The 169,065-nt window shown below is 25.0% G+C and carries 164 protein-coding genes, 1 tRNA gene, 3 pseudogenes and 1 riboswitch; of the genes and pseudogenes, 86 read left to right on the top strand and 82 right to left on the bottom strand.

The genetic code is table 11. From position 1 onward, the window contains the following. Positions 1-293: 293 nt before the first annotated feature. Positions 294-1,454, top strand: a complete 1,161-nt coding sequence (locus ABFX13_RS05035) for an iron-containing alcohol dehydrogenase (RefSeq protein ID WP_346043392.1) — start codon at positions 294-296, stop codon at positions 1,452-1,454. 69 nt (positions 1,455-1,523) lie between these two features. Here the strand turns inward: ABFX13_RS05035 and ABFX13_RS05040 are convergent, their stop codons facing one another. Next, positions 1,524-2,807, bottom strand: coding sequence for a GIY-YIG nuclease family protein (locus tag ABFX13_RS05040; protein ID WP_346043394.1), 1,284 nt, complete (start codon positions 2,805-2,807; stop codon positions 1,524-1,526). A gap of 170 nt (positions 2,808-2,977) precedes the next feature. On the opposite strand from ABFX13_RS05040, the gene ABFX13_RS05045 reads away from it, so the two are divergent. Next, a tRNA-Met gene (locus ABFX13_RS05045) sits at positions 2,978-3,053 on the top strand. 40 nt (positions 3,054-3,093) lie between these two features. On the opposite strand, the gene ABFX13_RS05050 is transcribed toward ABFX13_RS05045, so the two are convergent. Continuing rightward, positions 3,094-4,467, bottom strand: a complete 1,374-nt coding sequence (locus ABFX13_RS05050) for a hypothetical protein (RefSeq protein WP_346043396.1) — start codon at positions 4,465-4,467, stop codon at positions 3,094-3,096. Between the two features lie 181 nt (positions 4,468-4,648). Here ABFX13_RS05050 and ABFX13_RS05055 point away from each other — a divergent pair, with 181 nt between their 5' ends. The 7 genes from ABFX13_RS05055 (at position 4,649) to ABFX13_RS05085 (ending at position 14,501) form a co-directional block, all read left to right on the top strand. Next, positions 4,649-5,407 carry a MerR family transcriptional regulator gene (locus tag ABFX13_RS05055; protein ID WP_346043398.1) on the top strand — a complete coding sequence of 253 codons (759 nt, stop codon included), beginning with the start codon at positions 4,649-4,651 and terminating at the stop codon, positions 5,405-5,407. 102 nt (positions 5,408-5,509) lie between these two features. Next, positions 5,510-5,932 (top strand): N-acetyltransferase, encoded by a 423-nt coding sequence (locus tag ABFX13_RS05060; protein WP_346043400.1) that lies wholly within the window; start codon positions 5,510-5,512, stop codon positions 5,930-5,932. A 187-nt stretch (positions 5,933-6,119) separates the two neighbouring features. Further along, complete coding sequence (locus ABFX13_RS05065; RefSeq protein WP_346043403.1) at positions 6,120-7,997, top strand: sensor histidine kinase; 1,878 nt, start codon at positions 6,120-6,122, stop codon at positions 7,995-7,997. 178 nt (positions 7,998-8,175) lie between these two features. Next, positions 8,176-10,323, top strand: coding sequence for a YhgE/Pip family protein (locus tag ABFX13_RS05070; protein WP_346043405.1), 2,148 nt, complete (start codon positions 8,176-8,178; stop codon positions 10,321-10,323). A 16-nt stretch (positions 10,324-10,339) separates the two neighbouring features. Then, on the top strand, positions 10,340-12,490 hold the full coding sequence (locus ABFX13_RS05075; RefSeq protein ID WP_346043407.1) for a YhgE/Pip domain-containing protein: 2,151 nt from the start codon (positions 10,340-10,342) through the stop codon (positions 12,488-12,490). A 124-nt stretch (positions 12,491-12,614) separates the two neighbouring features. After that, positions 12,615-13,154, top strand: a complete 540-nt coding sequence (locus tag ABFX13_RS05080) for a hypothetical protein (RefSeq protein ID WP_346043410.1) — start codon at positions 12,615-12,617, stop codon at positions 13,152-13,154. A 162-nt stretch (positions 13,155-13,316) separates the two neighbouring features. Next, positions 13,317-14,501, top strand: a complete 1,185-nt coding sequence (locus tag ABFX13_RS05085; RefSeq protein ID WP_346043412.1) for a redoxin family protein — start codon at positions 13,317-13,319, stop codon at positions 14,499-14,501. Between the two features lie 68 nt (positions 14,502-14,569). On the opposite strand, the gene ABFX13_RS05090 is transcribed toward ABFX13_RS05085, so the two are convergent. Continuing rightward, positions 14,570-14,761, bottom strand: coding sequence for a hypothetical protein (locus tag ABFX13_RS05090; RefSeq protein WP_346043415.1), 192 nt, complete (start codon positions 14,759-14,761; stop codon positions 14,570-14,572). A 182-nt stretch (positions 14,762-14,943) separates the two neighbouring features. Between ABFX13_RS05090 and ABFX13_RS05095 the strand changes: the two genes are divergently transcribed. The 5 genes from ABFX13_RS05095 (at position 14,944) to ABFX13_RS05115 (ending at position 19,841) form a co-directional block, all read left to right on the top strand. After that, positions 14,944-15,531 (top strand): RNA polymerase sigma factor, encoded by a 588-nt coding sequence (locus ABFX13_RS05095; RefSeq protein ID WP_346043418.1) that lies wholly within the window; start codon positions 14,944-14,946, stop codon positions 15,529-15,531. Continuing rightward, the gene (locus tag ABFX13_RS05100) at positions 15,491-16,354 is read left to right on the top strand and encodes a hypothetical protein (RefSeq protein WP_346043420.1); all 864 of its coding nucleotides are present in this window, start codon (positions 15,491-15,493) and stop codon (positions 16,352-16,354) included. Before ABFX13_RS05095 ends, ABFX13_RS05100 begins: the two co-directional genes overlap by 41 nt. Before the next feature lie 12 nt (positions 16,355-16,366). Beyond that, on the top strand, positions 16,367-17,248 hold the full coding sequence (locus ABFX13_RS05105) for an ABC transporter ATP-binding protein (RefSeq protein ID WP_346043423.1): 882 nt from the start codon (positions 16,367-16,369) through the stop codon (positions 17,246-17,248). 12 nt (positions 17,249-17,260) lie between these two features. Continuing rightward, entirely contained in the window at positions 17,261-18,415 is a 1,155-nt protein-coding gene (locus ABFX13_RS05110) for a hypothetical protein (protein WP_346043425.1), read from the top strand. 484 nt (positions 18,416-18,899) lie between these two features. Beyond that, positions 18,900-19,841: a hypothetical protein gene (locus ABFX13_RS05115; protein ID WP_346043428.1), complete on the top strand. Its 942-nt coding sequence runs from the start codon at positions 18,900-18,902 to the stop codon at positions 19,839-19,841. Between the two features lie 50 nt (positions 19,842-19,891). Here ABFX13_RS05115 and ABFX13_RS14745 read toward each other — a convergent pair whose 3' ends face one another. Continuing rightward, positions 19,892-20,620, bottom strand: coding sequence for a lysoplasmalogenase family protein (locus ABFX13_RS14745; protein ID WP_428833861.1), 729 nt, complete (start codon positions 20,618-20,620; stop codon positions 19,892-19,894). A gap of 89 nt (positions 20,621-20,709) precedes the next feature. Between ABFX13_RS14745 and ABFX13_RS05120 the strand changes: the two genes are divergently transcribed. The 7 genes from ABFX13_RS05120 (at position 20,710) to ABFX13_RS05150 (ending at position 28,236) form a co-directional block, all read left to right on the top strand. Continuing rightward, a complete protein-coding gene (locus ABFX13_RS05120; protein WP_346043430.1) occupies positions 20,710-21,423 on the top strand; it encodes a hypothetical protein in 714 nt (237 codons plus the stop codon). A 136-nt stretch (positions 21,424-21,559) separates the two neighbouring features. Next, the gene (gltS, locus tag ABFX13_RS05125; protein ID WP_346043433.1) at positions 21,560-22,792 is read left to right on the top strand and encodes a sodium/glutamate symporter; all 1,233 of its coding nucleotides are present in this window, start codon (positions 21,560-21,562) and stop codon (positions 22,790-22,792) included. A gap of 316 nt (positions 22,793-23,108) precedes the next feature. Further along, positions 23,109-25,208: a class 1b ribonucleoside-diphosphate reductase subunit alpha gene (nrdE, locus tag ABFX13_RS05130; protein ID WP_346043436.1), complete on the top strand. Its 2,100-nt coding sequence runs from the start codon at positions 23,109-23,111 to the stop codon at positions 25,206-25,208. A 12-nt stretch (positions 25,209-25,220) separates the two neighbouring features. Beyond that, the gene (nrdF, locus tag ABFX13_RS05135; RefSeq protein ID WP_346043438.1) at positions 25,221-26,192 is read left to right on the top strand and encodes a class 1b ribonucleoside-diphosphate reductase subunit beta; all 972 of its coding nucleotides are present in this window, start codon (positions 25,221-25,223) and stop codon (positions 26,190-26,192) included. 81 nt (positions 26,193-26,273) lie between these two features. Then, entirely contained in the window at positions 26,274-26,702 is a 429-nt protein-coding gene (locus tag ABFX13_RS05140) for a hypothetical protein (protein ID WP_346043440.1), read from the top strand. 124 nt (positions 26,703-26,826) lie between these two features. Further along, positions 26,827-27,264, top strand: a complete 438-nt coding sequence (locus tag ABFX13_RS05145; RefSeq protein WP_346043442.1) for an AAA family ATPase — start codon at positions 26,827-26,829, stop codon at positions 27,262-27,264. Between the two features lie 108 nt (positions 27,265-27,372). Continuing rightward, positions 27,373-28,236, top strand: a complete 864-nt coding sequence (locus tag ABFX13_RS05150) for a protein kinase domain-containing protein (RefSeq protein WP_346043444.1) — start codon at positions 27,373-27,375, stop codon at positions 28,234-28,236. A gap of 43 nt (positions 28,237-28,279) precedes the next feature. Here the strand turns inward: ABFX13_RS05150 and ABFX13_RS05155 are convergent, their stop codons facing one another. Then, on the bottom strand, positions 28,280-29,101 hold the full coding sequence (locus ABFX13_RS05155; RefSeq protein WP_346043446.1) for an AraC family transcriptional regulator: 822 nt from the start codon (positions 29,099-29,101) through the stop codon (positions 28,280-28,282). 203 nt (positions 29,102-29,304) lie between these two features. On the opposite strand from ABFX13_RS05155, the gene ABFX13_RS05160 reads away from it, so the two are divergent. From ABFX13_RS05160 to ABFX13_RS05210, 11 genes are all read left to right on the top strand, one after another. Next, a complete protein-coding gene (locus ABFX13_RS05160) occupies positions 29,305-30,777 on the top strand; it encodes an amino acid permease (protein WP_346043448.1) in 1,473 nt (490 codons plus the stop codon). Positions 30,778-30,809: 32 nt separating this feature from the next. After that, positions 30,810-33,878, top strand: a complete 3,069-nt coding sequence (gene ebgA, locus ABFX13_RS05165) for a beta-galactosidase subunit alpha (RefSeq protein WP_346043453.1) — start codon at positions 30,810-30,812, stop codon at positions 33,876-33,878. 144 nt (positions 33,879-34,022) lie between these two features. Then, on the top strand, positions 34,023-35,189 hold the full coding sequence (locus ABFX13_RS05170) for a galactokinase (RefSeq protein ID WP_346043456.1): 1,167 nt from the start codon (positions 34,023-34,025) through the stop codon (positions 35,187-35,189). A 9-nt stretch (positions 35,190-35,198) separates the two neighbouring features. Beyond that, complete coding sequence (locus ABFX13_RS05175; protein WP_346043458.1) at positions 35,199-36,737, top strand: UDP-glucose--hexose-1-phosphate uridylyltransferase; 1,539 nt, start codon at positions 35,199-35,201, stop codon at positions 36,735-36,737. 343 nt (positions 36,738-37,080) lie between these two features. Further along, on the top strand, positions 37,081-38,100 hold the full coding sequence (locus ABFX13_RS05180; protein ID WP_346043461.1) for a LacI family DNA-binding transcriptional regulator: 1,020 nt from the start codon (positions 37,081-37,083) through the stop codon (positions 38,098-38,100). Then, positions 38,097-39,005, top strand: coding sequence for a ribokinase (gene rbsK, locus ABFX13_RS05185; protein WP_346043464.1), 909 nt, complete (start codon positions 38,097-38,099; stop codon positions 39,003-39,005). The genes ABFX13_RS05180 and rbsK overlap by 4 nt, the downstream gene beginning before the upstream one ends. A gap of 4 nt (positions 39,006-39,009) precedes the next feature. Beyond that, positions 39,010-39,405 (top strand): D-ribose pyranase, encoded by a 396-nt coding sequence (gene rbsD, locus ABFX13_RS05190; RefSeq protein WP_346043467.1) that lies wholly within the window; start codon positions 39,010-39,012, stop codon positions 39,403-39,405. A gap of 30 nt (positions 39,406-39,435) precedes the next feature. Next, a complete protein-coding gene (gene rbsA / locus ABFX13_RS05195; RefSeq protein ID WP_195925710.1) occupies positions 39,436-40,926 on the top strand; it encodes a ribose ABC transporter ATP-binding protein RbsA in 1,491 nt (496 codons plus the stop codon). A 2-nt stretch (positions 40,927-40,928) separates the two neighbouring features. After that, a complete protein-coding gene (rbsC, locus tag ABFX13_RS05200) occupies positions 40,929-41,900 on the top strand; it encodes a ribose ABC transporter permease (RefSeq protein ID WP_346043470.1) in 972 nt (323 codons plus the stop codon). A gap of 15 nt (positions 41,901-41,915) precedes the next feature. Further along, positions 41,916-42,809, top strand: a complete 894-nt coding sequence (gene rbsB / locus ABFX13_RS05205) for a ribose ABC transporter substrate-binding protein RbsB (protein ID WP_346043473.1) — start codon at positions 41,916-41,918, stop codon at positions 42,807-42,809. A 110-nt stretch (positions 42,810-42,919) separates the two neighbouring features. After that, complete coding sequence (locus ABFX13_RS05210; RefSeq protein ID WP_346043475.1) at positions 42,920-43,426, top strand: PaaI family thioesterase; 507 nt, start codon at positions 42,920-42,922, stop codon at positions 43,424-43,426. Positions 43,427-43,502: 76 nt separating this feature from the next. Here the strand turns inward: ABFX13_RS05210 and ABFX13_RS05215 are convergent, their stop codons facing one another. Next, positions 43,503-44,324, bottom strand: a complete 822-nt coding sequence (locus ABFX13_RS05215; protein WP_147544521.1) for a nitroreductase family protein — start codon at positions 44,322-44,324, stop codon at positions 43,503-43,505. A 189-nt stretch (positions 44,325-44,513) separates the two neighbouring features. Here ABFX13_RS05215 and ABFX13_RS05220 point away from each other — a divergent pair, with 189 nt between their 5' ends. The 3 genes from ABFX13_RS05220 to ABFX13_RS05230 all read left to right on the top strand — a co-directional run bounded on the left by ABFX13_RS05220 (position 44,514) and on the right by ABFX13_RS05230 (position 48,309). Beyond that, a complete protein-coding gene (locus ABFX13_RS05220) occupies positions 44,514-45,416 on the top strand; it encodes a LysR family transcriptional regulator (protein ID WP_346043479.1) in 903 nt (300 codons plus the stop codon). 219 nt (positions 45,417-45,635) lie between these two features. Beyond that, complete coding sequence (locus tag ABFX13_RS05225) at positions 45,636-46,580, top strand: L-lactate dehydrogenase (RefSeq protein WP_147544517.1); 945 nt, start codon at positions 45,636-45,638, stop codon at positions 46,578-46,580. 985 nt (positions 46,581-47,565) lie between these two features. Continuing rightward, positions 47,566-48,309 (top strand): FtsZ/tubulin family protein, encoded by a 744-nt coding sequence (locus ABFX13_RS05230; RefSeq protein WP_346043483.1) that lies wholly within the window; start codon positions 47,566-47,568, stop codon positions 48,307-48,309. Positions 48,310-48,357: 48 nt separating this feature from the next. On the opposite strand, the gene ABFX13_RS05235 is transcribed toward ABFX13_RS05230, so the two are convergent. Further along, positions 48,358-48,888, bottom strand: a complete 531-nt coding sequence (locus ABFX13_RS05235) for a hypothetical protein (protein WP_346043485.1) — start codon at positions 48,886-48,888, stop codon at positions 48,358-48,360. A 428-nt stretch (positions 48,889-49,316) separates the two neighbouring features. On the opposite strand from ABFX13_RS05235, the gene ABFX13_RS05240 reads away from it, so the two are divergent. The 17 genes and pseudogenes from ABFX13_RS05240 (at position 49,317) to ABFX13_RS05320 (ending at position 68,064) form a co-directional block, all read left to right on the top strand. Beyond that, positions 49,317-50,558: a peptidase U32 family protein gene (locus tag ABFX13_RS05240; protein ID WP_346043488.1), complete on the top strand. Its 1,242-nt coding sequence runs from the start codon at positions 49,317-49,319 to the stop codon at positions 50,556-50,558. A gap of 154 nt (positions 50,559-50,712) precedes the next feature. Beyond that, positions 50,713-51,750: a YkvI family membrane protein gene (locus ABFX13_RS05245; RefSeq protein ID WP_346043490.1), complete on the top strand. Its 1,038-nt coding sequence runs from the start codon at positions 50,713-50,715 to the stop codon at positions 51,748-51,750. A 134-nt stretch (positions 51,751-51,884) separates the two neighbouring features. Further along, positions 51,885-53,198, top strand: a complete 1,314-nt coding sequence (locus ABFX13_RS05250) for a sensor histidine kinase (RefSeq protein WP_346043492.1) — start codon at positions 51,885-51,887, stop codon at positions 53,196-53,198. Between the two features lie 93 nt (positions 53,199-53,291). Then, positions 53,292-53,984, top strand: a complete 693-nt coding sequence (locus ABFX13_RS05255) for a DUF3298 and DUF4163 domain-containing protein (protein ID WP_346043494.1) — start codon at positions 53,292-53,294, stop codon at positions 53,982-53,984. 151 nt (positions 53,985-54,135) lie between these two features. Beyond that, entirely contained in the window at positions 54,136-54,585 is a 450-nt protein-coding gene (locus ABFX13_RS05260; protein WP_346043496.1) for a C-GCAxxG-C-C family protein, read from the top strand. A gap of 13 nt (positions 54,586-54,598) precedes the next feature. Then, positions 54,599-55,582: a TDT family transporter gene (locus tag ABFX13_RS05265; RefSeq protein ID WP_346043498.1), complete on the top strand. Its 984-nt coding sequence runs from the start codon at positions 54,599-54,601 to the stop codon at positions 55,580-55,582. Positions 55,583-55,746: 164 nt separating this feature from the next. Further along, on the top strand, positions 55,747-56,634 hold the full coding sequence (locus ABFX13_RS05270) for a fascin domain-containing protein (protein ID WP_346043500.1): 888 nt from the start codon (positions 55,747-55,749) through the stop codon (positions 56,632-56,634). Positions 56,635-56,989: 355 nt separating this feature from the next. Then, positions 56,990-58,132 carry a pyridoxal-phosphate-dependent aminotransferase family protein gene (locus ABFX13_RS05275; RefSeq protein WP_346043502.1) on the top strand — a complete coding sequence of 381 codons (1,143 nt, stop codon included), beginning with the start codon at positions 56,990-56,992 and terminating at the stop codon, positions 58,130-58,132. A 158-nt stretch (positions 58,133-58,290) separates the two neighbouring features. Beyond that, a complete protein-coding gene (locus ABFX13_RS05280; RefSeq protein WP_346043504.1) occupies positions 58,291-58,659 on the top strand; it encodes a galactokinase family protein in 369 nt (122 codons plus the stop codon). A gap of 12 nt (positions 58,660-58,671) precedes the next feature. After that, positions 58,672-58,956, top strand: a pseudogene (locus ABFX13_RS05285) (GHMP family kinase ATP-binding protein); the annotation flags it as partial. A gap of 145 nt (positions 58,957-59,101) precedes the next feature. Further along, positions 59,102-59,461 carry a galactokinase gene (locus tag ABFX13_RS05290; RefSeq protein WP_346043770.1) on the top strand — a complete coding sequence of 120 codons (360 nt, stop codon included), beginning with the start codon at positions 59,102-59,104 and terminating at the stop codon, positions 59,459-59,461. Positions 59,462-59,474: 13 nt separating this feature from the next. Then, positions 59,475-60,623, top strand: a complete 1,149-nt coding sequence (locus ABFX13_RS05295; protein WP_346043507.1) for a UDP-glucose--hexose-1-phosphate uridylyltransferase — start codon at positions 59,475-59,477, stop codon at positions 60,621-60,623. 10 nt (positions 60,624-60,633) lie between these two features. Further along, positions 60,634-61,386: an alpha/beta hydrolase gene (locus ABFX13_RS05300; protein ID WP_346043509.1), complete on the top strand. Its 753-nt coding sequence runs from the start codon at positions 60,634-60,636 to the stop codon at positions 61,384-61,386. Between the two features lie 220 nt (positions 61,387-61,606). Further along, the gene (locus ABFX13_RS05305; protein WP_346043511.1) at positions 61,607-64,837 is read left to right on the top strand and encodes a DEAD/DEAH box helicase; all 3,231 of its coding nucleotides are present in this window, start codon (positions 61,607-61,609) and stop codon (positions 64,835-64,837) included. 122 nt (positions 64,838-64,959) lie between these two features. Next, complete coding sequence (gene cspD, locus ABFX13_RS05310) at positions 64,960-65,160, top strand: cold-shock protein CspD (protein ID WP_147544479.1); 201 nt, start codon at positions 64,960-64,962, stop codon at positions 65,158-65,160. Positions 65,161-65,332: 172 nt separating this feature from the next. After that, on the top strand, positions 65,333-67,765 hold the full coding sequence (recQ, locus tag ABFX13_RS05315) for a DNA helicase RecQ (RefSeq protein ID WP_346043514.1): 2,433 nt from the start codon (positions 65,333-65,335) through the stop codon (positions 67,763-67,765). A gap of 167 nt (positions 67,766-67,932) precedes the next feature. Continuing rightward, the gene (locus ABFX13_RS05320) at positions 67,933-68,064 is read left to right on the top strand and encodes a hypothetical protein (protein WP_346043516.1); all 132 of its coding nucleotides are present in this window, start codon (positions 67,933-67,935) and stop codon (positions 68,062-68,064) included. A 67-nt stretch (positions 68,065-68,131) separates the two neighbouring features. On the opposite strand, the gene ABFX13_RS05325 is transcribed toward ABFX13_RS05320, so the two are convergent. Further along, positions 68,132-68,740, bottom strand: a complete 609-nt coding sequence (locus tag ABFX13_RS05325; RefSeq protein WP_346043521.1) for a DUF6198 family protein — start codon at positions 68,738-68,740, stop codon at positions 68,132-68,134. A gap of 367 nt (positions 68,741-69,107) precedes the next feature. Then, positions 69,108-69,207, top strand: a riboswitch (purine riboswitch). Between the two features lie 81 nt (positions 69,208-69,288). Between ABFX13_RS05325 and add the strand changes: the two genes are divergently transcribed. From add to ABFX13_RS05370, 9 genes are all read left to right on the top strand, one after another. Beyond that, the gene (add, locus tag ABFX13_RS05330; RefSeq protein WP_346043525.1) at positions 69,289-70,284 is read left to right on the top strand and encodes an adenosine deaminase; all 996 of its coding nucleotides are present in this window, start codon (positions 69,289-69,291) and stop codon (positions 70,282-70,284) included. Positions 70,285-70,370: 86 nt separating this feature from the next. Next, positions 70,371-71,225: a YihY/virulence factor BrkB family protein gene (locus tag ABFX13_RS05335; RefSeq protein WP_346043527.1), complete on the top strand. Its 855-nt coding sequence runs from the start codon at positions 70,371-70,373 to the stop codon at positions 71,223-71,225. 24 nt (positions 71,226-71,249) lie between these two features. Then, a complete protein-coding gene (locus ABFX13_RS05340; RefSeq protein ID WP_346043529.1) occupies positions 71,250-71,891 on the top strand; it encodes a lactate utilization protein in 642 nt (213 codons plus the stop codon). 157 nt (positions 71,892-72,048) lie between these two features. After that, a complete protein-coding gene (locus ABFX13_RS05345) occupies positions 72,049-72,987 on the top strand; it encodes a DUF362 domain-containing protein (protein ID WP_346043532.1) in 939 nt (312 codons plus the stop codon). 21 nt (positions 72,988-73,008) lie between these two features. Beyond that, a complete protein-coding gene (locus ABFX13_RS05350) occupies positions 73,009-74,199 on the top strand; it encodes a pentapeptide repeat-containing protein (protein ID WP_346043534.1) in 1,191 nt (396 codons plus the stop codon). Positions 74,200-74,538: 339 nt separating this feature from the next. Continuing rightward, positions 74,539-75,243 (top strand): ABC transporter ATP-binding protein, encoded by a 705-nt coding sequence (locus tag ABFX13_RS05355; RefSeq protein ID WP_346043536.1) that lies wholly within the window; start codon positions 74,539-74,541, stop codon positions 75,241-75,243. A gap of 2 nt (positions 75,244-75,245) precedes the next feature. After that, positions 75,246-78,473 (top strand): FtsX-like permease family protein, encoded by a 3,228-nt coding sequence (locus ABFX13_RS05360; protein ID WP_346043539.1) that lies wholly within the window; start codon positions 75,246-75,248, stop codon positions 78,471-78,473. 16 nt (positions 78,474-78,489) lie between these two features. Beyond that, positions 78,490-79,185: a DNA/RNA nuclease SfsA gene (sfsA, locus tag ABFX13_RS05365; protein ID WP_346043541.1), complete on the top strand. Its 696-nt coding sequence runs from the start codon at positions 78,490-78,492 to the stop codon at positions 79,183-79,185. 151 nt (positions 79,186-79,336) lie between these two features. Then, positions 79,337-80,233, top strand: a complete 897-nt coding sequence (locus ABFX13_RS05370; RefSeq protein ID WP_346043544.1) for a 3D domain-containing protein — start codon at positions 79,337-79,339, stop codon at positions 80,231-80,233. Between the two features lie 56 nt (positions 80,234-80,289). Here the strand turns inward: ABFX13_RS05370 and ABFX13_RS05375 are convergent, their stop codons facing one another. After that, positions 80,290-80,805 carry a permease gene (locus tag ABFX13_RS05375; protein WP_346043546.1) on the bottom strand — a complete coding sequence of 172 codons (516 nt, stop codon included), beginning with the start codon at positions 80,803-80,805 and terminating at the stop codon, positions 80,290-80,292. Next, on the bottom strand, positions 80,805-81,284 hold the full coding sequence (locus ABFX13_RS05380) for a permease (RefSeq protein WP_346043548.1): 480 nt from the start codon (positions 81,282-81,284) through the stop codon (positions 80,805-80,807). Before ABFX13_RS05380 ends, ABFX13_RS05375 begins: the two co-directional genes overlap by 1 nt. A gap of 403 nt (positions 81,285-81,687) precedes the next feature. Here ABFX13_RS05380 and nhaA point away from each other — a divergent pair. The 5 genes and pseudogenes from nhaA to ABFX13_RS05405 all read left to right on the top strand — a co-directional run. Further along, positions 81,688-82,827, top strand: a pseudogene (gene nhaA, locus ABFX13_RS05385) (Na+/H+ antiporter NhaA); the annotation flags it as partial. Between the two features lie 131 nt (positions 82,828-82,958). Continuing rightward, a complete protein-coding gene (yqeB, locus tag ABFX13_RS05390) occupies positions 82,959-83,771 on the top strand; it encodes a selenium-dependent molybdenum cofactor biosynthesis protein YqeB (RefSeq protein ID WP_346043550.1) in 813 nt (270 codons plus the stop codon). Continuing rightward, the gene (locus tag ABFX13_RS05395) at positions 83,771-84,571 is read left to right on the top strand and encodes an XdhC family protein (protein WP_346043552.1); all 801 of its coding nucleotides are present in this window, start codon (positions 83,771-83,773) and stop codon (positions 84,569-84,571) included. The genes yqeB and ABFX13_RS05395 overlap by 1 nt, the downstream gene beginning before the upstream one ends. A 31-nt stretch (positions 84,572-84,602) precedes the next feature. Further along, on the top strand, positions 84,603-85,463 hold the full coding sequence (locus ABFX13_RS05400) for a radical SAM protein (RefSeq protein ID WP_346043558.1): 861 nt from the start codon (positions 84,603-84,605) through the stop codon (positions 85,461-85,463). Beyond that, entirely contained in the window at positions 85,456-85,887 is a 432-nt protein-coding gene (locus tag ABFX13_RS05405; RefSeq protein ID WP_346043560.1) for an MOSC domain-containing protein, read from the top strand. Before ABFX13_RS05400 ends, ABFX13_RS05405 begins: the two co-directional genes overlap by 8 nt. A gap of 17 nt (positions 85,888-85,904) precedes the next feature. Here ABFX13_RS05405 and ABFX13_RS05410 read toward each other — a convergent pair whose 3' ends face one another. Further along, complete coding sequence (locus ABFX13_RS05410) at positions 85,905-86,636, bottom strand: lysophospholipid acyltransferase family protein (protein WP_346043563.1); 732 nt, start codon at positions 86,634-86,636, stop codon at positions 85,905-85,907. A 198-nt stretch (positions 86,637-86,834) separates the two neighbouring features. Continuing rightward, positions 86,835-87,614: an MFS transporter gene (locus tag ABFX13_RS05415; RefSeq protein ID WP_346043566.1), complete on the bottom strand. Its 780-nt coding sequence runs from the start codon at positions 87,612-87,614 to the stop codon at positions 86,835-86,837. 691 nt (positions 87,615-88,305) lie between these two features. Between ABFX13_RS05415 and ABFX13_RS05420 the strand changes: the two genes are divergently transcribed. Next, entirely contained in the window at positions 88,306-88,581 is a 276-nt protein-coding gene (locus ABFX13_RS05420; protein WP_346043568.1) for a hypothetical protein, read from the top strand. 101 nt (positions 88,582-88,682) lie between these two features. Further along, entirely contained in the window at positions 88,683-88,916 is a 234-nt protein-coding gene (locus tag ABFX13_RS05425) for a hypothetical protein (RefSeq protein ID WP_270648010.1), read from the top strand. 90 nt (positions 88,917-89,006) lie between these two features. Here ABFX13_RS05425 and ABFX13_RS05430 read toward each other — a convergent pair whose 3' ends face one another. From ABFX13_RS05430 to ABFX13_RS05440, 3 genes are read right to left on the bottom strand one after another with little or no spacing between them, the layout of a single operon-like run. After that, positions 89,007-89,339, bottom strand: coding sequence for a tyrosine-type recombinase/integrase (locus ABFX13_RS05430; protein ID WP_346043772.1), 333 nt, complete (start codon positions 89,337-89,339; stop codon positions 89,007-89,009). Between the two features lies 1 nt (position 89,340). Continuing rightward, positions 89,341-89,514 carry a site-specific integrase gene (locus tag ABFX13_RS05435; RefSeq protein ID WP_346043571.1) on the bottom strand — a complete coding sequence of 58 codons (174 nt, stop codon included), beginning with the start codon at positions 89,512-89,514 and terminating at the stop codon, positions 89,341-89,343. Next, the gene (locus ABFX13_RS05440) at positions 89,505-89,723 is read right to left on the bottom strand and encodes a hypothetical protein (protein ID WP_346043573.1); all 219 of its coding nucleotides are present in this window, start codon (positions 89,721-89,723) and stop codon (positions 89,505-89,507) included. Before ABFX13_RS05440 ends, ABFX13_RS05435 begins: the two co-directional genes overlap by 10 nt. A gap of 104 nt (positions 89,724-89,827) precedes the next feature. On the opposite strand from ABFX13_RS05440, the gene ABFX13_RS05445 reads away from it, so the two are divergent. Further along, the gene (locus ABFX13_RS05445; RefSeq protein WP_346043576.1) at positions 89,828-90,241 is read left to right on the top strand and encodes a hypothetical protein; all 414 of its coding nucleotides are present in this window, start codon (positions 89,828-89,830) and stop codon (positions 90,239-90,241) included. Between the two features lie 612 nt (positions 90,242-90,853). On the opposite strand, the gene ABFX13_RS05450 is transcribed toward ABFX13_RS05445, so the two are convergent. Together ABFX13_RS05450 and ABFX13_RS05455 are read right to left on the bottom strand one after the other, a co-directional pair. Continuing rightward, complete coding sequence (locus ABFX13_RS05450; protein WP_346043578.1) at positions 90,854-91,309, bottom strand: hypothetical protein; 456 nt, start codon at positions 91,307-91,309, stop codon at positions 90,854-90,856. 63 nt (positions 91,310-91,372) lie between these two features. Beyond that, positions 91,373-91,525, bottom strand: a complete 153-nt coding sequence (locus ABFX13_RS05455) for a hypothetical protein (RefSeq protein WP_346043580.1) — start codon at positions 91,523-91,525, stop codon at positions 91,373-91,375. A gap of 154 nt (positions 91,526-91,679) precedes the next feature. On the opposite strand from ABFX13_RS05455, the gene ABFX13_RS05460 reads away from it, so the two are divergent. Beyond that, positions 91,680-93,575: a tetratricopeptide repeat protein gene (locus ABFX13_RS05460; RefSeq protein ID WP_346043582.1), complete on the top strand. Its 1,896-nt coding sequence runs from the start codon at positions 91,680-91,682 to the stop codon at positions 93,573-93,575. A gap of 81 nt (positions 93,576-93,656) precedes the next feature. Further along, entirely contained in the window at positions 93,657-94,646 is a 990-nt protein-coding gene (locus ABFX13_RS05465) for an aldose epimerase family protein (RefSeq protein ID WP_346043774.1), read from the top strand. Between the two features lie 60 nt (positions 94,647-94,706). On the opposite strand, the gene ABFX13_RS05470 is transcribed toward ABFX13_RS05465, so the two are convergent. Further along, the gene (locus tag ABFX13_RS05470) at positions 94,707-95,327 is read right to left on the bottom strand and encodes a manganese efflux pump MntP (protein WP_346043584.1); all 621 of its coding nucleotides are present in this window, start codon (positions 95,325-95,327) and stop codon (positions 94,707-94,709) included. A 558-nt stretch (positions 95,328-95,885) separates the two neighbouring features. Here ABFX13_RS05470 and ABFX13_RS05475 point away from each other — a divergent pair. The 3 genes from ABFX13_RS05475 (at position 95,886) to ABFX13_RS05485 (ending at position 98,530) form a co-directional block, all read left to right on the top strand. Further along, positions 95,886-97,241 (top strand): MotA/TolQ/ExbB proton channel family protein, encoded by a 1,356-nt coding sequence (locus ABFX13_RS05475; protein WP_346043586.1) that lies wholly within the window; start codon positions 95,886-95,888, stop codon positions 97,239-97,241. Then, positions 97,231-97,854, top strand: a complete 624-nt coding sequence (locus ABFX13_RS05480; protein ID WP_346043589.1) for an OmpA family protein — start codon at positions 97,231-97,233, stop codon at positions 97,852-97,854. Before ABFX13_RS05475 ends, ABFX13_RS05480 begins: the two co-directional genes overlap by 11 nt. Before the next feature lie 85 nt (positions 97,855-97,939). Further along, complete coding sequence (locus tag ABFX13_RS05485) at positions 97,940-98,530, top strand: DNA-binding protein (protein ID WP_346043591.1); 591 nt, start codon at positions 97,940-97,942, stop codon at positions 98,528-98,530. Between the two features lie 285 nt (positions 98,531-98,815). Here the strand turns inward: ABFX13_RS05485 and lexA are convergent, their stop codons facing one another. From lexA to ABFX13_RS05535, 10 genes are all read right to left on the bottom strand, one after another. Then, on the bottom strand, positions 98,816-99,451 hold the full coding sequence (gene lexA / locus ABFX13_RS05490) for a transcriptional repressor LexA (protein WP_346043593.1): 636 nt from the start codon (positions 99,449-99,451) through the stop codon (positions 98,816-98,818). Positions 99,452-99,545: 94 nt separating this feature from the next. Next, entirely contained in the window at positions 99,546-100,685 is a 1,140-nt protein-coding gene (locus ABFX13_RS05495) for a tyrosine-type recombinase/integrase (RefSeq protein WP_346043595.1), read from the bottom strand. Positions 100,686-101,331: 646 nt separating this feature from the next. Further along, entirely contained in the window at positions 101,332-101,523 is a 192-nt protein-coding gene (locus tag ABFX13_RS05500) for a small, acid-soluble spore protein, H family (protein ID WP_346043598.1), read from the bottom strand. Positions 101,524-101,621: 98 nt separating this feature from the next. Beyond that, positions 101,622-101,882: a stage V sporulation protein S gene (locus tag ABFX13_RS05505; RefSeq protein WP_346043600.1), complete on the bottom strand. Its 261-nt coding sequence runs from the start codon at positions 101,880-101,882 to the stop codon at positions 101,622-101,624. Between the two features lie 110 nt (positions 101,883-101,992). Continuing rightward, positions 101,993-102,943: an acetyl-CoA carboxylase carboxyltransferase subunit alpha gene (locus ABFX13_RS05510; protein WP_428833862.1), complete on the bottom strand. Its 951-nt coding sequence runs from the start codon at positions 102,941-102,943 to the stop codon at positions 101,993-101,995. Then, the gene (accD, locus tag ABFX13_RS05515; protein ID WP_346043603.1) at positions 102,924-103,817 is read right to left on the bottom strand and encodes an acetyl-CoA carboxylase, carboxyltransferase subunit beta; all 894 of its coding nucleotides are present in this window, start codon (positions 103,815-103,817) and stop codon (positions 102,924-102,926) included. Before accD ends, ABFX13_RS05510 begins: the two co-directional genes overlap by 20 nt. 16 nt (positions 103,818-103,833) lie before the next feature. Then, on the bottom strand, positions 103,834-105,189 hold the full coding sequence (gene accC / locus ABFX13_RS05520) for an acetyl-CoA carboxylase biotin carboxylase subunit (RefSeq protein ID WP_346043605.1): 1,356 nt from the start codon (positions 105,187-105,189) through the stop codon (positions 103,834-103,836). A gap of 16 nt (positions 105,190-105,205) precedes the next feature. Then, the gene (gene accB, locus ABFX13_RS05525) at positions 105,206-105,649 is read right to left on the bottom strand and encodes an acetyl-CoA carboxylase biotin carboxyl carrier protein (protein ID WP_346043607.1); all 444 of its coding nucleotides are present in this window, start codon (positions 105,647-105,649) and stop codon (positions 105,206-105,208) included. Between the two features lie 99 nt (positions 105,650-105,748). Continuing rightward, positions 105,749-106,351 (bottom strand): hypothetical protein, encoded by a 603-nt coding sequence (locus ABFX13_RS05530; RefSeq protein WP_346043610.1) that lies wholly within the window; start codon positions 106,349-106,351, stop codon positions 105,749-105,751. A gap of 77 nt (positions 106,352-106,428) precedes the next feature. Beyond that, entirely contained in the window at positions 106,429-106,638 is a 210-nt protein-coding gene (locus ABFX13_RS05535; RefSeq protein WP_346043613.1) for a hypothetical protein, read from the bottom strand. A 192-nt stretch (positions 106,639-106,830) separates the two neighbouring features. On the opposite strand from ABFX13_RS05535, the gene ABFX13_RS05540 reads away from it, so the two are divergent. Then, a complete protein-coding gene (locus ABFX13_RS05540; RefSeq protein WP_346043615.1) occupies positions 106,831-107,109 on the top strand; it encodes a hypothetical protein in 279 nt (92 codons plus the stop codon). Positions 107,110-107,115: 6 nt separating this feature from the next. Here the strand turns inward: ABFX13_RS05540 and trmB are convergent, their stop codons facing one another. The 3 genes from trmB to ABFX13_RS05555 all read right to left on the bottom strand — a co-directional run bounded on the left by trmB (position 107,116) and on the right by ABFX13_RS05555 (position 109,437). Next, on the bottom strand, positions 107,116-107,757 hold the full coding sequence (gene trmB / locus ABFX13_RS05545) for a tRNA (guanosine(46)-N7)-methyltransferase TrmB (RefSeq protein ID WP_346043617.1): 642 nt from the start codon (positions 107,755-107,757) through the stop codon (positions 107,116-107,118). Positions 107,758-107,830: 73 nt separating this feature from the next. Then, on the bottom strand, positions 107,831-107,959 hold the full coding sequence (locus ABFX13_RS05550) for a hypothetical protein (protein ID WP_270648037.1): 129 nt from the start codon (positions 107,957-107,959) through the stop codon (positions 107,831-107,833). 374 nt (positions 107,960-108,333) lie between these two features. Continuing rightward, on the bottom strand, positions 108,334-109,437 hold the full coding sequence (locus ABFX13_RS05555; RefSeq protein WP_346043620.1) for a hypothetical protein: 1,104 nt from the start codon (positions 109,435-109,437) through the stop codon (positions 108,334-108,336). 165 nt (positions 109,438-109,602) lie between these two features. Between ABFX13_RS05555 and ABFX13_RS05560 the strand changes: the two genes are divergently transcribed. Both ABFX13_RS05560 and ABFX13_RS05565 read left to right on the top strand, forming a co-directional pair. Further along, positions 109,603-109,908: a DUF1540 domain-containing protein gene (locus ABFX13_RS05560; RefSeq protein ID WP_346043622.1), complete on the top strand. Its 306-nt coding sequence runs from the start codon at positions 109,603-109,605 to the stop codon at positions 109,906-109,908. Between the two features lie 243 nt (positions 109,909-110,151). Then, positions 110,152-111,267 carry a tyrosine-type recombinase/integrase gene (locus ABFX13_RS05565; protein WP_346043625.1) on the top strand — a complete coding sequence of 372 codons (1,116 nt, stop codon included), beginning with the start codon at positions 110,152-110,154 and terminating at the stop codon, positions 111,265-111,267. Positions 111,268-111,506: 239 nt separating this feature from the next. Here ABFX13_RS05565 and ABFX13_RS05570 read toward each other — a convergent pair whose 3' ends face one another. Both ABFX13_RS05570 and ABFX13_RS05575 read right to left on the bottom strand, forming a co-directional pair. Further along, positions 111,507-112,328 (bottom strand): alpha/beta fold hydrolase, encoded by an 822-nt coding sequence (locus ABFX13_RS05570; RefSeq protein WP_346043627.1) that lies wholly within the window; start codon positions 112,326-112,328, stop codon positions 111,507-111,509. Between the two features lie 69 nt (positions 112,329-112,397). Continuing rightward, complete coding sequence (locus tag ABFX13_RS05575; RefSeq protein WP_346043629.1) at positions 112,398-113,354, bottom strand: magnesium transporter CorA family protein; 957 nt, start codon at positions 113,352-113,354, stop codon at positions 112,398-112,400. Between the two features lie 424 nt (positions 113,355-113,778). Here ABFX13_RS05575 and ABFX13_RS05580 point away from each other — a divergent pair, with 424 nt between their 5' ends. Further along, positions 113,779-115,005, top strand: coding sequence for an aminopeptidase (locus tag ABFX13_RS05580; RefSeq protein WP_346043631.1), 1,227 nt, complete (start codon positions 113,779-113,781; stop codon positions 115,003-115,005). 40 nt (positions 115,006-115,045) lie between these two features. On the opposite strand, the gene ABFX13_RS05585 is transcribed toward ABFX13_RS05580, so the two are convergent. From ABFX13_RS05585 to ABFX13_RS05610, 6 genes are read right to left on the bottom strand one after another with little or no spacing between them, the layout of a single operon-like run. After that, positions 115,046-115,885 (bottom strand): 4-hydroxy-3-methylbut-2-enyl diphosphate reductase, encoded by an 840-nt coding sequence (locus tag ABFX13_RS05585; RefSeq protein WP_346043634.1) that lies wholly within the window; start codon positions 115,883-115,885, stop codon positions 115,046-115,048. Between the two features lie 13 nt (positions 115,886-115,898). Then, positions 115,899-116,498, bottom strand: coding sequence for a lysophospholipid acyltransferase family protein (locus ABFX13_RS05590; RefSeq protein WP_346043636.1), 600 nt, complete (start codon positions 116,496-116,498; stop codon positions 115,899-115,901). A gap of 17 nt (positions 116,499-116,515) precedes the next feature. Beyond that, on the bottom strand, positions 116,516-117,163 hold the full coding sequence (gene cmk, locus ABFX13_RS05595) for a (d)CMP kinase (protein ID WP_346043639.1): 648 nt from the start codon (positions 117,161-117,163) through the stop codon (positions 116,516-116,518). A gap of 11 nt (positions 117,164-117,174) precedes the next feature. Continuing rightward, complete coding sequence (aroH, locus tag ABFX13_RS05600; RefSeq protein ID WP_346043641.1) at positions 117,175-117,540, bottom strand: chorismate mutase; 366 nt, start codon at positions 117,538-117,540, stop codon at positions 117,175-117,177. After that, the gene (locus ABFX13_RS05605; protein ID WP_346043643.1) at positions 117,540-118,745 is read right to left on the bottom strand and encodes a BaiN/RdsA family NAD(P)/FAD-dependent oxidoreductase; all 1,206 of its coding nucleotides are present in this window, start codon (positions 118,743-118,745) and stop codon (positions 117,540-117,542) included. Before ABFX13_RS05605 ends, aroH begins: the two co-directional genes overlap by 1 nt. Positions 118,746-118,757: 12 nt before the next feature. Further along, on the bottom strand, positions 118,758-119,402 hold the full coding sequence (locus ABFX13_RS05610) for a histidine phosphatase family protein (RefSeq protein ID WP_346043646.1): 645 nt from the start codon (positions 119,400-119,402) through the stop codon (positions 118,758-118,760). A gap of 146 nt (positions 119,403-119,548) precedes the next feature. Between ABFX13_RS05610 and ABFX13_RS05615 the strand changes: the two genes are divergently transcribed. Then, positions 119,549-120,775, top strand: a complete 1,227-nt coding sequence (locus ABFX13_RS05615) for a VanW family protein (protein WP_346043649.1) — start codon at positions 119,549-119,551, stop codon at positions 120,773-120,775. A 61-nt stretch (positions 120,776-120,836) separates the two neighbouring features. Here ABFX13_RS05615 and ABFX13_RS05620 read toward each other — a convergent pair whose 3' ends face one another. Continuing rightward, positions 120,837-121,733 (bottom strand): glycoside hydrolase family 73 protein, encoded by an 897-nt coding sequence (locus ABFX13_RS05620; protein WP_346043651.1) that lies wholly within the window; start codon positions 121,731-121,733, stop codon positions 120,837-120,839. A 168-nt stretch (positions 121,734-121,901) separates the two neighbouring features. Here ABFX13_RS05620 and ABFX13_RS05625 point away from each other — a divergent pair, with 168 nt between their 5' ends. Both ABFX13_RS05625 and ABFX13_RS05630 read left to right on the top strand, forming a co-directional pair. Beyond that, entirely contained in the window at positions 121,902-122,486 is a 585-nt protein-coding gene (locus tag ABFX13_RS05625; RefSeq protein ID WP_346043653.1) for a DUF2284 domain-containing protein, read from the top strand. A 69-nt stretch (positions 122,487-122,555) separates the two neighbouring features. Beyond that, entirely contained in the window at positions 122,556-122,837 is a 282-nt protein-coding gene (locus ABFX13_RS05630; protein WP_346043655.1) for a hypothetical protein, read from the top strand. A 115-nt stretch (positions 122,838-122,952) separates the two neighbouring features. Here the strand turns inward: ABFX13_RS05630 and ABFX13_RS05635 are convergent, their stop codons facing one another. Together ABFX13_RS05635 and ABFX13_RS05640 are read right to left on the bottom strand one after the other, a co-directional pair. Next, the gene (locus ABFX13_RS05635; RefSeq protein WP_346043657.1) at positions 122,953-124,830 is read right to left on the bottom strand and encodes an FUSC family protein; all 1,878 of its coding nucleotides are present in this window, start codon (positions 124,828-124,830) and stop codon (positions 122,953-122,955) included. A 248-nt stretch (positions 124,831-125,078) separates the two neighbouring features. Then, a complete protein-coding gene (locus ABFX13_RS05640) occupies positions 125,079-126,248 on the bottom strand; it encodes an AI-2E family transporter (RefSeq protein ID WP_346043659.1) in 1,170 nt (389 codons plus the stop codon). Between the two features lie 188 nt (positions 126,249-126,436). Here ABFX13_RS05640 and ABFX13_RS05645 point away from each other — a divergent pair, with 188 nt between their 5' ends. Together ABFX13_RS05645 and ABFX13_RS05650 are read left to right on the top strand one after the other, a co-directional pair. Continuing rightward, positions 126,437-126,613: a hypothetical protein gene (locus ABFX13_RS05645; protein ID WP_346043661.1), complete on the top strand. Its 177-nt coding sequence runs from the start codon at positions 126,437-126,439 to the stop codon at positions 126,611-126,613. A 347-nt stretch (positions 126,614-126,960) separates the two neighbouring features. After that, complete coding sequence (locus tag ABFX13_RS05650; protein ID WP_346043664.1) at positions 126,961-127,461, top strand: HdeD family acid-resistance protein; 501 nt, start codon at positions 126,961-126,963, stop codon at positions 127,459-127,461. 46 nt (positions 127,462-127,507) lie between these two features. Here ABFX13_RS05650 and ABFX13_RS05655 read toward each other — a convergent pair whose 3' ends face one another. The 12 genes from ABFX13_RS05655 to ABFX13_RS05710 form a co-directional block, all read right to left on the bottom strand. Then, positions 127,508-128,068 carry a hypothetical protein gene (locus tag ABFX13_RS05655; RefSeq protein ID WP_346043666.1) on the bottom strand — a complete coding sequence of 187 codons (561 nt, stop codon included), beginning with the start codon at positions 128,066-128,068 and terminating at the stop codon, positions 127,508-127,510. A gap of 217 nt (positions 128,069-128,285) precedes the next feature. Then, positions 128,286-128,699 (bottom strand): large-conductance mechanosensitive channel protein MscL, encoded by a 414-nt coding sequence (mscL, locus tag ABFX13_RS05660; RefSeq protein WP_346043668.1) that lies wholly within the window; start codon positions 128,697-128,699, stop codon positions 128,286-128,288. Between the two features lie 88 nt (positions 128,700-128,787). Further along, positions 128,788-130,020 (bottom strand): aminopeptidase P family protein, encoded by a 1,233-nt coding sequence (locus tag ABFX13_RS05665; protein ID WP_346043670.1) that lies wholly within the window; start codon positions 130,018-130,020, stop codon positions 128,788-128,790. 100 nt (positions 130,021-130,120) lie between these two features. Beyond that, positions 130,121-132,133 carry an FtsX-like permease family protein gene (locus tag ABFX13_RS05670; protein WP_346043672.1) on the bottom strand — a complete coding sequence of 671 codons (2,013 nt, stop codon included), beginning with the start codon at positions 132,131-132,133 and terminating at the stop codon, positions 130,121-130,123. Then, positions 132,123-132,887, bottom strand: coding sequence for an ABC transporter ATP-binding protein (locus ABFX13_RS05675; RefSeq protein ID WP_346043675.1), 765 nt, complete (start codon positions 132,885-132,887; stop codon positions 132,123-132,125). The genes ABFX13_RS05670 and ABFX13_RS05675 overlap by 11 nt, the downstream gene beginning before the upstream one ends. Positions 132,888-133,106: 219 nt before the next feature. Beyond that, the gene (locus ABFX13_RS05680; RefSeq protein WP_346043678.1) at positions 133,107-134,042 is read right to left on the bottom strand and encodes a DUF1648 domain-containing protein; all 936 of its coding nucleotides are present in this window, start codon (positions 134,040-134,042) and stop codon (positions 133,107-133,109) included. 24 nt (positions 134,043-134,066) lie between these two features. After that, positions 134,067-134,216 carry a hypothetical protein gene (locus tag ABFX13_RS05685; RefSeq protein WP_346043680.1) on the bottom strand — a complete coding sequence of 50 codons (150 nt, stop codon included), beginning with the start codon at positions 134,214-134,216 and terminating at the stop codon, positions 134,067-134,069. Next, positions 134,216-134,599 (bottom strand): GntR family transcriptional regulator, encoded by a 384-nt coding sequence (locus tag ABFX13_RS05690; protein ID WP_346043684.1) that lies wholly within the window; start codon positions 134,597-134,599, stop codon positions 134,216-134,218. Before ABFX13_RS05690 ends, ABFX13_RS05685 begins: the two co-directional genes overlap by 1 nt. 138 nt (positions 134,600-134,737) lie before the next feature. Continuing rightward, the gene (locus ABFX13_RS05695) at positions 134,738-135,748 is read right to left on the bottom strand and encodes a sensor histidine kinase (protein ID WP_346043686.1); all 1,011 of its coding nucleotides are present in this window, start codon (positions 135,746-135,748) and stop codon (positions 134,738-134,740) included. Next, the gene (locus tag ABFX13_RS05700) at positions 135,745-136,416 is read right to left on the bottom strand and encodes a response regulator transcription factor (protein WP_346043690.1); all 672 of its coding nucleotides are present in this window, start codon (positions 136,414-136,416) and stop codon (positions 135,745-135,747) included. The genes ABFX13_RS05695 and ABFX13_RS05700 overlap by 4 nt, the downstream gene beginning before the upstream one ends. Before the next feature lie 223 nt (positions 136,417-136,639). Continuing rightward, the gene (locus tag ABFX13_RS05705; RefSeq protein ID WP_346043692.1) at positions 136,640-137,641 is read right to left on the bottom strand and encodes a tetratricopeptide repeat-containing glycosyltransferase family 2 protein; all 1,002 of its coding nucleotides are present in this window, start codon (positions 137,639-137,641) and stop codon (positions 136,640-136,642) included. A gap of 72 nt (positions 137,642-137,713) precedes the next feature. After that, positions 137,714-138,139, bottom strand: a complete 426-nt coding sequence (locus ABFX13_RS05710) for a hypothetical protein (RefSeq protein WP_346043694.1) — start codon at positions 138,137-138,139, stop codon at positions 137,714-137,716. A 157-nt stretch (positions 138,140-138,296) separates the two neighbouring features. On the opposite strand from ABFX13_RS05710, the gene glsA reads away from it, so the two are divergent. Then, positions 138,297-139,226 carry a glutaminase A gene (glsA, locus tag ABFX13_RS05715; RefSeq protein ID WP_346043696.1) on the top strand — a complete coding sequence of 310 codons (930 nt, stop codon included), beginning with the start codon at positions 138,297-138,299 and terminating at the stop codon, positions 139,224-139,226. 67 nt (positions 139,227-139,293) lie between these two features. Here glsA and ABFX13_RS05720 read toward each other — a convergent pair whose 3' ends face one another. The 12 genes from ABFX13_RS05720 to ABFX13_RS05775 form a co-directional block, all read right to left on the bottom strand. Next, the gene (locus ABFX13_RS05720; RefSeq protein WP_346043698.1) at positions 139,294-139,965 is read right to left on the bottom strand and encodes a hypothetical protein; all 672 of its coding nucleotides are present in this window, start codon (positions 139,963-139,965) and stop codon (positions 139,294-139,296) included. Between the two features lie 196 nt (positions 139,966-140,161). Continuing rightward, the gene (locus ABFX13_RS05725) at positions 140,162-141,685 is read right to left on the bottom strand and encodes a YfcC family protein (RefSeq protein WP_346043700.1); all 1,524 of its coding nucleotides are present in this window, start codon (positions 141,683-141,685) and stop codon (positions 140,162-140,164) included. A 156-nt stretch (positions 141,686-141,841) separates the two neighbouring features. Beyond that, positions 141,842-142,972, bottom strand: a complete 1,131-nt coding sequence (locus ABFX13_RS05730) for a hypothetical protein (RefSeq protein ID WP_346043702.1) — start codon at positions 142,970-142,972, stop codon at positions 141,842-141,844. A gap of 16 nt (positions 142,973-142,988) precedes the next feature. Next, complete coding sequence (locus ABFX13_RS05735; RefSeq protein WP_187526824.1) at positions 142,989-143,330, bottom strand: hypothetical protein; 342 nt, start codon at positions 143,328-143,330, stop codon at positions 142,989-142,991. Positions 143,331-143,766: 436 nt separating this feature from the next. Continuing rightward, entirely contained in the window at positions 143,767-143,991 is a 225-nt protein-coding gene (locus ABFX13_RS05740; protein ID WP_346043705.1) for a methyltransferase domain-containing protein, read from the bottom strand. 133 nt (positions 143,992-144,124) lie between these two features. Further along, positions 144,125-144,772 (bottom strand): hypothetical protein, encoded by a 648-nt coding sequence (locus ABFX13_RS05745; protein ID WP_346043707.1) that lies wholly within the window; start codon positions 144,770-144,772, stop codon positions 144,125-144,127. Between the two features lie 11 nt (positions 144,773-144,783). Then, positions 144,784-146,025, bottom strand: a complete 1,242-nt coding sequence (locus tag ABFX13_RS05750; protein WP_346043709.1) for a hypothetical protein — start codon at positions 146,023-146,025, stop codon at positions 144,784-144,786. An 833-nt stretch (positions 146,026-146,858) separates the two neighbouring features. Continuing rightward, entirely contained in the window at positions 146,859-147,314 is a 456-nt protein-coding gene (locus tag ABFX13_RS05755; protein ID WP_346043711.1) for a DUF1905 domain-containing protein, read from the bottom strand. 463 nt (positions 147,315-147,777) lie between these two features. Further along, on the bottom strand, positions 147,778-148,158 hold the full coding sequence (locus ABFX13_RS05760; RefSeq protein ID WP_346043713.1) for a hypothetical protein: 381 nt from the start codon (positions 148,156-148,158) through the stop codon (positions 147,778-147,780). Positions 148,159-148,167: 9 nt separating this feature from the next. Next, positions 148,168-148,560 carry a hypothetical protein gene (locus tag ABFX13_RS05765; protein ID WP_346043717.1) on the bottom strand — a complete coding sequence of 131 codons (393 nt, stop codon included), beginning with the start codon at positions 148,558-148,560 and terminating at the stop codon, positions 148,168-148,170. Further along, a complete protein-coding gene (locus tag ABFX13_RS05770) occupies positions 148,553-149,437 on the bottom strand; it encodes an ABC transporter ATP-binding protein (RefSeq protein WP_346043719.1) in 885 nt (294 codons plus the stop codon). Before ABFX13_RS05770 ends, ABFX13_RS05765 begins: the two co-directional genes overlap by 8 nt. A 12-nt stretch (positions 149,438-149,449) precedes the next feature. Beyond that, positions 149,450-149,812 (bottom strand): GntR family transcriptional regulator, encoded by a 363-nt coding sequence (locus ABFX13_RS05775; RefSeq protein WP_147544183.1) that lies wholly within the window; start codon positions 149,810-149,812, stop codon positions 149,450-149,452. A gap of 220 nt (positions 149,813-150,032) precedes the next feature. Here ABFX13_RS05775 and ABFX13_RS05780 point away from each other — a divergent pair, with 220 nt between their 5' ends. Further along, positions 150,033-151,154: a tetratricopeptide repeat-containing glycosyltransferase family 2 protein gene (locus ABFX13_RS05780; RefSeq protein ID WP_346043722.1), complete on the top strand. Its 1,122-nt coding sequence runs from the start codon at positions 150,033-150,035 to the stop codon at positions 151,152-151,154. Positions 151,155-151,200: 46 nt separating this feature from the next. Here the strand turns inward: ABFX13_RS05780 and fsa are convergent, their stop codons facing one another. The 10 genes from fsa to ABFX13_RS05830 form a co-directional block, all read right to left on the bottom strand. Further along, a complete protein-coding gene (gene fsa, locus ABFX13_RS05785; protein ID WP_346043725.1) occupies positions 151,201-151,842 on the bottom strand; it encodes a fructose-6-phosphate aldolase in 642 nt (213 codons plus the stop codon). 30 nt (positions 151,843-151,872) lie between these two features. Then, a complete protein-coding gene (locus tag ABFX13_RS05790) occupies positions 151,873-153,156 on the bottom strand; it encodes a NupC/NupG family nucleoside CNT transporter (RefSeq protein WP_147544179.1) in 1,284 nt (427 codons plus the stop codon). Positions 153,157-153,282: 126 nt separating this feature from the next. Further along, positions 153,283-154,104: a purine-nucleoside phosphorylase gene (locus tag ABFX13_RS05795; RefSeq protein ID WP_346043728.1), complete on the bottom strand. Its 822-nt coding sequence runs from the start codon at positions 154,102-154,104 to the stop codon at positions 153,283-153,285. A gap of 67 nt (positions 154,105-154,171) precedes the next feature. Further along, complete coding sequence (locus tag ABFX13_RS05800) at positions 154,172-155,233, bottom strand: BMP family lipoprotein (RefSeq protein WP_346043739.1); 1,062 nt, start codon at positions 155,231-155,233, stop codon at positions 154,172-154,174. Between the two features lie 181 nt (positions 155,234-155,414). Further along, a complete protein-coding gene (locus ABFX13_RS05805) occupies positions 155,415-156,161 on the bottom strand; it encodes a response regulator transcription factor (protein ID WP_346043741.1) in 747 nt (248 codons plus the stop codon). 11 nt (positions 156,162-156,172) lie between these two features. After that, positions 156,173-157,903 carry a sensor histidine kinase gene (locus ABFX13_RS05810; protein ID WP_346043744.1) on the bottom strand — a complete coding sequence of 577 codons (1,731 nt, stop codon included), beginning with the start codon at positions 157,901-157,903 and terminating at the stop codon, positions 156,173-156,175. A gap of 137 nt (positions 157,904-158,040) precedes the next feature. Further along, positions 158,041-158,484 carry a GNAT family N-acetyltransferase gene (locus tag ABFX13_RS05815; protein WP_346043746.1) on the bottom strand — a complete coding sequence of 148 codons (444 nt, stop codon included), beginning with the start codon at positions 158,482-158,484 and terminating at the stop codon, positions 158,041-158,043. A gap of 192 nt (positions 158,485-158,676) precedes the next feature. Continuing rightward, positions 158,677-159,432 (bottom strand): C40 family peptidase, encoded by a 756-nt coding sequence (locus tag ABFX13_RS05820; RefSeq protein WP_346043749.1) that lies wholly within the window; start codon positions 159,430-159,432, stop codon positions 158,677-158,679. A gap of 216 nt (positions 159,433-159,648) precedes the next feature. Next, a complete protein-coding gene (locus ABFX13_RS05825) occupies positions 159,649-160,983 on the bottom strand; it encodes a ClC family H(+)/Cl(-) exchange transporter (RefSeq protein ID WP_346043751.1) in 1,335 nt (444 codons plus the stop codon). A 60-nt stretch (positions 160,984-161,043) separates the two neighbouring features. Next, positions 161,044-161,481 (bottom strand): GNAT family N-acetyltransferase, encoded by a 438-nt coding sequence (locus tag ABFX13_RS05830; RefSeq protein WP_346043753.1) that lies wholly within the window; start codon positions 161,479-161,481, stop codon positions 161,044-161,046. A 331-nt stretch (positions 161,482-161,812) separates the two neighbouring features. Here ABFX13_RS05830 and ABFX13_RS05835 point away from each other — a divergent pair. Further along, positions 161,813-162,149 (top strand): annotated as a pseudogene (locus ABFX13_RS05835) (class I SAM-dependent methyltransferase). Positions 162,150-162,842: 693 nt separating this feature from the next. Here the strand turns inward: ABFX13_RS05835 and ABFX13_RS05840 are convergent. From ABFX13_RS05840 to ABFX13_RS05865, 6 genes are all read right to left on the bottom strand, one after another. Next, positions 162,843-164,120, bottom strand: coding sequence for a sensor histidine kinase (locus ABFX13_RS05840; RefSeq protein WP_346043756.1), 1,278 nt, complete (start codon positions 164,118-164,120; stop codon positions 162,843-162,845). Between the two features lie 213 nt (positions 164,121-164,333). Beyond that, a complete protein-coding gene (locus tag ABFX13_RS05845) occupies positions 164,334-165,530 on the bottom strand; it encodes a NupC/NupG family nucleoside CNT transporter (RefSeq protein WP_346043758.1) in 1,197 nt (398 codons plus the stop codon). 230 nt (positions 165,531-165,760) lie between these two features. After that, positions 165,761-166,087 carry a hypothetical protein gene (locus ABFX13_RS05850; RefSeq protein ID WP_346043762.1) on the bottom strand — a complete coding sequence of 109 codons (327 nt, stop codon included), beginning with the start codon at positions 166,085-166,087 and terminating at the stop codon, positions 165,761-165,763. A 121-nt stretch (positions 166,088-166,208) separates the two neighbouring features. Then, on the bottom strand, positions 166,209-166,913 hold the full coding sequence (locus ABFX13_RS05855) for a YczE/YyaS/YitT family protein (protein WP_346043764.1): 705 nt from the start codon (positions 166,911-166,913) through the stop codon (positions 166,209-166,211). Between the two features lie 19 nt (positions 166,914-166,932). Continuing rightward, positions 166,933-167,673, bottom strand: coding sequence for an elongation factor P 5-aminopentanone reductase (gene ymfI / locus ABFX13_RS05860; RefSeq protein ID WP_346043766.1), 741 nt, complete (start codon positions 167,671-167,673; stop codon positions 166,933-166,935). Between the two features lie 210 nt (positions 167,674-167,883). Continuing rightward, a complete protein-coding gene (locus ABFX13_RS05865; protein WP_346043768.1) occupies positions 167,884-168,864 on the bottom strand; it encodes an HD domain-containing protein in 981 nt (326 codons plus the stop codon). Positions 168,865-169,065: the final 201 nt, after the last annotated feature.

Raw genomic sequence — 169,065 nt, forward strand, 5'->3', positions numbered from 1 at the left:
AAAAAATACTCATAAGTTATAACTTATGAGTATTTTTTATACTCCTACACAAACTACCTAAATAGTAATCCTATTTGTAATACCAAGCAAACTAAAAATAAGTTGCTTTTAATATAAGAATTTTTTAAAATTTTTCTTTATAGATTTCTATATTTTATAAGTACATTAAAAATATAATTGTTGGGGAATTTATGTGTAGTTATTATATTTGATTTAAAATTTTATGTAAAAATTTGAAAACAATTAAAAAAATATGGTATTATAAATACATAAAGCAAAAGGAGATGAATATTATGCTAGATTTTGAGTTTTATAACCCAACTAAAATCGTCTTTGGAAAAGATAAAATAGAAAAATTAAATGATCTTATTGATAAAGATGCTAGAGTATTAATTCTTTATGGTGGAGGAAGTATCAAAAAGTTTGGTACTTTAGATAAAGTAAAAGAAGCTTTAAAAGGTCGTGAAATATTTGAATTCCCGGGAATAGAACCAAATCCTAAGTACGAAACATTAATGAAGGCAGTAGAAGTAGTAAAAAAAGAAAATATAAACTTTTTATTAGCTGTTGGTGGTGGATCTGTAATGGATGGAACAAAGTTTGTAAACTTAGCAGCTAATTATGAAGGTGAAGATAAAACTGATTTATTAAAATATGGATTTACACCAGTACCAGTTTCAAAAGGGTTACCTATAGGAACTGTAGTTACTTTACCTGCAACAGGTTCAGAAATGAACGGAGGGTCAGTTATTAGCTACGATGGTGGAAAATTCTCAGTAAGAAGTCCATTATCATTCCCTAAATTTTCAATACTAGATCCAACATTAACATATACATTACCAAAAACACAAGTTGCAAATGGTGTTGTTGATACTTTTATACATGTACTTGAACAATATGCTACATATCCAGTAGATGCAAGATTCCAAGATAGAACAGCGGAAGGTATTTTAAAAACTTTAATAGAAATAGGAAGAAAAACTATAGATGATCCGACTGATTACGATGCAAGAGCAAATCTTGTTTGGTGTGCAACTATGGGACTTAACGGACTTATAGCTGCTGGAGTACCACAAGATTGGACAACTCATAAAATAGGACATGAATTAACTGCTATATATGGAATAGACCATGCTAAAACTTTAGCTACTATACTTCCAGCACTTTGGGAAGTTAGAAGAAAAGAAAAAGGAGCTAAGCTAGTTCAATATGCTGAACGTGTTTGGGACATAAAAGAAGGTAGCGATGACGAAAAAATTGACTTAGCTATAAGTAAAACTCGTGAATTCTTTGAAATTTTAGATATGCCAACTCATTTATCTAAATATGGACTTACAAAAGATGATGTAGATACTGTAGTAGATTCACTAGAGCGTCATGGTATGACTAATTTATCAGAAACTGGTGATTTAGGATTAGATATAAGTCGTAAAGTAATTGAAAAAGCATTATAATTAAATGTTAAATAAAAAACTACCAATGTGTTAAGGTAAATAACACATTGGTAGTTTTTTATATATTTATTAATATCTTTTAATTGAATCTAATTTTTCAGCCCAAATTTCTTCTAATTTTTTTAAATCCTCTTTAAAAGATTCTTTGCTTTGAGCATCTTTTTTTTCTATTTCTTCTAAAACTTCAAATGTAAAGGAATTTGAACCAAACTCTTTCCAATCTTTACTCATTTTAGGGTGCATACTCATATCTGTTTTAACACTAAAGTCAAATCTATTTTTAGTACTTTTTAAATCTATATCGTTCATTAATAAATAATTACCACTCATTGTATTTGTTATTTTATAAACTCCACCAGTAACAGGGCGTTCTTTATATTCCATAATAAATTCTTTTTTTCTTTTTTCTTTATCACTCATTTTTTCATCACCTACTTTATTATCATTAGCTTTTTTATTTTTTAAAGCTTTTTTCTTATTTCTACTTTTAATAACATTAGAACAATTTCTACAAGAAGGAGTACAATATTTTTCTCTTTCACTTTTAGCTATAAAAGCACTTTTACAATATTCACATCTAGTTAATATATTATTTTCATTAGTTACTGCAAAAGCATATATAGTTTCTATAGTAGTTTTAAGTGAATCAAACTCCCATTCAATAATTGGCTTATCTAATACTCCTATAGTTAATCCTATTTTTTCTGCTTTAAATTTACCAGCCATAATAGTAACAGCTTCTGTTAGATTGGCATTTTTGTATATAAGTAGTTGGTTAATATGTGTAGAAATATTTTTTGCAAAATCTAAAATCCAATCTACTTCTTCACAGTAAAATCTTGAAAATACAAGGTCTAATATAAGTGGTCTTTTACCATAAAACTTAGGAGAATCTTCTAGTTTATGTACTGTTAAATGTTTACCTATTTTTCTAATATATAATTCTTCTTCTTCACAAAATGGTAAGAATAAATCAAGGTATTTATCTACGTCCATAATACCTTCTTTTTTTATACAGTTGTTTTCTACAAAAAGTACCTTTTCTTCACCTATTATATTTCTATTGTAAACACTAGAAGCTATTAAACCTAATAAACCATATTTTTTTGCAAATACTATTAATTTATTTTCAATAGTACTTTTTTCTATAGATTTATCTAATGCTAAATCACCTAATTTTATTAAGTCAAAAACTAATTCATTTGCATTATCAAAAGGATTATACATGGTAAAGTAAGAAGATTCAGTTGGGCAAATATATTTTTTTCCTTTTTCATTTTCTTTTATTTCGTAGTCGCTATACCTAATCCAATCTGCTTTAAATTGTCCAATTAAGTTAATATTTTTTTTCATTAATCATCACCTTTTTTGTTGTTAATATATTTAATAGATTTAACTATTAACATAATAAAGCTTTTTTTTTATACTGTCAAGTATGACTATAATTTAAAATAGGAAAATTTTTCAATATTGTTGATATACTATAACCAGTGTGCTATCCTTATAAATAAGAAACATAACATCGCGGGGTGGAGCAGTTGGCAGCTCGTTGGGCTCATAACCCAAAGGTCGCAGGTTCGAGTCCTGCCTTTGCAACCAATATAAAAAAACTCTTATATCTTTTGATATAAGAGTTTTTTTATATAATAAACATAGCAACTATAGTAGTAACAATTAAACCAGTTACAACAGGAATTAAATTTCTCTTTGCTAGTTCTATAGGGTCAACACCACATATAGCTGATGCAGAAATAACAGCCCATGGAACCAAACAACCTCCACCTGTCCATATAGCTCCAATTTGACCAAGAGCAGCTAAAGTTCCAACATTAACATCTATAGCACTACCGAATACTGAAGCAGTAGAACCAGCTAAAGCCATTCCTGAAAATCCAGATCCATCTAAACCAGTTATACAACCTACTATAGTTTCAATACCACAAACAATATATTTATTTAATGGAATAGCTTGAGATAAAGCAACACCTATATCAGATAACAAACCTTGTGAAGCTTTAGGAAGTACGTCTCCTAAAAGGTTTGTTAAAGGAACAACTTCACCCATATAGAAAAATGCACCTATTGGAATAATCACTGCAAATATTTTCATTCCAAATAAAAAGCCATCAGTTATATTTTCGCATATTTTATCTAAACTATTTTTACCGTGGTTTATTATATTTATAATAATTAATAAAAATATAGCTGTTCCTCCAAGCAGTGCAGTTGCATCTGAACCTTTTAAATCGAAAATTAACATAGCGATTATATCTAATGAAAATAAAGCTAATACTAAAAATGTAGTTATTTTCGCTTTGATGTTAAATGTTTTTATGTTTATTTCTTTACTTTTATTTATTTCATTTTTAAACAATCCTTTTTTTATATCTTTTTTTAGCATATAAAATGCTACACCTATGGTAACTATAGACATAACCCAAAATAAAATCATACCATTATTTATTACATCAGATACTTTTAAACCAGCAGCTCCAGCAGTTATACTAGGTGCACCTTGAATTATAAAATCAGTTGAAAGCGCAAATCCATGACCAAATAAATTAAGAGCTATGGCAACACCAATATTAGGAAGGCCAGATCTTACAGCTATAGGTAAAAATATTGCACCAACTAAAGCTACTGCTGGGCTAGGCCAGAAAAACCAAGAAAGTATTGTCATAGATATACCAACTGTAAAAAATGCAGTCGTTTCATTTTTGATTACTTTTAAAAATGGTTTAACCATATACTCTATAGCATAATTATCTTCCAAGGATTTTGATAATGACACCATTATAGCAATTATCACTATAATAGGACCTAATTCACCTAAAGATATTATTAAACCATCAAAAATAGCTCCAACTGATTTAGCTAAATTATTTGTGTAAAATAAAGCTAAACAAAATACACCAAGTATACAAGGTACGATTGTGTCTTTTTTCATTATCATAGCAACTAATATTATTAATATAAAGATAATGTAAATGTAATGAGCTCCTGTTAATACCATTATGCTTATCCCCCTTTTAAGTGATAGTTAATTATATGACCTATAACTTTTATTAGTTACATATAAAAAATTAAGCAAGTTGAAATCATAATTAGAAAATTATAAACTTATAATAGAAAATTTACTATTGACCTTTACCTAACGTAATCCTTTATTATTAAATTGTCAGGAGGTAGTTGAAATGGAGTATACAATAAAGAAATTATCAGAAATAGCAGGAGTTAGTGCACGAACTCTTAGATATTATGATGAGATTAATTTGCTAAAACCATGTCGTATAAATTCATCAGGTTATCGTATATATGGCCAAAAAGAAGTAGACTTATTACAACAAATACTATTTTATAAGTCTATGGATATGAAACTAGAAGATATACGAGAATTAATTTCAAATCCAAACTTTGATATAAATAACGCACTTAAAGAGCATTATAAAAAACTTATCTCTAGGCGTGATCAACTTAATAAGCTTATATTAACTGTTGAAAAAACATTAGCGTATAATAAAGGAGAAATAGATATGTCAAATAAAGAAAAGTTTGAAGGATTTAAAAAAGAAAAATTAGAAGAAAACGAAGCTAAATACGGAAAAGAAATAAGAGAAAAGTATGGTAAAGAAACTATTGAAAAATCAAATAAGAAGTTTTTAAATTTAAGCGAAGAAGAATTTTCAAATATGCAACAAATAGAAGAGGATATGTTTGAAGCTTTAGAAGAACTTATAAAAACTCAAGATTTAGAAAGTAATGTTGCTAAAAAAGTATATGAAAAGCATAAAGAGTGGTTATGTTATTCATGGCCGACATATTCTAATGAATCACATAAAGGATTAGCTCAAATGTATGTAGATGATGAAAGATTTAAAAAATATTACAATGATAAAAAAGGGACAAAAGCAGCACAGACTTTAAGAGATGCAATTTTTAAATATGCAAAATAAAATATCAATATAAAAACCATATCTTAAGAGATATGGTTTTATTTAATAAAATAAAAATGTTATAATATATTAAATATTATTTAAATTGGGGGAGAGCATTAAATGATAAGAAAGTTAGAAAACAAAGATATAAATATAATAATGGATATTTGGCTAAAAAGTACTATAAAAGCTCATAATTTTATAGATGAAAATTACTGGAGAAAAAATTATAACAATGTTAAAAATATTTATATTCCTATATCAGATACTTTTGTATATGAAGATAATGGTAGTATAAAAGGATTTATATCTATTATAAATAATGATTTTATAGGTGCATTATTTGTTGATGTCAATAATCAAGGAATGGGAATAGGAAGTAAATTAATAGATCATGTAATTAATATTTATGATAATTTGAGTTTATCAGTATATAAAGATAATGAAAATGCATTTAATTTTTATAAAAACAAAAACTTTAAAATTTTAAGTGAAGAGATAAATAAAGAAACAAAATTTTTAGAATATGTTATGAAGTATTAAATTTTTTATCTTTAAAAAAATCCTAGTAGAGTTAAAATGGAAATGATTATAAATATAAACTAGAAAAGACAATATAAAAATAAAGCATTTTTGACGAAATTTTATGCAAAATAAAGCATTTACTTGAAACCTGATAAAAAAATATATATTATTATAATGATGGATATTTTTTGTATAGGGGGCAAAAATGAATCAGATATATAGGGAAATGATAGAAAATAGCCCTATGGGCTATATGCATATGAAAGTAATAAATGATAATAGAGGTAGATATATAGGAATAGCTGTTAAAGGTTTTAATAAGTCATATAAAAATTTTTTTGGAAGCTATGATGAAAATATAATCAATAAATACATATTAAATTGTATGCCAATACAAGAGAAACTAGAATGGGAAAAAATATTTGCAGAAGCAAATGAAAGTAAAAAATATACAAAAGAAATATATGTAGAAAAGATAAATACATATTTTAACATAGATATTTATCGAGTTAAAGATTATGAATTTCATATAATGTTTAATAAAATTAGAAATAAGTATCTTAAATTACCTTTATTATTAAAAAAATCACCATATATGACTTGGATTAAAGATAGACATGGTGTATATATAGATGTGAATGATAAGTTTTTGGAATTTTTTGATAAAATGTATGATGAAGTAATAGGAAAAACTGATTATGATATAATGTCTAAAGACTTTGCAATAGAGTTTACTATTCAGGATAACGATGTTATTAAAAATAATAAAATGAATACATATGAAGATTTTATAAAGTCAAATTTTAATAAAATTGGATATTTTCAAACTGTTAAATGGCCATTTACTGAAGATAATAATATAATTTTAGGTACAATAGGTATGTCTATAGAAATAACTAAAAAAGTTGAATTATTTAAAAATATAGAAAAAAATGAGAAAATATTTTTAGAAATTGCTAATAACATAGAAGATGCTATTATTATAATTGATGAAGAAAAGATTCAATATATAAGTCCTTCTTTTGAAAAAGTATTTGGATCTCAATTAGGAGAATCATATAATGATATAGAAAAATGGTGTAAAAATGGAAATCAAATTGAATTTGAAACAAGGCCTAAAAGCTATGAATTTAAAGAGAGTTATAGCTTTACATTTAAAATAAAAAGAAAAGGGAAAGAAGAACAATGGATATTTGCTAAATTCGTACCTTTATTAGATAAAAATCGTAATGTAGTGAAAAAAATAGGCATACTAAGTGATATTACCCAAAATAAGAAGGTAGAATTAGAGTTAGAAAAATTAAGAATGGATTTTTTTGCTAATTTATCTCATGAACTTAGAACACCTATAAATGTGATAGCAAGCTCACTTCAAGTTCTTTATTTAAGAATGGAAAAATTAGATGATGAAAATTTTGAATATTTTAAAAAATACTTAAAAATAGTTGGTCAAAATACAAATCGTTTATTAAAATTAGTAAATAACTTAATTGATACTACAAGGTTAGATGCGGGTTGCTTTGCTTATGCACCTAAAAATAATGACATTATAAGTTGTATTGAAAATATATGTTTATCTGTTTCTGAATTTGTAGAGTCTAATAAATTAAGTATAATATTTGATACAAATGTAGAAGAAAAGATAATTAGTTTTGATCAAGATAATATGGAAAGAATTATATTAAATTTAATATCTAATGCTATAAAATTTAACAATCCAGGTGGAAAAATAGAAGTAACTGTAAATTGCAATGATAATATAAAAATAAGTGTTAAAGATAGTGGGATAGGTATACCTAAAGAAAGTTTAGAAAATATATTTAAAAGATTTGAACAAGTAAAAGATAAACTAAAAAGGGAAAAAGAAGGTAGTGGAATAGGACTTACATTAGTTAAGTCTTTAGTTGAAATGCATGGAGGAAGTATACATGTAAACAGTGTATTAGGAGAAGGTAGTGAATTTATAGTTACTTTACCAGATTATTTAGTTGAAGAAGAAGATTTAAATTCATGTGAATCTCCTAAGTTTTTAAGTAAGGTAAATATGATGAATGTAGAATTTTCAGATATTTATACATTATAATTATAAAATTAAAATATAAAAAAGACAGGTTATTAATAGCCTGTCTTTTTATTTTAAAATACTAAATATTCAGAACTGAAACACATTATATTAAATATTAAATTATATGTAAAAAAATGTTATAATGTATACATTGATGCTTAGATTTCTAACGAATGTCGCAAAAATGGAGGTAATTATGAAAAATGCAATTAAGGTTTTCAAAAGAGATATAAAAAACTTAATAAAAAACCCAATAGCTCTAATAATAGTAATGGGTTTATGCTTTATACCATCTCTTTATGCTTGGATAAATATAAAAGCTTGTTGGAATCCTTACGAGAATACTAGCACAGTGCCAATTGCCATAGTAAATAATGATAAAGGTGCAAAATTAGATGGCAAAAACATAAACATAGGAAATGGTGTTATTAAAGAACTTAAAAAGAACAAATCAATTGGATGGAAGTTTGTAAACTCTAAACAAGGGAATGCAGGAGTTTTAGATGGAACTTATTATGCTATGATTGAAATACCTAGTAACTTTTCAAATGATTTAACTAGTGTTAAAACTGGAAAACCTATAAAGCCAACTATAGTTTATAAGGTTGATACAAAATCGAATCCAGTTGCTGGGAAAATAACAGAAGTTGCAGAAGAAACTCTTGTAAATCAAATTAACTCAAACTTTATAGCTACTGTCAATAAGACTATTTTCTCATCATTAAATAAGTATGGAAAAGATATTGATGATAGTAAAGATAAGATAATAGAACTTAAAAAAGCTATAATACAACTTGATGAGCATATGAGTCTTATAAACTTTGCACTTGATAGTGTTAATAATAATTCTAAAAACTTAACTGAATTTTTAAAAAGTATACAAAGTACTCTTCCACAAGTAACAAATGGAATAAGTGCAGTATCTAATAGTAACTTAAACACTAGTGAGAATATAAGCAACATAAAAAATAATTTAAATGGATCACTTGATAATATTAAATCGACTTTAAATAAAATTAACAGTCAAAACGATCAAATAAAAGATATAGTAAATAATTTAAATAATTCGGATTCTATATCAAAAGGAACAATAGAATCAGCTATATCTCAAGTTAACAATCAGATAAACAGTAGTAAATCTCAGATAGATTCTATTATTAAATATTTAAGTGATTTTAATAAAGTTAAACCTAATAAAAATATAGATAAATTAATTGAGGGTTTAAACAAAATAAAAACTGGAATTAGCTCAGAACAAGATAGATTAGATTCACTTAAAAATCAAATAAATGATTCTAAAGAATCTATAAAAAGTACAATAGACTCTATAAATTCTACTGCGAATGATTTATCTAACAAAGTTAATAACTCTATAAATTTATATGATTCAAATGTTAGACCGGAACTAAACAAAACAGCAGATAGTTTAGTAACAGCAACATCTGATGCATCTAAATTAGTAGATAGTTCTAAAGGATTAGTACAAGCTGTTAATGACATGTTAGGATATGCATCAAAAGGAAGTAATTTAACAGCACAAATGTCTAAGGATTTAGATTCTAAATTAAACCAGTTTAAAGATACAATACATTTATTAAGTACAGAGCTTAAAAAAGTTAATGACAACGATTTAGATGCCATAATAGGAATACTTCAAAGTAAGCCACAAGTTATGGGAAATTACATATCTAATCCATTTAACATAAAATCAGAACCAATTTACCCAATAGCAAATTACGGTTCTGGTATGGCACCTATATATACAACACTTGCTTTATGGGTTGGAGGATTAGTACTTACATCACTTTTAACAACTGAAGCAGAAAAATTTAATGAATTGACAATAAAAGAAAAGTATCTTGGAAAAATGATAACATTTGTATTCTTTGCAATGATACAAGGATTTATAGTAGGTATAGGAGATAAGTTTGTACTTGGAGTTCAAACTGAAAACTTAATGTTATTTATATTTACAACAGTATTTTCTTCAGCAGTATTTACTGTTATCTTATATAACTTAGTATCACTATTTGGAAATATAGGAAAAGCTATAGGTATAGTTCTTATGGTTATTCAGATAGCAGGATCTGGAGGAACTTATCCAATACAAGTAGACCCTTTAATATTTAGAATACTTCAACCATTTTTCCCTTTTACATATACACTAAGCAACTTAAGGGAAGCAATAGCAGGACCACTTTTAAGTACAGTAATGTTTAATGTTGTTGTATTAACAGGATTTGCTATTATAACAATACTTATAGGATATTTCTTAAAAGAAAGACTTAATAGTGCTGTTAGAAAATTTGAAAAAGAATTTGAAGAATCTGGATTGTCAGAGTAATTATAGAGGTGAGGATATGAAGAAAGTTTTTAAAATTTATTTAAGAGATTTAAAACACATAGTAACTATTCCAGCAGCCTTTATAATAATAGGTGGGCTTTGTTTAATACCTTCTTTATATGCATGGGTTAATATAAAAGCCTGTTGGAATCCATATGTAAACACAGGAAATCTTCCAGTAGCTGTAGTTAATAAAGATGAAGGAGCTTCTGTTGGAGGAAAATTTGTAAATGTAGGAAATGAGATTGTAGATCAGCTTAAGAAAAATCATAGTATAGGATGGAAGTTTGTAGATGATTGGCAAGGTAATTATCAATTAAATGAAGGTAAATTTTATGCTTTAATAGAAATACCAAGTGATTTTTCAAAAGATTTATCAACGCTTACAACTTCAGACCCACAAAAGCCTAATATAATATATAAAGCTAATGAAAAAGTAAATGCAATAGCCACTAAAATAACAGATGTTGCAAAGGACAAATTAGTAGAAGAAGTAAAAGCAAACTTTGTAGATACAGTCAATAAAGAAGCTTTTGAATTTTTATCTTCACTAGGTGTTAAATTAGAAGACAATAAACCACAAATAATACAATTAAAAGATGCATTAGATAGTACATATAGTAATTTAGAAAAAATAAATGATTATGTAAAACAAGCAAACAATCATGCAGATACACTTAAAAAATATTTAAATGATAGTAAAGGAAATCTTCCTAAAATTACAAAAGAAGTAAAGGATCTTCAAGATGTAGTAAATAATAGTAAAGGTTTAATTACAGCTTCACAAGATAATGTAAATAATGCCACACAAAATTTAAATAGTAGCATGGTTTCTATAAATGATATAAATAGTAAACTTCAAAATGAAATTAATAATTTAAAAAATATAAACGATAGTGTTTCTAATGAAGAAATAAATAAAACTATAGATTCTACGCAAAAATTAATTTCATCTTCTAATACATCTATAGATAAACTTTTAAGTGGATTAGAAAAATTAAATAATATACATGAAAGTAATAAAGTAGAAAATATAATTAGCTCACTTAATGATTTAAAAACTGTACTTTCTTCAGAAAGTGATAAGTTAGAAAATATAAAATCATTAATACAAAATGGAGCAACTAAAGATCAAATAAATGAACAACTTAACTCTTTATCTGATTTATCAAGTTCATTTAATAATAAATTAAATTTAATAAGCAGTAGCTTTTCAACTGATATATCTAATGTTTTAAATAGTGTAGGCAATGCTATGACCTCTAGTTCTGATAATATTAACAATGTATTAGCAAGTATAAATGTTATAGTACCACAGTTAAATGCACTTTCTAATTATGGTATATCAAGTAGTGATGTTGCTGTAAAACAAGCAAATCATATATCTAAAGAACTTGATAAATTTGAAAAAGATTTAGACAAATTAATAGAAAAAACAAAAGTATTAACAGATAAAAATTTAGATAAGATAATTCAAACGCTTAATAAAAATTCAAAAGAGATAGCTTCATTTATATCATCACCTGTTGAAGTAAAAACAGTAGAACTTTATAAAGCAGGAATATTTGGAGTTGCATTAATGCCATTTTACTCAGTACTTGCTATATGGGTAGGAGCGCTTTTATCAACATCTATACTTACTACAGAGTGTGAAGAATTAGAAGGTGAAAGAACAAATTTACTTCAAAAACACTTTGGAAAGATGCTTACATTTATGACGGTATCACTAATACAATCATTAATAATTGCAACAGGGGATATATTTATATTCCAAGCTCCTGTAAGCGTACCACTTTTATATATATTTACAATAGTATCTTCAATATTATTTACAACAATAATATTTACATTAGTTTCTTTATTTGGAAATGTGGGTAAGGCTATTGCGATAGTTATTATGGTATTTCAAATTGCTGGGTCTGGAGGAATATATCCTATACAAACCAACCCTAAAATCTTTGAAGTATTACAACCATTTTGGCCATTTACTTATGCGATAGATGGATTTAGAGAAGCTATAGCAGGACCTAGCATGACTGCAGTTCATCATGATTTAGTTATGTTAGCTATATTCTTTATAATATTTTTATTATTAGTAATATTTAAAAGAGTTTTCCATAATATGACTGAGTTTATGAATAATAAATTTAAAGAATCTGGATTATAAAAACTAAAACTGATATGGGATATATTTATCCTATATCAGTTTTTTTAATTTATAAAAACAAATTTGAAATTATTTAAATATATTAGGGAATAATTTATATATAATGAAATAAAAGAGGTGTAGTATGAAAAAAGTAAGTATACTAGTTTTAATATGTGCATCTATGTTAAGTATAGGTTGTAGTCAGTATAAAAATAAAGACAGCAGTAAATCTAATAAAGAGTTAGTAAATGCTATATTAAAAGAAACAAAAGTACAACAAAATGATGATAATAGATATATGTATTTTTATAAAGATTTAAATAATGACAATAAAGATGAAACAATTGCTTATCTTTGGGGACCTGATTTTGGTAATATAAAAGAAGGAACTATGTTGATATTTAAAGAAAATGATAATAAGTATAAATTAATATCACAAACGAACTTAGTAAATGTACCAATAGTTATAAGTGAACATAAAACTAATGGATACAATGATATTATTGTAAATATAAGTGGAGATGGTATAGAAAATCAATATAATACAATACTTAAATTTAAAGATAATAAATACCCATTAAATGCTAGAACACAACCTAATATAGATATAAAAAAAATAAAATCAAAAAGTACAATATCAGCAAAGATAACACTTGATGGAGGATTTGAATTAAAAAAATAATAAAGTTACTATAAAGTAAACTATTAAAAAATTCATAAATATTGATACAATTATTAATAATACATGTGTTTTAATATTAGAAATTTAACTTAAGAAAATTAAAATTAATAAGAGAGGAGTATGTTATCAAAGCTAAATTAAAGTTTTGATTAACGGGGGATTATGGAAAAACTAAACTTGATTGTAGTTTTTGTAGAAGGGGTATTATCATTTTTTTCACCATGTATATTACCTATATTACCGATATACTTAAGTATATTATCAAATAGTAGTATTGAAAGTTTGAAAGAAGATAAAAGTAAGTTTATACATAGTTTATTATTTAAAAATGCTTTGTTTTTTGCATTAGGTATATCTTTAACATTTTTTATATTAGGATCATCAGTAAACGCTTTAAAATCATTTTTTGATACTAATAAAGATTTAATAAAGATTTTTGGTGGATTAATAATAGTTTTTATGGGACTATTTTATATAGGAGTAATAAAATCTTCTTTATTAAGTAAAGAAAAAAGATTTAATATAAATACTAAGCAAATAAATCCTATATCTGCCTTTTTATTTGGATTTACATTTAGCTTTGGGTGGACACCTTGTATAGGACCTATACTAACATCTGTACTTATTATGTCATCAAGTGTTAATAATGTAGGAACGTCAAATTTACTTATACTATTTTATACAATTGGGTTCATATTACCATTTATACTAGCATCATTATTTTATAATAAATTATTTAAATCATTTAATAAAATGAAAAATTATATGGGATTAATAAAAAAGATAGGTGGGATTATACTCATATTATCAGGATTAGTTATGTTTATAAATGGCTCTTTTGGAGTATATAAACACTTAAATGATTCTAAAAATTCTGATTCAAATAGCCAAAGTATAGACAGAGAAAATAAAGATGAAAAAATAATGTCTATAGATTTTACTTTATATGATCAAAATGGTAAGGAACATAAACTAAGTGATTACAAAGGCAAAACTGTATTTTTAAATTTCTGGGCAACATGGTGTCCTCCATGTAAAGCAGAAATGCCATATATAGAACAATTATACAAAGAATATAATAAAAATAATAAAGATGTAGCAATACTAGGAGTAGCATCACCAAATTTAGATCGTGAAGGATCTAAAGAAAATATTATAAAATTTTTACAACAAGAAAAATATACTTTTCCTGTAGTTATGGATAATAATGGAGAATTAGCTTATAAATATGGTATAAGTGCATATCCAACGACTTTTATAATAGACAAAGAAGGTTATATAACTCAATATGTTCCAGGTGCTATGGATAAACAAACTATGAAGTATCTTATAGAAAATCATAATTAAAAAATTAATAAATATAGAAATAAAAAAGCCACTAATCTAAATTAGATTGTGGCTATTTTTATTTAAAGTTATTTATATTTAATCCAATAATAAATTACATAAATCCAACTTAATATACCGTGAAATATAGCCCAAGGTATTGATTTCCATGCTGTATAAGAAATGACCATTGCTAGACCAGCTCCAAAAGAAAGCCCTGATTTTACTGACTTTTGAACTAAAACTTTATTATTGCTCTGATACTTTTCATTATTATTCATAAAAACTCCCTCCCTAAAATAAATATTAATTCAAATTTATAGTTAATACATTTAATTTAAATAAATGATTTACTAAATTAGTATGGGAAAATAATATTAGTAAAAATTTGCTAAAATAAAATAGATAAAATAAAACTTTTTATAAATTAACCTCGTTATATAATTGAAAGGAGGGAAATAAATTGGTACAAACAGATGAAAAGTTAATAAAAGAACTATTAAAAGGTAATGAAAGTGCAATGGAAATTTTAGTTAAAAGATATTACGATTTAGTACATAGCTTTATATACAGAAATACTAGTGATTATAATATAGCCTATGATATAACCCAAGATGTATTTATAAAAATGATGAAAAATATAGATAAGTATCAAATAGAAAATGGTAAATTTAAAAGTTGGTTATTAAAAATTGCTGCAAATACGACAAAGGATTACTTCAGAAGTAAGACTTATAAACAAAGGACACAAAGCTATGATATAGCTAATCAGGAAATAGAAGATAAAACTAATGTAGTAGATATTTTATCGAAAAAAGAAGAGGCAATTAAGATAAAAGAAGCTATAGAAAATTTACCTAAGCTTCAAAGAGAAGCAGTTATATTAAAATATTACAATGATTTAAAAATCAAAGAAATAAGTTATATTACAGGAGAAAATGAAAACACCATAAAATCAAGATTATTTAATGGTGTTAAAAACTTAAAAAGATTTCTTGGAGGTGATAACTATGAAAAAAACACCATCAAAAATAAACAACATGAGATGTGATGATATAAATGATTATGAATTTGAAAATCTATTAGAAGAAGATTTATTGGATATAGAAAACTTTTTAGATAGTTATGTTGTAAAAACAGTTGATGAAGAAAAAATTGATTTAACTATAGAAACATTAATAAACTACATGCCACAAAGTATAAGTGAAGATTTAGTAGTAAATAAAAATACATACTTAATAAATAAAATAAAGACAAATATAGAATTAATGAAAATACAATTTATGGTATTTAACAAAATGTATATTATAGTATCATTAATACTTACTTTAGGGGGATTGATTGGAACTATAAAATATAATTTAAATCCATATGTATATTCTTATACAATTTCACCTATACCAGTACTACTAGGGTTTGTAGAAATTTTAAGAGGAAAAGAAGAAGGAGTTTGGGAACTAGAACTTAGCTATAAATTTTCTTTTAGAGAAATAGTATTTGCTAAATTAACAATAATAGGTATTACTTCAATAGCTATAAGTTTGTTTGTTAGTTTTATACTATCAAATACTTACTCAGAAGTTAATTTATTAAAATTAATAAATACAAGCTTAATACCAATTTGTTTTATATCTACTGTTTCATTATTAACAGCATCTATATATAGAAGCATGAACAGTATAGCATTATCAACTGGAATATGGATAATATGTTCGAACATGGTAGATAGTAATACTTTTAAAAATATTGCAAATGTAAGTAACTTAAAGCTATTTGCAATAGTAGCAATACTAGGGGTATTAACTATAATTTCGTTAAAAGTATTTTATAAAAAAAGTATAAATTTTACAGATTATAAGAAATTTGATTTTTAGGAGAGAAAAGATATGGAATTAACTTTAAAAAATATAACAAAATCATTTAAAGATAAGGTTGCAGTAAATGATTTTAATGTAACTTTAACTAATGGAATATATGGATTATTAGGACCTAATGGAGCAGGAAAAACTTCACTTATGAGAATAATTGCAGATGTTTCAAATGCTACTAGTGGAGAGATCTATTTAAATGGAAAAAGTAAAACTGAACTAGGAGCAGATTATAGAGATGTTTTAGGTTATTTACCACAAGATGTGGGATTTTATAAAAGTTTTACAGCACAAAAGTTCTTAGAATATGTATCAACATTAAAAGGAATAGATAGAGAAGAAGCTAGTGTTAAGATTGATGAACTTTTAAAGTTTGTAAATTTAGAAAAAGATAGAAAAAGAAAAATAGGTAAGTTTTCTGGGGGGATGAAACAAAGGTTAGGTATAGCTCAAGCTCTTTTAAATGATCCAAAGATATTAATATTAGACGAGCCAACAGCAGGGCTTGATCCTAATGAAAGAATAAGATTTAAAAACTTAATATCAGAGATATCAAGAGATAAGATTGTAATACTATCAACACATATAGTATCTGATGTAGAATTTATAGCAAATGAAATATTGATAATGAGAAATGGAGAATTAGTTGAAAAAGCTACTCCAGTTGAAATTTTAAATAGTATCAGAGGAAAAGTACATAGTTTAAAGATAAAGGAAGATTTATTACATAAAGTACAAAGTAAATTTAAAATTTCTAATATTATAAGGGATGATGAGTATATTATAGTTAGGGTTGTAGGAGATGAATGTCCATTAATAGATGGAATTGAAGTTATAGAAGAATCACCTAATTTAGAAGATTTATTTTTATATTACTTTGAGATTAGTACTGACTTATAAAGGGGGATAAATATGAAAGATTTAGTTAAATTTGAGTTGTATAAGATTTTTTCAAAAAAAATAGTATTAGTATTATTAGTTGGATGTATAGTAGCGTCTTTATCAAATACAGTAACAAGCTATTTAGATATAAGGTCAAAGGGATTAAGCTACTCCAGTATACAGAAAATAGGTAAAGAATATGAAGGTCAAATCATAACAGAGAAGAAACATGATATATTTAAAAAACAATGCGGTGATTTACTTACAAAATATAATAATGGAAAGATACTGAGTGACAAAGAAAAAGTAAAAGCTTTTGGTATGACAGATTATTTAATATGGATCAATCCTGAATATATGATAAATGGAAAACTTTATAAATTTGATGATATGAAAAAAGAGCTAAAAAGATTAGAAAAAGAAGGAGATACTAATAGTTACCAATATAAAGAATTAAAATATATACATGACTTAGTATCTAAAAAAGAAACTCCGAAATATTACTTTAAGTTTGGATGGAGAGAGGCAACAAATTTTAATATGAATTGTATGTGGATATCTATATTAATACTTGTTTCTATATGTACCATATTTAGTAATGAATATCAAAGTAATACGGCATCAATAGTATTAAGTTCTAAAAATGGGCAAAAAAAATTAACTACTGCTAAGATAATAACAGGTTTGATATTTTCTACATTTGTATTTTTAATTATGAACGGAATACAGGTGATAATACTTGCAATGCATGGATTTAAGGGGTGGGATGTACCGATGAGCTTTTTATCATCTTATGTAAGAACTCCTTATACTATGCATATAGGAACTTTCTATGTTTGCGGATTAATAGTAAGTTTTATAGGTACTGTATTATTTACATTATTAATCATGTTAGTATCATTAATAAGTAAAAATAATATGATATCTTTTGCAGTAAGTGTAGCTACATTATTAGGTCCAGAATTTATAGGTAGATTTATGCCAACATATACTCTAACTAAGATTTTTGCAGAACTAAATATAGAAAATTTAATAGGTCCAATAAATATGTTTGGAAGTATAAGTACATATAACATATTTGGAAAGCCAGTTTTATATTTAAATGTAATAGTTACAATAGGGATTATTAGTATACCAATAGTACTATACTTTATTAATAGGATTGGTAAAAAGCAAGTTGTATAAAATTAAATTATAAATAAAAAATCCAATAAAAAAATATTACATAAGTAGGTTGAATCTGAAATACTCTATGTAATATTTTTTTATTTTTATAGGGATTAAAAATTATATGAATATAAATATTAGAAAAAAATATAGAAGATATAGATATAATTTATTTTTAATAAAATAGGCTCTAAACTTTGGAATAAAAGCACCTTTTGAGGTTCCAAGTTCAAACTTTATGGCAATAGAATTTGAAGAAAATGCACTTAAAGATGTATCTGGAAAGGTAGTATATGCTAAAGAATTTTTCGAAAATAGTTAATAATACAATTAATAATAAAAACTTCTTTAGAAAAGGTCTATAGTATATATTAAAGAAGTTTTTTATTTATATATTTTATCTTACAAAAAAGTAACTTTAATGTAATTTAGATAAATACCAAAAAAAATAGAATTGATATATTATTATTATATAAACAAAAAGGAAAGGTAGCAGATAAATATGGAAATGTTAAAAATAAATAATATATCAAAAGAAAACTTAAAATTGTTATTTTTAACTAGTACCCTTTTAGTGGCAAGCTTAGGATGTGTAATTATATTACATATAGTGTTAGCTAATAAACTGGAAGTAAAAAAAGCTGATTATCCATTTGTATTAAACTATATATCTTCAAATTACAATTACGTAAAAAAACAACAAGTAGAAGTTATAGAAAATACATTAAATAAAGCTGGATACGATTATGATAAAACTGCATTTGAAATATTAAATATAAATAATGAAGGAAAATATGTAATAAAAAACTCAGAATTTAATAAGGTAGCAAAAAAGTTAAACTTAAGAAAGGTTAAGTTAAATAACGATGAAACACTAATAGTACCAAGATTCGACAATAAAAGATATAAGAAAAATATAAGTAAATTTACTGATTTTGAAATAGGTCTTTATAATCTAAAAGTAAAAGGTATAGCAGATGGTAAAATACTTCCAAAAGGGATTGGAATATGGATTGTAGTAGTAAATGATAATTTATATTCTCAATTAGAAAAAGATGATGGAAATATCAAATATTATGTAAATGGGTATAAATATGACAACTGGGAGTCTAGTGCAAGTTTAGATGAGAAAATACAAAATAAATTAGGGAAAATATCAATAAATAATTATGAAAGAAGACAAGTATACGACTCTTTATTAAGCTTATCTAAGATATATGAAGATAGCATTAAAATTAATAATAAATGGCTGCTTATAGACACTTTAGTTGGAGTTTTATTATTTATATGTAGCTGGAATTTTTTATATTTTAAATTATTTACAGATTTTACAACTGATAAATTAAAGAATAAAAATTTACCAAATTTAAGTTTATTATATACTAAAACTTGTAAATCTTTAAATGTTGGAGTTAAGCCAAAAATTTCACTTCATACGTTTTAAGATAAAAATCTTATTTGAAGTAGACATAATCTATTTTAAATAAGATTTTTTTATATATACAAGATACTTAAAGCTATAAGCAATTGGGCTATATAGTAAATTAAAAGGTTAAGAACTGCTATAAACTTAGGACAATCTTTATAAAAGTAGTCAAATGATAATATTAAATCTGATAAAACAAATAATAATGCACCAATTGTAATCCATAGAACATAAGGATTATAAAAGTTGATAGAAAAGTATAGATTTAAAGATTGAATAAACATAAAGCTAATTACAACTGAATAAAAAGCTACATAATAAAAAGAATCTTTAAAATCAAGTTTTTTTATACACTTTAAAATAAATAAAACTACAACTGCTAGTAAAAAAGAAAATAGTATAGTGTAAAAGCTAAAGTGACTAAGGTATATAAATCCTATTGAAAAAAATACATGAGATAGACTAAAACTTAAAAGACCATAGATAAAAAATTTATTTATATGATTTTTATCTTTATTTTTAAATATAAGAAATAGATCTCCAAATAGAGAAAATAAAAGACCTAAAAGAATAAAAATAAAATAAATAAAATTACTGCTTTTTTCTAAATAGCCACTTATAGCTATAGTTACAAAGAGTATACTAGTTATAGTTTTAAAAATACCTTTAAAAATTTTATGGGGTTTATATGTAAAATATAAAAGAATAATTAGAGATAATAACATTAAAAGTACTAATGAATAAGTCATAAAATCCCTCCTAATAACTAAAATACTACTATATAAATATGTTAACATAAATAAACATAGTTCTTGAAAATAAAATAACTTTAATGTAATGTATTATTGTATGCAATTTTAAGAATAAACTTTAAGGAGAAATAAAAGTGACATATATAAACGCAAAGAGTAAATATTTAATAAATGTAAAAAACATTAATATAAAACATAAATTTGATAAACTAGTAACTAAATCTGTTAGTGTAACAGATGACCAAGTTAAAGAATGTATAGAATATGCAAAAAAGTGTATAGAAGAATCTAAAGATTATAAAAAACTAGTTCCATCATCTATTAAAGATGAAAAATTACAAAAGCAAATAGGAGAGCAGATGATATTTGCTCAAAAAATAGGAGAGTGTGGAGTATTAAATTACTTTAAATATAGAGGACTTAAACCTGAAGTGTTAAAAAGTAAAAAAATAGGTATAAAAACTTGTATAGATAAAGATATACATAATAGACTTATAATAGATAAAAATGAATTTGATTCAAATAATAAAGAAAGTTACTATATAGGTGTACATTTAAACTTAGAAGTAGAAGATAAAAAACATCCTATTAAGAAATACTTAGTTAAAAATCTTTATGATATAAAAAGAGTACAAGTATATGGATACTTAGAAGCTAAATTTTTAGATAGTTTAAGATATGAAACTATAACTAAAAAAGATGGAAAAAAAGAATATAAGTTTTATACTAAAAAAGCTTCTAATTATGATAAAAAAGATAAATATGCAAAAATTAAAAGTGAATGTAAATGGTATTATTTAGATAGAATGATGGATATAGAAGGTTTGGTAATGAAAATTAAAAAATAATTATTTAAAAATGCTTTGATCAACTGATTTGTTAATCAAAGCATTTTTTATTTTATAAATCTTAGATTCTAACTTTATATTTTGCTGAGTATATATTTATAAAGCTCAATATTTATAAAATAAAGGGGAATTGCATATGGAATTTGAAATAATAGATGGAATAAAAATTATAAATTTAGATATGATAGCTACAGTTGCATTAGGAAGTTTACTTTTACTATTTGGTAATTTTCTAAAAAGAAAAATAAAATTATTAGAAAAATTTTGCATACCAGGACCAGTAATTGGAGGATTATTATTTGCAATTATTATTTTTATATTAAAAACTTCTAATATGGTAAGTATATCTATGGATACAACACTTCAATCGCCTTTTATGATAGCTTTTTTTACAACAATAGGATTAGGAGCTAGCTTTAATTTGTTAAAAAAAGGGGGTAAACTACTTATAACATATTGGATTTTATGCGGATTACTTTCAATAGCACAAAACTTAATAGGAGTTATAGGGGCTAAAATTACAAATATAAATCCTTTAATAGGTATAATGTGTGGGGCTGTTTCTATGGAAGGTGGTCATGGAGCTGCAGCATCCTTTGGTGCAACGATAGAGTCCTTAGGAGTAAATGGAGCAGTTACAATAGGTATGGCAGCTGCTACATTTGGTATAATGTGTGGAGGACTTATAGGTGGACCTATATCCAAATATTTGATAGATAAATATAAATTAACACCAAATGAAAATGAAATTAATAACAATGTTTCAGTAGAAGACGTAGCTGGTATAAAACTTAGTGATTCCTTTAATTCGAATACTATGATTGTACAAATAGCAGTAATAGCATCTTGCATGACTGTAGGAAGCGTAGTTGGAACTTTGTTTTCATCTGTAACTAAAATAGTACTTCCAGGATATGTTGGTGCTATGTTTATAGCAGTAATATTTAGAAATATAAATGATAGATTTAAAATAGTTGATTTGGATTTGTACTCAATTGATATAATAAGTAATGTTTGCTTAGGAATATTTTTAACTATGGCGTTAATGACTATAAAATTATGGGAACTGTCAGGATTAGCAGGACCTATGATAGTAATAGTAGCATCTCAAGTTATATTTATAGCTTTATACGGAGCGTTTATAGCATTTAGAGTATTGGGGAAAGACTTTGATGCAGCTATAATGGTTTCAGGAATGTTAGGTCATGGATTAGGTGCAACACCAAATGCACTAGCTAATATAAATTCAGTAACATCAAAGTATGGAAATTCAGCTAAAGCATTTTTGATAGTTCCATTAGTAGGTGCATTCTTAATAGATTTAGTAGCCATACCAACAATAGTAACATTTATAAATTTCTTTAGTTAACGAAAAAACACCTATCTTTTTGATAGGTGTTTTTTATGGGCTAGCGTATACTTATGTCTGAGCATAAGTTCCCACTAATAACTAGTATAATACAAAATATAATTTTTGTAAACAAAATAAATTTATTTGAAAATTTTTAAAAATTAAAAACCTTGAAATAGCTAAGTAAATTAAAATTTTAAAAATTAATGTAAAAAATAGTAGATTAAAAATTTAAAAAGTGGTGTATATACAATATGTAGTATAAGAAAAAGACCAAACAACTATATATTGTATTTTTAAAAATTATTTATCTATTTTGTAAAGGTGGGAAAAAATGAATTATATTAAGCTTAACAATGAAGTAATAATTAAAGATAAACAAGGTAAATATCAACTAGAAAAAGATAAAGAAGCTCTTAATAGTTATTTAGAAGAATATATAAATCCTAGAATGAAAAAATTTAAAAATCTAGAAACTAGATTAAATTATTTAATAGAAAATGACTATTATTCAAAAGATGTAATAGATAAATATTCTATAGATTTCATAAGAGAAATTTATAAAAATATAGCAAAAGAAAACTTTAAATTTAAATCATATATGAGTGCAAATAAATTTTATCAAAACTATGCTTTAAAAACTAATGATGGAAAACAAATATTAGAAAATTATAATGATAAAGTTTTAATTGTAGCGTTAGCATTAGGTAATGGAGATAAAAATTTAGCTTTAAATTTATCTAAAAAACTTATAAAACAAGAGTTTCAACCAGCTACACCAACATTTTTAAATGCAGGTAGAAAAAGAGCAGGAGAAATGGTTTCTTGTTTTTTACTATCAGTAGAAGATAGTACAGAAGGTATCTCATATGCTATATCATCATCAAATCATTTATCTAAAATAGGTGGAGGAGTAGCACTAAACTTATCAAGGCTTAGAGCTAGTGGAGAACCAATAAAAGACATAGCTGGATCTGCTGGAGGAGTAGTAGGTGTTGCAAAAATGCTAGAACAATCTTTCACATATTTTAATCAAATGGGAGCAAGACAAGGAGCAGGTGCAGTTTACTTAACAGTATTTCATCCAGACTTTGAAATATTAATGGATACCAAAAAGATAAATGCGGATGAAAAGATAAGATTAGCATCTTTATCACTTGGAGCAATTATACCTAATAAATTTATGGAACTTGCAGAAAAAAATGAAATTGCTTATGCTTTTTATCCTCATTCAGTATATAAAAAGTATAAAGTCCATTTAGATGATATAAAAATGGATGATTGGTATGATAAGTTAAAAAATGATGAAGATATACTAAAAAAGGAAATAAACCCTAGACAGATGCTAACTAAAATAGCACAAATGCAACAAGAAAGCGGATATCCTTATGTAGTATTTATTGATACTGCAAATAAGGAACATGTTTTAAAAGATGTGGGAAATATTAAAATGTCTAATCTTTGCTGTGAGATATTTCAATATCAAACACCATCAGACATAAAAGGTTATGGAGGAGAAAACTTATGGGGGCAAGACATAAGTTGTAATTTAGGCTCATTAAATATAGCCAATGTTATGGATAATAAAGATATCGAAAATACGGTAAATACAGCTATAAGAGCATTATCTTTTGTATCGGATAAAACTGATATCAAAGAAGTTCCTACGATAAAAAAAGGGAATAATGCTTCTCATGCAATAGGGCTTGGGGCTATGAATTTACATGGATATTTAGTAAGAGAAAATATTTTATATACTTCAGAAGAAGCTATAGACTTTTCAAATGTATTTTTTGCAATGATAAGATATTATGCTATTAAAGCTTCTATGGAAATAGCTATAGAAAAAAATACTACTTTTGATGGATTTGAAAAATCTGAATATGCTAAAGGACAAGCTAGTAGTGTACTTTCAAAATACTGTAATAATTCATATTTACCAAAAACCAATAAAGTATCTAAACTATTTGAAGGAATATATATACCAACGTCTAAAGATTGGGCTGATTTATTAGATAAAGTTAAAGAAAATGGAATATATAATGCATACTTAACTGCTATTGCACCAACACAAAGCATAAGTTATGTTCAAAATGCAACTTCAAGTATAATGCCTATTATGGAACCTGTAGAAGTTAGAACTTATGGTGACTCAACGACAATATATCCAATGCCATTTTTAACTAATGAAAATATGCTATATTATCAATCAGCATATAGAATGGATATGAAAAATGTTATAGACATAGTAGCAACAGTACAACAACATGTTGATCAAGGAATATCAACGACGCTATTTGTAACAGATGATAAAACTACTAGAGATATAGCAAGATATTATATATATGCCTATAAAAAAGGTTTAAAAAGTTTATATTACACAAGAACAAAAATGATAAGAGATAACAATGAATGTCTAATGTGTTCAGTATAGGGGGAAAATAATATGACATTTAATTTAAATAAAGTACACAAAGCTGTTAATTGGAACAAAGAAGATGATGGATTTACACAAGCATTTTGGGATCAAAATGTAAAACAATTTTGGCTACCAGAAGAAATATCAGTATCAAAAGATTTAAAAACTTGGAATGATTTAAAAGAAAGTGAAAAAGAATTATATAAAAAAGTACTAGCAGGACTTACACTACTTGATACAAAACAAGGAAATAACGGAGTTCCTTCAATGATGAGTTTAACTGATAATCTACAAAGAAAAGCAGTATTATCTTTTATGGGAACTATGGAAGAAATACATGCGAAAAGTTATTCTTCTATATTTATGACATTATTAACTACAACTCAAATAGATGAATTATTTGATTGGATAGAAAGTGAGCCCACATTACAAAGAAAAGCTGATTTAATATTAGCTCAATATGAAAATACAACAGACCAAAGAAGTTTATACTTATCAATGGTTACTAGTGTATTTTTAGAAAGTTTTTTATTTTACTCAGGATTTTTCTATCCACTATATCTAGCAGGACAAGGAAAAATGGTAGCTAGTGGAGAGATAATATCACTTATACTTAGAGATGAATCACTCCATGGTAAGTATATAGGTCTTTTAGCTCAAGAGATATATGATACATTTAATGAAGATGAAAAATTTAAGTTAAAAGTTAAAATGTATGAAATATTTGAAGCTCTTATGGAAAATGAAATAAATTACACTAAAAAGATTTATGAAGGTAGTGGACTTATAGATGAAGTTATAACCTTCTTACAATACAATGCCAATAGAGCTTTAGAGAACCTAGGTTTTGAGGATTATTATAAAGTAGATGAGATTAACCCTATTGTATTGAATGGTCTAAGCACGGAAACTAAATCACATGATTTCTTTTCAACTAAAGGCAATGGATATCAAAAGGGTATATATGAAGAATTAGAAGATGAAGATTTTATAATATAGTATCTCGTATTTTGCGAGGTACTTTTTATTTATATTTAAATAGGCTAAAACCTAATTTAAAAAATATTAAGTATTAGCAATATGATAAATAAGACAAAAGCTCAATTAACAACTCTTGGTCAGGCTGTGCCTAGTGATAGTGAGGTTAAATCTATGTTAATTTTCCAAATGGAATCTAGTATACTAATTGCTCCTATGATTGCTATGGGTCACAATTATGGACTTTCATATCCTACAGCTCCTTGGGGTGGAATATTGGCAATGATAATATTTTGTATATTTGTAGGTTCAATATTAGCATATTTAACTTTAGAAACTAAAAGTTGCATACCTGCAGCTATTGGGCATGCAATGGTAAATGGATTTGCAGGTATAGGTATGATGTTTAGTGCCATAAATAATCCTAACTTATTTATAGGACCTATGCCTATAGGAATTATAGTAGGTGGAATTATATGTTTTAAAATAATATCTAAAATGAATATTGCAAATGAAGAGTATAACTGTTAATTGTAAAAAAGGATTACCTAATTTTTAGGAGAATCCTTTTTTATTATAGATATTAATTTATAATAACTATGATAGCTTAAGTATTAAATTAAAAATAAGAGATATAGATTAAAGGGGATAATTAATGGAAAAGAAGTTAATCATTATAAATGGAGTTATGGGAGTTGGAAAAACTACTATAAGTAAAGCATTATATAAAAAATTAGATAATTCATTTTGGCTAGATGGAGATAACTGCTGGATGATGAACCCATTTAAAGTTACAGATGAAAATAAATTTATGGTATTAGATAATATAGCATACATACTAAATAATTTTATAAAAAATTCTAAATCTAAATATATTGTATTTAACTGGGTAATACATACTGAGGATATAATGAAAGATATATTAAATAAAATAGATCCTTCTAGTGTTGATGTTTATAAAATAACTTTAATGTGCTCTAAAGAAAATCTTATAAATAGAATAAACAAAGATATTAAACTTGGTTTAAGATATGAGGATAATATAAAAAGAAGTTTAGATAGACTAGAATTATACAACAAGATGATACTATAAAAATTGATACATCAAATAAGAGTATAGAGGATATAGTTGATGAAATTAAAGTTATATTAAGTATTAATAATTAATTAAGTATAGAGGATTGAAGTGAGGGGGAAATTAATGGTGAAAAATACTATTAAGTACGAATTAGATGGAGTTTGTTTTGAATTAAGAGAAGAATATGACTTTAGTTGGTTAAAAAAATTTGAAACTGTATTTTGTGTATTCGACCAACAAGATTCTGGGAATATATGTTTTGGAGTAAAGCGAGGATCTGATAAGCTTTTTATAAAATATGCTGAGGCTAAGACTTTAAATTATGATGGAGATATAAATACAGCTGTAGAAAATTTAAAAAGAACTAACAATATTTATAAAGATCTTAAGTGCGATCAGTTAATAAAATTAAAAGAAAGCTTCGAAACAGATAAAGGATATGGAGTAGTGTTTGAATGGATAGAAGGAGAAAATTTACATGAACACTGGAACTTTGATAAATACCCAAAGTACACACATCAAAAATCAGCTTACTATAGATATAAAAAACTGCCAATAGATAAGCGAATTAAATCCATAAATGAAATATTTGGATTTCTTTTAAATGTTGAACAGTTAGGATATGTAGCAATAGATTTATACGATGGAAGTATTATGTATGATTTTGATAATCATACAACTAAAATCTGCGATATAGACCTTTTTAGGAAAAAACCAACTATAAATGATATAGGAAAAGATTTTTGGGGTTCAAAAAGATTTAAATCACCTGAAGAGTATATATTAAATTCACCAATCGATGAGAAAACTAATGTATTTAATTTAGGGTCTTTAATTTTTGGAATACTTGGAGATGATAAAGACCATTCATATGAAAAGTGGGAAGCTTCTAAAGAACTATACCATATAGTGGTTAATGCAATAAATCCAAATAGAGAAGAACGATACAAATCTATTTCGGATTTTTACAGTTATTTTAAACTATAAAAAGAGGGCTATCTCTATTAGAGAGTAGCTCTTTTTATAGTGTTTACTTTATAAATAAAGATTTATATTCTAAAGGGGTTAAATTAAGGTTTTTCTTGAAAGTTTTTGAAAAGTGAGATTGCGAAGTAAATCCAACTATATTACTGATCTCACATACAGAGTAGCTACTTTTTCTAAGTAAATCACAGGCTTTTTTCAACTTATATTCAATAAGATATTGTTGAGGTGTATTCATCATATGCAATTTGAAAATTTTGTAAAAATGACTTCTATCTATATTTAAATAATCAGATATATCAGAAACAGAAATGTTTTTATCAAAGTTTTTATCGATAAAATCTAAGGCATCAGATATATAACATTGAGAAGAAGTTTTTCCTTGTAAAGTTGAAATTGAATGTTCATCCATAAGTAAGGATAATGTCTGATATAAATAACCCAAAGCCTTAAACAAATAATTAGAATTACAATTTAAATATATATTTTCAAATAGCTCATTAAGCTGATTGTCTTTATTATATCTAAAAATATAGTTTTCATTTGAAAAACCACATAAGCTAAGAAGCTCTTTAGCCTTAGAGCCATTAATACCTATCCATCTGTAAACCCATGGATTATCATTAGTAGGATAATAATTATTATCTGTATTGGGAGGTATAATAAAGCCATCTCCAGCTTTTAAATGATGGACTTGATTTTTTATAAAAAATAATCCCTCACCTTGTATTACATAATGAATTAAATAGTAATCTATTTGTTCATATTGATAAGGATCTCTTGGCTCGCAATATTCAAAACCACATTCAAATATATATAGTTCATTACTAGGTTTTGAGTCTGTTGAAAAAATACCTATTTTGCTCATAAAATCCCTCCTATGCTAACGTTTTCTATATTATGAATTTAAATCAAAATCATATATATGTCAATTTTAAAATGCAACAATAATACAAATTATAGCAACATTACAACATTGAGATAGTATATAAAAAGATATATTATTAAAATATACAAGAAAAGGTTTTCTTAAATAAGATTTAAATAAAAATTTGGAGGAGTTTAATAAAAATGAGTGAAAGAAGAGGGAGTCTTAGTTCATCAGCTTTAATGCTTATGACATTTACAGCTGTATTTTCATTTGGAAATATAATTGATAGTAGTGTTAATATAGGGCTTGCTACAATACCGTCTTATATATTTGGTACTATATTTTATTTCTTTCCATTTGCATTAATGATAGGGGAGTTTGCATCAGCAAATAAAAATTCAGAATCTGGAATTAACAGCTGGATAAAAACATCACTAGGAGCAAAGTGGGCATTTTTAGGATCTTGGTCATATTTCTTTGTTAATTTATTTTTCTTTACATCATTATTACCAAAAACGTTGATATATGCTTCATATGCATTTGTAGGTAAAAATGTATTTGATGGAAAAACAGTTTTAATATCTGTGTTGTCAATAGTAATGTTTTGGGGAGTAACGATATTATCAACTAAAGGTGTAAGCTGGATATCAAAGATAACTAGTATATCAGGTATAGCTAGGATGGTTTTAGGTATTGGATTTATAGTCTTATCCTTTGGAATAATATTATTTTTGGGAGAAGAACCAGCACAACAATTTAACACAGAAACAATAATGCCAAAATTTAACTGGACATACTTTATGGTATTAGCATGGGTTTTACAAGCAGTAGGAGGAGCCGAAAGTATAGGTGTTTATGTTAAAGATGTAAAAGGTGGAAATAAAGCCTTTATAAAAACTATGTTATTTTCAACTATATTAGTAGGTGCATTATATGCATTAGGAGCAGCAGCTGTAGGTATAGTTGTACCAGAAAATATTTTATTTGGGAATTTCTCAAATGGATTGTTTGATTCATTTTTAATATTAGGTTCTCATTATGGAATAGGAAACATAATTACTAATATAGTAGGATTTATAATGCTACTTGCAAGTCTAGGTTCCCTAGTATTATGGACTGCAGCACCAGTTAAAGTATTATTTTCAGAGATACCAGAAGGAATATTTGGTAGCTGGGTAGCAAAAACAAACGATGAAGGTAACCCAGTAAATGCATTATATCTTCAAGCTGTAATAGTAACTATTCTTTTAATAATACCAGCACTTGGTATAGGTTCAGTAGATAGCTTACTTGAAATGTTAATAAATATGACTGCATCAACTTCATTAATACCAGTACTATTCTTTTTAGTTGGATATATAGTGCTAAGAGCAAAGAAAGATTATATAGAAAGAAGTTTTAAGGTAGGTTCAAAAGGTTTAGGGATAATATTAGGAGTTTTATTATTAGTATTATTTACATTCGTATTTATAATATCTTCAGTTCCATCACCATCGGATTTATCTGCATACTTTAATGGGACATTAGAAGCGGATGCAACTAATCCATTATTTGTACTTTTATACAATGTTATAGGACTAGTAGTATTTTTAGGATTTGCACTAATATGTTGGAATAAATATGAAAGGAAAGTTGGAAAGGATGTAGCTAACGAAGTATCGGCTATAAGATAATATATAATTAAAAGTAGAGAGGGAGATTAATTATGAAACTGTGGGAAAATATACATATTGATGGAATAAACAGATTAGATGCAAGAGCTCATTTTTTAAGTTTTCCATCTAAAAAGTTAGCATTAATAGGAGATAAAAAGTATACACATAATTATAAAAATTTAAATGGAAGTTGGAAATTTTTATTTTTAGATGCACCAGAATATTCACCAGAAGGTTTTTACAAAGAAGAATTTAACTCAGATAACTGGGAGGATATAATAGTTCCAGGAAACTGGCAATTACAAGGTTATGGTAAAATGCATTATTCTGATTTATGGTACAATTTCCCTATAAATCCTCCATATGTTCCAACGGAAAATCCAACTGGAATATATAAAAGAAACTTTGTTGTGGACGAGTCTTGGATGAATGAAAAAATAATACTTAAATTCAATGGCGTCGATTCAGCATACAATGTTTGGATAAACGGTCAAGAAGTTGGATATAGCAAGGGTGCTAGAATACAAGCAGAATTTGATATAACTGAATATGTAAGATGTGGAAACAATGAGTGTACAGTAAGAGTTTATCAATGGAGTGATGGTACTTATTTGGAAGATCAAGATATGTGGTGGTTAAGTGGAATCTTTAGAGATGTAGAACTTTATACAGAACCAGTATATGGAGTAGATGATATAATTGTAGTTACAGATCTAGATGAAAAGTACGAGGATGCTAAATTAAATATAAATTTAAAGTTTAGAAAATATGAAAATCAGAAAGTTCATTTTGAGTTATTGGATAATGATAAAAATGTAGTATTTGAAGAGTTAGTAGATATTAATGGAGAGTTAAATTTCAGTAAAGAAATTAAAAATCCATTAAAGTGGAGTGCTGAAGAACCAAATTTATATACATTGATGATAAGTGTATACAAAGATAAGGAAATAGTTCAAGTTATACCTCAAAGAGTTGGATTTAGGAAAATAGAAATAAAAGGTGAAGTATTTACTGTAAATGGGGTAGCCATAAAGTTTAAAGGTGTAAATAGACATGATTATAACCCTAAAAACGGAAGAGTTGTAGCTAAAGAAGAAATAGAAAAAGATATTATTTTAATGAAACAACATAATATAAATGCTCTTAGAACAGCTCACTATCCTAACTCACATTATTTATATGAATTATGTGATGAATATGGATTATATGTAATAGATGAAACAGACTTAGAGTGTCATGGTTTTGAGCTAACTGGAGATTATGCATGGATAAGTGATGATCCAGACTGGGAATTAGCGCATGTAAGTAGAATAGATAGAATGATTAATAGAGATAAAAATCATCCATCTATATTAATGTGGTCTTTAGGAAATGAATCTTCATTTGGTTGTAATTTTAAGGCAATGGCTAAGAAGTGTAAAGATTTAGACCCTACTAGAATATTACACTATGAAGGGGATTTTAATGTAGCTAAAGAAAATGGACCAGTTTCTGAAGTATATAGTACGATGTACACTTGGTTAGAACGTGATAGTAAATTTACGATGGATACTATAATAAATGATATTAAAAAGCCTCATATATTATGTGAATATTGCCATGCTATGGGTAATGGACCAGGTAACCTAAGAGAATATCAAGATTTATTCTATAAGTATGATAAGTTACAAGGTGGATTTGTATGGGAATGGTTTGATCATGGTATACATACAGTAGCAGAAAATGGGGAAGTTTACTATAGCTATGGTGGAGACTTTGGAGATGATCCAAGTAATATAAACTTCTGTATAGATGGATTGATAATGCCAGATAGAACAGTTTCTCCAGGTCTTTTAGAATATAAAAAAGTTATAGAACCTGCTGAAACTTCGGCAGTTGATTTAGAAAAAGGAATAATAAAAGTTATAAATAGATACGATTTTAATAACCTAAATACATTGGATTTAGTTTATAATATTAAAGAGGATGATAAATTAGTAAAAAGTGGAAAAATGGAAATGCCATCAGTAGCTGGAAGAGAAACTTGCGAAATAACTTTACCATATAGTTTAGATTTCCCTAAGGTAAATGGTGCAACTTACTATTTAAATATATCATATGTATTAAAAGAAGATTGTAAATGGGCGGAGGCTGGATATGAATTAGCAACAGCACAATTTGAATTACCAGTAAAAATGGAAAAGTTAAAAGTTACACCAAAAGGAAATCTAGAAATTAAAAAAGAACATTGTAAATTATTAGTAAAAGGAGATAACTTCCAGGTTGATTTTGATTTAGTAAGAGGTCATATATTAAAAGTTACTAAAGATGAATATAAATTAGTAGAAGAAGGACCAAGATTAAACTTCTGGAGAGCTCCAATAGACAACGATATGTATGTTGTAGAAGATTACAAGAAAAAGTATTTTATGCATTTAATGCATGAAGTTGTAAGAAATATAGAGTATAAATTAGAAGAAAATGTTCTTACATTTAAAGTTGATACTATAAATGGAACTACAAACTCTGCTTGGCATTATAAGTCAACTTATGAGTATAAAGTATTTGGTAATGGGGATATATTAGTTAAAGTATCTGGAACACCATCTGGAAAAATAGATACTGCACCGGATATGCTACCTAGAATAGGTCTTCAAATGAGAGTAAATAAAGAATTGGAAAATGTTAAGTATCAAGGTAGAGGTCCAGGAGAATCATATCCAGATACTAAAGAAGCTAACCTATTTGGAGTTTATGATAATACTGTTGATGGGTTGTTTACAAACTATGTTAAGCCACAAGAAAATGGGAATAGAAGTGATTGTTCTTGGGTTAGTCTAAGAAATGACAGAGGAATGAGCTTAATGGCTGTAGCAGATGATAAAATCAACTTTAGTGCATCATATTATGAAGATACAGATTTAGAATATGCTAAACACACTATAGATTTAGTAAAGAGAGATTATATAGTATTTAATATAGATTATAAGCAAAATGGAGTTGGGACTAATTCTTGTGGTCAATGGCAATTAGATAAGTATAGATGTAAATTTGAACAATTTAACTTAGAATTTAGATTAACTATATTTAATAATAAAGAAGTTAGTGAAGTGAGTTTAGGAAGGGAAACTATAAATTAAAAATATAGAGATATAAGTGCAAAATATAGTTAATAACTGAGTATATATTTGATGCTTGATTGATTTTAATCCAGTCAAATTACTTAGTATATTAACTATATTTTTTTAGTAAGTATATAATATAAATAATTAGGGGAGATAAAAATGAAAGAAAATATGTTAAAGTTATTTAACGATGTTTTTGGGGAAAAAGAAAATACGAGAGTGTTTTTTTCACCTGGAAGAGTAAATTTAATAGGGGAGCATACTGATTATAATGGGGGGAATGTATTTCCTTGTGCATTGAGTTTTGGAACTTATGGTGCAATAGCTCTAAGAGATGACAAAACTATAAATATGTATTCTAAAAACTTTGATAAACTAGGAGTAATAAGTTTTAGTATAGATAAGTTGGAAAATGAAAAAAAACACGATTGGGCTAACTATCCAAAAGGGGTTATAACAACACTAAAAAAACATGGATATAAAATAAATCAAGGCTTTGATATGGTTGTATATGGAAACATACCAAATGGAGCTGGGTTGTCATCATCAGCATCAATAGAATTATTAATGGGAGTTATGATAGATAATCTATTAAAACTAAATATTAATAGAATAGATTTAGTTAAATACTGCCAAGAAGCAGAAAATAAGTTTATAGGTGTAAATTGTGGAATAATGGATCAATTTGCAATAGGTATGGGAAAAAAAAATCAAGCAATTTTATTAGATTGCAATACTTTAGAATATAAATATTCAAATTTAGAATTAAAAGATAAGATAATAATAATAGGGAATACAAATAAAAGAAGAGGACTTGCAGATTCAAAGTACAATGAAAGAAGAAGTGAATGTGAAGAATCTTTAAAAGAACTTAAAATTAATTTAGATATAAACTCTTTAGGTGAGTTAAATGAAATAGAATTTGAGGAAAATAAACACTTAATAACTAACCCTATAAATCGAAAAAGAGCAAAACATGCTGTATATGAAAATCAAAGAACTTTAAAAGCGGTAAAAGCCTTACAAGAAAATGATATAACTACTTTTGGACAGCTTATGATAGATTCTCATAATTCATTAAAAAATGATTATGAAGTTACAGGAAAAGAACTAGATACTCTGATTGAACTAGCACTAAAACAAAAAGGTACAATAGGTTCTAGAATGACAGGTGCAGGTTTTGGGGGTTGCACAGTATCTATTGTACAAAAAGATATGAAAGATGATTTTATAAATGAAGTTTCAAGAAAATATAAAGATATAATAGGTTATGAAGCAGATTTTTATGTAGCGGAGATAGGAGATGGAACTAGAGAGCTAGTTTAAGGAGGAGATATGAGTATATATAAAGATTTTGAAAGACTTATAAAATATGGGTTAAAGCATGAGTTATTTACAGATGATGATATAACTTATATAAGGAATTCTCTTATAGAATTATTTGATTTAGATGAATACATAATAGAAAAAGATAATAAAGACTATGATAATTTAAGTGACATAATGAATAATTTACTAGATTATGCTTATGAATTAAATATTTTGGAGTCTAATACATCAGCATATAGAGATTTACTAGATACTAAAATAATGAGCTTGTTTATACCAAGACCTTCAGAGGTTATAAAAGAATTTAACCATAAATATAAAAAAGATAAAATAAGTGCAACCAACTACTTATACAATTTAAGCAAAGCTTGTGATTATGTTAGAACTAATAGAATAGCTCAAAATATAACTTGGAAAACAAATACAGAATATGGAGATATAGATATAACTATAAACTTATCTAAGCCAGAAAAAGATCCAAAGGCAATTGCGAAGGCTAAAGACATTAAATTATCATCTTATCCTAAATGTTTACTATGTAAAGAAAATGTAGGTTATAGAGGTAGATTAAATCATCCTGCAAGGCAAAATTTAAGAACTATACCTGTAAATCTTAAAGATAAAAAATATTACTTACAATACTCTCCTTATTCATATTATAATGAACACTGTATAATTTTTTCAGACAATCATGAACCTATGGTTATAAATAAAGAAACTTTTGATAAAAATTTAGATTTCATAGAAAAATTTCCACATTATTTTATAGGATCAAATGCAGATTTGCCTATTGTTGGAGGTTCTATATTAAGTCATGACCATTATCAAGGTGGAAGATATGAATTTGCTATGGACAGAGCTAGTGATATTGTAGAGATTTATATAAAAGGCTATGAAGATGTAAAGATATCAATGATAAAATGGCCTTTATCTGTAGTTAGAATAAATTCAAATAATAAGAAAAAATTAAGTGATTTAGCAAGTTTTATATTAAATCATTGGAAAAATTACTCCGATGAAAAAGCTAATATATATTCACATACTAAAGATATACCTCATAACACTATAACTCCTATTACGAGAAAAAGAGGTAATAACTTCGAAATAGATTTAGTCTTAAGAAACAATAAAACTAATGATAAATATCCAGATGGAATATTCCATCCCCATAAAGAGCTACATCATATTAAAAAAGAGAATATAGGTCTTATAGAGGTTTTAGGTCTTGCTGTATTGCCAGCAAGATTAAAAGAAGAGCTAGAAATTGTAAAATTGTGTTTATTAAAAGAAAAAGATGAAAGCTTTATAAATGAACAATTAAAAATACATTTAGATTGGTATAATTACTTAAAACTTAAGTATGATAATTTAAGTAATTATAATATAGATGAAATCTTAAGATATGAAGTAGGTATTATATTTAAAAAGGTCTTAGAGGATTGTGGAGTATTTAAATATGATGAAGCTGGATTTGAATCAAGAAGTAGATACATAGAAAGCTTCAAAAAATATATGGGAGTTCTGAAATACAAATACCTTTTATAGGTCATAATATGTCTTTTCTAGAAAAGTCTATATTGAAAAAGATTACTCTAATTTAGGGTAATCTTTTTTTAAAATCCAATGAAAAGAAATATCTAAAGGATAAGGTTAAAAGTATATCATAAAAAAACAATAAAATGAAAAAATATTAAGTAATCATCAAAAATATTGAAAATGCTATAGTAATAGCTGTTATTTCGCGTTGAATAATCTTGGAAAATGATTTCAAAATGATGTACAAATAAAAATATGTTGCATTAAATGGATATAGTATGGTATATTTATAAAAAAGGATAACCGGTAACCCTAAAAATAATACACTAAATAAACTTGGGAGAGGATTTAATTGGTAACTATAAAAGATATAGCAAATTTAGCAGGGGTATCAAAAACTACAGTATCAAAAGTATTAAATCATAAGGACCAAAAGATTAGTGAAAGTACAAGGCAAAAAATACTTAATATAGTAAGAGAAAAAAACTATGTACCTAATAAAATGGCACAAAGCTTAGTAACAAAGAAAACTAAAACGATAGGGCTTATAATTCCGGATATCAGAAATCCATTTTTCACAGATATAGCAAGGGGAGCAGAAGACAAGGCTGTGATAGAAGGTTACAATATAATACTTTGTAATACAGATGAAAACATAGAGAAAGAAACAAGAGCTTTTAACACATTAACAGAGAAGATGGTTGATGGAATTATATTTGCACCATCCTCTAAAACTGAAGTTAACTCAAATGAATATAAAATATCATCAAAACCAATTGTATTAGTTGATAAAGAGTTAAATATAGAAAATCTTAAAGGTGTAGTAAGTTTAGATAATGAAGAAGGAACTTACTTAGGAACAAAACACCTAGTAGGAATAAACCATAAAGATATACTTTACTTAAGTGGACCACTAAAAAGTGAAATATCTATAAATAGATTAAAAGGATATAAAAAAGCTTTGAAAGAATCAAATATAAAATTCAATGAAGATCTTGTAATACAAGGAGAATATTCATTTGAATGGGGCTATGAAGTAGTTAAAAATTTAGATGAAATAAATTTTACTGCAATATGCGCAGCCAATGATTTAATAGCAATAGGAGCTATAAAAGCTTTAAAAGAAATAGGTATAAAAATACCACAAGATATAAGCATAGTTGGATTTGATGACATTCAAACTGCGAATATAATTGAGCCGCAACTTACAACTATAAAACAAAATTCCTATGATATGGGATATGAGTCGGCAAGTATACTCATAAATAACTTAGAAAATAAAGAAATTAATAATATAGAAAAAATGATTTTTAAACCAGAGCTTGTAATAAGAAGTTCAACATCTCAAAACTTTAGAGGAGGACGATTATGAAAAAGATATGTGTAATAGGTAGTTTAAATATGGACTTAGTAGTAAACGTAGAAAACATGCCTAAAAAAGGACAAACATTAATAGGAAGCGACTTTAAGGAAGTACCGGGTGGCAAAGGTGCAAATCAAGCAGTTGCAATGGCAAGACTTGGTGGAGATGTAAGAATGATAGGTAAAGTTGGGACTGATAGTTTTGGACAAACTTTAATAGATGCACTTAAAAATAATAATGTTGATACAACTTATGTACATAAAGAAAATGGACCAACTGGTGTAGCTATGATAACTGTTGACAAAAATGCAGAAAATACAATAGTTGTTGCACCAGGAGCAAATTTTAAAGTTAGCAAAAATGACATAGATAAAAATATAGAAGCTATAAAAGGAAGTGACATAGTAGTTGTTCAATTAGAAACACCACTTGATACTATAAAATATACATTAAAAAAAGCTAAGGAGTTTGGAAAATATACAATATTAAATCCAGCGCCTGCTGTTAAGTTAGAAGATTCTATAATAGAAAATGTAGATTTACTTACACCTAATGAAACAGAGCTTGAAATATTAAGTGGAGTAAGTATAAACAATGAAGATGATATTTTAGATGCAGCTAAAACTATGATAGAAAAAGGAGTTAAAGAATTAATAGTAACTCTAGGGTCTAAAGGTAGTTTATATATAAATAAAGACAAATCAATGTTTAAAAAATCATACAAAGTAGAAGCTGTAGACACTACTGCAGCAGGAGATAGTTACACAGGTGCTTTATCAGTAGCTTTTTCAAAGAATGAAGATATAGAAACAGCTATGGATTTTGCATCAAGAGTAGGTGCTTTATGTGTTACAAAAGAAGGTGCGCAAAGTTCGCTACCAACATTAGAAGAAGTTAATAAATTTAGGGGGTAAAGATATGAAAAAAGGAAAATTATTAAATAGCGAAATATCATCAGTTATATCTCAAATGGGACATACAGACAGTTTAACTATTGGAGATTGCGGTTTACCTATACCTAAAGATGTCAAAAGAATAGATTTAGCTTTAAAGTATGGCGTTCCAACTTTCTTAGATACATTAGATACAGTACTTGAAGAACTATGTGTAGAAGAAATAATAATAGCAGTAGAAATAAAAGATGCTGCAAACGAGATGTATAAAGAAATATCAAATAGATTTGAAAATGTAAAAGTAACAATGGTAGAACATGAAGAGTTTAAGAAAATGACTAAAGACTCTCACGCAGTAATTAGAACAGGAGAATGCACTCCATATTCAAATATAATATTAAAATCAGGCGTTGTATTTTAGTAAAACTTTTAAATTCGGAAGGAGTACTATATGAAAAGTCCTATTTTGCAGATGAAAAATATAGTTAAAGAGTTCCCTGGAGTAAAAGCCCTAGATGGAGTTAATTTAGAACTTTATCAAGGAAAAGTAATGGCTCTTATGGGAGAAAATGGTGCAGGAAAATCAACACTTATGAAAGTTTTAAGTGGTGTATATAAAAAAGATGGTGGTCAAATTTACTATAATGGAAACTTAGAAGATATAAAAGGACCTAAAGATGCACAAGAAAAAGGTATAGCAATAATACATCAAGAGTTAAATTTAATACAAGATTTAACTATAGGTGAAAATATATTTTTAGGAAGAGAACCTAAAAAAGGATTCAAAATAGACTTTAAAAAGCTTTATGAAGAATCTGATAAATATTTAAATAAATTAAATATAAAAACTAGTTCAAAAGAATTAGTTGGAAATTTAAGTTTAGGGCAACAGCAAATGGTAGAGATAGCAAAAGCTTTATCATTAGATGCAAAGATAATAATAATGGATGAACCAACAGATGCTCTTACAGATAAAGAGACAGAAAGTTTATTTAATGTAATAGAAGATTTAAAAAATGAAGGAAAAGCCATAGTGTATATATCACATAGATTAAAAGAAATTTTTGAAGTATGTGATTATATAACAGTTTTAAGAGATGGGAAATATGTAGGAAGTGAAGAAATATGCAATCTAGATGAAGATAAAATGATAGAAATGATGGTTGGAAGAAAACTTACAGATCAATTCCCAAGACATGAAGTTGAAAAAGGAAATGTAATTTTAGATGTTAAAAATATTTCTAATAAATATGTAGATAATATATCTTTTAATGTAAAAAGCGGAGAAATAGTAGGTATTGCAGGGCTTATGGGAGCGGGAAGAACTGAACTTGCAAAAACTATATACGGACACATAAAAAAAGAAAATGGAAAAGTCATTGTTAATGGAAAAGAAGTTAATAATAAGTCAGCCAAAGATGGACTTAAAAATAAGATAGCATATGTATCTGAAGATAGAAAGGGCGATGGATTAATTCTTTCATTATCGGTTAGAGAAAATATGACTATATCATCATTAGATAGTTTATCTAGTTTATTTAAATTAAATAAGGCTAAAGAAAATACTCAAGTTAAAGATTATATAAAGAAAATGAATATAAAAACTCCAAGTGAAGAACAAATCATTAAAAATTTAAGTGGGGGAAATCAGCAAAAAGTTGCAATAGCGAAAGCTCTTATGACTGATCCTGATGTACTTATACTTGACGAACCAACTCGTGGAGTTGACGTTGGTGCAAAAAAAGAAATATACGATCTTATAAATAAATTTAAAAGCCAAGGTAAGGCAGTAATAATGATATCTTCTGAAATGCCAGAAATACTTGGTTTAAGTGATAGAATACTAGTTTTAAGTCAAGGCAGATTAACTGGAGAATTAGATATCAAAGATGCAACTCAAGAGAGTATATTAAAATATGCAGTTAAAGTGAAGGAGGCTTAAATATGGAAGCTAAAATAAGTCAAAACAAAAATAAACAATTAGATTTAAAGAGCTTATTAATAAAGTATAAGTCGTTAGTGGGATTATTATTATTAATAGTTGTAGTTTCGATTCTTAGTCCATCGTTTTTAAGTACTAGAAACATATTAAACATACTTAGACAAACATCAGTTAATGCTATAATAGCAGCCGGTATGACATTTGTAATATTAACAGGAGGAATAGATCTTTCTGTTGGATCAGTCCTTGCTCTTAGTGGAGCTTTTGCAGCATCGCTTTTAGCATCAGGGCAAAGCATTATAGTAGCCGCAATGGCAGCTATAGTAGTTGGAGCAGTAGTTGGATTTTTAAATGGATTTGTAATTGCTAAAGGAAAGTTACAACCATTCATAGCAACTCTTGCAACAATGACAATACTTAGAGGTATAACTTTAGTTTTTACAGATGGAAAGCCGATAACTTTAGGGAGTAATGCATTAGCAATGGCATTTGGTAAAATAGGTGGAGGAACAATATTAGGGATACCATCACCAGTAATTATAACAATATTAGTATTTATATCATGTTATTATATTTTAAACCACACTAAAATGGGTAGATATACATACGCTTTAGGTGGAAATGAAGAAGCAACTAAATTATCAGGACTTAATACAGATAAAATAAAAATATGGGTATACACTATAAGTGGGATATTATCAGCTGTAGCAGGTATAATAATAACTTCTAGATTATACTCAGCTCAACCTACTGCAGGTACAGGATATGAGCTTGATGCAATAGCAGCAGTAGTACTTGGAGGAACGAAGCTTACAGGTGGAAAAGGTAAGATAAGTGGAACAATAATAGGTGCTCTTATAATAGGGGTATTAAGTAATGCTCTTAATATATTAGATGTATCATCGTACTACCAAATGATGGTTAAAGGTATAGTTATACTAATTGCTGTATTATTAGACAGAAAAAGTAACTAAGAAAGGAAGATAATGATGAAAAAATTTCTTTCAATAATAATGACTATAGTCTTATCAAGTTTCATTCTAGTAGGATGTAGTCAAAAAGATAATAATACAAAGAAAATAGGTCTTATAGTATCAACATTAAATAATCCTTTCTTTGTTGATTTAAAAAAAGGTGTTGAAAAGGAAGCAAAAAAACTAGGCTATGAGGTTGTAGTATTAGACTCTCAAAACGATCCAGCAAAAGAAGTATCTAATATGGAAGATATAAGTGTAAAAGATGTATCTATAGTTTTATTAAACCCTGTTGATTCAGACTCAGCAGTGGCGTCAGTAATGATAGCTAACAATTCAGATATTCCAGTCATGACTGTAGACAGAGTTGCAAATGGTGGAAATGTAGTATCGCACATAGCTTCTGATAATATAGCTGGTGGTGACATGGCAGCAAAATTCTTAATAGACAAATTAGGAAATAAAGGTAATGTAGTGGAACTTGAAGGAATAGCAGGTTCATCAGCAACAAGAGATAGAGGTAAGGGATTTGAAGATGGTGTAAAAGGTAGTAATTTAGATATAATAGCCAAACAATCAGCAGACTTTGATAGAACAAAAGGTCTTAGTGTTATGGAAAATATTATACAATCTAAGGGGGATATAAATGCTGTATTTGCCCAAAATGATGAAATGGCTTTAGGTGCATCAAAGGCACTTGCAGATGCGAATATGAAAGATGTACTAGTAGTAGGATTTGATGCAACAGATGATGCTGTTGATGCAGTTAAGAAAGGTACTATGGCAGCAACTGTAGCTCAACAACCTATACTTATAGGAGAAACAGCGGTAAAGGTAGCTAATCAATATTTAAAAGGTGAAAAAGTAGATAAATTTATTCCAGTTGAATTACAGTTAGTTACTAAATAAGCAAATGGCTAAGGTGAGTTATCATAACCTTAGCCATTTTAAATTACATTCATCTTTTTGTTATGATATAATACTTAGGGAATTAGTAGTATAAGATTGGAGGCAACACTATGGAATACAAAGTGTTAAAAAAACAAAATGTCAGTAGCAATTGCTTAGTTTGTGGAATTGAAAATGATTTAGGATTAAAAGCAAATTTTTACGAATTAGAAAATAATGAACTAATAGCTATATGTGATACTAAAGAGTGGCATCAAAGTTACCCAGGAAGAATGCATGGAGGTATGTCTGCTGCTATATTAGATGAAACTATAGGTAGAGCTATAAGTTTATCAAATAATGAAGTTTGGGGTGTTACTGTATCTTTAGATATAAAATATAAAAAGCCTGTGCCAACAGACTGTACTATAAAAGTAGTAGGAAGAATAATAAAAGAAAATAGAAAGTTATTTGAAGGAACGGGAGAAATTATATTGCCAAATGGAGAAATAGCAGTAACTGCTACTGGAAAGTATATGAAAATGCCAGTAAATAAAATTATAAAAAATGAAAATCTTCTTGAAAAAGAATGGATATCAGTTAAAGATGAAGAAGAAATAAATTACATAGAATTATAATTAAATTAAATATAATAAAAGCAATATAAAAATCTTTTAGCTTAAGATTTTTATATTGCTTTTATTTTTATAAAATCTATTTCCAAGATATAACTGCATCTTTTCTAGGAGCAGTTCTTTGATATTTCACGCTAGGGTATCCAATTACCATACAAGTAACTATATGTTGATTTTCATTAAGACCTAAAAAGTCCATAATTTGTTTATTTCTATCAGCAGCTTTTATAAAGAATCCACTAAAGAAAGTACCAAGACCTAGTGCATTAGTCATAAGTTCCATATTTGAAGAAGCAAGAGATGCATTTACTGGAGAATCAGATACCACAAGTATTACAGCAGGAGCATTAAAAAATAATCCATCTATGCCCTTAGGATCAGCTTTGTAAGATTCGTACATATTAATCCACATTTTAGCATATTTTTCATATGGAATAGTTTGTGGATTTAAATTATCTAGCAACTTTTTACCTAATTCATTTAAGCTCTCTAAAGTCATTTTCTTTAACTTATCTATATTATCTTTTACTACTATATAAGATACATTTTGAGCATTAGTAGATGTTTGAGTAAATCTTCCAGCTTCTATAATTTTTTCAATCTTTTCATTTTCAACATCTTTTTTCTTAAAGTGTCTTACACTTCTTCTAAATTTTATAAAATTAAGTAAGTTATCAGCATCTATAGAAAAATCATTTTTATTATATTCTAAAACTTCATCCATATTATAATCATCTGTTGCTACTGCTTTTTTAGGACATATAGAAATGCAGTGGCCACATTTAAAACAGTTTACATTATTAATTTGAGCTTTGCCATCTACAAGTTCTATATCTTTTACTATACAATCATTAACACATAAACTACAACCTATACAAAGGTCTTTATCAACTTTCATCATAATTAAATCCTCCCAAATTACTTATATATTTTGACATATCAATAAATAAAATTTATACTTCATTTATATAATAAAATTATATATTTAATGAGATTATAGCACTTATATATCATATATGTCTAATTCAAATTGTTTATATAACTATAACTTTTCGTTATGGGTTTTAAAAATTAAAATAAGGAGGATAAAATGAATTTACAACAATTAGAGTATTTTAAAACTATAGCTGAAACAGAGAACTTTACAACATCAGCTAAACTTTTATCAGTAACTCAACCAGCATTAAGCAAAGCAATATCTAAATTAGAAGATGAGTTAAAAGTTCCCTTATTTGAGAAAAAAGGTAGAAATATAAAACTTACACGTTTTGGAAAAACATTTTTAATTTATGCAAATAGAGCTTTAACAGAAATTGATAAAGGTATTAATGAATTAAAAGAAATGATTAGTGAGGATAGAGGAACTATATCTATATCATCTACGCCTAGGATAGGTGTTTATTTTATGAATTTTTTTATAAGTGATTTTTTAAATAATAATCCTGATACTAAATTTCAATTTAATCAACAATCTGTAGATAGTATAGTAGAAAATTTAAAAATTGGGAAAATAGATATAGGATTTTATGATAGTGAATATAAAATTGATGATAATTACGATATAGAATCTATTCCAATAAAGAAACAAGAATATATTTTAATTGTACCTAAAAATCATATTTTTTCAAATAGAGAAGAAATTTCTTTAAAAGAATTAAAAGATGAATACTTTATAGCATTTTGTGAAAATAGTAAAGACCGATTAATATCATATAGTGAACTTTTAGGTTATACTCCTAAGATAGCTATTCAGCCTGATGGAGCAAATATAGGAAGTGTAGTTGAAGGATTAGTATCTGCAGGTGCTGGAATTTCTATAGTCCCAAATACGCCAATGATTAATACAAATGCATTATCCAAAATAAAAATTAAGGAAAATATAAAAAAGAGAATTATATATATGGCATATTATAAAAATTCTTACATGTCACCTATTGCAAAGAAATTTAAAGATTATATAATACAATCAAACAATATAGAAATGAATAATTAAAAGTTTTTATATTAAAGTTTATAATAGTTATTTTGTAATTTTTATAAAAAAATAAAATAAAAAATAAAATTAAATTTAAAAAATAAGTTTAATTTAATGACTCTATGGGAATAATTGTATATAATAAAAATCTGGATTAAAATTTAATAAATACTAAAGTGTTATTAAATAGAAAAAATAGGACAAAATAATGATATAAACATTTGGAGGAAAAGATATATGAAAAATAAGGTAGTAATAGTCGGTACAGGAATGGTTGGAATGAGTTATGCTTATTCTATGGTAAATCAAGGAACTTGTGAAGAATTAGTTTTAATTGATATAGATAAAGACAAAGCTAAAGGAGAAGCTATGGATTTAAATCATGGTTTAAACTTTGGCAAAAGAAAAATGAAAATATATGCAGGTGATTACAAAGATTGTAGTGATGCATATATTATATGTATAACAGCTGGTGCTATACAAGCTGAAGGAGAAACTAGACTAGATTTATTAAATAAAAATACAAAAATAATGAAAAATATAATAGATAATATAAAAGCATCTGGATTTAATGGTATATTGTTAATAGCTACAAATCCAGTAGATATAATGACTTATATAGCTGCCAAACTTTCTGGATATGATAAACATAAAGTAATTGGATCTGGTACAACTCTAGATTCATCAAGACTTAGATATACTTTAAGTGAAAAATTAGATGTTAATCCTAAAAATGTACATGCTTATGTTATGGGAGAACATGGAGATTCTCAATTTGTAGCATGGAGTTATGCATTACAAGGGGTTCAACCTATCTATCAAATGGCATCTAGAAAAGACAGTAAAATAACATTTGATGATTTAGCAAAAATAGAAGATGAAGTTAAAAATGTAGCTTATGAAATAATTAAGTGTAAAAAATCAACTTACTATGGTATAGGAATGGCTTTAACCGCTATAACTAGAGCTATACTTGAAAATGAAAATAGCATACTTACAGTATCATCTTATTTAAATGGAGAATACGGACATAATGATGTATATATAGCAGCACCTAGTGTAGTTAATAAAGATGGAGTAAGAGAAGTAATACAATTACCATTAGAAAAAGAAGAAAAAGAAAAATTTGATAAATCTATAAAAGTTATGAAAGAAAATATAGAAAAGATTGAATTACAATAATTAAGGTATTTAAAATAATAAAAAGCAAGAAAAAGAGTATGCAGTTGCATACTCTTATTTTATTTATTATAAAAATTAAAAAATAAAAATTTTAAAAACATGTGGAATTTTTATTTTAAAGTGCATATATTAAATATATAGTGAAAGATACAAAAAATAAATTGCAAATAATAAGGAGGATAAAAATATGAAAGAATTAATTAGTCTAATGTATTTTGAATATGAGGAAGAATTAATTTATGATTACTCACCAGATTATAAATTAGATTAAGTGAATTAATTAATAATTTAAAAATCAAATTTAAAAGTTTAATGATTAATTATATAACTAAATTTCAATAATAATATAAATACGCACTATTAAATGTAAAAAATATTTATATTATTATTATTAGATTTATAGTAAATATGATGAATTTTAATTGATAAATTTCAAAATGAAAAATTATAAGGAGGTAGTAAATATGGAAAAATATATTGTTATGGAATGTTTTGGGTATGAAATGGACTTAGATTACGATTATTCACCAGACTATGAAGTAGAATAATTTTAAAATCTATAAAAGGTAGGTAGTAGGAGGATAAAAGGTGTACCCCGAAAATTTAAACACATAAAAGGAGCTATTTAAAAATTATTAATAGCTCCTTTTAAATTATTAATTTATTATATAATCTATACAATAATGAAATGAATCTATAACTGTAATAACTTTGTTTATATATTTTTTTACATTATCAAAATTAAATAAATTTCTAGCTTTTAAAATAGTTGTACTCATCATTATCACTTAACAAATCCTTAATAAGTTAATATAAAAATACATATTACATTGTACTACAAAAGTTTCGAAAAAGTTTGTATAAAAATCAATACTTTACTATAAACTATTATTTTAGTAATATATTACTAGAAAATTATAGTAGATTAATAATACAAATGTTTATAATAAACACTATACTAATAAATAAATTAAGGAGTAAGACTATGAATTTTAATAATAAATTTGCAAAAATAATAGGTGTAAGTGAAGATGGTATAAAAAACTTAGAATACATAATAAATTATAAAAAAAATAATGAAATATTATCTACAGAAAAAATATCTATAAACCAAGATATAGATAAAGATTATGCAGCTAAAATACTAGATGAAGTAGAAATTTTGTTTATAACATACAATTCAAAAGAACAAAGAACTTGTGATATAGTAAAAGCTGTAAACTACATGGCAAAGGAAAGAAGAATAGTATCTATAGGTATTGATGTTAATCAAGACAAGAAAAAAGTTGAGTTTGATTTTAATGCTGAATTTATAATGACTGATGAAAATAGAAACTTAATATGTGAGCTAATAGAAATGATGGTTGAATCTGTTTCAGAAGAGTGTACTATAAATATAGATTTAACAGATTTAAAAGAAATATTATCTAAAGAAAAAGGATTAGCTCATGGATTTATTGAAAGTGATAAATCAGTAAATAAAGAAGAATTAGTTGAAATGTTATTTGATAGTATATTAAAAACAGATGAAGATTTAACTAAGAAAAAAGGTATAGTGTTTATAAGCCTTGGAAATGAATACTGTGAGATAGAAGAAGTATTACATATGTTAAATGAAATGTTAGAAAATATACAAGGTAAAATAGATAGTAAATGTGATTTAATATTTACATTAGCTTTAAACGAAAACTTAAAAGATAAAATAAGAATGGGTATATTATATAACTAATATTACATAAAAAAGCTGTCTAAAGTTTAGACAGCTTTTTTTTATATATTATCTAAAGTCAGCTATATTATTTTCTATACTCATAAATTGAAGTATGCTAGGTAAAGGAAGTTTTTTACTTTCTATGCCCATACCAAACTGTTCAAAAGCATCTTTAGCATTTTCACCATAAGTTTTTAATATACCATCTTCTAATTCTTCTAAATGTTTATGTATATAAGATTTTATATCGTCTATAGTTTTTAAAGATTCTATTTCTTCTCCACGTAAAACATGTTTAAATATTTCAAAGCCTGCACCTTTAGATCCCCATATAAATATTCTGAAAGTAACTAAAGAACTTTCTATATATATTCCACAGCTTACAGAGTTCATATGATTTATATCGCTATATAAATGTTGGTTAAAATCAACAAATCCACTAGGTGCTACTTCGTGAACTTTAGCATCACTATATTCTAAATCGCTTTTAGTTAATTTATCGTGTAAATCTGAATAACCTAAGCTATTTAATAATATATCAGCAAATTTAGTAGGATGTATAAAAATTTTATCACTAGTTAAAAATTCTTTTTTCATGACTTGCTCCTTTGTTATATGTAAATTTACAATGTTATTTTAACATATTAATATAATATTTCAAAATTAAAATTATTATCTTTTAATCATATTATCATCAATTTCACTTAAATCTTTGACATATCCATAATTATCTATATTTTTACAACAATATACTTTCAACTGAAAACTTAAAAAATATTAAATGGAAAAAGAAGATAGTATAATCAACGATTTAAATAAAAATATTACATCAAAGTTATTTGTTGATAGATATATATATGTAAAAAATAAATCTAAACTAGATTTTATTTATACACTTTGATATAATAAAATAGTTTTAGTATATAATATAAATTATTAATAAACAGACGACAGCCCTCTTTTAAATAACTGAAAATTTTTAAGGAGGGTATTTTAGATAAAAATATCTTAATAAAGGAGACGCTATGCAAAATATAGAATTATTAGCACCAGCAGGTGATTTAGAAAGATTAAAAACAGCTTTTGTATATGGAGCGGATGCAGTATACATAGGTGGAGAAATATTTGGTATGAGATCTGCTGCTAAAAACTTCAATAAAGAAGATATGGCAGAAGGGATAAAATTTGCACATGAAAGAGGAAAAAGAGTATTTGTTACTGTAAATATAATACCTAGAAATGAAGAGTTTGAACAATTAGAAGCTTATTTAAAAGAATTAGATGAAATAGGCGTAGATGCAGTTATCGTAAGTGATCCAGGAGTATTTAGTGTAGTAAAAAAAGTTATTCCAAATATGGAAATACACATAAGTACACAAGCTAGCACAACTAACTCATTCGCAGCTTCATTTTGGTATAATCAAGGAGCTAAAAGAGTTGTTATGGCAAGAGAGTTATCATTTAAAGAAATTAAAGAATTAAGAGATAATACTCCAGAAGACATGGATATAGAAGCTTTCATACATGGTGCTATGTGTATGTCATACTCAGGTAAATGTGTAATAAGTAATTACACTACAGGCAGAGATGCAAATAGAGGTGCATGTGCACAATCTTGTAGATGGAAATATACTTTAGTTGAAGAACAAGATAATGGAGAATATAAAAAAGTATTAGATGATGTAGATGCAGAATTTTTCTTTAACACTAAAGATATGTGTATGATTGAATATATACCAGAAATTATAGAAAGTGGTATAAATAGTTTTAAAATAGAAGGAAGAATGAAAACTGCATACTATGTAGCAACTACAGTTAGAGCTTATAGAATGGCAATAGATGAATATTTAAAAGACCCAGAAAACTGGAAGTTTAATCCTATGTGGCTAGAAGAGCTTAAAAAAGGTAGTCATAGACACTTTAGTACAGGATTTTATTTAGACAAAACAAGTACTAAAGATCAAAACTATGAATCAGCATCTTACGTTAGAAATTATGATTTTATTGGAGTAGTTAGAGGGCATGATGAAGAAACTGGATTACCAATAGTAGAACAAAGAAATAGAATGTTTGTAGGAGATAAGATAGAAATAATAGGACCAGGAAAAGAAACAGTACATGCTACTATATTAGAAATGTATAATGAAGAAGGAGAAAGTATAGAATCAGCTCCGCATGCTAAGCAAATAGTTAAAATGAAGTTAGATGTAGAAGTAGAAGAATATTATATGTTAAGAAAACCAATAACATCTATAAATATATTATAATAAAAACAAAACCAGAAGCTATATAATAGTTTCTGGTTTTGTTTTTATATATTTAAATAATAAGTAATATAAGTTTTAATCCATTTATATATTAATAATGAAACATTATATGTTTAGTATTAGTATATAGGAGGGGATTAATATAGTTAAAAATATGAAGGAAATTATTATGTTGGCAGGAGCATATATATCAGTTTGTATAGGCTCAGGTTTTGCAACAGGACAAGAAATACTACAGTTTTTTTCATCTCAAGGGAGTAAAAGTATTTTAGCAGGGATTATATGTATGATTCTTATGATGTATTGTGGTGCAAGTTTATTTAAGATAGGAAAAAATACTCAATTAAGGTATAGCAATGACATATTTACATATTTATTTGGAGATTTTATGGGGAGTATATTTAAAATAATTATACCTGTATTTTCTTTATGTAGTTTTATTGTTATGATATCAGGTGCAGGAGCAACTTTGAATCAATATTATGGAATAAATAAAATTTTAGGTGGAATTATATTAGCGATAATAACAATGATATCAGTTATTATGGGTATGAATAAAGTTTTAGACATATTAGGAAATTTAGGGCCTATAATAGCTGTAATTGCCATAGGTGTAAGTATAGTTTCTATTACGAAAAATTATCAAAATTTAAGTAATATAGATTTTACAATAAATAATTTAGGTATTGCAAAAGCAATTGACAGTTGGCCCATATCTGCAATAGTATATAGTGGACTTAATATAATATTTGCAACGCCTTTTTTGGTTGGAGCAGGTAAAACTGCAAAAAATATAAAAAATTGTAAACCAGCAGGAATAATAGGTGGATTCATACTTATATTATCTGCAATGTTTATAAACATAGCTCTTTTAGCCGATATACAAAATGTACATATGCAAGAAATACCAACTTTATATATGTCAAAGCAGATATCACCATTAATAGGAAATATATTTTCATTAATACTCATTGGTGGAATATATACAACAGCAGCACCTCTATTATGGAGTGTATGCAATAGTTGTTATCCAGAAAAGTCCAAAAAATTTAATATAATGGCTATAATGTGTACTATATTAGGGATATTTGGAGGTATGCTTCCATTTTCTTACTTAGTTAATTTTATGTACCCTATATCAGGGTCTGTAGGAGTTTTAATTATATTAGCTTTAATAAAAAAAAGAAGATAACAAATCTTCTTTTTTTTATTAAAATATATACTAGCATGTAAATAATTTAAATTTAATAAAATCAAAATTTATAATATTTTTTGAGAATATAGAAGTATTAATCAAAATATGCTAATATTAAAATTGGGGAAGGGGTGAAAGAGATAAATATAACAGATTTTTTTTTAATAAGCATACCTGAAGCTTTAGTAATATTTTCATCTCTTAGCGTAATTGTTGAAAAAGAGATAAGAAAAAAAGATATAATTTATATGGCTTTAATATACTCAATAATATGTTTTATATTAAAAAATAATTTTCCAGTAGGCTTAAATAATATTTTTATGAGTATTTCAATAGCTATCATAATATATTTATATTCTAAGGTAAACCTTGCACGATGTTGCATTGCAACAATTATAACTTTATCTACAATACTTTTTTTTGAGATATTATCAATAGTTTTCATAAGTTTTATAGGAATTAATTTAGAGCATGTATTAGAAAATCAAATATTAAAAATATTAGTTTATTATATACCTATATCAATAATGTTTATAGTAATTCGACTGCTTAAATATAAAAAATTCATCAAAAAAGTAGATAATATCAGTAAAATGTATATAAACAAACAAATAGAAAGTATGATACTTTACATAAGTGCATTAACAATGGTTATTATGGGAATTGTTGTATTACTTGTATACAACAATAAAAATTTAGTTTATAGTACAGAACGTTTTTTAATTTTATTTTTAACTTTTTCATTTATACTAATACTAATAGGACTAATATTAATATTAATAAATTATAATAAAAGAAAAGTATTAGATGAAGTAGAAAGAAATTTAACAGAAAACAATTTAAAACAAATGAAAGATACTGTAGATGTCCTAAGGCTTCAACGACATGATTATATGAATCATTTACAAGTTATACTAATGCAAATATCAAATGGAAAAAATGAAGATGCTAAAAACTATATACTAGGAATATCTAATAATGATAGTAGTGGAATTACTTATTTCAGTACAGGAAATTCATATATAGATGCTATATTAAATACTAAAAAAAGAAGAGCACTTAAATATGATATACAACTTACGGCATGTATAGATAGTTTATTAGAAGATATAGAACTATCAGATTCAGAACTTAGCTCTATACTTTTAAATATAATTGATAATGCAATAGATGAACTTAAAAAACACAATAAAGATTATAAGTATATACATGTTGATGTTTATAAAGAAGAATATTATCACAATATATCAATTAAAAACAATGGAAGTATAATTAAAGATAAGAAAAAAATATTCGAACTAGGATACTCTTCAAAAGGAATAAATAGAGGTTATGGATTATATGCTATTAAAAAATTATTAGAATCATACAATTGTATTTTAGACGTATATAGTGATGAGATGGAAACAGAATTTAATATACAAGTACCGATAACAGCAAAATAGGATGCATCTTTAAAGATGTATCTTTTTTTATTTGTAACAAATTGTACAACAATACATATTCTAAATTATAATTTAGGTTTTAGGAGGAGAAATATGAGAAATACTTTAGAGTGTAAGAATAATTTTTCTTGTGTATCTGAAAATAAGTTATCTATAGATACTGAATTTTTAAGATACGAATTAATTTATCCAAAGATAATAATTTATCCTAAATTTATATATCACAATGACTATGATAAGCATAAAATCCAAAAGATAAATGAGATTATATACAATGATATGATATCGTTTAAACAAAATATAGAAAAAGAAGCAGAAGAATATGAAAAAAATTATAATAAAGAAAATATTAAATATCAATATGAAGGATATATGAATTTTAAAGTAAACTATGATAAAAATGATATTATAAGTATAACTACTGAAAAATATGAATTTACAGGTGGAGCACATGGTATGACTTATTTGGTAGGATATAATTATAATTTAAAAACAGGAGAAGAAATTAAGTTAAAGGATTTATTTAAAAAAGGAGTAGATTATAAAACTATTATAAATAGTTCTATTAAAAAAGCTATAAAGCAAAATGAAGAACTATTTTTTAAGGGGAATGAGGGTTTTAAGGGTATAAGTGATAATCAAAAATTTTATATATCTAATGATGGAATAATTATATATTTTGATATATATGAAATAGCACCGTATTATGTATCTATTCCTAAGTTTAAACTATACTTCAGGGAATTTAAAAAATATTTAAATATAGATTATATATGTATTGAATAAAAAAAGACTACCTAAATGGTAGTTTTTTTTATAGTTAAAATCTATAGAATTAATAAGATTTATAGATTTTAACTATTGTACAAAAAAAAACAATTGACTTATAATTACTAATGTAGAAAAATGTCAAATAATACAAAATGGAGGAATAATTATGACAAAACAAGAAAGAGTAGAAGAAGTAAGACGTATAGCAGAAGGTTATTTTGAAAGAGGAGAATTTTTTTGTTCAGAAGCTGTATTAAAAACTATAAATGATGAATTAGGGAAACCATTTAGTGATGATGTAACTAAATTAGCATCAGGCTTTCCTATTGGAATAGGTAAATCAGGATGTTTATGTGGAGCTGTAAGTGGAGGAGTAATGGCATTTGGAATGGTTTATGGTAGATGTCATAAAGAGCCTATGAATGAAAAAATGTTTGTAGCTTCATCAGGTTTACATGACCATATAAAAAGTTTATATAAAAGTACTTGCTGTAGAGTTATGACTAAAAATTTTGAGTTTCAATCACCAGAAAGAAAAGCTCATTGTGTAAAAATAACTGGAGAAGTAGCAGCTTACATAGCTGAAAAATTAATAGAAGATAATAAATTAAAGTAATAGAGGATTGAGTATGAAAACTATAAGAAAAAGAATTTCTAAGAGTGATTTTGAAAATATACCTATAGCAATAGCTGGAATATCCCTTGGATTTATGAGCATATCAACAGCACTTGTGGAATTTAATATTTTATGGGTTAGACATTTAGCAGTTTTATTTTCAACTATATCTATATTAATATTAATTATAAAAACTATACTTCATCCTAATAAAGTTTGGAATGAGCTTAAAAATCCATTAGCAGGAAGTATATATCCAACTATTTCTATGACTATTATGTTAATAGCTGTGTATGTGGTTAAACTTAATTTACAATTTGCCAAAACATTATGGATAAGTGCAACTATCTTACATTTTATAATTTTTATTATGTTTACTATACATATGTTAAAAGATTTTAGGCTAACAAATATGTTACCTAGTTGGTTTATATCTACAGTAGGTATAGGTTTAGCGGCTGTTACAAGCAAACCTATGAAGATGCCTTATTTATCAAGAGTAATATTTTATTATTCATTAGCCTTATTTATAGTTCTAGGGATAATAATGATTTATAGACTTATATTTATGGATAAGTTAGAAGGAAATAAAAAGTTTACTTTAATGATAATGACAGCACCAGCCAATATTTGCTTAGCTGGATACTTAGCTGTTTATGAAGAACCCAATATTATGTTACTTAAATTTTTAGCTTTACTAGGATATGCATCTATAATATATAGTTTTGTATTATTACCTAGACTTATAAACACACCTTTTACACTGGCACTTGCACCTTTAACATTTCCTTTAGGAATTGGCGTTACTGCAGCTCAAAGATATATAAAATATTTAAATAATATAGGTTCTAATTTAGAAGTATTTCTAAGATATATCTTATATATTCAAGTTATAGTATCGATTATTGTTATAGGATATATAGTTATCAAAACAATACATTTACTAATTAGAGATTTTTTATTAGTGAATAGTACAATGGAAAATATTAAACAATAAATAGAATAAAAAAAGACTTAAAGTATTAGTGTATGATAATTAGAATTTTGCTTTAAGTCTTTTTTATTTTACATATATTTATGACTTGGACATAATGCAAAACAAATAAAGAAATCATATATTAAAAATATATATTATTAAATAAATTAAATGGGGGATTTAATATGAGAAATATTAATATGGATTTGATGTATTTTGAATATTTGTATAAAAAAGGAATAATTAAGAAAGATACTTACAAAAAAATAATAAGAGATATTACTGAAGAAAAAAATAAGTTGGTTACTATAAAATCAGTTTATAATGATGAGTATGTATCGGTTAAAGGCGAATTGAACGAATTAATAGCTGGTGAAAAAGACGTAGAGTTATCAGATAGATTTGTACTTATAAATATTGGAGGAGGTAATGCTATATTACAAACTCAGGAAGGATTTTATGTAAGAGTCGATAATGATGATAATAGAATATATGCAAGTGAATTTAATAGAGAAAATGCAACTATATTTACTCTAATACCAATAAATGAGAAAGAAGTAGCTCTTAAAACAGATAAAGGAAATTATGTAAAAGTTGGAGAAGAAGAAAGATTGATAGCAGATGAATCTATGCAAAATGAAAAAACTGTTTTTAAAATTAAAGAAGTTGTTGAAATAATTTATAATGATATAGTGATGATATCTTTATCAGAAGAACGTTTTATAAGTGCTATAAATGGTGGAGGTTCTTATTTAGCAGCAACTGAGTTTAATCAATCTGAAAATGAAGAGTTTACTGTATTACAATTTTTAGGAGGAGAATCTATTCTGAAAACTTCTAAAGGGTATTATGTAAGAGTTAGAGATGATTTAGTTTTAACTGCAGATACTAAAAATATAGATGAAGCCAGTAGATTTTTAGGAGAACAAATAGACGACGATGTAATAATTGTAAAAACATTAAATGGTAATCTAGTTAGAGTTAGAGAAATAGATAAATATTTAGTAGCAGATGCAAAAGAAATAACTGAAAGCTGTAAATTTAATATATATCAGTCAACAAGACCAATTTAATATAGTTTTGTTTTATTATAAGAGTATATCGATGCTAAAACTACCTAGTAGATATGAATAATAGAATAAAAATACAATTAAACGCAAACTTTATTCATATCAAATTCATACAAAATTCACAAAATCATAGTATATTTATATATAGGATAAATACCTCCCAAATAATCAATGTTACAACCCTAAAAACAAACATTAACCCTTTAAAATAGATGCATTTATATGCATCTATTTTTTATATATAAAAAGAGTGTAAAATGTATGGATACAAATAAAAAATTAATTTAAATTGTATCATAATATCAAGCAATCATATACAATCAAAATATAAAAGAATTAATAGGGGGAGTGATACTAAATGAATAACAAAACTGTATATATGCCAGGACCTACTAATATTAGGGAAAATGTAAGACAAGCTAGATCTATAAAAACTACAAATCCTGATATAGATATTGAATTTATAGAGTTTTATAAAAACACTTGTAACAAAATAGGAAAAATAATAGAGACTATAAATGATGTATATATACTAAATGGTGAAGGTATACTTGGACTTGAAGCTGCTTGTGCATCTTTAACTGAAAAAGGGGATAGAGTATTAGTAATAGATAATGGAGTGTTTGGAAAAGGATTTGAAGAGTTTGTAAGTATGTATGGTGGAGAAGCTATACTATTTAGTGAAACACATAAAAAAACAATAGATATAGATAAATTAAAAAACTTTTTAGAAAAAGACAATGATTTTAAATATGCAACAGTTGTTCATTGTGATACACCTACAGGAGTATTAAATGATTTAAGTAAAATATGTCCACTACTTAAAAAATATAATATACTTACAGTAGTAGATTCAGTATCTGCAATGGTTGGAGAAAAGCTTTTAGTTGATGACTGGAAAATAGATATAGCACTTGGCGGTTCTCAAAAAGCAATATCAGCACAATCTGGATTAACAATAGTAAGTGTGAGTGAAGATGCTAAGTATTTTATAAAAAATAGAAAAACTAAAGTAACTGGATTTTATTGTAATTTAGGCATATGGGAAAATTACTATGCAAATAAAAATTTTCCATATACAATGCCTATAAGTGATATATTAAGTTTAGATAAAGCCTTAGACAATATTTTAGAAGAAGGAATAGAAAATGTAATTGAGAGACATAGGAAAATAGCTAATTCTACAAGAAATGCATTAAAAGAATATGGATTAGAACTTTTTTTAGAAGATGGATATTCAAATACTATAACAGCTATAGCTATACCTGAAAATATTGGAGCTTTAAATTTATCAAATCACATATTAAACAAATATAATACAATTATAGGCACTTCGTTAGGAGATTATGTAAATGAATTATTGAGATTAGGACATATGGGTGAAAATGCTAAACTAGAAAATATAATATACATCCTAAATATATTAGATAATAGCTTAAAAGATTTAGGTTTTCTAGGAAAAGGATGCTTAGTAGAATTATTTAATAAAAGTTATAAATAATTCTTATAGCGTTTATAATTTAAGTAAAAATATACTGAAAATAGACTATGTAAAAAATTAATCATAGTCTATTTTTTTAATAACTTTACTTATATATATTAATATACTACCATTATTTATATAAAACTAAGAAAATTTTAATCAAAGGGGGAATCAATTTGAATTTAGATTTAAACAGAGAATTTGAGATTATATTTAATAAAAAAAGTGATAATACCTACTTCTCTCCAGGGAGAATAAATTTAATAGGAGAACATACAGATTATAATGGAGGACATGTATTTCCTTGTGCATTATCTTTTGGTACATATGGATTAATCAGTAAAAGAAATGATAACTTAATGAGAGTGTATTCAATGAATTTTAAAGATTTTGGAATAATTGAGTTTAATTTAGATAATATGATAAATGAAAAGATTCACAATTGGGCTAACTATCCAAAAGGGGTTATAAAAACATTAAAAAATCATAATTATAGAATAAATTTTGGACTAGATGTTTTGTTTTATGAAAATATACCAAATTGAGCTGGTTTATCTTCATCAGCATCTATAGAAATTTTGATGGGAATTATATTAAATGATGTATTTAATTTAAATATAAATAGGATAGATTTAGTTAAAATGTGTCAAGAAGCAGAAAATAAATTCATAGGTGTTAATTGCGGAATAATGGATCAATTTGCAATAGGCATGGGAAAGGAAAATTGTGCAATTTTACTTGATTGCAATACTTTAAATTATAAATATAGCAAAATAAATATGGATGGTTATAAAATAATTATATCAAATACTAACAAAAAAAAGGAAACTAACAGATTCTAAATATAATGAAAGAAGAAGTGAGTGTGAAAGAGCTCTTAAAGATTTAAAAGTTAAATTAAATATCAATAATTTAGGGGAATTAACAGAAAGTGAATTTAATGAAAATTTAAATTTAAATTTAATAAATAATGATACAGATAAAAAAATAGCAAAACACGCTGTATATGAAAATCAAAGAGTTTTAAAAGCTGTTAAATCATTAGAAGAAAGCAATTTAAAGTTATTTGGAAAACTTATGATAGATTCACACAATTCATTAAAGTATGAATATGAGGTTACTGGCATAGAGTTAGATACATTGGTAGATATATCTTTAAAACAAGAAGGTTTTATAGGTTCTCGTATGACAGGTGCAGGATTTGGAGGATGTAGTGTAAGTATAGTTAAAGAAGATAAAGTAGATGATTTCATAAAAAATGTAGGCAAGTTATATGAAGAGTCGATAGGATATTTACCAAGTTTTTATGTGGCTAATATAAGTTGTGGTGCAAAAAAATTAAGTTAATTAGGAGTATGTTATGATTAATTACGAAATAAATAGACTAATAAATTTTGCTCTATCTAAAGAAATGATTCATGAAGATGATATTATATATTCTACTAATTTATTGTTTGGGTTATTAAAATTAGATGAGTTTTATAAATTCGATGTAGTTGAAAATTTAGATACTCCAACTCCTATACTTGAAAATATATTAGATTATGCAGTTGACAAAAATCTGATTGAAAATACTACTACACAAAGGGATTTATTTGATACCCAGATAATGAATTGTGTTATGCCTAGACCATCAGAAGTTATTAAAACCTTTAATAACCTATACATTAAAAATAAAAAACAAGCTACAAAGTATTATTATAACTTAAGTATACAATCAAATTATATAAGAAAATCTAGAACAGATAAAAATATAAAGTGGAAAACTAAAACAAATTATGGAGATTTAGATATAACTATAAATTTATCTAAACCAGAAAAAGACCCTAAGGAAATATTAAAAGCTAAGACTACTAAAAGTACATCCTATCCTAAATGTTTATTGTGTAAAGAAAATGAAGGTTTTTTTGGTAACATAAATCATCCATCAAGACAAAATCATAGAATTATACCAATTTATCTCTCAGAAAATAAATGGTTTATACAATATTCACCTTATGTTTACTATAATGAACATTGCATAATATTTAATGAATACCATGAGCCTATGAAAATAAATGAAAATACTTTTAGCAATTTATTTAATTTAGTTGATAAATTTCCACATTATTTTATAGGATCAAATGCTGATTTGCCAATAGTAGGAGGTTCTATTTTATCACATGAACATTATCAAGGAGGAAATTATAGATTTCATATGGAAATAGTAAAAGAAGAAATGGTATTTAAAGTTAATGGATATGAAAATATTAAACTTAGTACTTTAAAGTGGCCTATGTCAGTAATTAGATTAAGTGGAAAAGACAAAAATGAAATTATAGATTTAGCTTCAAAAATTCTTAAAACTTGGAGAACTTATTCTGATAAATTAACAAAAGACAATGTAGATGATATTATAAAAGAGGAAATCGGTATCAAGTTTTTAACTGCATTATCTCATGCTGGAGTATTTAAAAGAGATGATAAGGGAACTAAAGCTTTTATAAAGTTTATACAGTTATTAGATTAGGGGTGATAAAGTGGATTTAAAAAAATCATATAAGTTAAATGGTAATAATACAGGTTGCTTATTAATTCATGGTTTTACAAGCACCCCAGCAGAAATGTACCCATTGGCTAAAGTATTAAATGATAAAGGATATACAGTACATTCAATACTTTTAAGTGGACACGGAACAAATCATGAGGAACTTTTAAAAGTATCATATATAGATTGGTATAATGATGTAGAAAAAGCATATGAAGAACTTTTATTTGAATGTGAAAAAGTAGTGGTTATAGGACATTCCATGGGAGGACTTCTAGCTTTAATGTTAGCCTCTAATTATCATATAGATAAACTTATATGCTTAGCCTGTGCACTTAAACCAAATAATCGATGGGTAAAATATACTGGAATATTAAAATACTTTAAAAAATATACAGAATGGAAAACCACTAATAATTTTGTTGATAAAGAATATAATAAATATAGGCTTCATTATAAAACTTTTCCAATACATTCAGTATATCAATTATATCTTGCATCAAGAGCTGCAAGTAGTTGTTTAAAAAGTATTACGTCGGATATACTTATAATGCAAGATATAAATGATTCTCAAGTAAAAAAAGAGGGTGCTTATTCATTATATAATGGAATATCAAGTAAACATAAAAAACTAGAATGGATTGATGGTGCAACTCATAGTTTAACACTAGGACCTAAGAAAGATGAAGTATTTAAAAAAATACTAGATTTTATAGAATCTACATCAGATAATTTAATAGATTAATTGTTAAAGTAATGGATGTTAAAAATCATATTAATATGGATTTTAACATCCATTACTTTTTATTATAAATTTAAAATTTGCATTTTTTATTATGATTATAAATACAATATTTATGAATATAAAGAACTAAAAAAATTAAATATTAATAAAGCTTGATTTAGTATAAATAGGATAAATGTGGTATAATAAAAAGATGTCCAAAAAATGAGAGGTGAGAAAATTGCAACTTAAGGAACTTATAGATATAGTAAGAGAAAATACACAAAAATCTATGTGGGCTAGAGGATATACTTATTATAAAAAAGGTATAGTAGACCAAGCTACTCCACATATGAAAAATGGAATATTAACAATTGATGGAATAATAGGTGCAGATTTCTCAAATGAAATTTACTATACATTACTTGAAATAGATTTAAAGAAAAAAGAGATAATAAAAGCTAAATGTAATTGCATAGATTTTGTAAATAACGAAACTGAAAACTCAAATTTTATATGTAAACATAACATAGCATCTTTTCTTCTTTATATAGACACGTTACAAAAACAAATAAAACAGCAAAAACTAGATAAAAAGAAAAAAGCTCAAGAACTAGAGCCATCTAAACAAATGTTAAAGCTTGCTAAAGAAAAATTAACACAAAATAAAAAAGTTAATTTAGATGTATATTTAAGTAAAAAAGAAGGAAGCATTGGAACATATTATCAAGCTACCTTTAAAATAGGTAGTGAAAAAATGTATGTACTTAAAAGCATTCCTGAATTTATATATGCAAGAAAAGAAAAAAATACTATAAAATATGGTAAAGATTTTGAATATAATCCAGTAACAGATTATTTTTCTAAAGAAGATGAATTGATAGTTAATTTTATAGAAGAGTATATAAATATAGAACAAAACATATACAAAGAATTTAAAAATGACGTGAAACTTATAGATGGTAAGAATTTAAATATATTAGAAAGTGGATTAAAAAAATTTCTTTTAAATCTTAATAATAAAGAATTTATATTTTCATATGAAGATAAAGAATACAAAACTAATATAGAAAATAAAGATATAGATATAAATTTTTATATAAATGAATCTAAAGATAAACTTACATTAAATTCTAATAGTAAAAACATTTATCCTCTAAATAATAAAGGGGATATATTGTTATTTAATGAAAAGATACATCTCATATCAGATAAACAATGTTATAATTATATACCATTTCATAAGCTTCTAGAAAAAGATGGTAATATAGATTTTAAAAAAGAAGATGCAGATGGACTTTTTAATGGTTTATTACCTGTACTTAAAAGAGCATCAAAAGACATATCTTTTGATGCAAACTTACAAAAGCAAATAAGACACAATTTAGATGTGAAATTTTACTTTGATAAAATAAATCATAATATATCATGTTTTATAGATTACGTATATACAGATGAAAATGAAAATAATAATAAAGGCTATATAATAAGAAACTTTAAAAAAGAAAATGAAATAGAAGACATAGTTTGTTCATATGGATTTGAAAGATATGGTGATAAGTTATTATGTAAACTTTCTCAAGATGAGTTATTTGTATTTTTCAAGGAAAAAATATATGAACTTAATAAATTAGGAGAGATATACTACTCAGATAAACTAAAAAAAGTTAAAGTTTATAAAAGTAATGATGTAAAAGCAAGCTTTAATTTAAATAAACAGAACTATTTAGAGTTTAATTTTAATATAGATGATATCTCAAAAGAAGAACTTGAAAATATACTTTGGGCATTAAGAAATAAAAGAAAATACTATAAATTGGGAAGTGGAAGCTATATAGATCTTGAAGAAGATAAAATGGTTAAATTTTTAGAATTAGTAGATGATATCAAAAATAGACATGTAGAAAATTATAATAAAATAGATTCTAATGAAGAAAATAATGAGATATCTTATAGTTTAGGTAGTGCTAATTCTATATATTTAAAAAACTTAATAGATGAAAATGAATTTAACTTTATAAATGGGATTGAAAAGATAAATGAAATATCAGATAAATTTGAAACAATTGATGATATAGAAGTTAGCTTACCCAAAAATTTAAAAGCAAATCTTAGAGAATATCAAATTCAAGGCTTTAAATGGTTTAAAAACTTAAATCATCTAAAATTTGGAGGTATACTAGCAGATGAAATGGGTCTAGGAAAAACTATTCAAACAATAGCATTTTTACTTTCTGAAAAAGGTAAAAAAAGTATAGTAGTAGCTCCTACATCACTCATATATAATTGGAAAAATGAACTTGAAACTTTTGCTCCAGATTTAAATGTATTAGTTTTACACGGTAATAAAAATGAAAGAAAAGAATTAATAAAAACTATAAAAGATAATGATTTAGTACTTACAACTTATACAATATTAAAAAATGACTTTAAAGAATTAGAAGATATAGTATTTGATTACTGTATAATAGATGAAGCTCAAAATATTAAAAATCCTTACTCTCAAAATTCAGAAGCTGTAAAAAAAGTAAATGCAAAAGTAAGATTTGCACTTACTGGAACTCCTATAGAAAACAATTTATTAGAACTATGGTCAATATTTGATTTTATTATGCCTGGATATTTATATTCAAAAAATAAATTTCAAGAAAAATTCGTAAAAACTAATGATAATATTAAGGAACTAAAAAAACAGATACAACCATTTATGTTAAGAAGACTTAAAAAAGAAGTTTTATCACAGCTTCCTGAAAAGATAGAAACTAAGTTTTTTGTAGAAATGACTGATGAACAAAAGAAAGTTTACAAAACGTATGTAGAAGATATAAAAGATAAAATGAGAGAAACTGATTTTGAAAAAGATAAAATAACTATACTTTCGTATCTAACAACTTTAAGACAACTTTGTTTAGATCCTTCTATAAAAGTAGAAAACTATAAAGGCAATAGTGGTAAAATAGATGTTTTAAATGAATTAATAAAAGAAAATATTGAAAATAATCATAAAATGCTTATATTTTCTCAATTTACATCAGTTTTACAAAATATAAGTAAAGAACTTGAAAAAGAAGATATAAGTTATTTATATTTAGATGGAAGAACTAATCCAAAAGAAAGAGTAGAATTAGTAGATGAATTTAATAAAAATAAGGATATAAAAGTATTTTTAATATCGTTAAAAGCTGGAGGAACAGGGTTAAATCTTACATCAGCTGATATTGTTATACATTTTGACCCATGGTGGAATCCTGCAATTGAAAATCAAGCAACAGATAGAGCACATAGATATGGTCAAAAAAATGTTGTTGAGGTTATAAAATTAATTGCAAAAGGAAGTATAGAAGAAAATATATTAAAATTACAAGAAGATAAAAAAGAACTAATACAAAAAGTTATAAGTGAAGATTTTAAAAATGAAAGTTTGATAAAAATGCTATCTAAAGAAGAATTAATCAACTTAATTACCAATTAAATGAAATTTTTAAACATTTATTTGGTAAAACGCTTGTAATTAATAATTATATATGATATTATTAACACAAATAGTAAAGAAGTGCTGAAAGATTGTGCTTTAATTTTTAGGAGGATTCCATAATGAAACAAGGAATAGTAAAATGGTTCAACAATGAAAAAGGATTTGGATTTATATCTGTAGAAGGTGGAGATGATGTATTCGTACATTTCTCAGCTATACAAAAAGATGGATTCAAATCATTAGAAGAAGGTCAAGCTGTTAACTTTGAAATAGTTGAAGGTGCTAGAGGACCTCAAGCTGCTAACGTTACTTTAGCATAATTTATATAATATAGTATATAACACTCCTTAAGTATGCTTGCATATTTAAGGAGTTTTCTTGTTTAAAAAACTATTTAATCTTCCAATTAAGAATAAAATTTATAAAAAATGAATAAAATTAGAACGAAGAACAAATGTTTGGTTTGATATAAATTAGTTAGGAGCGAATAAATTGAGTATAAAGGCTTTAGATATATTAAAAAAATACTATGGATATACAAGTTTTAGAAAAGGACAAGAAGATATAATAAACACAATTTTAAAAGGAGAGGACATACTTGCTATTATGCCAACAGGTGGAGGTAAATCTATATGTTACCAAATACCAGCACTTATATTAAGTGGAATAACTATAGTTATATCTCCTTTAATATCTCTTATGAAAGACCAAGTTGATACTTTAAAGGCTATGGGTATTAATGCAACTTTTATAAATAGTTCATTATCTTCAAGTGAATTTAATAATATTATAAATGATATAAAAGAAGATGAGTATAAGATTATATATATAGCACCTGAAAGATTAGATTCTTATGAATTTACAAATATTATAAGATGTAAAAATATAAGTCAAATAGCCATAGATGAAGCACACTGTGTATCTCAATGGGGGCATGATTTTAGGGTAAGTTATAGAAAAATATCACAATTTATAAATAGTTTAGATAGTAGACCTATTGTAACCGCTTTTACAGCAACAGCTTCATCAGAAGTTAGAGAAGATATAATAAATTTATTATCTTTAAATAATCCTAAATTATTTATAACAGGATTTAACAGAGAAAATTTAAGTATTACTATAGAGAAATCTTCAAATAAAAATGAATACTTACTAAAATATATAGAAAATCATAAAAATGAAAGTGGAATAATATATACAGCTACAAGAAAAGAAGTAGATAAAATATATGAAGGATTACTTAAAAGAGGATATAGTATATCTAGATACCATGCAGGCCTTTCAATTGAAGAGAGAAAATTAAACCAAGAAGAGTTTATAAAAGATAATATAAATATAATGGTTGCAACTAATGCTTTTGGTATGGGCATAGATAAACCTAATATAAGGTATGTAATTCACTATAACATGCCACAAAGTATAGAAAACTATTATCAAGAGATAGGAAGAGCTGGTAGAGATGGAGAAAAAAGTGAGTGTATATTACTATTTACTCCGGGAGATATACATATACAAAAATATTTAATAGAATTAGGTACAGATAATCCCGAAAGAAAAAATATACAGTATAAAAAGTTGAGAGAAATGTCTGACCTAGTATATAGTAATGATTGCTATAGAAAAAATATTATAAATTATTTTGGAGAAGAATTTAAGGAAAAATGCAACAACTGTAGTAACTGTTTGGATGAAGGTGAGATAATAGACAAAACATTAGATGCTCAAAAAGTTATATCATGTATAGCTAGAATGAAAAGAAGTTTTGGTATAACTATGATTATAGATGTTTTAAGAGGATCTAAAAATAAAAAAGTTATTCAATTTGGTTTTGATAAACTATCAACTTATGGAATAATAAAAAACTATTCCCAAGATGAATTAAAAACTTTTATAAATACTTTGATATCTCATGGATTTATAGATTCTATAGATGGTACATATCCTACTATAAAATTAAATGATAATTCTTTAAAAGTTTTAAAAGGAGAATTAAAAGTAGAGTTTAAAGAAAGTAAAGTATCTAAAGTTTTAGAAATATCTAATGAACTTTATAATATTTTAAAACAAACTAGATATAATATAGCAAAAGAAGAAAGAGTTGCTCCTTATATGGTGTTTGGAGATGGAACTTTAAAAATGATGGCTAGTAAATATCCTACAACTAAAGAAGCTATGTTGAGTATATCTGGAGTAGGAGAAATAAAGTATGAAAAGTATGCTAAGCCATTTGAAAGTGCTATATTAAGATATGTAGAAGAGCATAATATAATTCCTAATAATAAATCTAAAAGTGATACTAAAGAATTAAATTTTATAGAAGTTACAACAGATAAAGAATTATATGAACAATTAAATATTAAAAGACAAGAGTTGGCTAAAACAGAAAGAGTATTACCATCTATGATAATATCTAAAAATTCTTTAAAAGAAATAAGTGGTAGATATCCTACAAACAAAGAACAATTGAAAGATATAACTGGATTTGGACCTGTCAAAATAGACAAATATGGAGATGATTTTTTAGAAATAGTACTAGAGTATATAAAAGATAAAGAAATATCTATAGATTGGATAGAAAAAAAGAAGTTAAAAGTAATAATAGATGGAGACAGTAGAAGTAACGAAGAAATAGCCATAGATATGATAAAAGAAAATAATGAATTAGATTATATATCTAAAGAAATAGAAGTATCAATATCTACTATACTTGGATATATAACTGATATAATAAAATCAGGTAAGGAAATAGATTTTAATATAAATTTAAATAAGTATTATAATGATGATGAAAAAAATATGATATTAAATATATGTGAAGAAGAGGGAATAGATAAAGTAAGCAATATAAAAAAGAAGTTACCTGATAATATAAAATATGAAGCTATAAGAGCAGTTATATTAGAAAATTATTACTGTATAAAATAATATATATTAATTGAAGTGATAAATCCATAGCTAAAATAGTTATGGATTTTTATGTGTAAGTAAAAAATTTATAAAAAGTAACAAATTTCAGGAAAACATCTTGACTTTTCCTGAAAAATCATATACAGTATATTGTATACAATATGTAAATTGAAAGGGGAATTAATATGTTTAAAAAAATATCATCATTATTAAATGGGGTTTCAAGACAAATACTTGCTTTAGAGAGAGTAAACAGTCAAAGATGTATCGCAAAAGATTTAGATACAACAAAAACTATATTTGAAAATAAAAGATAATACTATAGATTGATCTATAGTATTTTTTTACATAAATAAGAGACTATCTTAAGATAGTCTCTTTATATTAAGTATTTAAAATATCTTTATTTTTATATGAATAGACAAAATCTATAACTTTTCCACTTATACTAACGGAAATTAAAGATAAAACTATTTGAGAAAATGATAAATAAATCAAAGATAATCCTAATATACAAAAATCAGTTATCATGTAGACATTGCCGATTTTTAAAGATGTAGTCTTAGAAATTACTAATGCTAAAGCGTCATCTCCACCAGCTGCACCTCCTGCTCTAACTACCAATCCAGAACCTAACCCAACAGATAATCCAGCAATTATACTTCCTAGTATTAAATTATCGAATTTAGGTATAACGGGTCCTATACTTTCGAAAAAGCTAAATGATATAGAAAAACTTATTGTAGCTATTATTGAATACTTAATAAATTTTTTACCAAAAAACTTAAAACCAACTAGTAATAGCAATAAATCAATAATAAGATTTGCTAGTGAAAGTTTAATATTAAAGAGATTTTTTAACAGTAGTAAAAAACCTAACACTCCACCTTCTGTAATATTATTTTGATAGTTAAAATTATAAATTCCAAATGCTAATATTAATGAACCTATTAATACTAATAAAATTTGTTTTAATGATCGCCGCCTGGCCATAATATCCCTTCCTTTTCTTTGATTTATTATTATTATATAGAATAAAAGTACATTTGTATACATCAAAAAAACAAACATAATATTATACGAAAAAATGATATGATTTGCAACTGTTTTTTCTATATTTTTTCAAATTAAAATCATGTATTATTAGAGTCTAGCTTTTTCAAGAGTTTGAGGATATTTAATAAAAATTAAAGTTTATATTAATTTTTATTAAGTTTAGTCTTTCTAATCTTATGTTTATATTAATTTTTGTATTATTTAGTAAAACTAAACTAAAAAATTCAATTAGTAAAAGATTTTCAATTATATTTATATTTTGTATTGACATTATTAATGAATGTGATACAATGGTAAAAATAAAAAATTAGATTTAAAATAGCTTTGTATAATCCTAATAATATGGTTTAGGAGTTTCTACCAGGTTCCGAAAAATCCTGATTACAAAGAAAATGCTTTAATTGTATTTTCTTTGTAATCAGGATTTTTATATATTTAAAAGTAAATATTAATTTATATTAAATAAAAATTAAGGAGAAGATAATATGAACTTTAAGAATTTACCCAAAATAGAATTACATTGTCACTTAGATGGAAGTGTCAGACCAAGTACAATAATAGATTTAGCTAATAAAAATAATATCGATATACCTTCTAAAGATTTAGAAGAAATAAAATCTATGATGGTAGCTCCTAAAGATTGCAACTCATTAGATGAATATTTAAAAAGATTTGAGTTACCAGGACTTATAATGCAAGATAAAGAAAGTTTAGATAGAATAGCTTTTGAATTAATGGAAGATGCATTTAATGAAAATATAGTATATATGGAAATAAGATTTGCACCACTTCTTCATATAAATAAAGAATTAAATACTAAACAAGTAATAGAGAGCGTATTAAGTGGAATAAAAAGAGCAGAAGAAAAATATGATATAAAAGGTAACTTAATATTATCATGTATGAGAACTATGGATGTTGAAAGTAGTTATGAGGTTATAGAAGCCGGTAAGGAATTTTTAAACAAAGGTGTTGTAGCTATTGATCTATGTTCAAGTGAGAATGAACGATTTTCTAAAAAATTTAAACAACCTATAACTTTAGCTAGAAAGTATGGATATAGAGTTACTATACATGCAGGAGAAACTGGAATCGGAGAAAATGTGTTAGATGCTATTGAAATCTTAAAAGCAGAACGAATAGGTCATGGAGTATTTATAAAAGATTGTAAAAAAGCTTATGATATGGTTAAACAAAATAATGTAACTTTAGAAATGTGTCCTACAAGTAATTTACAAACTAAAGCTGTAAAAGATATAGTTAACTATCCTTTAAAAGATTTTTATAAAGATGGAATTAAAGTATCTTTAAATACCGATAATAGAACTGTTTCAGATATAGATTTAAGCAATGAATACGATATAATATTAAATGGATTTAATATGAATGAAATAGATTATAAGAGAATATATTTAGATAGCGTAGAAGCTTCTTTTGCAGATGAAGATACTAAAAATAAATTAAGAGATCATATAAATTAATAACCCAGAAATAAAAGTATTGTTTTGAACTAGCAATACTTTTATTTTTTGATATATAATATATTATGATATTATAAGAGTGAAGGGTGGTAGATCTTATAAATAATATAAAAAATAATATAAAAAGTAATGTGCAAAATAATTTCATATATAGACAAATAAATATAAATGATGTAAATTCAAGAGCTGCAGCTATGTCTTATTATTTATTGCTTTCTATATTTCCATTTTTAATATTCATGATTAATTTATTAGGATATATACCTATAATACATATAAATAAGTTTTTGCACTCATTTGATGATTTGATTCCTCATAGTGCTTTTGCACTTATAGAATCTATAATAAAATCAGCAATATATGATAGAAATATAAGTTTAACAATTATGAGTTTTATTTTTACTTTATGGAGTTCATCTAGAGCTGTTAGGGTATTTATAAAAGGTATAAATAAATCTTATAACCTTAAAGAAACAAGATCATTTTTTAAACTTATATTGATCTCTTTCTATTTTACAGTAGAGCTTATAGTTTTAATAGTTTCATCTATGGTATTTTTATTATATGGAGAAAAAGTAGGTTTTGTAGTATTTAAGTTTTTAGGATTAAGTAAGATATTTATTCCAACATGGAACTTATTTAGATATTCATTTGTAATTGCAATAACAATATGGATAGTTAGCTCTCTTTTTAGATATGGTCCAAATAAGAAAATTACATTGATAGAGGCTATGCCAGGAGCTGTACTTTCTATATTTGGATGGATATTAGTATCAGTTGTATTTTCTTTTTATACTAATAACTTTTCAAATTATCAAGTTATATATGGGAGTATAGGAGGTATAATAGCTCTTCTTACATGGTTTTATTTGAGTAGTTGGATTATGCTTTTAGGGTGTGAGATAAATGCTCTTATATATTATAAGAGAGAAAGATATTAAAAAATTATAAGTGAGGGGATAAACATGGATAAAAATTTAAATTGGGTAAATGAAAAAAGAATTGAAAGAACTATTAAATCACTTGAAAGTAACAATATGAATGGATATTTAGTAAATTCAAATGAAGAATTAATTCAAAAAATAACTGAATTAGTTAAAAAAGATTCGCTAGTTGCATGTGGAGGATCTCAAACACTTTTTGAAACAGGTATAATAGAACATTTAAGAAATGGTAGATATAATTTTTTAGATAGATATTTAAAAAACTTAACTCCCAAAGATTTAAAGGATATGCATAGAAAAGCTTTTCTATCAGATGCATATTTTACTAGCACTAATGCTATAACAGAAAATGGGGAATTATATAATGTAGATGGCAATGGAAATAGAATAGCTGCTATGCTTTATGGACCAGATAAAGTTATAGTTATATGTGGTATAAATAAAATAGTAAAAGATATTAATGAGGCTATAAGAAGAAATGAGTTATTATCAGGACCAGCAAATGCTAAAAGATTAGATACAAAAACTCCTTGCAAAACAACGGGATATTGTATGGATTGTAATAGTAGTGATAGGATATGCTGTGAATATTCAGTAATAAAAAGACAAAGAACAAAAGATAGAATACATGTTATATTTTTAAATGAAAGTTTTGGATATTAATTTAAAAACCGTAATAAACAATTTAACTACTAATAAAAAATATATTATTAGTTAAAGGGTTGTTTATTACGGTTTTTTATATAAATCATTATAATAGGAATAATATGTAATTAAGTGATTAAACTACATATTAAGAGTATTATACCGAGGTGATATTGTGATAAGAGAAAGAAAAGTAAATAAACCTATAGTTGCTATAGAAAAAGGTATGAGTGAAGGGAAAGCCTTAGAAAAAGCATTAGATATGTTACCTATTGACGAAATTATAAAACCAGGAGATAAAGTAGTAATTGCCCCAAATTGGGTTAAAGATTATCAGCCAAGCTCAGGAACAGTTGTTGGCCCTAATACATTAAAAAAATTGATAAAATATGTTAAAGAAAAAAATCCTAAAAGCATAACTATAGCAGTTGGTTCTGGAGGAGCTAAAACACCAGATGTTATGAAGAAAGTAGGATATGATAAAATACTTGAGGAAGAAAAAATAGAATTTGTGGATATGAATTATGGTCCATATATAGATTTAGATATAAATCATAATATAATAAAATCTACTCCTATAAACAAAATTGTAAATGAAGCTGATGTTATAATATCTTTTACTCAACTTAAAATGCATGAAGAAGCTACTATAACAGCAAGCATTAAAAATATAGCAATGGGTTGGCCACCAGCAGAGATTCATGGATATCCTAAGAAAAAAACTGGTATACATGAAGATTTACATGGATTTATTAGTTGTATAATGAATAAGATTCCTATAGATATTTCTATTGTAAGTTGTGATAAAGCTATGATTGGAACAGGACCTACAGGAGGAATACCAATTGATACAAATGGGCTTATACTAGTTGGAACAGATCCTGTAGCAGTAGATACTATAGGTGCAAGATTATTAGGTTTTTTACCACAAGCTATTGCGTACTTATATAAATTATATAATGATGGTGTCGGAGAAGCCAAAGTTGAAAATATGACGATTAAAGGAATTGAACTTAAAAAAGCTGAAAAATTATTTACAAAAGCTGCTTATGGTAAATCAGTTATATTAGATAATAATGAAATAAAAAACATACATGGTTCACAACCAAAATAAATTATTGCTAGGAGAATTTATATGGGTTATATAAATTTTAAGGAAGAAGTTTTTGTAGCTAAGAAACAACTAAAAAAGAGAAAAAAGAACAATGAAAATTTATTTAATGATATGATAAAACATAAAGATTTAGCTAAAAATTATAATCCTTGTAAAACTTATAGTTATAAAATATTTAATGAAGATGAGTTTGGGAAAGAAGGAATCTTGGATGAAGATAAATTTTCTACTATAGAAAATAAGGATATATTATGTTCAAAATTTATAGGATGTAAGTTTGATAATATAAAATTTAAAGAATGCAGATTTATAGGATGTACATTTGAAGGTTGTGAATTTGGAAAAGGCGGAGTAGCTTTTGAAAATTGTAGTTTTCTAAAAGAAGATAGTAATAGTAAGCCATCTTTGAATAAATATGATAACTTCTCATGTACTTTTATACAGTGTGATATATATGCAAAATTTTTAAATTGTGTATTAGCCTTTGTAATTTTTGAACATTGTAAAATTAAAAATACAAATTTTGAGCAAAGTGATATGAATAGTGTAATAATTAAAGATAGTGAATTAGATATGATAATTATTTCAGATTGTGATTTATGTGGAGTTAAAGTTTTTTCAACATATATTAAAGATTTGGAGTTTAGAGATAAGTTTCAAACTAAACTAGATGAAAAAAGTTTTTTTGATAAAATATCTATAAGAAATAAAACGAAAGAAGAATATGAAGGTATTTACATGGTGTATCAGACTATAGCTGATAAATTTAAAGAAAATTCTTTAGAGAATAATTTTGGTGAATATTATTATTTATGCAAAACCACGCAAAGAAAAGCTCTAAAGTTTATACCTAAAATGGAATCTTATTTATATTGGCTAACATGTGGATATGGAGAAAGACCAGAATATGCAATATATTCATCTTTAGTTATTATATTAGTATTTGCGATTTTATATCTATTTTTTGGAGTTGAAGTAGAAGAACAAGTAGTTATATATAATTTAACTACAATTAAAAATTTGACATTGCCAAAATTTTTAGGTGATTTTAATGAAGCCATAACCTTAAGTATAGGTGCGTTTGGAGCAGTAGGTACAATCAATTGTGAACCTACACCAATAAGTTATATTTTAACTAATCTAGAGATTTTAATTGGCATTATTATGATGGGACTAGGTATAGGAACATTAACTAGAAAAGTTGTAAGATAAATTAAAAACTTAAATTGTATGTTTATATAAAATCTAAAAGCCTTGAGTGTATACTCAAGGCTTTTTTTAGATTTTATATAAGAATCATTACTATTAAACCCCTAGTGCCAATCTCTATTATACTTAAAGTATTAGTTAATAGTTTTACTATTTGCTTTAATATCTTTATTTTATAAGTTCAAATATTTAGAAAAAAGTAAATGTGCATAAAGCATTATAGGTCAAATAATAATTAATATACAGCTTATATGACAAATATTTAATTATTTAAATATATAACTAGATTCTGTTATTAGCTTAAATAGTGTATAATTACTATCAGAAACAGGAGGAGATGATATGCAAAACTACATAAAATTTGAAAATGTAAAAAAGACTTATTCTATGGGTGAAGTCAAAATAAATGCACTAGATGGTGTAGATTTCTCTATAGACAAAGGAGAACTTGTTATAGTTGTCGGAGCTAGTGGAGCTGGTAAGAGTACTATATTGAATATACTAGGAGGAATGGATACCCCAACATCAGGGTGTGTATTAGTGGATAATAAAAATATAAGTGAATATAATGAAAAAGAATTAACTAAGTATAGAAGATATGATATAGGATTTGTATTTCAATTTTACAATCTAGTTCAAAATTTAACTGCAATAGAAAATGTTGAATTAGCAACTCAAATATGTAAAAATCCTTTAAATCCAAAAGATGTTATAAGTTCTGTAGGTCTTAATCATAGAAAAGATAACTTTCCATCTCAATTATCAGGAGGAGAGCAACAAAGAGTTGCTATAGCTCGTGCACTAGCTAAAAATCCAAAGCTTTTACTATGTGATGAGCCAACAGGAGCTCTAGATTATAATACTGGAAAAAATATACTAAAGGTACTTCAAGATACAAATAAAAATCTTGGTATGACTGTTGTAATAATAACTCATAATATGGCAATAGCTCCTATGGGAGATAAAGTTATAACAGTTAAAAATGGTAAAGTACATAATATATTTAAAAATGAAGAATCTATTCCTATAGAAAGGATAGAGTGGTAAAAATGAAAAACCCTTTACTTAAAGATACATTTAGAGAAATAAAAAAATCTAAAGGGAGATTTATATCTGTATTTGCCATAATAACATTAGGAGTTTCTTTTTTTACTGGCATAAAAGTTGCATCGCCAGTTATGAAATTAACTGCAGATAAATATTATGATGACAATAATTTAATGGATATAACGGTAATATCAAATTTAGGATTAACAGATGAAGACGTTAAGGCTATTTCTAAAGTAGATAAAGTTGATAATGTATATCCTACACATTCAAAGGAAGCTTTAACAAGTATTGGTACTAATCAATTAGTTTTAAAAATTCACGGATTACCTGATAAAGAAAATAGCAAAGATTACATAAATAAGGTTAATATAACAAAAGGAAGATATCCTAAAAATTTAGGAGAATGTGTCATAGAGGACTCGTTAAATATTCCAATAGGAAGTACCATAAAGCTTTATGGTGATAATAATGAAAATCTAGGTGATACTTTAAGAAATATCGAATATAAAGTTGTAGGAAAAGTTGAAACTCCATATTATATATCAAATGCTAAAGGTAGTAGTAATATAGGTAATGGACAACTAGATGGCTTTATAATGGTTCCTGATAGAGAATTTAAGTTAGATGCGTATACAGAAATTTATGCTACAGCTAAAGATTCTAAAAAGTTTAATTCTTACGATAATAAGTATGAAGACCATATAAAAAAAACTAAGAATGCTATAGAAGATATAGGAAAGTTAAGAGCAAACTCAAGATATAAAGATATTAAAAATGAAGCTAATAAAAAGTTAGATGAAGGAAAAAATGAATTAAAAAATCAAAAGAAAAAAGTGTATAAAGAACTTTCTCTAGCTAATAATAATCTCAAAAAATCTGAGAAAGATCTTAATAATGGTATAAATGAATTAAGTCAAAAAGAAAAAGAATTAAACAATACTTTTTCTTTATCAGAAGAAAAAATAAAAGAAGAAGAAAATAAATTAGAAGATAGTGAAAAACGTCTAAATGAAAAAATAGAAGAATTCAATAAAAATAAAGATTCTATTCAACAACAAATAGATAAGTCTAAGGAAGAGTTAAAGGTAAAAGAAAGTGAAATTATAACTCTTAAAGATTATATAGTTAGTATAGAAAATTTAATGTCTAATGAGTATGTAGATGATGATAAAAGAAAAGAGCTAGAAGTTATATTAAATCAAAGTAAGGAAAAATTAAAAATCTCAAAAGATTTATTAAACGATGCTAATGAAAAAATAAAGGCTAAAGAACAATTATTTAAAGAAACAGAGTCAAAATTATTAATGTCTAAAGATTCTATAGATAAAGGGAAAGAAGAAATAAATCTTCAAAAGAACAATCTAAAAACTAAGAAAAAAGAAGCTTTATATGAATTTGAAAAAGCCAAGTCTAAACTTAATAAAGGAAAAATAGATTTAGAAAAAGGCAAAAAAGAATATAATAAAAACAAAGAAAGAGCTGAATCTGAATTAGTTAAGGCAGAAAAAAAAATATTAACTGAGGAAAAAAAGATTAAAGATATAAAATCTGGAAAGTGGTATGTACTTGATAGAAATACAAACTATGGATTTGTAGATTATAAAAATTCTGCAGAAAGTATAGAATCAATATCTAAAATATTCCCTGTATTTTTCTTCTCATTATCAGCATTAATATGTTTAACTACTATGACTAGAATGGTAGATGAACAAAGAGTAAATATAGGTACTATGAAAGCACTGGGATACAACTCAAGTTCTATAATGCTTAAATATATATTATATTCATTAATGGCTAGTGTAGGAGGAAGTATATTAGGAAATATAATAGGGTTTACAGTATTTCCTTCAATAATATACAATGCATACAATAGTACAACTTATACACTACCAAATGTTAGTTTAAGCTTTGACATAAAATTATTATTATTGTCTACTATAATAGCAGTTTTAACAACTACATTAGCTTCTGTATATTCTTGTTACAAAGAGTTAAAAGAAGTTCCATCTATGTTAATGAGACCTAAAGCTCCTAAAGAGGGTAAACGTATATTACTTGAGCGTATACCATTTATATGGAATAAATTAAACTTTATACAAAAGGTAACTTGTAGGAATATATTTCGATATAAAAAGAGATTTTTTATGACTATAATAGGTGTAGCAGGATGTAGTGCTCTTTTAGTTACTGGATTTGGAATAAAAGACTCCATAACTTCTATAGTAGATAATCAATATAATAATCTAATGAAGTATAATCTAACACTAAATTATAGTAAAGATGTTGATAAAGATATTAAAACTGATGAAATAAATAGTATAAGTAAAGATAGTAGAATTAATGATTATTTAAATATTAAAAGTAAAAGCTTTAAAGCAATTAAAAATTCTAATAAAAAAGATGTAACTATTATAGTTCCTGAAAATAAAGAGAACATAAATAAATTTATAAGTCTTAAAAATAGGGCAAATAGTAAAACGTATCAATTAAATGACAATGGTGTTTTAATTAATGAAAAATTAGCTAAACTGCTTAACGTTAAAATAGGAGATTTAATAACTTTAGAAAATGAAGAAAATAAAACTTTTAAAGTTAAAGTAGATGGCATAGTTGAAAATTATGTAGGTCACTACATATATATGAGTCCTAAATTTTATAAAAAAGTATTTAAAGAAAATGTTAAATTTAATCAAATACTTATAAATATAAAAAATAAAAAAATATCAGAAGCTGAGTTAGGAAAAGATATGATGAAATTAAAGAATATAAGTTCAGCTACATTTAACACAAATTCAAAAGAATCTTTTTCTGATATGATTTCTAACTTAAATAGTGTTGTAATACTTATAATAGTATCTGCAGGAACATTGGCTTTTATAGTTTTATACAATCTTACAAACGTTAATATAAGTGAAAGAATAAGGGAAATAGCAACTATTAAAGTGTTAGGATTTTATGATAGAGAAGTATCTTCTTATGTATTTAGAGAGAATGTAATTTTAGCTATAATAGGAACAATTTTAGGACTTTTTTGGGGAGTTTTTCTACACCGATTTGTAATGACTACAGCAGAGTTGGATTTTATTATGTTTGGAAGAGAAATAAAAGTTATAAGCTTTGTATTATCTGCTTTACTAACATTTGTATTTGCAACACTAGTAAATTTATGCATATATTATAAGTTAAAGAAAATTAAAATGGTAGAATCATTAAAATCTGTAGATTAGTAAAGGAAGATATAAAATGGTATATGAAAATATGGTAAAGGCTACTTTTATAAAAAGGCCTAATAGATTTATAGCACACTGTATGATAAATGGAAAAGAAGAAATAGTTCATGTTAAAAATACTGGCAAATGCAAAGAATTGTTAATTGAAGGATGCACAGTATATCTTCAAGAACACGATAATCCAAATAGAAAAACAAAATATTCTTTAATAAGTGTTATAAAAGGAAATAGACTTATTAATATGGATTCTCAAGTACCAAATAAAGTAGCTTATGAAGCTTTAGTTAATAAAGATATAATACTACCAGGCTTAAATGAAGAAATTACCTATATAAAAGCTGAAAAAACATATAAATCTTCTAGATTTGATATTTATATAGAAACTGAAAATAAGAAGGCTTTTGTAGAGATAAAAGGTGTTACTTTAGAAGAAGATGGTGTAGTATTATTTCCAGATGCAAAGACTGAAAGAGGTGTTAAGCATATTAATGAGCTTGTAGAAGCTAGTAAAGATGGATATATAAGCTATATACTATTTGTAATACAAATGAAAGGTGTTAAATACTTTACACCTAATACTAAAATGCATAAAGAATTTGCAGATACATTAAAAAATGCTAGCTTAAAAGGAGTAAATATCATTGCATATGATTGTAATGTAGACTATAAATCTATAAGCATAAATAAAAAAGTAAAAGTTGTTTTATAAATTTAAAATAGTGTAATTCAGTAAATAACTGGGTTATGCTATTTTTTTATGTTTTTATCAATTCCAAAAGTTACAAAAAGGTTACATATTTTAAAAATTCCTTTAATATACATTACTATACAAGGTTAATAAAAATAAGAAAGGAGATTTTATGTATATAAAAAATAAGAAAATTTTAATAGGATTGTTTAGTACCCTAACTATAATTGGAGGGTTATTTTATGGATATGAAACTGCAAAAAAGGATATAAAAATAATTTCTAATAAAGAATCGAAAGAAATTTCTACTTTTAAATATACTATAGATGAAGTTATAAAAGAACATGATTTAAAATTTGGTGAAAATGACATAATTAAACTAAACTTAAATGGAAATAAAAAAGAATCTGTTAAATTGGATACAAAACTAGAAGATAATATGGTTATAGAACTTGTAAGTGTGTCGAAAGGAACTATTTCTAAATATAAAGAAGTAGATTTTGAAACTAAAGTAATACAAGATAAAAACTTATTAAAAGGTAAATCTTTAGTAGCTCAGGAAGGCTCAAAAGGTAAAAATAATTTGATATATGATGTTGTATATCATAATGGTAAGTTGGTAGAAAAAAAATTCTCAAAAGAATTAGTATCTAAAAAACCACAAGATAAAATAATTAAAAAAGGAACTAAGGTAGTTGAAGAAGTTGTAGTAGCTACATCTAAACAAGTAAATAACAAAATAGAGTCTAAGCAAATTTCAAACACTTCATCAAACAGTGAATTAGCTTCAAACAAATCTTTATCAGGGAAACATATGAGTGTAGTAGCAACAGCTTATGCAGGAGATAGTATAACTTCAACAGGAACAGTACCTAAATGGGGAACCATAGCAGTAGACCCTAGAATTATACCATATGGAACTAAAGTTTATATACCTAAGTTTAACCAAACATTTGTAGCTGAAGATTGTGGTGGAGCTATAAAAGGAAATAAAATAGATATATTTATGAATAGTGAAGGTAAAGCTTATGATTGGGGTAGAAAAACTATAGATATATATATACAATAATAAAATTATAATCAAATAAGCATATTTAAAATATTTTATATAAAAGGGAGGTAGATTTAATCTATAGCCCTTTTTCTATTTACAATATAATTAACTATATATCCCATAATTATAACTCCTGGAATATCAACAATGAGTCTAATTAATGTAAATTCATAACCTAATGAGCTAATTTCAAATAATAAAGTAGAAAATTTAGTAACACACCAAGCATTTAAAAAAATTATTATATTAGAAAATTTAACTCCTTTTTTTATAAGTAAAGATGTAAATGGAAATGCTGCATACATAGGCCCAGCAGAAAAAAATGCAATTAAAAAGGCTAAAGCAATTCCAATAATTCCAGAATTTAACCCCATATATTTTATAAAATACTCTTTAGGAATCCAAACATCTAAAAGACCTAAAAGAATCATTATAGCTGGTAGGACAGATAACATTTGAACTATGCTAGATTTAGTACTAATAAAAATATTAATTCCTAAATTACTATCTACAAAGTATATTATTATACATACTAAAAAGCTTATTAAGAAGTATTTATATCTATTAATTAGAATTTTTACATTCATTATCCTAAAATACCTCCTATCATTATTGCAACTACAAATGAAAATATAAATGCAATGAAGTTTCTATAAAAAGCTGATTTTATACCTATATACTTAGCTTCTAAAGAGAATGTTAATACACCAACCATTGTAGAAGTTGAAATAAATGCTGCAACCTGAGCATATCCAGCACCACTTTTTAGTAATGAATCTCCAATAGAAAATGCTACAAATGTAGGAATTGTAGTAATGGAACCTAGAATAGAAGAAATAGTTATTCCAGATAAAGCAGAGTCTTTACCTATTAGATTTGATATGGAAGCTGGATCTAAAATAGATAAAATTATTCCAACTAGTATGGCTATAAAAAGAAACTGAGGCATTATATTCTCAAGAGATTTAAGTCCATTTATAAAAGCTTGTTTAGTTTTTTCTTTATCTTTTTTAAACGAAATCATACAAAGAATTATACAAATGCTATAAAGAATAAAAGATGTCATAAAAAGCCTCCTTACTTTTATTAAATATAGTATGAATTTTATTAAGTATTAGTGATTTATTTAATTGATTAAGTATGATGACAAAATAAAACAAAGATATTAACTTTTAAAATTAATTTACTCATTTAATGTTAATATAATTTTAAAAAAACGAATAATTTATAAATTTAAAACACCTTTGTACTAAAATATCGAAAAAAGCAAAACGAAAATTAACATATATATTGTTAAATCACTAGAAATACGAACTATATTGTACTAGAATTAATGTTAGTTTTGATATTTAACATTATTTAGGGGGGAATAGAAATGAATTTAGATTATCAAAATACTAAAGCTTTAAAAACATTTAACAAGAAAAAGGCAAGGTTAACAGAATCAGAGGCTTTTACCAGGAGTATTACTTTTTATAGCTACTTTAGCTGCACTAATAATTGCTAATAGTCCTTTGGTTAGTTTGTATAATTACTTATTTGAAGAAATAATTGTATTCAATCATTTTAACTTACATATGATTGTCAATGATTTTTTTATGGCTATATTTTTCTTAGTTGTTGGATGTGAGATAAAAAAAGAAATATTATATGGAAATCTTTCAAATATAAAAAAAGCTGCTTTTCCTATAATTGCTGCTTGTGGAGGTGTTATTTTTCCAGCTATAATATTTTTCTTATTTAACTCAAAAACTCCTTATTCTTCAGGAGTTGGAATACCTATATCTACAGATATAGCTTTTGCAATTGGAGTTTTTATGATATTTAAAAACAAATTAAGTTCTTCACTAAAAATATTTTTATTATCATTGGCAGTTGTAGATGATTTATTATCAATACTTATGATAGCATTTTTATATTCATCAGATTTTAATTATTATGCTTTAGGATTTGCACTTATAATTGTAGGTTTTATAGTGTTATTAAATAAGCTAAGTAAAAAAGACTTTTTAATGCCTTATTTAATTTTAGGATTAATTCTTTGGGCTTTACTTTATCTAAGTGGTATACATGCAACTATATCTGGAGTTATATTAGCTATGATGCTTCCTACTAGAAGAAAAAATAAAAATAGCAAGTTTGATGTAACTAAAAAGGTAGAAAGAATTTTCACACCTTTATGTAATTTTATAATACTTCCATTATTTGCTTTTTCAAATACAGGTATAAGTTTAGATATAAGCTTTAATATGGTAAATGCTGAGAATTTAATGAGTGGTGTAATATTAGGACTTGTTATAGGAAAGCCACTTGGAATTATGTTATTTACCTATTTATCAACTAAGTTTCATATAGCTGAAAAGCCAAAAGATTCTAGATGGTCATCAATATTTTTAGTTTCTTTAATAGCCGGTATAGGATTTACAATGTCTATATTTGTAACAGAAATTGCATTTACAGGGAATTTACAAGTTATAAATTTAGCTAAATTTTCAATTTTAATAGCATCACTATTATCTTGTACTTTAGCTTATATAAGTATAGAATCTATGCCTATGATAATACAGATTTATTGTAAAAAATCTAAAAAATTAGTATTAAATAAGTAAATAAAAAAATGGATATCTAAAATTTTAGATATCCATTTTTTATTTGTAGAATTATGTAAATTTATTTAAAAAAATATGTACATATATTGTATAATGGTATTAATATTTAAAAAGTTAATAAGGGGGAACAAATGATTGATAAGCTTATTATAGTCAGAGGTGCTGGAGATATAGCAACTGGTGTTATTCATAAACTTAATAGATGTGGTTTTAACGTCTTAGCATTAGAAGTTAAAAACCCCTTATCTATAAGACGTAAAGTCTGTTTTAGTGAAGCTATTTATGATGGTGAGGTATGCATAGATAATGTCACATGTAAATTTGTAAAAAATGAACAAGAATTGAAACATGCTTTTAAATTAAAAAATGTTTGTGTAGCTATTGATCCAAAGGGTGATTTAATTTATAAGCTAAAACCTAAAGTTGTAGTAGATGCAATAATCGCTAAAAAAAATTTAGGAACTACGATTAATATGGCCCCTATTACTATTGGATTAGGACCTGGATTCTTTGCAGGAAAAGATGTTGATTTTGTTATAGAAACTATGAGAGGTCATAATTTAGGTAAGATAATAGACAATGGTTTTGCGATTAAAAATACAGGAACACCTGGTAATATAAGTGGATTTAGTAAAGAAAGAGTTGTATATTCAAAAGAATCAGGAATTATAAAAAATATTTGTGATATAGGTGATATAGTAAAGAAAAATCAAGTTATAGCAACTATAAATACGGGTAATAAATATGTAGATGTATTAGCTACTATGGATGGACTTTTAAGAGGTATAATAAGAAATGGAAGTAATGTGACTAAAAACTTAAAAATTGCTGATATAGATCCTAGAATCGATGAACTTAAAAATTGCGAGACAATATCAGATAAAGCAAGATGTATAGCTGGTGGAGTACTAGAGGCTATTTTAATGAATTGGAGTGACATATAATGTGTGAAGATATATTAAAGAGAATATATGAAGAATTAGAAAATGGAAATCGTGTTTGTTTTGTTACACTTACACAAGTTAAAGGATCTAGCCCAGGAAAGCAAGGAGCTACTATGGCATTTTTTAAAGATGAAAGCATAATGGGAACTATTGGTGGTGGACTAGTAGAACATTCAGTTATAAATAAATGTAGAGATTGTATAAAAAGTGGAGAAGATTTTAATTTTGAATATTCTCTAAATGAAGAAACCTTAGAAACTACTATGAAATGTGGTGGCTATATTAAAGGGTACATAAAAGTATTTAAGCCAAAACCTAAGCTTTTAATTATTGGAGGTGGACATATAGGCCATGCTTTATATAAAATTACTAATAGTTTAAACTTTTACACTATAGTGGTTGATGATAGAAGTGAATTTGCTAATGAAGAAAGGTTTAAAGGTGTAGATGAAGTTTATTCAGGAGATATAAAAAAAATATTAAATGGAATTAACTTAAGTGATAATACATATGTGGTTATAGCTACTAGAGGGTATGAAAAAGATATAGAAGCTTTAAGAGAAATAATAAACTCAGATGTAGCTTATATAGGAATGATAGGTAGTCGAAAAAAATGGAAATCTTTAAAAGACGAACTTATTGGTGAAGGAATATCTAGAAACTTATTAGATAAGGTTTATGCACCTATAGGACTTAATATATCTTCAAGTAGTGTAGAAGAAATAGCATTTGGTATAATGGCTGAAATATTATTAGTAAAAAACAATGGAGAACTTTCTCATAGAAAAGATAGGAAGTAATATATACTTCTTATAAAGAGGTGTTGTAATTATGATGGATAGGTATAATAGAGAAGTAAATAAACTTATTATATCATTAGGTAAAAATTCTATTTTAAGTATAAATGATTTAAAGTTTATTATAGATGGTGTAACTAAACTTGGTATAAATATGATTGATTTAGATTTAGATGACAGTATTGATGAATTAAAATTATATGATTTAATTTACTATATAAAAAATGAGTGCAATATAGACTATATAAGTATAATAACTGATGGAAAAGGAATTAGCGATAAAGTAAGTAAATTAAAATCTTATGGACTTACTAATATAGCTATAAGGCTAGAGTCTTTAAAACAATATAAATACAAAAAATTAAACCATCAAATAAATATTAATGAAGTTTTAGAAACTATAGATAAATGCATAAATATAAGATTAAATACAAAAATAATTTGTACTCTTATAAATGATTTTAATATTGATGAAATATTAGATTTTATTTATTTAACAAGATGCTTACCAGTAGAAGTAAACTTTACAGAATTAATTCCAGAATCTAGTTCTATTAACTTTTTTAAAAGAGGATATGTAAATATACAAAATATAATAAATAACATAGAAGGTTTACATGAAATGAATTATGTAAACCAAAGATATAAATATTATAGTTTAGATAATGCTAAAGGAATAATTAGTATAGATACTCACAATGATTTTAATATTTGTAGAGGGTGTAATGAAGTTATATTAGATGAAAATGGATATATAAAAACATGTATTCACTCAAATACTGGTGTTGATATAAAAAATTATATAAATAAACCTCTTATGTTTAAGGAATTAGTTAGACAAGCTATATATACAAAAGATAAAAATAACATTGAAAGTGGGGCATATTATGGCTAAGATTGTATCAATAAATATAAGTGATAGAAAAGGTGTAATTAAAACACCTGTAAATGAAGCCAAGTTAAAAGTTGACCATGGAATAGTTGGAGATGCTCATGCTGGTAATTGGCATAGACAAATAAGCTTATTATCAAAAGAAAGCATAGATAAGATGAGATCTAAAGGATTTAATGAATTAAAATCTGGGGATTTTGCAGAAAATATAACAACAGAAGGCATAGATGTTTATAAATTGCCAGTAGGACAGAGACTTAAAATTGGGGAATGTGAAGTTGAAGTTACGCAAATAGGTAAAAAATGTCATGGGGGTTGTGATATAAAGAAAAAAACTGGAGATTGTGTTATGCCAAGAGAAGGAATCTTTGTAAAGGTTATAAAGGAAGGTATAATATCCCCTAATGATGAAATAACAGTATTATAAATAAAAAAGTGCTACAACTATATTGATGTAGCACTTTTTTTATATTTATTATTAAATTCTAAAATAGTATTTATCATATCTTCTCTTATTAATTTTGCTAAATCCATAGTTTTAATTTTAGGATTATTTATATGTAGATATACAGGTTCTAAAAATTCTATTTCAACATTTATAGATTTAATTTTACCTATAGGTTTATAACCACTATAAGTTTTTCTAGAATTTTTTATAACTAATGGAACTATAGGACATCTTGCCTTATATGCAATTTTTAAAGCTCCACTTTTAAACTCAGAAACTATAGATTTTGAATCTTTTATCCATGTTAAATCTCCTTCTGGAAATACAGCCATACTATGACCATTTATAATGTTATTAGAAGCTTCTAAAATGCTATTTAAAGCCTCTCTATTATTATGCCTATTAATATATATACTTTTTATTACAGAAGCCCATTTATTAACTATAGGCATCTTTTTCCAAATTGGTTCATCAGCTATTATACATCCAATAGGTCTATCAACACTAGAAATTAATATATAGCTATCTAACATACTAGAATGATTAACAACAAATAACACAGGTTCTTTAGGAATTTTATCTTTTCCAAGTATATTAACATTAATATTTACTAGTTTTAAAGAATTTTTAGCTTGATTTTTTAAAAATCTAAATTTATTTTCCATTGTATATTTATCAGGAGATTTTAAAAACTTATTTAACTTAAATAATGATAATATGAACCCCACAAATTGGAAAATAGCAAATTTAATATAATTAAACAATTTAATCAATCTTCCCTTCGTACATACTATAAAATATAGTAGTAAAATTTTAATTAAACACTAGAAAGATTTTAACATAAAACGAAATTTAATAAAAGTTTTATTTGTATAAAATAAAAAGAACTAGCTAAAGCTAGTTCCTTAATAAGTTTATGAATAAGTTTATGCAACTTTGTCTTCTTTTTTATCATTTTTATGTCTATTATACCTTTTAGTATAGACACCTAATAATAATATTGCTGCTAATGTATATATAACTGCTGTTATATAATAAGCTTTTGAATATCCTCCAGGTATTTTAAATAAGAAAAACTTGGTAAATTGACCAGCTATTATTGAAGTAACACCACCAGCTACGAATATAAGAGAATTATATGCTGGTCTTGTATTCTTAGAAACAAATTCCATTGGAAGGGAGTTCATTATTGGATTTGCACAGTTCATAAATCCAGATCTAAAGAATAATCCAGCCCCAACAGCAAAAATCATGGCTCCACCAAATATTTTACCATTAGCTATAATTAACATAAATGGTATAGATAAAAGTGCAAGACCTCCAAGTGCAATAACATTACCAAGTTTTTTTACAACCCAAGGTGATATAAATAAGAACATTACCATTGCAAAATATTGAGAAGATACAAGATGTGAAGTAGTAGCTCTTGATATTCCAAGTTCATTATTTAAAAATACTGAAAAGTAAGGAACAATCAATGATGCCCCAAATCTTATCATTGCAAAATATACTAACCATAATAAAACATATTTATTTTTAAATATAGACCAATCAAATTTTCTTTTTTCATGAGTCTCTTCATAATAATCTTGTTTTTTCTCTTTTATAAATAATAAAGGTATAAGAGACAGTAAAGCTATTATAACAAACATAAGTAAAATATCTCTTTGAGCTAACACAAACTCATGTAATTGGTAAGAACTCATACCTTTTATATTTTCTGTCAATGAACTTGCCTGTTCTTTGTAGAGAATGACCTTGCTGTAGAGATATTAACTTGCTGTAAAAATGTTACCAAAATGTCGAATGCTACTCCACTCATAAGTCCCATAAATGCATAGCTGATTATATAAGCCCAGCTATTGAAGTTAAATCTTTTTAGTTCTTGTTGGTTCATAAAATATCCTCTCATTTCGTAAAATTTTTAGTATTAATATTAAGTTTTAATTAGGAAAATGTTTTGTTTAATTTAATTTTACACACTCCTCAAAACATTGCAATATATGATGAAATTAAAAGAAAATACTGGATATTTTATAAATTTTTTAAAATAACAATTTTTTATTGTTAAATTCATGTGCTTTATATTATGTATATTGTATTTTAATTATTAGTTATAGTATCTTAAGCATCTTACTTTTAAAATAAAATTCACTTTAAATAATGAATTGCTTTAGGAGTTACACTTATAATGTTTTGAAATATAATTTTCAAAATTTTTTATAAAAATATACATTTAAATAATAGTAAATATCTTATGTATTTTTGAATAATAATTTAAAATCAGTATTTTTTCAAAAAAATATATATCTAAACTTTTAAAATAACACGTTAAATAAAAGTTATATTATTAAATAGTTAAATCATATTAATAAAAGTAAAAGAGGAGGGGATTAGGTGGTTAATAAATTTAATAATTTGGAAGAAAATATACTTTTTAGAATAAGAATTTTATCAAATAGTGGAGATAAAATTTATCTTAAGTTTCCTGTTGAGTTTGTAAAAAGAATGATTAAAATTAATGGACTCAATTGGCTAAATTTAAAAAGTGATATAGTTGATACTGAAAATTTATCTAAAGTTGTAACTCATGCACTAGATTCTAATTTAACTGGTGATATAGCTCATATACAAACTAAAAATAAGGATTCAATAAAAATAACTATAAGTTAAAAATGATATTTAATAATTTAAATTCATTTACACCCTTGAATAAATTTATTTTTTCTTATAAGATAATGTAAACATTAAATTACTATCGAAAGGAATAAGTTATGAAAAATTTAAAAATAAAGCTAACTAGAGATAATTTCAATTTTAGATTTAAACAATATGAAGGTACATATTTCTTTGGTGATGTAAATGAGGAAAATCAGGTTGTAAAATATAAAATAACTAAAGATGATAAGGGATTGGAGTTAAAAGAATTTGGAAATACTCATATAAAAGACAATATGTTATATATACCACAAATAGAAGCTTACATAGATTTAAATAGTATAAAATAAGTAATTGCAACATATTTAGGTTTTAAATTTGTTTTTATATTAGCAAATTGACACCCATTTGCCACCATAGATTAAAAATGGTGGCAATATTTATTTTATGGCGTCTTCAAATATATTAACAGTTTCTTTTTTTATCTTTTTAGTTAAGTGAGAATAAGTATTTAACGTAATATCTATTATACTGTGACCTAAACGCTCTTGTATATCTTTCGGATTAGCTCCATTAACAAACAATAGGGTAGAGTGAATATGTCTTAACATATGAAAATTAAAATCTATACCTAAGTCTTTATTAACCACATAACATAGTTGTCTAAAGTTCATAGTAGTAACAAATTCACCATTTTCGTCTAAACATACAAAATCATGTTCAGAATAAATATAGAATTCACCATATTTTAGTTTGTTTTCCTTTTGCCAAATTTTATTTCTTTTCTTTCAATGAATTACATAGTGTATATCCTATATGAATAGTTCTAAGAGAACTATTTGTTTTAGGTGATTGAAACTCTGATACCTTGGCACTTTTAGTGAGTAATGTTTTTTCAACTGTAAGTGTTTTACTTGCAAAATCAATATTATCCCAAGTTAAACCCACACCTCAGATGCCCTAAGTCCAGTATGGAATGCTATTTGCAATTGAATGTGTAGTTTATGACCAAGTGGAAATCTTTGAAGTATTCTATTGAAATCTTCAATTTTGTTAGCTTTAGGCAGTTTTATATAAGTCATAGGATTTTCTTTTATAAGTCGGTATAGATGTACAGCCATTTTACATGATAAACTTAAAAATACCTTTATATCCATCTAAACTACTTCTTCTGATTCCTTATTTTTAGTATTAAGTTTTTAAAAATAGATAAATAAATCTTCGGAGTAACCGTATTATGTATTTCGGAGGTGGGTTAAATATGAGGAAAATAGCGGGCTTATTTTTAATGGGTATTATGATTACTTTATTAATAGGTTGTGGGGATAAACGAGAATCTAAAAACCGTGATAATAATGTAAAAAAAAGTAAATATGAAATAGAAAACTTGGGATCTTTTTCAGTAACGGATAAAGACTTTGAAAATTTTTACAGCATATCTAAAGATGCGGCTTTAGCAAATATTGATACTTTAGGTAAAAGCGACTATTTAGGACCAGAGAAATCTGCAATGGTTATTTTTGAAAATAACTCAATAGCATTTTTATTGCATGCAGTTGACAAGCCGGACGTAAATGATAATACTGTTTTAGTAACATATCACTATGATAGTAATCAAAATAAGCATATAAGAGCTACTATTCAATATAATCAACATCAATACGCTGATAATTAAATACCCTATTTAGATAAATCTGATTTCTATTAATTATAGGAATCATTTTTATTTTACAAAACAACAAATGAGCCGAGTAAGCGAGGTGGTGATATGGCTAGAGCTATAAATGTTAAAGGAGACAAAGCATACAAACTTTATAAAAAGATCTTAAATTGTTAAAATAGCTAGAAAATTAAATATAACAAATAGAAGTGTAAGACGTTTAAAGAAAACTTATGAGTGGGATAGTGTACGTTAAGAAAAGAAAAGTGAACGTTCACTTAAAAGAGGAGTTCTTAGATGGAATAAAAATGCTACTGGTCCTTCTTGTAATCAACATGCAGTTAAAACTGGAGAGTTTGAGAGTATATTCTTTGATATATTAGAAAAAGATTAATAGAAATGTTTGAAAAAGTAGAGTCTCACTAAAGGTTCTACTTTTTTTATAAAAACAATAAAATATACTTAGGCCAGGTTCACTCTAAACAATTAACTAGTCGTTCATTATATCTTAAAACAAGTTTAAGATTACTACGTTTATAATTCACTTATTAATAGAATGTATGATAAAAACATATAAAAAATTGCATGTCCTTGTATAAAAAGAAGATTGCAAATTTAAAGCGAGACTTACTGTCTCGCTTCTCCTATAATTCTTCTTAAACTGGATGAAGAGTTATATCCTAATGAAAAAGAAGTGATAGAATCTATTAACTCATCAGCATCTTTATTGTTTAAATAATCTTTTATATTTATAATAGAAATTTTATAGTAGTTCAATATAGCTTGCATAGCAAGAATCACATCATTATCTTCTTGAGAAAGTTTCGCAGTTTTAAGACTTAAATTATTGATTAATGTCTCTATAAATTTAATCTGCTTAATAATTTTATCTTCATCAAAATTTCTTGTAGCAATAGATTTAATTAATAGGTACATATTATTATCTATAATTTCTAATTCCTTAATATATTCATTACTAACTGGAGGTGGAGCCTCAGTGTTAAAAGCGGAAACAACGCTTATACTACTTGCAGAGATAATTAAAATTATTGATAATATAATTCTTAATTTCTTTAAAATCATAGATTTACCTCCTTTATATAAATAGTATGTGTAAAAAACTAATAAATTATAGATACAAAAAATTTAAATATGTATTAATAAATTATATAAAAATAATATGCAAAGTCCTATCAAAGCAATTCTAAACAACATTCCTCCAATAAATCTAATACATTTTATAACTATTCCAATAGCCACTATAGCAACTAATATCTTAAATAATAAATCTAAATTCATAATAATCCTCCTATTTATACTATATAAGATTATATCATTATATCAAAATATCAGTAAAAAATACTAATATATAAACTTTAACTAATATAATATATAGGTATTATGGTAAAATATTGTATAAGTATAAATTTTAAAGGTAGGTATGGAGTAGCTTATGAATAATATTAAATTTTCAATAAAAAAAATTAAAAATATACCAACAGATCCTAAAGTTTTATATACTAAAGCAAATTTCTATATTAAATTAGGAAGGCTAAATGAAGCGATAGATTTATTAATTCAAGCTTCTGTAAATGATTATAATAAAGCTCAATATAATTTAGCTAAATTATATGTAGATGAGGGTAATCTTGAAGAAGCTGAAAAATGGTTTAAAGCAGCTTTTAAAAATGGTATAGAAGATGCTGCTTATGATTTAGGGAATATGTACTATAAACTAAATGCTTATGAATATTGTATCTACTGGTATGAAAAAGTAGCTATGCTAGGTCATTTAAAAGCACAAAACAATTTAGGTGTAGTACACTTTAAACTAGGAGATTATAATAGGTCTTTAAAATGGTTAAAAGAAGCTAGCAATGGCAAATTATCAGATGCATTTTATAATTTAGGAATATTATATGAAACACTAAATGATTGTGATAAAGCTTTTGATAGTTATAAAAAAGGAGCCATATTAGGAAACACTTATGCAAAATATAATTTAGCTTTAACTTATCAAGAACATGAAGATTATAAGGAAGCTATATCTTACTATAAGCAACTATATAAAATAGGATATGAAAAAGCATGTTTTAATTTGGGGCTATTACTAGAAGAGGATAATGATTTAGATGAAGCTAAAATTTATTATAAAAAAGGTGCAGAAAAAGGAAATATAGATTGCAATTACAGATTGGCTTATATATATGATGAACAAGAGCATTATGAAGATGCTATAAAATATTATAAAAATGCTTATGAAAAAAATAATAAGTTAGCAGGTTATAAATTAGCAAATATATACAATAAAGATAGTAATTTAGATGAAGCTAAGAAATACTATAAAGAAGCATCAGAAAATAATATAATTCAGGCTACAAATAACTTAGCTGGAATTTTATTTGAAGAGAAGAATTATGAAGAAGCTATAAAATTATATGAAAAAGCTATAGAAGGTGGCATAATTGAGGCTATAGAAAATCTTGGAGATTTATATGCTCAAACTAATGAAATAGATGAAGCTATAAAATATTATTTAAAAATAGATGATTTTTTATCAGTACAAATTAAATTAGCAAATATATACGAGGATTTAAAAGATTATGATAATGCTATAAAATATTATAAAAAAGCATCTGATAATAATGACGTAGAATCATTATATAGGTTAGGTGTTATATATGAAAATTTAGAAAACTATGAAGAAGCTAGAAATTTCTATGAAAAAGCAGTTAATGATGAACATATAAATGCTAGAATACATTTAGGAAAAATTGCTTTTGAGAATGAAGATTATGAACTTGCTAAAAAGATGTTTGAAGTTCCTGCAAATGAAGATAATATCTACTCACAACACATGTTAGGTATAATATATAGTATTTATTATAAAGATTATGTAAGTGCTAAGTACTGGTATGAAAAGCCAAGATTAAAAGAATGTATAGAATCAATATTTAACTTAGGACAATTAAGTTTAAAGTTAAATGAAGATTTAGAAGCTGAGAAATATTTTAAAGAAGGTGCTAAGCTTGGAAATAAAAAATGCCAGTATATGTTAGCAAGCTTATATTATAAAAAGAGTTATGAAGCTTATGAAAAATTAGCAGATGAAGACTATGATAACAGTAAAGAAGTATTTGATAAGTTACCACAACTAATTTTAAATTTTGATCAAATACTACTTGCTCCTTTTGAAGTTATAAATAATAAATTAGAAGAGGAAGATGAGTATGTTCCAAAGTATATATTATATATAGATGAAAATTTAAGTAATCTATATGAAGAAAAATTACATAACATGATTGTAGATGGATTTTTAGAATTTAATGTTGATAATATAACTAAGTAATTTATTTAGGGGGGGATAACTATAGAGGTTTGTAAAGAGTTTATATTAAAATACAAAGAATCAGATATATGTTTATATACAATTAAAAATGATAATGCAATAAGTATATCTGTTCTTAATTACGGAGGAATAATAACTAAAATATTAACTCCTGATAAAAATAAAAAATTTGAAAACATAGTAGTGGGATTTAAATATATTAAGGATTATATAAAAAATCCATCTTATTTTGGAGCTATAATAGGAAGAACAGCCGGTAGAATATATAAAGGTGAATTTAAATTAAACAAAAATACATATATACTATCTAAAAACTATGAAAATAATCAAGGACATGGAGGAAATATAGGGTTTGATAAAAAAGTATGGGATTTAAATGTTGTAAAATATAAGGATAAAATTTCTTTAGAACTTAAATCTAAAAGTTATCATATGGAAGAAGGATATCCAGGTAATTTAGATATGATGGTTACTTATACACTAGATAACAATAATAATTTAAGTATAGTTTACGAAGCTACTAGTGATGAAGATACTTTAGTTAACATGACTAATCATACATACTTTAATCTAAGTGGAAACTTAAAAAATCCTATAACAAATCAACTTTTAAAAATTGACAGTGATTATATATTAGAAATAGATGAAACAGGAGTTCCAACAGGTAAACAACTTGATGTATCTAATACACCTTTTGATTTTAGAAAAACAACTAAAATAGGAAATAGAATAGATTCTAATCATAACCAAATAAAGTTAGCAAATGGCTATGATCATCCTTTTGTATTAAAAGACAATAAAACACAAGATATTATATGCATGAAAGATATTAATTCAGGAAGGTACATGAAAATAACAACAAATCAAAATTATGTAGTTATATACAGTATGAATTTTACTAATGGAGAACTTCTATATAATAATACTAGAAATAATACAAGATATGGAATTTGTTTTGAAACTCAAAATCCTCCAATAGGATATAATCAAACTTTTTTAAAAAATTCTATTCTAAAAAAAGGTGAAAAATATATACAAACTACTAATTATGAATTTGGATTAATAAAATAATGCATAAAAAAGGCTATGAGAACATTTGTTCTCATAGCCTTTTTATGCATATATACATTTTTATTTAAACAAATCAAATAAAAATCCAGTATGTTCATTGAAAATGTTAAATCCTATAAGTATAAGTATTACACCACCTACAATTCCTGCATAATCTTTTAGCTTATATCCTATTTTATTTCCTATTAAAACACCTATAAAACACATTATAAATGTTATAACAGCTATTGTGATAACAACTGGTGTTATATTAATGCTTAAAAATGCAAAACTAACGCCAACAGCAAGTGCATCTATACTAGTAGCTATAGATAAAGCAATTAAATCTTTCATATTAATTTCATGGTTAGTAAATTTATCTATGTCCATTGCAACTTCAGAGTTTTCATTATTATTTTGCTGTTTACTATCTTTTATAGATTCATAAATCATCTTAATTCCTAAAAATGAAAGTAAAATTAGTGCTATCCAATGATCAAATGCCTTTATGTATTTTTCGAATTTTATACCAAGCAACCATCCAATTAAAGGCATGCCACCTTGAAATAATCCAAAGAAGAATGCAATTTTAAATGCAATTTTTTTAGTTATATTTTTTATTGTTATACCTTTTGTTACTGATACTGCAAATGCATCCATCGATAGAGCAAATGAAGTTAATAAAATTGATACTAAGCTCATAAATTTATTCCTCCTTAACTTTTTTTAATATGCACAAAAAAAACGAGACTTATACACGAAATAAATCGTGTATGAGTCTCGCTATTTAAGATTAAACCAGACTTTAGATAGTCATTATGTTGATCTAATCACATATTTCATGCTAGCTACTCCCTCAACAAGAGTAAATACAGTTTATTCAATTCCTTTAACATTTTACATAATACAAAAATTTATGTCAATGTCTATTTTATACAATTTTAAATAAATGAAGAGTACCCAAATAGGTACTCTTCTATCTAAATTAGATTTGGCAGGGCGGCTTATCCTGCATCTCTCACCATTACTTAAATCTTAAGTAGAGCATTGGAGCCTTTCCAACTTCAAATCTAACTAATAGTATTATTCACTGAATTAATTTTTTTATACTATGAATAAGTAACATATTAAATAAAAAATACATAATATTTATTATCTTAGGAGATGTACTTAATCTATATTTAAGTCATCTCCTTAATTTTTGTCTATTTTAATAAATTTGTACATATATATTATTAAAATACAATTAAGGAGGTTAATATGGGCAATATAGTAATTAATTTATTCACATCTATATTTACAAATCCTATAACATTAATCTTTATAGGTATAACATTATTATATTCAGTACTAAATATAATTAAAAATAACAATATTTATAGCTTTATAAGTGAGAAGCTAAAAGAACTGAACTTAAATCAAGAGGAAAGTAGCATATTAAAAATAGCTAATAGTAAATACGAAAATTATAAAGTATCATATCCTTACTCACAAATAAATATGAATACATTTGTTGAAGAGGTAATATCTGATTTTTCTAAAGATAAAAAAATTATAATAGACGAAATAAAAGCGATTAAGCATTCACCATCACTTTGTATTTTATTAGGGGTTTTAGGTACATTTGTAGGCCTTACTATAACTCTTGCAAGTATTGATAAAAGTGATATAGTTAATTCAATGACGTTAGCTATAGGAAGCATGCAAATAGCCTTTGCGACTAGTATAGTGGGTATAATATGTTCTATACTCATTAATTCATATATAAAATTTAAAAACTGTGAAAATATATTACTTCAATTAATGCTTAAATTAGAAAATATAATGACAGTTAAAGCTAGTAATGATAAAGGTAAAGTACTAGAAGCTAAGCTTAATGAAATAAAGGTTTGTATAAAAGATATAAGTAAAGCTATAAGTGCTATAGAAAGATTTGATAAAATATCTAAAGATTTACACGATTTTAATGATGATTTTATATCTTCTATAGAAAAACTAGGAATAATGTTAAATGGATCTCACGATTCTATAAAGAATTTTGATCAAAGTGTAAGAAAATTAGATAAACAATTTAGTATACTTAACCTAAAATTCGTTAAGTTATTTGATACATATGAGTCTCAAAGCGAAATCTATAATGAAATTGTTTTAAACATAAAAGAATCATCTAAAGATATTAAAGCTGTAAATCAAAGTCAAATTACTATAAAAGAATATATACGAGATGTTAATGCAGGTTTTGCTTTATATGAAAGAAATATACAAGATCTTATGATGAAGTTAATATCTTATGAAAATAATTTACTTTTAAAACAGAAGAACCTAAACGAAGTTAATATTAATTTAAAAGATGATATAAAAATTTTAACTAATACTATTGATAAACAAGCTAAGTCAATAACAAGTCAATTAGAACTTGTATTTAAGTATATAGACATATATAAAGAAGCTTTAGACATTTCAAAATCATTAGAAGCTAACAAAACTTATCAATATGACAATAAATTTGAAATAAATCAATTAAATGAATTAGAAAATCCCAACCAAACTTTTGATTTAGACGAGTTAGATGAAGAAGAATTAGATCAAACAGAGGAATTAAGATATGATAAATAGATATAAAAGAACTGTGAATAAAGAAGAAGAACATAGCAATTTTTGGCCTACTTTTACAGATTTATTAGCAACTGTTTTAATGGTTGTTATAATGTTTTTAATTAGTTCTGAAAGTATGGTTGGTGGGGTAGAGCAAGGTATTGCCAATAGTATTAATGAATCAGTAAAAACAACTTTAAAAGAAAATGGAATTCCAGTAGAAATTGATAAGGAAAGTGGAGAAGTAACCTTTGGAGAAACGGCTTTATTTGATACGGATAGTTATGAGTTAAAATCAGAAGCTAAAGAGATATTAAAAATATTCGTTCCAAAGTATGTTGAAACTATATATAAGGATTATGGAGACTACATATCTAAGATAGTTGTAGAAGGTCATACAGACGATGTAGGTACATATATATATAATCTTGATTTATCACAAAGAAGAGCTTTTAGTGTAGTTAATTATATTGTTGGAAAAGAAATAGGAGATTATAAATATAAAGATAAGCTAACCAATGATATAATAGCTATAGGTAGATCTAAAGCTGAACCAATAGAAAGTAAAGATGGAAGTATAGATAGAAATAAATCTAGAAGAGTAGAAATAAAATATGAAGTTAATGTTAATTAAACTCCGAATGTATGTTTGGAGTTTTTTTGTATTTAATATCAAATACATGGTATAATCTATATTGATTAGTTTGGAGGGATGAAAAGTGACAGAAAAACAAAAATTAGATAAGTTTCTAAAGTTACAAAATAAAGGAATGACAATAGATGAGATTGCTATTGAATTGAACTCTGAAGTTAGACCTTTAAGACGTTTTTTAAATAAACATGGTTATAAGTCAGTTAAAGGAAAATATGTAAAAAAAGAAGAATACAATAGTGCTAATAATATTAAACAATTAGAACTTACTATAGATTCTGTGAAAAAAGCTGATAAAAAAAATGTAAATAAAACTAAATCTAAAGATACTAAAAAAGAAACAAAAAAAAATAGTAATAAGGTTTATAAATCTAAACCTGCTAAAGTAAATGTTAGTGCAGAAGACTTAGATAAGCTATGCGAGGTTTATGATTGGTATTTAAGTGTAAAAGATATAAAATCTCTACAACCTAAAACGAAAAAGGATATTAATATAGAAAAATGTAATATGAACAATTTAAAAGCGACTAGAGTACAGGTAGAAAAATCTACATGGGAAGAGTTTGAAAGATTATGTAGTAATTCTAAGTATTCTAAACAAGAAATAATTACACAAGCTATAAAAGATTTTTTAAAACAATATAAGCACTTAATATAAGTATTAACAAAAATAAATGAGCTATATAAAATATATAGCTCATTTATTTTTATATTACATATTGCTAAGAGTCATAACTAAAGTAAGTAAGAGCATAGGGATAAGTATAAATATAGCTATCTTTTCAGAATTTCTTCTCATAATCTCCCTCCTGCAAATTAACTGAAAAATCTATATATTCTATATATTAATATTATATTATATTTATATAAAAATGTTAACTTATTTAATGTGCCATTTTAGTATATAAAAAATAAAGAAATATGTGTATATTCACATATTTCTTTATTTTATTACTCTAAAAACACCTTTTACATGACCTATTATATTAACTTCTGATGGATCCAATATTATAGGTTCCATAAAGTCATTTTCCGGTTGTAATCTTATATGATTTTCTTCTCTGAAAAAACGCTTAACAGTAGCACTATCTTGACCAACTAGAGCAACTACTATTTGTGAATTAGATGCAGTACTAGCTTTATCTACTATAACGTAATCACCATCTAATATTCCAGAATTTATCATACTTTCACCCTTAACTTTTAATATGAAATTTTCTTTACCTACAACAAGATTTGCAGGAAGCGGTATGTATTCTTCTATATTTTGTTCAGCAAATATTGGTTCACCTGCTGTTATTTGTCCTATAACAGGCAAGTGCAATATTTCTTGATTTAATCCATTAACACCTTCACCTTTATTTGAATCTAATACTTCAATTGCCCTAGGCTTTGTAGCATCTCTTCTTATGTAACCTAACTTTTCAAGCTTATTTAAGTGAGAGTGTACAGTAGATGTTGACCTTAAATCTACAGCAGCACATATTTCCCTTACTGAAGGTGGATATCCCTTTTGAGTTAATTGATCTTTTATAAACTCAAGTATCATTATTTGTTTATTAGTTAAATCTAGATACATGTTATCATCTCATTTCTAATATTAATTTATTCTTATACTGTATATTTTATCATATCAAGTGCTTTTATACAAACATTTGTTCTTAGGCTTTAAATTAATCATTATGATCATTTGATTCATCTATCCATTCAAAGTTATTTACTATATCTCGTTTAACATTTTTCTTATGTGCTGCATATAACTGAGTAGTTGTAACATTATCATGGTCTAATAAGTTTTGAACGTCATATATAGAAAAACCATTTTGAATTAAAGACGTAGCCGCAGTAGCTCTTAACTTATGAGGACTATATCCATTATCTCTAGACGTTTCCATAGAAATTGATGTATATTTTTTAACTAGCTGTCTTATTGACTTAGGATCCATTCTTTTATTTTGAAGAGATAAAAACAAAGCATCTTCAACATCTTCATTTAGTATTTCACTTTTAGGTCTCTCGTTTAATATGTAGTCTTTAATAACTAATTCACAAGTTTTGTTTATAGGCATTAAAACTTCTTTCCCACGTTTTCTATAAATCTTAAATTCACCTCTAGAAAAATTAAATGAAGAAATATTAAGTTCACGAAGCTCATTTAATCTAAGACCGTAAGTAACAAATAATGCTAGTATAGCTTTATCTCGAAGCTTAGTTTTTTTCCAATAAACTTTTTCTTTATCAGTAAGTCCATATCCAGTTTCAACAGCTTCTAACATTTTAGCAACTTCATCTATTTCAAGACGCTTAATTGCATCTGGTTGAGGCTTAGGAAGCTTAATGGGGTTAAATCCATCAGTTATGTTATTTTCAAGTTGTGAATTTCTATAAAGAAACTTAAATAGAGTAGACAAGGATGACTTTTTACGAGCTAAAGCGCGATTGTTATTTTCATAAATAAGAGTACTTTTATCAGTTTGTTTATAATAACGTGTACAATAATCTCCTAAGAATAAATTAACATCTCTTGCTTTAATTTTATTAAATTCATCAAGTGTAATATCTTTTATTTCATCAGCTATTGTAACTTCCTTAGTTTCTAATAAATAATTACAAAAGAACTGTATATCTTCTAAATAAGCCAGTCTAGTAGTAACTGATACAGATCCTTTTAAATAGATACAATAATCTTTCATAAATTTAGGAAGGTTATTTTCAACTTGTATACATTTTTCTATAACCTTATTATCTCTTAAAACTATATTATCTGGTTTATCTGATTTATTATGTATTTTTATAACCTTATGTTGTGACATATCTTGGTAAATACCTCCAATAAGTAATTTTATTAATATTTTAAATATAGCATAGAGTTTTTTTGAATTCAACTATTCCTTAAATTTATATACTTAGTTAAAAGGTGAAGATTTTAAATCATTAAAGAAGCTAAGTTATTAAAAAAATATAAATATTAACTAAAGCAAATATTATAGTTAAATTGTGGATTTAATAAGATATATTAATAATATATAAATTTTATATTGAATATAAATCTATATATTATATGTTTTATAAAATATAACTTTAAATATAAACTTTGATTAGTTTGCAAATATTTATGATTATAAAAAATAAACAAAAAGAGAAGATGGATATAAATTTATATATTTGGTTAAAGAGTCTGAAAACATATATAAATATAGTTATTTATTTTAAATATCATTAACTATTCCCTAAATATACATTTAAAGTATAGTTATATTTTAAAATAAGAACTACTCTCTATGTATATGTATCTAAAATTATATATTTAATATAATATATTTCTTTTTTACTTATAACTTATATAAGTAATGTAATTAATGATAATATAAATATTATCATTAATTACATTTATCTAAATCTAGATAAATAAAAAAGCCATTTTAAGCTAAAATAAGCTTTTAAATGACTTTTTTTAATCTATTTATTTTCATTTTCATGTAATGATTCTAAGTTAACTTCAAATTGCGCATCATCATTTAAAGCTTTTACATAAGCTGTTCCAATATTATTATCTACACTAACTAATTTTACTGGTTTATTGTAATAATATAATGTTACATTGTCATTATCATTATTATTGCATATTTCAACTGCTCTTCTAAGTTGCATAAAAACACCTCCTTACTTTTCTTAATTTATGTTTTCCCATTATATTAATCTTATTCAAAAATAAAAAAAGAGACTACTTTTAAATAGTCTCTTAACACTTATTTACAATCAACTACAAGTTTAATCGCTGTTCTTTCTTCTCCGTCTATATCTACATCAGTAAATGATGGAATACATACTAAGTCTATACCACTTGGTGCAACAAAACCTCTTGCAACAGCTATTGATTTTATAGCTTGATTTAAAGCCCCTGCACCTATTGCTTGAATTTCTGCACTACCTTTTTCTCTTATTACTCCAGCTAAAGCTCCTGCTACAGAATTTGGATTAGATTTTGATGAAACTTTTAATATTTCCATTTCAACATCCCCCTATTATATCTTTATATATTGTGCTATTTAACTACAAATTCTATAAGAAAACTAAAAAACCCTCTATTTGATAGCTAAAAAGTATACTAACTTATAACCTAATAAACTCCTATATTTCTAAATTTATTATATCTGTGACTTACTATATCATCTTTACTAAAATCTTTATAAAAGTTAAGTCTATTTACAATATATTTTTTTATATCACTTGATACAGTTTCTATATCGCTATAAGCTGTATTTAAGGGCTCTTTTATTATATAATCTACAATACCTAGTTCTTTTAAATCTAAACTTGTAAGCTTCATAAGATTACTTGACTCTTTTGATTTAGAAGAATCTTTGAAAAGTATGCTTGAAAGCCCTTCTGGAGAAATTACAGAATAAACAGAATTCTCAAGCATAGCTATCTCATTTGATACTCCTATCCCTAGTGCTCCACCACTTCCCCCTTCTCCAATAACGATAGATATTATAGGTACAGTAAGAGAGCTCATTTCGAGTAAGTTTTTGGCAATAGCTTCACCTTGACCACGTTCTTCAGCTTCTATGCCGCAAAAGGCTCCTGGAGTATCTATAAAGGTTACTATAGGTCTATTAAACTTTTCAGCTTGTTTCATTAATCTTAAAGCTTTTCTATAGCCTTCAGGGTGAGGCATACCAAAGTTTCTTTTTACTTGTTCAGTTATATCTTTACCCTTTTGATGGCCTATTAGTGTAACTTCAAAATTTCCTATCCTACCAATTCCTCCAATTATGGAAAGATCATCTTTATATAATCTATCTCCGTGAAGTTCTATAAACAAAGAACATATGTTCTTTATGTAATTTTTGGCACTTGGTCTTTTGATATCTCTACTTATAGAAACTCTATCCCAGGGCGATAATTCTTTAAACTTAGTATTTTCAATATATATAAGCTTATTTTCTAATTTCTCTATTTCTTTATTTAAATCAAAGTTATTTTGAATAGATATTTCTTTTAACTGTTTTATACTATCTTTTAGCTTGTTTATTTTATTATCCGAACTAATGTTCTGTATGTACAATTAAATCACCTTCTTCACAGTTATAACCATGTAAACTAAGTATATTATATAAATTTTCTTTCATTTTATTTCTATTTACTATCATATCTATAAATCCATGTTCTAATAAAAACTCAGAAGTTTGAAATCCCTTAGGTAAATTTTGTTTAATAGTTTGCTTTATTACCCTTGGACCAGCAAAAGCAATCAAAGCATTTGGTTCTGCTAAAATTATGTCTCCAAGCATTGCAAAACTTGCTGTAACTCCTCCAGTTGTTGGATTAGTAAGTATAGAAATATATAAAATGCCTGAATTTGATAATTTACATAGAGCTTGGGATGTTTTAGCCATTTGCATAAGAGATATAATTCCTTCTTGCATTCTAGCTCCTCCAGATGCACAAGAAATTATAAGAGGAAGTTTGTTAACTATAGCATACTCTATAGCTAAAGTTAGCTTCTCACCTACTATAGCACCCATACTTCCCATCATAAAGCTTGGATTCATAACACATAAAATAACCTTTATATTATTTATAAGCCCTAAACCTGTTATTACAGCTTCTTTTTCATTTGTCAACTTCTTATATTTTAATAACTTTTTCTCATAATCAGGAAAATCAAGTACATTTTCAAATTTCAAATCATAATCAAATTCTTCAAAAGTATTATGATCTATTAGTAAACTTATTCTATTTCTGGCTTCAAAATCATAATGTTTATTACACTTTGGACATATATTTAAATTATCTTCAAAATCTTTTCTAAATATTTGATTATTACAAGACTCACAATAAATCCAAAACTTATCATCTACACTATTTTCTTTAAAATTTTTATTTAAATTAACAACTGCATAATTTTTTTCTTTTTTATTTAAGAATTTTTTGATCATAGTAAAATCTCCTTGATTAAATACTTAAACTTTTAATAAAGCTAGTTTCAATAAATTTTGTATGATGAGTATTTTCTATGAATTCACTTGAGTTAATAAGTTCTCTTTGAAAATCTATATTTGTAGTAATTCCTTCTATAATTATCTCATCTAAAGCTCTACTCATTCTATTTATACAATCATTCCTAGTATCAGCTATACAAATTAATTTACCTAACATAGAATCATATATAGGAGGGATTGAATAACCCGGATATATAAATGTATCAAATCTTACTCCAAATCCTCCTGGAATATGTATAGAGTCTATTTTACCAGGGCAAGGCTTAAAATCATCATTAGAGTCTTCTGCATTTATTCTACACTCTATAGCATGACCTCTAAAGTGTATATCTTCTTGTTTATAAGGTATTCTTTTTTTACTTGCGACAAGAATTTGTAATTTTATAAGATCTATCCCCGTAATCATTTCTGTAACTGGATGTTCTACTTGTATTCTTGTATTCATTTCTATAAAGTAAAAGTTCTTATTTTTATCAACTATAAACTCTATAGTTCCAGCTCCTATATAATTTATACCTTTTGTTAATGCTAATGATACATCATAAAGTTTTTGTCTTTGATTATCATCTAAATAAGTACTTAATGATTCTTCTATAAGCTTTTGATTTCTTCTTTGCATAGAACAATCCCTATCACCAAGATGTATAACATTATTAAAGCTATCTCCAAATACTTGAACTTCTATATGTCTTGGATTTTCTATATACTTTTCTATATACAAGGAATCATCTCCAAAAGAACATAAAGCTTCAGATTTTGCTATATCAAATAATGAACTAAATTCACTTTCATTATATATGATTCTCATTCCTTTTCCACCTCCACCACTAGAGGCTTTAATCATAACTGGATATCCAATTGAATTGGCTAATTTTTTTGCTTCTTCTTTGTTTTTTAAAACAGATTTAGAACCAGGTACAACAGGTACATTTAAATTTATCATAGTTTCACGTGCTTTTGACTTATTGCCCATAAGTTCTATTTGATTAGGTGTTGGACCTATAAACGTTATATCGTTTTCTATGCAAGTTTTAGCAAAGTTAACATTTTCTGATAAAAAACCAAAACCTGGATGTATTGCATCACAATTCATCTTTTTTGCTAAATATATTATATTATCTATATTGTTATAACTTTTACTTATATTATTAGGTCCTATACATATTGATTCATCTGCTAAGTATCTATGTAAGCTTTCTTTGTCTATTTCAGAGTATATAGCAACTGTTTCTATATTTAATTCTTTGCATGTACGTATTATTCTAACAGCTATATCTCCTCTATTTGCAATTAATAATCTTTTAATCATATAACTGCCTCCTAAACTAAATTGTTTTTATTTTAAATAATGGTTGATTGTATTCAACTAAATCTTCATTTTTAAGTAATACTTCAACTATTTCTCCATCTACATCACTATGTATTTCATTCATAAGCTTCATAGCTTCTATTATACAAAGTGTATCTCCTTTGTTAACTTTATCCCCTACTCTAACGAAAGGGCTAGATTCAGGACTTGGTGATTCATAAAAAGTTCCCATTATAGGAGTTTTAATTAAGTGGATATCATCATCAACTGAGATTTGATTAATAGTTTCTAAAACATCTTGTTTATCAATAGTAGAATCAGTTAATAGAATTTCATCTTTAGTTTTAGTATTCTTTGATTTAGATACTTCTAAAGTAAAATCCTTTTCTTTTAAGTTCACGTATGTCAAATTAGTTTTATCTATAGTCAATAATATTTCTTTTATTTCTTTTAAATTCATAATTACCTCCTTGTATTATTACCAGGTATTAATATTATATCATAAAATAAGTTTTATAAAACAAAAAAAGTGCTACTTTTATAAAAAGTAACACTTAACTTAGTTTATTTTTTTCTCTATAGAATTTAATTCTTCTAGAGTTAGGTTTGTTATTTCACATATAAAATTTTTATCGGCACCTTTAAGAAGAAGTTCTACAGCCATTTCTCCTTTAGTTTTTTCAAGATTTTTATTAGGTCTCCTACTTTTTGATATATTATATAATTTAGTAGAATCATAAGAAATCTTTTTAATTTTAAAATCTTTTAATGTGTCTGAATTAGTTTTTTCTGTATCTAAGTTTTTATCAGTAAATATAAGATGACTATAATTTTTAAATAAAATAAATATAGATGGAATTATAAAATATATTTTAGAACCTAAAAAACCTACTACACTAGTTGCTATTATCAAAATTTTATTTAAATATGATAAAGTAGTATTTTTAGTATAAGATTCAATAGCTCCTAATATTGTTATAATTATACACAAAGGTATTAATATATAACTAGCTATAAATCCACATATACCAATTTCATCTAAATTTTTAAATATATGACCATATACAGCCATATCTCCATTTAAATAAGCCCATATACATGCAATTAATCCTAAAATCCCTCCGAGTGATTGAGTATACCAATTTAAAAATGCTTTATCCATATCAGTTCCCCCGTAATAAAATATTATCATATAAGATAATATGCACATATTAAGAGGGATATTAAAGATATTTTAAGTTATTTTAAATTATTTAAAGCTTCTTCTAGATAGGATATATCGTTATTGTTTTTTTCTGAATGTTGGTCTATTAATTCTTGTGTAAATAATTTTATATTTTCCATATTGTTATTATCTATAGATGTATAAATTTTTCTTAATAAATCATAGTCTTTATCAAGTATTTGATTAGATGATGTCGTTTTATTTTTATATAAGTTTATGCACATGTTAATCTCCTTTATTAAAGTATTTTATTGATAGTATATATATTTATTTAATATATAATGCAAATTTTTTAAATTTACTTTAATATATATTAAAAAATTAACTTGTTAAAGTTAATTCTTTTGTGTATACTTTTGATAGGTTGTAATTACTATTAAAACAACTTATCAATTAATTAATAAGGGAGCATGATTATGTTGAACACTGTTGAAACTATACTTAAAATATTGTTTGCCATTTTATCTTTTATATGGGTTGGGAAAATTATGGTTTTGAGAAGTGATAAACAAATAGTTATAAATCCTCTGCTTATTTCTATATCAGCTATTTTAGTTTTATTACCAGATACTACACTGGTAAATTGTATATTTGGAATTAACATACAAAGTATAAGAATAATATTATATTTAGTGTACATATTGATAGTTTTATTTGGACTTTATTGTATAAAAAGAAAAAATGGAGTTTTTTAACTCCATTTATCTTTTTATACCTTCTACTCTATATATCTTCATACCATAAGACATAAATTTATCTTCATATTCAGTTGTAACATTTCCTTCGTAATCACTATTTTCTAAATCAAGTGTTATATTTTTAAGTTTTAAATCAGCTTCTGAAAATTCATTTAAACTAAATTCAAATAGTTTTTCATTATCTGTTTTAAAATGTATTTCTCCTGATTTATTTAATATAGTTTTATAATTTTCTAAAAAACCTCTATAAGTTAATCTTCTTTTATACCATCTTTTCTTTGGCCATGGATCGCAGAAATTAACATAAACTCTAGATAGTTCACCATTATCAAAATAATCTAGTATTTTGTTTACATCTCCCCATACAAATAATATATTATCTAATTTATTATCAACAGCTTTTTCTACAGCTTTTAATAAAACTTCTTCTTTTATTTCCATAGCTATATAATTTATGTGTGGGTTTTGCTTAGCTAAAGTAGTTATAAATTTACCTCTACCAGTTCCAAATTCAGCATGTATGGGATTACTATTTTTAAATCTTTCATTCCACTTTCCTTTTAAATCTAATGTATCGCCTTTTATAACTAAATTATCATAACTTAATAATTTAGCATCAGCTCCTTTTTTCTTACGTCTTCTCATGATATACTCCTAATATTTTGTTTAATTCAAAATTAAAGAGTATTGGATAACCAATACTCTTTAAAAATAGTTATTAATGTCCGCAGCCAGAGCATCCTCCGCCACATCCACCATCAGCTTGGTTTTCAGGGGCAACTCTAAAGCCATATCCAGTATCTTCTATAACTATATCTCCATACTTAGTATGATCTTCTTTACTCATTATGAAGTTTAATCCTTCAACTTCATATGTTAAATCGTCTCCGTTTTGCTCATCCAGAGCAAGTCCAAATGATGGACCGCCTCATCCAACACCTGCAAAATAAACTCTTATATTTTTAGGTCTATCTTGATTGTCAGCTAAAATATCTTTTAAAGTACTTATAGCAGTATCTGCAACTTTAACTTTCATCTTAATACATCCTTTCTATTTATTATTAATTTTTGCAAAAAAACAAATTTATATATATTATATACCTACATAATATATATAATCAAACTTTTTCTTAAAAATTTTAACATTTTTTAAAAAATATATAATATTTGGTTAAATTTTCAAAGTAAATTAAAAAAGAGTAGTATTTAACTACTACTCTTTCAATTAATAAATTTAGTTGATGCATTTACTATATATTTATCTTTACTTTTTATATTTAAAGAATGCACGCTAGCTGAAGTATAATTATAATCTGATAAAACAGGAAATAATAGTGTGTATTTACCTAAAGGTACGTTATCAAATACATATTCTCCTACTTCATTAGTTGTAGTATATAAAGTATCACCTTTATCATTTATAAGAGTTATTATCTTATTATTAAATATATATAAATTATTAATTTTTTTAGAATTTGTGGGATTTTCTAATTTTATACAACCTTGTACTTGAGAGGTTTCTAATTTTTTATCTAATGCATCTTTTTTGTTTATTACTTTTGAATTTTTAGTTAAATAAATAGGCTGAATAATTGTTCCACTTAATATTCGTGGATAGGTAGATACATCTTCATGATAAAAATCTACTTTCAATACACAATCTGATTTTATATTTGTTATAAAAACTTCTGATATAGAATACAAAATAGATGGAACTTCATCTGTATGTACTCTATCGTACTCTCCGCTCACTTGAACATTATCTAAAAATACCAATGTATCGTCATCCCATTTCACTTTAGATGAAAATAATACAGTTTTTCCAAAATCAATTTCTATAGGTTCAAGTAAAATATTTTGATCACTAGCTAGTATAGTCAAATTTCTAAAATTATCATTAGTTAAATTTGACAAATTTAAAATCTTGTTATTATCTAAGTTAATCATATTTAATTTAATATTATTTTTTAAATTAGGTATATTTTTTATGTTATTACTTTCTAATCCTACATTTTTTAGATTTTTTAGATTTTTTAAGAAATTTATATCCTCTATTTTATTTTCATTTAGTTCTAAAGTGGTTAAATTTTTAAGATTACTTAAACAAGAAGCATCATGGATATTATTTCTTGTAAGGTTTATATAGGTTGCATTTTTAGCAAATTCTATTCCTTCTATATTTTTGATATTATTACCAGGTAAATCTATTTCAGTTAACGTGCTTAAAAATTCTTTTGTTATTTCTGATATATGCATATTGAATTTTTTAGCCAAAGCTAATTTAAGGTTGCTACTGATATATGAATATTTTGTATTTTTTTCCAATGTCTATCATTCCTTTTATATATTAGTCACAATATAATATATGGTTAATAATCATTACATGACACTAAATATATATCTTGAAAATAGTACTTATTTTTATCAATTTTTTATTTGATTTATGCACATACTATTAATAACGATAAATATATAAGGAGTGAATTTATTATGCCAAAGATTAACTGTAGTGCAACTACATGCTGTTATAATAAAAATGAAAATTGCCATAGTGGATCTATAAAAGTTGATGGTCCTCATCCTGATAACTTAAAAGAAGTTTATTGTACAACATTTATTAGTGTACATAAAAGTATGAAAAGTAATATAGAAAGTGAATGTGAACATGTTATGTGTAACGTTACTCACTGTGTTCATAATGAAAATAGAGAGTGTAGATGTGATAATATATTTGTTTCTGGAAATGAAGCAGAAAACTATAAACAAACTAATTGTTGCTCTTTTTTAGTTAAGTAATCAGTAAAGGTATATCTTAAGAATATTATATGATTTTTAAAATTATAACTTCTTAGATATACCTTTATATATTTAAAGACATAAAATATATAGTTTTATGTCAAATTTTAAAAAATCAGTAATTCCAATACTTTCATTAATAAAATATAGTTTCATGTCAGTTTTATGTCAGATATTTAAATGTTTTTTATTTCACTTTTATGTTACAATAAATACTATAATGTATTTTATTGGAGGGAAAAGATGAGTTTTGCATTTATTAGAAAAAGAAGCAAAAACTATATAGTTTATTTAGAATATAAAGATCCAGAAACTAAGAAAAAAATACAAAAAAATATGGGTTCATACGAGAAAAAAAGAGATGCATCCAAAAGACTAACAGAACTAAAAGATAATATCTACAACAACGATTTATTGCTACCAAATGCTATGACTCTAGAAAATTTTTTAAAAGATTTTTTAGAAAAATATAAAGTGAATATATCCATCACTACATACAATTGTTATCTTAGAATATGTAATAAATATATAATTCCTATGCTGGGAAGATATAAAATTGAAGATCTAAAACCTATACACATACAAAATTATGTTGATGACTTAGTAGATATACTTAGCCCTCAAACATTAAAGATACATATAAATATATTAAAACTTGCTATAAAAAAAGCTTATAGATTAAAGCTTATTCGAGAAAATATAGTTGAATATGTGGAAATACCTAGAGTGAAAAAGTTTAAAAACAACATATATAATAAAGATGATATGCATAAGCTTCTTGAAAAATGTATTGGAACTTCTTTAGAATTACCTATTTTTATAGCGAGTGGTTTAGGCCTTAGAATATCCGAAATTTTAGGATTGACATGGAATAATATCGACTTTAATAACAATACCGTCACAATAGAAAAAATAACAGTGAGAAACAACGGTGAAGTTATATTAAAAGATCCTAAAACTGAAAGTTCAGCAAGAACTATTTCAGCACCAAATGAACTAATGAATCGTCTAAAAACTTACAAAAAAGAACAAATAGAAATGAAATTACAAGGGAAAATAAAAAATAATTTAAATTTGCTTTTCTTTAATAAAAACGAAAACCCTATAGCTCAAGATGTACTTAGTAAAAAATTTAATAGGTTTTTAAAAGAGAATAATTTAAAACACATAAGGTTTCATGATTTGCGTCATACTCATGTAACTTTACTTATAAATTCTAAAGTTCCTATAAGAGTAATTTCTGAAAGAGTTGGTCATTCAAATATAAATACAACTCTTAATATATACTCTCATGTACTCAAAGAAATGGATAAAGAAGCTAGTGATAAAATTTCTGAAGTACTATTTAATTTAGGTTAAAACTGCAAAAATCCGACCTCTTAAATTCCATTTTAAGACGTCGGATTTTGCTTTGTTATATATTTATTCATTTTAATACATAAAATGCTTTATATTCAATTTTAACAAGTTAATTTTGAAATCTTAATTTTGAAATTGGAGAAAGTATAAAATAATAAAATTATGTAAACTGTCGTTATTTCATATTTAAAAATCTGATATTAAGTCTAATTTTAATTTTTATCATTAATCATTATTTTCTAAAGAGACAAAACAAAATTTTTTATTATATTAACTAATTCTAAAGTATCCTCTATATACGGATTATGTTTACCATTAATAATTTTAACTATGCTATTTTTAAAATTAAAAGTTTTATAATGATTAATTCCAATAGCGTAATCTTTATTTCCACATATAATCAAGGTAGGAACTTCTATTTCACTGCTAACATTTCTGTAATCATAAAAATAACTTTCATTATTAAAAGCTTGGTTAGACATATTAGTATTTAACATATCTTTATCTATATCTTCTACTTTAAGGAAATTACTATATTTTTTATATTGTAATTTATAATACTTATTTTCCATAACAAGGTTAAAGGCTATTTTTTTCCAAACTTCTATTAAATTATCACAATAATCTATTGTATCAATACCTAAAAGCTTACATCCTTCATTTATTTGACTTTTAAGAGATTCTTTCATATCCAATGTACAATTCATAAGTATAAGCCCTTTTACATATTGTTTATATTTATAAGCATACTTTGTTGCTATAATACCTCCAAATGAATGTGCAAGCAATATGCATTTATCTATTTTAAGTTCCTTTCTAATGTCTTCTATATCTTCTATTATAGTATCTATAGAATAATCAGAATACATAGTTCCTTCTGACCTACCACAACCTCTTTGATCTATATAAATCATACTTAAGTAATTGCTTAAATAATCTCCACAAAAGACTTCAAAGTCCTTACTCCAAGCACCAGGGCCTCCATGTATATATATACAATTATATCCGTTACCTACTTTATCTACATATAAGTTTATGTTGTCTATAGTTTTTATAAGCATAGCTACCTCCCATATATTAATATAATTAATATTATATCAAAATAACTAATACATATAATAACTTTAAATTTAAAGGAGTTTTTTTAGTTTAAATATTAATATGCTTATAGCCATAATTGAAAACATAACGCCTAATGTTAAAGGATATCCAAAGTACCATTCAAGCTCAGGCATAAATTTAAAGTTCATACCATATATACCTGTTATTATAGTTAAAGGAGCAGAAATAGCAGTAAGTAAAGTTAACTTAGTTATTAAGCTATTAGTTTTCTCAGCTACTTGTGATGAGTATATATCTAAAAGTTTATCAGCTAATTCTCTAGTAGAAATGGCAAAATTATAAAGTTTATCTATACCAAAGTCTATACTTTGTAAATTTTCTAAATTATGCTTTTTTATATCTGTATATGTTAGGTATCTTATATTTTCTTTTAATATCCTATCTCCTATATAAAGAAGTGGTCTTATGTTTTTTACTACAGTTCTAGTTAACCCTCTTATATAACTTATTTGATGAAAGTGTTTATCCTCTACTCCTTCTAACATTTTATCTTCCATATCTAATATAATATCTTCTAATTTTTCTAAACTTTCAAATCCATTTACTATAAGTTCTTTAAATATTAAATAGTTTATTTTAAATAAAACTACATCTGTATTACTATTGGTTATAAAATTTGCTTTCATTAGTTTTAAAATATAATCATATATAAAATGGTCTTTATCTGATACTACTAAGATATAATTATCAGCTAAATAGATATTAATTTCATGTATTATTGCTTTGTTATTTTTAAGTTCAAAAGTATTTAAACTTAAAAAATCATAATTATCAAATAAATCTAATTTTATATTTTCATCAAAATTAAGACAATCTTTAAATGTCATCTCGTCTATGCTTAAAACTTTTTGAATTTTATTTAATTCATATGGAGTAGATAATATTAAATAAGAATTATTTTGGTTATAAAAATCTTCTTTAAAATTATCTACATATATTTGAGTATTTAAATTTAATATTTTCATTTAATCACCACCAAAACTGTTATAACTATATTATGTATATTAATCTAATTATTAATTCAATTACCTTTTAAATACCAAGCTTTATTAAGATATAAAATATAAACAATTTATTTTAAATGCTTATTTTTTGCAACAAGAACAAATGTTCTGTATATTTTATTTGAAATTTTGCTTTTTTAAATTAGATTTTAACGAATTTATTTGCTATAAATAACCATACATTAATCTTCCATAATAAAACACTGTATAAAAGCTTATACAAGAAAATATTAACTATTTATATAAAAATCCAAATTAAAGTTTATAATAATATAATTATGTAAACTATATTTAACTATATATTTTAAATAGTTAATATATTATTTTAACTATATTATAAAAACTTGTTATATAATTTAATTAATAAATATATATGGAGGTTATTATGAGTTTTGAAACCAAGTTAAAAAAATATGCACATTTAGCTGTTAAAACAGGAGTTAATTTACAAAAGGGACAAATACTTCTTTTAAGAGCACCTATATCATGTAAAGACTTTGCTAGGAAAATAGTAGATGCAGCTTATGAATTAGGAGCTAGGGATGTTGAAATAGAATGGAATGATGAAGAAGCTTCTTTAATAAGATATTTAAAAGCTCCAAGTGAGGTATTCGATGAATTACCTAAATGGAAAATCGAAAAATATAATTACTTATTAGAACAAGGGGCTTGTATTATAAACATAGATTCATCTAATCCAACAATATTTAAAGATGTTGATCCGTCAACAATGCAAAGAGTTAGTAAAGCCTACAATAAAAGTATACCTTTATGGAGAGAAGCTATAATAACTGATAAAATAAGATGGACTATAGTATCAGTACCTAGTAAGGAATGGGCATCTAAAGTATTTAGTGATCTAAATGAAGATGAAGCTGTAAACAAGTTATGGGACTATATATTCAAATGTACTAGGATAGACAAAGATGATCCTATAAAAGAATGGAAAATACATAATAATAAACTTAACAAAAAAGTTGAGTTTTTAAATAAAAATAATTTCGTGTCTATGCATTTTAAATCCTCTAAAACTGATTTACATATAGAATTACCTCCAGGGCATATCTGGGCAGGTGGAGCAAGTACTGACCCAAACGGTATAGAATTTAACGCAAATATCCCATCTGAAGAAGTTTATACTCTACCTCATAAGTATAAAGTAACTGGTATAGTATCAAATACAAAACCATTTATATATAATGGAACTATAATAGATGATTTTACTTTAACATTTAGAGATGGTAAGGTTGTGGATTACACTGCTAAAGTTGGATATGAATCTTTAAAATCATTATTAGAATTAGACGAAGGTTCATGTTACTTAGGTGAAGTTGCACTAGTTGAGAATAATTCACCTATATCTAATACAGAAATAATTTATTACACTACATTATATGATGAAAATGCATCTTGTCACTTAGCTTTAGGTTCTGCATATAAAACAAGTATAAAAAATGGTAGTAAGATACCTAAGGAAGATATGGATAAATTAGGTATAAACTATAGTATAACTCATGAAGATTTTATGATAGGATCAAGTGATATGAATATAATAGGTATAACTTCTGATGGGAAAGAAATAGAAATTTTTAAAAATGGAAATTGGGCATAAAAAAATAGGTTACAATTGTAACCTATTTTTTTAGTTAAATCTATAAAGACTCTATATAATTTATAACTTCTTCTATTATCCAATCTGGAGTTGAAGCTCCAGCAGTTAATCCTATAGTATTATAATTTTTAAAATCTTCTTCATTTAGTTCATCTACAGTCTCTATAGCTAAAGTTGGAACATATTCCATGCATATTTGAACTAACTTTTGAGTGTTAGAACTATGTTTACCCCCAACAACTATCATCATGTCAACTTCTTTTGATATTTCTTTAGCAGCTTCTTGTCTAACTTTAGTTGCAGAGCATATTGTATTATTAAAAACAACTTCTTCAAGCTCATCAGATAAAGCTTCTACTATCTTATTGTATAAATCCACATTTATAGTAGTTTGAGCTACTATGCAATACTTATTAGATTTTTCAAGTTCAACATTTTCTAAATCTTCAATAGTCTTTATTATTATAGCTTCATTGTTGCACCATCCATTTATGCCCATAACCTCAGGGTGCTTGGCATCTCCTATAACTATAACTTTATACCCTTTAGAATAATAATCTTTAGCTATTTCATGAATTTTTTTTACAAATGGACAAGTAGTGTCTATAACATCTAATCCTTTTTTATCAGATTCTATATAAACACTCTCCCCTACTCCATGACTTCTTATAATCATACGATTTGATGTAGGAACATCATTTACTTCATTTATAGTTTTTAATCCATTTTCTTCATATTTTAAAACAGCTTGTTTATTATGAATAAGTGGACCAAGTGCATATATGCCATCATTGCTTTTTTCTAATTCATCCCAAGCCATTTTCATAGCTCTCTTAACTCCAAAACAAAAGCCTGCATTTTTAGCTATTTTAACTTTCATTTAAATTTCTCCCTTACTTAGCATATTTATGGTAATTTTCTTTTATTACCTCTAACACATTTTGAGATAATCTTTGATAATCATCTGTATTTAGTTTTTCTTTATAATAATCTTCAAATGATATAGGCTTGTCTATGTATATAGTTACTTTATTAAATACTTTGTATGTAGTTATTATAGATACAGGGATTACTAAAGCTTTACCTTTTACAGCAAACATTCCAAGTCCTGCTTTAGCTTTTAAAAATCCTGCCTCTTTATTTCTAGTACCTTCAGGAAACATCCCTATACATCCGCCATTTCTTAAAGCTTTTAAAATGTTTTTTACTGTAGATGCTGTAGGGTTATCTCTATCTACAGGAATAACATTTATTTTATTTAATATATATCCTAAAGGCTTTATGTTAAACAATTCTTTCTTAGCAACAGCAGTAACTTCTCTATTTTTATGCATAGAAGCTGCTAAAAATATAGGATCTAAATTTGATTTATGATTAGCAGCTAATATAATAGGTCCTTCCTTAGGAACATTTTCAAGACCTATTATCTCAAATTTAAAAAACATCTTTGAGAAAACTCTTAAAACTCCCGTTACAACATTATAAAATTTCACATTAATCTCCCTTCAAACTATCTTATTTTACTTATAACAGATTCTACTACTTCATCTATACTTTTTCCTGTAGTATCAATCTCTATTGCATCACTTGCTTTTACTAAAGGAGCAAATTCTCTATTTGAATCTATTTCATCTCTTCTTATAACATCTTTAATAACTTCCTCTAAAGTTGTATCATATCCTTTTTTTATAAGTTCTTTATATCTTCTTTCTCCTCTTTCTTCAGGAGATGCAACTAAGAAAAACTTATAATCTGCTTTAGGAAATACATAAGATCCTATATCTCTACCATCTAAGATAACAGAACTTTTATTTCCTATTTCTCTTTGAACATCAACCATTAAATATCTTACTTCTTTTATTTGTGCAATATTAGATACATTATTACTAACTTCTGGAGTTCTTATTTCTTCTTTTAATATTTTTCCATCTAAATATATATTATTATCTTTAAAATCTATATCGCTGTTTTTTGCTATCTCAATTATTTGATCTTCATTATTTACATCAATATTATTTTGAAGTACTTTGTATGTTATGGCTCTATACATAGCCCCTGTATCTATATAATTTATATTTAATTTATCTGCTACTATTTTAGCTATTGTACTTTTTCCTGCTCCTGCTGGCCCATCTACTGCTATTACTAAATTCTTCATATTATTCACTCCTATTTACTTATATCTGGTCTTAATTTTTTTGCTTCATTTAAGTATATATGTTTTACATCACTTTTTTTCTTTTCACTGTTTACATTAACCATAACTCTGATACATTTTCTAAGGCTACCTTGTATATACTTTTCTTCAAAGTTAAGTAGCGGAGTATCACAAATATTTAGCATATCTCTAACTGCTACAGATGGATATACTGAATCTAAATCGTTAGTCATTGTAAATATCATACTTATTATATCATCTATATTTAAATCATTTTCTTTTATAATACTTTCAACTAATACTTTAGTTTCATGTAATATTTCGTCTATTGAGTTGTTCTTAACTGTCGTTGCTCCTCTAATTGCTAATATTCTCATTAATAGTCACTTCCTGCTAAATATCCTGTTGAAAAAGCTATTTGAAGGTTATATCCTCCTGTTTCAGCATCTACATCAATAACTTCTCCAGCAAAGAATAAATTTTTAATTAATTTTGATTCCATATTTGATGCATTAATTTCTTTTACACTAACACCACCACTAGTTACCATAGCTGCTTTAATTGTTAGCATTTCTTTTATTGTTAATTTCATTTCTTTTATATATTCTATAATTTTATTTTCATCTTCTTTTTTTAGTTCATTAGGTTTAGCTTCACTTAAATTAAGTAAGCTTAAAATTTCTTTTAAAAAGTTTTGAGGTAGTATTCCTTTTAAATTTGTTAAAACATTTTTATTAGGATTTTCTCTTATTATCTTAGATATTTCATCCTTTGAACTATGTGGTAAAAAATCTAATGTTATTTCTACTTCACCATTATCTAGTGCTTTATTTATATATGAAGAAAACTTTAAAACACCAGGCCCAGATATACCAAAATGGGTAAATATCATATCTCCTTTAGTTTCTATTTTTTTCTTTTTAATTTTAGTTCTTATAATTACTTCTTTCATAGCTACACCTTGAAGATTCTTAACAAAGTTTTCCTTTGTAACTAAAGGTATTAATGCAGGATATAAAGGTTTTATAGTATGTCCATGTTTTTTTAGTATATCAAACATAAATCCATCTGATCCAGTTGTAGGATGACTTTTTCCACCAGTAGTTATTATAAGTTTATCACAAAATATTTTTTCGCCATTATCAGTTATAACTCCTATAGCTTCATTGTTTTCTACTATTAAATCACAAACCTTTGTATTATAAATTATATTAACTTTATTTTTTAAAAGATCTTTTTTTAGTGTATCTATAACTTCATCTGCTTTATCAGATTTTGTATATACTTTCTCATCATATTCAATTTTATAATCTAAATTATTTTTGCTAAAGTATTCTAGCAAATCATAATTTGAAAAAGTATAAAATGAACTATATAAAAACTTATTATTGTTGACAACTTTATCAAAGAAATCTTCTATATTTCTATTATTGGTGATATTACATCTCCCACCACCTGTAAGTTTAAGTTTTTTTCCTATTTCATTATTTCTTTCTATTAATATTACTTCATTTTGTTTTGAAGATGAAAGTGCTGCCATTATTCCAGCGGGGCCAGCTCCAACAACTATAACCTTTGACATGTGTATATCTCCTTATTCAAGTGCTGAATTATTAATTTTCTCATTGTTTTTTATATGAGTTGTATCATTCATTTTTATTATAACTGGTCCATAGTTTCTAAATTCTACTATATTCAAAGCAGTATTATCTTGTTTTATTCTATATATATTTTCCATTCCTGAATTTAAGAAAGATAAAAGCATAACTCTAACTGTTACTGAATGAGTAACAAGTAATATATTTTTATTATCATACTTTTCATTAAGATTATTTATAAATTTATCTACTCTTTCTTTTATTATATGTAAATTTTCTCCTTCTGGTATTTCTACTAAATGTGGTTCATTTCTCCAAGTAGTATATACATCAGCATACTTACTTTTTATTTCATCTATTAGAAGACCTTCCCATTTACCAAATCCCATTTCTCTAAGTGCAGGGGTCTTTTTAACTTCAACTCCTAAGCTTTTTCCAAGTATATCTGCAGTTTGAACAGCTCGTCCTAAATCACTTGAAAATATGTGGTCTATTTGGTGATTTTTTACTAAACTTTCAGCTAACTCAGTTGCTTGTTCTATTCCTTTAACTGTTAAATCAGAATTTCCATGCCCTTGAGTCTTACCTAAAATATTCCAATTTGTTTGACCATGTCTTACTATATAAAATGTATTTGCCATAAGTAGCCTCCTATATTTGTACGTATTTAGTTTTAACATTCATCAAAATTTTATTATATCATAATTTGATAAATTTAAAAACTTAAACATATAAAACTACATTTGAGGACAATATATATAAGAATAATTATAAAGGAGTTTTATATATGAAACACAAATTTAAATATTTGATAATTATAGTTATTGTATATAGTTTTTTATTAGGTTTTAGCAGTAAAAGTATGGCACTATCAAAAGATAATGTTATATACAAAAATATATATATAGAAGATATAGATGTATCATCTTTAAACACGAAAGATGCAATTAATTTAGTTAAATCTAAATATAAAGAAAAAGCTATTAAATTAACCTATGAAAACAAAACATATACTTTAAATCCTCAAGATATAGATTTAAGTTTTAATATAGATAAAGCTGTAAAAAAAGCTTATTTACACACAAGAAATGATGATATTTTCAAAAATATAAAAAGAAAATTTAATCTTCGATTAAAAGATAAATTTAAAATAAAGTTAGTGTCAACTTATAACGAATATAAACTAAGTTCTATTATAAATAATATATGTAAGGATATAGATATAGAAACAATTGATGCCACGATAAATATAGATGATAATGGCTCTATAAAAAGAACTAAATCGAAAAATGGTAAAAAAGTAAATAAAGTAAAATTAAAAGAAACTATCTATGATATGATAGTAAACAAAAATCTTAGTGATATAAGTATACCAGTTGATATAACTAATCCTAAAATATCTACAGAAAATGTTAATTCTATAAATGCGGTACTAGGTCAATTTAGTACTACATTTAACCATACAACATCAAGAGGGAGCAATATAAATATTGCAGGCAAAAGTACTAGTAATAAATTAATAATGCCCCATGATGAATTTTCATATAATAAATCAACTGGTTCTAGAACATGGCATAACGGATATAAAACCGCAAAAGTAATAATAGGTGGAAAATATGTTGATGGTGAAGGTGGTGGCGTTTGTCAAGTATCTACTACTATATATAATGCTGCTTTAATTTCAGGTATGGATATAACCGAAGTTCATAATCATACATTTGCATCAAGGTATGCACCAATCGGACGTGATGCTGCTGTTTCATACGGATATACTGACTTTAAATTTCAAAACCCTCTAAAACATCCTATATATATTAAAAATATTGTTAATAATGGTGTTATTACGTCTAAGATATATGGTTGTATCAAAGATAAAGAAAAAATATATATATCCACTAAATCTATTTATGAAAAAGATAAACTAAAAGTAGATACATTAAGAACATATTTAGATGAAGAAGGAAACAAAATAAGAGAAGAACTTGTAAATACAAATATATATAAGAAAAAATAATGCCGTTAGATTTATTTAAAAAGTAATTATATATAAATAAAGAGATAAAGATTTTAAATCTTTATCTCTTTATTTCTTGAACCTTACTATCAATTAATTGTAAATTATATTGCTCAATTATTTGATCTAATAACTTTTTATATGTTAAATTTCCACTTTGATCAGATACTGTACTATATCCAGAATTTTGAAGCTCTTGAGCCTGCTCTATATATGTAGATTTATTAAAAACACCTTTATATCTAGGATTTTCACTTAAAAATTTAGCATGATCTTTTATAGAATCAGCTTTTGATTTATATGCTCTAAATTGATCGTTTATAACTTGATTATAAAATTCACTAGTTTCTATATTTACAGAATCACCTTTCCAAGAAGAATGAGCTTTTATACCAAATAAATTATTATATTTAGAAGATAATTCGGATTCTCCCCAATTAGATTCAAGTATAGCTTGGGCTATAGTTATAGATGGTAATATTTTATATTTTTTATAATTAGCTATTGCACTATTTTCTATAGAATCTATAAATGCCATATATTTTCCATCAGGATTTAATCTTGATGGTTTTAATCCGTAATATTTTAAATCATCTATGTACTTATTAACTCTTTTAATTTCTCTTTTATTAAATTTTAATTTAGAAAGTACGTTTTTTAATGGTTCTATTTTATATTTATCTTTATCTTTTATTATAAATAAATTAGCAATTTCTTTTATTTTAGTATTAGAAACATTTTTAAATTTGTTATCTTCTAAAACTCCTATTATACTAGCTACATACTTCCAATTTACCTGTGCCTTAGAATAACTAACTTCATCAGTACATTTTATAAACTGTTCTACATCTATTTCTTTTTTATCTATTTCTCTTAAATTAAACATTTTTATAAAAAAAGCAATAGCTATAATTGTTAATAATATTACAAAACCTAATAAAATTCTTTTTTTACTCAAAAATACATCCCTCCATGTTCATGCTAATTATAATTGAAAATTAAGGTATATAGATAATTATAACATGGTATATAATTTTTTAATGTAACAAAGTTGTAAGATGAACATATTGACATCGCAAAACTGAAATATTAGTATTTAATTAATATAATTTATAGGAGTGTAAATATGATAACTTTAAATATTAATAAAGATAGTAATGATATAATTTTAAAAGCTAATATATGTAAAAATGAAGTATTATCAAAATATATGGATTTTAATTACTTTACAGAGCTTTGCAAAAGTGGATGTCCTCATTACAATTTAAATTATACATGTCCTCCAAATAGTCCTAAATTTGATGATTATACTAAAAATTTTAAATACTCTTTAGTAATAGCTCTGTATATAAATTTAGATGAAGATAAAACTATAGATACTTTACATTCATACTTAAGGAAAGCTTTATCGGATATACTTATACCTTTAGAAAAAGAATTCAATGGATTATTAACAGATGGAGGTCGTTGTAAATATTGCAAAAAGTGTACATATATAAATAACTTACCTTGTAGATATCCTGAAAAAATAAGGTTTAGTATGGAAGCTATGGGAATTGATTTAAATAAAGTTTGTAAAGATATATTAGATCATTCTATTGTATGGGATGAAGGTAGTGAAAATAAATATTGTACCGTTATTGGTTCTATAAATTTTAATGAAGATATAAACGAAAACGAATTTAAAAAAGCAATACTAAAACTTTTATAAATATAATAAAATTAGTTTACTTTGGAGAAACTTAATTATGACTACATTATTTAACTTGGAGGTAAACTAATGGACAATATGAGTGAAATGAGAAATAGATTAGATAATGGTAATTATGATTTAACACTTGAAATAGGTGAAAATAATTATTTTCAAGTTTATGAAGATGTAGATCACCAAGCTGCAGAAGATGTCGTTAGAAACTACTTAAGAAGTAATGCTGATGATGCAGAATTTAGTGATTTACAAATAAAACACAATAGAAGTAGACATACAGTAAGTGTTTATGCAAAGTTAAGTTATGATAACAATAGACATAAAGATTATTCTAAAAGAAATAAGTTAATGTAGTTAAAATTGAAAAAGGAGTAAATCATATGATTTACTCCTTTTTCTTTATCAAATTTAAACTAACCTACATATTATGATTAATAAATACCCTACTCTTATATAATTAAACACATTTTTAAGCATAAGAATTTGTTTCTTCTGAAGCTGAAGTTTCTAATATGTGCAATAAGTTTTTATATATTATTTTATTGTTTTTATCATCTGTATTGTTTATACTTTCTAATATTAAATCTTTAGCTTCTTCTAATTCATCTAAATTATAAGTCAATATATAATTATTATTTACAAATATAGATTCTATTTCTTTATTTTTGCTACTATTTAATTTTAAATATAAACTATACATATTGTTCATAAGCATTCTTTTTTTAGATAGTATTTTGTCTTGATTATCATCTTTAACTAAGCTATTCATAGATAATATTTTATCTTCTATTAATGTAGATATTAATAAAAGATTTTTTACCTTATGTAAATTACTTTTTTTCTTTATACATAAGTTAATTTCTTTAGACATTTCTGCTATGACATTTTTATACATAGTTATTAAATATTTATATGCATTTTGTGCATTATATGGAAGCAATATTTTGTTTATTAATAAAGCTATTACTGTACCTAATATTACAAAAGCAATTCTATTTAAAACAAATACCCCTGGAGAAGTAATAAGACATGCAGCTCCTATTGCAGATATAGTATTACATATCATTAAATCTTTATAGTCTTTAGTATAAGTACTTATATATCCTGCTAAAAGTATAATTATGCCTCTTGAACTTTGATCTTTAAATATCGAAAACAATGTAAAAACTATTATACCTCCAATAATTGTTGATACTATTCTTTTCTTAGATTTTGTTATACAATTTTCATAATACGGTTGTATAAGTGAAAATACAGTAAACATAATCCATCTACCCTCACTTAACTTAAAGTAATCCATTATAAAACCTGCAATAGATACTCCAACAGCTACTTTTATAGCATATGAAAATTTTATAGAATTTGTATTAAGATTGCTTTTATAAACATATGACATTTTAAATTCATGAGGTACATCTAATTTATTTTCTATATCTTTTTCTACTTCATTTTTTTTGTATTCATCAAACTGATAATATATATTCTCTAGTGAATCATAAAATTCATATAAATCTACACACTTTGTTTCTTTATCAATAAACTTTATTTCATTAATATTTTCACTTATATATTCTTTTAAATTGTTTAACTCTTGTTTTATAAGAGAAAGAGATTTTTCCCTATCCATAACTTCATTGCTATATTCACACTTGTATTTATCTAATAATATAGATATTCTTTCAAAATTAAATAAAATATTTAAAATACTTACTCCTTTTTGAGTCATAAAAAAGTTTTCTTTTCTATTATCATAAAGAAGCTTTTTTAAAGTTTTTAAAGATGAGTTTATTTTAAAATCTAAATCTTTAGTGTCATATTTATTATTTTGTAATAAATTAATTTTTTGCAATATATCATTACAAATATTAATAAGTAGTTTGTTGCTAGTTTTAATTAATTTATTTTTATTAACTACTAGTTGAGCTATCATGATTATTAATGCCCCACTTATTAAAGCTAAAAGGCGTATTGGTAATTGCCCTATACTTATCGGAGTTGCTACAGTAAATAGATATTGTAATCCAAATGCTATATATAATGGACTTCTAAGATCATAACTAAATATATAGCCAATTATAAATAAAGCTATAAAATTACATACAACTCCTAAAAATATATTTTGTATAGCTATAAAAGACAATAACCCTAAAAATACATTAATACTTATAAGTTTTAGTGTATTCTTAATAGGTGATATAGTTAAATCTCTTTCAAGTAACATTAACATTGCAGTTATTACTGTTACACCTATTAAGGTATTTTCTGGTCCAAATCCCGCTATAAATAAATTTATAAATGCTAAAATAAATATAAACATTATAGTTTTTGATAAAATTAATTTTTTCATAACTTACTCCTTTTGCGAATGATTAATTAATATTTAATGTTAATATTATAATTTTACCAGATTTATTATATTATTCAAATTCAATAAAGTTCGACATTATACATACATTTTAAATTTAAAATATATAATTAAATAGCTTGAGTACATATTTTGGGAAAAATATTATATATATAATACATATGAAGCCAAACTTTTTTATAAAATAAAAAATATCTATCTAAAATTAATTTTAGATAGATATTTTAAAATTATTTATTCATATAATCTTTAGTATCTATAGGAAGTCCCTTTTTATCTAGCTTTTCTTCTACTACTTCTTTTATAATAGAATATACTATAGCAAATAAAGGAACTCCTATAATCATACCAACTAAACCTAAAAACTTACCTGCAACTAATAATGAAAATAATATCCAAAATGCAGATATACCTATAGAATCACCTAATATTTTAGGTCCTATAATATTTCCATCTATTTGTTGAATAATAATTATTATAAGTATAAACCATAAGGCTTTTACAGGAGATACAAATAATATTATTATCGTTGCAGGAATAGCTCCAAAGAATGGCCCAAAAAATGGTATTATGTTAGTTATACCTATTATAACTGATATTAATAATACATATGGCATTTTAAATATTGTAAGAACAATAAATGTTAAAACACCAATTATAGCAGAGTCTATTATTTTACCACTTAAAAATCTACCAAAAGTATCATTACTTCTATCAACTAATTCTAAAGTTCTTTTTGCACGCTTTTCACTAAATACAGCAAATACAACTTTTCTACCTAAGCCAAAAAACTTTTCTTTATCAATAAGTAAGTAAATTGAAACTATAAACCCAAGTATTATATTCCAAACACTAGAGGCTACTATTCTTAAGGCTTCACCTAATACAGGAATTAAACCAGCTGCAACTGATATAAAATAATTAATAAGGTCAGTAAGTTTGTCAACTGCTAAGTTTAGTTGTTCCTTATTAACATTTAAATCATGTGTATAGCTAGTTATAAGGTCTGATAAATTAGCTATGTATGTTGGTATATCATTAACTAATCCCATTATACTTGATACCAATTGAGGTAATACAAATTGTACAAATAAATAAATTAACATGAAAGCTACTATATATGTAACTAACAGGCCTAAAGCCCTTTTACTTTTAGGTTTGAGATTTTTAAAATTTTCTTTGCTTAGTAGTTTATCTTCCACAAATACTAATATAAAGTTTAATAGGTAAGCTATAACTCCACCTATTATAAACGGTTGCAAAGTCGATATAATCTCACTTACTTTACCCGCAAACATACTTGTATCCCAAATTATTCGATAAAAAATAATACTACAGCAAACAACTATAAATGAGTATATAGATATTGTTGTATATTTACTGTTCCAATCTATTTTCATCTTAGCCTCCTATTTAATTGTAAATTCATATCGTTTTATTATAAACATTAAACCCTATTAAGTGTCAATAGTTTTGAAAATAAATTCACATTAAGTTTTCTTATAAAATCAAACATAAATAGCAATAAGTATATAATTATAAGTATATGTTTAAAATAAGTAAAACACCTATAAAAGGAGATTTAAAAATGAATAAAAAGTCTAAAACAGAAACTAACAATCAATGGGCTAGTGGAATTAACTCGTTAACAAGCAAAACAGGTATAAAACAAAAAGATGAAAATGACAACCAATGGACATCTACTTTAAAAAAATCACCTGAGATATATTCTAAAAATTGTCATCCTGAAAAACATAATAAATAATTTAAAATGACTATTTCAAAATAAACTTTTCATTTATTTATTTGAAATAGTCATTTTTATAAATAAAGTATTAAAGTTTAATTTTTTTGATTATTAAATTTTAATACTTGAATCATTCATAAATCAAAAAAGTTATAAGTTACTGTTAAATATTTATAGTATAAAATCAATAATTTTTTATAAATCTTAATATTGTAAATTATAATAATGAATTTTAATATTTATTTTTATTCATTTATAAATTCTATAAGCAATTTTTTTAACTTTTAAAATATTAAAACTTAAGACTAATATGTTTATTAATATATGACTAGTGGGTATATTCATTTGCGAGGAGATGAAATACTATGAAAAAAGATTCAAAATTAGAAGCAACATTAATATTAGAAGGAATTCTATTTGGAATAATAGGTATATTATTTTTTATAAATCCAATAGAATCTTACTTTAGTTTTACAACAGTAGCAGGTATAATGTTAATTATAATAGGTATATTTACTATAATAAGAGCATTTAAAACTACTGAAAAAGCATATTACATATTTAGCGGTATTATAAACATCCTATTTGGGATTATAGTTTGGTTTACACCTATATCAACTACAGAAACATTAATACTATTTTATGGCGTATGGGCATTAATAAGAGGTATATACCTATTAATAATGTCAATTAAAAGAAAAAATATAGGTTTTAATACTAATACTTTATATAATGTAATACTTATAATACTTGGTTTATTAATATTATCAAATCCAATTGTAACACTTTTAGCAACTCCATATATAATAGGTATATATTTTATAATATCTTGTATATTTGAGTTATACTTAGGATTTCAAGTTTAATAATATAGATAGACTATAAAAGGTGAACTCATATGAGTTCACCTTTTTATTTACTATTTTTTTCAGAATTTATAATAGATTCTATAATAGCAAGTTGCTTTTTTGACGTATTAATTTTTACATTTAGTTTGTCTAATTTAGACTTCATTGACATCTTAACCTTTTCATCCTCTGTATTTTCTAATTCTTCTAACCCTTTATTATACACACTTTCTAAAGTGTCTATTTTTAGTTTCATTTTTTCGTATACAGCTTGTGGATTGTTTTTTAGTGTCAAAACCTTTTTCTCATTAAATGACAACATCTTAAAATATATTAAGTAAATTAGCATCATTACACTTATATTAAATGTTGCATAGTTTCCATTTTGAGTTACTAAACTTACTAATTCAATACAAATAAAGTTAAATAATAATAATCTAGTTAAAGTTTTTTGATTATCAAAAAAAGCCTTATCTGTATTTTCTTTGCTTCTCATAAATCTAAATGGTATTAATACCGTTAATATTGGAGTTAAAAACAATAAATCAGCCTCAAAAACTGTATATACAATACTGAATATAAGCATAAAGGACATTGTTCTTTTGATTGAATTACTTTTCTTCATGTTATGGCACCCCTTTAATATTTTAAAGTGTTTCATATTAAAATAATATTTATATCATACCATATATTATGCAAAAAATAAATTTTAATTTATCAATACTTCATATATAAACTTAAGACTTTTTTAAAATAATTTAATAATATTGATAAATTTATAAATAATTAAGATAAGCAAAAATAAGGGTATATGTCTAAACTATATACCCTTATTTTGAAATTTATTTTTTCTTTAACAAGTCTTTTATATCTCTTAGCAATAAAACTTCTTCTGAAGATGACTTTTCCTTACTTGAAGAATCTTCTACTTTATTATTAGAAATCTTCATCTTATTTATAAGTTTTATAAATAAGAAAATACAAAATGATATTATTAAAAAGTTAACTGCTGTTTGTATAAAATTACCTAAGTTTAAAGTAACTGCTGGTAAATTACCAATAGCTTCTTTTAAAGTTATTTTATATTCTGAAAAATTTATGCCTCCAGTTAATATACCAACTACAGGCATTATAATATCATTAACTAAAGAGGTAACTATCTTAGAAAATGCACCTCCTATAACAACACCGACTGCAAGATCTATTACGTTTCCTTTAACAGCAAATTCTTTAAATTCTTCTATAAAATTTTTCATAAGTGTATCTCCTTTCTTTCATAAACTTATAGTTTCAAAAAAAAGAAATTATATTACACTATTTTAAAAAAATTTATTTGTGGTAATTTTATTTTTGTTTCATTAAATTTTCTATATCTTCTATTTCAACAGGTATATCTTTCGATAAATTTACGCAACCATCTTTTACTATTAATAAATCATTTTCAAGACGTATACCTATTCCTTCTTCTTCAATATAAAGACCTGGCTCATTAGTTATAACTGCACCACACTCTAATTTACTATTAAAATCCCATACATCATGAGTATCAAGACCTAGTGAATGACTCACTGAATGGAAATAGTATTTAGATATTTCTTCTTCTTTTTCAATAAGTCCTATATCCATACATCCCTTAGCTAATACTTTTTTAGCTATATCATTTAAATCTTTTAGTTTTAAACCTGGTTTAGCTTCTTTTTCTACCTCCTTCATAGCCGATAATACTATTGAATAAATTTGTTTTTGTCTTTTTGTAAATTTTCCATTAATAGGAATAGTTCTTGATATATCTGAGCAATAGTAATCAAACTCTGCACCTAAATCAAATAATATTAAATCGCCATCTTTTGAAGCTTGATTATTATCTTCATAATGAAGTACTGTAGCATTTTTACCTGAAGCACAAATTGTGTTAAATGCATGACTAGACGCACCTAACCTTTTTATTTCAAAATCAAAGTATGCTTCAACCTCATACTCTTTCATATTAGGCTTAATATTTTTAGCCATAGATATTATTCCTTCTTTAGTTATACTTATAGCTTTTTTAATTATTTCTATTTCTTTATCAGATTTAACCATTCTAAGCTTAACTATTTTAGGATATATATTTTTAATTTTTAAATATGGATACTTCAGTCTTAATTTATTTGCCATATCTTGAGATTGTGTTGATTGTATATCTATAGATTGTCTTTCAAGATCAAGATATATTTTATCTATACCTAATCTATTTATGTAAGATGAAATTACAGCTTCAAATTCATCTAAATATTTAATAGTTTTTACTTTACTTACTTCACTTGCTTCTTTTTTATTTATGGATCTTCCTATCCATTTTGCCATAAGTTCATCTTCTCTTTGAACAAAAACTGTTTCAACTACTTCATTTTCAGTTTTTAGTATAGTTAATATAACTTTAGTATCATCTATCCCTGTTAAATAATAAAAGTTTCTATTTGGTGTAAATTTATATTTTTGATCAGCACTTCTATATGGAGCATCCCCTGCAAACATCATAAGAAGTGAGTTTTCTTTCATATTTTTTACTAAATTTTTACGATTTGATTCAAACATATTACTACCCCCTTATTAATTTATTTATTATATAATTATATCACTTTTACTGATGAAAATTTATAATAAAAAAGCACTTTAAAATAATTTAAAGTGCTTTTTAAATAATTTTAACTATATTTTTGTATCCTGTATATGTTGCATAGAAATATCCAGTATATATTACTATAAATACTATAGCTGTAAATAATGAAGAACCACCTATATCTGGTTTATCATATAAAGCTATAAATTCATTAACTACTTTTATACCTACAATTGAATGGATGAAAGCAAGGGATACCGGCAAACTAAAGTATATTAATGTTTGAACAAATATGCTTTTATTTATCATTTTATCATTTGCACCTAACTTTTTAAGAGCTTTATATCTATTTATACTATCACTAGCTTCTGACAGTTGTTGAAGTGCTAAAACTGCCATACTAGAGATTAAGAACACTATTCCTAGATATATTCCTGTAAATAGTACTATGGTAACCGATCCTTTATTATCTTCGTATATAGCTTTTTTAGTATAACCATGCACATAGCCAAACTTATCATAATTCATCTTACAATCCATAAAATCGTTAAATAATTTAAAGAACTTCTCTTCTGACTTGTTATAATCTCCTTTAAAGTTAACATCTAAATTAGATGTTTGAATTGGTAAATTATTAGTCAAATTATCATTAACTACTAACGTTAATAAATTATCTGCAAAACCTGTAGAGCGAAGAGCATCTTTTATTGGTTCTTTATTTCGTATAATATAATCTTTTCCATCTATCTTCACAGTTCTATTTTTTTCTAAAGACTTATTTATCATATTTAGTACTGTATTATTATTGGACATTAATAAAACTTGATTATTTTTTAAGTTAACTGAGTCTTTTCCTTCTAACTTTCTTATATTATTATAATCTGAAAGTTTTATAAATCCTATTTTTTCATCACCTAATCCAGTTAATATCTTTTCACTTGAACTAACTGTATTTTTACCTAAAATATCATTAAATGTAACTTTAGAAGTATATGTATTAAAATACACATAAGTTTCAGAGTTATCAAACTTAAAATTAAGAGCAGATAAAGATTCTTTTATACTTTTTATTTTATCATCTTTATTTATATACATAATAGCACTTGCATCAAAAGGTGTAGTATTTTTTAGGCTACTTTCTAAAGCATTTTTTAAACTCATTCCAGTTGATAATATACCTATAGTTAAAAATAACATTAAGCATATTACTGATACTGATAAAAAGTTTGTATTAATTTTACTATTTAGTTGTTTAATTATAAATATATTTAAGCCTTTAAAATATATTTTCTTATTCTTTTTAACTACAAAAAGAAGTGCTCCTGCTAAACTATAGAAAAATAATAATGTACCTAAAACTCCAAGAATTATTGATATCATAAATTTAGGATTTTTAATATTTAAACCTACATCGATAATAAATTTATAAGCAAATCCTAAAGATAAAATACATAATATAAAAGTAATTAAATATATTAATGGATTTTTAAACTTTATATTTTCATTTTTTCTACCAGCTGTTAATAAGTCTATTATTTTATATTTAGATATTATTATGCTATTAAATATCATTACTAATAAAAACATTATACCGAAGTAAATAATAGTTTTTATAATTGCACTTTGTGAAATTATAAATTTATATTCACTCATATTAGCTTCAAATAATTTAGATGTTAAAGCTGATAATCCTTGACTAAGGACAAATCCAATTAATAAACCACTAATTAATGATGCTATACCTACTATAATTGTTTCAAGTACTAATATCTTAGATATTTTAAATTTTCCCATGCCTAATGTCATATATATTCCTAGTTCTTTTTTACGCTTTTTTATTAAAAAGTTATTCGCATATAATATTAAACCTCCTAAAATAACAGAAACAAATACTGATAAGCCTCCTATTAAATAGGATAGCATATCTATAGTATTAGATGTAGATTGATTCATTTCAAGTATGGCTTTTTGAGATTCTATAGAGTTAAAGCTATAAAATATACTAACTGAAAGCGTTAAAGTTAGAAAGTATATACTATAGTCTTTAAAACTTTTTTTTACATTACCAAAGGCAATTTTAGAATACATTCTCATCACCTCCAAGTAAGGTTATTACATCCATTATTCTATTGAAAAATTCTTTTCTACTATCATTTCCTCTAACTAACTCATTAAATATCTTACCATCTTTTATAAACAGTATTCTGTGTGCATAACTCGCAGTGAAAGAATCATGAGTTACCATAAGTATAGTTGTCTTTAATTCTTTATTTAAACTTTCAAATCTTTCAAGTAATAATCTTGCAGATTTAGAATCAAGTGCTCCTGTTGGTTCATCTGCTAATACTAATGATGGATTTGTAACTATAGCTCTAGCTGAAGCTACTCTTTGTTTTTGCCCTCCAGACATTTGATACGGGTACTTATTAAGTACTTTTTCTATCTCAAGATACTTTGATACTTCTTTTATTTTTGAATCTACTAAAGAACTTTTTTCGCCTTTAATAGTAAGTGCTAATGCTATATTCTCATATGCAGTTAAAGTATCTAATAAATTAAAATCTTGGAATATAAATCCTAATTCATTTTGTCTGAATTTATCTAATTTCTTTGATTTAAGTTTTGTTATATCTTGATTATTTATTATTATCTTTCCACTAGAAACATTATCTATTGTTGATATACAGTTAAGTAAAGTAGTTTTACCACTGCCACTAGGTCCCATTATTCCAACAAATTCTCCTTCAAGTACACTAAAGCTTATATTATCTATTGCTTTACTTATATTATCTTTATTTCCGTAGTATTTTTCTATATTTTCTACATTTAATATGTTTTTCATTTTTTTCCTCCTAGTTTATTATCATGAATTTATTTTACACTTATTTTTGAAAAAAAGCCTTACAGAAAAATTTAATTAATCTTACAATTTGGTAAGTATAGTAAAATAAATAAAACTACCTTTAAATTTAATTAATAAATTATCTAGGTAGTTTTGTTTTAATTACTTTTTATATTATTTTTCACTTGATCTTTATTTTTCTAATAATATCTTATATTTTTAAAATGCTGTTAAACTAAATATAAATATTAAAATTAAAAATATAGTTATAATTTTAGCTGATTTATGAGCCATATTAAATGTCCATCCAGCTCCTAATCTTGTTTCTACCATAAGCGAGGGGTCTTCTTTATTGTAATATATAAATCCATATATCCATTTTTCATCATCACTTTCTATCATGTAAGTATTCTTATTTTTTGCTTTTAGTGATGATAACATTATAAAGCTATAAGTTAAAAATATACTTACTATTATCGGTATAAATATAGTTATAAAAACTAATGGCACTGGCATACTCATATTACTAACCGTAAGTATAGGGTTTATAGAAGTTGCTAATTGCATACTTATAGTTATAATAAACAATGAATAGCCTATATTATTTAAATATTTTAAAGCTTTCTTTCTATTTTCTTCTTTATTTTGAGTATCTATATAGCTTCTATATCCTATTATTCCTACTCCCATATAACTAAGCATTAATACCATACCCAAATCTACTATATTTATAAAAAATACATTTTTAAAATTCTTTGGAGCGTAAGCATCTGGTTTACCATCTATTCCCCAGTGTATTGGTATTGTTTGTGGCAAACTGTTGTAGTTTATAGCTACATATAAAAATGACATTATAGATATAGCTATACATATACCAAATAATATTTTAAACTTTCTTTTAAGCTTTTCTTTTTCATTTATAAATTTAGTATCTATAGCAACACTTTGCTTACTCTGTTTTTGAATAGATTCCCCACTAGAATAAGATATTAATTGAGTTTTTATATTCTTTACCTCTATATAACTATCTCTTAAATGCCAAAAACTAAGACCTATATAAGTTATTAATGCTATTGGAATTACAATAGTTTCACTTCCAAATGTTTTAATTATTAAAATGCTTAAAATTATTATAAGCATTGAAATATAATTCATTTTTCTTTTATAACTTTTATCTATTCACTTTTTATCATCTTCATTTAAATCTATATTTTTAACGTATACTCCATAAAAATAATTTTTTCCACTTAACATTTGTATATATACTATAATTAAATGTGTAAATATTAGTATAGGAATTAATATAAAAAAACCTACCATATTTTCCATTATTTTTTCACCCCATAAATTTTAAAATAATTTTCACATAAGTCAATAAATTCATCTTGTTCTATCCCTTTTAAATAGCTTTCTGCAACCAAAAGCTCTACTTGTTCTTTAATATTATTAAAGTTAGATTCATCTTTTTTTATAGGTAGATTATTTACTATAGCCCCTTTTCTTCTATCTATATTTATATAGCCCTCATCTTTAAGTAAATTGTATGCTTTACTTACTGTATGTAAGTTTATACCTATTTCATCTGCTAATGCTCTAACTGATGGTAGTGATTCATTTATCTCTAAATCACCTTTAGCTATTGATTTTATTATTTCTTCTCTTATTTGTATATATATAGGTTTATCACTATTAAAGTCTAAGTTTAATATCAAATTTATCACCTCTCTTAGTATATAAATTTTTCATTTATATTGTTATATATATTGTATAACATATATCATCTCCACATCAATAATAATATTAACTTAATAAAAATAGGTATGCATTTTTATACATACCTATTTTTATCTTTATTTAAATATTTCATTATTTACTGGAAATACTATACTTACACTAGTTCCTTCATCTTTTTTCGAAGTTAGATTTATATTAAGACCTAATTTATCACATAATTTTTTACATAAATATAAACCTATACCTGTTGACTTTGAATATTTTCTTCCATTTTCTCCTGTAAATCCTTTTTCAAAAACTCTAGGCACATCTTTTTCTTCTATACCTACTCCGTTATCAGTTATTGTTAATACTATATTATTTTTATTTAAAACGGAGTTTATATTTATTCTCGCATTTTTACTTTTAGAATATTTTATAGAGTTTACCATTATCTGATTTATCATAAATTCTACCCATTTTGAGTCACTATATATTATATTATTAATATTTTCAACATTTATAGCAATTTTTTTACTTATACAATCTCTAGCATTTTTTCTTATAACTTTTCTTACTATATTTTCTAAATTAAAGTTTTTAATTATATAATCTTTATTAACATCATTACTTCTTGAATAATACAATACTTGTTCTACATAATCTTCTATTTTTTGAATTTCTGATTTTATATGAAATGGTATTGTATCAGAGTTATTTTCTATAAATAACATAGTAGAAGCTATAGGTGTTTTTATTTCATGTACCCAAGTTTCTATATATTCTTTATAGTCATTTTGCATATTTTTATAGTAATTTATATTATCTCTCATAGAACGATTAGTTTCTTTTAACAAATCATAAACTATTTTTTCATGTAAACGTCTTGGTTTATCTATAACTTCTGATAATAAATACTTTTTATCTAAGTTTTCACATATTCCAACAATGTTATCATAGTATTTCTTTTGACTTACAAAATCAAAAATCATATAAGTTATAAATGGAGCAAACCATATTACAAAAATTAAAAATATAATTTGAACACTAGTTTTAGTTGCTAAAAGAGCTATAGACATTATAAAAAATAATAATACATTAATAATTAAAAATACCAACCTATCTTTTAAATATTCACTTAGCTTCATTTCATTATATACCCTAATCCTCTTCTAGTCTCTATATAATCTTTTAAACTTAATTCTTCTAGTTTCTTTCTTATCCTAGTCATATTTACAGATAAAGTATTATCATCTATATATACATCTGAATTCCACATATAATTCATCAATTCATCTCTAGATACTATTGTTTCTTTATTTTTCATAAGATATGCTAATATCTTCATTTCATTTTTACTTAATTCTACACTTTTATCAAAAGCAGTTATTATTCCTTTAGATAAATCAAGATTTAAATCTTTATATGTTAATATATCAGTATTTGAGCTATCACTATATGTTCTTTTTATTACTGCACCTATGCGAGCAAGTAATATTTGTGTATTATAAGGTTTAGTTACAAAATCATCTGCTCCTAAGTTAATACTCATAAGTTCATCTATTTCACTATCTCTACTCGTTACTATTATTATAGGTATATTTAAGTTTTTTCTTACTTCTCTGCATATATAAAACCCATCATATACTGGTAAATTTATATCTAATAGTATAAGATCTGGACTTTCTTTTTTTATATCTTCTATGATATTTTCAAAGTTTTCAGAAGTAATAACTTCATATCCATATCTTATAAGCAGTGATTTTAGTTCTTCTCTTATAACTTGAGAATCTTCTATTATCATTAGTTTCTTCATATTATTTCTCCTTTAGGTAATTCTTGTATATTAATTTATCATTTTTATAATTATTATTAAAGCGTTATATTATTATTATGTATATAGTAAATATATAAGTTTTGGAATTATATAATTATTACTTTGCTATATTAGATTATACATTTACTACTAAAAAATTTATACCATCATTCATAGTAATTTAAGTTAATTGAATCTATATCTTAGTAATTAGAATTTTCTTTTAGAAATCTATACTCGCACGTATAAGCCTATTTTTCATTTCATTTATATCATAAATATTATCAAAATGATTATTTGGATATTTTTTTTCAAATGGACAATTTATATAATTATTAATAGACTCTAAAGCCTTACTTACATTACCACACTCTATATAGGCTAAACATTCCATAAAGTACAAGTCTTTAAAATTTTGGGTTGTAGCTTTTACATTTTCTATAAATCTTAATGACTTATAAAACTGTTTGGTATTTGAATAGGCTTTGACTGTATTTAATATTAAGCATGGATAAAATATATAGTTGTATTTCATATCAAGTTCATTAATAGCTTTTTCATAGGAAGCTATTGCATTTTCAAAGTCTTTTATTCTTGAATACTCATTACCTAAAATATAGTAATAATAAGTGTCCTTTTCTTTTTCTTCATAACTTTTTAATATGTTTATATTTCTTTTATATTTACTTTGTATATCAGTTGTATTTGGATCATACCCATAATGAAATATACGTATATCTAAAAATTTAAAACAATTGTATTTATTGTATTTTTGTATTGAATTTGCTATTTGTTCATGTATTTTTCCCTTAAACTTATAATTTTTATTATTTTTAAACAACCTAAAAACTGTATAATCTCCAACCTCGATTTTATTTATTATATTTATAAGTCTTAAAAAGTATCCTTCAGATAAATTTTTACTACTTAATAAATTTTTTATTTTAATTAAGTCTTCTTTAGGTATTTCTTCATCTGCATCTAAAAACAATATATAGTCTTTTGTTGCATAATTTATGGATACATTTCTAGCTTCACTAAAATCATTATTCCATTTGTGTTTTATTATTTTAGCATAATAATTTTTACATATTTCAATAGTTCTATCAGTAGAACCAGTATCTACGATTATAATTTCATCTGATATTTTTTTTACACTATCTAAACATCTATTTATATTTTTTTCTTCATCTTTAACTATCATACAAACACTTAAAGTTTTCAATTAATCGCCCCCAAAATATAAATCTAAAACCAAAAGAGGTCTATCATAATTAATATGATAGACCATAGTTTTTTAGTTATCTTTTTTAAAAAATGTATTACTAGCACTCGTTAAAAAACCTATAGATGAAAATAATAAGTTTTTAATAATTAACAGAGATTGATTATCTACACTCACATCTACTATACATGCTAAGATAATAACGATTGTAGATATTACAGAAAAACTTCCAACTAATAAAATTTTATTTTTTAATAATTTAGGATTTGAAGTACAAGTTTTAGTTGATTTTTCTAATATATATCCTGATATTGAAGAAAAAATTAATCTTATAGTAACAAAATGTTCTTTTTCATCTAATCCCGAATTAAATACTGATATGCAAACAACAAAGAAGTATAATATACCTAAAGGAATCAGATATTTACAAATTATGTCTAATTCATCATAAAAGTCTTTGAACTCATCATAGATTTTTTTTGCAAATTTTTTTATCATAATAATCACCACTGTAACTATTTTAAATAGTTACAATTTATAATATGAAAAATAGCGAATTCTGTTACATCTAAGTATTTTTACAAGAAAGTTTTGTTAAATAATTTTGGGGTAATTAAATAGTAGGTTTAAATTTCATAAAAAGGAAGCGATTTTAATGTTTGATTTACTTGAAACCCTAGTTAAAGAAAATAAAAAGTATATAAAATATGGTAATGTTGCCACTTATATACCTGCTCTAGCTCAAGTTGATGAAAATCAATTAGGTGTAGCTATTGTTGATTTAAGAAATAATAACTATAAAGAATACTTTGCTGGAGATTATAACCAAGTCTTTGCAATAGAAAGTACTTCCAAAGTTATAACTTTAATAATGGCTATGATGGACAACAGTCCTGAATATGTATTTAAAAAGATAGGTATGGAACCAAGTGGATTTGCTTTTAATTCTATACTTAATATGGAAATAAACAATAAGCCTGTTCCTTCTAATCCTTTCATAAATGCTGGAGCTATAGTTGTCAACTCATTAGTAAAAGGTAAAGATAGTAATGAAAGAACTAAAAGAATTTTAGAATTTACAAAAAAATTAACTAATAACCCTGATATAGATGTAATTGAAGATATATATTTATCTGAAAAAAGAACTGGAGATATAAATAGATCTTTAGCTTATCACATGAAAGGATGCAATATTGTTGATGGTGATGTAGAGGATATTCTTGACTCTTATTTTAGACAATGTTCTATATCTGTTACTGCTATGGATTTAGCTAAGATAGGCTCAGTACTAGCAAATAAAGGAATTTGTCCTTGGAGTAATGAAAGATTAATACCTATGGATATTTGTACTATTGTTAAATCTATAATGGTTACTTGTGGATTATATGATGAATCTGGAGATTTTGCTGTTCATATAGGTATACCTGCTAAATCTGGTGTTGGTGGAGGAATTTTAGGTGCTGTCCCTAATAAAATGGGGATTGGTATATTTGGGCCTGCACTTGATTCTATGGGAAATAGTATAGCTGGGGTTAAAATGCTACAACAATTATCTAAAAATCTAGATTTAGATATATTTGAATAGCTTTTTAAGGAGATATCTTTATTTTAAAGATACCTCCTTTTTAAGAATAAGAATTTATATATTAATTTTAAACAAAAATATTGATACTAACACCAATACTTAAATCATCATCAATAAAAATAAAATCTATAGGATTTATTAATATTGTTTCATTTATGTATTCTTCTGATTCTATATGTTTTTTTATAATTTTTTCCTTTGATTCAAACTCTTTTTTAGTTCTATTTACATATTTTTCTATATCAAGTAGTTTAGACTTATAATCAGATAGCTTATTCTTTATTTGATTTATATTGGCTAAAGCTTCATTTAAACTTGCTATCTTATTTTTATCATTATTGAAAAAGTTTCTCACTACGTTATACTCATGCCCTAAATCATTTGTTTCTTTTATTATTTTATTTATTTTTATTTTATTTTTTATTTGCTGTTGTTTATCATATTTTTTATTCTTTTGACAATCTGATTTTATTTCTTTTAAAGTAGCTTCCATTTTACGTAATTTATTTTCATGATATTTGGCTAACTCTAATTTTTCTTTTATAGCTTTTTGACTTCTATTTGCTATATTGATTTTTCTTTTTAAATCTTTACAAATATTATTGTCTGGATTTTTACCTTTTTTTCGTTTTATCTTTTTATTACTTTTATTTTGCTTTTCTGTCCTTATTCTTTTGTTTAAATCATCTTGTATATTTATTTCGTAATTTCTAAGATAAGTCTTATCTCCTATAATCATAAATACACCTCCCCTCTATAAAAACTATTTAACTAAATTTTGAGCCTATTACCATATATCGGTACTTTTTATTTAAACGTAAGTATTGTAAGACAATTAATTAAATAAAAAGCAATATTTATTGCTAAATTTTAAAATTTCATAATTTTTTTACTATATATAAAAGGTGCTAATTTAAATTAGCACCTTTTATACTTTATATTAAGGATCCTATACAAAGCATTGCTACGGATAGCGCCATTATTATTCCTACAAGTGGTAAAACAAATTTTAACCACTTATCATAAGTTACATCTACCATAGCAAGAGAAGCTAATATTAACCCTGTTGGAGTTATTATACTGATTAATCCCTGTCCAAACATATATGCAGTTATTATTATATCTCTATTAACTCCTACAACATCTGCAAGAGGTGCCATTATTGGCATAGATAAAACTGCAAGTCCTGAAGAAGAGTTTATAAAGAATCCTAAAACTATATACACAAAGTACATTACTACAGAGAATATTACTCCACCCATGTTAGATACTACTCCACTTAGTGAATGTAATAAAGTATCACTTATTAATCCTCCATCCATTATTATTGTAACTCCTCTAGCTAATGCTATAATAAGAGCTACTCCTAATAAATCAGCTGCACCTTGTACAAAATTAGATACAAATTCACTTTCTTTTTGCTTAGTTAGTGGAAACATTACAAATGTTACACCAAAGAATAAAGATGTCATTTCAATGAATCCCCAACCTAATTCTTTAACTCCATAAATCATTACTACAAAAGATAATCCAAAAATTAATAACATTAATTTCTTTGTGAAAGTAAATTTAACTAATTCTGCATCATTTTCTTCTGATAAAAATTTCTTCTCAATTTCTTCTTTTTGAAAGTATATTAAAGACTTGGATGGATCTTTTTTTACTTTCTCACCATATCTTATTATGTAAATTAATGTTACTACCATACCTAATACTAATGCTAATATTCTAAGAGGCATTCCATCTGCTATAGTTACACCTGCTATATTCGAAGCTATTACAGTAGAAAATGGATTTATAGTAGATACCATTGTACCTATGCATGAACCTAAAAATATAGTAGCGATTGCAACTATTGCATCATACCCTGCTGCTATAAATATTGGTACAACTATTGGATAAAATGCTATAGTTTCCTCTGCTAGACCAAAAGTAGTTCCACCAAGTGCTACTAATGAAGCTATTATAACTATCATCCATTTTTCTTTTCCTTTTAAAGCTTTAGACAATGCATTTATCCCTGCTGTAAAAGCTCCTGTACTATTGATAATACCTACTAAACCTCCAATTACTAAAACAAAGGCTATTATATCAATAGAATCATATAACCCCTGTATCGGAGCTTTTAAAAATGTTGTTATTGCTCCAAATATTGTTGTATTTTCTTTTTTTAATTGCTCATATGTATTTGGGATAGCAACTGGTTTTGATATTGAACCACTTGTAAATTGTTTTAAATCTACATTTACACCTAACTTATCTAATGTTTGTTGAGTTCCCTGATATTCCTTCGTTCCTCCATTAGGTAAATCTACTATAAATTTTGAACTATTAGTATCATAGCTAAGTTTAGAATATTTACCTGAAGGAATAATGTAAGTTAATCCCATTACTATTAGCATTACTATTAGAATTACAGTATATGCTGTAGGAAAGGAAAACTTTTTCTTATTTTTCATAACTATACCTCCTTTTTTATTGTTAATATGATAATATCATGATTACATTTTTTTGGTAACTAAGTTAATCAATTTCGAAATGTTAAAAATATTCATCAATCTTCTTTTTACATTATTTATAATAAAAAATCACAACCATATTGATTGTGATTTGGCTTAGATGATATTTATCTTTTGATTGTATGTATACTCATTATTTATTAAAGATTTCTCTGTATTATTAGAAAGTTCAAATATTGTATTTAGATTTGAATCATTACTTAAATACTTACTTCTTATATTATTTGAATTTACTAAATTCTCAATATCCCCATAATTTATATTAGAATTTATTACAGAGTTTATTATTTTTATAGCACCAACTAAATAATCTCTACTTAATTGGCGAGCTTTAGCATCTTCTATATTCGTTGGTACCTTAAATTTACATACATCTGATACACTTTTTACATCTGATCTAGGTATATCTGTATTTACTGATATATAAGTTGAAAAATGATTATCTCCTTCGACACCAAAAGTGCTTATCTTAGAGTTTACTGAGCTTTCAGCTTCATATACAACAGGTCTTAAATTATTTGATTTAGCAAATTCCTCTGAATATTTTGTTAGTTTAGTTTTTAAAATTTCTCTTTGATTTTTATATTCTTTATATGTGTATTTAACTTCATTAGTTTTTAAACTTTCTCTTTTATAAGTTTTTTCAATATTAAACTTAACAACATCATCATAGTATTTAAAATTTATACTATTAAAAGAAGTTGAATTTTTATTTAATTTTATATTATTTGCTTTTTTATTATTAATTTCATATCTAAATTTAGAAATACTTATATCTTTTATACTTTTAGTCGAAGTTAATAAATCATATAGTACACGAATCGCAGAATCATTTTTTAATATATCTTTATCTTTAAATATACTACCTTCAACTTTAATATTATAATTTGATTTATTTGCTATCATATTTATTATTATATATTCTTGTTCTAATTTTCCTAATTTTTCCCTAGTTGCTAGATTTAAAATTATAGTTTGCTTATCAGGCGTTAACTCTGGTTTAAATTCGCTTAACTTAAAGCTTATTTTCTCCATCAATTCTTGAGCTTGCTTATATGTCAATTTTATATCGTTATTTGTTTTATCCTTATTTTTATCTATATTATCTATTTGATGACTAACATCAGTCATAGTATTTTTCATCTCTTTATTTTTTTCTGACGAACAGCCCACTACTGTTAATGCAATAATTGTTGTCAAGCTTAGAACTGCTATTTTTCTTTTCAAATTACTCACTCCATATCTATATTGAATATAGCCATAATTTATCTACCCATTTTATTGTCACACTTCCATTTTTTACATTCTTAGTTAATAATAAAATTACTTTATGATCTTCTGCAAATAGTTCATAAATTACTTCATTAGGTTTATGCTTATCATATATTTTATCAACTGTATGAACTCTTTCTTTAAATAATTTTGGAAGCGTATAGCTTATATTGAGTAACTGTTCAGATAAAGTTACTATATCATCTTTTTCTAAGTCACAAACCTTTATATGCTCGGGCACATAATTTTTATATATTCTAAATACCTTATCCATCATTAAATCTTTTAATTTTACAAATATCGTATTACTCAATTGACATCAGCCCCCCATAATTGTAAATTTATTTTATATAAACTCGCTATTTGTATATATACACATATTTTTAAAATCTCAATCATTTATAATTTCTGTATAGTTAAAAATCAACTAATAATATTATATTATATTTAAAATAAAATTGTCATTATTTAATGATTCTTATGATTATCATAAATTTATAAAACAATATATTTCGATATAAAAAATGACCTAATATTAGGCCATTTTTAAGATATAACTTTTTTTATCTCATAGTTTTTCTTTAAGTATTTAATAAGTATTGGTATTTTTTACTTAAATTGTTTTTAACTAATGTTTTAATTATTTTAGTTTTATTTTCTAGATGTAGAAACATAAAGTAAAGTATTATTTTATTATACTTTTCTTTTATAACTTCATTTTCAACATCTATAATTTCAAAATCTAAGTTTTATATATGTTTATATTTTTTTCTTGCAACTTCTAGCATTCCATTAGACAAATCTACACCTCTTATATAACCATTTTTATTAAGTTTTTTTATAAATGGTATTAATACCCCTGTACCGGTACCTACGTCAAGTACTCTTTCATTTTCTTTAATATCTAATTTAGATAGTAAAGTATTTATTTTCTTCTCATTTACTTCGATAATATTGTCCCATTCTTTTGCCATATTATCGAAAAAATCTCTTTGGTTAAAGTAATTTATCTAAAAAATTATAGTTATATTTAGTTGTATTTGTCAACTAATATTTAACTTTGTTTGAGTATATATTTTAAAACTATTTTTATGTTTTTTAATATATTTAATTTACGTCTATTTCTTTAAAATAAGAAATAGAATCTACTTTATCTTTATTTGTCCCTATAAATAAATTTTGTGAATCATATAACTTTTCATATCCAAACCTTACTATAAAATTTCCTTTTGATGATGTGTAATAAATATACTTTTCATCATCAAAAACTTTAGATGTTACTTCTTTTGAGTTATTTGGCAATACTTTAGAAGCTGTATCTAAAGCTTCCTCATTAGTAAACGCTTTTTCTATATTCGAATAGCTATATCCTTTTAGTATCATTGCATATTTTTTATTATTTAATGGTTTTAAATCTTTATTTGCTTTATGATTATAAGCAAGCCCATTTTTAAATTCATAAAAATAGTCATCTGAGTTTTTCATAGTGTTGTCATAAGTTAAATATTTCTTATTAACTTCTTTGTATCTTTTTAATACTTCTTCGTTATCAAAAACTGTTATATTATCATACATAGCTTCTGTATGGTTATTTTCAAGTTCTAATTTATCATTAGGATTTACAACTTTTGTAGGACTGTCATTTTCTATACTTATTTGAGCTTTTTTATTTTTTGAGTTTGTAAAAATAACTAATGACATTATAACTAATGTTAATACTACCACCACTGTAATTATATATTTTTTATTTCTCATAAAATCCTCCATTATTTATAAAGTGGCTTTGAAACTTTACTATCCTTTATCATAAGCAAGTACTGTATATAATCTGATGTATATTGATCTTTCTTAGCTTTAAACTTATGTTCAAATGGCCATATAAAATTTGAACTAAATGGTGCAAATTTATTATTAAGCTTAAATAATATAGCATCATCTTGACTATTTATATAATCATCAAATAAAATTAAATCTATTTGTGAGCTAGTTATTTTATCAACGACTCCAGAGTTTTGATATCCATAATGAATAGATAATATTTTACCTTTATACTTTTTATCCTTATTTAATAAACTTGCAAAAAAATCTATTTTATTTTTATTAAATTCATCATAAAAAGTCTCTTGTAAGATATGAAATCCTCCCCATTGACCGAAGTATTTTGCATTATTTATTTTAGAATCTAAATATTTAAAATTTTCATATATATAATTATCCCTAACAATATTCCAACTTTTATGAGGTTGCAAATAAGATATACACATTTGTTGTATATTATTTAATACATAACTAAAATTTTCAAATTCTTCTTTAAATATATCTTTATAAATATCTTCATTTTTAGTTATATCTTTTAAAAGTTTTTCTGCACATGTTTTTAAATTTACTTTATCAACACTAGAATTTTCGTGATTCTTCAAATTTATTATTAATTCTTTTAAAGGAGTTGTACATAAATCTTTGTTCTTAATTATATTTATTATATAATCTAAACTTGTTTTAGGATTATGTTCTATATCTGGACCTAATATTTTTATTCTTTTATCTTTAGGTAAAGTTTGATTAAATTCATATAATTGTTTATAACTACGATAATCATCTTTATTACAAAAAGCAGTATCTTTTGAGTTTTTAAAAACTCGTTTTAATATATTTTCATTTCCAGTTTCTAAGTATTTATTTATAAAGTAAGCACTCGTATAAGGTATTTCATCCAAACAGTAATTTAATCCTATTTCTTTTTTTAGATATTTGATCATTTTTATTTTAAATAAGTTATCCTTATTCAAAGAATGATCTTCTCCTGTAAATACTACCTTCTTATTTTTTAAATCTTCTTTAATCAATTCAAGTCCTGAAAAATCATCTATATCATCTAAATTTATGATTGATTTATTATTTCTTAGATATTTACGTTCTATCTTATATGGAGTACTTAAATATACTATCAATAAAATAGGAATTAACATAAATAATAGTACAGTTCCTAACACCTTTATTTTTTTCAAAAATTATCCTCCTAACAGATGAATTTAACTATTTTTTCTTTATATCCATCTTAACTTATTTTAAGTATATTTCGACTCTATAATAGATTTTCCTTTATATAAAACTAAAAATTCCCTACAACAAATAATTAACTTATTACAAAGTAGTTTTATGTATTATTTTAATTTTTAAAATTGGAATTTCTATAGGATAAAAAATATTAAATTAGATATAAAAAAAACAAATGCCAGTAATTAAATTACTGGCATTAGATTAATTTGACATGGAATATTTTGATATTTGTATCTATATTTATATTTTATGCTATATTTTAAATTTAATTACCAAATACACTTTATTTATCAAATAATTAATATAAATTTATATCTCATTGCGTAATAATTCCCAATACCATAATAAAGACATTGAGATGATTTTTATACAAATTATAATTTTCAAACCATAAAATATAAACCACATTAGACTTTTATATACGGATATTTGTACATAGTATTGTATTATAAATAATACTATTATCAAATATAATACTAATAATATTTCTGTCTTTACTTTATGATTTATCAATCATATCCTCACCTTTTTCTAATTATCTACATTATAAAATTAGCTAATGGCGCTATAGCTGTTATAACAAAAGCTAATATTATCATAAATATTGCTACTCTTTTCATAACTAAATTTTTAGATTTTTTCTCTTGTTTAATCATATTAATCAATCCTCTCAACTATAATGTAAGCTATAACCTTTATTATACAACTTGATTTAAATTTAATCCATAAGCTTTTTATAATATTAATTTAAATCAAAAAACTACCATAAATTTATGGTAGTTTATATTTTTTCTTTATTTTTTAATTTTTCTAGGGTTATATTTATACGATTTAATCTAGTATTTTCTTTTTTAGCAGACTCTATCCAATTTACATACTTTTTCTTCATAGAAAATGATAAGCTATTCCAAAAATCACAGATATCTTTGTCATTATTAAATTTATCTAAAAGTTCTTTTGGAGGATTAACAATTCTTTCTTCTTCATCTTTTTCAATTGTTACATCAATAGTATCTCCTGGTTCTTTTCCAATAGCTTTTCTTATCTCTTTTGTAATGCCTATTATATAACAACTTCCTCCCATTCTAACAATAGACCCCCTATATTCATAGCCATCAAAAGTTGCTTTTACCTTAACTCTTTTTCTATTATAAGTTTTCTCCACATCAAATGGAATTTCTATGTAAGCTCCATTTTTATCATTTAATTTTTTTATTTGTGCATTAAATTTTTTCATATAAATTTACCTCTTCTTTTAATTAACTTTAAATTTATACCATTATTTTATTACTCAATGATTTTATACTATAAAAATCTTGTATAAAAAAATACTACCATAAAATTATGGTAGCACTTAATAAAAGAGTAGTTATATAAATATTTTATTTAGATTTTATTTACCCGTCTTAATTTCAATTTAAAAATCAATAGATATTTTATTATATTATAATTAACATATTTATGCAATATTTCCATCAAAAAATATTTAATAAATTATTTTTTATATTTTAAGTTTTTTGATTTTATTTATATTTGTTTGTAATTTCTTATTTAATTTAATCTACTAGGTAATATTATTCATTATTTAAATATTTTTCATTTTTTCTTGTTTATTGCTATAATTATCTTTATTTGCTTTTGTTTTTACTTATAAGTAAAAAGTATATATCCTTTTTATTAAATTAATTATAATTTTAAACCTATATCTTTATTCTTAATCTATTATGTGCATATTCTTTTATAGGAGCATTTTTAAGTACTAAATAAGATATCCCTAGTCCTATTACAGCAACTAACACTTCTATAATATAAAATACACTTGGATTTTGTATAAAGTAATTAAATATCCATAATATACTTTCACCTATTCTATTTATTAAATCAGCATTGATATAACTAAGTCTAATTATGTATAATGCAGCTATAATCGGTAAAACTATAAATAAAACTATATTAGTTTTTATATCAACCCTATAAAGTATAGCTCCAAACATAAACCCTAATGAACTAAAAGCTAGTTGACATATAAACATTCCAAAAAAATTTCCTATTATGCCTTCATCACCTACAATCATATTCATAAGTTGGATTTATTTATCTAGCTTCACAGTTACACCACTTACATTGTTTGACAATAAAGTAATTCCCCACTCTATCAAATATACAAATACTAATGTAGATATACTAATAGCTATAATATATATAATAGATGCTTTTATAAAAGCTTTCCTATCTGCCCTTATACTCATAGCACCAGAAAATTCTTTTATAGATATACCTAAAGAAAATACAGTAGGAAATAAAATTCCAAGTAAGGTAAGCTGTGTTTTATAAAGAATAAGTGATTCTCCTATTGACTGACCTCTATTTAGTCCTTCTAATGCAAATGCACTTAATTGTATCCCTATAAAAATCAATATAAATATCATATAGTATATATAACTATGCTTTAAAAACATAATATGTGGCTTAATTCTATTCATAAACCTTTACCCCCTTTTTGTTAATGTTTATAAATAAATCTTGAAGATTCATAGTATCTATTTCTATACCACATTCATTTATAATTTTCATATCATTTTCATCAATATCTCCATAATAAGAATAAGTAACTATATTTCCAAAAGATCTAACTTCTTTAACTTCTTTTAATATCTTAAGTCTTTTTAAATCTTCTTTATTTCCACTTATATAATAAGATTTTTTGTTTATATTTTCTATATAATCATTTACTAAAATACTTCCATCTTTTATTATAGCTACTTTTTCTAGTAACTCGCCTATCTCATCTATTAGATGTGTAGATATTATTATAGTTCTATTTTTATTTGTATAACTTTCTAGTAGTATTTCATAAAACTCCTTTCTATTTATTGGGTCAAGCCCTATAGTTGGCTCATCAAATATGGTTATCTTAGCATTAGAACATATTCCTATAATATTAGATATAGATGTTTTCATACCTCTTGATAATTTCTTGTACCTTGACTTTGGATTTATATCAAATACTTCACAAAGCTTTTTTTCAAGTTCCTTATCATAATTACTATAAAAACTTGAATACATACTAAATATAGTTTTTACCTTAGCTTCATTGTAATAAAACTCTCTTTCCCTAACTACACATACCTCTTCTAAAATCTCAGGATTTACTCTTGGGTCTAAACCAAGTACTTTTATATCTCCATTTCTACTCATAAGTTGATTTGTCATTATGTTTATTAATGTAGTTTTGCCTGCTCCATTTTTCCCCAAAAGTCCATAAATTTTATTTTCTTCAAAATCTATATTTAAGTTTTTAAATACTTCTTTATCTTTAAATTTATAGTCTAAATTTTTTATCTCTATTACCTTTTTCAAAATCATCACCCTTTACAAAGATTTATTTATAATTTCTAATAGTTCAGCTTTATCAATTCCAAGTTTTTTAGCTTCTTTTAATAGTTCACTAATATATACCTTTTTGAAATTTTCTTTCCTATTTTCACTTATAATCTTTTTTGCTCCTTCACATACAAACATACCTATTCCTCTTTTTTTATATAAAATATTCTTTTCAACTAATAAGTTAACTCCTTTAAGTATAGTGGCTGGATTTATTTTGTATAGCTTTGACAGTTCTGTTGTTGATGGGATTTGTTTATTTTCCATTATCCCATCAGATATTATTTCATCTTCTATGGCTTTTGCTATTTGTATAAATATTGGTTCATTGTCATTAAGTATTAATTTCAACTTATCACCTCACTTATTTAATTAGTTACTCAAGTAATTAACTATATATCTATAATGTATATAAACCCATTAATTAATGTAACCATTTTCCAAAAACTTTTTAATAAAATTTAAATAAAAAAATTACTAAATATATTTTTATCACTCAACTTATTAGAATTTTATATAATATAAAGTAAAATACAATATCCTAAATAAAATCTTATAGGAGAGTGCACTTATGGAAATAAGTTTATGCATGATTGTAAAGGATGAAGAAATTACAATTAAAAGATGTTTAATTTCTGTAAAAGATGTAGTTGATGAAATTATAATAGTAGATACAGGTTCTAATGATAAAACAGTTGAATACGCAAAATCTTTAGGTGCTAAAGTATATAATTTTAAGTGGGTAGATGATTTTTCAAAAGCTAGAAATTATTCTTTTTCAAAAGCTACAAAAGATTATATATTTTGGCTAGATGCTGATGATATTTTAAAAGAAAGTGATATTGATAAGTTTAAAGAATTAAAGTTAAATTTAGCCAAAGAAGATATAGACTCCGTTATTATGAATTATATATTAGAAGTAAATGAATATGGTGAAGCAACTTTTTCATTAAAAAGAAATAGATTAGTAAAAAGAAGTAATAATTTTAAATGGATTGGAGCTGTTCATGAATACTTAGATGTTAACGGTAATATTATCCAAAGTGATATAAATATCATTCATAAAAAAGAAAAAAAATATACTCCTAGAAATTTAAAAATTTATGAAAAAATGTTAGCTGATAACAAAGATTTTTCTCCAAGAGAAATATTTTATTTCGCAAATGAACTATATGATAATTTAAGATATGAAGAAGCAATAAACTATTATAAAAAGTTTCTTAGTTGTAATAAAAGTTATTTAGAAGATAACATACAAGCATGTTCTAAAATATCTTATTGTTATGCTTTTTTAGATGATAAAATAAATGAACTTAAATATATACTAAAATCATTTGAATATGATATTCCTCGTCCGGATTTTTGTTGTCGATTAGGATATAAATTTTTATACGAAAATAATTATGATGCTGCTATTTACTGGTATACAATTGCTATAAATCGTGCTCCTAAAAAAAATGAAATGTCTCTTATAAACCATGACACTTACACATATCTTCCTTGGATACAACTTTGTGTTTGTTATTCTAAAAAAGGAGATTTTAATTTAGCTTATTTAAGTAATGAGATGGCTGCTAAGTACAAACCTAATGATTCATATGTAATTCATAATAGAAACTATCTAAAAGATAAGGTAAGTAAAGATATTATAGAAAAAAGTAAAAATAAAAATGTCATACATTATGGCGTATAGCATTATTAGAACTAAAAAAGACCCTATATAGGATCTTTTTTAGTTCTTATTTAGATTTATTGTAATCACTTAAAAATTTTTCTATTCCTATATCAGTAAGAGGATGTTTAGCCATTTGTTCTAACACTTTAAATGGTATTGTAGCTATATCAGATCCTTCTATTGCACATTCTGATACATGTATTGGATTTCTTATACTAGCAGCTATTATTTCTGTTTTTATATCATGAACTTTAAATATAGTTGATATTTCACTTATTAACTCTACTCCTCTAGCTCCTATATCATCAAGTCTTCCTACAAATGGACTAACATAAGTTGCTCCTGATTTTGCAGCAAGTAGTGCTTGTTGAGATGAGAATATTAAAGTTACATTAGTTTTTATTCCTTTTTCATTTAACAATTTAACTGCTTTTAATCCTTCTATACACATAGGTATTTTTATAACTATATTTTTATGTAATTTAACTAGCTCCATAGCTTCTTCAACCATTTTATCAGATTCTAGGCTTATTACTTCTGCACTTATTGGGCCATCTACTATCGAACATATCTCATTTATTACATCTTGTAAACTTCTTCCTTCTTTTGCTATAAGAGATGGATTTGTAGTAACACCATCTATTATTCCCCAAGTATTTGCCTCTCTTATTTCATCTATATTTGCTGTATCTATAAATATTTTCATTTTCTTAATCTCCTCTTTATGTTTTTATTTTTATAAAGCAACTATTGCTCCTACTATTAATGCACTTAAAACACTTACACAAAATCCACCTATCATTCCTCTAAATGCAAGTTCTGCTAATTGACCTCTTTTTTCAGGACAAAATACTGATATTCCTGATATACATATTCCCATACTAGATATATTTGCAAATCCTGTTAAAGATATTGTCATCATTAAACCTGTTCTATAATCTAGAGTTTTTAACATTGGGCCTAATTCACCAAAAGCAACAAACTCATTAAGTGCTAATTTACTTCCAAGTAATTGCCCTGCTGTTAATATACTATCCTTAGGTATTCCCATAAAAAATCCTATAGGTGCAAATACGTAAGATAATATACCTTCTAATGATAATCCAACTATACTAAGTCCACCATTAACTAAGGCAACTAAAGCTATTATAGCTACTAAAGATGCTCCTATCCCAAGTGCCATATTAAGTCCATCAGTAGCTCCTTGTGATATAGCCTCCATTATGTTACTATTATTTCCTTTATTATCTATAGTTACTTCATCACTATTTATAGTAGTTGCAGCACATTCAACATCTACTATAATTTCAGTGTCTTCTTTATTTTCTATAGTTGTAGTTTCTACACTAGCAACTTCTTGTACTTTTTCTGGTAAAATAATTTTTGATACAATTATACTTCCGAGTGGAACCATTGCACCTCCTATTAAAAGGTATTTCATAGGTATACCAAGTCCTGCATACCCTCCAAGTACAGTAGCTGACATACTTCCCATACCAGATATTAAAACTAGCATTATTTCGCTTTCACTCATCCCAGACAGATACTTACTTACAAGAATTGGTGATTCAGTTTGTCCTAAAAACATATTAGCAACTGCAACAAAACTTTCTACCTTACTAGTTCCTAGTACTTTTTCTATTGCACCTCCTATTATCTTAACGACAAATCCTATAAGCCCTATATAATAAAGTGCTGCTACTAATGCTGATATAAATATTATATTTCCTAAAACTTGAATTCCAAATATCATGCCTGTTGGAGCTCCTGCATCTGCTAAAGGTCCAAATACAAAACCTAAGCCTTGTGCTCCATAACTTAATACATTAGTTACAAAGTCTGATACTTTCTCTACAGCTATTCTACCAAGAGGGAATTTCAGTAATAAAAATGCTACTATTACTTGGATTATTAAAGCTTTTAATATCATTTTTTTATTTACATCTTTTTTATTAGGTGATACAAGATATAATCCACCTAGCAAAAGAGCTATCCCTATTATGTTTAATATTATTGCCATCTTCTTGTCCTCGTTTTTCTATATGATAATTTAACAGATTATATAATATTTTATTAATTAGTCGTACTGACTTAAATATCAGCACAACTAATTATTTATATTTAAAATTCATAAAATATTATCTTATTATACATTTTGAACTATACTTTTTACTAGATTTAAGAATTGTTGTTTTACTCTTTGTGTAGTTTCTATTACTTCTTCATGATTTAAAGGTTGGTCTAATATTCCTGCTGCCATATTAGTTATACATGATATACCTATAACATTTAAATTACTATGAGATGCAACTATTACCTCTGGAACTGTTGACATTCCTACTGCATCAGCACCCAATATTTGTGCCATTTTTACTTCTGCAGGAGTTTCATAAGTTGGTCCTGTAAAAAATGCATATACTCCTTCTTTTATATCTATGTCTAATTCTTTTGCACATTTTCTAGCAATATCTATATACTTTGGAGTGTATGCAGTTGACATATCAGGAAATCTCACTCCTAATCTATCATCATTTTTACCTATTAAAGGATTATTTCCTCCTAAGTTTAAATGATCTTTTATTATCATTAAATCTCCTGGTTTATAAGACTTATTAGCTCCACCTGCTGCATTAGTTACAAATACAGTTTCTACTCCAAGTTCTTTCATTACTCTTACTGGGAAAGTTGTTTCTTGCATTTTATATCCTTCGTAAAAATGAAATCTACCTTGCATAGCTACAACATCTTTTCCTTGTAATTTACCTATAACTAACTGACCTTTGTGTCCTTCAACTGTTGATACTGGAAAATTAGGTATTTCATTGTAACTTATTATTACCGGATTTTCTATTTCATCTCCTAAAACTCCAAGTCCTGATCCTAGTATAAGACCTATAGTAGGGTTTATATCTGTCTTAGATTTTATGTACTTTGCACTTTCTACTATTTTTTCATATAAGTTGTTCATTTTCTTTACCTCACAATTCTCGTTATATTTTTAAAACGTTTTCTTAATCTATAAATCTTTAATACCCTTACTTATCAATACTATATTGATTTGATTTAATCCATGAATTTAATTCTTTATAAGTTGTGGGTATTATAACCTTATTATTTATTATAGATTTTTTTATTTCTTCTACATTTTTGATTATATCTGGATCTACATATACATTAGATCCTTTTCTATCATATCCAATAACATTTTCTTTAAGTCCAAGGTTATGTACTCCTGGCTTCCAAGAATTATTTATTACGGATTCTATTTCTTTGTATATTATGTTGTTTGTATATCTAGTTGCTGTTGCTACTATATTATCTGGCTCAAAAGAATTTTGATTTGCATCAACTCCAAACGCATACTTATTTACTTGTTTAGCAGCTATAAATACTCCCAACCCAGATTGTCCTGCTAGTTGTTGTATATAGTCTACTCCTTTATTATACATTGAAAGTGCAATTTCTTTTGCTTTAGCTGGGTCTGAAAAGTCATCAACCACAGCTTTCATAACCTTTATATTAGGATTTACATATCTCACTCCTGCTTCAAATCCAATAGCACCTTCATTTAAATGATCTAAATTTTTCCCTAAAATAACACCTACAGCTTTATTATCTTTTTCTTTTGAAATAGATAACCCTGCTATAACACCATTAAAGAAAGTTTGTTGTGCCCAATTCGAACTTATAGAACTTACGTTTGGTAAGTCTAATTTTGAGTCAATTATAGTAAATTTTTGATTTAAGAATTCTTTTGAAACCTTTGTTACAGCTTTTTCTTGTTCTCCGCCTATAGAGATTATAAGATCATAATTTTTAGTTTTTGCATATTTTCTTGCTAATTTCTCATAATCACCTTTAGATTGAGAATAATCAAATTCAATTGAAAGATTTTCTTGTGCTTTTAACATACCATCATAGCACAAATCATTAAAAGCTTTATCTCCTAAACCAGCTTCATTAAATATGATTGCAACTTTTTTTGTGTTATCATTTTTAATTTCTGATTTATTTTGATTTTGTTCATATAAATAAGCAATTATCATAATTAATATTAAAATAATTAATATAATTATTTTCTTATAGTCTAATTTCATTTATTAATTATTCCCTTCTGCTTTAATAACATTATATTCAATAAAACGTTTTCTTTCCATAAATTCTATTGACAACTCATTAAATAATATTGATGTTTTTAGCATGATAATCTTACTTATGGTGAAAAATATTGACATTTTATGATTTTTTTTGACATAAGTAAGATTATCAAAATAATTACTATCTATCTTCTTCTGGTGATACCCCTTTAAATTTTTTATAGCTTTTGGAAAAATATCCAGCATTTAAGTATCCTACCTCTTTAGATATTTGAGAAATTTTCATACTTGTATTTTTTAAAAGAAACTCAGCCTTCTTCATTCTATAGTTTGTAAGATAAGTACTAAAGTTTTCCCCAACTTCTTCTTTAAATAACCTTGAAAAGTATTCATGAGATAAGTATACATGATTTGCTATATTATTTAAGGAAATATGCTCTTTATAGTTTATATTTATATACTCTATAGCTTTTTTTATGGCTTTAGAGTATTTACTTTCTACTGCATTTTTATCAGTTTTTATTTCTTTTTCTACTTTTATATTTTTATTTTTTTCTATATTATTATGTATTTTATCAATAACTTCTTTTAACTCCTTAGGTCTTATATCTGATTTTATTAAGTATTCATAAACTCCACAACTTATAGCTTCCTTTGCATAAGAAAATTCTGCATAATTAGTTAATAAAACTATATAAACATCTGGAATAACTTTTTTTATTTCTTTAGTAAGTTCAATTCCATCCATTATAGGCATTTTTATATCACTTATAATAACTTGTGGGTTTAACTTAACTGCTAGTTCATATGCTTCTTTGCCATTTTGTGCACTAGCTATTACATTGAATTCTTTAGAAATATTTGAAATAGTATATGCTATCCAATCTCTTATTGGTGCTTCATCTTCTACTATTAATATATCTAACATAATTAGTCCTCCTAACTTGGTAATATAAAAGTGATCTTAGTTCCTTCACCTTTAGTGCTATCTATTTTTAATCCATAATTTTGTCCATAATTTAATTGTATTCTTTCGTGTACGTTTATAACACCCACCCTGTTTACACTAGCTTCTTTATTTAATACATTTTTTAATTTTTCTTTAGACATACCTATTCCATTATCTTTTATAACTATTTTTATGCCATCTTTATCCTTGTATCCAATTAAGCTTATTGAGCCTTTATTATTTTCTTTTTCCATACTATATAAAATAGCATTTTCTATAATTGGCTGTAGTATAAAAGATGGAACTTTAAAATCTTTTATATTATCACTTACTTCATAGGTTACTTCAAAACAATCAGGATATCTCATTTTCTGAAGTTCTACATAGTTTTTAATGTTTTCTAACTCTTCTTCTAAACTAATCATTTCACTAGCTTTTGGTAATATACTTCTAAGTAATTTAGTAAATCTATAAAGCATTTCTTCTGCTATTTCTGTTTTATTCATAGAAACTAAAAACCTTATACCACTTAACGTATTATATAAAAAATGTGGATTTATTTGAGCTTGTAAAAAACTTAGTTCTGCTACTCTTTTTTGTTTTTCGTACTTTTTTATATTTTCTATAGATGAATCTAACCAACTTACCATACTATTAAAAGACGATTGTAGTTTTCCTATTTCATCACTTCTATCTACATTTACCTTAGCCTTTAGATTCCCACTCATAACTTCATCCATTTTATTTTTCATATTCAAAATTGGATTTGTTATCCATAATGATATTTTATAGGTAATTATTAAAGCTGGAATACTTATTAATGCAATTATAAAAAATGTACTTTGAGCTATTTTATTTGATACTTCTGTCATCATATTTGAAGGTATCTCTTGAATTATACTCCATCCATATTCATCAATATTAGATACTATTTTTATATTTTCACCAAAAACATCACTTGTTTTATTTTGCTTTATAACCTTTTCATAATTGCTACCTATTAGTCTTTTATCTCTACTAGATATTATCTTTTTATTAGAGTCAACTATATAAATAGAAGTTCCTTCATCTATCATATCTGAATATCTATCATAAAGCATTGTTTCACTTATATCCATTATTAATATACCTAATGTTTCATTAGTTATTAAATCCTTTATAACCCTACCCATTTTAAAGATATTTTTATAAGGACCTATACCATTTTCATCCTTATATGTATTTATAAGCACAGTCTTTCCATTTGCTTTTAGAATTTTTTCATACCATTTTTCATTTTTTATATTTTGCATATCATACTTACTTTTAGAGTATGTACTGTATGTCAAACCGTTTTCTCCTATAATATATAACTCTGGTTTCATATTGAATTTTCCATACTTAAATACTTGGTCCATAAGTAATGCTTCTACATAAGAGTCATTTTCTTTAGTTTTTCTTTCATGAAAAGAAAGTTTTTCTTTTGGAGTTGATAATATCTTTATTAATTTGCTATCTACAATAATATTATTTCCTATACTTTCTACATTTGATAGCAATATAGAAATATTATTGGCTACTTCATCTAAAACTTGACTTCTCATACCATGTATTTCTTCTTTTATTATTTCATTGCTATCATTTATAACCCAGGTACTAATAATTCCTGTTATCAAAACTATTAGTACAAATATTAGTAAGAACAGTTTAAATGTGATAGTATTTGTCTTTATATTTATCATCCTTTCTTACTTAGATTTCCAACTAATAAGTTTAACCTATATAAATTATTAAATCAATATATACGATTATAATTTGATACTAATAAATAAAAAAGATGAGTGTCATTTAGACATCTCATCTTTAATTAAAATTATATTTATAAATCTTTTTTTAGATACACCATATCTATAAGTTTGACTCCATCTTCAAAAATCTCATGATCATAATTATCTATAAAAAAATTTTCAATCCTATGAGAAATCTTAAATCCACAGTGTTTATAAAATCCAATAGTTACCTGACTATCTCCGGTTCCAACAAACATGATTTTTCCTTTATCTTTATAGTAGTTTAATATATATTTTATTAAATAACTCCCATATCCCCTTCCTTGATAATTTTTATAAGTTGCTAAGTTTTTAAGCTCATATATATCTTTATCTTCTTTGGTTACTACGCAAATACTTCTTAACTTGTTATCATATAAAGCAAATAAATCTCCTCTGTCTAAATACCTATCAATCATATCTTCCTGCTCATCTGCTAATAGTAGTAAATCTAGAAATCTTTTTTTATCCTCTAAAATTTTTTTAACTTCCATTTTATCCCCCAATTTTCTACACATAAAAACCTTTTTTATAATAATAAATATCTGTTAAATTTCTCTTTTATTTATATAATATTATATCATTGTTATTTATTAAATTTTCATATAAAAACAAGCACAGTAAAATTTTTCAAACTACTATGCTTATTTTCTTATCTTGTAATTTATATTTAATTATTAACCAACCTATGGTCTTCTAGCTCCTCTGTAATGAGTTTGATAATATCCTGTTAATTTAGATTTTTTAATTCCATCCTTTTCATTAGCTGCATGTATAAATTCATTATTCCCAACATACATCCCAACATGACTTACTCTACCTTTGCCCATAGTATCGAAAAATACTAAGTCTCCTACCTGTAAGTTTTCTTTATTAACAGCTTGTCCAAACTTACTTTGTTCATATGAAGTCCTTGGTATATTTTTTCCTAAAGCATTTTTATAAACATATTGAACTAATCCTGAACAGTCAAATGTATTTGGTCCAGTAGCTCCCCATACATACTTGTTTCCTACTTTACTTTCTAATAACTTAACTGCATTATCCATTTTATTAGATGATTTTTTAGTAGTATCTACAATATTTTCTATATTTTCTTTAATTGTATTTACTACTTTAGATTCTTTAGGTTTACTTTCAGTTATATTTATTTTTTTAGTTGCTTCAGTTTTATTTTCATCTATATTTGATAAATTAGGAATTTCATTTGTATTTAATTTATTACTATTTATAGAACTTAATAATGTATCTAAAGTTTCCAAACTTCCTTGATAGTTATGATTACATTGGCATGTTTTTGTAGAATTGACTAATCCACCTAATGCGTCTTGTAATATAAAATCAAATATATCTGATTGATTATTTGAATAATTTTTATTATTTGAGTTAACTTGACTAATAGCATTTAAAAGTTTAATCGTTACTATTTGATTGATATCCATATTAAATCTCCCTTGTTTTGTAATTACTTATAATGAAAATTTAAAATAAAAAACCGTATATTAAATAATACGGTTATATATTAAATATATTTAGGTTTTTTTATGATATTGTAATAGGTTTAATTAAAACTTTCTTAAAATACTTGTAAATGTTAAATTATTTTTCATAAAAAAGAGAGAGTTTAATTACTCTCTCTTTTTTATAAATATGTACAATTAATTATTACTCATTTCTAAATTTTTCTTTACTCTTATCTTATTTTCTAATAAAGAATCATAAATAGGAGGACAATTAAGTAAATTAGCTACCATATATGAAACTGCACAAACAACTATAACTGGTCCTAACTGTGAAATTGATCCACTCATCTCACAAACTAATATAAATCCAGTAATAGGAGCTCTTACTACTGCTGAAAACATGCCAGCCATAGATAAAAGAATAAAATTATTTATAAGCGATGGCTCTACTCCAATCATAAATATTGAAATCTTAGCATAAATTAATCCAACTAAACCACCTAAAGTTAAAATAGGGAATAATATTCCTCCAGGAGTTCCTGGAGCAAAACTTATAAGTGAAAATATGTACTTGCCTATTAATAATATAATAGCTAGCTTAATAGCAACTCCACTTCCAAGAATACTATTTATAAGTTTATCTCCGCCACCTAAAACTTGTGGTAAAAACATACCAAATATAATAGCAAACATAAAAGGTATAATCATTTTATATCTTGAACTAATTTTTAGTTTTCCATAAATATCTATAGTTTTAAGTAAGCCTTTATTATATATAACTCCACATAGTCCAATTATTATTCCAAGTAATATTAAAACTAAATAATACTTAGGTGGCATATTTAATAACTTTTTTACACTTAAAGTATATTTTTGTCCAAAAAATATCCATGTCACTAAATCAGAAGTTACACAAGAAAAAACTGCAGTTAAAAATAGCATCGGAGAAAAACTTTTATGTACTTCTTCTAAAACAAACATAACGCCAGCAAATGGAGCATTAAATGCAGCAGCAAGCCCTGCTCCTGCTCCACTTGAATATAAATAAATTTGTTCCTTTTTTGATATTCTTAATTTTTCTGAAAAACCATGTGCAAAGCTAGCTCCAAGTTGAATTGAAGGTCCTTCTATACCAAGAGATAACCCAGCACCCATAGCTAAAACCCCATTTACAAATTTACTTAATAAAATTTTAAAAGAATGTAGTATATTTAATTTTCCTTTTAAATATCCTTCAATTTGTGGAATACCACTTCCTGATATCATAGGATTTTTCTCAAGCGAATATCCTACTATATATCCAATTGTAGCAAATACTAATATTCCTAAAATTATGTATATATAATGATTTGTCATGAAGTTATATGCATTTAAGCTAATTTGACCTGCATAATTTGAGCATAATCTATACAAGGAAACTATAAACCCAGCAACTGCCCCGACTATAATGCTTTTCAAAACAAGCTTTATCTTAGAACATTCTAAGCCATTATCTTCATTGTTTATAATATTGTTTTTTAATTTATTCATTTTATCACCTCACAATACTATTACCCCAATTAAATAATTAATTAACTTATAAAATTAAATTCATTTCTCTTTAGGTAAAAAATAACTTTCTTCATTATCTAAATTTAATTTAATCATATAAGAGCAATGAGCATTAGCTGTTTTAAATCCCATATTTTTGTAGAAATTCTCTTTATCAGGAGTAGCTAAATACACTGTTCTAACATTCATAGTACTATGATTTAATAATTTATCTATAATATTTCTTCCTATAGATTGTTTTCTATAACTTGGATGTACTAATACATCAATAATAGTTGCCCATCTAACTTCATCACTTAAACCTCTAGCCATTCCTATTAATTTGTCTTCATCCCAAGCAGTTATTATACAAGATGATTTTTCTAAAATTCTTTCCCAGTCTTTTGTATTATCATTTACTTTCCAAGTTGCATATCTGCAATAAAAATTTTTAATCTTATTTACATCAATATCCTTAGAATCAGAAAATTTAATCATAATCTACTCCTTTATTATATTTTTTTAATATTTCCAATAAAAATTTGCAAGTATAATTTTTATTTTTACCTTTTTTTATTTTTATGATTATTTAAACTCATTATAGAACGATACATAGTATAAGTTTTTCATAATTTAAATATATTTAAGTTATATTCTTATTTAAATTTAGATATAATTATCATAAAACTTTTTAATATTGTTAATTACATAAGGGGGGTATAAAATGAATAATATAGTTAAAGATTATTATAATGAAAATGCCAAAAGAGAATTTAATAGATTATCTAATCCATATAGTATAATTGAATTTAAAACAACACTTGCTATGATGGATAAATACTTAAAAAAATCAGGTAAAGTACTTGATATAGGCTGTGGACCTGGCAGATATTCTATAGAATTATTAAAAAAAGGATATAATGTAACTTTGTATGATATATCAGAAAAAGAACTTAATTTAGCTAAATCTAAAAGCAGACAATTACATATGTGGAGATTGTAGTGACTTAAGTCAATTTAAAGATAATAGTTTCGATATAATTTTATTAATGGGACCAATATATCATATACAAGATAAAAACTTTAGATTAAATATACTTAATGATATTAAACGTATTTTAAAACAAAATGGACTTTGTATGATTTCATATTTAAATGGATTGTGAATTCTTAAAGCTGCAATTCATGAATGCAGTTTAGAATTTGAAAATATAATTAATATAGAAAGATTATTTTCATCACAAGCTTGGAGTAACGAAGAATCCTTTACTGAAACATACTTATCCATACCATCTGATTCAATTAATGAAATAAAAAGCGTTGGCTTAAATATAGTAACATACTTTGGAGCAGAAAGTTTTGCCTCTGGTATTCATTATGATGTTACAAGAATGTCTGAATATGAAAAAAAAGCTTATGAAAATCTAATTCAAATTTGTATAAAAACATGTGAAATGAAAGAATATAAAGACGCTACAGAACATACTCATTTTATAGTCTCTAAATAGTTAAATATAACTATACTTATAATCACGTATGATGTAGATTTAGCTAGAAAGATTTGAGATAAAATAATAAATATTAGATATAGTTTCGTAGATATCATAATAATTTAAATTCAATTATTAAATTTTAAAGGATATATTAATGATTAGTATAATATAGTATTAATTGGATTTAGTTTAAGGGGGGGTTATTATGATATATATCTTTTTATTTCTACTTTTACTATTTTATATTTATGCTATAATAAATGAAAATTTAATATTAAAATACGAGGCAGATGATTCTAATTATTAATAAATTAAAGACTATATTTTAGAGTATTCTAAAATATAGTCTTTCTTTCACATACTAAATTATTCTTTATTAATCGGTATTTGAATGTAAAATTCAGTTTCCAAATCATCACTATCTACGTCTATCATACATTTATATGATTCTAATAATTTTTTAATAGAATATAATCCATAACCTCTGCCTTCGGATTTAGAAGAATATCCAAGTTCAAATATTTTTTTTGTATCTACTATTTTAGAACCATTATTTTTAATTGATATATTATGGTAATTTTCACATTTATATATATCAATATGTACATATTTATAGTCTTTTTCATAAGTTTTAAGTTCATCAATTGCATTATCTATTATATTTAAAAGTATAGAACTCACCTCAGAATCTGATAACTCTATATCATCTAATAAACTATCTATACATGCCGTTAAATCTATACTATACCTTGAAGCTCTTAATTTTTTTGTATTTAGTATAGCATCTATATAATGATTTCCAGTTACAAAATCTATATCTACATTGTTATCATAATCTGCCATTCCTAATATATACCTTTTTGCATCTTCTATCTTTCCACTTGACATTTGCATTAATATTATTTGTAAATGATTCATATAATCATGTTTTTGTATCCTTAATGCATTTACACTATCTTCCATTTGCTTAAGACTTTTTTCCATCAAATTCTTTTCTAATTCATTTAATACTTTTCTTTTATCATAATTTATTAAAGTAATAATTAGTACTATTAATATAAAAATAAATGAAAGCCCTACAAATATTCTCATAAATATTTCTACATTATAATGCATTTCACTTATACTATATATTAATAAAATTAAAATTCCTATTATAGCCATTATTAATATACTTATGTAAAAAAGTATTTGCTGTGTATATTTATTTTTGATAGATATATTTCTTAAATCTAGCATTTTAATAAAATACTTATATTTTACTAACTTCATTATAATAAACATAAATAATAACGATAAATAACATGATAAACTTTTTAATATACTATTATCTAATATTGATTGAAGATTTATACCCATAAAATTTATCAAAGTAATAGTCATTACTTCAGTTAATATCTTAATTCCCAATATTATCGCTGTTAAAATAAAACAACGTACTATTTTAACTTTTGAAAATATATGAAGTATAATAGCAATAGAAATATATAAAAATAAACTGCTAATTCCTAATGGTAATGTATTTTTTAAAAAGTATATTACTAATAAATATGTTAATATCATATAAATTATATTTTTACGCTTTATATTATTTAAAGCCATACTTGCTGATGAAAAAATAGCTATAGCTTCAGGTATACCCATAAAAATCAGATCTGATATACTTATTTTAATCGTCCCCCTTACCCTTTATACTTTTTTGTTTGCGTTTTTTTATATTAACATATTTGTATATATTTTTCTATATTTCGACATAAATTTTACTTTAAACTTTCATACAAAATACTAGAAATAAAATGTAAAAATTACAATAAAAAAAGATTTGAGATAACTCAAATCTTTTTATTTCAACTAAAATTAGAATAATAATACTAATCCTACTATCATAGCTGATAATGTACTAACTAAAAATCCACCTATCATACCTTTAAAAGCTATGTTAGATATTTCCGTTCTTCTTTCTGGACAGAATACTGATATACCTGATATACATATACCTATACTTGATATATTTGCAAATCCAGCTAAAGAAATTGACATAACTAAAGCACTTCTAGGGTCAAGAGATTTTATTATAGCTCCTAAATCTCCAAATGCAATAAATTCATTAAGCACTATCTTAGTACCTAATAATTCTCCAGCTTTTAATACATTTGATGGATCAAGACCCATTAAGAATCCAAGTGGTGCAAATACATAAGATAGTATTTGTTGTAATGATAATCCTATTACTCCTAATGCCCCATTAACTAATGCAACTAATCCCGTTATAGCAATTAATGCAGCACCTATACCAAATGCCATTTGCATACCATTAGTAGCACCCTCTGATATAGCTGACATTATATTTGTATGAGCACCCTTTCTATCCATAACAACATTTTCAACAACCTCTTCTTGTTGAGTCTCAGGTATTAATAACTTAGAAACCATTATACTACTTAATGGAACTAATGCCCCTGCTATAAGTAAGTATTCCATAGGTATACCCATTCCTACGTATCCCATTAAAACTGTAGCTGACATACTTCCCATACCAGATATTAAAACTAGCATAAGTTCACTTGTAGTCATTACATGTAAATACTTACTTACAAGTATTGGAGATTCTGTTTGACCTAAAAACATATTTGCAACAGCAACAAAACTTTCTACATTACTAGTTCCTAAAACTTTTTGTATTGCTCCACCTATTATTTTAACTACAAAGTTTATAACTCCTAAATAATAAAGAGCTGATACTAATGCTGCTATAAATACTATGTTTCCAAGTACTGATACAGCAAATATCATTCCATTGCTAGTATTAGCTAATGGTCCAAATACAAAAGTTAAACCTTCTACTCCATAATTTAATACATTAGTTACAAAATCAGAAACTACCATTACAATGTTTCTTCCTAAAGGAAACTTAACCAGGAAAAATGCAAGTACAAATTGGATTAGCAAAGCCTTTCCTATAAGTTTCTTATTTACCGACGATTTGTCAGTAGATACTAGGTAAAGCCCACCTAATAATACTATGATTCCTAAAATATTGAATATTATTGACATAGATTTCTCCTTTTTCTTTAGTTTTATTTATTATATATATTATACACTATTTTCGACATTTTTCTACTACTTTTTATCATTTTTATAATTTAATTTACATATATCACTATAAATTATTATTTATGATATATATTCTTCTCATTTTTTAAGTTTTTATTTATATTTTATGTAAAATGGGATTATTAAATCCCACTTATATATTTAAAGCTTACAGCTTTTTATTTAAAATGTCAGTGATCTTTTTTATCTACCTTTAATTTGTTTGACATAAATAAATCTATATTAGAAAAAGCATCTACACTTTTATCCGGTTTGTATATTATTATATCTTTACAGGATATATATTTATTATGATTAATATTACTTACACTAGATATTATTCTATTTATATTATTATCAATTAAATATTGAATTATATTTCCTAAAGTCATTTTTGACGTATCTTTAATAAAATAATCTCTAGTCCCTGTATCGAATATAATTATATTTGGAGTATTATTTATATCATTGTATAGTTGAAATTGTATTTCATCTTTTATTGGTATACAAATTTTCAATTCAAATCCTCCTTATATAATTTTCTTTCTTTTTATACTATATGTATCAATTTTCGCAAATGTGTTATTTATTTCTACATTTTTATCTGCAAGTAAAAAAAAAGAAAGCATAAGCTTTCTTTTAATCATCTATATTTTCTTCTAAGTTTTTAGTAATACATGTTTCATGTGATCTATTTAGTAATTTAGATTTTATGTATTTAATATCATCAATTATGTATCTATGTTTAACTTTAGTTGTTTCAAATCTACAAATATCAAAAGAATATTGTAAAACTAATCCAAAACATATTGTAGTTATTACAGTTCCTATACCGATACTTCCTCCAAGTAAATATCCAAATATTAATGCAAACATCTCTATAATAGTTTTTATCAATTTTACAGGTCTATTAGTTATTTTTTGAAGTGCTATCATCATTCCATCTCTTGGTCCACTTCCATACCCTGCACCTATATATAAAACACAACCTAAACCTATTGTAAACATTCCTATAAATATCATTATGATTCCAGTTATTATATTTTTAGATACTGGCACTATTTTATTTAACATAAGTATATCCATAAATACACCTATAAGTATCATATTTAATATAGTTCCTAATCCAAAATTTTCACCTAATATTATGTCTATAATAATAATTATTATTCCTACAGATATACTAGCTTGCCCCATTGTTATACCTAAGTTTTTTGATAAACCTTGATGAAATGCTTCCCAAGGAGATAATCCCAAGTTTGAATGTATAGTCAAAACTATTCCCAATGAACAAACAAATAAACCTATAATTAGACGAATAAGTCTTTTAATACTATATTCCATTTTTAATATCCCCCAACCTTTATACTATGACAAATCCACCATTAGGACTTATAACTTGCCCTGTTATAAAATTAGATTTATCACTAGCTAAAAATAAAGCACAATTTGCAATATCTTCTGCTGTTCCAAGCCTCATAAGAGGTGTTTCTTGTCTTAAAGCTTCAAGTGCATAATCTTCAATATTATCTAGCATATCAGTTTGTATAACTCCTGGAGCTATACAATTTACTTGAATATTTGAAGGTCCAAGTTCCTTAGCAAGTGCTTTTGACATTCCTATAATTGCCGCTTTGCTAGTTGAATAGTGTACTTCATAAGAACCTCCAACCATTCCCCATATAGATGATATATTTATTATTTTCCCACTCATTTGAGGAATCATATATTGTAATGCTTTTTTAGTTACATAAAATACACTATTTAAATTTGTACTTATAACTTCATCCCATTCTTCATAACTTATATCTGTAAACAAATTAGTTTTACTTATTCCTGCATTATTAACTAACACATCTATTCCTTCAAACTGCCCTATACAATAATTTACCATAAGATTGACTTCTTCCTTTTTCGAAACATCTGCTTTATATGTATCAACTGAAAATCCTCTGCTTTTTAGCTCATTATATAAATCTAGGGCTTCTTGTTCTGAATTGTTATAATTTATTAAAACATTATATCCATTTTCAGCAAATAAAGTCGCAATAGCTTTGCCTATTCCTCTAGATGCTCCTGTAACTAATGCTGTTTTTTTATTCATTTATCTCTTCCTTTCATAAGAAAATCTCAGTAATACCTATTATATATTAATATTTGACATAATAAAAGAAATATCACTTAATATTCTATTTTAACTTATACTAGAAATACTAAGTGATTATCTATTAACATAATTTTTTAACATATTAAAGTTTTTCTTTAGGTTTACATAATAAAATTATATTCACCAATTAAAAATATTTAATTTATTTTATTCTATAATCTCTACATATACACCTTTATTTATAATATCTTTAACTTTATTATTTATCTCATTTACATTATAGTCTAAATCTGATAAAGCAAAAACTTTATTATTAATATAAACGCTAGGGTCTATTAATCTTAATTTCCCTTTTATATGTATATCGTATTTATTTTCATTTATTCTAATTTTTATATCACCATTTAATGAATTTACTAAATTTAATAAATCATTATTTTTAGACTTTTTTAATATTTCTATAACTTCATTATCTGTTTTTAATATATCTTTAATATGTAATTCATTAGTATTTATAGCAAGTTTTATAGCTTTAGCTAATCTATCATATGCATAAGCATTTATTGGACTCATAAAAAAATCTACAACTTCTTTATAGTATAAATCTAAAAACCAATTAGCTTTATCTATACTTTTAACAACAATTTCACCATTTACTATACATATGTCTTTTATAAATAAATCAACCTCAGATTTATTTGTATACCCGTACTTATACATATCTCTTAATGTATAATCTACTCTATCTGCACATAATTTAGGAGCTTTTCTTTCAAGTATAGTCCATTTTTTCTCATCCATTAATATATCTTTATAATTATATCCATACCTTTTTAATATATCAGGTATTTCTGAATTAATAACCACTTCACTAAAAATTATCTCATGGTAATCTTGTTCATTGTTATCTAATGCAAAATCTATAACATGTGAAAAAGCAGTGTGGGATACATCATGAAGCAATCCAGCTATTTGTTCTTTTAAACTGCCTCCTAACATTTTAATTAATAACATCACCCCAACTGAATGTTCAAATCTGGTTACATTTAAATCTTTATTAACTAAATAAGTTGCTCCTACTTGGTGTATATTTTTTAACCTTTGTACTGCACTACAATTTATAAGTTCTATTAATACATCATCTATTTCAAACTCTCCATATATATAATCTTTTATTTTATTTCCCATATATTCCTCCTTATTTATTTTTATTATTATATAATAGCTTAATAAAGAAAAAATTGTTAGACTAACTTAAGCCTAACAATTTTTTCTTTATATATTACTTATAAGTTTATATTTTAATAATTTAAATTCATTTACATCAATAACTTTAAAATCTAATAAATTTTTTAGTTTAAATAAACTATCTATACAAGTATTTTTATT

This window comes from Paraclostridium tenue, from assembly GCF_039521565.1.
GTDB classification, from domain to species: Bacteria; Bacillota; Clostridia; order Peptostreptococcales; family Peptostreptococcaceae; genus Paraclostridium; species Paraclostridium tenue.

Coding starts and splice junctions, on each gene's coding strand:
- ABFX13_RS05145 (WP_346043442.1), top strand. CDS start 26,827: ATGGAAAAGAAGTTAATCATTATAAATGGAGTTATGGGAGTTGGAAAA.
- ABFX13_RS05470 (WP_346043584.1), bottom strand. CDS start 95,327: ATGAGCTTAGTATCAATTTTATTAACTTCATTTGCTCTATCGATGGAT.
- ABFX13_RS05790 (WP_147544179.1), bottom strand. CDS start 153,156: ATGGCAATAATATTAAACATAATAGGGATAGCTCTTTTGCTAGGTGGA.
- ABFX13_RS05065 (WP_346043403.1), top strand. CDS start 6,120: ATGAATCAGATATATAGGGAAATGATAGAAAATAGCCCTATGGGCTAT.
- ABFX13_RS05665 (WP_346043670.1), bottom strand. CDS start 130,020: ATGTTTGAATCAAATCGTAAAAATTTAGTAAAAAATATGAAAGAAAAC.
- gltS (WP_346043433.1), top strand. CDS start 21,560: ATGGAATTTGAAATAATAGATGGAATAAAAATTATAAATTTAGATATG.
- ebgA (WP_346043453.1), top strand. CDS start 30,810: ATGAAACTGTGGGAAAATATACATATTGATGGAATAAACAGATTAGAT.
- ABFX13_RS05610 (WP_346043646.1), bottom strand. CDS start 119,402: ATGGCAAATACATTTTATATAGTAAGACATGGTCAAACAAATTGGAAT.
- lexA (WP_346043593.1), bottom strand. CDS start 99,451: ATGTATCTAGATTTAACTAATAAACAAATAATGATACTTGAGTTTATA.
- ABFX13_RS05105 (WP_346043423.1), top strand. CDS start 16,367: ATGGAATTAACTTTAAAAAATATAACAAAATCATTTAAAGATAAGGTT.
- ABFX13_RS05680 (WP_346043678.1), bottom strand. CDS start 134,042: ATGAATTATATTTCAATGCTTATAATAATTTTAAGCATTTTAATAATT.
- ABFX13_RS05800 (WP_346043739.1), bottom strand. CDS start 155,233: ATGAAATTAGACTATAAGAAAATAATTATATTAATTATTTTAATATTA.
- ABFX13_RS05670 (WP_346043672.1), bottom strand. CDS start 132,133: ATGTATTCTAAAATTGCCTTTGGTAATGTAAAAAAAAGTTTTAAAGAC.
- ABFX13_RS05440 (WP_346043573.1), bottom strand. CDS start 89,723: ATGGATATAAAGGTATTTTTAAGTTTATCATGTAAAATGGCTGTACAT.
- accB (WP_346043607.1), bottom strand. CDS start 105,649: ATGAATTTAAAAGAAATAAAAGAAATATTATTGACTATAGATAAAACT.
- ABFX13_RS05170 (WP_346043456.1), top strand. CDS start 34,023: ATGAAAGAAAATATGTTAAAGTTATTTAACGATGTTTTTGGGGAAAAA.
- ABFX13_RS05400 (WP_346043558.1), top strand. CDS start 84,603: ATGATGGATAGGTATAATAGAGAAGTAAATAAACTTATTATATCATTA.
- ABFX13_RS05275 (WP_346043502.1), top strand. CDS start 56,990: ATGAATAACAAAACTGTATATATGCCAGGACCTACTAATATTAGGGAA.
- ABFX13_RS05710 (WP_346043694.1), bottom strand. CDS start 138,139: ATGATAAAAAAATTTGCAAAAAAAATCTATGATGAGTTCAAAGACTTT.
- ABFX13_RS05565 (WP_346043625.1), top strand. CDS start 110,152: ATGAGTTTTGCATTTATTAGAAAAAGAAGCAAAAACTATATAGTTTAT.
- ABFX13_RS05355 (WP_346043536.1), top strand. CDS start 74,539: ATGCAAAACTACATAAAATTTGAAAATGTAAAAAAGACTTATTCTATG.
- ABFX13_RS05635 (WP_346043657.1), bottom strand. CDS start 124,830: ATGAAAAAATTAATTTTATCAAAAACTATAATGTTTATATTTATTTTA.
- ABFX13_RS05655 (WP_346043666.1), bottom strand. CDS start 128,068: ATGAAGAAAAGTAATTCAATCAAAAGAACAATGTCCTTTATGCTTATA.
- nrdE (WP_346043436.1), top strand. CDS start 23,109: ATGAATTATATTAAGCTTAACAATGAAGTAATAATTAAAGATAAACAA.
- ABFX13_RS05035 (WP_346043392.1), top strand. CDS start 294: ATGCTAGATTTTGAGTTTTATAACCCAACTAAAATCGTCTTTGGAAAA.
- ABFX13_RS05350 (WP_346043534.1), top strand. CDS start 73,009: ATGGGTTATATAAATTTTAAGGAAGAAGTTTTTGTAGCTAAGAAACAA.
- ABFX13_RS05415 (WP_346043566.1), bottom strand. CDS start 87,614: ATGAGTTCTTACCAATTACATGAGTTTGTGTTAGCTCAAAGAGATATT.
- ABFX13_RS05160 (WP_346043448.1), top strand. CDS start 29,305: ATGAGTGAAAGAAGAGGGAGTCTTAGTTCATCAGCTTTAATGCTTATG.
- ABFX13_RS05270 (WP_346043500.1), top strand. CDS start 55,747: ATGAGAAATATTAATATGGATTTGATGTATTTTGAATATTTGTATAAA.
- ABFX13_RS05580 (WP_346043631.1), top strand. CDS start 113,779: ATGAGTTTTGAAACCAAGTTAAAAAAATATGCACATTTAGCTGTTAAA.
- ABFX13_RS05380 (WP_346043548.1), bottom strand. CDS start 81,284: ATGACATCTTTTATTCTTTATAGCATTTGTATAATTCTTTGTATGATT.
- ABFX13_RS05085 (WP_346043412.1), top strand. CDS start 13,317: ATGGAAAAACTAAACTTGATTGTAGTTTTTGTAGAAGGGGTATTATCA.
- ABFX13_RS05040 (WP_346043394.1), bottom strand. CDS start 2,807: ATGAAAAAAAATATTAACTTAATTGGACAATTTAAAGCAGATTGGATT.
- ABFX13_RS05090 (WP_346043415.1), bottom strand. CDS start 14,761: ATGAATAATAATGAAAAGTATCAGAGCAATAATAAAGTTTTAGTTCAA.
- ABFX13_RS05115 (WP_346043428.1), top strand. CDS start 18,900: ATGGAAATGTTAAAAATAAATAATATATCAAAAGAAAACTTAAAATTG.
- ABFX13_RS05840 (WP_346043756.1), bottom strand. CDS start 164,120: ATGGGTATACCTGAAGCTATAGCTATTTTTTCATCAGCAAGTATGGCT.
- ABFX13_RS05755 (WP_346043711.1), bottom strand. CDS start 147,314: ATGAAAAAATTTAATGCACAAATAAAAAAATTAAATGATAAAAATGGA.
- ABFX13_RS05745 (WP_346043707.1), bottom strand. CDS start 144,772: ATGAGAAATAAAAAATATATAATTACAGTGGTGGTAGTATTAACATTA.
- ABFX13_RS05765 (WP_346043717.1), bottom strand. CDS start 148,560: ATGAATAGAATTAAGCCACATATTATGTTTTTAAAGCATAGTTATATA.
- ABFX13_RS05445 (WP_346043576.1), top strand. CDS start 89,828: ATGAGGAAAATAGCGGGCTTATTTTTAATGGGTATTATGATTACTTTA.
- ABFX13_RS05175 (WP_346043458.1), top strand. CDS start 35,199: ATGAGTATATATAAAGATTTTGAAAGACTTATAAAATATGGGTTAAAG.
- ABFX13_RS05140 (WP_346043440.1), top strand. CDS start 26,274: ATGATAAATAAGACAAAAGCTCAATTAACAACTCTTGGTCAGGCTGTG.
- yqeB (WP_346043550.1), top strand. CDS start 82,959: ATGATTGATAAGCTTATTATAGTCAGAGGTGCTGGAGATATAGCAACT.
- ABFX13_RS05150 (WP_346043444.1), top strand. CDS start 27,373: ATGGTGAAAAATACTATTAAGTACGAATTAGATGGAGTTTGTTTTGAA.
- ABFX13_RS05855 (WP_346043764.1), bottom strand. CDS start 166,913: ATGGAATATAGTATTAAAAGACTTATTCGTCTAATTATAGGTTTATTT.
- ABFX13_RS05100 (WP_346043420.1), top strand. CDS start 15,491: ATGAAAAAAACACCATCAAAAATAAACAACATGAGATGTGATGATATA.
- ABFX13_RS05865 (WP_346043768.1), bottom strand. CDS start 168,864: ATGGGAAATAAAATAAAAGATTATATATATGGAGAGTTTGAAATAGAT.
- cmk (WP_346043639.1), bottom strand. CDS start 117,163: ATGAAGAATTTAGTAATAGCAGTAGATGGGCCAGCAGGAGCAGGAAAA.
- ABFX13_RS05540 (WP_346043615.1), top strand. CDS start 106,831: ATGTTGAACACTGTTGAAACTATACTTAAAATATTGTTTGCCATTTTA.
- ABFX13_RS05625 (WP_346043653.1), top strand. CDS start 121,902: ATGATAACTTTAAATATTAATAAAGATAGTAATGATATAATTTTAAAA.
- ABFX13_RS05795 (WP_346043728.1), bottom strand. CDS start 154,104: ATGAACAACTTATATGAAAAAATAGTAGAAAGTGCAAAGTACATAAAA.
- ABFX13_RS05070 (WP_346043405.1), top strand. CDS start 8,176: ATGAAAAATGCAATTAAGGTTTTCAAAAGAGATATAAAAAACTTAATA.
- ABFX13_RS05295 (WP_346043507.1), top strand. CDS start 59,475: ATGATTAATTACGAAATAAATAGACTAATAAATTTTGCTCTATCTAAA.
- ABFX13_RS05810 (WP_346043744.1), bottom strand. CDS start 157,903: ATGATAAATATAAAGACAAATACTATCACATTTAAACTGTTCTTACTA.
- ABFX13_RS05050 (WP_346043396.1), bottom strand. CDS start 4,467: ATGGTATTAACAGGAGCTCATTACATTTACATTATCTTTATATTAATA.
- ABFX13_RS05325 (WP_346043521.1), bottom strand. CDS start 68,740: ATGGCCAGGCGGCGATCATTAAAACAAATTTTATTAGTATTAATAGGT.
- ABFX13_RS05505 (WP_346043600.1), bottom strand. CDS start 101,882: ATGGAAATATTAAAAGTTTCATCAAAATCTAATCCAAATTCTGTAGCA.
- ABFX13_RS05495 (WP_346043595.1), bottom strand. CDS start 100,685: ATGTCACAACATAAGGTTATAAAAATACATAATAAATCAGATAAACCA.
- ABFX13_RS05825 (WP_346043751.1), bottom strand. CDS start 160,983: ATGAATAAATTAAAAAACAATATTATAAACAATGAAGATAATGGCTTA.
- ABFX13_RS05220 (WP_346043479.1), top strand. CDS start 44,514: ATGAATTTACAACAATTAGAGTATTTTAAAACTATAGCTGAAACAGAG.
- ABFX13_RS05650 (WP_346043664.1), top strand. CDS start 126,961: ATGAAAAAAGATTCAAAATTAGAAGCAACATTAATATTAGAAGGAATT.
- ABFX13_RS05425 (WP_270648010.1), top strand. CDS start 88,683: ATGAAAAATTTAAAAATAAAGCTAACTAGAGATAATTTCAATTTTAGA.
- ABFX13_RS05720 (WP_346043698.1), bottom strand. CDS start 139,965: ATGATTATAGGAGATAAGACTTATCTTAGAAATTACGAAATAAATATA.
- ABFX13_RS05685 (WP_346043680.1), bottom strand. CDS start 134,216: ATGGAAAATATGGTAGGTTTTTTTATATTAATTCCTATACTAATATTT.
- ABFX13_RS05215 (WP_147544521.1), bottom strand. CDS start 44,324: ATGATGAAAGTTGATAAAGACCTTTGTATAGGTTGTAGTTTATGTGTT.
- rbsD (WP_346043467.1), top strand. CDS start 39,010: ATGAAAAAAGGAAAATTATTAAATAGCGAAATATCATCAGTTATATCT.
- ABFX13_RS05560 (WP_346043622.1), top strand. CDS start 109,603: ATGCCAAAGATTAACTGTAGTGCAACTACATGCTGTTATAATAAAAAT.
- sfsA (WP_346043541.1), top strand. CDS start 78,490: ATGGTATATGAAAATATGGTAAAGGCTACTTTTATAAAAAGGCCTAAT.
- ABFX13_RS05370 (WP_346043544.1), top strand. CDS start 79,337: ATGTATATAAAAAATAAGAAAATTTTAATAGGATTGTTTAGTACCCTA.
- rbsB (WP_346043473.1), top strand. CDS start 41,916: ATGAAAAAATTTCTTTCAATAATAATGACTATAGTCTTATCAAGTTTC.
- ABFX13_RS05645 (WP_346043661.1), top strand. CDS start 126,437: ATGAATAAAAAGTCTAAAACAGAAACTAACAATCAATGGGCTAGTGGA.
- ABFX13_RS05260 (WP_346043496.1), top strand. CDS start 54,136: ATGACAAAACAAGAAAGAGTAGAAGAAGTAAGACGTATAGCAGAAGGT.
- ABFX13_RS05055 (WP_346043398.1), top strand. CDS start 4,649: ATGGAGTATACAATAAAGAAATTATCAGAAATAGCAGGAGTTAGTGCA.
- ABFX13_RS05060 (WP_346043400.1), top strand. CDS start 5,510: ATGATAAGAAAGTTAGAAAACAAAGATATAAATATAATAATGGATATT.
- ABFX13_RS05265 (WP_346043498.1), top strand. CDS start 54,599: ATGAAAACTATAAGAAAAAGAATTTCTAAGAGTGATTTTGAAAATATA.
- accC (WP_346043605.1), bottom strand. CDS start 105,189: ATGATTAAAAGATTATTAATTGCAAATAGAGGAGATATAGCTGTTAGA.
- nrdF (WP_346043438.1), top strand. CDS start 25,221: ATGACATTTAATTTAAATAAAGTACACAAAGCTGTTAATTGGAACAAA.
- ABFX13_RS05805 (WP_346043741.1), bottom strand. CDS start 156,161: ATGTTAGATATATTAATAGTAGAAGATGAAGCACCAATAAGAGATTGG.
- ABFX13_RS05780 (WP_346043722.1), top strand. CDS start 150,033: ATGGAAATAAGTTTATGCATGATTGTAAAGGATGAAGAAATTACAATT.
- rbsC (WP_346043470.1), top strand. CDS start 40,929: ATGGAAGCTAAAATAAGTCAAAACAAAAATAAACAATTAGATTTAAAG.
- ABFX13_RS05475 (WP_346043586.1), top strand. CDS start 95,886: ATGGGCAATATAGTAATTAATTTATTCACATCTATATTTACAAATCCT.
- add (WP_346043525.1), top strand. CDS start 69,289: ATGAACTTTAAGAATTTACCCAAAATAGAATTACATTGTCACTTAGAT.
- ABFX13_RS05360 (WP_346043539.1), top strand. CDS start 75,246: ATGAAAAACCCTTTACTTAAAGATACATTTAGAGAAATAAAAAAATCT.
- trmB (WP_346043617.1), bottom strand. CDS start 107,757: ATGAGAAGACGTAAGAAAAAAGGAGCTGATGCTAAATTATTAAGTTAT.
- ABFX13_RS05075 (WP_346043407.1), top strand. CDS start 10,340: ATGAAGAAAGTTTTTAAAATTTATTTAAGAGATTTAAAACACATAGTA.
- mscL (WP_346043668.1), bottom strand. CDS start 128,699: ATGAAAAATTTTATAGAAGAATTTAAAGAATTTGCTGTTAAAGGAAAC.
- ABFX13_RS05460 (WP_346043582.1), top strand. CDS start 91,680: ATGAATAATATTAAATTTTCAATAAAAAAAATTAAAAATATACCAACA.
- ABFX13_RS05210 (WP_346043475.1), top strand. CDS start 42,920: ATGGAATACAAAGTGTTAAAAAAACAAAATGTCAGTAGCAATTGCTTA.
- rbsA (WP_195925710.1), top strand. CDS start 39,436: ATGAAAAGTCCTATTTTGCAGATGAAAAATATAGTTAAAGAGTTCCCT.
- ABFX13_RS05575 (WP_346043629.1), bottom strand. CDS start 113,354: ATGAAAATATTAAATTTAAATACTCAAATATATGTAGATAATTTTAAA.
- ABFX13_RS05245 (WP_346043490.1), top strand. CDS start 50,713: ATGAAGGAAATTATTATGTTGGCAGGAGCATATATATCAGTTTGTATA.
- ABFX13_RS05760 (WP_346043713.1), bottom strand. CDS start 148,158: ATGAATATGATTGTAGGTGATGAAGGCATAATAGGAAATTTTTTTGGA.
- ABFX13_RS05235 (WP_346043485.1), bottom strand. CDS start 48,888: ATGAAAAAAGAATTTTTAACTAGTGATAAAATTTTTATACATCCTACT.
- glsA (WP_346043696.1), top strand. CDS start 138,297: ATGTTTGATTTACTTGAAACCCTAGTTAAAGAAAATAAAAAGTATATA.
- ABFX13_RS05395 (WP_346043552.1), top strand. CDS start 83,771: ATGTGTGAAGATATATTAAAGAGAATATATGAAGAATTAGAAAATGGA.
- ABFX13_RS05240 (WP_346043488.1), top strand. CDS start 49,317: ATGCAAAATATAGAATTATTAGCACCAGCAGGTGATTTAGAAAGATTA.
- ABFX13_RS05725 (WP_346043700.1), bottom strand. CDS start 141,685: ATGAAAAATAAGAAAAAGTTTTCCTTTCCTACAGCATATACTGTAATT.
- ABFX13_RS05480 (WP_346043589.1), top strand. CDS start 97,231: ATGATAAATAGATATAAAAGAACTGTGAATAAAGAAGAAGAACATAGC.
- ABFX13_RS05110 (WP_346043425.1), top strand. CDS start 17,261: ATGAAAGATTTAGTTAAATTTGAGTTGTATAAGATTTTTTCAAAAAAA.
- ABFX13_RS05570 (WP_346043627.1), bottom strand. CDS start 112,328: ATGCTTATAAAAACTATAGACAACATAAACTTATATGTAGATAAAGTA.
- ABFX13_RS05820 (WP_346043749.1), bottom strand. CDS start 159,432: ATGGATATCAATCAAATAGTAACGATTAAACTTTTAAATGCTATTAGT.
- ABFX13_RS05585 (WP_346043634.1), bottom strand. CDS start 115,885: ATGAAAGTTAAAATAGCTAAAAATGCAGGCTTTTGTTTTGGAGTTAAG.
- ymfI (WP_346043766.1), bottom strand. CDS start 167,673: ATGAATAAAAAAACAGCATTAGTTACAGGAGCATCTAGAGGAATAGGC.
- rbsK (WP_346043464.1), top strand. CDS start 38,097: ATGAAAAAGATATGTGTAATAGGTAGTTTAAATATGGACTTAGTAGTA.
- ABFX13_RS05740 (WP_346043705.1), bottom strand. CDS start 143,991: ATGGCAAAAGAATGGGACAATATTATCGAAGTAAATGAGAAGAAAATA.
- ABFX13_RS05550 (WP_270648037.1), bottom strand. CDS start 107,959: ATGAGTAAAGAAGATCATACTAAGTATGGAGATATAGTTATAGAAGAT.
- ABFX13_RS05605 (WP_346043643.1), bottom strand. CDS start 118,745: ATGTCAAAGGTTATAGTTGTTGGAGCTGGCCCCGCTGGAATAATGGCA.
- ABFX13_RS05675 (WP_346043675.1), bottom strand. CDS start 132,887: ATGAAAAACATATTAAATGTAGAAAATATAGAAAAATACTACGGAAAT.
- ABFX13_RS05080 (WP_346043410.1), top strand. CDS start 12,615: ATGAAAAAAGTAAGTATACTAGTTTTAATATGTGCATCTATGTTAAGT.
- cspD (WP_147544479.1), top strand. CDS start 64,960: ATGAAACAAGGAATAGTAAAATGGTTCAACAATGAAAAAGGATTTGGA.
- ABFX13_RS05815 (WP_346043746.1), bottom strand. CDS start 158,484: ATGGAAGTTAAAAAAATTTTAGAGGATAAAAAAAGATTTCTAGATTTA.
- ABFX13_RS05375 (WP_346043546.1), bottom strand. CDS start 80,805: ATGAATGTAAAAATTCTAATTAATAGATATAAATACTTCTTAATAAGC.
- ABFX13_RS05700 (WP_346043690.1), bottom strand. CDS start 136,416: ATGAAGAAACTAATGATAATAGAAGATTCTCAAGTTATAAGAGAAGAA.
- ABFX13_RS05255 (WP_346043494.1), top strand. CDS start 53,292: ATGAGAAATACTTTAGAGTGTAAGAATAATTTTTCTTGTGTATCTGAA.
- ABFX13_RS05450 (WP_346043578.1), bottom strand. CDS start 91,309: ATGATTTTAAAGAAATTAAGAATTATATTATCAATAATTTTAATTATC.
- ABFX13_RS05630 (WP_346043655.1), top strand. CDS start 122,556: ATGGACAATATGAGTGAAATGAGAAATAGATTAGATAATGGTAATTAT.
- ABFX13_RS05830 (WP_346043753.1), bottom strand. CDS start 161,481: ATGATTAAATTTTCTGATTCTAAGGATATTGATGTAAATAAGATTAAA.
- ABFX13_RS05405 (WP_346043560.1), top strand. CDS start 85,456: ATGGCTAAGATTGTATCAATAAATATAAGTGATAGAAAAGGTGTAATT.
- fsa (WP_346043725.1), bottom strand. CDS start 151,842: ATGAAAATATTTATAGATACAGCAAATATAGATGAAATAAGAGAGGCA.
- ABFX13_RS05230 (WP_346043483.1), top strand. CDS start 47,566: ATGAATTTTAATAATAAATTTGCAAAAATAATAGGTGTAAGTGAAGAT.
- ABFX13_RS05320 (WP_346043516.1), top strand. CDS start 67,933: ATGTTTAAAAAAATATCATCATTATTAAATGGGGTTTCAAGACAAATA.
- ABFX13_RS05845 (WP_346043758.1), bottom strand. CDS start 165,530: ATGTCAATAATATTCAATATTTTAGGAATCATAGTATTATTAGGTGGG.
- ABFX13_RS05640 (WP_346043659.1), bottom strand. CDS start 126,248: ATGAAAATAGATTGGAACAGTAAATATACAACAATATCTATATACTCA.
- ABFX13_RS05695 (WP_346043686.1), bottom strand. CDS start 135,748: ATGAAGCTAAGTGAATATTTAAAAGATAGGTTGGTATTTTTAATTATT.
- accD (WP_346043603.1), bottom strand. CDS start 103,817: ATGATCAAAAAATTCTTAAATAAAAAAGAAAAAAATTATGCAGTTGTT.
- ABFX13_RS05225 (WP_147544517.1), top strand. CDS start 45,636: ATGAAAAATAAGGTAGTAATAGTCGGTACAGGAATGGTTGGAATGAGT.
- ABFX13_RS05535 (WP_346043613.1), bottom strand. CDS start 106,638: ATGTGCATAAACTTATATAAAAATAAAACGACATCATCTAATCAAATA.
- ABFX13_RS05155 (WP_346043446.1), bottom strand. CDS start 29,101: ATGAGCAAAATAGGTATTTTTTCAACAGACTCAAAACCTAGTAATGAA.
- ABFX13_RS05615 (WP_346043649.1), top strand. CDS start 119,549: ATGAAACACAAATTTAAATATTTGATAATTATAGTTATTGTATATAGT.
- ABFX13_RS05455 (WP_346043580.1), bottom strand. CDS start 91,525: ATGAATTTAGATTTATTATTTAAGATATTAGTTGCTATAGTGGCTATT.
- ABFX13_RS05500 (WP_346043598.1), bottom strand. CDS start 101,523: ATGCAACTTAGAAGAGCAGTTGAAATATGCAATAATAATGATAATGAC.
- aroH (WP_346043641.1), bottom strand. CDS start 117,540: ATGAGAATATTAGCAATTAGAGGAGCAACGACAGTTAAGAACAACTCA.
- ABFX13_RS05340 (WP_346043529.1), top strand. CDS start 71,250: ATGGATAAAAATTTAAATTGGGTAAATGAAAAAAGAATTGAAAGAACT.
- ABFX13_RS05530 (WP_346043610.1), bottom strand. CDS start 106,351: ATGGATAAAGCATTTTTAAATTGGTATACTCAATCACTCGGAGGGATT.
- ABFX13_RS14745 (WP_428833861.1), bottom strand. CDS start 20,620: ATGTTAACATATTTATATAGTAGTATTTTAGTTATTAGGAGGGATTTT.